This is a genomic window from Sphingomonas sp. 22176, assembly GCF_052045505.1.
Classification (GTDB): Bacteria; Pseudomonadota; Alphaproteobacteria; order Sphingomonadales; family Sphingomonadaceae; genus Sphingomonas.
The window spans coordinates 952,194-1,172,335 of sequence record NZ_JBQEPL010000001.1 but is presented as its reverse complement, the minus strand read 5'-3'; the positions used below and the strand labels follow the sequence as shown (position 1 = coordinate 1,172,335).

Genomic DNA, 220,142 nt, shown 5'->3' with positions numbered 1-220,142 from the left:
CGCCCTCGCCGATATTGATCTTCCAGGCGTCATACTCGGCGCCCGCATGGCCCGCGGCGAGCAGTTCCTCGAGCAGGATCGTCACCTTCTGCCCATTGGGCGTTCCGAGCGAATAAAGCTGGATCGGGTGGCGGCCGACCGGCAGTTCCTTCTCGTGGGTCGCGCCCGAGACCGGCCGGTTGATGTTGGCAAACTGTCCGCCATTGCCCGGCGCCCATTCCCAAACCTGGGGCGGCACATAGCCGGCGGGAAGGTTGTTGGCGGGATCGGGGGCGTCGGCCATGCTCATGTCTCCTCGGGAGGGTCTTGCCGGCGGCATGTAGGGCGCAGGCGGCGACTTGCCAGCCCCATCCACGACAAAGGGTCGGGCACCACCATCGCGGTGCCCGACCCCCATCCATCGATTGGCGTGCGCTTACTTGAAGCGGATGCCCACGCCGGCCATCACGCGCTGACGCGCGGTGTGGTCGTTATACGCCGAATAGACATACTGGACGTTCGCATAGACCGGCATGCGGGTCTGCTCGCCGGTGAACGAATATTCGACGCCGCCGCCGACCTGATAGCCGTCGGTGCGGAAGTGGTCGTAGTACGACGTCTGGCCAGCGGGCGCATCGAAGCGCTTGCGCTGTTCGTTGCTCACATAGCCGCCCTTGGCGAACACCAGCAGCTGCGGGGTGGCGAGCACACCGGCGCGCACGGCAGCACCATATTCGTCGAACGACTTGTGGCAGACCGAACCGCCCTGCGTGCCTGCCGAGCAATTCTCGGTCCAGTCGCTGGCGCGCCAGTAGCTGCCTTCGGCGCCGATCACGATACGATCGCCGATCTGGCCGTCGAAGCCGACGGTGCCGCCATAGCCGAACTTGTCGTTATGGATGCCCTGCGACTGAAAGCGATCGCCACCGGCATTGGCTTCGATGCGGATGCCACGGAAGCTGGTGCCGTTGCTGCTGGTGGTGGCATCCTGGGCCTGAGCGGCCGTGGCGGTGAAACCGAGTGCCGCGATGGCGACGAGAAACGCTGAACGCATACGAATACTTCCCTTGGATTGGAGGGTTTTTGCCTTGGCCGAAAACCCGCCATTGGCAAAAGGTTTCCGCACCGCGGCACAAAACCTGCACGACCGTGGCAAAGTTGCAACACCTTGCAACTGTCGGCTGCGGGCCGGGCGCCGTAGCGTCGGGCCGCCTCGGGAGCGCGTTCGCTTGCAGCCTGCGGCCGCGCGGGGCAAAGGCGCGGCATGCCCGTCCGCCCTTTCCCGGCTCGCCGCATCGTCCGCCCGCTGCTGATCGCCCTGCTGATCATCCTGGGCTGCTACGCGCTGGCACTGGTGCCGCGCGAAGTGCACCCGCTCGACCTCACCTTCAATTCGATGCTCGATCATCTGCTGCGGGGTCGATTCGATGTCGACCCCGCGATCGTCGAGCGCGAGGGATTCACCGTCCACGGCCAGGTCATGGCCTATTGGGGAATAATGCCGGCCCTGTTGCGGCTGCCGATGACGATCTTCCCCCATTGGCGCACGCTCGACTTCACCCTCGGCTTCTGCCTCGTCGCACTCGCAGGCATGGTGGCGACCAAGCTCTGGACACTGCGGCTGATCCGCGACGCGGTGCCCGACCTGCCCGCATGGCTCGGCAAGGCCATGGGCGTGGTGCTGGTGCTGTCCGGCGCGCAGACCTGCTTCCTGCGGTTCAGCCTCTACCAGGAAGTGTGCCTTTGGGCGGCATTATGGGGCGCCGTGTTCGTCGCGGCGGCGATTCATGCCCAGCTGCACGGGCTTGGCCGCAAGGCATTGCTGGTGATGGCGCTGACCGCGGGCCTGGCGATGCTGACCCGCGTGTCGCTCGGCATCGGGCTGGTCGCAGCGTTCGGTGGCGTGCTGCTCGTCGAGACGGTGCGGTGCCGCGCGGATCTGCGCAGTTGGCTTGGCGCCGCAGCCCTGCCGGTGCTGCTGCTGGCACTGTTGGGCCTGGTCACCGCCGGGGTGAATATCGGGCGCTGGGGCAATCCATTCACCTTCGCCGACTATCATCACTATAATTACAACGCCTGGTATCCGGACCGGATGGTGCGGATGGCCGAACAGGGGCTGTTCAACCTCCACCGGGTGCCGTTCGGGCTCGTCTATTATTTCGCGCCGGTCTGGGTGCTGCACGGTGCCGACGGCCAGCTGCTGCTGGAAGCCACCCGTTCGAAGTGGATCGACGCCGCCGAGCTGCCGCCGAGCAGCTTCCTGCTGACCGATCCGCTGCTGCTGCTGCTCGGCGCGCTGGCGCTCCTTGGCTGGGCACGCTGTGCGAGCGCCGACCGGGCGCGCGGCATCGCGGTTGCGCTGGGGCTGGCGATCCCCGCCGGGCTGATGCTGTGCGCGGTGAGCATGAACTTCCGCTACCGGCTCGATTTCTACCCGTTCTTCGAGTTCCTCGCCTTTTCCGGCCTGATCCTTGCCGGCCGCGGCGGCCTGGCCCCCGGTCCGCGCTGGACGGCCGCGCTGGCCACCCTGTCGGTCGTGGCGTCGTTGCTGGTCGGCGCCGCCTATCTGGTCGGGCGACTGGGCCCCGGGCAGCTGCTGATCGGCGATGGCGTCGGCGCCTATTATCTGCAGGCCTTCGGGCTGCGCTGAACGCCTAACGCAGCGACACCCGCGCGCCGGCGTGCCGATCGAGGCGCCCCGCCAGTTCGAGTTCCAGCAGCACCGTCTGCACCACCGCGGGCGCGCAGCCGGACTGGCGGATCAGTTCGTCGACGCCGACTGGTACCGGGCCGAGCAGCTCCGTCACGCGCCGACGCTCGGCATCGCTGGCATCCTCCGGCGGCGGCGGGTCGAAGCGCGCGCCCGGCGACCGCACCACTCGCGAGTCGATCGGTCGCACCTGCTCCCAGATATCGTCCGCCGATTGGACGAGGGTCGCGCCCTCGCGGATCAGCAGATTGCACCCCTGCGCGCGCGGGTCGAGCGGCGAGCCGGGCACCGCCATCACCTCGCGCCCTGCCTCCGCCGCGATCCGCGCGGTGATCAGGCTGCCCGAACGCGGCGCCGCTTCGACCACCACCGTGCCGAGCGACAGCCCGGCGATGATGCGGTTGCGCGCCGGGAAGAAGCGCGCCAGCGGCTCGGTACCCGGCGGCTGTTCGGTGACGAGCAGGCCCTGGCGCGCGACCCGCGCCTGCAGTTCGGCATTTTCGGGCGGGAAAACGATATCGATGCCGCTGGCGATCACGCCGACCGTACCGCCCGCGAGCGATCCCTGATGCGCGGCGGTATCGATGCCCCGGGCGAGGCCGGAGACTACGGTGGCGCCCTGCTCGACCAGCCCGATGGCGAGCTGGCGCGCGAAACGGCACGCCGCCGCCGAGGCGTTGCGCGCGCCGACCATGGCGACGCAGGGCCGCTCCAGCAGCGCCGTGTCGCCGCGCAGGATCAGCGCCGGCGGCGCATTGTCCAGCTCGGCAAGGAGCGGCGGATAGGCAGGATCGTCGAGAAACAGATAGCGCGCACCGAGCCGCTCGACCGCGGCGATCTCGCGCCGCACCGCGCCGGCATCAGCGATCTGCGGCGCCCGCCCGCCTCCACGCGCGGCGAGCATCGGCAGCGCCTCCAACGCCGCCTCGGCGGTGCCGAAGCGGGCGATCAGCTGGGCATAGGTGACGGGACCGACATTGGCGGAGCGCAGCAGCCTCAGCCGCGGCTCCCGCCCGTCAGCCACGCTTGCTGCCGACCCTGGGTTCGGCGCCGCTGAGAAGCCGGTCGATATTCTCGCGGTGCTTCCACAGCACGATCAGCGCCAGCGCGAGCAGCATCAGCACCAGATCGAGCCGGCCGAAGAACGCCGCGCTCACCGGCGCGCTCACCGCCGCCGCCATGCCGGAGACCGAGGAAATGCGCACCGTCGCCAGCAACCCCAGCCACACTGCGGCATAGACAAGCCCGGAGGGCCAGTAGAGCGCCAGCACCACGCCCATCAGCGTCGCCACGCCCTTGCCGCCGCGGAACTTGAGCCACACCGGATAGCAATGGCCGATGAACGCTGCCGTTGCCGCCAGCGCTTCGGTGCCGGGCAGGAAGGCAGCGGCAAGCAACACCGCCACCGCGCCCTTGGCCATGTCGAGCAGCAGCGTCGCCGCCGCCAGGCCCTTGCGGCCGGTACGCAGCACGTTGGTCGCGCCGATATTCCCCGATCCGATCTGGCGCAGGTCCCCCGCCCCCGCGGCGCGCGTAAGCAGCACCCCGAATGGGATCGAACCGAGCAGATAACCGAGCAACAAGGCCCCGGCAGGGGCCATCCATGGAACTTCCGTGGGCAATGCGGCCCCCTTTCGTTCCTCCGTTTAGCCGCATCCCTTACCCGAACGCAATGATCTGCATCAGCGTGCAGGCGGGTCCTGTTGTTGACGCTGGCGGCGCGCCTCGGCCATGGCGGCGGCATGGCCGATCGTCGTCCCGTGCTGTTCTTCGATTCCGGTGTCGGCGGATTGTCGGTGCTCGGGCCCACCACCGCGCTGCTGCCCCAGGCGCCGCTGGTCTATGTCGCCGATTCGGCGGGCTTTCCCTATGGCACCAAGAGCGAGGCGGAGATCGCCGCGCGGGTGCCGGCGCTGCTCGGACGGCTGGCGGAGCGCTATGATCCCCGGCTGATCGTGATCGCCTGCAACACTGCCTCGACGATCGCGCTCCAGCACGTCCGCGCCGCACTCGACCTGCCGATCGTCGGCACCGTGCCGGCGATCAAGCCCGCGGCGGAGACCAGCCGCACCCGCACCATCGGCGTGCTCGGCACCGCGGCGACCGTCCGCCAGCCCTATGTCGATGATCTGGCGGCACGCTTCGCCGGAGACTGCACTGTGCTGCGCCACGGCTCGGCGGCGCTGGTCGAGCTCGCCGAAGCGAAGCTGGCAGGCGAGGCGATCGCGCCCGAGGTGATCGCCAACGAACTCGACGGCTTGTTCCACCAGCCCGGCGGCGACCGCATCGACGTGATCGTCAATGCATGTACCCATTTCCCGCTGCTGGAGCCCGAGATGCGCGCAGTGGCGCCGGAAGGCATGAAGTTCGTCGATGGCGGCCCGGGCATCGCCCGGCGAGTCGCCTATCTCACCCGCGAACAGAGCTGGCCCGCCGATCTGCCCCCCGGTCGCGCCGTGTTCACCGCGCGCGACCATCGCGCCGATGCGCTTGCGCCTACGCTCGCCCGCTACGGGCTCAGCCGAATCGAAACGCTGTAAGCCTCAGGCGAAGTCGCCGAGCACCGTCTGCGGATCGCGCACCGCAATCTTGGCGGTGTAGCGGTCGGCCATTTCCTCGTGCACGCGCCGCGCGCTGCTGTCGTCGCACTTGCCCGCACGCTCGCGCTCCTGCCGCGCGCGTCGTTCGAAATATTCGATGTCGTTCTTCGCCATGGGCCGCTCTCCGATGCCTAGCGGGAGATCGATCGTCTCCCAGCCGCGGACATGCTGGCGCCCCGAGTCGTCCGCGATACGATTTCTTTACCACAAGCGACGCTTCCGATCTCTGATCTTGCGCAAGTGTCGATCACCGACAGGGAGAATCTTCATCAGGCCGACATGCTGCTTCTGCGGCGTACATCGCCTATCTTCCAGGCAGAGACCGCCCGGCCTCTGCCCCAGACGCAATCCCGATCCTATACGGTGGTTCACGTGCTAGAATTGCTGAAAATTAAGGCGTAGAGACGGTTTCCATGCAGCGCCAAGACGCCCCAGCGCCCGCGATCGACTATACGCGGGTCTTCACCCAGGCCATCGACCGCCTCCATGCCGAGGGGCGTTACCGGGTCTTCATCGACATCCTGCGCAACAAGGGGATGTTCCCCAATGCGCGCTGCTTCGCCGGACATAACGGGCCGAAGCCGATCACGGTGTGGTGCTCGAACGACTATCTCGCGATGGGCCAGCACCCCAAGGTGATCGCGGCGATGGAAGAGGCGCTCCACGATGTCGGCGCCGGCTCCGGCGGCACCCGCAACATCGGCGGCAACACCCATTACCACATCGATCTCGAGCGCGAGCTGGCCGATCTGCACGGCAAGGAAAACGCGCTGCTGTTCACCTCGGGCTATGTCTCGAACGAAGCGACGTTGGCGACGCTGGCCAAGGTGATGCCGGGCTGCATCATCTATTCGGACGAGCTCAACCACGCCTCGATGATCGCCGGCATCCGCAATTCGGGCTGCGAGAAGCGCGTGTGGCGCCACAACGATCTCGCCCATCTCGAAGAGCTGCTCGCCGCCGACGATCCTCCGGTCCCGAAGTTGATCGCCTTCGAAAGCGTCTATTCGATGGACGCCGACATCGCGCCGATCGCCGAGATTTGCGACCTGGCGGACAAGTACAACGCTCTCACCTATCTCGACGAGGTCCATGCCGTCGGCATGTACGGCCCGCGCGGCGGCGGCATCTCGGATCGCGAGGGGCTCGCGGACCGGCTGACGATCATCGAGGGAACGCTGGGCAAGGCGTTCGGCGTGATGGGCGGCTATATCGCGGCCGACCAGGTGATCATCGACGTGATCCGCAGCTATGCGCCAGGCTTCATCTTCACCACCTCGCTCTCGCCGGTGCTGGTCGCCGGCGCACTGGCGAGCGTGCGTCACCTGAAGAGCTCCAGCGTCGAGCGCGAAGGCCAGCAGGCCGCCGCGGCGATGCTCAAGCAGCTGATGAACGACGCCGGGCTGCCGGTGCTGCCCTCCACCACCCACATCGTGCCGCTGATGGTGGGCGATCCGGTGAAGGCGAAGAAGATCAGCGACGTGCTGCTCGCCGAATACGGCGTGTACGTCCAGCCGATCAACTACCCCACCGTGCCGCGCGGCACCGAGCGGCTGCGCTTCACGCCGGGCCCTTCGCACGACGAGACGATGATGCGCGAGCTGGTGGACGCGCTGGTCGAGATCTGGGGCCGGCTGGAACTGCGACTGGCGGCGTAAGCGCGCTCAGTCGAGGGTGATACCGCTCAGCCCGGCCGCCTGAGCACCGCGCTCCAGGTATAGCCGCGCAGCGACGAGCGGAACTCGGCCGTCATTCCCTGCTCCGCCGCGATGGCCTCCACCACCGCGCGCAGATCGGCGCGGGGATAGACGTGGAAGGCGTTGAGTTCCTTGAAGTGGAACCGCTTGGCGAAGCCGGGCAGGCGCTCATATTGCCCGAAGTCGACGATGTGCAGGCTGCCGCCCGGCGCGAGCGCCTTGGCGCCCAGGGCGATCGCTTCCTTCCAGGGCGGGATCATCGACAGCGTGTAGCTCATGAACACGCGGTCGACTTGGGCGAGCCCGAACAGCGCGCCGACATCGAACGCGCCGGCATCGCCCTGCGCCAGCGTGATCTTGTCTGAGAGGCCGTGCTTGGCCACCGACTTGCGCGCGGTATCCAGCATCGCCTCGCTGATATCGAAGCCGTGGAAGCGCGCATTGGGCCAGCGCTTCGCGGCGACGATCAGGTTGCGCGCGGTGCCGCAGCCGACCTCCAGCACCGTGCCGCCCGCGGGCGGCGCGAACTCGTGGATCAGCCGGTCGCGGCCGAGCAGATAGAATTTGCGCGTGAGATCGTAGAAGTGGCGATGGAGCGCATAGGTCGCATCCATCAGCCCCTTCTGGTCGCCCGCCCCCGCCTGCCCGCTCATGCGTGCGGCTTCAGCGTCCAGACATGGATCGCGCCGTACACCGACGAACGGTCGCGGCGGGTCCAGTCGTCGAGCTTGGCCTGGTCCTCATACTGCCACTGATTCATCAGCTCGTCGGGGATATGGCCACGCACCACGTCCGGCACCGCAGCGGTGCGGTACAGCACGCGCGCGCCGGGCTTCGCCGTGCGGGTGATCTCGGTCCAGATGCGGGTGAGCTGCTCGTCGGTCATCCAGTCCTGCGCGTCGAGCAGGATGTAGCGATCGAGCGACTGGGCCGGCATCGACTCGAGATAATCGGCATAGTTGGTGTGGCGGATCTCGACGCGGTTAGCGCGGTCACGAACCAGCTCGTAATTCTTGCGCTCGAGATAGGGCGGCAGCGGCGCGCCCTCATGCTCGCCATAGCCGCGGCCGAAGGCCTGCCAGGCGTAGAAATTGTCCTTGAGGTCGAAGTCGCAGGCGAGCTTGCGCAGGCGGCTGCGCAGCGCGCCGGTGATGCCTTCCTGGTCGTCCACCTTGAGCAGGTCGTACTGCGCCGGCGGGATGCCGAAGCCGAACAGCGCCGCGGGCTGGTCAACCATCCAGCGCAGCAGCTTCTTGTCGAAGAACGGCGCGAAGCGCGTCTCGAAGATGTGGCGCTGCTCCTCGATGGTCTTCGCCGCGAGGATTTCCTTGGGATCGATCCCGTAGCGATGCGCCAGCCAGTGGACGAAGCCGATCAGCCGGCCGAGCAGGCCCTGGCGGTAAAAGCCGGTCTTGAAGCCGTTGATCCGGCGCACGCCGTTGGGGGCGCGGCCTTCCCAATAGGCGCGCGACGTCTCGTCCAGGTTACCGCGCAGATAGGTCTTGTACGCGCCGATATTCTCCGGCCGGTTGGCGAGGCCGAAGAAACGATGGAAGGACTCATAGTCCGGCAGCCGCAGCGCCGCCTGCTGCTTGAGCCGGTTGAGCGCGATATGCGCCGGGTTGAGGTCCACCGCGGTGATCTTCGCAGGGTTCGCCGTCAGATAGGAGAAGACGTTGCACCCGCCCGAAGCGATCGTGACGATATGGCTGTCGGGCGTGATCTGCAGCGCTTCCATGTCGATCACGGGGTCTTCCCAGATCTGGGCATAGACCAGGCCCCGGAACGCGAAGGTGAAGGCACGTTCGAGAATGCCTTCCTTGGAAAGATGCTCGTGGCGGTGCACCGCACCCCGAACCGCATCGTTCTTCGGCGACTTGGCGATAGATGGCATTCGAAACGACTCCCGGCGAACCAGCCCGCCCGGCGCCCCGCCGAACAAGCTCCCCACACCCCCTGTGACACAAGCTTTGCAGCCTTGTGACAGCGGCCCCCGGAAATCAATCCTTCACCATGCGAGTTGCCGCAGCGAGGCGGCGGAAAGAAAGTGCCGAAGGGGCTGCAACCTTTCGGCCGCGCGGACCGAACCTATATCGACACCATCATTCCAAGAGGTTCGCCATGCCGATCGATCGCCGCCAGTTGCTCGCCGCCGCCGGGGCGGGCGCCATTGCCCTGCCGCTGTTCGCGTGCAGCAGCGCCCCCGCCGCGCCGCTCCCGAACTTCCCGTTCAAGCTGAGCGATGCCGAATGGAAGAAGAAGCTGAGCCCGGCGGCCTATAATGTGCTGCGGAACGGCGGGACCGAATACCCCTTCACCAGCCCGCTCAACAAGGAGCATCGCAAGGGCGTGTTCGGCTGCGCCGGCTGCGCGCTGCCCTTGTTCGATTCCGCGACCAAGTTCGACAGCGGCACTGGCTGGCCGAGCTTCTATCAGCCGCTCGCCAATGCGGTGGTGACGCGGGGCGATCGCAGCCTGGGGATGGAGCGCACCGAAGTGCTGTGCCGCCGCTGCGGCAGCCATCTCGGCCATGTCTTCGACGACGGGCCGAAGCCGACCGGCAAGCGCTATTGCATGAACGGGGTGGCGCTGCGCTTCACGCCGCGCGCCTGATCAGTTGATCGAGGCGATCTGGGTCAGGGTCGGCAGGCTGAGCGCGGCGACCTGGACATTCGCCCAGTCGCTCGCCGGTGCCGCGTCCGGATAGATGAAGCCGTTGACCGGATAGGCCGAGAGGCCGAGGCTGCCGGTGCGGCCATACCACACGCGCACTTCGCTCCAGTCGCCGGCGGCCGAGACGTCCACCGCCCGGACGTCGTGCTCGACGGCGCCGGGGGTCGACCAGTTGGCGTGGGTGAGCAGCACTTCGCGCGGGCTGACGACCTGCGACACCATCGCGACATGGCCCATCGGCATGCGGGCGGTGCGCTGGAATGACATGACCGCGCCGACCTTGGGGGTCTCGCCGCGCTGGTAATGGCCGGCGGCCTGGTCCCACCAGGTCCAGGCGTTGCCGCGGAGCTCGACGCCCGAAGCCTGGCGGGCGAACGTGACGCACTGCCAGAAGGTGCCCTTCGCCTGAGCGGGAACGACAGTCATCAGGGCGCACGCCGCCATCAGCGCAAAACGCGCTGCGAAACGAGTGAACATCTTTGGACCCCCCGGTCAGGAAAGGAAGTGGTTGAGGGTTGGTACCCAAACTATAGGACGGCAGTACACCCCTGCGGTTCGCCGATCCGACGAACCGTTGGAATGCGCCGACGAGGTGCGCTGAACCGTTTCTGAACGGCGGAACCTGCCCCGAAACCCGCATTGCCGCGCGGCGCGCAACCGATTGCCCAAAATGGCATACGGGCAAGGCCATAAGGGAAATTACGGCACGAATTCAGATGCCTAAGGAAGTTCCCTGGGTGTCATCGCTTCGTCGCAAACCAATGTTGCGTCGCAGCACATTTTAGGGTCCAATGCTCGTGGGGATACGGAGGGGGTCATTAAGCTCTGCGTTAACCAGTGCGGAGCATGATCCTCTCTACCGGGCAGAAGGAACCCGAGCGGGAGACGTTACGATGGCTGCACGAGCAAAACCGGCCGAAGGTGCGATGACGCTGGCAGAGATGAAGGAATTCGCGGGCTTCGCCGCCGGCACCCAGCGCTATGTGCGCCGGTCGCTCGACGTGGGCCTGGAGCGCGACGACGCCCTTTCGCGCTGGTCGCGCGACGTGGTCGAAGCCGCCAGCATCCGGGCGCAGGCACGAGTGTATGAGCGCCTCAAGGACATCCGCACGATGATGCCGAACGACAGCGATCTCAATGGGATCGAGCCGTTCATGGCGCCGCTCGTGACGCTCTCGGCGTTCGATCTCGGCCAGGGCCGGCTGACCAGCTTCTCGTCCTATCGCTTCCTCTACGAGCGACTGCTCGGTGCGGAAGTGCGGCCGTGGCTGCCGGCGGCGTTCTGCTCGGCCTCGGCGCTGCCGCACCTCCACCCGGACCTGCGCCGCAAGCTGCTCCAGTCGATCAGCGAAGCCGCGGCGACCGCCTCGGGCTGGTCGAACCGCCAGCCGAGCTTCTTCCCGCAATGGGTCGAGAAGATCGACACCAACGCCCTGCCGAACTGAGTTCGCTCAGCGGCAGGCCCGCCACCCCATCTCGCCGCGTGCAGCCTGGTCGAGATGGAGGTGGTCGCGGTGGGCGGCATTGTAGTCGGGCGACAGCACCGTCGCGAACAGCCGGCAGGCGCCGTCGCGGACCGCGCGCAGGAAGGCTGGCTTGCCCCCTTCCCCCTTCCAGTCATTCAGCACGCTCACCCGCCGCCCGTCGGCGAGGATGAAGGCGGCGATGTCGACGGCATTGGCCTTGGCGTGCTCGCTCCAGTCGCCGGTGGTGCGCCCGTACATGCGGCGGCACGAATAGCTGCCGAAATGTTCGATCCGCACGACGCGCGTGCCGAAATGCTTCTGCGCCTCGGGCTGGACGATATCCCATTCCCAAACCGCCAGCCCCGCCGCAACCGGGCAGGCAGTACCGAGCGACGCCGGGCTGAACGCGATCAACCGCGATCCGCCCTGCGTGAACCGCACGCCATTGGCATAGCCGCATTCGCCCTGCCGCTGGACCGGCGCCAATTTCTCGTAGCGGACGCCCGCCTGGGTGAGCAGCGCGCGGCACTGCCCATCATCGCTTCCCAGACCCGCCAGCTTGCGGCCGGTGAAGGCGCCGATCGGCTGCGACAGGTCGAGCGGGGTCCAGGGAACGTCCTGCGGCCGACTGCGAGTCCACATCAGCAGGAGCAGCGCACCCCCGGCGATCAGCGCGAAGACCAGCAGCACCCAGATCGTCTGCTTGAGCGCCTTCACGCCCGCACCGCGCGGTCCATCCGTTCGGCGGTGACGGGATAGCCGAGCCCTTCCGGAATGCAGAGCCAGTCGACGCCGGCACGCGACTCAACGAAGGGGGTGATCGGGTCGATCGGAAAGCGGCGGGCATGGACCATCGCCGAGTCGAAACCGTCCAACTGCGCCAGCCGTTCCAGGTTGCGCCGGGTGGGATAGATCACCATCGCCTCGCCGCGATCGGCAAGGTCCAGCGCGGCTTGCGCGGTGATCCAGCACAACCGGACATTCTCGCTGCCGTCGACCTGCGGCGCAGCCCCCTCGGGCGCACGGGCGAGGTAGAAGCGGGTGTCGAACACCCGGTGCGGCAGGCCGTAGGGCAGCCAGCGGGCGAAGGGCACCAGCGAGTCAAGATCCAGCGTCAGACCCGCCTCGGACAGCAGCTGCGCGAACGGCTCGCCCCGATGCAGCGCCGCGCGCATCGTCGCGAGCGTGCCCGGATCGCAGGGGACGCCCAACGCAAGCCCGGCTTCCTCAATCGTCTCGCGAATCGCCGCGACTCGGGCCGCGGCATCGGGGTGGCTGTCGGTCAGGAGATGATCGCCGGGGTCGATCCGGCCGCCGGGAAACACCAGCGCCCCGCCCGCAAACGCCATCGCGCGCGAGCGCTCGACCATCAGCAGCTCGGGCGGCCCACCCGCCACCTCGCGCATCACGATCACGGTGGCGGCGGGTATGGCTTCGGCTTGCGACATCGCCCCGGCTCTACGCCGGGCGTCCGCGGCTTACCAGCCGGAGGCGCGCAGGCGCAGGCGGAACACCTGGTCGCTGGAGGTGATGAACAGCGTCTTCCCATCCTCGCCGAAGCAGCAGTTGGCCGCCTTCTTGCCGGTCGAAATCAGCCCCAGCCGCCGGCCGTCCGGCGCCACGACGTAAATGCCGCCGGGGCCGCTCGCGTAGAGATGCCCGCTTGCCGCAACCTTCATCCCGTCCGGATGCCCCTGCAGACCCTGGGCAGCGGCGGCGCGATGGTCGAGGAACAGCTTGCGCCCAGTCGCCAGACCGTCATCGCCAAGGCTGTACGCCCAGGTGAACAGCGCCGCGTCGTCGGAGACCGAGACATACAGCGTCCGCTGGTCGGGCGAGAGACCGATGCCGTTGGGCCGGGTCAGCTTCGATTCGATCAGGTGCACCGTGCCGTTGGTATCCAGCCGGTACACGCCGTTGAACGGCAGTTCCTTGAGCGGGGACTGGTCGCCCTCGGTGAAGCCATAAGGAGGATCCGTGAAATAGATTGCGCCGTTCTTCGCCTGCACCAGATCGTTGCAACTGTTGAAGCGCTTGCCCTGGTACTTGCCGGCAAGGATCGTCTTTTCCTTGGTCTCCAGATCGACCGCCGCGATGGCGCGGGTGCCGCTGTCGGCCATCAGCAGCTCGCCCCTGCGGCCCTGGATCATGCCGTTGGATCCCGCCTCGCGCACGCCCTTGGGGATCGGCCCGGCGAGGCCCGAGGGTACGAGGAACGGCTTGGTTTCCTTGCCGTCCCAGCGATAGGCGATGTTTGCGGGCGGATCGGAGAAGAGCAGATAGCTGCGGTCGAACGCGCTCGCGCCGCCCGCCGCGCCGCCAGTCACCGCCCCGTCACGGATCCACACCGGACCTTCCGCCCATTGGATGCCGCTGGAAATCACCTCGAGCGGCGACTCGATATCGAGCAGCGTGTCGAGCTCGGGATCGAGCCGGGTGATCGTCCCCGCCCCCGCCGCGCGGGCGATGCCCGGCAGCAGCGGCAGCGCGGCGAGGCCGCCCAGCAGGGTGCGGCGGGTGGTGGCGAGCATCGAAATCCCCCTCAGACGAACGGCCATAGCAGCAGCGCCATGCCGAAACTGGTCAGCCCAGCGATGGTGGCACCGATGGTCCAGCTGCGAAAGGTCTGCGCTTCGGTGAGGCCGAGATATTGCTTCACCAGCCAGAAGCCGGTGTCGTTGACATGGCTCGCCACGGTCGCGCCCGCGCCGATCGCGACGGTGACCAGCGCGATGCGGTCCGGCCCCAGCCCGGCCGCAGTGATCAGCGGCGCGGCGAGCCCCGCCGCGGTGACCATCGACACCGTAGCCGACCCCTGCGCCACGCGGACGAAGGCGGAGAGCAGGAAGGCGAAGACGGGAATCGAGACCTGCGCCGCCTGCACGGCCATGGTGATCTGCTTGCCCGCGCCCGAATCGATCAGCACTTCCTTGTACGCCGCGCCAGCGCCGATGATCAGCACCATCAGCCCCGCCGGCTCCAGCGCGCGGGTGCTGATCCTGGAGAGCGTCTCGAACCCCGCCCCCGCCACGAAGCGCAGCCACGCCATCGCGGCCAGCACCGCGAGGATCAGCGCGGTGAAGGGGTGGCCGAGGAAGACGAGCGTCGAACGCGCCAGCCCCGGCGCCATCGCCTCGCTCGCAACCGTGCCGATCAGGATCAGCGCCAGCGGCAGCAGCATCGCCGCGAGCGCCGGGCCGAAGCCAACCGCATTGGTCTGCGGCGCGCCTTCGTCGAGCATCGGCGGCGCCCCGATCGCGCCATAGCCGGGCGCGCCATGCGCCAGCTTGGCGAAGACGGGACCGGCAAGGATCGCCGAGGGGATGCCGCAGATCAGGCCATAGAGCGCCATGCGGCCATAATCGGTGTGGAGCAGCTCGGCGACCGCGACAGGTCCCGGATGCGGCGGCAGCAGCGCGTGCATCGTCATGAGGCCGGCGAGCAGCGGCAGCGCGAAATAGGTGACGCGCCGCTCCGCCCGCACCGCAAGCGTGGTGAGCAAGGGCGCGAGGATGATGAAGGCGACGTCGAAGAACAACGGCACGCCGATGATGATGCCGATCGCGGTCAGCGCCCAGGGGACGCGCTTCTGCCCGAACAGATCGAGCAGCCGCCGTGCGATCGCCTGCACGCCGCCCGAGGCCTCCAGCATACCGCCCAGCACCGCGCCGAGCCCGATCACCACCGCGACCGAGCCGAGCGCCTCGCCCGTGCCCTTCTTGATCGCGGCGATCACCGCCTGCGGATCGTTGCCGAAGACGAGGCCGGTTGCCAGCGCCACCAGCAGCAGCGCGACGAAGGGCTGGAGCTTGAGGCGAAGCACCAGCAGGATGACCGTCGCGATGCTGCCCGCGACGATGAGCAAAGTATGCCAGGGCTCGCCCATCACGCGATCTCCACCCTGGTGGAAAGCGACGCGGCGGGCACCTGCCCTTCTGACGCCGCGGTGATGCGGAACTTGGCTTCGCTCTTGAGGTCGGCCGAAGAGGCGCCGGCCATCAGCCGGATGTCGCCGGCCTCGACGATCCACTTGCCGTCCCGCCAGAAGGCAAATTGCTCGGGGGTGAGGGTGAAGCGCACGGTGCGGCTCTGGCCGGGCTTGAGGGGCACACGCGCAAAGCCGCGTAGCTCCGCCACCGGCCGCGAAACCGAGGCGACGGGATCGTTGGCGTAGAGCTGCACGACCTCTTCCACCGCAATCGTGCCGCGATTGGTGACCTGCACCGAGGCGGTGATCCGGCCGCCGGGGGCCAGCGTCTCGCCGCTCAGCGTCAGCGCACCATAGCCGATCTCGCCATAGGTCAGGCCGTGGCCGAAGGCGAAGAGCGGGCCGATATCGGTGTCGTGATAGCGCGCACTGTCCACCGCCAGGTCCGGATTAGCCGGGCGGCCGGTGGGCAGATGCGCATAGCTCTGGGGCGACTGGCCGGTCCGGCGCGGCATGCCGATCGGCAGGCGACCGCCGGGGACGGCCTTGCCGGTGAGGATCTCGGCAATCGCCGGACCGCTTTCGATGCCGAGCAGCCAGGTCTGCAGCACGGCAGGCACCCCGGCTAGTTCGCGTTCGAGCGCCAGCGGGCGGCCGCCCATCAGGATTGCGACGATCGGCTTGCCGGTCGCCTTCAGCGCCTCCAGCAAAGCTCCCTGTCCGTCGGGGAGGCCGATCTCGGCATAGCTGCGTGCCTCGCCGGTGCGATTGAAATCCTCGCCGAGCGCGACCAGCACGATGTCCGCCCGCTTGGCCGCTTCGACCGCCGCCGCGACATCGGTGCCCGGCTGATAGTCGGCACCCGCCAGCGCCGCCTTGAGCGTCACCGCGTCGGTAGCCTGCCCCCGCGCGCGCCACGAACCGATCGCCGAGGAGGCATCGTCCGCCAGCGCGCCGATCAGCGCGAGCTTAGCACCCGGCTTGAGCGGCAGCACCGCACCTTCGTTGCGCAGTAGAACCACCGAACGTTTCGCGAGATCGCGCGCCTCGGTCCGCCGCAGCGGCGCCTTGTCGCGCGCCGGATCGCCGAAGCCATAGGGATCGTCGAACAGTCCCAGTCGCGCCTTGGTGGCAAGAATGCGCCCCACCGCCTCGTCGATCAGCGGCACCAGCGTCGCATCGGCCGTGGCCGCTTCCGCGAGGTAGGTGGCGTAGCTGCCGCTCGCCATGTCCATGTCGACGCCCGCCTTGAGCGCCAGCACCGCGGCTTCGCGGGCATCGGCGGCGATGCCGTGGTTGACCAGCTCGCGGATCGCGTTCCAGTCGCTCACCACCAGCCCCTGATAGTGCCACTGGGCGCGCAGGAAGCCGCGCACCAGATCAGCGTTCGCGGTCATCGGCACGCCGTCGAGTGCGTTGAATGCTGTCATGAAGCTGCCGGCCCCTGCCCGCGCGGCGGCATGGAAGGGCGGCAGATAGACTTCGTTGAGCGTCCGGGGGCCGACCTCGGCGCTGTCGTAATCGCGGCCGCCCTCGGCGGCGCCGTAGCCGACGAAATGCTTGGCGCAGGCCATCATCCGCATGCCCTTGGCCAAGTCCGCCCCCTGGAAGCCGGCGACCTGCGCCTCGGCGATGCGGCTGCCCAGATAGGCATCCTCGCCCGCGCCTTCGACCACGCGGCCCCAGCGCGGATCGCGCGCGACGTCGACCATCGGCGTGAAGGTCCAGTGCAGCCCCGCCGCCCAGGCCTCTTCCGCCGCGATCCGCGCGGCCTGTTCGGCGACCTTCGGGTCCCAGCTCGCCGCCAGCGCCAGCGGCACCGGCAGGATCGTGCGATAGCCATGGATCACGTCCATCGCGAAGAGCAGCGGAATCTTGAGCCGCGATTCCTCCACCGCGACGCGCTGGAGGTCCCGCAGGGGCTCGGCGCCCCCGACGTGCAGGAAGGAACCCATCTCGCCCTTGCGCACCCGGTCGAGCATCGCCGCGTCGAGCTTGGAGTTGAGCGACTTCTGCCGCCCGCCCGCGATCTGGTTCATCTGCCCGACCTTTTCGGCGAGCGTCATCTGCCCGATCAGCGCCTGGATGCGGGCACGATGGTCAGCACCCAGCGGTCGCGCGGCACGCGCGAGCGGCGTCCAGGCGGAAGCGGCGAGCATCGCGCCGGCCGCCAACACGTTCCGTCGATTCATGGGTAGGTGCTTCATGCCAGCGTGATCGCCCGATGCTCGCGCGCTGAGCGATAGATGGCTTCGATCAGCCGCATGTCGCGCAGCCCTTCCTCACCCGAGACGATCGGCTCCCGCCCGGCCATGATGCATTCGGGCAGGTGGTCGAGCTGGCGGACGAACTGGTTCTTGGCCGGCTTGGGAAGCACCACCTGCTCGCGCTTGCCGTCGAGCCGGGTCCACATCTCCTGCCCCTCGTAATTGGTGGCGGGCTCCAGCTCGACCCAACCCTTCCGGCCAGTGACGCGGTAATGGTTGTGGTTCGAGCTGTAGCTCGACACGCAATCGGCGATCAGCCCGCTGGGGAAGCGGAACTGCCAGTCGATCCGATCCTCTACCGTCTTGAACCGCGGGTCGCTGCGATCGGTATATTCCATCGCGGTCACCTCGACCGGTTCCTCGCCCGAGAGATAGCGCGCGGCGTTGAGGCTGTAGATGCCGATGTCCATCATCGACCCGCCGCCCGACAGCGCCTTGTCGAGCCGCCACTGGTTGGGGCCCGCGTAGAAGCCGTGCTCGGCGAAGATCAGCGTCGGCTTGCCGAGTGCGCCGGACTTCACCGTCTCGATGGCTTTGAGATTGTACGGCTCGAAATGGCAGCGATAGCCGATCATCAGCTTCTTGCCGGCCTTCTTCGCCGCCGCGATCATCGCCTGGCATTCGGCGACTGAGACCGCCATCGGCTTTTCGCACATCACATGCTTGCCCGCCTGGTGCGCGCGGATCGTGTATTCGGCGTGCATCGAATTGGGCAGCACGACATAGACGATGTCGATGTCCGGATTGTCGCGGATCCGGTCGTACGTCTCGTAGCTGTACTGATGGGTCTTGGGGATGCCGTATTCGGCGCCGTATTTCTCCAGCTTGGCCGGGGTGCCGCTCACCAGCGCCTTGAGTTCGGCGAACTCGCAATCCTTGAGGTTGGGCATGATCTGCTTGGTGGCGTAATAGCCAAGGCCGACCACCGCATAGCCGAGCTTGCGCTTGGGCGCGGCCTGCGCCGATCCGCCGAGTGCACTGGCCAAGACCCCGGCGCCGATCCCGCCGAGTACGTCGCGTCGCGTTCCCATGATCCTCCTCCTCGTCCCCGTCGGCATTGCGTGCCGCACGGCCGACAGCGGTATCAACAATGGGAGAGGCGGGCCAGCGTCTCGGGGTCGTAGATGGAAACGATTGAAATCAAAGCGGAAGCGTGACGGTGGCGCACAGTCCGCCGCCGCTGCGCCGGTGGAGCGTGATGTCGCCGCCATGCGCGCGCGCCGCCGCCCGGGCGCTGGCCAGGCCCAGCCCCATGCCGCCGGTATCGCGGTTGCGCGAACGCTCACCGCGGAAGAAGGGATCGAACACGCGCTCCATGTCTCCGTCGGGGATTCCCGGGCCCCGATCGCGCACCGCGATCACCGCTTCACGGTCGCGCGCCGACAGCACCAGCTCGGCCCCGCCGGCATATTTGACCGCATTGCCGACGAGATTGGCGAGCATCGCCTTCAGCGCCACCGGGTCCGCCTCGATCACCACCGGGTCGCCCAGTTCAAGGCTGACGTCCGCGCCGCGATCGGCGGCATCGTCGACCACCGTCTCGGCCAGCGAGCGCAGGTCGAGCGGGCGGCGCACGCCGATGCGGCTGCTGTCGCGGACATAAGCCATCACCGCCGAGATCATTGCCTGCATCTCGCGGATATCGCCTTCGCACGCCGCGCGCATCCCCGGATCGGCATCCTCGACGCGCAGGCCCAGCCGCATCAGCGGCGTGCGCAGATCGTGCGCCACCGCCGCGATCATCGTCGCGCGATCGTCGACATAGCGATTGAGCCGCGCCTGCATGTCGTTGAACGCGCGGGCCGCCTCGGCGATCTCGGCAGGGCCGTCCAGCTCGATCGGCGGCGCGCGGGGATCGCGGCCCAGCCGCTCGGCAGCGCGGGCAAAGGCACCGATCGGCCGGGCGAAGCGCTGCGCCATCGCCCAGGCGAACACCGCCGCCGCCAGTGCGGAGAGCACCAGCCAGGCAATGACGAACAGCCGCCAGGGCTCCAGCCCCTCGCCGGGCGTCACCGTCCGCCAGCTGCCATCGGCCTGCTTGAACGAGGCTTCGAATCCCCCGGTGACCACCACGTCCTGCGCCGCGGCGGCGTTGGCGGGGGCCGGTGCCGGGGGCAGACCTGCGCGGTTATAGACCTGCGGCCGCTGCAAGAAGCCGACGGGGAAGCGCAGGATCACCTGATCGGGGGGCACGCCGAGCGCGGTTGCCAGCGCGACTTCGGTCCGCTCGGCGCGCGGGTTCCAGGGCTGGCGCTCGACCTTGGGCGACCGCAGCACTTCAAAGCCCTCCGGCGCCGCGGCGGGATTGCGCATCGCCTGGGCGATCTGGCCGACCGTGTGCAGCTTCGGGTTGGGGGTCTGGATCGCGAACAGCAGCCCGAAATTGAGCAGTTGCACCACCGCCACGCAGGCGAGCATCCGCACGAAGATGCGCAGGAACAGCGGCGAGCGAGATGCCGCCGTTCCGTTGCTCATGCGCGCGTCACACGGGGAACGAACAGATAGCCTTCATTGCGCACCGTGCGGATGATCTCGTCCGCGCCCGAGCGCAGCTTGCGGCGCAAGCGGCTGACCTGCACGTCGATCGCACGGTCATAGGCGTCCGAGTCCGGGCCGCGCGCCGCGGCGAGCAGCGCCTCGCGGGTCAGCACCCGGCGCGGGCGTTCGATGAACACGCGCAGCACCGCGAACTCGCCGTCGGTGAGGCCGACCAGCACGCCGTCGGGATCGAACAGCTCGTGGCTGCCCAGGTCGATCCGCCAGCCCTCGAAAGTGTAGACATCGCCCGCCGGCGGCGCGGCGGTGGTGCCGCGCTTACGCAGCGCCGCGCGCACGGTCGCCAGGATCTCGCGCGGGCTGCACGGCTTGGGCAGATAATGGCCGGCACCAACCTCGAGCCCGAGGATCCGGTCCTGCTCCTCGCCCAGCGCGCTCAGCAGGATGACGTCGGGGCCGTCGGCGGTGGCGATGCGACGGCAGGCGGAAAGCCCGTCCTCGCCCGGCATCATCACGTCGAGGATCACGACATCGACCGGCATCTTCTCGAGGATCACGTCCATGTCGCGCGCGCTCGACGCGGTCTCGACCCGGTAGCCGCGCGCGCCGAGGCTGTTGGCGAGGAGAAGGCGGATGTCGCGGTCGTCATCCACCACGAGCAGCGTGGCGGGATCGTCGGACAAGGGATGGGTTGCCATACTCAAACTCGACTCTTCAACAAATTGGCCCCCGCTGGCGGCCCCTATGAACCCTTGCGCCCGAAGGTTCAACGTTCGCGCACCGGGCGCGCGCCGAAGCTGACCAGGCTTTCCGCTCCGTCCGCTGCGACCGCCGCTACACCCACAAAGCTGTCGTCGACGATGATGCCCTTCAGCACCGTCTCGGTCTTGTCGCCGGCGACGTCGACATGGTTGGTCCAGGCGTCACTGTCGGCGGAGCGCCAGTAGACGCGGTACTTCGCCGCCCCGGCCACCGCCGGCCATTTCACCGTCGTGTCGGTGGCGAGCGCGCCGCTGAGGATCACCGGCTCGGGCGCGGCGGGGGCGCTGGCGAGGCGACGCAGCGTCGCGACGTTGAGCGCGGTGACCTTGGCGAGGTAGGGGAAGTCCATCCTGTCGACGGTGTCGCCATAGACCTTGCCACCCTCGGTGCGCAGGTCCTGATGCTGCGCGTCGTAATTCTCCACGCCGACCGAGAACCGCACCGCCGGATAGCCGAGCGCCAGGAAGGGCGAATGGTCGCCGCCGCGCCCGAAGCGATCGGGACGGCGCACCATCAGCACCTTGAGGCCGGCTGAATCCGCCGCCGCGACGCCGCGGATCGCCTTGGCGAGCGCGCGGCTGGGGCCGTCATCCTCGCCGCCATCGGCACGCCTTGCCTTGCCCTCCGCCACGGTTTCGGAGTCGCGCGCGCCCTCGGAGAAGACGCGGACGCGGTCCGCCACGCGGCGGCCGTCCTGGCCGATCGTGTTGCCGACGATGTCGTTGTTGAGCACCGCCGAGACGGTCCAGCCGCGTTCCTTGGCCGTGTCCGCCAGCAGCTGCCCGCCGTAGAGCCCCTGCTCCTCGCCCGAGAGCGCGGCATAGATGATGGTCGCCTTGAACTTGTGCTTGGAGAGCAGCCGCGCCGATTCCAGCACCAGCGCGACGCCCGAGGCATCGTCATTGGCGCCGGGGGCATCGGCGGTGGCGTTCATCACGTCGGTCACGCGGCTGTCGATATGGCCCATCACGATCACGACGCGATTGGGATCGCTGCCGCGCTGGATGCCGAGCACGTCGACGATCCGCACGCCATTGGGTGCGCGCGGCCCCTTGAACTCCCGCGCGACCTCGCTCGTCTCGATACAGCCGCCGCAGGCCGCGCCGATCTTCGTGAGTTCGCCGCCGAACCAGCGCCGCGCCGCGCCGATGCCGCGCGTCGGGTTGTCGGGATCGGACAGCGTGTGGCGCGTCCCGAAGCTGACCAGCTTTTCGACGGTGGCCTTCAGCCGCTGCGGATCGGGGCGATCCTGCGCGATAGCGGGGGTAGCGAGCAGGGCGAGCGGCAAAAGATCTAGGATGCGCATGGGCTTATGCTGACGTGCCCGGCCGCGCCGGTCAATCGACTCAGCTCAGCCTGTCGATCGCATCCATGTCGAGCGAGCCCGGAATGATCATCACCGGCACGGTGAGCTTGCCGGCATCCGCGCCGGTGAAGTGGGTGACCAGCTTGCCCGGCGCACCGCTCGGCGCCGCGCCCAGCACCAAGGCGGCGATGTCGCCATTGGCCGTCAGCATCTCGCGCACCACCTTCGGCCCGTCGCCTTCGCGCACCGTGATCGACGGGGTCAGGCCGGATTCGCTGAACAGCGTGCCCGCCGCGCGCATCACCAGCGCCTCGGCGCGCTCGCGCGCTTCTTCCTCGATCGTCGCCATCACGCCGCCCCATTGGACGAATTCGGGAAGCGGAATCAGCGCGAGAATTTCGACATTGCCCCCCGTCTTGGTCGCCCGCCGTGCGGCGAAGCGCAGCGCGATTTCGGCCTCGGGCGAATCGTCGATCACCACCAGATAGGTGCGCATGGGGGCCTTCCTTGCAATCCTGCGTTCAGTGGACCGGCGCGGGCCGCAGCGCAAGAGCGGGGCTTGACCCTAGGGACTGCGGCGGCAAAGGAGGGGCCAGCCACCCCCAGGACCAACGACGGGAACCTTCATGGGAATCGAAATCAAGATGCCGGCACTTTCTCCCACCATGGAGGAGGGCACGCTTGCCAAGTGGCTCGTCAAGGAAGGCGACACGGTGAAATCCGGCGACCTGCTTGCCGAGATCGAAACCGACAAGGCGACGATGGAATTCGAAGCGGTCGACGAAGGCGTGATCGGGAAGATCATGATCGCCGAAGGGACCGATAACGTAAAGGTCGGCACCGTGATCGCGGTGATGGCCGGCGAAGGCGAGGACGCATCGTCCGCCACTGCCGCCCCCGCGCCGAGCCCGACCCCTGCGCCGGCGCCTGCCGCGAGCGCGCCCGCTCCCACGCCGACTCCGGCCCCTGCCCCCGCGCAGGCCGCTGCTGCGTCGGGTTCGCGCGTCAAGGCGAGCCCGCTCGCCCGCCGCATTGCCGCCGACAAGGGCGTCGACCTGGCCGGCGTGAGCGGCTCGGGCCCGAACGGCCGCATCGTCAAGGCCGACGTCGAGGGTGCCAAGCCCGGCGCCGCGCCTGCTGCCGCACCGGCCGCCGCCGCTGCTGCCCCCGCCCCGACGGCTGCTCCGGCCGCCGCACCCGCGGAAACCAAGGCGGTCTGGTTCGACGATTCGATCCCGCACGAGGAAGAGAAGCTCTCGAACATCCGCAAGACGATCGCGCGTCGCCTCACCGAGTCGAAGCAGACCGTCCCGCACATCTACCTCACGGTCGACATCCGCCTCGACGCGCTGCTCAAGCTGCGCGGTGAGCTCAACAAGGCGCTCGAAGCGCGCGGCGTGAAGCTGTCGGTCAACGATCTGCTGATCAAGGCACTGGGTGTCGCGCTGGCGCGTACCCCGAAGTGCAACGTCACCTTCACCGGCGACAAGCTGATCAAGTACAGCCGCGCCGACGTGTCGGTCGCGGTGTCGACCCCGACCGGCCTGATCACCCCGATCGTCAAGGACGCGGCGAACAAGAGCGTCTCGGCAATCGCGACCGAGATGAAGGACCTCGCCGCCCGCGCCCGCGAGGGCAAGCTGCAGCCGCAGGAATATCAGGGCGGCACCGCCAGCCTGTCCAACATGGGCATGTACGGCATCAAGCAGTTCGAAGCGGTGATCAATCCGCCGCAGGGCATGATCATGGCGATCGGCGCGGGCGAGAAGCGCCCGTACATCATCGACGACGCGCTCGGCGTGGCGACGGTGATGAGCGCCACCGGCAGCTTCGACCATCGCGCCATCGACGGTGCCGACGGGGCCGAGATGATGAAGGTCTTCAAGGAACTCGTCGAAGCCCCGATGGGCATGATCGCCTGATCGGAGCCGGGCGGTGCGCGTATTGATCGAAGTCATCCATATCGTGGTCGGGCTGATCGCGGCGTGGATCATCGCGTCGCTCGCCGCCTGGTCCTACCGCCGCGCCACCCACGACATCTGGCTGGTCGCCTATGTCGCGATGGTCGCGGTGGTGGCGATGGGCATCGGCCCGCTGCGGCGGGCTTATGCAGAAGACCGCGCCCGCTTGAACGGAAGCAAGGAGGCTGCTCGCGATGATTGATCAACAGGGCGGCCCGCCCGACCGCCAGCCGGCGATCCGGGTGACGACGATGCCGGCGGATACCAATCCCTATGGCGACATCTTCGGCGGCTGGCTTATGAGCCATATGGACATGGCGGCGGGGCTGTTCGCCTCGCGCTATTCCCGGGGCCGCGCGGTCACGGTGGCGGTGGAGGGAATGAAGTTCCACTCCCCCGTTTCGGTCGGCGACGAGGTTTCGGTCTATGCCGAGCTGGTCAAGGTCGGCCGCACTTCGATGACCATCGAGGTCCAGGCCTGGCGGCGTGGCCGGCATGTCGAGGAAAGCTGCCTCGTCACCCAGGCGCATTTCGTGTTCGTCGCGGTCGACGCCGAAAAGCGCCCGCGGCCGGTGGAACAGATCGCGTAACGCACCCGCGGACGCCGGGCGACGCATGCAATTCGCCGGCGCCGCATTATGTACTCCCCAGCCCTCCCCTGCCGATGGGAAGGGAGCAGAAGGAAGCAAGTCTTGGCTGAATCCTACGACGTCATCGTTCTCGGCTCGGGCCCCGGCGGCTATGTCGCGGCGATCCGGGCGGCCCAGCTGGGCCTGAAGACCGCCATTGTCGAGCGCGAGCTGCTCGGCGGCATCTGCCTCAACTGGGGCTGCATCCCCACCAAGGCGCTGCTGCGCTCGGCGGAAATCTTCCACTATATGCAGCACGCCAAGGATTACGGCCTGATCGCCAACCAGATCAGTGCCGATCTCGACGCGGTGGTGAAGCGCTCGCGCGGCGTTGCCAAGCAGCTGAATCAGGGCGTCACGCACCTGATGAAGAAGAACAAGATCGCGGTGCACATGGGCACCGGCGTGCTCACCGCGAAGGGCAAGCTGACCGTCACCGCCGCGGACGGCAAGAAGACCGACCTCGAAGCGAAGAACATCATCGTCGCCACCGGCGCCCGCGCCCGCGACCTGCCCTTCGCCAAGGCCGACGGCAAGCGCATCTGGACCTATCGCCACGCGATGACGCCGACCGAGATGCCGACCAAGCTGCTGGTCATCGGCTCGGGCGCGATCGGCGTGGAGTTCGCCAGCTTCTACAACGACATGGGCTCGCAGGTGACGATCGTCGAGATGCTCGACCGGATCGTGCCGGTGGAGGACAAGGACGTCTCCGCGCACCTTGAAAAGGCGTTCAAGAAGCAGGGGATGACCATCCTCACCCAGACGGGCGTCGACAAGCTCGACGTGACGGCGACGGGCGTGAAGGCGTCGATCAAGGACAAGGACGGCAAGGTCACCGTCGAGGAATTCAGCCACGTCATCGTCGCGATCGGCATCGTGCCGAACACCGAGAATATCGGCCTCGAGACGCTGGGCGTGAAGACCGAGCGCGGCCACATCGTCACCGACGGCGCCTGCCGCACCAATGTCGACGGCCTGTGGGCGATCGGCGACGTCACCGCGCCGCCGTGGCTCGCGCACAAGGCCAGCCATGAGGGCGTGATTGCAGTGGAGGCGATCAACGGCGGCCACCCGCACGCGATGGACCCGCGCAACATCCCGGGCTGCACCTATTGCCACCCGCAGATCGCCAGCGTCGGCCTCACCGAAGCCAAGGCGAAGGAAGCGGGCTACGAGGTCAAGGTCGGCAACTTCCCGTTCATCGGCAATGGCAAGGCGATCGCGCTGGGCGAGCCGGAAGGCTTCGTGAAGACGGTGTTCGACGCCAAGACCGGCGAGCTGCTCGGCGCCCACATGATCGGCGCGGAAGTGACCGAGATGATCCAGGGTTACACGATCGGCAAGACCGGCGAGCTCACCGAGGCCGAGCTGATGGAAACGGTGTTCCCGCACCCGACGATCAGCGAAACGATGCACGAGGCCGTGCTCGGCGCCTACGGCAAGGCACTCCACATCTGATCCGGTTGCGGCGCAACCAGCGCCGCCCGCAAGGAAAAAGCTCCGGCCCGGGGAAACCCGGGCCGGAGCCGTTTCAGGCCGCGCCGTCGCGCCGCCTTGCCGGCCTCGATGCGGGGGATCACATCGAGGCAAGCCCGACTTGGGGGCCGGGCGCGGCCCTCAGGCCTCGGCGAGCGCCTGCTGCGACGCGCGCTCGAGTTCCAGCCCGATGGGGCCCTCGCCCTGATAGGTCATCGTGCCGTCGATCTCGACGCCGTTGCCCTTGGCGTTGATCGCCACCACCCCCTGATTGGTGCGGCAGCCCAGCACCCAAGTGCCGCCCGGATGCCAGGGCTGGTCGTTCCCGCCCCACTGGTTCACCACACTATAGGTGTTGGCCATGATCAGCGTGCCACGGAAGCCGATCGGCCCCTCGCCCTTGTAGGTGATCGAGCCCGCCAGCGTCTTGCCGCCATCGCCGCTCGACACGTCGATCGCGACGACCGCCTGCTCCGGCCGGCATCCGAGCACCCATTGGCCGCCCGCATGCCAGGGGGCCTGATCGCCGTCCCACTGGTTCTGCGCGTCATAGGCGACGCCGTCGGACACGGCCGCCTTCACGCCGATGTCCCCCTCGCCTTGATAGCGCATGGTGCCGGTGAGCGTCTGCCCCTGGTCGTTCGAGTGGAGATCGAAGGCGACGGCGTTCTGGCCGTTGCGCGCGCCGAGCAGGAACAGACCGGCATCGTGCCAGGGCGCGCTGGAGCCGCCCCACTGGTTCTCGACACGATAGGTGTTGGTGGTCACCAGCGTCGCGCGCACGCCGATCGGGCCCTCGCCCTGATAGGTCATGGTGCCGGTGAAGCTGTGGCCGCCATCGCCCGACTGGATCTTCAGCGCGATCGGGCGCTGGTCGGTACGGTTGCCGATGTTGAAGATGCCGCCTTCATGCCAGGGCGCGCCGCTGCCGCCCCATTGATTCTGGATAGCAAAGACCGTCATTGTCCCTCTCCTGCCAGATTGAGCATTCGGCTATCGTTTGCCACGCATTGGCGGCACCGAATGCAAACGAGTGCAAACAGAATTGGCGACGATAGCCAACTCCGCTCCTAGCGATTGTTATATTTTTGTTATGCCACCCCGCGGCAGCGACGACTCGCGTCCGCATCTTCATTTTACGCTACTTTGATTACTTCGCAATAAGCACATCGCGCACTTCGCGGAGTACTGAAACATCTACAGCCATACTCTGCGCACTCTATTTCCGCCGACCCCGACGAACCGCCCTCCTTGCGCGAGGGCGTGCGCTGGCGTCGTGCGGCGTTCGCTTCTAGAGTTGCGCGCCACTCTGCCTTGTCCGCGAGGAAAGCCGCTCGATGTCCATGTACCGCACGCGTTCCCAGGCCCTTGGCGCATCGTCGCGCGGCCGGGGCGGGCGTGCCTTGCAGCGCCGCCCGGTCGGCACCCGGCGCAAGGCCCTGTCGGCGGTGATCGTCGCGGCATTGCTCGCCGGCATCACTCTTGCTTTCTTCTGGCCGGGCGTCGCCAGCTACGACAGCGTCGTCCAGTACCAGCAGGTGCTGCGCGGCGAATATGACGACTGGCACCCGCCGGCGATGGCGCGGCTCTGGGCGGTGTTCCATGGCCTGGGCTGGCGCGGGCAGGCGCCGATGTTCGTGCTGCAGCTGCTGCTCTACTGGAGCGGCCTGGCGCTGTTCGCCGGCGCACTCGCCCGCCGGGGGCAGGCGATCGCGGCGCTGGTCGTGCTGCTGCTCGGCATCTGGCCGCCGATGCTCGGCTGGCAGATCGCGGTACTCAAGGACGGCCAGATGGCGGGCGCGATCCTCGCCGCCGTGGGCCTGGCGAGCTGGTGGCGGCTCGACGACCGACGGCTGCCGCTCTGGGCAGCAGTGCTGGTGCTGGTGCTGCTTTGCTATGCCACGCTGGTCCGCTTCAACGCCGCCTTCGCCACCGTGCCGCTGGCGTTCGGCCTGCTCGGCGGCTGGCGCTGGGAACGGCCGCGCTTCCAGCTGGTGCTGGTCATTGCCGCGATCGGCGCGGTGATCGCCGTGCTCACCCCGATCAACCAGCGGCTGCTGCACGCCGCACCGAGCGGGGTGGAGCGCTCGCTGCCGCTGTTCGATCTCGCCGGCATTGCGCATCATGCCGGCCCGGAGGCGGTGCCGCAGGTGCCCGCCCGGCTGTGGCGCCGCGCCGAGGCTAGGGGCTGCCTCACGCCGATCCTGTGGGATCCGATCGGCGATGAGAAGGCATGCGGCTATATCGTCGATACGCTCCAGCGCGCCGCACCGGGCAGCAAGCTGCGCAGCGCCTGGATCGAGGCCATCGCCACCCACCCGCTCGCCTATGCCCAGCACCGGATCGCGCATTGGAACAGCGAGATGCGGCTGTGGATGCCCGCCACCATGCCTGGCACCGGGCCGCTGGCGCGCTCCGAGCCCAATACGATCGGCCTGGGCTCCCCGGACAAGCGGATCACCGGCTTCCAGAAACTCGGTTACACGCTGGCGAGCAGCGCGGCGGGGGCGCCGATCCTGTGGTTCGCCGTCGCGCTAGGCGTGCTGATCTGCAGCTGGCCCGCACGCGACGGCGCGGGCGGCGTTGCTGTGACGCTGGCGGTCTCGGCTGTCCTCACCGAACTGGCGTTCGGCGTCGTCGGGGTCGCTTCGGATTATCGCTACCATGTGTGGGGCATGCTCGCCGCCGGCCTGGCGCTGCTCGCCGCCAGCGGAACCCGGCCGCCGCCGCAGCGCGTGCTGATCGCGGTGCTCGGCGTCGCGGCCGTGGTAGCGGTGGTGATCGTCGCCCGCTGGATCCTGCCGCCGGCATTGCCGCCGCTCTGAACCTTGCCTCTTTAGTCGGAGTAGAATTCATGGCATGGCGCACCTGAGAAAAGATCAGGGAGGATCCATGCTTCGGAAGACACTGCTTTGCGGCGCGGCGCTGCTGCTCGCGCCCGCCCCCGTCCTTGCGCAGGATGTTACCGTCACCGTCGATGCCGCGGCCAAGCCGGGGCCGGTGATCGATCGCCACATCTTCGGACAGTTCGCCGAGCATCTCGGCAGCGGCATCTATGGCGGCATCTGGGTCGGCAAGGATTCAGCCATTCCCAACACCCGCGGCATCCGCAAGGACGTGGTCGCGGCCCTGCGCGCCATCAAGGTGCCGGTGGTGCGCTGGCCGGGCGGCTGCTTTGCCGACGAATATCACTGGCGCGACGGCATCGGCCCGCAGGACAAGCGCCGCAGCAGCGTCAACACCAACTGGGGCGGATCGGGCGAGCCCAACAGCTTCGGCACCGACGAGTTCATGGACTTTGCCGACCAGGTGGGCGCCGAGGCCTATGTTTCCGTGAATGTCGGCTCGGGCACGATCCAGGAAGCGGCCGACTGGCTCGCCTATATGACCGCCGATCCCACCACCACCGCCGGCAAGGAACGCGCCGCCAACGGCCATGCCGCGCCCTACAAGGTCAAGTGGCTCGGCCTCGGCAACGAGAGCTGGGGCTGCGGCGGATCGATGCGGCCCGACGCCTATATCGACCTGATGAAGCGCTTCGCCCGCTTCACCCATAATCTCGATCCCGTGCAGGGCGAGAAGGGCAAGGAGCCGATGCAGCGCATCGCGGTGGGCCCCAACGACAACGACACGACGTACACCGAAGCGGTGATGGCGGCGTGGAAGGGCCATGACTGGGCGTGGAACATCGAAGGCCTGTCGATGCACGCTTACACCACCGGCGGCTGGCCGCCCTCCTACCCCAGCGTGGGCTTCGACGAGACGGGCTATGCCAAGCTGGTCAAGGCGGCGCTGGCGATGGACGGGATGATCGCCAGGCATTCGGCGATCATGGACAAGTACGATCCCGACAAGAAGGTGCCGCTGGTCGTCGACGAATGGGGCGTATGGCTGGCGCCGCTGCCGGGCACCAACCCGGGCTTCCTGTACCAGCAGAACTCGCTGCGCGACGCGATCATCGCCGCGCTGCATCTCAACATCTTCGCCCGCCATGCGGACCGCGTGCGGATGACCAACATCGCCCAGATGATCAACGTGCTTCAGGCGATGATCCTCACCGACAAGGAGAAGATGGTCCTCACGCCGACCTATCACGTGTTCCGCATGTACGTGCCCTTCCAGGACGCGCAGGCGGTGCCGGTGTCGTTCGACGCAGGGACCTACACCCATGACGGCGTGACCATGCCGCGCGTCGACGCGATCGCGGCGCGGGGCAAGGACGGCAAATTGTGGCTGGCGGTGACCAACCTCGATGCCGGCAAGCCGGCGCGGGTGGCGGTGAAGTTCGCCGGCGTGACGGCGAAGAGCGCCACGGGCGAGGTGCTGACGGCGGCGAAGGTCGATGCGGTCAACAGCTTCGAGGCGCCGAATACCGTGGTCCCCAAGCCGATCCGCGGCAGCGTTGCCAAGGGCGCGGTGACGCTGGAGCTGCCGGCAAAGTCCGTCGCGGTCGTCGAAATCGAGGGGTAACGCCCCGGTTCTTTCGCACCTCTCCCGCTTGCGGGAGGGGGCGGGGGAGGGCCTAACGTGGCCGAAGCGCCGCGACAGTCCAGCCCCTCCCCTAACCCCTCCCGCAGGCGGGAGGGGAACTTCGGTTACAGCGTCTTCACCGCCGCGATCCCCGCATCTTCCACCTGCGCGAGCGGATTCCGCAGCGGCAGGGTGAACGGCGCCGCCTCGATCTCGAACGTGTCGCCCACTTCCGTCTTCACCCCATCGCTGAACGACAGCGTCGCAGTGCCGAAGAAATGGACATGCACGTCGCCCGGCTGGCGGAACAGACCGTATTTGAAGTGGTGATGCTCGAGATTGGCGAGGCTGTGCGACATGTTCGTCTCGCCCGAGAGGAACGGCTTCTCCCACAGCGTTGCGCCGCCCCGCACGATCCGGCTGGTGCCGCGCACGTCGCTCGGCGCATCGCCGACCAGCAGCTCGGGCCCGAGGGCCGCCTGGCGCAGCTTGGAATGCGCCAGCCACAGATAATTGTGCCGCTCGGTCACATGGTCGCTGAACTCGTTGGCGAGGCACAGCCCGAGGCGGAACGGCGTGCCGTCGGGGCCGATCAGATAGATGCCGGCGAGCTCGGGCTCCTCGCCGCCGTCCTGGGCGAAGCCGGGCATTTCCAGCGTCTCGCCGGGGCCGACCAGATGGTGGCCATTGCCCTTGTAGAACCATTCCGGCTGCTGCCCGATCGCGCCCGCACCCGGCTTGCCGCCCTCGACGCCTTCGAGGAACATCCGCATGGAATCGGTCTTGTGCTCGGCGGCCGCTGCGTCGCGGTGCATCTTGTCGCGGCCCTCGGCCGAGCCGAGATGGGTGAGGCCGGTGCCGGTCAGCACGAGGTGCGCGGCATCGGGATGGTCGATCGGCGCGAGCAGCTGGCCCGCCGCCAGCGCCGCCGCCGGATCGGCGTCGCCGTCGCTGCCCGCCGCCGCCACCGCCTCGGCGAGCGACTGGCCCGCTTGAATCGCATGCAGCGCCAGACTGCGGACATCGGCGAAACCGCGGACGAAGCGCGCGCCGCTCTCGTCGGCGGCGATCACCCGCCGCTGTCCGTCCGCCCCTCGATACTGCATCAGCCGCAACGCCATCGAACCACTCCTTAGTCTCGGTTTAGTCCGACTTATTCGCCTCTGTCCCGCTTGGCAATCGCGCATCGTTTGCGAGACGGCACGGCTTCGCGCTACATGGGAAGATATGCAGGAGAGCGAGCGGATGGCATTGGACGATCAGGCGGACGGCGTGGACGAGGCAGGCGTACAGCCGATCACCCGCACGCCCAAGGGCTCGGGCCGCCGCCTGCGCGGGGCGATCGCCCATTATCTCGGCACCCAGATCGTCTCCGGCGCGATCGCGCCCGGCGAGAAGCTGACCGGCGAAGTCGCCAATGCCGAGGCGCTCGACGTGTCGCGCAGCGCCTATCGCGAAGCGGTGCAGGTGCTCACCGCCAAGGGCCTGGTTGAGAGCCGCCCCAAGGCCGGTACCCGCGTGCTGCCGCGCGCGCGGTGGAACATGCTCGATCCGCAGGTGCTCGCCTGGGCGTTCTCGGGCGAGCCCGACACCGATTTCGTCCGCGACCTGTTCGAGCTGCGCGCGGTGGTCGAGCCCGCCGCCGCCCGCCTCGCCGCCGAGCGCCGCGACCGCGACGACGTGAAGGCGATGCGCGACGCGCTCACCAAGATGCGCCGCCACACGCTGGCGACCGATGCCGGCCGCGCGGCGGACCGCGACTTCCACGATGCGTTGCTGGAAGCCACCCACAACAACGCGCTCGTCGCGCTGAGCGCCAGCATCGGCGCGGCGGTGAGCTGGACGACCAAGTACAAGCAGCGCGCCCGCGCCCTGCCGCGCGACCCGGTGCCCGATCACATCAAGGTGTTCGACGCGATTGCCGCGGGGGATGGCGATGCCGCCGCCGCGGCGATGCGCACGCTGGTCGACCTCGCGCTGGAAGACACCCGCCTGTCGATGTGAGGGACTGCCACAGACGCGGGCGGCGGGCGTACGACGCTGCACGGGAAGTTCCTTTCCTACACACCTTGTTTATGCTTTGTTCTTCGTCGGTCGGTCGCGAATCCGCACGGAGGACGGGCTTTGTGTCGCTTTCCCGGAACTTTCGGAACTTTCGGGGCGCCGCACCGGCGCAACGGTGATGCGCACGCTGGTCAAGCGCCTGCTGGAGAATACCCGCCGCTCGACGGGAAGTCGCCTCCCGCACAAACGAAAAGAGCGCCGCCCGTGGCGACGCCCCTTCCACCACCGCCTGCGGCGGCGGTCCCCCTCCCCCGCTTCCGCGAGGAAGGAGACGCTATTCGATCAGTCCTCGATCGCGTTGGTCGGCTTGCTGCCCCACAGCGCGTAGAACAGGATGTACAGCTCGCAGATCGCGGTCAGCAGGAACGAGTGCTGCAGGCCGTAGGTGTCCGCCAGCCAGCCCTGCACCGCCACCAGCGCGCCGCCGGCGATCGCCATGATCAGCAGGCCCGAGCCTTCCTCGGTCAGCGGGCCGAGGCCCTTGATGCCGAGCGTGAAGATCGTCGGGAACATGATCGAGTGGAACAGGCCCACCAGGATCAGCGACCACATCGCCACTTCGCCGTGGGTGAACACGGTGACCATCATCACCACGAACGCGCCGATCGAGAAGACGGCGAGGACGATACCCGCATCCACCTTCTGCATGATCGCCGAACCGACGAAGCGGCCGACCATCATCCCGCCCCACAACAGCGTGAGATAGCGGCCCGCCTGCTCGGTCGTCATGTTGCCGATTTCGGGGCGGCTGACGAAGTTCACGAACAGGTTGCCGACGCCGATCTCGGCAATCAGGTAGATGAAGATCGCACCGATGCCGAACACCAGGTTGCGGTGGTTCCACAAGCTATGATGCTTGCGATCCTCCTTGGCGACGCGGCTGGTGGCCGAGCCCATCGCGGGCAGCGGGAAGCGCGCGATCACGATCGCCAGCACCAGCAGCACGACCGCGACCAGCACATAGGGCAGGATCACGGCGTGCGCATCGGCCAGGCGCTCGGCCTGGGTCAGCGCGGCCGCGCCGGCGTGTGCGGTGCCGCCCTTCGAGCGGCCGAGGATCAGATAGGCACCGAACAGCGGGGCGAGCATCGTGCCGGCCGAGTTCATCGCCTGCACCAGGTTGAGCCGCGACGAGGCGGTCTCGGACGGGCCGATCACCGCGACATAGGGGTTGGCCGCGACTTGGAGCAGCGTGATGCCGCTGGCGATGACGAACAGCATGAACAGCGTCACGCCGTAAGACGGCAGGCTCGCCGCCAGCGTCATGCCCAGCGCGCCCGCCGCCATGATCAGCAGCCCGACGACCAGCGACTTCTGGTACCCGATGCGCTCGATCAGCTTGGCCGAGGGGATCGAGGCGAAGAAATAGGCGATGAACCAGACGCTCTCGATCAGCGCCGCCTGGAAATAGCTGAGCTCGAACACGCTGCGCAGATGCGGCAGCAGCGTGCCGTTGATCACGGTGATGAAGCCCCACATGAAGAACAGCGTGGCCAGCAGGGCCAATGCGCGTCCATATTGCGTTGGGGGAGAGGCTTGCCCGGCCCCCGCCGGAGCAGCCTTTGACGTTGGCACGACCGCCATGCTGGTATGATCCTCTCGTTTTTTGCCACGGGCAGACGCGGCGGGGTTGCTCTTCGCTTTCTAGTCGGAGTATTCACCTGAGCGTCCAGCGTCAACGGCCGCGTCGCCGCTTGCAGCAGCGATAACCGATAGGGAGAGGTATTGCATGAATTATCTTATCAAGGGAGCGCTGCTCGCCACCGCGATGATTCCGCTGTCTGCACATGCCGGCGAAGCGACCCGCGCCGCCTTCGGCACCACTGCCGACGGGCAGAAGGTCGAGGCGATCACCCTCATCAACGGCCATGGCATGCGCGCCACCATCCTCAGCTACGGCGCCATCCTCCAGTCGCTGTCGGCGCCCGATCGCAACGGCAAGTCCGAGGACGTGACGCTCGGCTATAACGACATGAAGGGCTATCTGGTCGCGCCCAACTATTTCGGCGCCACCGTCGGTCGCTATGCCAATCGCATCAAGGGCGGCACCTTCAGCATCGACGGCAAGACCTACACCCTCGCCAAGAACAACGGCCCCAACGCGCTGCACGGGGGCCTGAAGGGCTTCGACAAGCGCCTGTGGACGGTGGAGAAAGTGGCGAGCGGCGATAGCGCCAGCGTCACCCTGCGCTATGTCGCGGCGGACGGCGAGGAGGGCTATCCCGGCCAGCTCACCGTAACCGCCACCTATGCGCTGAACGAGAAGAACGAGCTGTCGGTCGAGTACACCGCGACCACGACCAAGCCGACCATCGTCAACATCACCAACCACAGCTTCTTCAACCTGGCCGGCGAGGCCTCGCAGCGCTCGATCTACGACAACGTCGTGACGATCCCGGCCGAGACCACGACGCCGGTCGATAAGACGCTGATCCCCACCGGCCAGCTCCGCCCGGTCGAGGGCACGCCGTTCGACTTCCGCAAGCCGACCGTGATCGGCACCCGCATCCGCGACGGCCGCGACCCGCAGATCGTCTTCGGCCAGGGCTATGACGAGAATTTCGTGATCGCCAAGACCGCGTCGGCGCAGCCGGTGCTGCATGCGCGGGTGGAAGACCCGTCGAGCGGCCGGGTGATGGAGATCCTCTCCAACCAGCCGGGCGTGCAATTCTATACCGGCAACTTCCTGGACGGCACCGCGATCGGCAAGTCCAACCACGCCTATCGCCAGGGCGACGCGCTCGCCCTAGAACCCCAGGTGTTCCCGGACACGCCCAACCAGCCGGCACTTGGCTCGGCGCGGCTCAATCCGGGGCAGACGTACCGCAACGTGATCGTCTATCGCTTCTCCACCACCAACTGACCTTCTCCTCCCGCAAGGCTTTTCCGATGACCGACACTGCCCCCAAGCTGCGCAGCCGCGCCTGGTTCGATAACCCCGATAACGTTGACATGACGGCGCTCTATCTCGAGCGCTATCTCAACTACGGGTTGAGCCTGGAGGAACTGCGCTCGGGCAAGCCGATCATCGGGATCGCCCAGACGGGCTCGGACCTGAGCCCGTGCAACCGCCACCACCTCGTGCTTGCGGAACGCATCCGCGAAGGCATCCGCGAGGCGGGCGGCATTGCGATCGAGTTCCCGGTCCACCCGATCCAGGAAACCGGCAAGCGCCCGACTGCCGGTCTCGATCGCAACCTCGCCTATCTCGGCCTGGTCGAATTGCTCTACGGCTATCCGATTGACGGCGTGGTGCTCACCACCGGCTGCGACAAGACCACTCCGGCCTGCCTGATGGCGGCGGCGACGGTGAACATCCCCGCCATCGCGCTGTCGGTCGGCCCGATGCTCAACGGCTGGCACCGCGGCGAGCGCACCGGCTCGGGCACGATCGTGTGGAAGGCGCGCGAACTGCTCGCGGCGGGCGAGATCGACGACGAGGGCTTCATCCGTCTGGTCAGCTCCTCGGCGCCGTCGACCGGCTATTGCAACACGATGGGCACGGCGACGACGATGAACAGCCTCGCCGAAGCGCTGGGCATGATGCTGCCGGGCTCGGCAGCGATCCCCGCGCCGTACCGCGACCGGCAGGAAGCCGCCTATCGCACCGGCAAGCGCATCGTCGACATGGTGGCGGAGGACCTCAAGCCCTCCGACATCCTGACCCGCGAGGCCTTCCTCAACGCGATCGTCGTCAACTCGGCGATCGGCGGCTCGACCAACGCCCCGATCCACCTGGCGGCGATCGCCCGCCATGTCGGTGCCGAGCTCGCGCTCGACGACTGGCAGACGCACGGCCACAAGGTGCCGCTGCTGGTCAACCTGCAGCCGGCCGGCGAGTATCTCGGCGAGGATTATTACCGTGCCGGCGGCGTGCCCGCGGTGGTTGCCCAGCTGATGCAGCAGGGCCTGATCCACGAGAATGCGATCACCGCCAATGGCAAGACGATCGGCGAGAATTGCCGCGACGCCACGATCGAGGACGAGAAGGTCATCCGCCGCTTTGAGAAGCCGCTGGTGAACGAGGCCGGCTTCATCGTGCTGCGCGGCAATCTGTTCGACGCGGCGATCATGAAGACCAGCGTGATCGGCCCCGAATTCCGCGACCGCTACCTCTCCAACCCGAACGATCCCGAGGCGTTCGAAGGCCCGGTCGTGGTGTTCGACGGCCCCGAGGATTACCACCACCGGATCGACGATCCCGCCACCGGCATCACGCCGGACACACTGCTGGTGATGCGCGGCGCGGGCCCGATCGGCTATCCGGGTGCGGCGGAAGTGGTGAACATGCGCGCGCCAGCCTATCTGATCCGCGAAGGCGTGCACGCGCTGCCGTGCATCGGCGACGGCCGTCAGTCGGGCACCTCGGCCTCGCCGTCGATCCTCAACGCCTCGCCCGAGGCGGCGGCGATGGGCGGGCTGGCGCTGCTCAAGACCGGCGACCGGGTGCGGATCGATCTCAACCACGGCACCGCCGATGTGCTGATCCCCGCCGACGAGCTCGCCGAGCGCCGCCGCGTGCTGGCCGAGGCGGGAGGCTTCGCCTATCCGGCCTCGCAGACGCCGTGGCAGGCAATCCAGCGCGCCGTGGTCGGCCAGATGAACACCGGCGCGATCCTGGAGGGCGCCGAGCAGTTCCAGCGCATCGCCCAGACCCACGGCATCCCGCGCGACAACCACTGATCCTTGCGGGCGGTGCGGCGGCTGGCTAGCCCCGCCGCACCGCCCATCGAGGAACGCCCATGTCCGCCTTCACCCACCGCCTTGCCCAGCCGGACGACCTGGAGGCGCTGCGGGCGGTAATGTCCCGCGCGATCGCGCAGCTCCAGCACGGCTTCCTCACGCCCGAGCAGGTCGCGGCCAGCAACCAGGTGATGGGCCTCGACACCCAGCTGATCGCCGACCAGACCTATTTCCTCGTCGAGGACGCGGCCGGCACGATCGCCGGCTGCGGCGGCTGGTCCTACCGCGCGACGCTCTACGGCGGAGACACCAGCATCGTCGCGCGTGAACCCCAGCGGCTCGACCCGGCCCACGACGCCGCCAAGGTCCGTGCGATGTATACCAATCCCGATTTCACCCGCCGCGGCATCGGCCGCCACGTGCTCGACCTGTGCGAGGATGCCGCCCGCATCGCCGGCTTCACCCGCGCAGAGATGATGGCGACGATGGCCGGGGTGCCGCTCTACGAAGCCTGCGGCTATGTGCAGGTCGAGCCGGTCCTGTCCGCCCCGATCGACGGCGTGCGCGTGCCGCTGGTGCGGATGGAAAAGCCGCTCTGACGCAGGGTCACCGGGGCCGGGAAGCCCCTAGGCGAGTCCATACGAAGCAGTAACCATTTCGAACCTAGACACCGGCCCGCCCTTGAGCAATTCAACCCAAGACATCAACATACAATAGAAATATGCTCATTGTGCGACATACACTTTAAACAATCGCCTCTACCTGTAAAAATACGTATGTGTTGCACAGTTTCCACGCAGTACCGATAATCCTGTTCACCACGACGCACTGCGAGGCTCCTCCGTTCTATACTGATACTCGGTTGCCACTGGCGACACAGTATAAACGAACGGGGCTGTCACCATGAAGAATACATTCCTTACCGGCGCAGCATTGTCTGCGTTGCTGTTCGCCACGCCGGCGCTCGCCCAAACCACGCCGGGTGATCAGGCTGAACTGGTGAAGCTGCTCAAGGCACAGGCCGAAGAGATCGCCGCGCTGCGCGCCCGTCTCGACCGCATCGAAGGCGCCCAGGCCGCCGCCCCGGCTGCGCACCCCGCGGCCCCGATCGCCGTCGCCGGGCAGCAGGCGGGCCAGGGCAAGCCGACCGCCGTGGCCAGCGACGACGCGGTCGCCAGCTCCTTCGCGCCGCAGATCATCCCACCCAACCTCGCCGACCAGAGCGTCGCCCAGGCCCGCGCCGCGCAGGCCGCCAACGTCACGACCGAGTGGCGCGGCGGCCTGCCCATCTTCCGCTCGCCAGACGGCAAATTCCTGTTCAAGATGCGCGGCCGCATGATCAACCATGTGAGCTCGACCTTCGGCTCGAACTACGACGCGCGCAACATCACGACGACCGGCGCCCGCGCGCTGCGCATCGGCATCGAAGGCGCGGTTGGCCCGCATTTCTTCTACCAGTTCGAGAACGACTTCGCCGACAACACCTCGGACGTCGGCACGATGTTCGTCGGCTGGCGTGATGACGTGGGCAAGGTTTCCTACGACGTGCGCTTCGGCAACATGTTCAACGATCGCAGCTTTGAAGGTTCGAGCGGGTCGGACGCGCCGCCGTTCCTCGAGCGCAACGTCGTCGCCACCTCGATCATCCCGCAGCGCGGCTTCTACGGCATCGCGCTGATGCCCCGCCTGTTCTGGAGCACCGGCCACGCCTCGGTCACCATCAGCGGCGATAGCGTCGATGCGAGCCAGGCGATGAACGACAGCCGCACCGTTCTGGGTCGGGTGCACTGGAACCCGTACAAGACCGACCGCGCGCTGGTGCATGTCGGCCTGTGGGGCTTCGACGAGGCGCTGTCCTCGCGCAGCCCGGGCACGCTGACCCGCAACACCGTGATCGGCGGCCGCTTCAACGGCAACCTCCGCGTGCAGACCGGCGCGCTGGTCGGCGGCACCGGTACCACCGGCTATGGTGCCGAACTGGGCGGCTATGCCGGTTCGCTCTGGGTGATGGGCGAGGCCGGCAAGCGCGTCGCGCATCTCAACGCCGGTCGTCCGGACTTCGAGAGCAAGGCGTGGAGCCTGTCGACCGGCTTCTTCGTCACCGGCGACCTGCCGCCGTACAACCCGCGCCTCGGCACCTTCGCCCAGCCGCGCGTGCTGCGGCCGGTGTTCGACGGCGGCCCCGGCGCGATCGAAGTGCTCGCCCGCTACGAGAACATCGAGTATTCGGGCATCCCGAACGCGACCAAGGGCAATGCCGCCACGATCGGCACCAACTGGTATCTGGACAGCATCATCCGCCTCCAGCTGAACCTGATCCACTGGAACACCAACAACAAGGCCGGCGCGTTCACCGGCAAGGACAAGGGCGAGACGATCAGCGCCGGGTTCGGCGTCACCTTCTGATCCCTTCGAACCAGGCTGCGCGGCCGTCGCTTCTCCATCGGGAGCGGCGGCCGCTTGCCCTTCCCCGCGCCCGCGCCTAGGATCGCCAGGTCTCCGGGAGTTCTCGACATGGTCCACCGTCACCGCTGAGGCGGCAATCGACAGCCCGCGGCACCGCCGCGCACATGGACTCTGTCCCGAGAACAACATGCAACGATTGAAGAACAAGACCTGCGTCGTCACCGGCGCAGCGCGCGGCATCGGCCGCGCCATCGCCGCGCGCTTCCTTTCGGAAGGCGCCACGGTGATCCTGACCGACCTGGACGCCGAGCGGGGCCGAAGCGCAGCCGATGAGCTTGGCTGCAGCTTCGAGCCACTCGATGTGCGGGAAGAAGCCGACTGGGCCCGCCTTGCAGCGTCGGTCCCCGCCGCCGATGTGGTAGTGAACAATGCCGGGATCACCGGTTTCGAAGCCGGCATGGTGCCGCACGATCCCGAGCACGCGACGCTGGAGGACTGGCGCGCGGTCCACCGCACCAACCTCGACGGCACCTTTCTCGGCTGCCGCTACGCAATCGCCGCCATGAAGCAGGCGGGAACGGGATCGATCATCAACATCGCCTCGCGCTCTGGAATGGTCGGGATCCCCGGCGCGGCCGCCTATGCATCCTCCAAGGCCGCGATCCGCAACCACAGCAAGACCGTCGCACTCTACTGTGCGCAGCAGGGGTGGAAGATCCGCTGCAACAGCATCCACCCTGCCGCGATCCTCACCCCGATGTGGGAACCGATGCTCGGCGACGGGCCGGACCGGGAAGCGCGGATGCAGGCGCTGGTGGCCGACACCCCGCTCCGGCGTTTCGGGCTGCCCGAGGAAGTGGCCGCTATCGCCGCGATGCTCGCCTCGGACGAGGCTGCCTATATCACCGGCGCGGAGCTGCAGGTCGACGGCGGCTTGCTCGCGGGCTCGGCGGCCGCGCCCGGCTGAGGCTTGCCTCGCGCGCCGCGATCGGCGATCCCCGCCGCGTGCCGCACGCGCGGCGGGGGAGATGCAACAGATGACGACGCCTTTTTCGCTGGTCGACGTGTTCCATGACGGCCCGTTCACTGGCAATCCGCTGGCGGTGGTGCAGGGCGGCCGCGATCTCGACACGGCGACGATGCAGGCGATCACCCGCTGGTTCAACCTGAGCGAGACCGTATTCCTGCTGCCACCGAGCGTGGCGGGCGCCGACTATCATGCGCGCATCTTCACGCTCGACCGCGAGCTCCCCTTTGCCGGCCATCCGACGCTCGGCGCCTGCCATGCCTGGCTGGCGGCGGGCGGCGTGCCGGCCGCGTCGGACCGGATCGTCCAGCAATGCGGCGCCGGGCTGATCCCGATCCGGCCCGAGGGCGACCGGCTCGCCTTCGCGGCACCCCCACTGCTGCGGAGCGGCCCGGTGGATGCGGAAACCCGCGCGCAGCTCGCGGCGGCGCTGCGGATCGATCCCGGCGCGATCGTCGATGCCGCCTGGGCGGACAACGGCCCCGGATGGATCGCGGTGCTGCTGGAGTCGGCAGAGGCGGTGCTCGCGGTAGAGCCGGTGCGGCACGCCGACGAACGGATCGAGATCGGTCTGATCGGCGCGCACCCGGCGGGGGGACCGGTCGACTGGGAGATCCGCACCATCTTCAGCGGCGCGTTCGGCGCGGTGATCGAGGATCCGGTGACTGGCAGCTTCAACGCCTCGGCGGCGCAGTGGCTCTACGACAGCGGCCGCGTGACCGGCAGCTATGTCGCAGCCCAAGGCACAAGGCTGGATCGGCGCGGGCGCATCTTCGTCGATTATGACGCGGGCGGTCAGGCCTGGATCGGCGGGCGCAGCATGACGATCGCCGAGGGCACCCTGCCCGGCCTCAGCGCCCTCGCCCGACCAGCCTTGCGACCAGCGTCGTCGCGGTCACCTGGCCGGTGACGCTGGCGGTGGTGATGAACATGTCCGGGATCGCCGACACCGCGATGTAGAGCGGAATCATCGCCAGCGGCGCGCCGAGGATCTGCATGCCCGGCGCATCGCAGGCATAGAGGATCGCCGCCCCCGGCAGCCCCGGCGTGGCGATGCCCGCGATCACCGCCGACAGGCCTGCCAGCACCCATTGCACCGGCGAGGCCTGCACGCCCGCGGCATGCGCTGCCAGAAACACCTCGATCACGGTCACGCCGGTGGTGGCCAGCCGGAAGGTGGAAATGGCGAGCGGTAGCGTGGTGCCCGCGACTTCCTGCGGCAGTTGCAGCCCGTTGAGCGCGACGTCCATTGAGACCGGCGCGGTCGCCATCGACGAGCAGGTGCCCGCCGCGGTCGCCTGGGCGGGCACGATACCGCGTGCGAACCGGCCGAGCGGCATCGCGCGCAGCCCGAAGACCAGCAGGTAGCACATGCCGATCGCGAGCAGGCAGAACAGGATCTCCGCCGCCACGTCGCGCGCGAGCACGCCGGCGACGCTCGCGCCCGCCGCCTTGCCCGCGCCCATCGCCAGCACGAAGATGCCGATCGGCGCGGCGAGCAGGATCCAGTCGACGATCCGAGTCATCGCCTTGGCCAGTTCCTCGATCACCCCCGCCAGGCCGTTACCCTCGGTGCGCGCGATCGCCACGCCGAGCAGCACCGCGAACACCACAAGCGGCAGCATCGCGCCGCTGGCCGCCGCCGCAATCGGATTCTCGGGCAGGATGGCGAGGATCTGTTCGGAGGCGCTAGGCACATGCGACACCGCCGGCGGGCCCGCGGTCAGTATCCCGGCAAGCGGGTCCGGCCCCAGCGGGAACAGCCACAGCACGATCTCCAGCGCGCCCCAGGCGAGCAGCGCCGCCAGGACCAGCATCGGCAGGAACACCGCGAAGCTGGTGGCGAGCAGGCGCCCGCCCTGGCCGTGGCGCACCGCGTTGACCACGCCGGTCACCACCAGCGCGAACACCAGCGGCACCAGCGTCATGGTCAGCGCGCGAATCCAGAAGGCGCCGATCGGCGCGACTAGGTCGATCCATGGCACCAGGAACGCACCCGCAGGCCAGCGCGCGGCAAAACCGAGCAGCACCCCCGCCAGCAGCGCGCCGATCACCAGCGCCGTCTTCGCCATATTCCGTCCTCGTCCGCTATCTCGAAGCGGCGGCTGATGGCGGCTGCGGCGCGCGAGCGCCAGCCTCTTTTCGTGCGCGGCTCAGGCCAGGCGCGGCTTGCTCCGGGCAAGGAAGTCCGCCAGCGACGAGACAGCCCCCACCACCACATGCGCCGCCAGCATCAGCGTGGCGACGAACAGCACCGCGCCCGCAAGCCCCGCCGCATCGCCGAGCAACGCGACGATCAGCGGCGCGAGCAATGCCTCGCGGGCGGGGATGAAGGGCAGGCGCGAGATCATCATCCGCAGCGTGCCGACCAGGAACAGCGCCGCCATCGAAATCGACGGCAGCAACAGCTTCCACAACAGCGCGGTCAGCAGCAGGCTCAGCAGGATGCGCGCGGTATGGATGCCGATCGTGGCCGCCAACTGCCGCGGCGGCAGCGCGAACACCATGCGCCGGAAGAAGAAGATCGCCAGCGACGAGAGCACGATCGTCGCCGTGGAGATCAGCAGCGTGGTGAACAGCGTTCCCCTTGCCAGCCCCTGGACGATCGGTGCGTTGAGCACCAGCATCGCCAGCGTCACGAGATTGCCGGCCAGTGCCGAGGTGACGGCGACGTCGCGCAACGTCTCGAACGGTCGGCCTTCGGGGCCCAGCGTCCGCCGCGCCCAGACATAGAGTTGCGCGTCCCCCGAATAGCCGAGCACGACTTCGTTGGCCGCCTGCTTGCGCAGCAGCGCGGGGAAGGCGGCGGCGCCCAGGCCCCAGATGCGGCGCAGGATCAGCCAGTCCATGAACGGCGACAGCGCATAGGTCGCGACGAAGACCAGCCAGAACAGCGGGTCGGTCGGCGTCTGGGTGAGCACGGTGAAGTCGAGCCCGTCGAGCTGCCAGAACACGGCGATAAGGATCACCGCCGAAAAGGCGAGGCCGACGATCGCGAGCAGGCGCTCCCTTGTCGTCGCGGACAGCGATGCATAGGCGGTCCGTACCGCCCGCACGGGAGACTTCATGCAGGAACCTCTTGCTCCAGCGGCATCGGGCGGCTGGTGGCGCGCGCTTCCGCCGCTGCGACGAACAGCGCCAGATAGTCCTGCGCCGATCGCTCGATGGTGAAGCGCCGCAGCGAAGCGAGCAGCGCGGGCCGATCGGGGGCGGCACAGGGTGCGGTGCGGATCGCCTCGGCGAGCAGTCCCTCGTTTTGTGGGACGATGGTGCCGAAGCGCCCTTGGCCGAGCAGGCTGCGCAAGCCGGCGCCGCAATCGGTGGAGACGACGGCGAGGCCCGCGGCCAGCGCCTCGATCACCACCGCCGGCACGCCCTCGTAGCGCGACGACATCAGCAGCACGTCATAGTCGTGCAAATGGGCGGGCGCGTCGGCGACATGGCCGGCGAACCGCACGCAATCGGCGATGCCGAGCGACGCCGCCAGCGTTTCGAGCGCGCTGCGTTCCGCCCCGTCGCCGAAGATCGTCAGCGTCTCGCCCGGCTGGACGGCGCGGGCAAAGGCGCGCAGCATCAGCGCGAAATGCTTCTGGCCGGCCAGCCGCCCGATCGCGACGAATCGGCGCGGGCCGGCGACGCGTGCGCGCCTGTCGGGGAGCAGCTGCGTCGCGGAGATTGCGGGATCGTGGACGACATGGCCGCGCTGCGCCATCACCGGCGGCAGTTCGGGGAGCATCGCCTCGTCCATCACCACCCAGTTGCGCGCGCACCGCGCCTGGAGGTGCAGCCATGCGCGCCAGAAGAACCGCCCGACCGGGTTGAGATCGCGCCGCGCCAGATCGTTGCTGACCTTGACGACGATCGGCGGGCAGCGCCGCCCGAGCAGCAGCGTCATCGCCACCGCCACGATGGTGTAGGTGGAACCGGAAACGAACAGCACGTCAGGCCGCAGCCGGCGGATCGCGGCGGGCAGCGTGAGGATCATCCAAAGGGTTTCCCAGCTGCCCTGGTGGACGCGCGGCTGGCGCGGCATCGTATAGCCGATGTCGGCGAACTCGTCGCGCATTGCGCCGTCCTCGCGGCCGAGGAACAGCGGCGCATCCACCCCCATCGCGCGCCAATGCCGCACCAGCCGCAGCGCCACCCGCTCCACGCCGCCGGGGGCGAAACTGTGCAGGAAAGTCAGGATGCGGATTCCTCCGCTGCTATATTGTGGCGACAATCGCAGATCCCTTCGTCCATTGCGACCGTAGCGCCAACTTGCCGGCTTTTTCCGAACCCGCCACCCCGGCGCACCCCATATGCGCCGAAATCATCGTGTCAGCCGGCAGAATGTTGAGCGACAACAATCCACACACGCTGGACGACGCCGACGGGCGGGATCCGCACACACGCGTGAAAATTTTTTCTACGCGCCTGCGGACGGCAATCGGTGGGGCTAGCATATGCTGCAAACGCCCACGCGCCAAGACATCGCGTCGGTCGCGGTCCGCTGCGCCGAGCAGAAGCGGAAGTCCATCAGGAACAAAAAACCCCGCCAAGCCATGGGCTTAGCGGGGTCTTTGATGGTGGGCGCGGCAAGGATTGAACTTGCGACCCCTGCGATGTCAACACAGTGCTCTACCACTGAGCTACGCGCCCGAAACTCGGGAAGCGCGCCTCTAGCGGGGGTCTGCCCCCCGCGCAAGCGCTAATTTCAATTCAGCCCCACATTCTCCGATTCGAACATCCGATCCACTTCCAGCACCAGATCGCGCAGGTGGAACGGCTTGGAGAGCACGCGCGCCTGCGGCACCTGCTTGCCTGCGCGCAGCGTTACCGCGGCGAAGCCGGTGATGAACATCACCCGCATCTCCGGCGCGATCTCGGCCGCGCGCTGGGCGAGTTCGATCCCGTCCATCTCGGGCATCACGATGTCGGTGAGCAGCAGGTCGAATCGCTCGGTCTCGAGCAGCGGCACCGCCGCGGTGCCGCGATCGACTGCGCTGACCGCATAGCCCGACCGTTCGAGCGCGCGGGTGAGGTATTCGCGCATCACGCGGTCGTCCTCGGCCAGCAGAATCCGGATCATCTTCACCCCATAGGTACCAACCGCGTGCTCCTTATGCGGCAAGGCCTTAAGATTTTCCAGTCGCTGCCACCCTATCATTTGCCCCCGGGGTTGCGGGGGCCTAGGCTGCCAGGGTGACTAGCGCCGCCAGCTTCGATCGCCATGGGCCGGCCCTGCCGGAAAGCCCCGTGGTGCTCTCCGCACCCCATGGCGGGCGCGACTATCCGGAGTCGCTGCTTGCGGCTCTGCGCGTCTCGCCGACCGTGCTGCGCGCGCTGGAGGATCGGCATGTCGATTCGCTCGCGATAGGCGCACGGCGCGCCGAGACGCTGCTCGTCGCCACCCGCGCCCGTGCCTGGATCGACCTCAACCGCGCCGAGCATGAGCGCGACCCCCAGATCGATGAAGGCGCGCATCTGCTCGGGCGGCCGCTCTCGGCCAAGGTGCGCAGCGGGCTGGGGCTGGTGCCGCGGCGCGTCGGCACCCTCGGCCAGCTCTGGAAGGGGCGCTTCGCCGCCGAGGACGTGACGGGGCGCATCCATGCCGATCACCGCCCCTATCACCTGGCACTCGCCGAGGCGCTGGCGGCAGCGCGGGCGCGGTTCGGCATCGCGCTGCTGCTCGACATCCATTCGATGCCGCCGCTGGGAGCACCCGAAAGCGCGCCGCGGCTGGTGATCGGCGACCGCTTCGGCCGCTCCGCCGCCGCGAGATTCGGGGCGCGGGTGGAGGCGGTGGCCCGCCAGCACGGCATCGCAGTCGCCGCCAACACCCCCTATGCCGGCGGGCATATTCTCGAGCGGCACGGCGATCCCCGCCGCGGCGTGCATGCGCTGCAGCTCGAAATCGATCGGTCGCTCTATCTGGATCCGGCGTTGGACGCACTCGGCCCGGGTGCCGAGGCGGTGACGGCACTGCTGCGCGCGATCATCGACGCGCTGGCCGACGAGACTCTGCCCGGCGCGCTCGCCGCCGAGTGAAACGCCCATAAAAAAACCACCCCGTGGTTACCCACGAGGTGGCCAAGGTTCAGGGAGGAGACACGCCCGGAGGCGCGTCGCACGGCATCGCGAAAGGGGGGACACGAGCCGTACCTACAAGATATAGAGAGCAGGCGACCGAGTTCAAGGCAACTCATCGCAGAAGTTCTTCGATTGAACGGCGGGGCGATTTTTGGGGCCGCGCGGGCCGGAGATGCCGGTGGATTGGGCATCTAAGCCCCTCCTCCTTGGAGGAGGGGTTGGGGGGTGGAGCAATTCCAGACCAGATGTTGGTCTCTGCGAGACACAGCCCCACCCCAACCCCTCCCCTGAAGGGGAGGGGCTTAAGTAGACTTCAGCGTTGGATCAGCCGACCAGCTGGACCTCGGGCTGCCAGCCCGAGCGCATCTGGCGGGCGAACAGCTCGCGCATCTGCGCCAGCGAGAAGAGGTGGGCGTAGATCAGCGGCAGCATGCCGTTCTGAACGATCTTGCGCAGCTGGTCGCCGCGCATCTCGTTCAGCTTGTTCTCGTCGACCATCATGAAGCCGCGGTAGATGAAGGGCTGCGCCGCGCCGTCCGGCTGGATCGAGACTTCGCCGTCGATCAGCAGGTTCATTTCCTTCAGCTCACGCATGAACTGGCTGGTGCGGGCACCGGCGGTCTCAAACTGCTCGTTGAACTGCAGGATGTTCTTGGTGACTTCGCTCGGCTCGCCATTCTCGAACAGGGCCTCGCCCTCCTCGAACTTGCCGATCACGTCCGAGGTCGGATCGAAGCACAGCGACAGCTCGTCGCTTTCCGGACGCAGGCGCGCGAGCAGGAACGGGTAGCGGCGGATATAGGCCGGCACGTAGAAGTTCGGGTCGACCAGCTTGCCTTCGCTGTCGAAGAAGGTGTTCACGCCTTCGTTCAGCCCCATCAGCGCCAGCGGCACGGGGTCTTCACCGACCGAGAAGACGATCGGCATGAAGCGCTGCACCAGCGGGAATTCCTCGACGGTCACCGGCACCGCATGCTGGTTGGCGAGGAAGGCCGCGCGGTCGGTCGAACGCGTACGGAAATCGGCATGGACCTGGCTCGAAAGCGGTTCGAGCTGATTGTAGAACAAGGGAAGCGACTGCTGCGGCGCGCTGGCCATGAGGATCTCCTGAGAACTTTTTTCGTCGAAATGCGTTTCAACCGCGCCGGGGTCTATTTGTTGGCGGTTGCCGGCGCAAGCGCGACCAGCTTTCCTGGATTGAGAATCAGCTTCGGATCGAGCGCCGTCTTGATCGCCCGCAACGCCGCTATCCGTGCCGGCGGGGACAGGCGGGCGAGTTCGTCCCGCTTCATCTGGCCGATGCCGTGCTCGGCGGAGATCGATCCGCCGGCGGCGACCACCATGTCGTGCACCAGCCGCGTGATGTGCGCAGCCTCTTCGGCATACCAGCGGTCGCGATCCACACCCTTGGGCGCGCGGACGTGGAAATGGACGTTGCCGTCGCCGAGGTGGCCATAGGCGATCGCATGCGTGCCGGGGAAGCGCGCCTCCGCCTCCGCCCCGCCCTCGACCATGAAGCGCGGCATGTCTTCCACCGGCACGGAAATGTCGTGCTGCACGGCGGGCCCGGCGGAACGCTCGGCCTCGGAGATCGAGTGGCGAATGCGCCAGAAGCCCTCGGCCTGCGCTTCGCTCGCCGCGATCACGGCATCCTGGGCGAGTTCTGCCTCGAAAGCCTGGGCAAGCATCCGCTCGAGTACCGTCGCCGGTGCCTCGGCGGCGGGGTCGCTGGTCACCGCCTCGATCAGCACGTGCCAGCGATGCGTGCCGGCCAGCGGCAGGCGCGTGCCCGGCACATGTTCCAGCACCAGCGCGACGGTATCGTCGGGCATGATCTCGAAGCTCTCGACCATGTCGGTCGCCGCCTGCAGCCGGCGCAGCAGGCTGAGCGCCTTGGCCGGGCTCTCCAGGCCGACCCAGGCTACCGCCCGCGCCGCCGCCGCCGGGACCAGCCGCAACGTCGCGGCGGTGACGATGCCCAGCGTACCCTCGGCGCCGACCAGCAGCTGGTTGAGGTCGTAGCCGCGATTGTCCTTCTTCAGCGCCGACAGCCCGTCATGCACCGATCCGTCGGGCAGCACCGCCTCGACGCCGGCGACCAGCGCGCGCATCGTCCCGAAGCGCAGCACCTGCACGCCGCCAGCATTGGTGGAAACGAGGCCGCCGATCGTGGCACTCCCGCGCGCGCCGAGATCGAGCGGGAAGCGCCGCCCGGCAGCTTCGGCCGCATCGCGGAAGGTGCCGAGGATCACGCCCGCCTCGGCCACCGCCAGATTGGCATCGGCATCCATGCGGCGAATCCGGTTCATCCGGCGCGTCGAGAGCAGCAGCGCCGATCCGTCCGCGGGCGGGATCGCCCCGCCGACCATGCCGGTATTTCCGCCCTGCGGCACCAGCGCCACGCCCAGCTCGTTAGCGAGCGCCACCAGCGCGCTGACTTCCTCGGTCGAGCCCGGCGAGAGAATCGCGGGCGCCGCGCCCTGGTAGCGGCAGCGCCAGTCGATGAGCCAGGGCTCGATATCCTGCGGATCGGTGGTGACCGCCTTGGGGCCGAAGCGCTCGGCGGCGAAGGCAGTGATGCGCTGCTGCTCGGGTGTCATCATGATGGTTGCGCCCTAGCATGGCGTGCGGCAGTTCATCCACCGTTCAAGCCGATGCATCTACCGCCCCATCCCACCATGGTGAAACTGCCGATCGTCGCTGCGGGACTTGCGCTGTTGCTCGCCGCCCCCGCGGCGCGGCCGGCCATGGCCGTCGATGCCGCCTTGGCGCCCTCCTTTCAGCAGCATGTCTCGATCCACGTGCCCCGCATGACGGTGACGACCACGACGATCGTCGTGCGCGAATCGCCGGCGGTGGTCGAACGCCGCGCCAAGAGCTGCGTCGATGTCGGCCGCATCCAGGGCTTCACGGTGAACGCCGCCGACAGCGTCGACCTGATCCTCGAGGACGGTTCGCTGCTGCGCGCCAAGCTGGGTGCCGAATGCCCGGCGCTCGGCTTCTATTCCGGGGCCTATCTGAAACCAACCAAGGACGCCAAGTTCTGCGCGGGACGCGACGCACTGCGTTCCAGATCGGGTAGAACCTGCCCCGTTCAGGCGTTCAAGAACCTCGTTCGCGCACGGTGAAGCTTGACTTTTGCGGCTGAATCCGCAAGCGCCATGGCTTCTGTAAAGGTGCATAGCAACGCGCCCTATTTCCGGACATTTGCATGAGCTTTGCCGACCTCGGCCTTTCTGACGACCTTCTCCGCGCGGTGACCGACGCCGGCTATACCGAGCCGACTCCGATCCAGCGCCAGGCGATCCCGTCGGTGCTGATGGGCAAGGACCTGATCGGTATCGCCCAGACGGGCACCGGCAAGACCGCCGCCTTCGTGCTCCCGATGATCGACGTGCTCGGCGAAGGGCGCACCCGCGCGCTGATGCCGCGCTCGCTGATTCTCGAGCCGACGCGCGAACTGGCGGCGCAGGTCGCCGAGAATTTCGAGAAGTACGGCGTCAACCACAAGCTCTCGATGGCGCTGCTGATCGGCGGCGTGCAGATGGGCGACCAGGTCAAGGCGCTGGAAAAGGGCGTCGACGTCCTCATCGCCACCCCGGGCCGGCTGATGGACCTCTACGGCCGCGGCAAGATCCTGCTCACCGGCTGCAGCCTGCTGGTGATCGACGAGGCGGACCGGATGCTCGACATGGGGTTCATCCCCGACATCGAGGAAATCTGCACCAAGCTGCCCAAGGTGCGCCAGACGCTGCTGTTCTCGGCAACGATGCCGCCGCCGATCAAGAAGCTGGCCGACCGGTTCCTTACCGATCCCAAGACGATCGAAGTGGCGCGCCCCGCCACCGCGAACATCAACATCACCCAGCGCATCGTCCAGGTGCCGGCCACGGCGCATGTGAAGCGCGACGTGCTGCGTCGCCTGCTGCAGCAGGATGAAGTGTCCAACGCGATCATCTTCTGCAATCGCAAGACGACCGTGCGCGACCTGAACAAGAGCCTGAAGAAGCACGGCTTCCGCTCGGCCGAGATCCATGGCGACATGGACCAGTCGGCCCGCATTGCCGAGCTCGAGCGGTTCAAGAACGGCGATGTGACGATCCTCGTCGCTTCGGACGTCGCGGCGCGCGGCATCGACGTGAAGGGCGTGAGCCACGTCTTCAACTTCGACGCGCCCTGGCACCCGGACGACTATGTCCACCGCATCGGCCGCACCGGCCGCGGCGGCGCGACCGGCATTGCCTATACGCTGGTGACGCCGGAGGATGCCGAGAACATCGTCGAGATCGAGAAGCTGACCGGCCACAAGATCGAGCGCGTGCCGAGCCCGGTCGTGGTCGACGGTGCCGACGACGCGCCCGCACCGAAGCGCACCCGCGGCGGCAAGCGCGACACCAAGAAGGCCGAGCCGCGCCGCGAGGAAGCCGCAGCAGAAGCACCGGCCAAGCCCAAGTCGCGCCGCGCTGCCTCGACCCGTGAGGAGGCGCCGGCATCGCCCGCACCGCGCGAGGAAAGCCGCGCCCGTCCGCAGCGCGACGAGCGCCCTGCGCGCGAAGAGCGTCCCGTTCGCGATGAACGCCCGGTCCGCGATGAACGCCCTGTCCGTGACGAGCGTCCGGCCCGCGACGACCGCCGCCGCCGCCGCGACCAGGATGATGGCCCGGACGACGGCTGGAACGGCCCGATCCCGGACTTCCTCAACTACACGATCGACGCCTGAACGCGCGCGGCCGGCGCTTTAGCGCTGGCCGCGTCGCAGCCGCATCGTCATGCCTGGATAGGCGTCGCCGACGCCAAGGATCGCGATGGTCCCCGCGCGCAAGGTCGTGTTCGTCAGCACCCGTGCACCCGCATCTTCCAGCGCCTGCCGGATCGCCGCAGGGGCCGTCCAGTGGTCGTGATTGCCCAGTACTGCCGCACCCCCCATGGGCGCCCTGAGCCCGGCCAGCGGCGCCCTTAGGCCAGCCGCCCGCCTGGTTGCGCCGGTCGCATGGGGTCTGCCGCCTAGAACTTCGCCCCCGCGCGCAGCCCGATCGTCCGCGGCGTGATCGGCACGACATAGGTGCGCTGCCCGCACGAACCGCACTCCTGGAATCTCGAAAGCTGTCCGCGCTCGTCTGCCAGGTTGGTCACGAACAGCTCGATGTTGAAGCGCTGGAGCTCCATGCCCGCGGCCAGCCCGACGGTGGTGAACGCCTCCAGCCGGCCTAGCTGCTGCGCCGGATTGACGATGGCGCCGGTACCGGTCTGGAAGATTGCGGTACGGATATCCGACGCGGCCGAACTCTGGTGCGATACCGTCGCCTGGCCATAGGCCTTGGCCGATCCCACCGGCACCGTATAGCGCGCCGTGCCGGTCAGCTTCACCTGCGGGGTGATCGGCAGCCGCGTGCCCGAGGGCGCGGAAACGATGTTGCCATTGCCCGTGCAGGCATAGGTGGGATCATCGAACAGGCAGAGATTCTTGGTCGTCTTGGCGTCAGTATAGCTGCCCGCCGCCGTCAGCGAGAGGCCGCCGCGGGTAAAGGCCGCATCCGCCTCCACGCCGCGAATCCGTGCATTTGGGCCGTTGTGGATCTCGGTAAAGCTGTTCGCGCCGAGGAAGGAGAATTGGAACTTGTCCCAATCCTGCTGATAGGCGGCCGCGTTCAGCCGCAGTGCGCCGTCGAACAGCGTGGTCTTGGCGCCGACTTCATAGTTGGTGAGGTAGTCGGCCTGATAATTCTTCACGTCGGCGCGGCGGTTTATGCCGCCGGGGCGGAAGCCGCGCGAGACCGTGCCGTAGAGCAGCACTCCCTTGGTCGGCTTCCAGCTAAGGTTGAAGCGATAGGTACCGCCCTGCCCCTGCGCACGCACCGGCAGCAGGCCGGCGCCCACCGCATAGGTGGCAAGGTTGGTGCACGGCCCGCCCGCCACTGCCGCCGGCAGCAGCGTCGTCGCCCCCCCCGCCGCCACCGCGTCGCGCAGGCGCGTGCCGTCGGTGGTGAAGCATTGCGCCACGCCGGTACGCGAGCTGCCCGCGCCGTTATAGGGCGTGGCGCTGAAACCATCCGCCGGATTGCGACCGAAGCCGAAGAAGCCGATCAGCGTGTTGTCGTAGATGAAGGCGCGGCCGCCCGCGGTGGCCGTCAGCTTGTCGGTCAGATCGTAGCTGACTTCGCCGAACGCCGCATAGTCGCGGTCGACGCGGTGCTGCTGGGTGAGCCACAGCGTGCCCGGATGGCCGTTGACCGACAGGTCGTCGGCGAGGCCGGTGACCCGATAATCCTGGTGGATGTCGTTCGACTGGCGCTGGTAGAACAGCCCCGCCACCAGCCGCAGCCGATCGCTCGAGGGCGAGGCGATGCGCAGTTCCTGGCTCAGCTTCTTGAAGTGATCGGTGGCGACGATCCGCTGGCGCGGGTCGATCGGGTTGCCGGCATTGCCCGAAAAGTAGAAATAGCCCGCCAGGCCGCCGACCGAGGAATAGAGCGAGTCATAGGCCTCGGCATAGTCGGTATAGTCGCTCGACTGGGTGTCGCGCCGGTCGAGATAGGCGCCGGCATAGGTCAGGTCCCAATTGCCCAGCTTGCCCTCGATCGTCAGCGCCGCCTGGATGAAGCGGTCACGGCGATATTCGGGGAAGAAATGCTGCACCTCCAGGTCGCCGACCTTGGGGTCATAGCCATAGGCGCCGTGGCTCCGCGTTTCCTGGTAGATCGCGGCGGGCGTGACCGTCCAGTTCTCGTCCAGATCCACCTTCAGCGCGGCGCGGCCGCCCCACAGGTCGGTATCGTTATAGTCCTTCTTCGCGAAGGCCTTGTTGTCGACGACCACCCCGCCCTTGGTGGCGGTGCAGGCGGTACCGGTCGGCTCGGGCAGGAAGCTGCGGCAGCCCGCGACATTGTCGATATAGCCCGCGTCATGCTGGTAGAAGCCGACCAGCCGCAGCGCCGCTATCTCGTTGATCGGCAGGTTGAGCATGCCTTCCAGCTTGCCGCCGACACCGCCCTTGTTGACCGTGTTCACCTCGCCGTCGATGCGGCCATAGGTGCCCTTGTGGTCCGGCTGGTTGGTGATGATGCGGATCGTGCCCGCTTCGGACGAAGCGCCGTACAGCGTGCCCTGCGGCCCCGACAGGCTCTCGATCCTGGCGATGTCGTAGACATGCACGTCGAGATTGCCGCCGATCGTGGTGACCGGCTGCTCGTCGAGATAGACGCCCACCGATGGCAGCGAGCCCGAATGGTTGCCGTCGCCGCCCGAGGCCACGCCGCGCATATAGACGACGTTGGTGCCCGGCGTGCCGCCCAGCGCCTGGAAGGAGACCGACGGCAGCTGCTGGACATAATCGGTGAAGTTGCTGACGTTGAGCTCGTCGAGCTTCTGCGTGCTCAGCGCCTGGATGCTGAGCGGAACGTTCTGCAGGCTCTCGCTGCGCTTCTGCGCGGTGACGACGATGTCGTTCGAGTCGGTGGCCGGCGGCGGGGTATCCGCCTGTTGCTGGGCCAGCGCCGACGTGGCGGCGAGCATGGTGGACGCGAGCAGCAGCGAACGAACAACGCACCGATTGAGCGGCATGGCAGACCCCCCGATTGTTGCGTTGCAGCGTCATTCGCAACGATCCTTGGGTCAAGCGATGCAGCTGTCAGCATGCCGTTCGGCGCAAGGATTGTTCAAGCTGTGTGACAATTCAGCAACGAAGCAGAAGCATCGATACGCGTCGGAGAACGCCGGTACGTCGGGGTACGCCGTCAGCACATCGCCCAGCGCGGCGCTGAGCGGATCGAGCCAAGGTTCGAACGGCTTCCAGCCTTCGACGCCGTCGCGGAAAATCGGGCGGCGCACCTGTTCGGAGCTGGCGGTGCGCACCGCGCGCTCGGTTTCATAAAAGGCGAGGCAGGCCGGTTCGAAGTCCAGCCCGCAGGCGGCGAGCAGCGCGCGGACCTGCACCTCGGTATTCTCGACCATGGCCTCGTAGAAGACCCGGTGGACGCGGCCGGGCGCGACCGCATCGACATGCGCCATCAGCCGCACATAATCGGCATAATAGCGGCCCATGTCGTCCAGCGCGTAGCTGAAGCCCTGGCCGCGGGCGAAATGCTGCTTGAAGTTGGAGAAGCAGCAGCCGAGCGGGTGGCGCCGCGCGTCGATGATCCGTGCGTTGGGCAGCGCGAGCAGGATCAGCGGCACATGCGCCCAGTTGTTGGGCAGCTTGTCGATGAAGAAGGGTCGATCGGTGCGGCGCTGGATCCGCGTGCGGCGGAGATAGGCCTCGCCGAGCGCGTGGAGCTGTTCGCCCGACAGGTCCGCCAGGCCGGCGGGATAGCCGGTGATCTCGCGCGCGAGCACCGGCAGGTCGGCGAGTTCGGCAGTGCCTTCGACCAGGCTGTGGCTCGACAGGATCTGCTCGACCAGCGTCGATCCGGCGCGCGGCATGCCGAGGATGAAGATCGGATCGGGCGCCCCGCAGCCCTGCCCCGCACGGGCCGCCAGCAGGCGGGGAGTGCAGTGCGTGATGTGCGCGTCGACCAGCCGGGTCGTGTCCTCCGCCGCATAGCGGAGCGACTGGCGGCGCAGCGCATTGCCGTCGGCATAATGCGCGAAGGCAGCGGCGGCCCGCCCGCGCTCCTCCAGCGCCTTGCCCAGCGCGAAATCGAGGTGGAAGCGATCCTCATCGGCGAGGTCGCCGCCCGCCAGCGCGGCTTCCATCGCGGCGAGATCGGCATCGTCGAAGCGGACGGTCTTGAGGTTGGCGAGGCTCCACCACGCCTCACCCAGCGCCGGCAGCAGCGCAATCGACTGGCGATAGGCGGCCACCGCATCGGCTTGGCGCCCGACGGTCTTGAGCATGTGCCCGTAGCTCATCCACACCCGCGGCTGGTTCGGGGCTTGCTCGAGCACGCGCTCGTACAGGCCGATCGCCGCGTCGAAGTCGCCAAGGCGCGCGTTCGCCGCTGCCTGGAGGTTGGTGTGGGTGGGGTTGTCCGGCTCGTCGGCGAGGACGCGGTCGAGCTCGGCCAGCGCCTCGACCGGGCGATTAAGCCGGTACAGCACCAGCGCCAGATTGGCGCGCGCCGGGGTGAAGCCGGGCGCCAGTTCGACCGCGCGACGCAGCAGCGACTCGGCATCGCGGTAGCGGCCGATTCGCCCGGCGAGTTCGGCGAACATCCGGATCGCGGCGACGTCGAACGGGTCGTCCTTCAGATGCGCGCGCAGCAGCGGCTCGGCGCGGTGCAGCTGGTTGTCGTGCAATGCCAGCGCTGCCTCGATCAGCCGCGGCGGATACCGCCCTGCCGTCGCGATCCAGCTGTCCGCCCGCGTTGCCGCCCCTTGTTCGGTGCGCCCGTGCTGCATTCCGTCCCCGCTCACCGCGCAAGCATCGGCGAGCGGGGCGCGCGGATCAAGCGGGTTCGGCCGTCTTTTCCAGCGCGGCCGCGGCTGCATCGTCGAGCGCCCAGGCGCGCTTGTAGGCCTCGCGGCTCTGCACGCGCTCGATATAGGCGAGGAACGAGTCGCGCTTGGGCAGCATGCCGAACATCACCGTCCAGCCGATCTGCGAACCGAGATAGACGTCCGCCGCGGTGAAGCGGTCGCCGGTCGCATAGGGGCGCGACGAGAGCAGCCCGTCAAGCACGTCGACCACCAGGTCATAGTTGCCATAGCCGAACATGCGCGACTGCTCGCCCGAATCGAACTTGGCGAAATTGTTGGTCGTCGCCTGCTCGACCGGGCCCGCCGCGTAGAACAGCCAGCGATAATAATCGGCGCGCTCTTCCGGCAGCGGCGCCAGGCCCGCCTCGGGGAAGGTTTCCGCCAGATAGGCGCAGATCGCCGCGCATTCGGTGACGACCTTGCCGTCATGGACGATCGCCGGCACTTTCCCCATCGGGTTGATCGCCAGATAGGTCTCGCCCTTCATCGTCGAGGCATAGTCGAGCACCTCGACCCGGTAGGTCGCGCCGACTTCCTCGAGCATCCAGCGCGCGATGCGGCCGCGCGATTGCGGGTTGGTGTAGAGAATCAGTTCGTCCGTCATGGCCCCGTACCCCTGTTGCTCCCGACTCGATCGGCCGGGAACAAGAAGGGAACACGAAACCGCCAGCGGGTCAATTGCTCACAGGCTGGCGAAGGTCGCGAGCAGGCGGTCCCAGGCTCGGTCGGCCTGCGCGGCGTTGTAGACGCGGCTGTCGGGCGGGCACCAGCCATGCATCGTGCCGGCATAGACCTCGATCTCCGCCGGCACCTTGGCCGCGGCGAAGGCGGACCGCAGCGCGTCCTTGTCGCCGGGGGCGCGCGCATCGTCATTCTCGGCGATGGCGAACAGGTAGCGCCCCTGCAGCTGCGGCGCGAGCTTGTGCGGGCTGTCGGCCGCCTCGGTGACCAGCGGCGCGCCGTGGAAGCTCCCCCCGGCCTTCACTCGGCCGGGCAGCGCGGCGGCGGTGCGCACGACGAACGGTCCGCCCATGCAATAGCCGGTGCTGCCCATGCCGCGCTTGGTGTCCACCTCCCGCTGCGCGTCGAGGAAGGCGGCGAAGGTCTTGGCGTCGGCGGTGATCGCTGCCGGCGTGAGCGGATCGCGCCAGGGCATGATCATCGCGCGTACCTCCGCCTGGTCGAAGGACTGGCCTGCTTTCAGGAACGGCGCCTTGGTCGAGCGGTAGAACTGGTTGACGGTCAGCACCGCATAGCCCGATTGCGCCAGCCGGTCGGCCATCTGCCGGAAGGCGGGGCGCAGGCCCATGATGTCGGGCCAGACCAGTACGGCGGGATGCTTGCCGCTGGTCGGCGCGACGAAATAGGCGTCGGCGGTGCCGTCGGCCGTCGGAATCGTGACGTCGCGGCCCTTCACCGCCGCGGCGTTGGCGGGACTGGGCAGGATCGCGAGCATGCCGGTCGCGGCGGCGGCGGCGGCGAAGCCGCGGCGGGTGAGGCCGCCCAGGGCGCGGTCGTTGTCGGCTGCGGTATGCTCGTCACACATGGCGATCCTCCTCCTTTTGCGGGCACTCTGACCCTCGTCACCCTCACCCTCCCCACCGCCTTCGGCGGCGGGTCCCCTCCCTCTCCCGCAGGCGGGAGAGGGCAAAGGGTGCGGAAGCGTGCAACCCAACCCCTTGATACCGCACCCGCTCGCCCCCGCAAAGCTGCCCCAAGAAGCAGAACGGGCCCCGGCGCTGGATGCGCCGAGGCCCGTTCCTTTGCGCCCGGGAAGGCGAAATCAGTGCTTGAACAGGCTTTCCGCGGTGTGCTCGACCGGCGCGGCTTCCTTTTCCTCGGGCACATGGCTCGCGGCATAGCGCTCGGCGCGAAGCTGCTCGATCAGCGCCTCGCGGTCGCCCTCGAGGCGGGTGTCGGTCGGCGCTTCGATGCCGGCGGCCTTGGCGGCCTTGGCGACCAGCGCATCGAGCTCGCGCTGCGAGCACAGGCCCAGCGTCACCGGATCCTTCGGCACGATGTTGCCGATGTTCCAGTGGGTACGGTCGCGGATCGCGGCGATCGTGGTGCGGGTGGTGCCGATCAGCTTGCCGATCGCGCCGTCCGAAACCTCGGGGTGATGGCGCAGGATCCAGGCAATGCCGTCCGGCTTGTCCTGGCGCTTCGAGACCGGCGTGTAGCGCGGGCCCTTGGTGCGGCGGACCTGCTCGGGGCCCTTCTGCATCTTGAGCGCGTAATTGGGGTTTGCCTGCCCCTTTTCGATCTCGTCCATCGTCAGTTCGTGCGCGCGCACCGGGTCACGGCCGGTGAGCTTGGTCGCTGCGGTATCGTCGGCGATCGCCTGCACTTCGAGGATGTGGAGACCGCAGAACTCGGCGATCTGCTCGAACGACAGCGACGTGTTGTCGACCAGCCAGGAAGCGGTCGCGTGCGGCATCAGCGGCTGGGCCACGGTGGATCTCCGGAACTTGAAACAATAAGGGCCGCCCATCACGGGCGGCCACACATGGTCTTGATGTAGGGGAGCTTGTCCGCAGGAGCAAGCGTTTCCGCGATTCAGGCGGCGGCCTTGTCGCAGCCGATCGGCACCAGCGCCGTGAGGAACTGCCGTGCACTCGCTTCCCAGGTGAAGCTGCGGCCATAGGCGGCACAGGCGGCGCGGTCGAGCATGCGCGCCCGATCGATCGCCACGCCCAGATCCTCGTCCATCGCGCCGGTCTCCGGCGTCAGCACGTCGACCGGCCCGGTGACCGGATAGGCGGCGACCGGAGTCCCGCAGGCCAGCGCCTCGATCATCACCAGCCCGAAGGTATCGGTGCGGCTGGGGAAGACGAACACGTCGGCGGCGACATAGGCGCTGGCCAGATCGCTGCCGAACTGCGCGCCGAGGAACACCGCGTCCGGATATTTCGCCTCCAGCATCGCCCGCGCCGGACCGTCGCCCACCACCACCTTGGTGCCGGGCCGATCGACGCGGAGGAATGCCTCGAGATTCTTCTCCACCGCCACGCGGCCGACATAGAGCATCACCGGTCCGGCCAGCTCCGCCATCCGCGGGTGCGGCGCAATGCCGGGGTGGAAATTGGCGAGATCGACGCCCCGCCCCCAATGGCGCACCTGCGGCAGGCCGTGATCGACCAGCGACTGGCGGATCGACGCGGTCGAGGCGAGGATCGTAGCACTCGGCGTGTGGAACCAGCGGATATAGCGCCAGATCCACTCCGCCGGCACGCCCGATCGCGCCGAGACATAGTCGGGGAACTGGGTGTGATAGGCGGTGGTGAACGGCCGCTTCTGGCGCAGGCACCAGCGCCGCGCGGCGACGCACAGCGGCCCCTCGGTCGCCAGGTGGATCGCGTTGGGGGCGAATTCCTCCAGCATCGCGCCCACCGCCGCCACGCTGGTGATCGCCAGCCGGATCTCCGGATAGGTCGGGCAGGGCAGCGAGTAAAATTTGTCGGGCGAGACCACCAGCACCTGGTGCCCCTGGCTCTCCAGCACCCGCCGCACCGATTGGAGCGTACGGACAACCCCGTTCACCTGGGGCTCCCAGGCGTCGGTCACGATTGCGATACGCACGGCCTCGTCCCCCGCCGCTGCCGTCACGCCGCCGCCAGTCTGGCCTCGGACTCCGGCTGCGACTCGCGCGCCGCCATCTCGTCGGCCCAGTGGAGAATTTCCATGGAACCGTCGTACTGCTCCACCAGCGCCGTGCAACCCTCTACCCAATCGCCGTCGTTATAATATTCGATGCCGTCGATGCCGCGGATCTCGGCCTTGTGGATGTGCCCGGCGATGACGCCATCGACACCGCGCGCACCGGCTTCACGCGCGACGATTTCCTCGAACTTGGAGATGAACGACACCGCGTTCTTCACCTTCTGCTTGGCGTATTTGGACAGCGACCAATAGGGCAGCCCCATCCAGCGCCGCACCGCGTTCAGCCAGCGGTTGAGCGTCATCATCATCTCGTAGGCCGCATCGCCCAGATGGGCGAGCCAGCGGTGCGACATGGTGATCGCGTCGAACTCGTCGCCGTGCAGCACCAGCAGGCGGCGGCCATCGGCGGTGGTGTGGATCGCCTGGCGCTTGATCTTGACGCCGCCGAAGTCGAGCCCGGTGAACTGGCGGAACATCTCGTCATGGTTGCCGGGAATATAGACGATCTCGGTGCCGCGCTTCGCCCGCTTGAGCACGCGCCAGACGATGTCGTTGTGCGTCGCCGGCCAGTAGAGCCGCTTCTTCATCGCCCAGCCGTCGATGATGTCGCCCACCAGGTACATGACGTCGCTGTCGACATGGTCGAGAAAGTCGATCAGCATTTCGGCATTGCAGCCGCGCGTGCCGAGATGGACATCGGAAATCCAGATCGCGCGATACTTACGCCGCACGCCGATCGGTCGTTCCGGAATCGTGGGGGTCGTCGCGTGGAAGTCCGCGAGACCCGCGACATCAAACGAAAGCCTGGTGATCGTGGCCATGCCCAAGTTCCCGTGCAGCTGCCTGTACCGGGACTCGCCTATGCCGCGGCATTGTTACAAATCGAATCCTTGGGATTTCACCATAGTGTCACAGTCCTGCACTCGGGGTACGCGGATGGTACAAATAGGCACAGCCGCCGCCCCGCAGCGCCGGCCCTCTACAATGCGCCGAGAGGGACGAACGCATGCCGGTGCAACAGCTGCGCGCAATAACCTGCGATATCTTGGCGATGACCGAGGCGATCCTGCACGCCGCCGAGCCGCCGATCGACCAGCGGCGCCTCGCCGAGCTGCGCAAGAAGGTAGCACTGGCGCACAACCTGTTCTTTGCCGAGGAGGAGCGCGCACTGCTCCGGCCGCTGCGCGCAAGCGGCGACCCCGCCTTGCTGGCGATCGCGCGGAGCTGTGTCGACCGCGATCTGGAAGGGCGACAGATGGGGCTGGCGCATTATCAGCGCTGGACGCTCGCCCGCATTCTCGAAGATCCCAAGGGCTATCGTGCCGACGTGCGGCATGTCCTCGACTGGATGGGCGCCCGCACGCTTTACGCTGAGCAGATCGCCTATCCTGCACTCGCCAGACTCATTTCGTCGCTAAAACGACCAACTGTCTGAAACGTCGCTAAAATGGCGTCATGCCATTCCCATCGCTCTTCGCCGCCACGCAGAATCTCACCGCCGCCGCCAAGGCACTTTCCCAGCTAGACCCCCGACCGACCGCCGCCGCGCTCAACGCAGCCCGCGAGCGCCTTCTCGACGCGATGCGCGTCCACACCCTCACCAAGGACCGCCTGTTGCTCGCAACGCTGCGCGAGAGCGACGATTGCGCGCACCAGGCGATGGCGCGCCGCACCACCGAACAGGATCTGGAATGGCGCCAGCGCACGCTCGACCATTGCGCCGCCTGGACGCTGCGCAAGATCCTTCAGGATCCGCACGGCCACCACGCCGCCGCGCAGCGCCTGCTGCGGCTGTGCGAGCGCCGCGCCGCGCACCAGGAGCAGCTGCTGCTGCCGATGGCCGAGGAAGCGCTGGAGCAGCGCCCCCTCGCCGCTTGATCAGGCGGGCTGGTCGCCGATCGTCAGCACGATCTTGCCGACATGCTCGCCCGCTTCCATCCGCCGGTGTGCCGCGGGCGCCTCGGCGAGCGGGAAGGTCCGGTCGATGATCGGCTTGAGCTTGCCCTCGGCGACGAGCGGCCAGACATGGCGGCGCAGCTCGTCCGCGAGCAGCGACTTGAACTCCACCGAACGCGGCCGCAGCGTCGAACCGGTGAGCGTCAGCCGGCGGCGCATCACGTCCCAGACGGGAATCGTCGCCGTTGCCCCGCCCTGCACCGCGATCGACACATGGCGGCCATCCTCGGCGAGGCACTGGAGGTTGCGGGCGACATAGTCGCCGCCGACCATGTCGATCACGATCTGCACGCCCTTGCCGCCGGTGAAGGCCTTCACTTCCTCGACGAAGTCCTGGGTCTTGTAGTTGATCGCGAGGTCCGCACCCAGTCCGCGGGCTGCCGCACACTTCTCGTCCGATCCGGCGGTGACCAGGATGGTCATCCCGAATAGCTTGGCGAGCGCGATCGCCATGGTGCCGATGCCGCTGGTGCCGCCATGGACGAGCACGCTCTCGCCCGGCTGGGCCCAGCCGCGATCGAACAGGTTCGACCAGACGGTGAACAGCGTCTCGGGCAGCGCCGCCGCCTCGACCAGGCTGAGGCCTTCGGGCACTTCCAGGCACTGGCCGGCCGGGGCCACCGCATATTCGGCATAGGCCCCGCCCGCGATCAGCGCGCAGACCTGCTTGCCCAGCAGCGAGTCGTCGACGCCCTCGCCCAGCGCGACCACCGTGCCGGCGATCTCCATGCCGAGGATCGAGGGCGCACCCGGCGGGGGCGGATATTTCCCCTGCCGCTGCAGCACTTCCGGCCGGTTCACGCCCGCCGCCGCGACTCGCACCAGCACCTCGCCAGCGCCCGGCTTGGGGATCGGTCGTGCCACGGGGACAAGGACTTCGGGGCCGCCCGGCGCATCGGGATCGATGGCCAGCATCATTTCGGCTGCGATCATTCGGTTCGTCGCTTTTTGGACTAAGGGGAACTCCGGCGCCTTATTGACATCGACCTCCCCAGGGTCAACGTTTCGTCGCATGGACGCCGACGAAAATCTTCCGCGTCGATCCGACGATCTCGCGGTGCAGCTGGCCAGCCAGGACCTCGACCCCTTTTCGGTGGCCGAATTAGAGGCTCGAATCCTGGTGCTGGAAGCCGAGATCATCCGATGTCGCGAAAAGATTCAACGCGCCGTTCACCATCGTGCAAGCGCTGACGCTCTATTTAAGAGATGAGCGTCAAGGCACCGGAACTCGGGCGATACGCCACGAACCTCCGGTGCGGGGCCGCAGCGCTTGATGCGGGGCCCGCCACTCCCGACATAGGGGAAGACGGGCTCAGCACCCTTTCGGCCCGACTGGAGTTGTATCCGAATGCCTAGTTTCGCCTCCGCTCTCGAAGCCACCCTCCACAAGGCGCTCGAGGCTGCGTCCTCGCGCCGGCACGAATATGCGACGCTCGAGCATCTCCTGCTCGCACTGATCGACGATGAACATGCGTCGAAGGTGATGGGCGCGTGCGGGGTAGACGTGGGCGAACTGAAAACCACTGTGGCGCATTATCTCGATACCGAGCTGGAAGCCCTGAAGGTAGACAACGCCACCGATCCCTCACCCACCAGCGGGTTCCAGCGCGTGGTGCAGCGCGCGATCCTGCACGTCCAGTCCTCCGGCCGCGACGAAGTGACCGGCGCCAACGTGCTGGTCGCGCTGTTCAGCGAGCGCGAGAGCTACGCAGTCTATTTCCTGCAGCAGCAGGACATGAGCCGGCTCGATGCCGTGAGCTTCATCAGCCACGGCGTCGGCAAGGGCAGTACCACGCCCACCGAGGCGAGCACCCCCAAGGGCGCCGAGGAAGACAAGTCGAACAAGCAGGAGGCGAAGACGGGCAAGGGTGAGAGCGCGCTCAAGCAATTCACCGTCGACCTCAACGAGAAGGCGAAGATCGGCAAGGTCGATCCGCTGATCGGCCGCGCGGCCGAAGTCGACCGCACCGTCCAGATCCTCTGCCGGCGCAGCAAGAACAACCCGCTCTATGTGGGCGATCCCGGCGTCGGCAAGACCGCCATCGCCGAGGGCCTGGCGCGCAAGATCGTCGAGGGCGAAGTGCCCGACGTGCTGAAGGAAGCGGTGATCTACTCGCTCGACATGGGCGCGCTGCTCGCCGGCACCCGCTATCGCGGCGACTTCGAGGAGCGATTGAAGCAGGTCGTCTCGGAGCTTGAGAAGCTGCCGCACGCGGTGCTGTTCATCGACGAGATCCACACCGTGATCGGCGCGGGCGCCACCAGCGGCGGCGCGATGGACGCATCGAACCTGCTCAAGCCGGCGCTGTCGGGCGGCTCGATCCGCTGCATCGGCTCGACCACCTACAAGGAATTCCGCAACCACTTCGAGAAGGACCGCGCGCTGCTCCGCCGCTTCCAGAAGATCGACGTCAACGAGCCGTCGGTCGAGGACACGGTGAAGATCCTGGCGGGCCTGCGCTCGGCGTTCGAGCAGCACCATTCGGTGAAGTACACGCCGGACGCGATCAAGTCCGCGGTGGAGCTGTCGGCGCGCTATATCAACGACCGCAAGCTGCCGGACAAGGCGATCGACGTGATCGACGAAGTCGGCGCGATGCAGATGCTGGTGGCGCCGTCCAAGCGCAAGAAGGTGATCACGCCCAAGGAGATCGAGCAGGTCATCGCGACCATGGCGCGGATCCCGGCCAAGACCGTCTCGTCGGACGACACCCGCGTGCTCGCCAATATCGAGCAGGATCTGAAGCGCGTCGTGTTCGGCCAGGACAAGGCGATCGAGGTTCTCTCCTCGGCGATCAAGTTGAGCCGTGCGGGCCTGCGCGATCCGGACAAGCCGATCGGCAACTATCTGTTCTCGGGCCCCACCGGCGTCGGCAAGACCGAAGTGGCGAAGCAGCTCGCGACGCTGCTCGGCATTCCGCTCCAGCGCTTCGACATGTCCGAGTACATGGAGCGCCACTCGGTCAGCCGGCTGATCGGTGCCCCTCCGGGCTATGTCGGCTATGACCAGGGCGGTCTGCTGACCGATGCGGTTGACCAGAATCCGCATTCGGTGCTGCTGCTCGACGAGATCGAGAAGGCGCATCCGGACCTGTTCAACATCCTCTTGCAGGTGATGGACAACGGCAAGCTGACCGATCACCACGGCAAGACGGTCGACTTCCGCAACACCATCCTCATCATGACCACCAATGCCGGTGCGTCGGACATGGCGAAGGAAAGCGTGGGCTTCGGCGATCTCAGCCGCGAGGATGTGCAGGAAGAGGCGGTGAAGAACCTCTTCACCCCGGAATTCCGCAACCGCCTCGATGCGATCGTGCCGTTCGGCTATCTGCCGCCGGAAGTCGTCGCTCGTGTGGTCGACAAGTTCGTGCTCCAGCTGGAGTTGCAGCTCACCGATCGCGGCGTCCACATCCATCTGGACGAGGAAGCCAAGGCGTGGCTCACCAAGCGCGGCTATGACAAGCTGTACGGCGCCCGCCCGATGGGCCGCCTGATGCAGGAGAAGATCAAGCAGCCGCTCGCCGAGGAGCTGCTGTTCGGTAAGCTCGTCCATGGCGGCGAAGTGAGCGTGAAGCTGAAGGACAATGCGCTGGCCTTCGAGATCGTGCCGGCCGCACCGAAGAAGCCCAAGAAGGGCAAGAAGGAAGCGCCGGCGGACGTCTGAGCCTTCCGCGCTTCGGGAAACAGCATCGGCCCGGGGGAGCGATCCCCCGGGCCAATTGCATTGTGGGGCAAGTGGCCCCCTTTAGCCTGCGTTCCCCTCCCGCAAGCGGGAGGGGAACGATTGACCTCAGCGCGTGCGGCTGGCCAGCTGCGTGCCCTGATTCGCGGCAAGGATCGCCCGCTCGGCGGCGGTGCGGGCATTGGCGAGCGCGGTGCGGCGGCATTCCACCTCGCCGGCGGTCAGCAGAATGGCGCCCGTCGTGCCGTCCATGCGGCAGACGCGGTAACTCGCCGCGACGACGCGACGCTGCAGGCGCGCGCGGCCTTCGGGAGTCTGCAATTCGGACGGCTGATAGGAAATCCGGACGATCTTGTCCTGACGGATCTGGGCCGGGGCCGGAACGGTGGCGATCGTGCCAAGCATTGCGGCCATCACGATGAAACGCTTCATGATGAGTCCTCCTGGGTTGCGGGGTGTTCGCGACCATGTCGCGACCGGTCTCCGCCGGCTGACCACGCCTCTACGCTCCGTTCGGGTCACCCGAGTGGAGCAAGCGTGACACTCCGCCACAGAAGAAATGACACCATTATTTTCGCGCGCCGCAATGCTGCAGCGCAGCGATCTGGCGCGACATTAAATTTCAATATCTCGGTTTCGCGACGATTCGGGACGCCGTCAGCGCTGCTTTTCATCGACGCGAGTCGCGACGATCACCGGCCGATCGCAATCGACATGGCGCACCACCGGCAAATAGGCATTAGCCAGCGGCTCCTCGCCCAGCGATCGCAGGCTGGGGGTCGCTTCGGCGGGCGCGCGCACCGATTGGGTGCGGGCATTCTCGCAGCGCATGGCCGGGGGTTGGGTCACCGCCTCGGCCGCCGCGGCGGCGGGGACGTCGTCTCCGGTGATCGACAGCAGCAACAGGACCAGCAACATGGCTGTCTCCCACGCGGCTCGCCTCCCCAGGCGAGCGATGCATCGGCATAGCAGCCTGGAAGGCGGCTGCCTATCGGTCCCGCTCGGCGAGCTTGCGCTCCCAGGCGAGCGCATCGCGGACGATACCGTTTAGGTCGGCATGCTGCGGCCGCCAGGGCAGCGCCGCCAGGATCGCACTGTTGTCCGCCACCAGCGCATCGGGATCGCCGGCACGGCGGCCTTCCAGTTTGCGCGCGATGGTCATGTTGGTTACCCGGTCCACCGCGTCGAGCACTTCCAGCACCGAGAAGCCGCGGCCATAGCCGCAATTCATCGTGTGGCTCTCCTCAGGCCGTGCGATCAGCAAGTCGAGCGCGTCGACATGCGCAGCGGCGAGATCGCTGACATGGATGTAATCGCGCACGCCGGTGCCGTCCGCGGTCGCGAAATCGGTGCCGAATACCGAGACATGGTCCCGCTTGCCGGTCGCCGCCTCCACCGCAACCTTGATCAGGTGCGTGGCGCCCGCGGTCGACTGGCCGCTGCGGCCCTTGGGATCGGCACCGGCGACATTGAAATAGCGCAGCGCGCAGTAATTGAGCGGATGCGCCGCCGCGACGTCCTTCAGCATGATCTCGGTCATCAGCTTGGACATGCCGTACGGGTTGATCGGCTGCTTGGGCGCGTCCTCGCGGATCGGCACCTGATCGGGGATGCCATAGGTCGCGGCGGTGGAGGAAAAGATGAAGTGGCGCACGCCGTCGGCCACCACGCTTTCGAGCAGCGCACGGCTGGCGACGGTGTTGTTGCGGTAATATTTGAGCGGGTCGGTCACCGATTCCGGCACCACCACCGATCCGGCGAAGTGCATCACCGCGACCACGCCGTGCTGCCGGATCGCGCCGCGCACCGCTTCGGCATCGTCGATGTTCGCCACCACCAGCGTCGCGCGCGGATCCACCGCCCAGTCGAACCCGGTCACCAGATTGTCGACCACCACCACGCGCCAGCCCGCGTCGAGCAAGGCCAGCACCGCATGGCTGCCGATATAGCCCGCGCCGCCCGTCACCAGCACCGCACCGTCACGCATCACGTCATCCTCTTTGTTCCGCCCCGGCTCCACCCTATCTTGGGGCCACAAGCAAGGAGTTCCTGAGACATGACCATTGAAACGGCGACGCTCGCCGGCGGTTGCTTCTGGTGCACGGAAGCCGTGTTCAACGACGTGATCGGCGTGCAGGGCGTCGAAAGCGGCTATATCGGCGGCACCAAGGCAAACCCGACCTACAAGGAAGTCTGCTCGGGTGACACCGGCCATGCCGAGGCGATCCGCGTCAGCTTCGATACCGATGTGGTGAGCTATGGCGAGATCCTCGACATCTTCCTCGCCACGCACGACCCGACCCAGCTCAACCGCCAGGGCAACGACGTCGGCACCCAGTATCGCTCGGCGATCTTTCCGCATTCGGCCGAGCAGGAGCGCGAGGCGCTGGATGCGATCGAGCGCGCCCGTCCCGATTGGCCGCAACCGATCGTCACGTCGATCGAGCCGCTGGGCGAATGGTGGCCGGCCGAGGAATATCACCAGGAATATTGGCAGGGCGAGGGGCAGCGGAACCCCTATTGCCTGGCGGTGATCCCGCCCAAGCTCCGCAAGCTGCGCAAGAGCTTCGCCAACCGCACGAAAGAGGGCGCAGCCGCATAAGGCCGCGCCCTCCCACGGGGGTGTTCGAGACCGCGGCCGGCTTGCGAAGGCCGGCCGCGGAACGAAGGCGCGGTGCTGCGGGGGCAGTTCGTCGCCATTCGGGTTCCGCTCTCGTCTGCTGGCCCGGCTATCGCGCGCGGCTCGGCGTGCGAGCGACGGCGGCGCAGACAATCGCCCAGCAGTTGCCGCGTCGCTTGTCTTTGATACGCAAGCTATACGACAAGGCGGACCCTAGAAGCTTCGGTTCGCCTGTAAAGGCAAGATCGTATACAGCTTACCCAGAATGGGATTTCCAGCCTATTCGTCCAGTCTGGATCGATACCGCCAAAGACAAACGTTTGGGGGCTGGACTCTATCGATATGGTCAGTCCATTTTCGCTTCATCTAGTTTGCCGTTACGATATGGCACCGATGCTTTAGATGATCGTATACCCCGAAGGTGGACAGCGATGCTTGTGCTTGGCTGATCGCCACAGCGGCACCGTACCCAATTACGTCCGGGGATGGGCCGCCCGCGCAAGTCGATCCTGAATCGCAAGCCCAAGCCCGTGCGGCGGGACTGGCGCAACGGCGATCCGCAGTCGATCGGACGCATCGGCGCGGTGCAATGCATCGAACAACCGCGCCGCCGCTTCGCGCAGGTCGCCCGTGGCGGACAGCGTGTCGTCACCGGCGATCGCGCCGAAGCCGATCAGCCATTCCCCCCCCTCGGCGCGCTCGGCGCCCAGCCGCACCGGCTTGGACGGTGCGTAATGGCTGGCCAGCTGCCCCGGCGCGGTGATCGCGCCTGGCGTCGTACCGCTGCCATAGCCGGGGAGTTGCTCGGCAGTGACCGGCCCGGGCCGCAGGATGCGCTGCGTCGCCGGCTCTACGATGGTCGACTCGATGCCGTCGCTGGTTGCGCCGTCGTCGATCACCAGCGGGATGCGGCCGGCGAGGCTCGCCGCGACATGAGCGGCGCGCGTCGGGCTGATGCCACCGCTCGCATTGGCCGAGGGTGCAGCGAGCGGCCGCCCGCTCGCGCGGATCAGCCCCTGCATCGCGCGGTGATCGGGCATGCGCAGCGCTACCGTCGGCAATCCCGCCGTGACGAGGCTCGCAACCGGCGAGCCCTCCGCCAGCGGCAGCACCATGGTCAGGGGGCCCGGCCAGAAGCGCGCCGCCAGCGCTCGCGCCTCCGCATCGAACTGCGCGATCGTCTCGGCCTGGCCCATGTCCGCGACATGGACGATCAGCGGGTTGAACGAGGGGCGCCCCTTGGCCGCGTAAATCCCCGCCACCGCATCCGAATCGGTTGCGTCGGCGGCGAGTCCGTAGACGGTTTCGGTGGGCACAGCGACGCATTGACGTGCGCGAATCAGCGCCGCCGCCTCGCCGAGCGCGGCCTCGCCGTAGGGTAAGATGCGCGGATTTGCTGGGGTCACGACGACGGCGCTATAGTGCTCACAACAAGATCACAAGAGAGAGGCCTGATGTTCACCCCCGCCACCGCCGAGCAGCGTTTCGTGCTCGACCATATCGTCCGCCTGTCCGAGATCAGCGAAGAGGCCACGCCCGACCTGCTCGATGCCGTGCTTGACGGCGCTGGCCAGTTCGCCGCGGGCGAATGGGCACCGCTCGAACGGCTGGGCGATACCGAAGGCGCGCGCTGGACCGACCAGGGCGTGACGATGCCGGAGGGCTTCGCCGCCGCGTACCGCGCCTATGTCGAAGGCGGCTGGGGCACGATCGGCTCGCCCGCCGAGCATGGCGGCCAGGGCCTGCCGGTGAGCCTGTCGATCGCCGTGCTGGAGACGCTGGGTACTGCGAATATGGGCTTCTGCCTGTGCCCGGTGCTGACCGTCGGCGCGGTCGAGGCGCTGCACCATCACGGCTCGCCCGAGCAGCAGGCCCAGTATCTGCCCAGGCTCGCTACCGGCGAATGGACCGGCACGATGAATCTCACCGAGCCGCAGGCGGGCTCGGACGTCGGCGCAGTGAAGACCAAGGCCGAGCCGACCGGCGACGGCAAGTGGAAGATCAAGGGCACCAAGATCTACATCTCGTTCGGCGACCACGACATGGCCGATAATATCGTCCATCTGGTGCTGGCCCGCACGCCGGGCGCACCGGCAGGCACCAAGGGGCTGTCGCTGTTTCTCGTGCCCAAGTACCGGCTGAACGCAGACGGTACGCCGGGCGATTTCAACGACATCAAGGTCGTCTCGATCGAGCACAAGATGGGCCTCCACGCCTCGCCCACCTGCGTGCTGAGCTTCGGCGACCATGACGATTGCATCGGCGAGCTGATCGGCCCCGAGCTGGGCGGCATCCGCGCGATGTTCACGATGATGAACAATGCCCGGCTCAATGTCGGTCTGCAGGGCGTGCAGGTCGCCGAGCGCGCCACCCAGCGCGCGGTCGCCTATGCCCGCGATCGGGTACAGGGCTATCGGGGTGGTGCGCCCACCGCGATCATCGAGCATCCCGACGTCCGCCGCATGCTGCTCCGCATGAAGGCGCAGACCCAAGCCGCGCGCGCGCTGGTCTATTACGCCTTCGGCCAGCTCGATCGCGGCCGCGCCGGCGATCCCGAGGCGGACAAGCGCGTCGAGCTGCTCACCCCGCTGGCCAAGGCGCATGCGACCGATCTCGGCAACGAGGTCGCCAGCCTGGGCGTGCAGGTCCATGGAGGCATGGGCTATATCGAGGAGACCGGCGCCGCCCAGCATTTCCGCGACGCGCGTATCACCCCGATCTACGAAGGCACCAACGGCATCCAGGCCGCCGACCTGGTCGGCCGCAAGCTGAGCATGGACAATGGCGCGACGCTGCTCGGCCTGCTGGCCGACATGCGCGCCGAAGCGGAGGATGCCGGGCTGCAGTCGCTGATCGACGCCTGCGAGGACGTCGGCCGCAACCTGCTGGGCTCCGACGCCGACGATCGGCTGGCGGCGAGCTATCCGTTCCTGACGATGCTGTCGGTGGCCGTGTGCGGCTGGCTGATGGAGAAGAGTGGGCGGCTGGCGGCGCAGGGTGATGGCGAGCCGGGTTTCCTGAAGATGAAGCAGGCCGCGGCACGCTTCTATGTCGAGCAGATCGTCTCGGAAGCCCTCGGCCTGCGCGCAGCGGCGATGGCGAAGGCGGCGGTGCTGTACGCGGTGGAGGCAGAGGCGTTCGCGGCGTGAGCCCGGATGGGGACCGCGCCTCCTGGCGAGGCGCGGTCCGCCGTGTTCAGAACTTGCGCTGCTGGTGCCCGATCGTGTCGCAGGTGCCGCGGAAGCCATGGTCGGACAGGCCCTGCACGGTCACCCGCCCGGAACGCCGATCGATCGTCACCTTGGGCTTGTTGAGGCCGTTCAGCCGATAGGTCGCGCGGATCGCGTCCGGGCTGACGAACAGGTCGTAGAGATCCCACCACCCGTCCTGTCCACCCGAATGGATCGGCGGCACGAGCGCGCGCGGCAACCGGATGCGGCCGCCGCCGGCCCAGGTCTGGATCATTAGCGAGGCATCGAAGACTTGGGTCTTCGACGCGGTGTAGGTACCATATTCGTAGCGCTTGCGGTCGCGGTTCCATGTCCAGGTCGTACCGCTGGCAATGCCGTCCTTGGAGCCGTCGCCGAAGCACACCAGCCCGAGCTCGACGTTGCGACCGTCGACCACCGCGCCTTCGTCAGCGCCAGGTCGGCCATAGCCGGGATCGACGGGATAGCCGGGCCCCGGCCTTGTCGCTGAACGCTGGGCATAGTTCGGGTCGGGACGAAGATTGCCCGGCTTGCGGCAATCGGGCGGCGGCGTCGGCTGGATCGAGGCATAGCGGCCGTCCATCGTGGCGATGGTCACGCACTGGCGGCGCTCGTCGCTCCACCAATAGGTGTAGGAACGGTCGTCGCTCTTCTCGACCCGGACGAATCCATAGCCGCGGCGCTGCAGCTCGCCTTCGGCCTGGCCGCCCCGCGCGCCCACCAGATCTTCCAGCCCGGTGGTCTGCGCCTGCGCCGCAGTCGACACGCACGACGTGCAAAGCCAGACAGCGAAAAGCGCTTTCGCCCGTACACAACCCATGACAGCCTCCCTGTTTACCGAATTCCATCGGTTCTGAAGATGTTATGCGCGCCGCGGCCAACTGTCCACAAGTGCCGCCGCCATTGCACACCCGTTACCCTTCGCCCATGCTGCGCCCATGGACTTCATGAAGTGGCTCAACTCGCTCGATGAACTTCTCTACGAGGTGATGAGCTGGCTGCTGTTCTTCCCGCTCACGTTAATTCGATCGATATTTCGTCCGATCGGTATCATGGCCGAGATCGAGCAGGAAGTCGCGCTGCCCGACGACCAGCGCTACAAGGCGGTGCTCAGCCCGCCGCTGTTCCTCGCGCTGGCGCTGCTGCTGGCGCATGCGGTGGCGAGCGCGCTGGGCCAGGTCGACACGATCATCCTCAACCATCGCGGGCTCGCCAATCTGGTCAACGACAATGCGAGCGCGCTGATCCTGCGGGTGATCGTGTTCGCGGCCTTCCCGCTGTTCCTCGCCGCGCGGCTGGTGCGACGGAGCGGCAGGAAGCTCGATCGGGATACGCTGCAGCAGCCCTTTTACGAGCAATGCTATCCTGCCGCCGTCTTCGCGCTCGGCCTCGGCATCGGCACCAGCCTCTCGCTCGATCGGCATGGCATCGCCAACACCATCGGACACGGCATCGTGGCGGCCAGCATCGGCTATTACTGGCTCGTCGAGACCCGCTGGTTCGCGCGGGTGCTCGGCATCGGGCACGTCCGCGCGGCAGGCAACGTCCTGATCGGGCTGTTCGAAGGAACCGTCTTCCTGGTGGTCGTGGCGATCCTCTTCTCCGGGTAAGGAACGCGTCCTACAGGTTGCCGAGGTCCCCCACCGCATCCTTGTCCAGCCACGTCCCCGCCTCGGGCATCGGGTATTTGAGCCCCGTTGCGCAGTTGAACAGCACGGTGCGCTCCTCGGGATCGACCAGCCCGTCTCGCATCGCCTGCCGGTATGCCGCCAGCGTCGCGCCGCCCTCGGGGCAGAGCAGCAGCCCGTCCTTGCGCGCGCAGTCGTCCACTGCCTGGAGGATCGCCGGATCGCCCACGGCCAGCGCCCGCCCGCCGGACTCGCGCACCGCGCGCAGGATCAGGAAGTCGCCCACCGCGCGCGGCACGCGGATGCCCGCCGCGACCGTCGCGGCATTTTCCCAGCGCTCGGCATGCTCCTCGCCCGCCTCGAACGCGCGGACGATCGGCGCGCAGCCCGAGGCCTGCACCGCGTACATGCGCGGCCGCTTCGAGCCGATCCAGCCGAGCCGCTCCAGCTCGTCGAACGCCTTCCACATGCCGATCAGCCCGGTGCCCCCGCCGGTGGGGTAGAAGATCGCGTCGGGCAGTTCCCAGCCGCACTGGGCGGCGAGCTCCAGCCCCATCGTCTTCTTGCCCTCGATCCGATAAGGCTCCTTGAGCGTCGAGAAGTCGAACCAGCGCCCCTCCGCCGCCCCGCGCCCGACGATCGCACCGCATTCGTCGATCTGGCCGTTGACCCGGTAGACCCGTGCGCCCTGCGCGGCGATCTCGCGGACATTCACTTCCGGCGTCTCCTCGGGGCAGAGGATCACCGTCTCGATGCCGCAGCGCGCGGCATAGGCGGCGAGTGCTGCGCCGGCATTGCCGTTGGTCGGCATCGCGATGCGGGTGACGCCCAGCTCGCGCGCCATGCTCACCGCCATCACCAGCCCGCGCGCCTTGAACGATCCGGTCGGCAGCCGGCCTTCGTCCTTGACGATCGCGCCCGGACCGCCGGACTTGGGGACGGCGATCAGCGGCGTCTCGATCTCGCCCAGCGAGACGATATTCTCCGCCCGCCGCACCGGCAGCAGCTCGCGCCAGCGCCACAGGTCGGTCTGCCGCGCCGCCAGCGCCTCGCGGGTCAGCGCCGCGCCGACGCCCGCCAGATCGTAGCGCACCAGCAGCGGACGCCCGACGCGCGAGAGCCCATGCAACTGGTCCGCAGCATAGGTCTCGCCTGTCATCGAGCATTCGAGATGGGTAACGAAGCTCGGCCGCTCGGCCCGGATATTGTCCTGCATGGGCGGCAGCTTAGGAACCGCCGCCGCCCCTGTCGATGGCATGCGCCCGGGCGTGCGCTAGAGCAGCGCGCCGATGCGTTGACCGTGCACGCGGCGGCGCCAGTAGATGCGCTGCGGCAGCGTCTTGGTCATCGCCGCGCTCGGCACATATTGCAGGGTGTAGGGTGCAGTCCGATCCGGATATCCGAGCACATAGCCCGAACCCCGGCCATTGACGATGTTGGCCGCCGGCAAAGGCAAGCTGCTATTGTTCGCCCGCTCGGTCCAGCAATTGTCGAGCAGGAAGCCGCTGGCATCCGGCCAGGCGTTGGTCTGCGTCACCGAATGGAACAGCGAGTCGACCATCCGCAGATCCCACATCCCGCACCCATCGGTTCCGGAGACCCGAATCCACACCGTCTGTTCGTTGATCGTCCAGCCGGCGATGGTGGTATTCACGATTGCCGAATCCACCAAGCAGGCCGCCAGCTGGGCCAGATGATAGGATGCGCCCGAAGTGTTGTAGATGCAGTTCACCACATAGAGCCCGACAATGCCCTTGAGGCACTGCACCGGCGACTGCGCACGCGCGGTGGTAAAGGCCTGGTGCACCGTCACTTGCCCGGCCGCGGCGTTGATCGCTGTCACGCAGCGCAGCACCGGCCCCGGGCTCCCGTCGGTGGGCGTGTAGCCGATCCAGTCGTTCAGCTTGAGCCAGGCCGGGATCGCGCCGCCGTCGAACTTCACGACAGACGAGCCCGCGGCCACGGTGAAGCTGACGCCGGCGATGTCCACCAGTTGCCCTTTGCCGGCGCCCCCGGTTTCGCTGACCGTCCCACCCTGCGGCAGTAGCGGCTGCCAGGTGTGGCCCTCGAACACGCAATCGACGAAGGTGAAGTTCTCGCGCGTCTTGTTCACGGTCGGCCGGCTGTTCTGGATGAACTGCCCGGCGTCGCCATGCGCGATCGTATAGGCGAAAACCTTGTCGCCCGGCGCGAGCGGGATCTGCCCGGCGATGCGCGCGATCCGAGCAGCGGAGTCCCAGCCCCAGCCGGGCGGGAAGCTGTCGGTATCGTTCGGCTTGATGCGGTGGCCCAGATAGGGAAAATCGCGCGTACCGTCGCAGTTGATCATGAACGGGTTCTGGCTGGTGACCGCAGCGGGATTGGTCGCCTGCAGCACGCGCAGGAAGGTGTTTCCGTCCTCCACCGAATCCTCGCTGGACGCCGCCCAGACCGGACCGCCCACGAACGTCAGCTCGGTATAGCCGCCATAGCTGCTGAACGACTGCGCCGAGGCGACGACCAGATAATCGCCCGAGTGCAGCGCCGCTTCAAGATTGCCGAACTGGCGCGCGCGGTTCCCCTGATGCGCCCAATTGCCCGAATCGCTCACCGCAACGACGTCGAACGAGACGGTGAGGGTGCAGTTCAGGCGCTGGTGGATGGTGCCGCACTCGCCGAGCACGGCATCGCAATTGGACATCATCCAGCGCGGATAGTTGAGCGCGGTGTCCGGAATGTCGCGAAAGCGCAGCGTGGCGCTCGGGCTGAAGCCCTGGGGGAACCGGCCGCTGAGCGCGTCGTCCCCCTTCGGATAGCCCAGCACCCGCGGGCGATTGCGCCCCCAGTCGTCGGTTAGCGCGCAATCATCGAACCACGCGCCCAGCCCGCGCTTCTGCAGCACTTCCTTCAGGTCCAGCGTCAGCGACTGAATCTTCGGCGCACGCCCGGTGCCGCCCGTGACCGTCCAGTCATAGTTGTACGAGAGGGGATCGACGGTAAGCACCGTCGCGCTGCGCCCCTGCCCGCGCACGATCCACTGATAGGCAAAGCCGCGCCCCACGCCGGGCGTGGGCTGCCCCACATCATTGCCATTCGCCTTGGCCCAGAGATGCTGGTCGCGCGCGCCGGGGCCGATATCGAACACCCAGATCGCGTTCTTAGTGTTGATCGTGCCGGAGAGCGGCGCGCTATCTACGGCCGCCTTCAAGGTGCGCTTCGCCGTCGCTGGCGTCGTGCCGTCATTGGCATCGCTGCCCTCGACGCGGACATAGCGGACGACCGTCGGCACGAAGCCGGCGCCGCTCGCCTCGCTGTTGAGCAGCAGTTGGATCGCGATGGTCTCCGCCATGCCGCCATAGGCCGGAGTCAGCACCGCAGACAGGGTCGCCCAGCCATTCTGGCCCGGACGCGCGGCAATTCGCACCAGATGGCCATAGCTGCCGTCCGCCGGATTGCGGCCGAACGGCGCCATCACGCTGTTACCCTCGCACGAAACGGGAATTGCGGCGGTCGTGCCGATCGCCTGGATGGTGAGGATCGTCGTCTGGGCGATGGTGGCGCCGGGATAGATGTTCAGCCAGTATCCGCGGGTGCGGCGGCAAGCCGGCACCGGATAGGTTTGGGCATCGTACACCTGATCCGCGCGCAAGGGCGCGGGACCCGCCGCCCCCTGGCCATTGAGGATCGTCCAGCCGGTCCCTGGCGTAAGCAAGGGAATGTCCGCTTCCGAAAGGAGTGTCGCTGCCGCCATGCTCGCGTCCGGCAGGGAAGCATCGGCAACCATGACTTCCATGACTTCCGGATCGGCGATTTCGGTATTGCGCATCGAACGGCTCCTTATCGTGACCTCAAGATGCGATGCTGCCCATATCCGAAACGGAAATGTGCATGGCTTCGCATCTATAGGGCTCAGAAGCCTGTTTCAGATCTACCCAGGAACGGACGCAGGCGGTCCACCGCCCCCGAAAAACTCGGAGGACGATCCCGGTCCTGTACTATGGAAACAATCGCGCGAGCAGCCACCCCGACTATGGGGATGCAGATCCCAGGACCGAAAACGCTGGTCCCGAATACGATCCCACATGCGAACATATGAAGAACATTTGCGAAAAAGTCAAGGAAATTCGCCGCTGATGCCGCAGCGCGGGGGATCACCCTGCAAGGACATGCACTAAACCGCTGCGCCGTATGCCAATAACCGCAGCGGTCGCGCGGGCAGGTTTCGGGCGTGCTGGCGGCGTTGCGCGATCTGCCCGGCGACTTGTGGCTGGGCCGCCGGCGGGCACATCCGCGGCCTAAACCGAGTCGGAAATGGACCAACCGCCTTGCAGCCGCATCAATCCTGTTTCGGCCGCAGGCTGGTGAAGCTGCGGTCCCAGCGCACTGCCGTCAGATAGGCGAGCGGGTTGAACCACGAACCCTCGCCATCGAAGCTGTGCGTCACCAGCTCGGCACGCCCGGCAATCGTCTCCAGCGGCACGGGACCGCCCAGCCCGAGTTCGTCCGAGCCGAAGCGGCTGTCGGCCGACTGGTCGCGGTTGTCGCCCATCAGGAAGACGTGGCCGGCCGGCACCGTGATCGGGCCGTAATTGTCGCCAGGGCTGAGGAAGCCGTTGGGCAGCACGGTGTCGCCCAGGTCGAGCACCTCGTAGCTGGCGCCGTTCGGCAGCGTCTCGCGATAGAGCGGCGGTTCGCAATAGAGCTTGCCATCGGCTTCCTGCGTCCGGAAGGCCGCGAGCGGGCCCTCGTCGCACGGCAACGCCGCGTCGACCGGAATCCTGGCGCTCCCCTCGGCGACGCGCGGCACGGGCTTGCCGTTGAGGATCACTACGCCGTGGCGCACCGCCACCGTGTCGCCTGGCAGGCCGATCACCCGCTTGATCAGGTCCTCCCCGTCGCCGCGCCGGACGACGATGACAATGTCGCCCCGCGCCGGGGTGCCGCCGAACAGCCGCACGGGCGCGATGTCCTTGCCATGGAGCATCAGCGAGGCCTGCGAGAAGCCATAGGGGAATTTGGTGGCGACCAGCCGGTCGCCGGTGCGCAGCGTCGGCATCATCGATCCCGAGGGGATGTAATAGGGCCGCGCCACCGCGCTCTGAAACAGGAAGAAGATGCCGATCGTCGCCGCCCAGCCGGCCAGCGTACGCTTCCAGCTCGGCTTCGGATCGGCCATGGCGTCAGGCGATCTCGTGGCTGCCATCGAGCAGCTCGCGCGCATCGAGGCCGAGCAGCGCGATATGATCCTTCACCCGCGGCCAGAAGCCGGTGAGGAAGCGTTCGCGCTCCGCCGTCCGCAGCCGCTCGACCGCACCGGGCACGACGAACATGCCGACGCCGCGGCGGACCTCGACATAGCCGTCATCCTGGAAGCTCTGATAGGCCTTGGCCACCGTCAGCGGGTTCGCGCCATGCTCGGCGGCGAGCGCGCGGACCGAGGGAAGCTGGTCCCCGGCGCGGTACTGGCCACGCAGAATCGCCGCGGCGATGATCGCGCGCAGCTTGAGGTAGACCGGGCTGTCTTCGTGCTCCAGGGCTGTCATGCTGCCATAATACAGCACATGCCCTCTGAGTCCATACTCAGGGATTCCACCGATGGACGATCTGGGACAGTTCGCCGCGCGGGCGCTCCTCCAGCGGACGGCCGGGCGTACCGATAAAGACGAAGCCGGCGATGCGCTGCCCTTCGCTGCCGAACAGATCGCGCACCGCGTCCGAATAGGCCGGCCAGCCGGTCAGCCAGCCGCCGGCAAAGCCCATCGCATGCGCGGCATGGAGCAGGTTCATGCACGCAGCCCCGGCGGACAGCTCCTGCTCCCACCGCGGCACCTTGTGCGGCTGGACGGGGGCGGAGAGCACCACCACCAGCGCCGGCGCCTGGGTGGCGAACTGGGCCGCGGCTTCCTCGTCGCGCGCGGTGGCGTCGGGCTTCTCGGCGCGCAGGATCTCGACCAGCTTCAGCGCCAGCGTGGGGCGCGCTTCGTCCGGCACGATCACAAAGCGCCAGGGGGCGAGCTTGCCGTGATCGGGCGTGCGCGCGGCGATCGCCACCATCTGATCGAGTTGCTGGGGGCTGGGCCCCGGCGCCACCAGATCGCGCGGCTTGCCCGATCGGCGGGTCTGGAGAAGGCTGAGCGGCGTGGTGCGATCGTTGAAGGTCATGCGCGCCATCTAGGGTGCTGTCCCGCCCTCGCCAAGCCGCGCGACTTTACAGCGGCGATGCAGGCTCTAGTCTGCGCGCCCATGCACCGGGCCCATGCGCCCGGATCCCACCTTTAGGACGTAAACCTGCATGGTCGACACACCCACTGCCGATTCCCCGGCAGAACCGGATATCTCCCACGTAAACCCCGCTTCCGAAAAGACCTGGTTCGGCCATCCTCGCCAGCTGGCGCGGCTGTTCTCCACCGAGATGTGGGAGCGCTTCGGCTTCTACGGCATGCGGGCGCTGCTGACGCTCTACCTCACCCAGCACTTCCTGTTCGGCGACCGCGAGGCGACCGGCCTGTACGGCGGCTATACCGCGCTGGTCTATCTCACCCCGCTGATCGGCGGCTATCTGGCGGACCAGTTCCTCGGCTCCAAGCGCGCGGTAAAGTTCGGCGCGATCCTGATGTCCATCGGCTATTTCGTGCTGTGCTTCGGCGGCCAGACCGCCACGCCCTATGCCAAGATCGACGGCCAGCGCTACGAAGTGGCGGTGGAGAAAACCGCCGCTGGCGAGCAGCGCTATGTGCTCGATTCCGGCCACAGGCAGCTGATCAAGGGCAATGACGACGGCTCGATTACGCTCAGCGAGAACGGCCAGACCGTACGGACGATCGCCAAGGGCGGGTTCGTATCTGAGGCCGATCGTAGCCCCTTCTACGTGATGGTGATGCTGATCGCGCTGTCGATGGTGTCGGTCGGCAACGGCTTCTTCAAGCCGAACATCTCGACCATGGTGGGCGAGCTCTATCCCAATGGCGACACAAGACGCGACGCCGGGTTCACCATCTTCTACATGGGCATCAATCTCGGCTCCACCCTGTCCCAGGCGCTCTGCCCGTGGCTGGCGGTGGCGGTCGGCTGGTGGGCAGGCTTCGGCCTCGCCGCGATCGGCATGCTCTTCTCCTGGGCGCTGATTCAGCTCGACGGCGGCAAGCTCAACGGCATCGGCGAGCCCCCCGCCAAGGCCGCCAACCGCAGCCAGCAGCTGATGATCTATGTCGGCGCGATCTGCGTCGTGCCGCTCTTCTACCTGCTCTACACCAATCTGATGGCGGCCGAGCCGGCCCCGCCGGGATCGGGCATCCTCGGCTACATCGCCTCGCTGTCGCTGATGGGCAAGCTGCTGTTCGGTACCTTCCTGATCGGCGTGCCGGCAATCCTGATCTGGTCCTTCTTCGCGGGCGATCGCCGCGAGTTCCAAATGATGCTCGCTGCCATGGTGCTGATCGTGTTCAACGTCGTCTTCTGGACGCTGTTCGAACAGGCAGGCTCGTCGCTCACCCTGTTCGCCGATCGCAACACCAACCTGTCGATCTTCGGCTGGTTCACCATGACCGCCGGGCAGACGCAGAGCTTCAACGCGCTGTTCATCGTGCTGCTCGCGCCGCTGATGTCGCTGCTATGGGCGGGCCTCGCCAAGCGCGGGCTCGAGCCGAGCATCCCGGTGAAGTTCGGCATCGCGCTGGTCGCGGTCGGCGGCGGCTTCCTGTTCCTGGTGTGGGGCGCGCAATGGGCCGACACCAGCTTCAAGGTCTCGGTGTGGTGGATCGCCGGGCTCTACTTCATCCACAGCTTCGCCGAGCTGTGCATCTCGCCGGTGGGCCTCAGCATGATCACCAAGCTGTCGATCGCGCGGATCGTCGGCATGATGATGGGCGTGTGGTTCCTGTCGATCTCGGTCGCGCAATATGTGGCGGGGGTGATCGCGCAGTTCGCCAGCGTCGAGACGGTGGGCGGCCAGGTGACCAACCTGAAAGTCAGCCTGGATACCTATCTCAGCGTGTTCACGCTGATCTCGGAATGGGCGATTGGGCTCGGCGTGCTCCTGCTGCTGCTCAGCTGGCCGCTCAAGCGCTGGATGCACGGCGTCAAATAACGCCGGCTCCGAAAGAGGGACGGGGCGCCGCGGAAATGGGGGGACAGCGGCGCCCCTGTCGTTCGCCCGAGGGGGAGTGGGCGAACGAGTCTCGAAAATCAGGCCGCGAGCGGCAGGAACGCCAAGGCTTCCTGCTCATTGGCTGCCGCGAGCGCACGGACGTTCGCAGTGCTCGTCTGGCCGGTGGCGGCCATACGGCGGTGGGCGAAATAAAGCGCGATCAGCGAAAACATGACAACCTCGAAACAGCTTTGCTGCAATGCAGCGCGGGCGCCGCATCTGGTTCTCGCCAGCTGAGTCCGCAACTGCAAAGCCCCTCCGCCGCAGTTGCAGTTGCCGCAAGTGCGAACGTTTCCCCTCCCAGAATCAAAAAAGGCCCGGCGTCGCCGCCGGGCCTTTTCCGTAATAATACGAATGGTGCTTACCAGATGTGCACGCGCTGATCCGGCGGGAGGTACAGCTTGTCGCCCGGCTTGACGTCGAACGCCTTGTACCAGGCATCGACATTGCGGACGATGCCGTTGACCCGGGCGGTCGCCGGCGAATGCGGATCGGTGAGCAGCGCCTGACGCTGCGCATCCTCGCGCACCTTGACCCGCCAGGCCTGCGCATAAGCGAGGAAGAAGCGCTGGTCGCCGGTGAGGCCGCCGATCGGCTGCGCCTTGCCATGCTTCGCCTGGTACTTCTGATAGGCGCCATAGGACGCCTCGACCCCGCCGAGATCGCCGATATTCTCGCCCAGCGTCAGCCGGCCGTTGATCTTGGTACCCGGCACCGGCTCATAGCTATCATACTGGTCCGCCAGCGCCTTGGTGCGCCCGGCAAAGTCTTCCTTGGCCTTGGGCGTCCACCAGTTCTCGAACTTGCCGGTCGGGCCGAACATGCTGCCCTGATCGTCGAAGCCATGGCCCATCTCATGGCCGATCACCGCGCCGATCGCGCCGTAATTGACCGCCGGATCGGCATAAGGATCGAAGAAGGGCGGCTGCAGGATCGCTGCCGGGAAGGTGATCTGGTTCGACAGCGGGTTGTAATAGGCGTTCACCGTCTGCGGCGTCATTGCCCACAGGCTGCGATCGACCGGCTTGGGGAAACGCGACAGTTCCAGCTGGTGCTCGAACTCGCCCGAGCGCATCACGTTGCCGAGCAGATCGCCCCGCACCACCTTCAGCGCCGAATAGTCGATATACTTTTCCGGATGGCCGATGCGCGGCTCGAATGCGGCGAGCTTGGCGAGCGCGGCCTTGCGGGTCGAATCGTCCATCCAGGTCGACGCTTCGATCCGCTCGCGATAGGAATCGCGCAGATTTTCGATCAGCTCGGCCATCTGCTTTTCGGCTTCGGGCGGGTAATATTTGGCGACATAGGCCTTGCCCACCGCCTCACCGAGGGCACCGTTGACGATCTGCACGCCGCGTTTCCAGCGCTCGCGCTGCACCTGCACGCCCGACAGCGTCTTCGAATAGAAGTCGAACCGCGCCTGGTCGAACGCCTTGGGCAGATAGGTCGCGTGGTCGCTGACGAAGCGATAGGCGAGATAGTCCTTCCACGTCTGCAAGGGCGTCGCCGCGAAGATCTTGCCCAGCGCGATCAGCGCGGTGTTCTGGGTCATCAGGATCTGCGGCGAGCTGTCGAGCCCCGCGGTCTTCAGCATCAGCGCCCAGTCGAACTCGGGCGCCTTGGCAGTCAGCCCGGCGATGGTCTGCGGATCGTTGAGCTTGGCGATGTCGCGGCTCTGCTCGGGCGACCACTGGACCTTGGCCATCGCGGTCTCGAGCGCGACGATCGCATCGGCCTTGGCGCTGGCATCGGGGATGCCCGCCAGTTCCTGGATCTTCTGCACATAGGCCCGATAGGCGGTGCGCGCCGCATCGAACTTCGGGCCCTGGTTCAGGAAATAGTCCCGCGGCATGCCCAGGCCGCCCTGGCCCACCGCCGCGGTATACTTGGTCGGATCGGCGAGGCTGGGGCTCATCTCCACTTCGACCGGAGTGGCATAGCCCACGCTGGCGAACAGCACCTGCAGCGCGCCCTTGTCCTGCACGGCGGCGATGCGGCCGAGATAGGGCTTGAGCGGCGCGGTGCCGCGCGCCTCGATGCCCGCCTCGTCCATCCAGCTGGCGTAGTAATCGCCGATCTGCTTGCCGCTCGCGCCATAAGCGGCGGGGTTCTTGGCCATGTCGTCGAGCAGAGCGCGGACGTTGTTCTCGGCGGCGAGCGCCAGATCGACGAACGGGCCGGCCGAGGTGCGGTCGGCGGCGATCTCGGTGCGCGTTGCCCAGCCGCCATTGGCGAAGGTCCAGAAATCGTCGCCCGGCTTCACGCCGGCCTGCTCGGCAGTCAGGTCGACGCCGAAGCTGCCATATTTGGGTTTGCCCGTCTGGGCGAGCGCAGGCGCGGCGACGAGCAGGGCAACGGCGCTGGTCAGCAACAAAGAACGACGCAATTTCATGATGTTAGACTTCCCCACCACGGTGTGTGTTAGCAAAGTGTAACGGCGGGTGCCGGGCGCCGCAATGGTATTTTGTTACAACCGATACTGTCCATGGGGACATCCCTCCTCCCGGCAGGTGCGGGAGGAGGGACGGGATCACCCCACCCGGTTGGCGACCAGATCGTCGACCACTGCGGGATCGGCCAGCGTCGAGGTGTCGCCGAGGCTGCTCACATCGCCCTCGGCGATCTTGCGCAGGATGCGGCGCATGATCTTGCCCGAGCGGGTCTTGGGCAGGCCCGGCGCGAACTGGATCGCATCGGGCGTGGCGATCGGGCCGATCTCGCCGCGCACCCAGTCGCGCAGTTCCTTGCGCAGTGCCTCGCTCGATTCCTCGCCGGCGTTGAGCGTCACATAGGCGTAGATGCCCTGCCCCTTGATGTCGTGCGGCATGCCGACGACCGCTGCTTCGGCCACCTTGTCGTGGAGCACCAGCGCGCTTTCCACTTCGGCGGTGCCCATGCGGTGGCCCGAGACGTTGATCACGTCGTCGACCCGGCCGGTGATCCAGTAATATCCGTCGGCATCGCGGCGGCAGCCGTCACCGGTGAAATACTTGCCGCGATAGGTGGTGAAATAGGTCTGGAAGAAGCGCTCGTGATCGCCCCAGACGGTGCGCATCTGCCCCGGCCAGCTGCGCGCGATGACAAGGTTGCCCTCGGTCGCGCCTTCGAGCAGCGCGCCGTCGCCGTCGACCAATTGCGGCTCGATCCCGAAGAAGGGCATGGAGGCCGAACCCGGCTTGAGCGCGGTGGCGCCCGGCAGCGGAGTGATCATGTGGCCGCCCGTCTCGGTCTGCCACCAGGTGTCGACGATCGGGCAGCGCCCCTCGCCCACCACGTCATGATACCAGCGCCACGCCTCCGGGTTAATCGGCTCGCCGACCGAGCCGAGCAGCTTGAGCGACTTGCGGCTGGTCGACGTGACGTAGCTGTCGCCTTCCTTCATCAGCGCGCGGAGCGCGGTGGGGGCGGTGTAGAGGATCTCGACCTGGTGGCGGTCGACGATCTGCCACATCCGGCCGGCATCGGGCCAGGTCGGTACGCCCTCGAACATCAGCGTGGCGCCGCCGTTCGCCAGCGGGCCGTAGACGATATAGCTGTGCCCGGTGACCCAGCCGATATCGGCCGCGCACCAATAGACCTGGCCCGGCCGGTAATCGAACACCACCTCATGGCTGTACGCCGCCCAGAGCAGATAGCCGCCGCTCGAATGGAGCACGCCCTTGGGCTTGCCGGTCGAGCCGGAGGTGTAGAGGATGAACAGCGGGTCCTCGGCGTCCATCGGCTCGGCCGGGCAGTCGGCGGACACCTTGGCGGCGGCCTCATGATACCAGAGGTCGCGGCCGGGCTGCATCGCCACCTCGCCGCCGGTCGCCTGGACGACGATGACCTTCTCGAGCACCGGCGCGTGGCGTTGCGCGGCATCGACATTGGCCTTGAGCGGCACGCGCTTGCCGCCGCGCCGGCCCTCGTCGGCGGTGATGACGATGCGGCTGTCGCAGTCGACGATGCGGCCCGCCAGTGCCTCGGGCGAAAAGCCGCCGAACACCACCGAATGGATCGCGCCGATCCGCGCGCAGGCGAGCAGCGCCACCGCCGCCTCGGGGATCATCGGCATGTAGACGGTGACGCGGTCGCCCTTCCGCACGCCTTCCGCCTTCAACACATTGGCGAAGCGGCAGACCTGTTCGTGGAGCTCGCGATAGCTGATCCGGCGCGCCTCTTCCTTGGGATCGTCGGGTTCCCACAGGATCGCGGTCTGGTCGCCGCGCGTCGCCAGATGGCGGTCGAGGCAGTTGGCGGCGACGTTGAGCTTGCCGTCGGCGAACCAGCGGATGCGGAAATCGGCCTCGTCGAAGGACCAGTCGCCGGCGGTGGCCGGCGGCACGATCCAGTCGAGACGCTTGGCTTGCTCAAGCCAGAACCCGTCCGGATCGGACAGCGACTGGGCGTGGAGACGTTCATACGCTGCGGCATCGACGCGGGCGGTCTTCGCCCAGCTTTCCGGCACCGGATACAGATTCTCGCTCATCAAGACCCCTCCTGGTCGGCGGGCATCTAGGAGCGCAAGGGCTGGCTAGGCAAGGTACCCGTCCACGCAAGATCGTTTCGGAGGCACATGTTTTTTTGGTGGAACCGCGAAAGCGTATCAGCCATATAAGACGCTATGGCACGACCTGCGCTTGCTCTGTTGCTCTGTGCGGCGCTGCCGCTTGCAGCCTGCTCCACCGGTTCCGGCCACCCGCAACAGACCGCCGCGAACGTCACGGTGCCCGACCATTTCTCGGTCGATCCCGCCCAAAAAGCGCGTGAGGATCTGTCTCGCTGGTGGGACAGGTTCGACGATCCGATGCTCGGCCAGCTGATCGGGCAGGCGCAGACCGCCAATCTGGACATCGCCCAGGCAATCGTTCGGCTGCGTCAGGCACGCGAGTCGCTGATCCAGTCGCGGTCCGCGCTGTTCCCCGGGGTCACCGGCTCCGCCGGTTATTCGCGCAACGAGCCGCTGCGGGGCGGCAGCGTCACCACGCAATTGCCCGACGGCACCATCGCGTCCTTCTCGCAGGGCGGCAGCAGCAACTTCTCGCTGGGCTTGGACGCGAGCTATCAGGTCGACCTGTTCGGCGGCGTGCGCAGCGGCGTGCGCGGCGCGCGTGCGAGCCTGGAAGCGGCCGGGTTCAACCAGGCGGCCGTGCTGCTTTCGGTCGAATCCGAAACGGCGCGCAACTATGTGCAGGCGCGGCTTTCGCAGGCGCAGCTCGCCAACGCCCGCGAGAGCCTCGCCATCCAGGACGAAAATCTCAGCATCGCGCAGTGGCGGGTGCAGGCGGGCCTCGTCTCCTCGCTCGATGCCGAGCAGGCGCGTGCCCAGCGATCGCAGACCGCCGCCTCGATCCCGCAACTCGAAAGCAGCTATGCCGCCAACGTCGCGCGGCTCGGCGTGCTGACCGGCCAAACACCCGGTGCGCTGCGCGAGGCAATGGCTGCGCCCAAGCCGATCCCCCGCGGCCCCGCCAGCGTCGCCGCGGGCTTCCCCGCCGATGCGCTGCGCCAGCGGCCCGACGTGCGCGCGGCGGAGCGCAACCTGGTTTCCGCAACCGAGCAGATCGGCGTCTCGCGCGCCCAGCTCTACCCGAGCCTGTCGCTCGGCGGCAGCGTCAGCGCGGGCAGCGGCTCGGTGCGGTCGCTGCTCGACATCATCACCGGCCGCGCCTTCGCCAATGTCGCGCAGACCATCTTCGATGCCGGCCGGCTGCGCAGCCAAGTGCGTTCGGCCCGCGCCGGCGCGGACGGCGCCTTCTACAGCTACAAGGCCAGCGTGCTCCAGGCGATGGAGGAGATCGAGAATGCGATCGTCGCCCTCCAGGCCGCACGCGAGCGCGAGGCGGCGTTCCGCACCGCGCTGGAAGCCTCGACCAACCAGGCGCTGCTCGCCCGCTTCCAGTATCGCTCGGGGCTGACCGACTTCACCACGCTCAACCAGTCCGAAAGCGCGCTGCTTTCGGCCAAGAACGGCCTGTCGCAGGCCGAATCCGAACAGGCGACCGCGCTGATCCAGCTCTATGTCGCCTTGGGCGGCGGCTGGGACGAAGCCGCGCCGATCCCGCCCCTCCCTCCAAGAACAGGCAGCGCCACCGATGGCCAGTGAACCGCAGGACCTCAACGCCTTTCTGGGCACCAAGCGGCGCCCCTGGTGGCGGCGCAACCTGCGCTGGATCCTCATCGCGCTGGTCGTGGTGGTGCTGGGGCTGCTCGTCTCGCGCTGCTTCGCGCCCAAGCCCCCGCCCAACTACATCACCGTGCCGGCCGAGAAGGGCGCGCTGTCGGTGACCGTCTCCGCCACGGGGCGGCTCGCGCCGATCCGCCAGGTGACGGTGGGCTCCGAAATCTCGGGCCTCGTCCTCAAGGTGCTGGTCGACGTCAACGACCGCGTCACCGAAGGCCAGCCGATCGCGATCATCGATCCCTCGCGCCTCGACGACACGATCACCCAGAGCCGCGCGACGCTCTCGGCCAACCAGGCCGCGGTCGCCCAGACCCAGGCGACGCTGGACGAATCGACCGCGCAGCTCCGCCGCATGGAGGAGGTCAGCCGGCTTTCGGGCGGCAAGGTGCCCGCCAAGACCGAACTCGACACTGCCCGCGCCGCCGTCGCCCGCGCCCGCGCCAACCTCCGCTCGGCCCAGGCCAATGTCGTCTCCGCCGAGGCATCGCTGTCGTCGAACCAGACCCAGCGGTTCAAGTCGATCATCCGCTCGCCGGTGAACGGCGTGGTGCTCGCCCGCCAGGTCGATGCCGGCCAGACGGTCGCGGCGCAGTTCAGCACCCCGAACATGTTCGTGATCGCGCAAGATCTGACCCATATGAAGCTGGAGGTGGCGATCGACGAGGCCGATGTCGGCTCGGTCAAGGTCGGGCTGCCGGCGAGCTTCACCGTGGATGCCTTCCCCGGCCGGACCTTCCCGGCGCAGATCACCCGCGTCGACCTCGGCTCGAACCTTACCGCCTCGACGGCGACGACCAGTGCCTCGACCACCACCACCACAGCCAACCAGGTGGTCTCCTATGCTGCGATCCTCTCGGTCGCGAATCCGGACCTGACGCTGCGCCCCGGCATGACCGCGACCGCGACGATCGGGGTGGAGAAGCTGGACAATGCGCTGCTGATCCCCAATGGCGCGCTGCGTTTCACGCCGGACGACGGCGGCGCCAAATCGGGCGGCGGAATCCAGTTCGGCCCGCCCCGCCAGGCCGAGCAGAAGGCGATCGGCCGCGGCAGCAAGCAGACGATCTATGTCGTCGGGCAGGACGGCAAACCGGAGAAGGTGGAAGTCGTCACCGGCTCCAGCGACGGCAGCCGCACCGCCGTCACCAGCGCCAAGCTCAAGCCCGGCATGAAGGTGATCGTGGGCATTCAGGCAAACGCCGCCGCCAAGCCCGCCAAGGGCGACCAGAACTGACATGGCCGAGCCGCTGATCCAGCTTCAGGGCATCACCAAGACGTTCGGCGATGGGCCGACCGCGTTTCAGGCGCTCAAGGGCGTCGATCTCACGATCGATGCCGGCGCGTTCCTGGCGGTGATGGGGGCGTCGGGATCGGGCAAGTCGACGACGATGAACATCCTCGGCTGCCTCGATGTGCCGACCGGCGGCAACTACAAGTTCCGCGGCGTGCATGTCGAGCAGCTCGACCGCGACCAGCGTGCCTATTTGCGGCGCCGCTATCTCGGCTTCGTCTTCCAGGGGTTCAACCTGCTCGCCCGCACCACCGCGCTGGAGAATGTCGAGCTGCCGCTGCTCTATCGCGGCGAGCACCGCAAGGCGCGGCGCGAGGCGGCGATGTCGGCGCTGGAGCAGGTCGGGCTCGATCGCTGGGCCGATCACACCCCCGCCGAGCTCTCCGGCGGCCAGCAGCAGCGCGTCGCCATCGCGCGCGCGATCGTGACCCAGCCCGACGTGCTGCTCGCCGACGAGCCGACGGGCAATCTCGACAGCGAGCGCTCGGTCGAGATCATGAAGCTGCTCCAGCGGCTCAACGTCGAGCTGGGCATCACCGTGCTGATGGTGACCCACGAGCTCGAGATGGCGAGCTTCGCGCGGACGATCGTGCACTTCAAGGACGGGCTGGTCGAGCGGACCGAAGTCCCCGCCGGCATGGGGGCCTGAGGCGATGCTGTTCACCACCCTGCTGCTCTCGCTGCGCGAAATCCGTCGGCATATCCTGCGCTCGTTCCTGACGACGCTCGGCATCATCATCGGCGTGGCGGCGGTGATCACCATGGTGACGCTGGGCAACGGCGTCTCCGCCTCGGTGCAGGCGTCGATCAGCTCGCTCGGCAACAACACGCTGACCGTGTTCCCCGGCGGCGGCCAGCGCGGCGGCAGTTATCCGCCGCAGTTCGACAATGGCGCCATCCAGGCGATCCGCCAGCAGGTGAGCGGCGTCAGCGCGGTCGCCCCGCAGGCCGCGTCCTCGGCGCTGGCGGTACGCAACGCGCAGAACTGGAACGCGTCGGTCACCGGCACCAGCAACGATTATTTCGACGCGCAGAACCTCGAATTCGCCGGCGGCCGTCGCTTCACCGATGCCGAACTGTCCGCGGGCAAGTCGGTCTGCGTGATCGGCGACACGATCCGCGCCAATCTGTTCGCCAATGACGATCCGGTCGGCGAGCGCTTCCGCCTCGGCACGGTCAGCTGCGAAGTGGTCGGCGTGCTCAAGAAGCGCGACAATGCCGGCTTCACCGATCCCAACTCCACCGTGGTGCTGCCGCTCAAGACGGTACAGCGCCGCTTCGTCGGCAACCAGAATGTGCTGGCGATCCAGATCGCGGTGGCGCCGGGCTACGATACCGCCGGGGTGAAAAAGTCGATCGTCGGCCTGCTGCGCGAGCGCCGCCACCTCACCCCGGACCAGCCCGACAATTTCGACATCTTCGACAGCGCCGAATTCGCTTCGACCATCCAGAACCAGATGTCGCAGATGACGCTGTTCGTCGCCGCCATCGCCGCGGTGAGCCTGCTGGTCGGCGGGATCGGCATCATGAACATCATGCTGGTGTCGGTCACCGAACGCACCCGCGAGATCGGCATCCGCCTCGCGATCGGCGCGCTCGGCAAGGAAGTGCTGCTGCAGTTCCTGGTCGAGGCGGTGGCGCTGTCGTGCCTGGGCGGGCTGATCGGCGTCGGCCTCGCCTTCTTCGCCTCCTGGGGGCTGGCCAAGCTGGCCGACCTGCCCTTCACCTTCGACCTGTCGATCAACCTGCTCAGCTTCGCGATCTCGGCGCTGATCGGCATCGTCTTCGGCTTCTTCCCGGCGCGGCGCGCCGCGGCGCTCAATCCGATCGACGCCTTGCGGCACGAATAGCCGCGGCCGCCTCGCGCTCGCGCAGGGCCTCCAGGTCCTCGCGGGTGTCGATGTCGACCAGTTCCTCGGGCCGGGTGATGACATGATGGCCGCGCAGGATCAGCGTCCGCGCGCCGGCATCGCCCTCCAGGCTGCACAGTTCGGCGAAATGGTCGCGGCCGATCAGCGCCGGCGGCATCGGCTGGACGCCGTCGCTGGAGGCGACCAGCGTCGCGCCGTTGTCCGAAGCTTCGAACAGCCGGTAGCAATGCGTGACGGTGACACGCGGCATGTCCGCCAGCGCGATCAGCACCGCCTCCGCGCCCGCCTGCTCCGCCGCCTGCACCCCGTAACGCACCGAGCGCGCCTGCCCCAGCGAAGGATCGGGGTTCTCCACCACCTGGAAGCCGCGCGGGCCGAAATCGAGCGTCGTGTCGGAAACCACCGCGATCCGGGCAAGGAACGGGATGTTCTCCAGCGCGGTCACGACGTGGAACGCCAGCGGATGACCGAGATATTCCTCGGTCAGCTTGTCGCCGTCGGCGAACCGTTCGGACTTGCCCGCGGCGAGCAGGACGAGGGCGGTCTTTTCAGGTGTCAGCATGGAAGGTTTTCACCATGGCGGCGGCGATGGAAAGGGCAATCTCGGACGGACCGATCGCCCCGATCGAAAGCCCCGCCGGCCCTTCGATTCGCGCGAGATCCTGCGCTGAGACGCCCGTGGCGCCAAGTCGTTCCAGCCGCGCCGCATGGCTGCGCCGCGACCCCAGCGCCGCGACATAGCCGGTCGGATGGGCGAGCGCCGCCGCCAGCGCGGCATCGTCGATCTTGGGATCGTGGCTCAGCGTCACCACCGCGGTCGCCGGATCGGGTTTGAGCGCGGTCACCGCCTCGTCGGGCCAGCGATCGTCGAGCGTCACGCCGGGGAAGCGCTCCTCGGTAAGAAAGCGCCCGCGGGGATCGATCACGGTGGTTGCGATGCCCAGCTCGCGCGCAAGGCCCGCCAGCGCCTGCGCGATCTGCACCGCGCCGACGATCAGCAGCCGCCGCGGCGGATCATAGCGGTTGACGAAGCCCGCGACCCCGATCGCGCTCTGCCCGGTGGCGAGATCGGTGCCGACTTCGATCGGGCGGCCCTCGGCGCGGGCTGCGCGGATCGAGTCGAACAGTTCGGGCGGAAATCCGTTGGCCGCAACCGGCTGGACCAGCACCGCGATCTGCCCGCCGCAGGGCAGCCCCACTTCCCACGCCGCCGCATCGGCGACGCCATAGTCCTTCACCACCGCGGGCGCGCCGGCGATCACCTCGGCGGCGGTCTGCAGGATGTCGGTCTCGACGCAACCGCCCGAGACCGAGCCTTCGAACCGGCCGTCCTCGTGGACCAGCAAATGGCTGCCGCGCGGGCGCGGCGCCGAGCCCCAGGTGGTGACCACCGTCGCCAGCGCCATGCGGGCGCCGCGCCAGGTCTCTGCGGCTGCCAGCACGCTGTCGTTGTCGGCCACTTGTCTCGCTCCCGTCACATCCGCTGCCTAACCGCCTAGCGGAAGGAGAGTTTCGTGACGAGATGGATGTTATTGGCCGCGGCGCTGCTGGCGCCCGCCCTCGCTTTCGGACAAGATCATCCCATGCAGAAGCCCATGCCCCGCATCGTCGTGATCGGCCATCGCGGCGCCAGCGGCGAGCGGCCCGAACACACGCTGCTCTCCTACCAGCGCGCGATCGACACCGGCGCCGACTTCATCGAGCCCGATCTCGTCCCCACCAAGGACGGCGAGCTGGTCGCCCGGCACGAGAACGCCATCACCGACACCACCGATGTCGCGGCGCACCCCGAATTCGCGGCCCGCAAGACCACCAAGACGATCGACGGCCAGACGATCACCGGCTGGTTCACCGAGGACTTCACCCTCGCCGAACTCAAGACGCTGCGTGCGAAGGAGCGCCTCCCCAAGCTCCGTTCCGGCAACACCGCCTATGACGGCCAGGCGACGATCCCGACGCTCGACGAGATCATCGCGCTCGCCAAGAAGGAATCGGCGCGGCTCCACCGGGTGATCGGCATCTATCCCGAGACCAAGCACCCGAGCTATTTCGCCTCGATCGGCCTCCCGCTGGAGGCGCGCCTTGTCGCCAAGCTCAAGGCGGCAGGCTGGGACCGCGCCGATGCGCCGGTGTTCATCCAGTCGTTCGAAGTGAACAACCTCAAGCAGCTCCACACCATGACCAAGGTGCCGCTGATCCAGCTGATGGCCGGCAGCGAAGGCCCGGCCGATCACGCTTTCGCCAGCTACAAGGAAATGGCGACACCCGAGGGACTGAAGGCCATCGCGACCTACGCCGCCGGCATCGGCCCCGAGCTGACCCAGATCATCGCCCGCGACGGCACACCCTCCACGCTGGTCGCCGACGCCCATGCCGCGGGCCTGAAGCTCCACCCCTGGACCTTCCGCGCCGAGAATTTCTTCCTGATGCCCGCCTATCAGGTCGGCACCGATCCGGCCGCGCATGGCCGGCTGGAAGCGGAGATCACCGCCTTTCTCAAGGCCGGGATCGACGGCTTCTTCACCGATTTCCCTTCCATCGGCGCGCCGGCTCGGGATAGCTTCCTGAAGACCAACGACAAGTAAGGCTTTCCCGATGCGTATCCTCCCCGTTCTGCTCGTGCTGCCGCTGCTGGCGGGGGGATGCGTGGTCAAGACCGCCGCAAATGTCGTGACCCTGCCGGTCAAGGCCGGCGCCAAGGCGGTCGACTGGACCACCACCAGCCAGGACGAGGCCGACCGCAACCGCGGCCGGAAGATGCGCAAGCACGAAAAGGAATGCCGCAAGCATCCCGAGCGCTGCCAGAACGAGCAGCGCTGAACGAGGGGGCATGTCGCCCCCTCACGTGACTCAGCCGAGAAACGTCATCAGCGCCCGCTCGAACCCGTCGGGCTGGTCGAGCATGATGAAGTGCCCGCTGTCGCCCACGCCGCGGATGGTCACGTTCGGCGCGCCGGCATATTCGGCGCGGTAGATGCCGAGCACGCGCGCCTCGCCGCCCATCGCCTCGGTCCATGGAACCAGCACGGTGATCGGTGCGGCGATCTTCGGCAGCTCGGGGCGCAGATCGGTGATCATGTCCTCGTAGATCGCCTGGCCGCTCACTCGCATGTCCGCCTTCGCCGACCAGGCCGCGACCTTCTCCCGCGCGGCGGGCTTCAACGCATTCTGCCGCGCGACCATCTCGGCGAGCTGCGCCGGATAGGGCTTGCCGTACAGGCCCGCCATCTGGGCACGCATCATCTCGGCCTGGGGCTTGATCGACGCCGCCGTGGCGGCGGGGGCGAAGATGGTGCTGATAAACGGCAGCGCGTCGACGATCAGCGCCTTCTTCACGTCTTCGGGGTGCGCCCGCGCCAGCATCAGCGAGACCAGCCCACCCATCGAGTGGCCGACGACCGGCACCGCCCCCAGCTTCTGCCCGGTAATCAACGTGTGGAGATCGGCCACGATGCCGTCGAGGATGCCCGGCTGCAGGTTGCCGCGCGGGTCGTCACCGCCGAAACCGTTGACCTGGACCAGATACACGCGGTGATTCTTGATCAGCTCGGGCACCACCCCGTCCCAGGTGGCGCGCGGGCTCGACAGGCCGGGGATCAGCACCACCGGGCTGCCGCGCCCCAGCAACCGGACCGAGATATGGTCCATCTGCAGCACCGGATCGACGGTGGCAGCAGCCAGGACCGCCGGGGCGGCATGTGCTTGCTTGAAGAAGCCATTGGCCGCCAGCAGCGCGATCAGGATGGCGAACCAGGGAAGCCGGTTGTCCCGGCGGCACAGGCAGCGAACGAAGCGGTTCATTGGTCCGTCTCCTTGGCGGGGTTGAGGAAGATCTCTTCGATGGCAAGGCCGAACAGGTCGGCGATCTTGAAGGCGAGCGGCAGCGACGGATCGTAGCGCCCGGTCTCGATAGCGTTGACGCTCTGGCGCGAGACTTCGAGCAGCTCAGCGAGATGCTGCTGGCTCCACGCCCGCTCGGCGCGGAGCACGCGGAGGCGGTTGTTCATGCGTCGGCTCCCGCCCGGTCGCGCCACGCCATCGCGCACTGGGCGAGGCCCCAGCTCGCGCACCAGACCGGAAAGGCCCAGAACACGTCGATCTGGCCGATCGCATGGTAGATCTGGAGGAAGCCGAGCACCGTCGCCGCTGCCAGCACGACACCGATGCCGAACAGCATCGCGACGACCAGCCGCTGGCGGACATACTCGTCGCTCTCCTCGCGAACATAGAGGCCGATCACGACCAGAATGCCGAGGATCGGCAGCGCCGGCAGGATCGAGAGCGCGACCAGGGCAGCGCCGGTAGGATGGAGTTTCGCGACGATAAGGCTCGTCGCCATCACCAGCACGACATAGGCAAGCATCGTCGGCACGAAGCGCTTCAAATAGCGCCGGGCGGCGGGCGTCTTCGAGTGCATGTAAAGCCTCCTTGCGGATTAGACAAGTAAGCTTTACGTCAACCACGCTTTACATGTCAAGCGTGGTTGACAGCGGAGCGGGCGGTGCAAACTCCCCTCCCGCCTGCGGGAGGGTTAGGGGAGGGTGCTTAGGGCGAGCGGGCGCGGTCGGTGCGGGGCGTGACTACGCCGCAGCACTTCTCCCAGCGAAGGACTCGCTTCCATCACACGCCCTCCCCCGTCCCCTCCCGCAAGCGGGAGGGGGGCGATAGAGCCTATGCGTTTGGTTGTCAGAGCAGCGCGTCAGCCGCGCAGCCGCGCCACCATCTCTTCGGCGAGCTGGCTGAGCGTATCGTCGCGCGCGCCCATCACCACGATGCGGTCGCCCGGCTGCGCCCGCGCGACCAGATGCGCCGCCGCCGCCTCGCGGCCGGGGATGTGCAGCGCCTGCGCGCCGGTCGCCGCGACATCGGTGACGATGTCCGCGCTGGTCACCTCGCGCGTGACGGTGCCGCCCTGATAGACCGGGTCCGGCAGCACCAGCAGGTCTTCCTTCTCCAGCTTGGTGGCGAACATCGCGACCAGCTCGCGCCGCATCACCTTGAGCGGGCCATAGCCGTGCGGCTGGAACAGCAGCAGCAACCGCCCCGGAAAGGCGTGGAGGGTATCGAGCGTCGCGGCGATCTTGTCCGGGTTGTGCCCGAAATCGTCGATCACCGACACGCCGCCCGCCTCGCCGACCAGCTCGAACCGCCGCCGCAAGCCGGTGAAGCCCTCCACCGCCGCGCTCGCCTCCTCCAGCGAGATCCCCGCCGCCGTCGCCGCGCCGATCGCCGCTAGCGCGTTGGCGACATTGTGCCGCCCCGGCACCTGCAGCCGCACGCGGCGCACCGTCTCGCCCATTTCCAGGTCGAAGCCGATCGCGAACGCCTCGGGCGCGAGGTTCCGCGCCATCAGGTCCGCATCGCCCTCCACAGCGAAGGTCAGCGTCCGCGCGCGATCGAGCCCCGCCGCCAGCGCCGCGCTCTCGGCATCGCCGACATTGACCACCGTGGTCGCCGCCTTGCCCGCGAATGCACCGAACAGCAGCCGCAATTCCTCCAGCGACTTGTGGTCGAGACTGACATTGTTGAGCACCGCGATCCGCGGCCAGTAGTTGGCGATCGAGCCGTCGCTCTCGTCGACCTCGCTGACGAACGCGTCCCCCGCCCCCACCAAGGCACTCGCGAACGGCGCATCCGGCCCCGCGAAATTCTTCATCACCGCGCCGTTCATCACCGTGGGATCGCGCCCGCAGGCGTGGAGGATCCAGCCGATCATGCCCGTCACGGTCGACTTGCCGCTGGTCCCCGCCACGCCGATCGGCAGCGGCGAGGCGTTGAACAGGCTCGCCAGCAGCTCGGCCCGCGACATCCGCGCGCAGCCGAGCTCGGCCGCACGCACCATGTCCGGCACGGTCGGCTCGATCGCGGCGGAGGCGACCACCACCTGCTCGGCCGACTGCACGCCGCTGCCGTCCTGCGGGAACAGCCCGACGCCGCGTGAGCGCAGCCAGTCGAACTTGGCCGCCAGCCGGCCGCCGTCGAGGCTGCGGTCCGAACCCGAGACCCGGGCACCCTGGCCGGCGAGGATCATCGCCAGCGGCATCATCCCCGAACCGCCGATTCCTACGAAGAAGGTTGCTTTGCCATGCTGCATGGGCACGCTATCGGCAATTCGAGGAGACCATACAAGCATATGCGGATCGGAGTCGTCGCGCCGGCGCGACCAGTCACCCGGGAATCGTCTGCCCGCATGGCGGCGTTCATGGCGCTCACCTACCCGGAGCACGAGGTGGTGTTCCACCCGCAATGCTACCTGTCGGCCGGCCATTTCGCCGGCTCCGACACCGAGCGCGCGGCGGCGTTCCTCGAAGTCGCCAACGATCCGACGATCGACGCCATGTGGTTCGCCCGCGGCGGCTATGGATCGAACCGCATCCTCGACGCGGTGATGCCGCACCTAGGCGACGCCGCGCGGCGCAAGACATACATGGGCTTTTCCGACATGGGCTTCCTGCTCGGCGCGCTCTACGCCCGCGGCATCGGCCATCCGGTCCATGCCTCGATGGCGAGCAGCATCGGCAAGAACGATGCCGGCGTGGATACCGGCTGGGCACTCGGCTGGCTGATCGACCGCGACCGCCGGGGGCTCGATCCCGCGCTGGCCGACGGCCGCCCCGCCGCCGCGTTCAACCTAGCGATCCTGACGTCGCTGATCGGCAGCAAGTACCTGCCCGACCTTACCGACCATGTGCTGATGATCGAGGAAGTGGACGAGCCGCTCTACCGGATCGACCGGATGCTGTTCAACATGGCGCATGCCGAGCAATTGAAGGGCATCGCCGGCATCCGCCTCGGCGCAGTGACCGCGATCGCCGAGAACGATCCGCCTTTCGGCGAGACGGTGGACGAGATGATCCTGCGCTGGTGCAAGGAGATGGACGTCCCCTATCTCGGCCGCTGCGCGATCGGGCATATCTCGACCAACCATGTCGTGCCGTTCGGCGTCGCCTGAGCCGCGGCGCTCACCCGCCGGTATCGAGCATCAGTTCGGCGAGCTGCCGGTCGACGCCCGGCACGACATGGTCGATGAACGCCCGCAGCATCGGCGTCATGCTCTTCTTGGACGGGTAGCAGAGCGCGATGCCGAACTCCTCAATCCGCCAGTCGGGCCAGAGCTGCACCAGTTCGCCCCCGGCGAGCGCCTCGCGACAGATCACCAGCGGAATCAGCGCGATGCCGAGGCCGGCCCGCGCCGCCTCCACGATCACCGTGCCATCGTCGCTCGCCAGCCGGGGAAGCAGTGCGAGTTCGTGGCGCCTGCCATCGGGCTGAAACAGGCCCCAGTGTGTTTCACGCCCCGGCGGGCCGAAGGTGAGCGTGGGCAGGGTCGGCAGGTCCAGCGGCGTCTTGCCGGCATGGGCTTCGGCCACCGTCGGCGTCGCCGCCAGCACCCGGTGCAGGCGCGAGAACTGACGGACCACCAGGCTGCCGCTGGCGGGCAGGTCGCTGGCACCGCGCCGCATCACGTCGAACGAATCGCGCACCATGTCGACGTCTTCGCTGGTGACGTGCAGTTCCAGCCGCACGCCCGGATGGCGCGCGAGAAAGCCGGGCAGCAGATCCTGCTCCAGCGCCCGCGCAAAACCCGGCGGGCAGCACACGCGCAGCAGCCCTACGATCTCGGTGCGGGTACGCTGGGCGATCAGGCGGGTGGCCTCGACCCGGTCGGCGATCACGTCGCAATGTTCGAAGATCTCGCGGCCCGCCTCGGTCAGGCGCAAGCTTCGCGTCGAGCGTTCAAGCAGGCGCATCTGCAGGTCGTTCTCCAGCCGCGCCACCTGGCGGCTGAGCTTGGCCTTTTGCGATCCGATCGCGCCGGCGGCGGCCGTGAAGCCGCCATGGCGCACCACCTGCGCGAAGGCCGCGAGATCATCGAGATGCATGGACGCCGAATACTATCGATCGCACGGCACGTAACCCTGGATATCGCCCCCTGCCGGCGCCCGGGCGCTGGGCGTGTCGTGCCCGGCAGGGCACGCCGCAGCGCGATGGGCGCGCGCGGGGGGCAGTCGGGTGAGCTGGAGTGGGGGGGGGAATCCAGCCGCCCGACCGCCGGACCTCAGAAGCGATAGGCGATGCCCGCCAGCACCTGGTGCCGATCGAACTTGCCGTCGCCGTTGCTCAGATCGGTGTAGCGATATTCGAGCCGTGCCGAGACCTTGTCGGTGATCATCCGCTCGACGCCGCCGCCGACCAGCCAGCCGTCGCGGCTCTCCGATCCGGACAGCGTCACGCCATTCGCCGCAATCCGGGTGCCGACGCGCTCATTGGCATAGCCGCCGCGCACATAGAGCAACGTCGCGGGGGTAACGAGATAACCGGCGCGTGCGCTCAGATCGATCGAGCGCTTGGGATCGATCTGCACCCCGTTCCTGCTGAACGAACTGTCGATCGGCAGATTCACCTCCGCCTGCGCGCCGAGGACGACGCCCGGCACGACCTGCTTGTCATAGCCGACAAAGCCGCCGACGACGCCGGTATCGTGGTGGCGCTTGATCGGCGCGATGCCGAGATCGGTGGTGGGATTGCGGACGTTGGTCTGCTCCCAGCCGCCCTGCACGCCGACCGAGGGACCGTCGAACGGCGTCGACGACGACTGCGCATGGGCGGCACCCGCGACCGACAGGGCTGCGATTGCGGCAAGGCCATGGACGAATTTCTGCATGGATACGCTCCTCTGAACAACATTCGGAGCGAGCACCGGATGCCGTCTCCGGCACCGAAACAGTCTCGCTTCGAGGCGCCATGTGGAACCGGAACGGGGGCCGGATTAGAGGCCAAAAGCGGGAAGCACTGTTGCGGAAATCGATCCAATCGCGGGCTTGTTTGGCGGGCGGGGCGCCCTAGGGGTGACGGCAAGGGCACGGCATGCACATCGGCGCCGGACCTCTGGCATGCCGATGGTCGGACGCGCGAAGCGGTGGAACTGCTCGCCCGCACCAACGGCATGCTGCTTGACCTCGTCTACAGCGGCAAGGTGTCTGCGGGGTTGCTCGCAGCGTGGCGGGCAGTTCGCGTAGAGGAAGCTTTCGACGCGTTTACGACTGCGGAGACCTTACACCACCGCGGAAAGGATGCGCACGCATGGCCGACGAACGAGCATTCAAGGCAGTGCAGCGCTGCGTGGCGATCGGCATGGCCAGCGCGCTGCTCCTCACCATCGTCGTGCTCGGGCTGGTGGCGTTCGCCGCACATGGCGGCAGCCCACCGCCGTTTCCGCAGCGCCTCCAGGACGCGCTGCGCCTCGACCTGCTCGTCATCCTGTGGGTCGCTGCGGGAATCGCGAATGTGGCCCGGCTGCGCTTCTCCTCCGCAAAAGACATTGGCGGCAGCGGTGGGCAACAGGCCTCCGACCAGGTCAGGATTGCCAACGCCATTCTGGAGAACAGCTTCGAACAGGCCGCGCTGGCGATCGTCACGCATCTGATCGTCGCTGCGACCTTTGCAGGCTCAACGCCGCTGATCGCCGCGCTGGCCTGCCTGTTTGCCGTCGGACGGCTGTTGTTCTGGACAGGCTATAAACGCGGCGCCAGCGGCCGCGCCTTCGGCTTCGCACTTACCTTCTATCCCAGTGTGGTTGCGCTTCTCGCATGTGCGCTTGCCGCGTTGGCCGCGCTGTTAAAATAGCGCGAAGGCCTCAGCGACTGGTTGGCTTGCTGCCCTTCCGCCGCAGCATCGAAGCAAGCACCAGGCCCGCACCGATCTGCAGCACGCCATATGCGCGACGGCGACCCGGATGCCCAGCGAAGGGGCGCACCAGTCCGTCGACCGCAGCGACGTTGGATCGCCATAGCTCCACATGCCGGGTCGGCTGGAGCACGCCCAGAAGGCCATCCCCGATCATGAACGCCGCGGCCATTTCCGCGGAACGCCTGAGGCCAAGCTGCAGTCCGGTCTGTTCGCGCATGATCATCCTCCGCTCGAACCGTCAACGCATGGGCGTCCCACTTGGTCCGATGCCTGGCGGCTACCCCTCCAACACCCGCCCCACCCGCACCAGCGCGCCATCGGGATCCGACACCGCGAACTCGTACGTCCCCCACGGCATCGCGTGTGGCGTGCCCGGCTGGATGATCGCCTCGCGCACCCGCGCCGCGACCGCGTCGACATCCTCGACATAGAGGTACAGCCCGAAGGGATTGTCCGGCGCCTGGGGCACATTGGCCTCCTGCCGCAGGTGCAGGTGCCAGCCGCGGCCGTCTGCGAGGATGCGGTAGTGGCCGTAGTCGCCGGTCACCTCCAGCCCCAGGCGGCGGTAGAAAGCGGTGCTCGCGTCGAGGTCGCGGCAGGGCAGGATGGCGACGATGTGGTGGCTGGCGTCCATGGCCGCAGGCTATGCCCGCGAAGCTCCCCACACCACCCCGAAATCCGCCGCCCCTGCCCTTTCGCCAAAGCCTTGCCTATATCGCACCCGCGCGGGCATAAGCCGCGCTCCATTCCACACCCATGAAAGGGGTTCTTCCCGTGTCCGAGATGTTCCGCATTACGCTGCCCGACGGTTCCGTCCGCGAGGTAGCCCCGGGGACTACCCCGGCGGACATCGCTGCGGCGATCGGTCCGGGTCTGGCCAAGGCGGCGCTCGCCGCGCGCGTCGATGGCGAGCTGCGCGACATCGGCCGTCCGTTCGAGGGCGATGCCCAGCTCGCGCTCGTCACCGCCAAGGACGAGGCCGACGCGCTCGAACTCGCGCGCCACGATTATGCGCATATCCTGGCCGAAGCGGTGCAGCACCTGTTCCCGGGCACGCAAATCACCTTCGGCCCGTCGACCGACGACGGCTTCTATTACGACTTCGCTCCCAAGGATCGCCCCTTCACCGAGGAGGACCTGCCGGCGATCGAGGAGGAGATGCGCCGCATCATCGCGCGCGACGAGCCGCTGATCCGCGAAGTCTGGTCGCGCGCCGACCTGATCGCGCGCTGGACCGCGCAGGGCGAGACCTTCAAGGCCGAATGGGCCAAGGAACTCCCCGAGGGCGAGGAGCTGACCGTCTACCGCGCCGGCAAGGGCGAGGACGCCTGGCTCGACATGTGCCGCGGCCCCCACCTCGCCTCCACCGGCAAGGTCGCGGCGGATGCGTTCAAGCTGACCCGCGTGTCGGGCGCCTATTGGCGTGGCGACCAGAAGAACGCGATGCTCAGCCGCATCTACGGCACCGGCTGGCTCAACAAGAAGCAGCTCCAGGAGCATCTGACGCGCCTGGAAGAGGCCGCCAAGCGCGACCACCGCAAGCTCGGCGCGGAGATGGACCTGTTCCACCTCCAGCAGGAGGCGCATGGCTCGGTGTTCTGGCACCCGAACGGCTATGTCATCTACCGCGTGCTCGAGGATTATATGCGTCGCGCGGTGAACGGCGCGGGCAGCAAGGAAGTGAAGACTCCGCAGGTGATGGATGCGCGCCAGTGGGAGCAGTCCGGCCACTGGGGCAAGTATCGCCAGAACATGTTCGTCATCCCCGACGAGACCCCGAACATCGAGGACGAGGGTCCCATGGTGTCCGAGGACGCGCAGTGGATGGCGCTCAAGCCGATGAACTGCCCCGCGCACATCCTGATCTTCAAGCAGGGCATCAAGTCGTATCGCGACCTGCCGATGCGGCTGGTCGAGAATGGCTGCTGCCACCGCAACGAGCCGCACGGCGCGCTGCACGGGCTGATGCGCGTCCGCCAGTTCACCCAGGACGACGGCCACATCTTCTGCCGTGAGGACCAGATCGTCGACGAGGTGAAGGCGTTCTGCGCGCTGGCCGACCGGGTCTACAAGCATTTCGGCTTCACCTATGCGATCAAGCTCGCGCTGCGTCCTGAGAAGCGCTTCGGCACCGAAGAAATGTGGGACATGGCTGAGAACGAGCTGCGCGACGCGGTGGTCGCCGCCGGCCTCGCCACGCCCGAATATGGCTGGGAGGAACTGCCCGGCGAAGGCGCCTTCTACGCGCCGAAGCTGGAATGGCACCTCACCGATGCGATCGGCCGTACCTGGCAGGTCGGCACCATCCAGTCGGACCGGGTGCTGCCCGAGCGTCTCGATGCGAGCTATGTCGGCGAGGATGGCGAGCGCCACCGGCCGGTGATGCTCCACCGCGCGATCTTCGGTTCGTACGAACGGTTCATCGGCATCCTGATCGAGCATTTCGCCGGCAAGCTGCCGACCTGGCTCGCGCCGGTGCAGGCGGTGGTCGCGACCATCGTGTCCGACGCGGACGACTATGCCCGCGAAGTGGTGGCGAAGCTCCAGGCGGCGGGCATCCGCGTCGAGAGCGACCTGCGCAACGAGAAGATCAACTACAAGGTGCGCGAACACTCGCTGGCCAAGGTGCCCAACCTGCTGGTCGTCGGCAAGCGCGAGGCCGAGGAGAGCACCGTCGCGCTCCGCGTGCTCGGCAGTCAGGGCCAGACCATGCTGACGCTGGACGAGGCGATCGAGCGGCTCAAGGCCGAAGCGCTGGCGCCCGACCTGCGATAAGGCGTTTTGACAGACAGCGGGCGGCACCCGATGGTGCCGCCCGCCGCGTTCAGAACCGGTACTTCAGCCCGACCTGCAGGATCGGGTAGACCTGATAGTCGTTCGCCGAATCCTGCAGCTTCTGGCGCTGCTTGGCGAGCTCATTGCGGTACGTCGCGCCCGCGATCGTCGGATCGGTCGCCAGCGTGCCGTTGGAGGTGAAGTCGCGGATGCGCACCGCGCCCTGGAACAGCGCACCGGCCTCCACGGTGAAGGCCAGGCCCTTGCGCAGCTTGCCGCCATAGCCGAGCGTCAGCTGGGGGGCGAATTCGCGCAGGTCGGCGCGGCCGGTGATGGTGCCGATCTGCTCGGGCGTGAACACCAGGCTGCCGATCTTGGTCGGGCCGTTCGGCACCGCGCGGACGCGGCCGTCGGTGCCGTTGTAGCGCGCGCCGCCCGAGATGCGGAAACCGCCGCCGAGCGGGTAGACGTCGACAATCACGCCCGCCGACGCGAGCTTGGCATGCCCGTCATAGTCGATGCCGCCCGAGGTGAAGCTGTGGTCCACGCTCAGGAAGCCGCCATTGGCGCGCACGCCGACATGCTGGTTGAAGCGGTAGCCGATTTCCGGCCCCACGCCCAGCGAACCGGCGGTCACGCCCACGCTGGCCTTGCCCTGCTGTGTGCCTTGATCGGTCTGCGCCAAGGCCTGGCCAGCAAACGTCACCGCGGCGAAACCCGCCGCCAAACGAAACAGTCGCTGCATGATATTCCCCGCATCGCCGGCACCCGGAATTGTCCGCCGACTCCGGGACATTATAGAAGCCGGAACAGCCACATGACGGGATTTGCGGGCTTTTCCCGCGCCATTGCTGCACTTGCCGCGCACTTTCGCTGCGAAATGGCAGCGGGGGGATCTTCTCTCGGGCGCGGTTATTGTCTATATAGGGCGCTGATCCACTACAGGAGCCAGTCTTATACGTTCTCCCATGCCCCGGCGCCCGATGGCGCCCGCGATGCCGCTGAACGGGCCGCGGTTTAACGAATTCATCCAGTCGCCCAAGGTTCGCGTGATCGACCAGGACGGCGAAAACCTTGGCGTGATGTACACGCGCGAGGCGATGGCGCAGGCTGCCGAGGTCGGGCTCGACCTCGTCGAAGTGTCGCCCAACGCCGATCCGCCCGTCGCCAAGTTCCTCGATGTGGGCAAGTTCAAGTACGAGGCGCAGAAGAAGGCGAACCTCGCACGCAAGACCCAGAAGACGCAGGAGATCAAAGAGATCAAGATGCGTCCCAACATCGACGACCATGATTACGACGTGAAGATGCGCAACGTGCTGAAGTTCATCGGCGAAGGCGACAAGGTGAAGATCACCCTGCGCTTCCGCGGTCGTGAGCTTTCGCATGGCCAGCTCGGCATGCAACTGCTTCAGCGCGTCCAGCAGGACGCCGCCGAAGTGGCCAAGGTGGAGAGCTATCCGCGCATGGAAGGCCGTCAGATGCTGATGGTGCTTTCGCCCAAGTGATGCCCGCGCGGCGGTTCGCGATCGCGGCCGCCGCCGCAGCCTGGTTCCTGCCGGCAGCGGCGGTCGCGCAGACCGCCGCCTTACCGCCCGTCCCCGCCACGACCAGCGAATCGATCGCAGTTCCCAAGGACGCGCGAGTCGTCTGGGCGGACGAGTTCGACTCGGGGTCCCTGCCAGATCCGAAGCGCTGGACCTATGATACCGCCCGCAACCGCGAAGGCTGGTACAACCAGGAACTGCAATATTACGCCGCCACCCGGCCCGAAAATGCGCGGGTCGAGAACGGCCGCCTGATCATCGGGGCGCGCCGCGAGCGGCTTTCGAGCCAGCCCGATTATGGCGGCCAGGACTATAGTTCCGCCCGCCTGCTCACCCGCGGTCTCGCCAGTTGGACCTATGGCTTCATCGAGGTCCGCGCCAAGCTCGCCTGCGGCAATGGGCTATGGCCGGCGATCTGGCTGCTCGGCGCCGATAGCAGCGGCGGCTGGCCGCGGCTCGGCGAAATCGACGTGATGGAGCTGGTCGGCTGGGATCCGCAGACGGTGCACGGCACCATCCACACCGGCGCCTATAACCACGCCCAGCATACCCAGAAGGGCGCGACCACCCAGGTGGCAGACGCCTGCACCGCCTTCCATACCTACCAGCTCGACTGGACGAAGGACCGCATCCTGATCGGCGTCGACGACCATGCCTATATGCGCTTCGACAACGACCATAAGGGCGACCCCGCCACCTGGCCGTTCGACAAGCCGCAATATCTGCTGCTCAACGTCGCGGTGGGCGGCTGGGGCGGCACCCACGGCATCGACCCCGCCGCCTTCCCGTCGCGGATGGAGGTGGAGTATGTCCGCGTCTGGCAGATTGCGGACCAGGCCAAGGGGCGGTGACCCGCGCTCGCCCTTCCGTCATTCCCGCGAAGGCGGGAATCCATTGGCGCTGAAGCCGCGGCTCCTGCCCCCAGCGCACAGGCGAATGGATCCCCGCCCTCGCGGGGATGACCGAGGGCGTGGCAGTACCCGCCACACCCCCGCCCGTCCTCAATCCTCGGCGGCGATCCGCACGCGCAGGCCGTCCAGCGCATCGGTGAACGGCAGCTGGCACGAAAGCCGCGAGGTCGCATCGCGGTCGCTCGTGCTGTCGAGCAGGTCGTCCTCGTCCATGCTCATCTTGGGCAGTTTGTCCGCAAATTCCGGGTCGACATGCACATGGCAGGTGGCGCAGCTGCAGCAACCGCCGCACAGCGCCAGCAGTTCGTCGAAGCCATTGTCGCGAATCACTTCCATCACGCTGAGACCGGCCTCGCCGGTTACCGTGCGTTCGGTTCCGTCACGCGTCACGACCGTAAGCTGGGGCATCTGCATCTCCTTGGTTCGCCGCGTCCATGCCGGTGAACCGGGCCCGTTTCAAGGAAGCAATCCATGGGCTTGACCGCCGACCAGCTGAAGAGGTCGATCGACGCATTGGCAGCGCTCGAACCCGCTTTCGCTGCCGCCCTCGAACGCGCCGGCTATCCCGCGCCGCGCATCCGCGAACCCGGCTATGCCACGCTGCTCCGCACGATCGTGGGCCAGCAGGTGAGCGTCGCCGCCGCCACCGCGGTGTGGAACAAGCTCGACGCGGTGCTGGGCGATGCCGAGGACCCCGTGCTGCTCGCCGCGGCCAGCGACGAGCTGCTGCGCAGCGCCGGGCTGTCGCGCCAGAAGATGGGCTATGCCCGCAGCCTCTCCGAGCAGGTGACCAGCGGCGCGCTCGATCTCGCCGCGCTGCCGCAGGACGACGAGGAAGCGATCGCAGCACTCACCCGCATCAAGGGGATCGGCCGCTGGTCGGCGGAGATCTACCTGCTGTTCGCCGAAGGCCGGCCCGACATCTGGCCGGCCGGCGACCTGGCGGTGCAGATCGAGATCGGCCGCATCCTCGGCCACCCCGAGCGCCCGAGCGAGAAGCTGACGCGCGAATGGTCGGAGGCATGGCGCCCGCACCGGGGCGCGGCGGCGATCTTTGCCTGGCACCATTACGGCATGGCAAAGAGCGCGATCTGAGGCGCACTGCCCACATCACGAGGGGACGGACAGCCGACCAGCCCGTCGCCTCACGGCGCGGGCACGGCGTCCCCTGTCGCCACCGGCACGCGATGGGCCGCGAACAGCGCGACGCTCTCGGCCGCGCCGGGGTCGCGGTTGGCGAGCACGGCGATGGTGATGCCGCTGTCCAGGAAGTGGATCAGCGAACCGCTCATGCCCGGTGCACCCCCGCCATGGCCGATATAGCGGCCGCTGCCGGGCATGGTGCCGCCGAAGTCGAAGGGCACGAAGCTGCCGTCCTTGATGCGCACGCCGCCCTCGATCAGCTGCCGCAACGTCTCTGCGCGCAGCAGCCGATGCTCGGTGAGCCCGAGGATGAAGCGCTGGAAGTCGCCCACCGTTGCATAGCCGCCGCCCGCGGACGTGCCGCTCAGCGGCAGCGTCGCATCCGCGCGCCGCAGCCGCGGCTCCATCCCCATATAGCTCACCGCGCGGCGCGGCAGCAGCGCGCTTTCGGGCTGGTTGCCCGTGGAGGCCATGCCCACGGGATCGAAGATATGCCGCTGAATATAAGTGTCGTACGCCTGCCCGGAGACGGTTTCGACGATCCGGCCCAGCAGGATGAAGCCGTAATTGCTGTACGCCTGCTGGTCGCCGGGCGCGAATGCGGCGGGTCGCTTGCCGTAGAGCGCCACATAGTCCTGCAGCGTGCGGAGCGACGCTTTGTTGGCATCGAAGTCGGGCCCGAAGATGTCGCCGGTGCCGCCGGTATGGGTCAGCAGATTGGCGACCGTCACCTTGGTAGCGATGCCGCGATCCGGATAGCCGGGCAGATAGCGGCCGATCGGCGCATCGAGCGCGATCTTCCCCGCCTCCACCAATTGCAGGATGGCGACGGCGGTGAACATTTTGCCCATCGATCCGAAGCGGAACTGGGTGTCGAGCGCGTTCGGCTGGTGCTTCTCGCGATCGGCCAGGCCATAGGCCTTCTCGAAAAGCACGCGACTGCCCTGCGCCACCAGCACCGCGCCGTCGAACCGGTCCATCGCATGGCGCTCCTCGGCGCGGGCCGCCACGGCGCCGATCAGCGCGGGGAGCGCGAGCCGGGCTGGGCGGGAGACACCGGGCGGCACGTCGTCGCGCGCCGCGATGAAGAGGAGGCGGGGTTTCTCCTCAGGCGTAGCACCAAGTGCGAACTGCGCGACGGCGTAGCCATCGAAACTCGGATCCTGGACCCACAGATTGACCTGCTTCGCATCTGCCGACTCCACACCGCAGACCTGCATGCCGCGAAGGTTTTGGCGCAGCTCAAGCCAGTCGGACGGGGTATATAGCAGCGCCGGGCCGCGTTCCTTCACGAACTGCAGGAAGGCGGCTTCATCCCGCGTGTTCATGACCTCGAACCAGTCCGTCGCGAGCTTCAGCACCGCCCCCGCCGCGGGCGTCGGCGGCGGTGCGCTTGTGGCGGCACAGGCCGGCGCGGCAGACGATTGCGCCGCGGCAGGGATGCCGATGGTCAAGGCAAGAAAAAGGGTCGGGAACGCCAAGAGCTTGTGCATGTGCAGGCCTCCTCCGCTCCGGGCATAGCAAGCGCGAACAAGCGGCACCATCATTCCTATATATGTAGAGTTAACAGTTAAGTGCCTTGCGGGCACCTTCCAAGCCTGCGTTACTCGAACTGTGCCGATGCGGGGGCCCAATGCACGAAGGCGAAAAGGCCACCCAGCTCCGCCAGGATGGCGCAGGCCTGCCACACCCATTGCAGGTCCTGAATCGACAAGATGCTGGTGTAGGTCGCCAGGGTGACGGTAGCCGCCAGCATCACCGCGCCCATCGCTGCGATCGTCCGGACGTTGCGCTCGACCATCGCCCAAGCAAGTCCGAGATGCGCACCGCCCAGCACCAGCCACAGCAGCAACAGTCCGGGCACCGCCGCACGCTGGGCACTGCGAAGATAGGGGTTGGGAACCGCTTCCGGCCCGATCATGACGTGGATTGCCGCAAGCGAGAGGTCGCCCGCATGGCAGAACAGCAACGCCGCCATGGGCAGGATCAGGCCCAACGCGAGCAGATGGGTGGCGATGCCGCGGCGACCTTCCGCCTGCATCGGCAGCAGGCGGCACGCCACGCCCAAGCATCCCGCCGCGAAGTCCAGCCCGCGGCCCTCGGCTGCGGCGATGTCGAACTCCGCGAGCATCGCCTGCGCCCATGGCCGGCGGGCGTCGCCCAACAGGTGCACGGCGAGCCGCATCATCGCGCGGGCCGCCGTCGCCGTCACGCCAGCGACACTCCGAGGGGTGCAGCCCCACGCTGCGGCCCGGCCAGCGCATCGCGCGCAAAGGCGATTCCTGCCGAGGTCAAGCGATAGGCATGGCGCGCCGGCCGCCCCGGCTGCGCGGGCTCCCGCCATTCGGCTTCGACCAGACCCTGCTCGGTCATCCGCATCAGCAGGGGGTACAGGGTTCCGGACTTGAGCCCGGTTTCCTTCATCAGCTCATAGCCGTGGCGCCACTGCTGCGGCGCCACTGCCAGAGCGTCGAGAAGGGAGAGCATCTGCTTGGAAGGACGCCTATTGCGGGACATCCTTGCAAGCTATCTATGTAGACTTTCCCGTCAAGACGGAACGCGATTCAGGCCTCAGCCTTCGGCGCCGTCCTCGCTCTTCGCTTCTTCCGCAGCCGCTTCACCGCCGCTCTGGAACCAGGCCTCGACCGGGCCGACCAGCTTGATCGTCAGCGGGTTGCCCTTGCGATCGGTCTTCTTGCCGAGGGCTACGCGCACCCAGCCTTCGGAGATGCAGTATTCTTCGACATCGCGGCGCTCGACGCCCTTGAACTTGATGCCGACGCCGCGCTCCAGCAGTTCGCGGGTGAAATAGGGGCTGCTCGGGTTGACCGACAGACGATCGGGAGGGGTATCGCTCATGCCCGGCTCATGCCGTCATTCGGCCGCGGGTTCAAGATAGCGGTGGATGGCGGAGACCACCACGGACCCCTCGCCCACCCCCGAGGCGACGCGCTTGACCGATCCCGCCCGCACATCGCCCACCGCGAACACCCCGGGCGCGGTCGAGCAGAAGAAGGTCTCGCCGCTGCCGGTCTGCACGAAGCCGCGCGCATCGAGATCGACACAGCCTTCCAGCCAGCTTGTGTTCGGCACCGCGCCGATCATCACGAACAGCGCGCCAACCTGGCGGTGCTCCACGGCCCCTGTCTTTCGGTCGGTCCACTCCAGCCCGGTCAGCGACCGCTCGCCCTCCAGCGCGGTGACTTCGGTGAAGGGGTGAAGCGTGATCCGGTCCGAGGCCTCGATCCGATCGATCAGGTAGCGCGACATCGTCGCCGCCAGCCCCGGCCCGCGCACCAGCACATGAACATGCGCGGCGTGGCGGGCGAGGAACACCGCCGCCTGCCCTGCCGAATTGCCGCCGCCGACCACCACCACTTCGGAGCCGGCGCACAGCCCGGCCTCCATCGCCGTGGCCGCGTAATAGATGCCGTTGCCCTCCAGCTCGGCATAGCGCGGCAGGTCGAGCTTGCGGTAGCGCGCGCCGGTGGCGACCACCACCGCGCGGGCCTGCAGCGTCGCGCCGTCGTCAAGGTGGAGCCGCAGCGGCCGCTCCTCGCATTCGATCCGCACCACCGAGCGCGAGACAAGCAGCCGCGCACCGAACTTCTGCGCCTGCACCTGCGCGCGGCCGGCCAGCGCCTGGCCGGAAATGCCGGTGGGGAAGCCGAGGTAATTTTCGATCTTGGAGCTGGTCCCAGCCTGGCCGCCCGGCGCGACCGCTTCGATCACGATCGCATTCAGGCCTTCGGACGCGGCATAGACCGCCGCCGCCAGTCCCGCAGGCCCGGCACCCACCACCGCGACGTCGTGCACATGGCCGGAGTCGAGCGACGTCGCCAGCCCCAGTGCATCGGCCAGCGCGGCATTGCTCGGGTTGCGCAGCACGCGGCCCTCCAGCACCACCACCGGCAGGTCCGCCTCGGTCAGCGCCAGGCATTCGAGGAAGCCGGCCGCATCGGGATCGGTGTCGGTATCGATCCGCCGGTGCGGCATCGCGTTGCGGGTGAGGAAGGTTTCGATCCGCCCCATGTCGGCGCCGTGTCCCGGCCCGGCCAGCGCCACGCCCGCATCGCTGTGGCGGAGCAGCCCGACGCGGCGCAGGATGAAGGCGCGCATCACGATCTCGCCGATATCGGGCTCGGCCGCCATCATCCGGCGGAAGGCCGCGCGCTCGATCCGCACCACCCGCGTGCCGGGCAGCGCGCGGGCGCTCACCAGGATCTTGCGGTCGTTGAACAGGTCGAGCTCGCCGGTGAACTGGCCGGCCTCGTGGACGTGGAAGACATGGTCCTCGCCCTCGCTGTCGGTATCGACGATCGCGATGCCGCCGGCGAGGCAGAGGAAGAAATCGACGCTATGATCGCCGCGGCGATACAGCATGCTGCCCTCGGGCACCGCTTCCTCGGTGCCGAAGGCCGCGACCCGCGCGATCATCTCGGCGGTCAGGACCGGGAAGGTCTGGGCGGATCGCGCATAGGGATCGGCCGGATCGAGCGAGTCGGTAGTTGCCATGCCGCCACTCTAGCCGGCGCGCAGCGGCGCGCGACCCATCTCTAGAGATGGTCGCGCGTCGATCCGGTCAATCGCAGTACCGGACCAGGACCGGTCGGCCGAGATAGGGATCCCAGGTCCGCCGCACGTTGCAATATTCATAGTAGCGATAGCGGGGATAATTGTCCCGATACCAATAGCCGTCGGTCGGGTAATAGCCGCGCTCGCGGTAGAAACGCCGGTCGTAATCATAGCGATGGTCGTTGGAGATCGCCGCGCCGATCGCGATGCCCGCGATACCCGCCACCAGCGCCGCACCGGCAACGTCGCCGCCGCGATCATGGTAGTAATGCCGCCGCCAGCGCCAATCCTGCGCCTGCGCGGGCGCCGCTGCGGCCAGCAGGCTCGCGCCCGTCGCGATGCCGAGCACCAGCTTCTTCGCCAGATGGTTCATGTCACTCGCTCCTCACCTCAGGGCGCCCGCGAGTCGCTCGGCGCCGATGACCCTGGATAGGCAATCGCGGCTTAATCGGTGCGGAACCGGCTGTTCAGCCGCGGTTTAGCTGGGTAACGGGCGGCATGGCCTACTGGATCCTTCGCTCCGAACCCGATGTCTATGGCTGGGATGACCTGGTGCGCGACGGCAGCACCGAATGGAACGGCGTGCGCAACTATACCGCCCGCAATTTCCTGAAAGACATGGTCCCCGGCGACCAGGCGATCTTCTACCATTCCAACCTCCAGAAGGCCGCGGTCGGCATCATGGAGATCACCCGCGCCTGGCAGCCCGACGGCGACGACGGCAAATGGGCGAGCGTGGAAGTGAAGGCGCTGCGCCCGCTGGCCAAGCCGGTGCCGCTGCCCGAGATCAAGGCGGAGCCGCGGCTCAAGGACCTCGAGATGGTGCGCCAGTCGCGCCTGTCGGTGACTCCGGTGCGGCCGGAGGAGTGGGCGGTGCTGCTGGAGATGAGCGGAACGGCACCGGGTCGCTGAGGTCGATCGGCACGCGGTTGGACTTGTCGGGCTTCTTCTTGAAGGCGCGTCCGACGCCCTTGCCGGCATCGCCGACCAGCTTGAAGAAATTGGTCGATTCGCCCGGCTCTTCGCAGCAGCTGCCCGGGCTGATCACCTTGCCGACGCCGCGGACGAGGGTGGTTGCCGCGCCGAAGATGTCGACGCCGACCTGGCAGCCGCCGACCCGCGCCGCGCAGGGTGTCGATACCGCGTTGAGCGCGCCGATGCCGGTGCGATCCGGATTGCTCGGCATCGGCCGATCGGGCGGCCCGCGCTCCTCGGGCAGCGGCAGGCGCGGCGCATCGACGCCCTTGCCGCACACAACGATCTGATCGCCCCCGGTCTGGGCGGAGGCGCAGGGGTCTGCCAGCACCGACCAGCGCTGCGATCCGTCCGCCGCCTTCTGGGGCGCGTCCAGCGTCGCGGTGGCAGCAGGCGCGGCCACCTGGGTCTGGGGCGAAAGGCCCATCAACAACGCGGCCAGCAACATGATACACCCTCCGGCAGGACGCGCCCCTTAGACCATGCCGCGCCGACGAGCGGAAGCGTCTCCGGCGGGCGCGGCCATTCTCGCCGCGTTACGGGCGGCCGGCTGCTTGTGGTGGGAAGCGGACATTCCGATGATAGGTTTACCGTATGAATGAGATCATGCGTGCCCACGCGGCTGAGCTAAGAAGGATGCAGTCGGAAACGGCAGCAGATTGGCTGCTACAGCACTATCCGTCTGGCGGAGAGGGCATCATCCTACTCGAACATATATCGTTGAGGAGGGGCGACTATCGCCGCTTGGCTAAACACTATCTCGCTGGGCCTTCTCATGCCCACGATCGAGCATACCGGCTCTTCGCGCATCGCCTCGGCCTCGGGAGTTTGATCGGGATCCTCGACGAAACGAAGGATCGAAATGGCCGCGACGCCGATCTGTTAGCCTATCATCTTAGACCTATGCTTAGAGACGCCAATGATACCGAGGAGTTGCGCGAGGCTACGGCGTTCGTTGACCGACTGGCGGCTCGGTGAACGTCCGCAACTGGGCGAGAACGGACAGGCTGCTTTTCCTCAGACGGCCCCAGTAATACGCTTATGTCGAGCGTTCGACACACACCTGGCGTGTGATCGCGTTCGCCGCAGCCGTCATCTGCTGGCTGTGGCCGAAGCCTTCAGCACCCTAGCCCGTTTGTGCGAGCGGCAGCTATCCAGAACGCCTCGATCCATGCCCGCGCTGCGCCGAACGGGTGCAGGTAGGCGAGCGCCAGCCGGAGCGCGGCCGATGGCGGCAGCGCCCCGGCTTTGGCACGCTCCTGTGCTTCATCCACCACGCACCATGCATGGAAGTTCGCTCGCCCCTCGCGCCTCGCATGTTCGAAGCAAAAAGAGAACAACACCCGAGTCCAGGCCGCCCCTCGGCGTACGGCATCACTTCGCAGCGGCACTGCCAATGTCATTCCCCGCCGGTCGGGAGGGCTTGTCGCTGTTGATGTAATAGCTCGGCGCGATGTTGCCCTGGATCACGATGGTGGGATCGTTCACGCGAATCCAGGGCGTCACGCCGGCACATGCTGAGATGCGGTTGTTCCGGATGATCGTGCCGCGCGCGCTGCCGATGGTGATCGCGTGCCAATTGGGGCAGACCAACAGATTGCCGGTGATCTCGATGTTCTCATATCCGCCGACCTTGGTCTCGTCCCCGAAGAAGATGCCCTGCGGATAGTGATATGCGGTGCTGGTAGTGTTGAAGTCCCCCAATATCTGATTGTCGACGATCTTTATGTTCTTGCAGCCGCTGGTCTCACCAGTCGTCCAGCACTGCACCGCGTCGGGATGATAAGGGTCGGTGGTGCGGAACTTGGAAATCTTGTTGCGCGCGATCAACACCCCATTGGTGCCGGGGATCTCCACGGCATCGATACCGATCATGCTGATGTCGTTGTCGTTGATAACGACGTTCTTGCTCTGGCGCACCCGGATGCCGGCCGCGATCTCGAATAGCCTGGAATTCGATAAGGTGAAGCTGTTGCTCCGCGCGACGCTGATCGCACTACCGTCTTTCTTGACCGCGCCGTCGATAAGGCCATGGATGTAGACGGTATCGAACGTGATCTTCGACCCGTCGGCGACGCGGACCATGAAGTCGTCCGCAGCCACGACCGATGAAATTTCTACTTTGGAGAAGGTGACGTTGACCGAGCGGTTGAGGTTCACCCGGCTAAACAGCGCCTGCCTGCTGGGATTTTCGCTGGTGATCGTCACCGGCGCGGTGAACACCCGATCGTTGAGGGTAAGCTCCCCATAGTTGCCTGGCGCCAGCTTGATGATGGTGCCACTTGTCGCCTGGACGAGCGCGTTGGCCAGTTGGGCCGGCGTGGCGACGGTAAGGACCTGGGCCTGCTGCGCGGCCGCGGGGGCGGCTACGGCGGCAGCGGAATAGGCGAGGAACGCAAACATGGGTCTTCCTTTTGTTCGAAGGCGGATGGGCATATGCTTCGAATCCTAGACAGCTCAGCTCGACACGGTTTCGCACCTGCGCGTGACCGAAGCCGATCCGCGCCGCCAGCGGCGTGCTGGCGAACGACAGGGGCATCTCAATGGCGAAGGACGCGGTGTTGATCCGGGAGCCAATCGTTTCGAGACGCAGCGACATGGGCTGCAGCTTAAAATAAACGCCGTCGGCATCGCGGAAGCCGTTGGACATAAACTGCCTGGCAGAGCCGGACTGCCGCCGCGCATCGTGAAGCTTGTTTAGGCCTGGGTCGGCTTTACAATAGTCTGGACCGTTGAGCTACGCACGATGCGATCGGCGACGCCGCCCGACCGCATCTGCAGCACGTCCTGGCCACGCCAGGTTCGATCCACGTGCCCGATGCTGCGTGCCGCTTGGGATCGAGGCTGGGCCGCCACCTTCGCCACCGAGATTACTTGGGTGCAGCGCCGCGACCTGAGGGGCAGCATGCATCCTTCAGCCCCAACCTGGAAGCGCTGACGGAAATTTGAAACTACCACGTTGAAGCCTCGCCACATTGCATCCGGATGTTGGACAGCTACTCCGGCCAAGCCCCACGGCCCATGCTCGGTGCTGGGGACCGTTTCGCACCATAAGCGACAGGCTTTTGGCGCGAGTTGCCGCCCCACTACCCCCTCCTCGCTACCCTGCTCCCGTAGCCGCCCCAGCCCTCCGCGTCCTCCGACTGCCCAGGAAACTCGATGACACCGCTATAGGGCAGCGCATCCTCGCCCAGCCGAATGAAATGCTCCTCCGGATCCGCCTCCAGCGCATCGATCGCGTCGTCGCCGCCCAGCGCGATCTGTGCGTCGGCCTGCGCGCTCGCCGCGCGCCGCCTGGGCGACCGGGTGCGCAACCTTCAAGGCGGGATCGAGGCCTGGGCCGCCGCCGGGCTGCCGGTGGCGGGCATTGGTGCGCCGCGGGTCTCGATCTTCGGCCAGGTGCAGATGATCGTCGGACTGCTGGTGCTGGCCGGCACGCTGGCCGGACTGGCGAGGTTCGTGCCGGGTTTCTACGCGGCCGGGTTCTTCGGGTTCATGCTGGCCTTTGCGGGCGTCAACGGCTGGTGCGGGCTGGGGATGGCGCCGCAGGCGGTGGCGGAGGGGGCGCCGGGCATGCCCCCTCCACCACGCCGCTGGCGCGGCGCGGTCCCGCTCTCCCGCTTCGCGGGAGAGGAAATGCTCTGGTAAGGAATGCCGCCCAACGAAAAAGCCCCCGCCGTTACCGGCAGGGGCCCTTTCTTCACGATCGCGCGAAGGATCAGTCCGCGGCCTTCGCACGGCTGGCGCGCTTGCGCTCGTTCGGGTCGAGGTAGCGCTTACGCAGACGGATCGTCTTGGGCGTCACTTCCACCATCTCGTCGTCGTCGATGTACGCAATGGCCTGTTCCAGCGTCATCTTCTTCGGCGGGGTCAGGCGGATCGCGTCGTCCTTGCCGCCCGAAGCGCGGAAGTTGGTCAGCTGCTTCGCCTTCATCGGATTGACCTCGAGGTCTTCCGTCTTGGCGTTCTCGCCGATGATCATGCCTTCGTACAGGGCCTCACCATGGCCGACGAACAGCACGCCGCGCTCTTCGAGCGGACCCAGCGCATAGCCCTGGGCTTCGCCTGCACCGTTCGAGATCAGCACGCCGTTCTTGCGGCCTTCGATCTTGCCCTTGTGGGGGCCGTACTTCTCGAACAGCCGGTTCATGATGCCGGTACCGCGCGTGTCCGACAGGAACTCGCCGTGATAGCCGATCATGCCGCGCGACGGCGCGGAGAAGGTGATGCGGGTCTTGCCGCCGCCCGAGGGACGCATGTCCGTCATCTCGGCCTTGCGCAGGTTCATCTTCTCGACGACCGTGCCCGAATATTCCTCGTCCACGTCGATGATGACGGTTTCGTACGGCTCGGTCTTGTTGCCGTTCTCGTCCTCGCCGAACAGCACGCGCGGGCGGCTGATGCCCAGCTCGAAGCCTTCGCGGCGCATCGTCTCGATCAGCACGCCCAGCTGAAGCTCGCCGCGGCCGGCGACTTCGTAGCTGTCGCGGTCGGCGGCTTCGGTCACCTTTACGGCGACGTTCGACTCGGCTTCGCGGAACAGGCGGTCGCGGATCATGCGCGACGTCACCTTGGTGCCCTCGCGGCCCGCCATCGGCGAGTCGTTGACGGCGAAGCGCATCGACAGCGTCGGCGGATCGATCGGCTGCGCGTGCAGCGGCTCGGTGACCGTCGGGTCGCAGATCGTGTTCGACACGGTGGCGACGGCCAGACCGGCGAGGCTGATGATGTCGCCTGCCTTGGCCTCTTCCACGGGCACGCGCTCCAGGCCACGGAACGACAGGATCTTCGAGGCGCGGCCGGTCTCGATGATGTTGCCGTCGTTATCCAGCGCGTGGATCGGCTGGTTGAGCTTCACCGTGCCCGAATTGACGCGGCCGGTGAGGATACGGCCGAGGAAGTTGTCGCGGTCGAGCAGCGTCACCAGGAAGGTGAAGGGCACGTCCTCGACTTCGACCTTCGGCGCCGGCACGTGGCTGACGATCGTCTCGAACATCGGGATCAGCGTGCCTTCGCGCGCGTCCATGTCGGTCGAGGCATAGCCGTTGCGGCCCGAGGCATAGAGCACCGGGAAATCGAGCTGCTCGTCATTCGCGTCGAGCGACACGAACAGGTCGAACACTTCGTCCAGCACTTCCTGGATGCGCGCGTCGCTGCGGTCGACCTTGTTGACCACGACGATCGGCTTCAGGCCCAGCGCCAGTGCCTTGCCGGTCACGAACTTCGTCTGCGGCATCGCGCCTTCCGACGAATCGACCAGCAGGACGACGCCGTCGACCATGCTCAGAATACGCTCCACCTCGCCGCCGAAATCGGCGTGACCAGGCGTATCGACGATGTTGATGCGAATCGCCTCGTCGGCACCCGGCGGAGTCCAGTCGACCGAGGTCGGCTTGGCGAGAATCGTGATTCCGCGCTCCTTCTCGAGGTCGTTCGAGTCCATCGCCCGCTCTTCGACGCGCTGGTTGTCGCGGAAGGTGCCGGACTGACGGAAAAGCTGGTCGACGAGGGTGGTCTTGCCGTGGTCGACGTGGGCGATAATCGCCACGTTGCGGAGGTTCATGCGATTTCCTGATTAGCGCGGGCGCGCGGGTACCGGCGGCCCCATAGCCGAAATGGTGCGCCGCGGGAAGGCCCCCGTATTTCCCGCTATAGGATCCGGTAGACCGTAATCCGCACCGCCGGGCCTTTCCCCTCCGGCGGCGCGCCGATCGTGCCGGTGAACACGGACTGGTTGAGCCAGGCATGCGGCCCCTCGGGCACCTCGAACCACGGCACCGTCCGCACATAACGGCGCGCAGGATCATGGCTGATCAACCCCTTGTTGATCACATGGATCAGCGTGCCGTCCTCGGCCTGCATCATGTAATCGGCATGGATGTCGAGCATCCGGTCCGGTCGCTCCAGCTGCCAGTCCATACCGCCGGCGAGCACCGTCCCACGGATGCGCGGGCCTTCGAAGGTCCCGCCGGTGATCGGAATGCGGTTGCGCACGCCGTATGGCGTCTTGCCGACCGGCGTACCGGCACCAAGCGTGACGATGGCTTCATAGGCGAATTCCAGCGGCAGGTTCATCTCCGGCGCCGCGCTCGCGGGACTCGCCACGCCGCCCGCCACGAACCGCGTCGCACCCAATGCGCCCAGCATCTCGCGCCGCTGCATCCACCCGCTCCAATTGCTATGTGCAAATACAATCCGCACGACTGCTCCCCGTCAAGTTGCATTCCCAACTGTGCTATCTACATGACACACTTGCGGGATACGTGCTTCGCCTGCATGGTTATACCCACGGAGTTGGAGAGAGAGTGACGATGGCGACTGTGACGGATACCGCAGAACAGGGTCTGGTGCTCACGCCCCCGGATCCCGTCCCCGTCGTAGCACCCGAAAAGGCTGCCGGGCTGGTGCCGGTCGAAGACACCAAGAAGTCCGAACTCGACAAGCGCGTCGACGGCTTCATCGACGATCTGATCGCGCAGGACGTGAACTCGCCCGAATTCGGCAAGCGCGTCGATGCGATCGCAGCGATGGGGCAGAAGGAAATCCGCGACGCCGCGGGCCAGTCCAACCGCTTCCTCGACCGCCCGGTGCGCGCAATGGGCAGCGAGGGCGGCGTCGGCGCCGACCTGCTGGCCCTGCGCAAGACGGTGGAAGAGCTCGATCCCTCGCGCAACGGCAAGCTGATCGGCGGCAAGGACGGCTTCCTTTCGAAGATTTTCGGCGGCGGCGGCGGACTGACCAACTATTTCCGCAAATACCAGTCTTCGCAGAGCCACATCAACGCGGTGCTCAAGAGCCTGTCGAACGGCAAGGACGAGCTGCTGCAGGACAATGCCGCGATCGCCACCGAGCGCGCCAACCTGTGGGCCGCGATGGGCCGGCTGGAGCAGATGATCTATCTGTCCAAGGCGATGGACGAGAAGCTGGAGGACAAGGCCAATGAGCTGGATCACACCGATCCCGCCAAGGCCAAGGCGATCCGCGAGACCGCGCTCTTCTATGTCCGCCAGCGCACCCAGGACCTGCTCACCCAGATGGCGGTGACGGTGCAGGGCTATCTGGCGCTCGATCTGGTCAAGAAGAACAATGTCGAGCTGATCAAGGGCGTCGACCGCGCCTCGACCACCACCGTCTCGGCGCTGCGCACTGCCGTCACCGTCGCGCAGGCGCTCAACAACCAGAAGCTGGTGCTCGACCAGATCACCGCGCTGAACACCACCACTGCCAACCTGATCGACTCGACCGGCCAGCTGCTCAAGAGCCAGACCGCGGCGATCCACGAACAGGCGGCGAGCGCGACGATCCCCGTCGAGACGCTGCAGCGCGCCTTCCAGAACATCTATGACACGATGGACGCGATCGACACGTTCAAGCTCAAGGCACTCGACAGCATGAAGGCGACGGTCAACACGCTGTCGAACGAAGTCGAGAAGTCGAAGGGCTATATCGCCCGTGCCGAGGGTGCCGAGCAGAACCGGCTGGGCGGGCCCAGCGACGGCTTCAAGCTGGAGGCGATGTAAGCCGCGATGCCGAGTGACGTGGACCGCCTGCTCGCCCGCGGCGAGGAACTGATCGAGCGCTCGCGCGCCCGCACCGAAGGCGCGCTCGCCACGCGTACCCGCAAGCGGCGCGAGGCGGAGATCCTTTCGCGGTTGGGGCGGATCGCGGCGGCGGATGCGGTCATCATCATCGCCGCGATCACGATCGGCATGTTCGTGCCGCTCGGCATGTTCGGGGCGCTGGCGGTGATGATGCTGCTGATCCTTGCGACGCTCGTCTTCGCCTCGCTGCCGGTCACCAGCGCGCCCCGCGTCGAGCAGCTGGTGCAGGTGCCGCTCAAGGCGCTGCCGTCCACCACCGAACGCTGGCTGGAGACGCAGCGGCTGGCCCTGCCCGCGCCTGCCCGCACGCTGGTCGATTCGATCGGGGTGAAGCTGGAGACGCTGGCGCCCCAGCTCGCGCGGCTGGACGAATCCTCCCCCGCCGCCAACGAGGTGCGCAAGCTGATCGGCGAGCAGCTGCCCGAACTGGTCAAGGGCTATGGCCTGGTGCCCGAACCGCTGCGCACCGTACCGCGCAACGGCATGACGCCGGACCAGCAGCTGGCCCAGGGCCTACAGGTGATCGACGAGGAAATCGCCGAGATGACCGCGCAGCTCGCCCAGGGCGACCTCGACGCGCTCGCCACCCGCGGCAACTTCCTGCAGATCAAGTACAAGGACGACGAGCTGGGCTGAGAGCCCCCCCTTCCCCCGCCCTCTCCCGCTAGCGGGAGGGGAACCTGCGCCTCAGAGCAGCGCGAGCAGGTAGCGGATCAGGTCGGCGATCCCGCTTGCGCTGACCGGCAGCAGCAGCAGGATCAGCGCATAGACGAGCAGCATGCGGGTCAGAAATCGCTCGCGGCGGCCTGGCGGCAGGGGCACGGGCCGCGGCGGTTCCGGCCGAGGCCAGACGCGATTCTCGTCAAAGAACATCGCCTGGCAAGGTGCCGCATCGCCATGCCCTCCGCAACCGCCCCTTGGGCCAGCGGAGCGTTGCATCGGACCGCCCGAACCCTAGGACATTTGCGTAGAGACCCCGCCCACGCGGCGTGGCAGGCGAGGCGATCAGGCTCGCTTCATGACACCCCCGCTCCCCGCCGAACGCCCTAGCGTGTTGCTCGTCGAAGACGATGACGGCGTGCGTCGGTCGACCCAGCTGCTGCTCCACGGCCAGGGATATCAGGTGCGGGCGCACAGCGTGGCCGGGGCCTCGCTCGCCGATCCTGCGTCGCTCACCGCCGACTATCTGGTCGCAGATTATTGCCTGCCTGATGGCGACGGGATCGCCCTGCTGCGGGCGCTCCAGGCGCGCGGCTGGACCGGCCGTGCAGTGCTGATGACCGGCTATCCCAGCCCGGCGCTGGCTGCGGAGGCGCAAGCGACCGGCTATGTCGCGCTCCTCGAAAAGCCGCTGCGCACCCACGAGTTGCTGGGCGCGCTGGGCGACTAGCCCGCAGTCACCACTTCGGCATCCTCGCGCTTCTCGGGCCGGATGTAGATCGAGCTGAGCTGGGGCAGCGCCGCCTTGAGCTTGGCTTCAATCCGCTCGATCAGCGTTTCGGCCTCGCCCATCGCCAGGCTGTCGTCGAAATCGGCGCTGATCGCCACGAAGACGCGGTCGGGGGCGGTGTGGATGGTGCGGACATGGTTGACCCCGGTGATGCGCGGTTCGGCCTCCAGCATCGCGCGGACCTGGGCGATCAGGTCCGGGTTGGCCCGCTCGCCGATCAGCAGGCCCTTGGCCTCGCGCGCCAGCAGCGTCGCCACCGCCGCGAGGATCAGCCCGATCACGATCGAGGCCATGCCGTCGATCCGCGGATCGCTCCAGGCATGGCTCGCCCAGACGCCCACGCCCGCGACGATCAGCCCGGCCAGCGCCGCCGAATCCTCGAACAGCACAATGAAGCCGGCGGGATCCTTCGATTCCCGGATCGCCTTCCACCAGCCGCAATCGCCCTTGCTTGCGCGGAACTCCCGGATCGCGATCACCCAGCTGGTGCCCTCCATTACGGTGGCGATGCCGAGCACGATGTAGTTGACCAGCGGATCGCGCAGCGGCTCCGGATCGAGGATGTGGAGATAGCCTTCATAGACCGACACGCCCGCGCCCAGCCCGAAGATCAGGATCGCGACGACGAAGGCCCAGAAATAGAGCTCGCGGCCATAGCCGAAGGGGTGTTCGGCATCGGGCGGTCGCTTGGCGCGGCGCTGGCCGTAGAGCAGCAGGATCTGGTTGAGGCTGTCGACCAGGCTGTGCACGCCCTCGGTGAGCATCGAGGACGACGCGGTGATCGCCGCCGCGACGAACTTCGCGACGGCGATCCCAATATTGGCGCCGAGCGCCGCATAGAGAACCAGATTGGCGCGCCAGCCCGACGCGGGAGACGCGGCCATCCGTTATTGCCTCAGTCGAGGCCGAGCTTGTGCAGGGCCTTGTCGATCAGACCCCGATCCTCCTTAGGCGCGCCTTCCTTGCCGTCGGCGCGATTTGCTTCGGCCTTGGGATCGTACCCCGAGCTTTCCGGGATCTCGTTATTGTGCACCGGCTGGGTCGAGGCGGGCGGGTCCGACGCATCCATCGACTCGTCGAGCGCGCGGTCGAGCCGGGCTTCCTTGCTCGCCGGATCGCGGGCGAGCCGCTCCTCAATCGAGGAATCGGTGCCGGCGTCGGCGGAATGCACCGGGCCCTTGGCCGCATCGTCATCGGCGCGGGGGTCGGGAGCGACCGACATCCGGTCCATCGCGGGGTCGAGGGGATTGTTGGTCATGCTGCACTCTCCTGAGCGTTACCCGGATTAAACGGACATGCCGGGAGTCCCGTTCCGTCGGATGGTGCGCGCGCAAAACAAAAGGCCCGGCGGATCGCTCCACCGGGCCCCTTTGTCTTCACGTTCCGCGCGGGATCAGTCGCGCGAGCTGCCGAACAGGCGCAGCAGGAACAGGAACATGTTGATGAAGTCGAGATAGAGGTTCAGCGCCCCCATGATCGCGACCTTGCCCTGCTCGCGGGTGCCCGCGACATAGGCGTAGATGCTCTTGATCTTCTGCGTGTCATAGGCGGTCAGGCCGGCGAAGATCAGCACGCCGATGGCGCTGATCACCAGGCTCATCATGCCCGACTGCAGGAAGAGATTGACGATCGACGCGACGATCAGACCCACAAGACCGATGATCAGGAAGGTGCCGAAGCCCGACAGATCCTTCTTGGTGGTGTAGCCATAAAGGCTCAGCGCGCCGAAACCGGCGGCGGTGCCGAAGAACACCTGGGCGATCGACATGTCGGTATAGGTGACAAAGATCGTCGAGATCGACGCGCCCAGCAGGCCGGCATAGGCGAAGAACAGCGCCTTGAGCGTGCCTTCGGACATGCGGTTCTGACCGAAGCTCATCGCGAAGACGATGGCCAGCGGCGAGATCATCACCACCCAGCCGAGCAGCGTCGGCTGCAGCGACAGGCCGCGGGCGGTTTCCACCACCTGGAACAGCAGCGCCTGCAGCGAGGCGACCTTGCCGAACGCCAGCGCGACGATGCCGGTCAGCAGCACGCCGGACAGCATGTAGTTGTAGACCGACAGCATGTACGACCGGAGCCCCGCGTCATGCGCCGCGGCGCGTGCACTCGCGGTCGCGAAGGGCGACTCGCTCGTGCGGGGATCGGACCAGTTAGCCATTCGAAAAACTCCTTTGACCGGCGCAATGCCGGATGGCTCGAATATCGGCTTCGCCACAGGGGTTTTCAAGCAAAACCGGGCGCAGCAACGTTTCGATACACAAGCGGCGACGACTTTGCGTGCGCTTTGAACAAACTAGCCGGTCCGCTAGAACGCACGGGATGCATCGTCTGTTCGTCGGTTTCCGCCCGCCCTCCGCGATTCGCGCACAGTTGCTCGGCCTTGCCGGCGGCGTGCCGGGCGCGCGCTGGCAGAGCGACGAACAGCTCCACTGCACCCTGCGCTATATCGGCGAAGTCGAGCGGCCGATGGCGGAAGACGTCGCGCTCGCGCTGGGTACCGTCCGCTTCGCGCCGTTCGAGTTGGCGATCGACGGCGTCGGCGAGTTCGACTCGCGCGGGCGGCCCAATGCGCTCTGGTCAGGGCTGCGGCCGCACGAGGCGGTGACCCAGCTCCATCACAAGATCGACCAGGCGCTGGTGCGCGCCGGCCTGGCGCCCGAGCGCCGCGCCTATCTGCCGCACATCACCCTCGCCCGGATGAACGCACAGGCAGGCGCCAACGAACGTTTCTTGGAGGCGCATGCCGGGCTCGCCAGTGCGCCGTTCCTGGTCGACAGCTTCCTCCTCTACGAAAGCCATCTCGGACGCGAGGGCGCGAGCTACGAAGCGATCGAGCGCTATCCGCTGCGCGCCTGAGCGCCCGCGACGCCGTCCGCCACCAGCGCCATCGCCGCGGCGACCACCCCGTCCTCGGCCGGCACCTTGCCGTCGAGCGCCAGCGTCGACAGGCCGTGCACCACGCCCCAGGCGGCGAGCGTCGCCGGGCCAGGATCGCCGCCCGCAAGGCTGGCGACCCGCCGCGACAGGATCGCGAAGGCCTCGCCATAGTCTTTGGGGGCGACGGTGCAGCCGGGATTGCCGCCGAACATCAGCCGGAACATCGCCGGATGCGCCTGGGCGAAGCGGAAATAGGCGATGCCTTGCGCGATCAGCGCCGCCTTGGCCGGTTCCGCCCGATCCGCTTCCGCCAGCACCGCTGCAAGTGCGGCGAACCCCGCCTCCGCCACCGCGCCGAGCAGCGCCGCCTTGTCGGCAAAATGCCGATAGGGCGCCATCGCCGATACGCCGGTCGCCTTGGCCAGCGCACGCAGCGTCACCCCGGCCTCGCCTTGTTCGTCCAACAGCGCCGTTGCGGCGTCGATCAGCCGCGCGCGCAGTCCGTCTGCAATTTCCATCTTGTTTACACCGTAAACCGAGCTTATCGTGTACATTGTAAACAAGGAGACTCGCCATGCAAGCCAACACGCTCCGCGAGACCGTGGATCTCGCTGCCTATCCGGAACTGATTGTCGTAATCCTGGGGTTCAAGCTGCGCCGCTGGCGTGCGCTCCCCGCGATGATGCGGATCGGCCGCGGACTCGCCGAGATCAAGAAGAACCCGCCCGACGGCCTGCTCGCCGAGGACGGGATGCTGTTCGGCTGGAATCATGTCGGCTTCCGCCAATATTGGCGCGACCTGCCGAGCCTGGAGGCCTTCACCCGCAGCGCGCCGCACAGCGTGTGGTGGCGCGATTTCCTAAAGGACCCGCAAGGGGCCGGCTTCTGGCACGAAGCCTATAGCGCCCGCGGCATCGAGGCGGTGTACGTCAACCTGCCCGGCCAGCGGCTCGGCCTCGGCATGTTCGCGCCGATCGCCAAGCCCGTGGGTACGCTGCTGTCGACCCGCCAGCGCCTCCACGCCCATGCGGGCATGGAGGGCTGAGCCGGGCGGGCGTCGTCAGAACGACGCCCAGTCGCCGTTCGCCATGGCGGGGGCAGGCGCCGGTGCGGCACGGCCGCCCGTGCCGCCGCGCTTCGACAGGTTCGGGCGCTGCAGCGGCAGGCTCATCCGCGGATTGTGCCCTTCGCCGACATTGAAAGTCTGGGCCGAACGCTTCAGCGCCTCCACCTCGCGGCTCAGGCTGCGGGCGGCGGCGGAGGTTTCCTCGACCATCGCCGCATTCTGCTGGGTCGCCTGATCCATTACCGTGATCGCGGTGCTGATCTCGCCGATCGACGAGGCCTGGGCCTGGTTGGCGGTCGCCATGCTGCCGAGCAGGCCATGGACTTCGCGGACATCGGTGGCGATCGCGGCAAAGGCATCGTCGACGCGCTGGACCATGCCCACCGCGGCGGTGACGTCGGCCTGGGTGGTGGTCAACTGGTCGCGGGCGCGGCCGGCTTCCTCTTCGGCGCGCATCGCGAGGGCCGAGACGAGATCGGCGACGACCGCGAAGCCGCGCCCGGCTTCACCGGCGCGCCCCGCTTCCACAGCGGCGTTCATTGCCAGAACCCGCGTCTGGAAGGCGATCTTGTCGAGACCCTCGATCACGTCGTCGATGCCCTTGGCGCTTTCCGACACCCGGCTCATTGCCGACACGGCCTCGTCGGCGACGTCGCGGCCCGCCTGGACCGAGGCAATCGCGCCGTCCGCGCGTGCCACGGTCTGGGTGGCGCTGCCGGCGGTGCTGCGCAGCCGCTGGTCCATCTCGCCGATCGACTGGACGGTTTCCTGCAGGCTCGATGCCGCGCTCTCGGTGCGGCGCGACAGGTCCTCGGACGCGACCGCGATCTGGGCAGAGCCGGTGCTGATCGTCTCGGCCGACGTCGCAACCGAGCGCACCAGTTCGCGCAGCGCGGCGAGCGCCTCGTTGAAATTGGTCTTGAGCACCGCGTTGGTGCCGGGGAAATCGGCCGTCACATCGGCGGTCAGGTCGCCCTTGGCGAGCCGCTCGAGCGACTGGCCCAGCACCCGCACCACTTCGGCCTGCTGCTCGGCAGCTTCACGCTGCGCAACGGCAGCATCGCGGAAGATGAGCATGCCGCGCGAGATGCGGCCGACGCAATCCTCATAGTCGGTGTAGGCGATCGGCGCGGCGAGGTTGCCGGCGGCCAGACCCTCCATCCGCACCACCGTCGCGACATAGGGATCGGCGATCACGCGGGCGAACATGCGGGTGAGCATGAAGCCGGTGGCGATCACCACCACGTTGAGCCCGAGCATCACCCAGTGCGGCAGCACCAGGTTGAGCACAGCAAGAACTACCATGATCCCGATCATCGAACCGAAGGCGACCTTCAGCTTCTCCCGAATGGGCGCCTTAACTTCCAACCAATGCAGCATTTCCGTCCCTCACGATCGGGTGGCGGCTGTTCTCCGCCGGTCCCGCGTTGAGCCCACCCAGGTGCATTGTAGAGGACAGGAGGTTGGGGAAGTTCATTCCGACATGCGTTGGACACAATTTGTCGGAAATGCCCAACTCAAAATGGGACGGGGCGCCCCACTCACCCCCGTCCAGGATCGATCAGGAACTTCTCGCCCGTCGCCTTGCGCTCATAGGCGCGCAGCACGTCCGGATGCAGCGCTTCGGCCAGCCCGATGGTGCGGGTGTAGCGGCTGGCGAAGGTGGTGGTCAGCTCAGCGAGGATGCGCTGCCGCATCGCGCCCAGCGTCTCCATGCCTGCCCGGCGCAGGAACGGCGTCAGCAGCCAGCCCGAGACGCTCCACTGGAAGCCGAAGGCCAGCCGGTTGAGCGTGGTCGGCGCCATGTCGAGCGCGCCGTAGATATAGAGCTGCTTGAACTGTTCAGATCCATAACGGCTATATTCGGTCATCTTGCGCACCGCCGCGGCTTCCATCGCCTGGAGGATGTCGCTGCCCAGCGTGCCGCCGCCGATCGCGTCGAACGCCACCGTCGCGCCGGTCTCCGCAACCGCATCGGTCAGCTTGGCGCGGAAATCCTCGTCGCGGCTGTTCACCACATGGGTCGCGCCGATGTCGCGCAGGATCGCCGCCTGCTCCTCGGAGCGGACGATGTTGACCAGCGGCACCCCGTCGGCGAGGCAGATCTTCTGCAGCATCTGCCCCAGGTTGGAGGCGGCGGCGGTGTGGACGATCGCGCTATGCCCGTCGCGCCGCATTGTCTCGACGAAGCCGAGCGCGGTGAGCGGATTGACGAAGATCGCCGCACCATCCGCCGCAGCGGTGCCCTCGGGCAGTTCGACGACGTCGCGGGCCTTGAGCACGCGGTAATCGGCGAACATCGCGCCGCCCACCGCCGATACCCGCTTGCCCATCAGCTGGGCGGCGGCCTCCGCCCCCGCGGCGACCACCGTACCGGCGCCTTCATTGCCCACCGGCAGCGACTGGCCGAGCCGCGCCTTCATGCTGCCCAATCGACCCTTCGGCACCTCGAACACCAGCGCCTCGCCGTCCTGCTGCAGCGTATCGACCTGCGCCGGTCCGAGCAGCAGCCCCAGGTCGCTGGGATTGATCGGCGCCGCCTCGATGCGGACGATCACTTCGTCCGCGGCAGGCGCGTCATAGGTCACCTGCTCCAGCGACAGGCGCAGCGTGCCGTCTTCGCTCAGCGTCGAGCGAAGTTCGCGTCCGGTGAATGCCATGGGTTCCATCTCCTTCGGATTGTTCAACGCGTTTGTACGAGCTCTTCTACCAGCCGGTCGGCCGCGGCGCGCACCTCGTCCCAGGTGCGGTCGAAGCCTTCCGGCCCGCCATAATAGGGATCGTCGACGGCGCGCCCTTCCCAGCCGGGCACCGCATCGAGCAGCAGCCGCAGCCGGGCACGACCGCCCTTCGGCGCGATCCGGCGCAGGTCCGCAAGATTCTGCGGATCGAGCGCGAGGATATGGTCGAACCGGTCGAAATCCTCTCGCGTCACCTGGCGCGCGCGCTGGCCGGTAATGTCGATGCCATGCTTGGCCGCGACTGCAATCGAGCGGCGATCCGGCTGCTCGCCGGCATGCCAGCCGCCGGTCCCCGCCGAATCGGCGACGACCGCCACGCCGGCCTCTTCCGCCGCCGCGCGGAACGCCGCCTCGGCCAGCGGCGAGCGGCAGATATTGCCCAAGCAGACGAACAGGAATGCCGGTTCGGCCATCGCGAAAATCATCCTTTCGTAAAACGGGTACGCTCTGCTAGCCTGACTGGCAACGGCACGCACAACGCCGAAGGAGAGGATATGGCCAGCATGCCCCCAACGCCCGACGGGGCGAAGGCGACCCCCTATGCGTGGTATGTGCTGTCGCTGCTGCTGCTCGTCTATATCCTCAACTTCGTCGATCGCCAGATCGTCGCCATCCTCGCCGACGATATCAAGCGCGACCTCGGACTGCGCGACCAGGATATCGGCTTTCTGTACGGCACCGCCTTCGGGGTGTTCTACGCACTGTTCGGCATCCCGCTGGGCCGGCTGGCGGACAATTGGCACCGCGTGCGGCTGATGACCCTCGGGCTCGCGCTCTGGTCGAGCATGACCGCGCTTTCGGGCTTTGCGCGTACCGGGCTGGTGCTGGGGATGGCGCGGATGGGCGTGGGCATCGGCGAGGCGACCGCGGGGCCCGCCGCCTATTCGCTGATCTCCGACTGGTTTCCCAAAAGGCTGCGCGCCACCGCGCTCGCGCTCTATTCCTCGGGCGTCTATCTCGGCGGCGGGCTGTCGCTGTTCCTCGGCGCGCTGATCGTCCAGCGCTGGAACCAGGCCTATCCGGGCGGCGGTCCGCTGGGGCTGGCCGGGTGGCAGGCGGCGTTCCTCGCGGTCGGGGTGCCCGGACTGCTCGTCGCCGCCTGGATAGTCACCCTGCGCGAGCCGCCGCGCGGACTCTCCGAGGGCATGGCGACCCCGCCCCACCCTGCCCCGTTCCGCGCCTTTTTCGAAGAACTGCTGACGATCCTGCCGCCCTTCACGCTGATCGGCGCGGCGCGGCAGGGACTAGCGGCACTGGCGCGCAACCTGGCCGTCCTCGCGCTGGTCGCCGGGCTGGTCGCGCTGCTCGTGCATCTTGGCGAGCCGCCCGCACAGTGGATCGCAGTTGGGATCGGCGTCTATGCCGTGGTCAGTTGGGCGACCGCGATCAAGCGGCGCGACCCGCCCACCTATGCGCTGATCGTCGGCACCCCGGCCTTTCTGTGCGTGGTGCTGGCTTATGGTCTCAACACCTTCCTCGCCTATGCGATGGCCGGGTTCGCGCCGAGCTTCATCCGCCGCGCTTTCGACATCCCGCCCGAGCAGCTGGGGTCGCTCGGCTTCTGGGTCGGTGCGCCGGTCGCGCTGGCGGGATTCCTCGGCGTGACGATCGCGGGGCGGATCTCCGACGCCCTGCGCGCCCGCAGCCCGGTGGGGCGCATGCATGTGCTGCTCTTCGCCTGCCTCGCACCGATCGCGCCGCTCGTCCTGCTGTTCACCGCGCGCGACCTCACCACCGCCTATGTGATGCTGCCGCTCGCGCAGTTCCTGATCTGCGGCGGCCTGGGCGCGGCTGCGGCGACCACGCAGGATCTGGTGCTGCCCCGGATGCGCGGCACCGCGACCGCCGCCTTCTTCATCGGCACGACGCTGATCGGCCTCGCGCTCGGGCCCTATTGCGCCGGGCGGATCGCGACGCTGACCGGCGACCTCGCGACCGGCGTGCTGGCGCTGCTCGCCAGCGTGCCCCTCGCCCTCGCGGCGATCGGGGCAAGCTACCGGCTGCTGCCGGCGGCGGAGGCGAGCAAGCTTGCCCGCGCCCGCGCCGCCGGCGAGGCGGTGTAACGGCTTATACCGTCTGGAACACGCCGCAGGCGATACGGCCGCCGCTGTTGCCGGCAGGGTCGGTCTTGTAATCGTCCTCGCCGGCATGGACGACCAGCGCCGCGCCGTCTTGGTCCATCAGCTGGTCGAAGCTGCCACCCGCCAGCGTGAAGCTGAGATGGCCATGGCCCTTCTCGTCCACCTTCATGTTGGGCATGTCGCCGGCATGGGGGCCCATCGGGTTCTCCTTGCCATGCTTGGTGGCGCCCGGGTTCCAGTGCCCGCCGGCGCTGGCGAAATCGGGGGGCGTGCAGACGCCGGTAGTGTGGACGTGCACGCCGTGCGGCCCGGGCGAGATGCCGTTCACGTCGACCAGCACGCGAATCGATCCCTCCACCTGCTCGGCCACTGCGGTGCCCACCACCTTGCCGCTGGCGTCGTGCAGTTCCGCCTGCGCGCGGAAATGGCCGGCCATATAGCGTTCATTCTGCTGCGTGGTCGCGCAGCCGCCCAGCAGCATGCCGATCGCCGCGGCACTCGCGCCGATTCCCCAAGCCTTCATGTTCAATCTCCCGGCCATGTCCTTGGTCCAGCTAATGGCCCTTCTTGCCCGCAGTTCCAAGAGCCGCGGCGGCCAGTCCGGGCCATCCGCCGGCAGGATACGGCGGATGGCTTCGGTTCACCGCACCAGACCGCACGCCCACCGCAGCTTTTACTTTTCGTTAACCTTCGTTTACGACTTTGCTTTGTGGGACTGTCGCGGCAATGCGCCTCCCAATGGTTCACGGAGCCATGAAGATTCACAGGGGACGTATCATGCACCGGCTCGCCTTTGCGATGCTCGCTCTGCCCATGCTCGCCGGCTGTCAGGCAAGCACGGCCAAAACGGACCTTCGCCCGATCACGGTCGTCGAGATGCCGCCGCCCCCGCCGCTGTGGCGTACCCGCATCGCCCAGGCCGATATGCCGCGGCTCGAAAGCCTGCCGGCAAGCTGGCGCCAGCTGTACGAGAATGTCCGCCCGCCGGTGCGCAAGCTGCAGGGCGCGGTGCTCGATCCCAATGCCGGCCAGCCGCACCCGGCGCTGCCGCCCGGCTCCTATCGCTGCCGCACGCTGCACCTGAAGCCCGGGCCCGCCGGCCGCGCCCTGGTGCAGCCGAGCCCAGCCGGCTTCTGCTACATCTCCGCCTCGAACGAGACGAAGGACGATGCCCCGCTCGGCCTCGCCAAGCAGACCGGCACGGATATCGTCGCCGGCTATGTGTTCCCGGACGGCAAGCGCTACGTGTTCCTCGGCGCGCGCCAGGCCAAGCCCGGCGCAAACGATATCGGCTATGGCAATCCCGGCGCCCGCGACGTGGTGGGCATGGTCGAGCGGTTCGGCACCTTCCGCTGGCGGCTGGCGGTGCCCGGCGCGTTGCCAGGCAGCGTCGACGTCTATGAGCTGACCCCGGTGCCGGCGGACGTTCAGCCCAAGGGCTGAGCGCGCTCAAAATCGAAACGTTTGTTCATCGGAGCGACAGAAACCGTTGCCGCAGTGCAACACTTTCGCGCCAATGCTTTGCGGCGATGCAACCTTGCCGCTGGCCCGGGCATTGTGCGCCCATCTCCGGCCGTACCGCCTGTTGCAGCGGATCAGCGCCGGGAGATGTGTGTTTCACCAGCGTAGAGGTTATCCCCCCATGCGTAAGATCATCGCCGTCGCGGCAGCTGCTGCCGCGCTTCCCTTCGCCGTCCCCGCCTTCGCGCAGGACACCACCACCGGTTCCGGCACGATGGCGACGACCACCGCCGACACCAGCGGCACCATGACCACCACGGCCGCGCAGGAAGAGACGCCGCGCTCGCCGGATGGCTCCAAGGCTTTCGGCATCGAGCCCTATTTCGGCGTGCTCGGCGGCTGGGAGCGTTTCGATCGCCAGCCCAACGCCGGCATCCCGATCCCGCCGAACAAGTATCGCCTCGACGGCGCGCTGGTGCAGGGCGTCGCCGGTGTGAACGTGCCGCTCGGCCCGGTGTTCGTCGGCGTCGAAGGTAACGTCGCCAAGGGTGTCAGCGGCGACATCGATTGGGAATATGGCGCCGCCGGCCGCTTCGGTCTGCGCGCTGGCGACAGCGGCCTGATCTACGGCAAGGTTGGCTATCAGTGGGTCAATTTCGACAAGATCGCCAACACCAACCGTGACTATCACGCGATGACCTATGGCGTCGGCGTCGAAGTCGGCCCGAAGGACATCGGCCTGGGCGGCATCACCGGCCGCAGCGGCCTGCGTCTGCGCCTCGAGATGAACACGTTCAGCGATGCGAAGAGCTTCCGCCCGATGGCGGGTGTGATCGCGCACTTCTGATGCCGTATGCCGCCCTCCCCTCCGCGGGGAGGGCGGCCCATCGTTGATTCCCGTCAAGCCGCGTCCGCCCTTTTCGGCTAAGGCGCGTCTCATGTCCGAATCGTCCCTGCCCTTCGACCGCGTCGGCGGCGAAGAGACCGTCCGCGCCATCGTCGACCGCTTCTACGATCTGGTCGAGCAGGACCCCGCCTATGCGGCGCTCCACGCGATGCACCAGCCGGACCTCACCGCACTCCGCCATTCGCTCACCCGTTTCCTGGCCGCCTGGCTCGGCGGCCCGCGCGACTGGTTCGAGGCGCGCCCGGGCATGTGCATCATGGGCTTCCACCGCCAGCTCGCCGTCACCGCGCAGACCGCGGCGCAATGGGCGCACGCGATGGACCGTGCGATCGCCGCCGATCCCGGGATCGAGCCCGAAACCGCCCGCCAGATGAGCGAAGCGCTCCACCGCATGTGCCGCGCCATGGCAGTGCAGGCGCGCACCGCCGCCGAGGCCGCAGCAGCCGCGCCCGCGGGTTGATCCGGTTCGGAGCAGGTCTCCGCCGCAATCCCACATCGATGCGATACAAGGGGCCGCGTGATGAACGCGCGGATCACCCCCGTCGATACGCCGCTGGAAGTCGCCTGTGAACTTTGCGGCTGCCTGGGGGTGACGCGTGAGGCGTGGGCGGAATGGAGCGTGGCGGAGCAGGCTTGGGTGCTCAGCCATCTGTTCGATTTCGCCTTCTGCCACCACTGCCATCGGCCGACGCGGCCGGTCGAACGACCGGCGGGCGAGAAGGGCCCGGCGGCAGCAGGAGCGGTTTGAAACGGGCGGCGCGGGTTAACCCCCTCTCGTGCTACCCGCAGCGCGCAAGCGCGGGGGACGGGTCTGCCGGGGGTTGTGCCCCGGCAGGCCCGCAACTCTGTGGGTGGGGGCAATCGGCGTAGGAGGAGGTCTCGGCGAGCGCGACGCCAAGGCCACCGCTTCCGCCGAAACAGGGCGCTTATGCCAGAGATGGGCGCCGGGTCGCGCAGAATACGCCCTGCGGCGAACTTCGGGGCCGATCAGATCGCGGTGCACATGGAGCGGCTATTTGGCTTCCTGAGCATGCAGTGTTCGCCAGCGCTGTCGCTCACAAGCGGCACGGCTTTCCTATCTCGAGATCGCCTTTGGTCTCTTCCAGCGTTTGCGCCCAGCCGATCAGCGCGCGTTCGTGGTTCGCCGCCGCTTCGTTCACCATGGGGAGGATCACCGTGCGGCCCTCCGAACATGCGGCCTGACTGCCATAGAGTTGCGGCAAGCCCTTGTGCACCCGGACGCGATCGACGGCCAGGGCATAATCCTTGGCATGACATCCCCCGACTTCACCAGGACCGCCATCTTGCCAAGGGCATATTCGCGGAAGGCATCTTGCGGGGAGTGCTGGGCAATCAACCACGCGCCGTGGGTGACCTGCCGTACGTGAACGCTGTTCGAAAACCAACCAGAAGCCGGAAGCAGGCGTTTCAATGCTTCCGTATTCTGCTGATCGATGCGGAGCAGATCGCGACCGATGACGTCCTCGACGATGCGCCTCTGCTCGGTATCGAGTGCGGGTCCGTCCATCGGCCAGAGGTTCTGCCGGGTCACTTCGTCCATGCGGATGAGGTGAAGCATCTTCTCTCTCAAGGGCGCGGCGGGCCCCGGCGCCAGGCTTTCAACCTCCTTCACGGCGCTGCACCACCGCTCGAGCACGCCCGCCACTTTTGCATCCGGCGACATGCAGGAGGCAGCCAAAAACAGTGCCGATGCAATCATCTTTACCTTCTGAAACCAGTCGCCCGGGCGGAGGCTATTTCAGCTTTGCGGCTCCAAATCGGACGGGCGGCAATCCGCTCGATTTCGGCGCCCCGAGAGCGGACATCTGCGTCCAATACCAAGTTTGCGATTGCATTGTTCGTGCTCGCCAGAACATGGTCGGCGGCGCTCGGGTCGCCCGGCGAGGTTGAACGGGAGCGGAATGCGAAAGCGCTGGGTCTGGGCCGCCGCGGCGGTCTTGCTGTTGTTCGTTGGGGCCTATGTCGCTTCGCCCTTTTGGGCGGCGAGGCAACTGCGCGTCGCGGCCGCCACCGGCGATACCGACAGTTTGGAAAAGCTGGTCGACTTCCCTGCGGTGAGAGACAGTCTCCGGTCGCAGCTGGCGGTCATTCTCACGAAGAGGATGCGCGACGATCCCGACCTGAAGGGCAATCCGTTTGCGGGAATCGGCATGATGCTGATGCCGGTCGTGATCAACAAAATGGTCGATGGCTTCGTTACGCCAGATGCTATCGCGACCATGGTGTCCCAAGGCCACGTCGCGAAGGCAGGCGGGCCGGCAGAGGGCACCCCCCGGGTCACCTACGACTATGGCTATAGAGCGCTGAACCGGTTCGATGTGAGAATGAAGAGCGGTGAAGCGGCAGATGGGCGCACCGTCACCTTTGCGTTCGACAGGCGCGGTCTATTTACGTGGCGCCTGGTCCGCATCCAGATGCCGCCTGAATTACTGAGACCGGCGCGGTAGGCCCGTCACCCTATCGCCGGCGCAGCAAAGGTGGCGCGGACACGACTTTTTGTCGCGCACAAGCCTGCAAACCGCGCGAGCCCCTTGGTAGGGCGCGAAGTACCGCTTGCCATCCGGAAGCGAGCGGTTCGCCGCGCCCAATCTCCAGCAGCAACCCTTAGAAGCGGATCATCCGCTCCAGTTCGTTGGCGCGAGTCGCCGTCTTGGTGACCAGGCAGGTGTTGTCGATCGTCTCCTGGTCGACCTTGCACGCATAGTCGCGGGCCTTCAGCCAGGAGCGCTGCTCGGTGCGGAGGGCGAGGCGCTTGTCGGGCGTCTTGGCCAGCTGGCGCATGACCTCCTGATAGGCCTTGTTCAGGCGCGCGTCCTGCGCCCCCATTTCGGTCTGCGCGCAGATGCCCTGCTGCACGGTGTTGCGCCCCGCGCGCGCCTGACACGCCGTATAGCGCTCGGACAGACCGGCAGGCCCGACCTGCGCATGCGCCGAGGCACCCGCCAGAACCAGAACGCACGTCGTCACGATGATCTTCAGCTTCATTGCCGGTGCCCCTCTGTCAAATCGCCGCGATATGTAGCGGGGATCCTTGGATCTTGTCCACGGACCTGTGCGCTCCCGAAGCCGGTGGGATCGCTGCGAAAGCGCGAACGCCAGCGCCCCACCCCGCGCAACGCCCCTCCCCCTCGCCCCGCGCATCGTGTAGGCCCGCCGGCGATGTTTCGCCGTCCGCTGCTCGCTTCGCTCCTTCTCGGCATCGCCTCCGCCACCGGCTTCGCGCCGCTGGAGTGGTGGCCCCTCGCCCTGCTCTGCTTCGCCGGGCTGTTCGCGCTGGTCTACGCCGCACGCACGCTGCGCTCGGCGCTGCTCCGCGGCTGGCTGTTCGGACTCGGCCATTTCACGCTGGGCGACAACTGGATCCAGCACGCTTTCGACTTCCAGGACAAGATGCCGCCCGCGCTCGGCTATGCCGCGGTGGTGCTGCTGGCGCTGTATCTCGCCGTCTATCCGGCGCTGGCGATGGGCGCCGCCTGGGCCTTTGCGCGCAAGGTGCAGCCCCGCTCGGGCTGGATTGAGCCGGACCTGGGCTATGTCTTGGCCGGCGCCACCGCCTGGATCGTCACCGAATGGCTGCGCGGCACGCTGTTCACCGGCTATCCGTGGAACCCGCTGGGCGTGCTCTGGGTGCCGGTGCCCGGCGTGCGCAACCTCGCGACGCTGATCGGCACCTATGCGCTCTCCGGCGTGACAATCGCGGTCGCCGGCAGCCTCTATCTCGCCTTCCAACGCCAATATCGCCCACTGATCGTCGCGGCGGTGGCACTGCTCGCGCTCAATCTCGCCTGGTCGGATCGCTGCGACCGGATCCGCTGCATCAGCACCGCGAGCGGCAAGGAAGTGGTGATCGTCCAGCCGAATATCGGCCAGGACGCGGTCAGCCGCCCCGATTACGCCGAGTTCCTCCTCAACCGGATGATTGCGCTCAGCGGCAAGCCCGGCGCGCTGCCGCGGCTGGTCGTCTGGCCCGAGGGCATGGTCGATTACTTCGTCGAGGACGGCTATCCGGTGCAATGGTATCGGCAGGACCCGCGCATGGTCCGCGCCCGCATCGGCGCGGTGCTGGGCCCCTGGGACCAGGCGCTGATCGGCGGCAACGCGCTGGAATTCGGGCGCGACAACCAGCTGCAGGGCGCCGGCAATTCGGTCTGGGCGCTGGGCCCCGACGGCATGCTCGGCGGCCGCTACGACAAGGCGCATCTGGTGCCGTACGGCGAATATCTGCCGATGCGCCCGCTGCTCGCGCCGCTCGGCCTTGCCCGGCTGGTGATGGGCGATGTCGACTTCCTGCCCGGCCCCGGCCCGCGCGCGATTGCCGTGCCCGGCTTCGGCAATGCCGGCATCCAGATCTGCTACGAGATCATCTTCTCCGGCCACGTGGTCGACCGGGCGCACCGGCCCGACTTCCTGTTCAATCCCTCGAACGACGCCTGGTTCGGCAGCTGGGGCCCGCCGCAGCATCTCGCCCAGGCCAGGCTGCGCGCGATCGAGGAAGGCCTGCCGATCCTCCGCTCCACCCCCACCGGCATCTCCGCGCTGATCGACGGCCATGGCCGGCTGCTCGGCACGATCCCGCCGAACCAGGCCGGCGCGATCCGCCTGCCGCTGCCGCGCCCGCTGCCGCCGACGCTGTTCTCACAGCTCGGCAACTGGATGGTGCTGATCATCGCGGCACTTACGGGGTTGTTCGCGATTGCCAATCGGCGCTTCGCCCGCTAGGGAGCACATATAAGGAAAGCTTTATATGGGCATGGCAACGGCCCGGCGATCCTTCCCAACCTGAGGAATTTACATGCGTTCCAATTATCTCTTCACGTCCGAGTCCGTGTCCGAGGGCCATCCCGACAAGGTCGCCGACCAGATTTCCGACTCGATCGTCGACCTGTTCCTGTCGAAGGATCCCGAAGCGCGTATCGCTTGCGAGACGCTGACCACCACCCAGCTCGTGGTTCTTGCCGGCGAAATCCGCTGCAAGGGCGTGTACGAGGACGGTGCCTGGGCCCCGGGCGCGCAGGAAGAGATCGAGAAGACCGTCCGCGAGACGGTGAAGCGCATCGGCTATGAGCAGTCGGGCTTCCACTGGCAGACCTTCCGCTTCGAGAACAACCTGCACGGCCAGTCGGCGCACATCGCGCAGGGCGTGGACGCGAGCGGCAACAAGGACGAAGGCGCCGGCGACCAGGGCATCATGTTCGGTTTCGCCTGCGACGAGACCCCGGACCTGATGCCGGCGACGCTCTACTACAGCCACAAGATCCTCGAGCGCATGGCCGCCGATCGCCATTCGGGCGCAGCGCCGTTCCTCGAGCCCGACGCGAAGAGCCAGGTCACGCTGCGCTTCGAGAACGGCAAGCCGGTTGCAGCCACCGCCATCGTCGTCTCGACCCAGCACGCGCCGGGCTATGACGCGGGCGAGAAGGAAGCCGAGCTCCACGCCTATGTGAAGAAGGTCGTTGCCGACCTGCTTCCGGCCGAGCTGCTGTCGGACGCGACCGAGTACCACATCAACCCGACCGGCTCGTTCGAAATCGGCGGCCCGGACGGTGACGCCGGCCTGACCGGCCGCAAGATCATCGTCGACACCTACGGCGGCGCCAGCCCGCACGGCGGCGGCGCGTTCAGCGGCAAGGACCCGACCAAGGTCGATCGTTCGGCGGCGTATATCACCCGCTATCTGGCGAAGAACATCGTCGCCGCCGGCCTCGCCGCGCGCTGCACGATCCAGCTCGCCTACGCCATCGGCGTGTCGAAGCCGCTGTCGCTCTATGTCGACACCCACGGCACCGGCACCGTCGGCGACGACAAGATCGAGCAGGCCATCCAGGGCATCGAGAAGCTGGGAGGCCTCACCCCGCGCGGCATCCGTACCCACCTGGGCCTCAACAAGCCGATCTACCAGCCGACCGCTGCGTACGGCCACTTCGGCCGCAAGCCCGAGGGTGACTTCTTCCCCTGGGAGCGCACCGACCTCGTCGAGGACCTGAAGGCAGCACTCGCCGCCTGATCGGTTTCTGATCCGAACATGAAAAGAGCCCCGCCGGCACCCGCCGCGCGGGGCTTTTTCATGTCCGCCCGCCCGCTTGTTTCGGCTGCGGCCTATAAGGCCTTGTGGGCCCGTCATGGTTAACACGGGCAGCGGAGGGAGTAGGAATGGTTCTCGACACGGAGGACTGGCAGGCCGCACCGGCACCGGGCCTGTATCTCGCATTTCGACCGGTACATGATGTCATCACGGCCCGCGTCTTCGCCTATGAGGCGGTGCTGCGCGGCCCCGACGGCGCGGAGGGCGACGAGATCCTCGCCCAGATTCCGCCCGACCGCCATGCCGAGCTCGACCGCCGCGTCGCCGCCGGCGCGGTCGTAAAGGCAATGGAAATGGGCCTCGGCACCACCACCGCGCGCCTGCTGATCCCGATCCACGCGCCGAGTGCTGCGCCGGCCCAGGCCGCGCTCGCGGCCGCCACCCAGGCTGGCCAGCGAACAGGCCTGATCCCCGAGCGGATGATCTTCGGCATCCACGGTTTCGCCGACGTGCCCGGCCAGCAGCTCGCAGACCTGGTCGACGGCCACACCCGCGCGGGCGCGCTCACCGCGTTTCTCGGCCTGGGACATGATCCGATCGGCTTCAGCCCCTGCGTGCGCTACCGCCCGGCGATGGTGCGGCTCGATCCCGATCTGGTGAACGGCATCGACGCCAGCTGGTCGCGCCGGCTGATGCTGGAGGAGCTGGCACCGCGCCTGCGCGAACACGGCATCCGCGTGATCGCCGACGGCGTCCGCCACGAGGGCGTGCTGCGCCGGCTACGCAGCTTCGGCATTTTCCACCTCCAGGGTGATCTGGTCGCGCCGCCGATGTCCGGCATGCTGCCGCCCACCCGCATCGAGCGCCCCGCCGAGGCGGCCTGATATGGTGTTAGCCCGAGCGTCACCATCAACGCTCGGGTAATCACTTCCGCCTACCATTCGAGACAAGGGGATCCAGCTTGGAGATGCCCCATGCTCGGCCAAATCACCCCCGCGCCCCTTCAGGAAGCGCTTCGCCGGGACTGGTTCGCGATGGCGTTCCAGCCGGTCGTGAACACCTCCACCCTGATCGTCACCGCCTACGAGGCGACGTTCCGCGGCCCGGAGGGCGAAGATCCCGCCGTCTTTGTCGAGACGCTGGCCGAGGACAAGCGCCCCACCTTCGATCTTCGCTGCCGCGTCGCCGCGATCGAACAGGCGATGGAACTCGGCATCACCGATCGCCACACCCGCCTCGCGATCAAGGTGATGCCCCGCTACATCACCGATCCGACGGCCGATGCCGATCGCATGCTGCGCATCGTCCGCCGCCTGGGCTTTCCGGCGCGCGAGCTGGTGTTCGAGTTCAGCGACCGCGATCGTCTCGAAAGCGACGAGATGCTCGGGCTGATGAAAGCCTATCGCAAGCTCGGCTTCCTGATCGCCTTCGACGATTTCGGTGCGGGCGACATGGGGCTGGACCTGCTCTCCGCCTTCACCCCCGATACGCTCAAGCTCGCGCCCGAACTGGTGCACAGCCTGTGCAGCAGCTGGGCGAAGCGAATCGTCGTCGAGCGCGTGGCGGAGATCGCCAAGAAGGGTCGCATCCGGCTGATTGCTGAAGGGGTCTCGACTCGCGCCGAGCATGATCGGCTGCGGTCGCTGGAGGTGACGCTGATGCAGGGCGACCTGATCGCACCAGCCCAGGTGGGGGCGCTGCCTGCCCCTGCATTGCGGCTAAACGCGGCGGCATGAGGGACGAATCGCGGAATCGTTTGCAGCCGCCGAAAGCAAGCACCGTAGATTCCCCAACCGGTTGATTCCGCTGCGGCGACGCACGGAATGGGAGGGTTGGGCGCTATTCGGTACCCAGGGTTCAGGTTCACAAGAATCGCGTTGAGGAGCACGACCCATGGCAACCACGATGGATCTTCGGATCGACCTGCAGCCGATCACGGCCCAAGGCAGCACCGAGCCCTTCGCCTGGCATGCCGGCATCCAGGCACGCGCCCAGGCCTTCCACACCGTCGATGCAATCCTGCTGCGCGAAGACCGCGCCGAACTGGAAGGCCTCCGCCTCGATCGCGCACTCGCCGCCGCCGCCGCCGCCGGGCTGGCCGATGCCGGCACGCTGCTGGCGGTGCCGGTCCAGGTCCGCGCCGGTTCGCCCGATCGGCTGCTCGGCCACCTGTTCCGCGCCGCGCTGCGCCACCGCTTCCCGCTCGACCAGATCGTCGTCGAGATCAGCGCCGACGAATCGACCGATCGCGATGCCGCCGCCGCGATGATCCACGCCTGCACCGATCGCGGCATGATGATCGGCCTGAGCGACTTCGCCGCCGGCCCGCTGGCACTGGGCCTGCTCGCCCATTGCTCGCCGCGGCTGATCCGCCTCGCGCCCGCGCTGGTCCACCATCTCGAGGCCGCCCCGGCCCGCGCCCGGCTGGTCGAAGGCGTGCTGCGCCTCGCCCGCGGCATGGGCGTCACCGTGATCGCGCCGGTCCCAACCGAGGAAGCCGAGCAGCGCGCCGCCGCCGCCGCCGGGCTCCGCCACTTCCAGGGCACGCCGAACACCGCGCCGCGCGTCCGCCGCTACACCCGCCCGGTCCGCCGCTGGGGTGCCCCGGTCGCCGTCACCCGCCTCGCCGCCTGAACCGCCCGGATTTGCCAGCACGCGGCGGCGCGACTATGCGCTGCGCCCCATGCCAGATCCCGTCACGCTCCGTCGTCTCTACGGCCGCCGCCAAGGCCACAAGCTCCGCCAGGGCCAGTCCGCGCTGGTCGAGGAATTGCTGCCGCAGGTGAGCGTGCCCGATGCCGGCCCGCTCGATGCGCAGACCCTGTTCGGCGACGACCGCCCGCTCGAATTCGAGATTGGCTTCGGCGGCGGCGAGCATCTCGCCGGCCAGGCGACGATGCGCCCGGACCATGGGTTTATCGGCTGCGAACCCTTCCTCAACGGCGTGGTCGGCGCGCTCAACCATATCCGCGACGGCGAGCTCGCCAATGTCCGCCTGCACATGGGCGATGCGCTGGAAGTGATGGAGCGGCTGCCCGACGCCAGCCTTAGCCGCGTCTACCTGCTGCACCCCGATCCCTGGCCCAAGGCGCGCCATGCCAAGCGCCGCATGGTCAACCATGGCCCGCTCGACCTGATCGCCGCCAAGCTCAAGCCCGGCAGCGAGTTCCGCCTCGGCACGGACGATCCCACCTATTGCCGCTGGGCGATGATGGTGCTGGGCCAGCGGAAGGACTTCGTGTTGCAGGCGCAGACCGCGCAGGATTTCCTCACCCGCCCCGCCGACTGGCCCGAGACCCGCTACGAGCGCAAGGCGCGCCGCCAGGGGCATGAGGTGTGGTATTTCCGCTATGTCCGGGTCTGAGCCCGGGCACCGCATCGAACGCGTCGAGACGGTCTATCAGGGCTGGGGCCGGCTGCTGCTGGCGACGCTGCGCACCCCGGACGGCAGTGTCATCACCCGCCAGATCGAGGACCATGGCGATGCCGTCGCCGTGCTCCCCTATGATGCCGCGCGCGGCACGGTGCTGCTGGTCCGCCAGTCGCGCCCTCCGCTGATTTTCCGGGGCGAGCCCGAGTCGGTCTACGAGGCGCTCGCCGGGCGGATCGATCCGGGCGAGGACGCCGACACCACCGCCCGCCGCGAGGCGATGGAGGAGTGCGGCGTCACGCTCGGCACGATCGATCTGGTCGGCCATTTCTTCGCGATGCCGGCGGTCTCCACCGAGCGGCTCAGCCTCTATCTCGCGCCCTACAGCCTAGCCGATCGCACCAGCGCGGGCGGCGGGCTGGCGCATGACCATGAGGATATCGAGGTGATCGAGATGCGCCTCGACGATCTCTGGGCGAAGGGCATGGGCGCGCTCGCCGACATGAAGACCGCGATCCTCGTCCTCGCGCTGCGCGAGCGGCTCGCCGCTCAGGCCTGGCCGCCCGCCGCCTGACCGCTGCGCCGCCACGCTCCCCGCAGCAACCGGGCGGCGAGCGCGGCGAGCCCCGGGCGCACGAAGATCCAGTCGTGGATCGCCGGGCCCTTTGTCGCCCCCATGGTCTGCTTGTAGCCACTGTCGCCCGCGCCCCAGTCGACCAGCGTCACCCCGTGCGCGCGGGCACGCAGCAAATTGCGATACTGAAGCAGCTTGCCCGGCGAATGTTTCGCCACCGCCGGATCATAGCTGTTGGCAATGGCATAGCAGCGCGCACCGGTGATCAGGTCGAAGGAGAAGGCCATCGACCGCCCATCGATCCGCAGCATCGCGGCGGAGAGCATGTCGGCAAGCACCGGGTCCCGCAGCGCGGCCGCCCAGAACGCGCCATGCCCGTCGGCGGTGAACTTGGCGTCGCGCCCATCGGTGCGCGCCGCGATCCAACTGCGGCGTTCGATAACGGCTAGCGCGTCCACATCGGGCGCGTCCCATTCCCAGGCGAGCGTGCCCGTCGCCGCGAGGTGCTTTTCCAGCTGCCGGTTCTTGCGCAGCGTCGAGCCGCGCGGCCAGTCTTCGGATGCGATCTCCAGCAGGAAGCTGTCAGCCACCTGCCGGTCGAGCAGCGTCCAGCCGGCCGCCAGCGCGCGGGGCTTCAGCCAGTCGAGCGCGGGATCGCCGTCATAGACCGGCCCGATCCGCAGCGCCCGCACCTGCCGCGCCAGCGCACCGAGCAGCGCATCCGCCGCCGCCGGGCGCGCGGCTTCCGCAACCGGGAAGCTGCGAAACGGCCAGTAGCAGCCGGGAATCTCCGCCAGCCCCAACCAGCGCGGCCCCTTGGCGACCAGAGGCAGCGCCGCCACCGGGACGCCGGCAGCGTCCACCACCAGCGTCCGCGCCGCGCCGCCATAGGCGTGCACCGCCGCGGCGTACCACCCGCGCCGGAGGAAGCGGTGGCTTTCCGGGGCCTGCGCTGCAACCGCGTCCAGCGCCTGCGAGAGGCCTGCCGCGACGGAGGCGAAAACCACCTCCCCACCCCGCTCGTCATCCCCGCGAAGGCGGGGATCGGCGTCTTCTCCGCCCGTCCTGGCAAATGGATCCCCGCCTTCGCGGGGATGACGGTGGAGAGCGGGGACCGGCGGGGCCATTCGAGCGTCTTACTCGCCCACCCGTTACCATCCCGTGCAGCCCATGCTTGCGCGCGGCGCACCACCCCTTGCATAAGGAGCATGCATGGAAGGCCCCTATCTCTCCACCGTTTCGGAAACGATCCAGGCTGCGATCGCGCCGGTGTTCCTGCTCGCCGGCATCGGCGCGTTCCTCAACACCATGGTCGGCCGGCTCGCGCGCATCGTCGACCGCGCGCGGATCATCGAGGAGCTGCACCCGCGCTCCAGCGGCCCCGAGCATGACCGCCATGTCTGGGAACTGCGGATCATCGATCGCCGCATCTCGGTGATCAACAATGCGATCTTCCTGTGCACCGCCAGCGCGCTCGCGATCTGCTTCGTCGTTGCGATCATGTTTATCTCGCGCCTGGCCAACCTGCATGTCGGCATCTGGATCGCCGTCGCCTTCATCGTCTCGATGCTGCTGCTGATCGCGGGGCTGCTCTATTTCCTCGTCGAGGTGCGGATGTCGCTCAAGGCGATCCATGTCCGCCAGGAACTGCTCGAACTTGATTCCTAGGCCATTGCCCTGAGGCGCCCGCCTGACTAACACCCCGCTTCCATTCCACGGTCGGGCAGGCAATGGCGCACGCACCTCTTATCGGCATCATCATGGGCAGCACCTCCGATTGGGAGACGATGCGCCACGCGGCCGACATCCTCGACGAACTAGGCGTGCCGCATGAGACCAAGGTGGTCTCCGCGCATCGCACCCCGCAGCGGCTCTATGACTATGCCACCAGCGCCGCCGATCGCGGGCTGAAGGTGATCATCGCCGGGGCCGGCGGCGCGGCGCACCTGCCCGGCATGGCAGCGGCGATGACGCATTTGCCGGTGCTGGGCGTGCCGGTGGAATCCAAGACGATGAAGGGGCTCGATAGCCTCTATTCGATCGTCCAGATGCCCGGCGGCATCCCCGTGGGCACGCTGGCGATCGGCAAGGCGGGCGCCAAGAACGCCGCGTTGCTCGCCGCCGCGATCCTCGCCACGGCGGACGCAGCGCTCACCGAGAAGCTGATCGCCTGGCGCACCGCCCAGACCGATAGCGTCGCGGAGGAACCGGCATGAGCGACATCCTTCCCCCCGGCTCCACCATCGGCATCCTCGGCGGCGGCCAGCTCGGCCGGATGATCGCGGTTGCGGCCGCCAATCTCGGCTACCGCACCCATGTCCTCGCCCCCGACGAGGAGAGCATCGCCGCGCAGACCGCCTCCAGCTTCACCCGCGCCGATTATCACAGCCATATCGTGCTCGACGAACTGGCGAGCCACGCCGATGTGATCACCTACGAGTTCGAGAATGTCGCGCTCGCGCCCGTAGCGCATCTCGCGAGCAAGGTGCCGGTGCGCCCCGGCGCCAAGAGCCTGGAGATCGCGCAGGACCGCGCCAACGAGAAGTCGTTCGTGGCCGAGCTCGGCGGCCGCACCGCGCCCTGGGCGCTGGTCACTACCCGCGACGAACTGCACGCCGCGATCGCCCGGATCGGCGCGCCGTCGATCCTGAAGACGCTGCGGCTCGGCTATGACGGCAAGGGCCAGATGCGCCTGCACGACGCCTCGGAAGCGGACGCCGCCTGGGCGGCGATCGGCGAGCGCCCGGCGATCCTTGAAGGCTTCGTCACCTTCAGCCACGAATTCTCGATCATCACCGTGCGCGGGCTGGACGGCACGCTGGCCAGCTATCCGCCGCCCTGGAACGAGCACAAGGACGGCATCCTCGCCCGCTCCACCCTGCCCGCTCCCGCCGCAATCGCCCGCCACTGGACCGAGGCGGCGGCGCTCTCCGGCCGCGTCGCCGAGGCGCTGGGCCATGTCGGCGTGCTGACCTGCGAGTTCTTCGCGACCGACGAGGGCCCGGTGTTCAACGAAATGGCGCCGCGCGTCCACAATAGCGGTCACTGGACCATCGAGGGCGCCGAGACCTCGCAGTTCGAGAACCATGTCCGCGCGATCTGCGGCCTGCCGCTCGGCTCGACCGCGCTCACGGGCACGCATGTGGAAATGGAGAACCTGATCGGCGACGAGGCGGACCGGTGGCCCGAACTGCTCGCCGAGCCGGGCACCCATCTCCACCTCTACGGCAAGGGCCAGGCCCGGCCGGGGCGCAAGATGGGGCATGTCACGCGGGTGAAGCGGGGCTGAGCCTCCGCCACCCGCGCGCGGGTGACTCAATTGCCCTCGGAATCGACGACGAACACCTCGGGCTTGCCTCGCGACAGGGGATCCCAGCCGGCCGACAGCGCGGAGCGGACGCAGCGCGTGATCGTCGCGTCGTCCAGCTGGAGACGGCCGCGCGGCAGTCCCTTCAGCAAGCGCTTGGGCGCCGGGAATTCCAGCCACGCCTCGCGCTTGGCATCGCGCTGGGCAACCGCAATGGTCATCCCCTTCCAGCCCTCGTCGTCCGACAGATGGGGCTCGCGCTGCAGACGCCAATCATAGGTCACGCCATCCAGATCGATGGCACCGCTCGTGCTAAGGGATTTCGACATTCCGCGCCCCTTACACGCTAGTCGCGCAAAGGCACAGGGGCGGGATGCTGCATCGACCCGCGGCGGGATGCCTCGCGCTTGGACCCGCCTTCCTGCCGCTGCGCCCTGGCGAAGGTAAAATTGCCGCGGCCACTTCTTCCATTTCGGACACCGAAATTACTTCCAGCCCGCGTTTCGCCACCAGACTGTCACACAACTTGCCAGCGGCGGACCCGACGCTTCGAAGTAGTTACCTCTTAACCCTTTGCGCACCTTTTCCTCGGATATTGACGCCCGACTCTTTTTGACTGTCAATTCAAGGGGGAGCAGGCGATGTCTTCGATCAATTCGGTGTCCACCGTGCCCTACGTGCCGCAGACTGCAGCGACCGCACAGGACGCGGCACCGGATAGCGCCAAGGCCGAGACTGCGACCGCCCCCGCGCTCGATGCGCGCCCGCCGCAGCTCGCTGCCGCAACCGCCGCGGCGCTGATCGCCGAGCAGGCCGCCCCGCCCGCTGCGCCTGCCGATCTCGCCGGCCAGGACCTGCGGAACACCGACCTGACCAAGCTCGACCTCAAGAACGCCAACCTCAAGGGCGCCAATCTCTCGGGCATGGACCTGAGCGGCCTCGATTTATCCGGCGCGGACCTGAGCGGCGCGAACCTTGCCGGCGCGACGCTCGTCAAGACCAACCTCACCGGCGTGAAGGCCGAAGGCGCCGATGTCTCCTCGGCGACGCTGACCAACACGGCGATGGACAATGCCGATTTCCGCTCGGCCAATTTCTCCAAGGCGAATATCTCGAACAAGGCGACGACCCAGCCGCCGATCCCGGCCGACTTCACCAAGACCAATGTCAATTTCGACGGCGCCACCTTCGCGGGCGCCTCGATCAAGCTCACCATTCTCACCAATGTGACCGCACGCAACGCCGATTTCAGCGGCAGCACCCTGAGCGATTTCAGCTTCGGCCATTCGGATCTGTCGGGCGCCACCTTCCGAGACTTCAAGGGTGGTGTGAACGCGTCCTATTCCAATGCCGAGAATGTAGACTTCCGCAGCACCTCCGGGCTCGGCGGGGTGGCAATGGACGCGACGAAGCTGAGCGGCGCCAATTTCGAGGGCGGCAGCTACAACTACCTCTCGCTCCGCTTCGACGATCTCCGGAACGTCAATCTGAACGTGAAGGACCACAAGATCGCGCAGGGGAATTTCGAAGGCTCCGACCTGTCGGGCAAGGATTTCTCCGGCTACGACCTGCGGGGTGCGCGCTTCGGCCAGGTCGCCGGCAGTTCCCCGGAAGGCCATAGCTGGAGCAACGGGCTGGCGAATGTGAACTTCGCCAATGCCAATCTGATCGGCGCAGACTTCTATGTCGCCGATGTCTCCAGCGCCAATTTCTCGGGCGCCAGCCTGCGGGCGGCGTGGTTCACCGAGACCAACGTGGCGGACAACAAGACCGCCGATATCGCCCATTCGGTGCTCACCGTGCAGCACGGCATCGTGGATCCGACCGAAGACCCCCTCGCTGCGATCGACGCGCTGAAGGCGAAGCTCCTGTCCAAGGACGACCAGGACATCGCGGAGGGCAACAAGGCGCTCGGCATTCTGGATGGGCCCAATGACGAGGCGGTGGCGATGAGCGCCGCGCTGCGGGTGCTCACCGGCATTTCCGAGCGCCTGCACGCGGAACGCGACGGCCCGGCCAAGGACGCCGACGCGAAGAAGGCCGAGCAGCAGAAGCAGGAGGAACAAGAAGCCGAGGCGCAGCGCCGTAAGAACGAGGCCACCGAAGCCAAGATCGCCGAGCAGCTGACCGGCGACAAGCTGACCGCCGGGGACGCCTAGCGCTTCCCCGGATCCACCCGATCCGCCAGCCGCGCCACGGCAGCTGCGTGGATGCCCTGCGTCGTCGCCAGCACGCCGTACGCCTCGCCCGCGGGTGTGTTGAACGCCAGCGCCTGCCCCAACGCATCGGTCACTGCCGCCCCCGCCTCACGGGCTAGCAGCGCCGCGGCGGCGATGTCCCATTCATGGCCCCAGCGCAGCGTCGCGACCAGGTCGGCCTCGCCCGCCGCGACCATCGCGATGCGCAGCGCGATCGAATTGGGCTTGGGCACCGTCACCAGGTCGCGGTCGACCTTGGGGAGCTGGTCCGCCGGCACGCGTGCGCCGGGCAGGTCCGCGCGCTCGGCGGCATGCAGCGCCACCCCGTTGCGCCATGCCCCTGCGCCCGCCCGCGCCGTCCACACCTCGCCGCGTGCCGGTGCGTCGAGCACGCCGATCACCGGCTGGCCGTTCTCCACCAGCGCGATCGAGACCGCCCAACCAGGGCGCCCGCGCAAATAATCCCGCGTGCCGTCGATCGGATCGACCACCCACAGCCGCGACAAGGCCAGCCGGTCGGCATTGTCCACCGTCTCCTCGGAGAGCCAACCGGCCTCGGGCAGTAGCGCCCCGAGTCGTTCGCGGAGCAGCGCGTCCACCTCCAGGTCGACGGCGCAGACCGGGTTGCCCGGCGCCTTCTCCCAGCGCGCGAAATCGCTCTGCCAGCGCGCCATTGCGTGGCGGCCCGCCTCGGCGGCGATCGCCGCGATCTCGGCGGCGAGCTCAGGCACCGGCGATCGTCATCCCGTCGATGCGGACCGTCGGCGCGTTGATGCCATAGCGGAATTCGAGGTCGTTGGCCGGGGTGAGCGCGAGGAACATGTCCTTGAGGTTGCTCGCGATCGTGATCTCGGACACCGGCACGGTGAGCTCGCCCTTCTCGATCAGGAAGCCCGCGGCACCCCGGCTATAGTCGCCGGTCACGCCGTTGACGCCTTGGCCGATCAGCTCGAACACATAGAGGCCATAGTCGATCTCGCCGATCAGCGTCTCGGCGGGCACATGGCCCGCTTCCATATATAGGTTGCTCGGCGACACGCCGGGGGCCCCGCCGCCGCCGCGCGTCGCATGGCCGGTTGGCTCCAGCCCGAGCTGGCGGGCGGCGGCGCTTTCGAGCAGCCAGGTCTCCAGCATCCCCTCGCGGACGATCTGCATGCGACTGACCGGCAGCCCCTCGCCGTCGAACGCACGCGAGCGGATGCCCCGCGGGCGGTGCGGATCGTCCCAGATCGTCACGCCAGGGGCGAAGATCTGCGTGCCCAGCGCATCGAGCAGGAAGCTGGTCTTGCGGGTGATCGCCGCGCCCGAAATCGCCCCCATCAGATGGCCGAGGAGCCCGGAGGAGACGCGCCGATCGAACACCACCGGCATCGCGCCGCTGGGGATCTTGCGCGGATTCAGCCGCGCCACCGCCCGCTCGCCGGCGAGCCGGCCGATTGCCTCGGGCGAATCCAGCTGCGCCGCATGACGGGCGGAGTGGTGCGCGTAATCGCGCTCCATCGCGCCGTCGCTGCCGGCAAGCACGCTGGCGGAGATGCCATGGCTCGATTGCGCATAGGCGCCGTGGAAGCCGTGGCTGGTGACGAGCGCGAGCTGCACCCGGCTCGCGCCCGCCCCCGCGCCTTCGCTGTTGGTAACACCCGCCACAGCGCGCGCGGCCTCCTCGGCGGCGAGCGCGCGGGCCTTGAGCGCGGCGGGCTCTACCTCGGCGCCGTCGTCCAGGTCGAGGTTCGGCGGCGCGCCGTGCATCAGCCGGTCCTCGGGGGCGAGCCCCGCCCACGCATCCTCGGGCGCCTCGCGCGCCATCGCGACGACACGCTCGACCAGGGTCGCGATCGCATCGCTGCTCAGGTCGCTGGTCGAGACGCTCGCCGAGCGCTTGCCGACGAACACCCGCAGGTCGAGCTCCTCGGCTTCGGAGCGCTCGACATCCTCCAGCGCCCCCATCCGGACGGAGACCGAGAGCGAGCGGTCGGCGGAGAAGACGGCGTCGGCGGCGTCCGCACCGGCACGGCGGGCACGCGCCACCACATCGGCGGCGCGCTCCAGGGCCTGATCGTTGTTCAGCATCCCCGCGACTTAGGAGCGCGGGGTCACAAAATCAAAGTCCGGACAAACCCACGACCGCACAGGCGGCCAGCATCAGCAACCCGGCATCGCGATTGGCGCGGAAGCGGCGCAGCGCATTGGCGCCGTCCGCAGGCTTGAGCGTGGCGAGTTGCCAGACGAAATGCACCGCCACCGGCAGCAGCGCGAGCAGCGCCAGCGGGTCGGGTCGCACCCTCCACAGCGCCATCGCCCAAAGCGCCACCGCGCCGACATAGAGCAGCCCGACGCCGCCGCGGACGTGTGCCCCCATCCGCCGCGCCGAGGAGCGCACGCCGACGATCGCATCGTCCTCCACGTCCTGCAGCGCGTAGATCGTGTCATAGCCGATCACCCACAGGATGGTGCCGGCATAGAGCCACCACTGCGCCCCCTGCCGCGTGGCGAACGCTGCGCCGGGATCGCCCGCGACGAACCCCACCACCGCGCCCGATCCGAAGACGATGCCGAGGAACGCCTGCGGCCACCAGGTGATGCGCTTCATGAAAGGATAGGCGGCGACCACCGGCAACGTCGCCAGCGACCAGAGCTTGGCCGGCAGCGGCATCGCCAGCCACACGGCGAGGCCGATCGCCAGCAGCACCGCCAGCCAGGTCCAGGCCGCGCGCAGCGAGACGGCGCCGCTCGGCAGCGGGCGGCTGCGGGTGCGCTCGACCTGCGCGTCAAGGTCGCGATCGACGATGTCGTTGTAGACGCAGCCCGCGCCGCGCATCGCGATCGCGCCCGCCAGCATCGCCGCGATCCGCCACCAGCTGCCGTCGGGCAGCCCCGAGAGCACAGCCCCCCAGGCGCAGGGCAGGAACAGCAGCCACCAGCCGATCGGCCGGTCCAGCCGGGCGAGCAGCGCATAGGGCCGCCAGCCGCTGGGCAGCAGGCCGATGAAGCCGCGATGTTCGGTATCGGGGGTGATGGGAGTAGCGCCGGTCATGCGCTGCCTGCTGCCACAAGCGCGGCCCTGCCCCCAAGCCGAAATTTGCGGGCACAATTTTGCGACAATCGCACGCTAGCGGGACGAATCGGTTTTCGGGTGGAGGGTTCAGGTATGCGGATGCTGGGTTTGGCAGGACTGTTGCTGGTGCTGGCGAGCGGCGCGCAGGCGCAGGATGGTCCGCCGCCGCCGGGCGGTCCCGGGGGCCCGGGCGGCCCGCGTCCGCGCGGGCTTTTCATCAGCCCGATGGGCGAGCCGTTCCGCGGCAATCCCGACGGCAAGGCCCCGGCCGATGCCTGGTTCGACGGCGCCGACGCCAACCATGACGGCGCGCTGACGCTCGACGAGTTCCGCGACGATGCGATGCGCTGGTTCAAGGTGCTCGACCGCAAGGGCGACGGCGAGATCGACCCCGCCGACATCGAATATTACGAGACCGTGCTCGCCCCCGAGGCGCGGGGCGGCGGCTTCGAGACCGGCGGCCCCACGATGGGCGACAATGGCGAGGTGAAAGCAGCCGACATCGGCTCCACCCGCGTGCTGAGCGGCCTTGCCCGCTTCAACTATCTCGGCAGCCCCGAGCCGGTGACCGCGGCGGATACCGGCCTGAACGGCGGGGTCAGCACGATCGAGTTCATGAGCGCGGCCAAGCGCCGCTTCGACCTGCTCGACACCAACCATGACGGCAAGATCACCAAGGCCGAACTGCCCGATATCCACCCCGGCGCCTTCAAGCGCGGCGGCCGCGGTGGTGGTGGCGGCCAGGGCGGCGGCGGGCGGCGTGGCGGCGGCGGTGGCGGTCACCGCGGCGGCGGCATGGGCGGATCGATGGGCGGCAGCATGGGCGGATCCATGGGCGGCGGCATGGGCGGCTGAGCCAGCACCCTCACCCTCCCCACCGCCTGCGGCGGCGGGTCCCCTCCCTCTCCCTTCCAAGGGAGAGGGAGGGAGGCGCGCAGCGCCGGAAGGGTGAGGGTAAGTGAGGGTTACTAAGCCCCCCCTACTCCCGCTCGGGCACCGGCACGTTGAACCCGTTGAGCGTCACCGACACCAGGCTGTACAGCCCGACCAGATAGATCAGCTCGTTCGCGCCGTGCTGGCCGAAGGTATCCACCGCCAGCCGGTAGCAAGGCTCGGGCAGCACCCCGCCCTTCACCAGCGCATAGGCGACGTCGAACGCGACATTTTCCTGTTCGTCAAGGTCGGCAGGCTTGAGCCCCGCGCAGATCGCCGAGATCCGCGCCGGCGCCATCTTCTCCGTCTCGGCCACCGCGACATGCGCGTAGATCTCGTACGCCGCATCGAAATGCGCGCCGGTGACGAGAATCGCGATCTGCCGCGCCGGATCGGGCAGCGTCGCTTCCATCGACATCGCCTTGGTCAATTCCCAGATCGCGCCGCCGATCCTGGGCTCGTGCAGCCAGGGGTTCCACGGCCCCATCAGGCTGGCGTCCTCGCCCACCGCGACGAAGGCGTTGAAGTTGGAGGAAATGCCGCGCTTCATGTCCTCGTAGAGCGGCTTCTGGTCGTCGGAGAGCTGGTCGGGCTTCAGGAGAGGCAGGCGCATGGTCGTGCAGTCCTTCGCGGGGCGCGGCGGAGATGCCGCGCTGCACAAATGCTACAGCGGGGCGTTGGCTCCTCAAAACCGCAATCCTCCGGAGCGTCGGTGCGCGGATTGAGGTGGTGCGGTTCGTGATCGCCGAGATCCGGGCAACACCGGCAGCGGCGTAGGGAGAAAGCGATCAGTTGGCGGCGGTGGCGTTTCGCTTCATACCATCGCGATGGCATCGACGACCGAACCCACCCCGGCAGAGCGGAATGCCGGCATCGACCTGGTGCGGGTCCTCATGACGATGCTCGTCATCCTGCATCACACGGCAATCGTCTATGGGGGGTCCGGTGGGTGGTTCTGGCGGCAGGAGCCCAATGCATCGAATCCGCTGCTCGTCATGTTCAATGCAATTAACCAGTCCTATTTCATGGGCCTGTTTTTCCTGCTCGCCGGCTATTACACGCCGGCCTCGTTCGATCGGAAAGGCGCCGGGCGCTACCTGGCAGATCGCTGGATCCGCCTCGGGCTGCCGCTGCTGGTATTCTTCTTCCTCTTGTTCCCGCTTACCGTCGCGATTGCCGAAAGCGCCAATGGATATGACGTAGGGCAGCTCTGGCTGCAGCGGATGGCGGGCGGGACCTACGGCCCCGGTCCCCTCTGGTTTGCGCTGGCGTTGCTGATCTTCGCACATGCCTATGCACTGTTGCGACAAACGGGCGCGGTTCCGCGCGCCCATCGAGCGACAGCATTGCCGAAATTCTGGACGATCTTGCTGGGGGTGGTCGCGATCGGCACGGCGGCGTTCGCGGTTCGCCTTGTCATTCCGGTCGGTCGCGAGGTGCTTTGGCTGCAGCTCGGCTATTTTCCAAGCTACATCCTGCTGTTCAGCATCGGCATTGCCGCCGCGCCGCATCGTTTGTTGGAACGGATCGAAATGCGCGCAGCCATTCCCTGGCTGGCGATTGCAGCCATTGCGATCGTGACGCTCCCGCTCATGGTCCTCAGCCGCGGCGCCGCCGGTGGGTTCGAGGGCGGATGGAACTGGAACGCGCTCTACTATGCCATGTGGGAGCCGTTCGTCGCGACCGGTGCGATCCTGGTGCTGTTTGCCTGGGCGGCGACTCCCGCGCGGCGGGCTGGTCCGATGGCTCGGTGGTTTGGAGCGAATGCGTTCGGCGCGTTCGTCGTGCATCCGCCCGTCGTCGTCGCGCTCAGCAGGTTGGCCGCGACGATACCGCTCGCGCCCATGATCAAGTTCGTCGGGGTGTCCGCAGCCGCCTGCCTCGGCGCCTTTGTCATCGCCGGCGCATTGCGGGCGATCCCGGGCGTGCGGCGCGTTCTCTAACCAAGGCCGACTGAATGCCGCCATGCCGACAGAAAGCGTGGCACCGTCCAACCTGCGCACGTCGCCGACCGCCAGTCGCGGACTTTTTCTGCGCCTATGCTCTCCTCAGCCGCGCGTGCAGCGACTAAGGGCGCCTCATCAACCATGACGGGCGACAGCATCGTCAGCGCCTGAGGGAAGCAGGATTGGACCATCCGAACGGCAGCGACGCACGCGAACTGCAGCCCAGGGGAGTCGCCACGACGCGAAAACCTCTGGCCCTGATCCTGCCGATCGCGGCCGGCGTTCTGCTGCTGTCAGGTGCTCCCCTGCTGCGCGAAAGCGCTGCCGCACCGGCGGCGAGCGGGCCAACCCAGACGCAGAAAGCGCGGCAGCACGTCGCGTTGCCCCAAGCGGCAGTCAGCCCCTTCGTCGGCGAGTATGCGGGGAAGGTAGAGGGCGGCAGCGGGTCGATGAGGATCCAGCCGCGCGCAGGAGGACGCGTTCATGTCGACATCATCATCGGCAGTCCCGATTGCAGCGGCAGCCTCGCTTTCGAGGGGACGCCGGAAAACGACGTTGTCCGCTATCGCGGCCCGAGCGACCAGATTACCGGCCATCAGTGCAACATGACGCTCACGCGGCGCGGCAATCGCATCACCACAGCCGAAGACGGCTGCCTGGACGATCACGGCCAGTCCTGCTCCTTCAGCGGCACGTTCAAGCCCGGCCGCTTCTGAAGCGCAGGACTCGGGCTGGCCTCTACCCCGCCGCCAGCGCCGCCCGAATCCCGTCGATCACAAACTGCACCGCCAGCGCCGCGAGCAGCACGCCGAGCAGGCGCGACACCACCGCTTCGATCTTGGCGCCGACGATCCGCATGATCGGCCCCGCCGCGAGCAGCGCCAGCACGCACAGCAGCAGCACCGCCAGCATCGCCGAAAGCACGACCGCAGACTGCTCGATGCCCTTGCTCTGCGCCATCAGCAGCATCACCGAGGCAATCGAGCCCGGCCCGGCGATCATCGGCATCGCCATCGGGAAGATCGAGATGTCGACCGGATCCTCGGCCTTCACCTTTTCGGCGCGGTCCTCGCGGCGTTCGGTGCGCTTCTCGAACACCATCTCCAGCGCGATCAGGAACAGCATGATGCCGCCGGCGATGCGGAAGGCGTTGAGGCTGATCCCCAGCGCGTGGAGCAGCGCCTCGCCGAACAGCGCGAAGCCGAACAGGATGATCGCGGCGACCATCACCGCGCGCACCGCCATCGCGCGGCGATGCACGGCGTTGGTCCCCGCCGTCAGCCCCGCGAAGATCGGCGCGCAGCCGGGCGGGTCGATGATGACGAAGAAGGTGACGAAGGAGGAGACGAACAGCTCGATCAAATCGCGTCTGCCTCGAGCGTTACCCCCGCATTGCGGTGCGCGGCGACCAAAGTGTTGCGCAGCAGGCAGGCGATGGTCATCGGGCCGACGCCACCCGGCACCGGCGTGATCGCACCCGCGACGCTCGCAGCCCCGTCGAAGTCGACATCGCCGACCAGGCCGCTCTCGGTACGATTGATGCCGACGTCGATCACCGTCGCGCCGGGCTTGAGCCACTCACCCTTGACGAAATGGGGGATGCCCACCGCCGCGACGACGATGTCGGCGTGGCGGAGATAATGCGGCAGGTTGCGGGTGCGCGAATGGACGATCGTCACCGTCGCGCTCGCCTTGGTGAGCAGCGCCGCCATCGGCTTGCCGACGATGTTCGAGCGGCCGATCACCACCGCGTCGAGGCCGGACAGGCTGCCCAGCTTGTCCTGCAGCAGCATCAGGCAGCCGAGCGGGGTGCAGGGCACGAAGCCTTCCAGGCCCGTGGCAAGCCGGCCGGCATTGACCGGGTGGAAGCCGTCGACATCCTTGTCGGGCGAGATGCTCAGCAGCACTTCCTGCTCGTCGATATGCTTGGGCAGCGGCAGCTGGACGAGGATGCCGTCGACGCTGGCATCGGCATTGAGCTGGTCGACGAGCGCGAGCAGCGCGTCCTGCGTCGTGTCGGCAGGCAGCTTGTGCTCGAAGCTCGCCATTCCGGCCTCGCGGGTCTGCTTGCCCTTGGAGCGAACATAGACGGCGGAGGCGGGGTCTTCGCCCACCAGCACCACCGCCAGGCCGGGCACGCGCCCCGCCGCCGCTTCGAATGCAGGAACCAGGGTCGCGATGCGGGCGCGCAGGCCCGCGGCAAATGCCTTGCCGTCGATGATCTCAGCCGTCATGCCCCTCGCCATAGAGGCTGCGGGCGATTTGTTCCAGCGCCGCACCGTCTCCGGCGATCGAAAGTCGCTTGAGCCGCGAGGTTTCGCCCGCGATCAGCGTCACGTCGCGCTTGGGCACGCCGAAAGTCTTGGCGACCAAGGGCACCAGCGCGGCATTGGCGGCGCCCTCCACCGGGGGTGCGGCGAGGCGGGCGGCGAAATGCTCGTCGGTACCGGCGGCCAGCACGTCGCGCGACGCACGGGGCGTCACGCGCACGGCAATCTCGATTCCGGTGGCGCTAGACCGCCAGGCAGGCACGGCGCGCGCTTAGAGCGCGGCGCCGGCGATCATCAGCGCGATGCGCGGGATCACGATGCTCTGGAGGATGTAGATGATCAGCAGCACGACCAGCGGCGAGAGATCCAGCGCGCCGAAGTCCGGCAGGATGCGCCGGAACGGGCGATAGAGCGGCTCGGTCATCCGGTACAGCGCGTTCCACACCGCACGGACGAAATCGCTGTGCGTGTTGATGACGTTGAACTGGATCAGCCACGACAGGACCGCCTGGATCACGATGATCCACCAGACGATGTTCAGCACCACCTGCAGGATCTGCAGCAGCATCAGGCCAATCTGGGTCAATTCACTCTCCGCGACACCGTTTCAGGTGCGATATAGGATGAAACGCGCGCCGAACAATCAGGCGTGGACGAGCGTGCCTACGCCCTGGCGGGTAAAGATTTCCAGCAACATGCCGTGCGGAATGCGTCCGTCGAGAATCACCGCCGCATCGACGCCGGCGGCCACCGCGTTGACGCAGGTCTCCACCTTGGGGATCATGCCGCCCGAAATCGTGCCGTCGTCCTTCAGCGCCTGCACCCGCGCCGCATCGAGATCGGTGAGCAGGTCGCCGGTCTTGCTGAGCACGCCCGGCACGTCGGTGAGCAGGAAGAAGCGCTTGGCGCCGCATGCGCCCGCGATCGCACCGGCCATGGTGTCGGCGTTGATGTTGTAGGTGTGCCCGTCCGCGCCCAGCGCGATCGGCGACACGACGGGGATGAAGCCCGAGGCGGCAAGCGACTGGAGGATCGAGATGTCCACCGCCACCGGCTCGCCGACGAAGCCGAGGTCGACATGCCGTTCGATGCCCTGCAGCGGATCGGCCTCGCTGCGCTGCACCTTCTCGGCGCGCACCAGCCCGGCGTCCTTGCCCGAAATGCCCACGGCCCTGCCGCCGGCCGCCGCGATCCAGGCGACGATTTCCTTGTTGATCGAGCCCGCCAGGACCATCTCGGCGATCTCGGCGGTTGCCTTGTCGGTGACGCGCAGGCCGCCCACGAAGGTCGATTCGACGCCGAGCCGCTTGAGCATCCGGCCGATCTGCGGGCCGCCGCCATGGACGACGATCGGGTTGATCCCCACCGCCTTCAGTAACACCACGTCTTCCGCGAAGTCGCGCGCCAGCTCAGGGTCGCCCATGGCGTGGCCGCCATATTTCACGACGAAGGTGGCGCCGGCATAGCGCTGCAGATAGGGCAGCGCCTCGGTGAGGGTCTCGGCCTTGGCGAGCAGCGCCGGATGGGGTGCGTGATCGGTCATGCGCGGCCCTTTAGAGCTGCTCAGCCCTTACGTCCATCGAGAGCGCGCCCAAGCGCCACCGCGCCGGTGATCAGGAACGGCACGAGCACGATCGACAGCACCACCTTGGTGAGCATCTGCCCGCCCATCAGCGCCAGGATCGGCCGCTCGCCGAGGAAGGAAATGGTGATGAACAGCACGGTGTCGACGATCTGCGACACCACGCTCGCGACCATGCCACGGAACCAGACCAGCCCGCCCGGACCCGCCTGCCCGCGCAGCTTGTTGAAGATGAAGACGTTGAGCGTCTGCGACGTGCCGTAGGAGATGAACCCCGCCAGCATCATCCGCAAGCCCTGCCCGACGACGATCGGGAAGGCGGCGACCGCGGGCGGGTACATGCCCTTGTCGGTCGGCAGGATCAGCACCAGCTGGATCAGCGCGGCGGACATCAGCAGCGGCACGAAGCCAAGCCGCACCAGCCCGGTGGCGGTCGCCTGGCCGTGCAGCTCGGCCACCGCGCTCGACAGCACGACGAGGATCAGGAAGCCGAAGATCCCCGCCTCCACCGCAAGCGGCCCGAGGGCGACCTGCTTCACCCCCAGCACGCCCGCCATGCAGACCATGCCGCCATAGAGGATGGCGTAGACGAACAGCGAACGGGGGATGGCGAGCTTCTGGGTATCCATCGCCGGGTGCTAGCGCCAAAGCCCGCGCGGTGGAAGATGGCGCGGGCGGCGAATGCGTCCCGCGGCCCAGCGCGTCTCGCACCGGTGGAGTGCCGCGTGGGCCAGCAAAGCGATGCACCCTTTCTTAACGATATCGGCTGTCTAACCGGGCGCGCAACGATAAACCTGTCAAGTCCGGTGCGTTCCGGGGCTGCAGGTGTCCTTGGGGGGAGCTGCACATGGGGGTTGCCGCACCGACGGCCTATTGGCGGGAAGCCATGGAGTTCCTCGGCTATTTCGTCTTCATGACCGCGCTGGGCGCCGCGATGTTCGTGCTGGTCCACCATGCCCCCCAGGCCAACGCCTCCTGGTACATCGACACCTGCGTCCTGGTGGCGGTGCTTACCGGCGCCTATGCGATCCGGATGTACCGGCGGTATCGGGCGCTGCGACCGGCCCGGAAGCCGGTGGTGAAAGTGGTGCAGGACACCGCATCGGCAATCTCGCCCGAAGAGCGCCGCCGGCGGAACTGGTCCGATCGCATGTTGAGCGCGAAGCTGCGCGAAACCAATCCGGAGCGCGTGAAGCTGCTCTCGCACCTGGAAGCCGTCGAGGAAGCCTATCGCGCCCGCTGCCGGGCACGCGGGGAGGAACCGGACCGCGCTTCCTTCGAGATGAACCCGTCGATGACCACCGAGGATATCCGGCGGCGCATCGCCCTTCGACTGGACCAATAGGCCGCCAAAGCGAGCGCATTTCGGGCTTGCGGGCGACGGAAGGCGCGCAGAAACTCCGGGGTGCGGCGAAGTGGCGCTGGGATGACCGAAAGTGGGTGGGAAGCGGCCGGCTCTGCAATCATAGTGTGGCTTGTTGAGGAGGTCCGGTTTCTATGCTGATCCTAATGATGGCCGCGATGCAGAGTGTAGTTCAAGTCGGACCAGCACTTCCTCCAGCCCCTCCGCCTCCTCGCCCTTTCACCCCTCAGCTCGAGGTTGCGGTTCACAAACTGAGCGCGCGAGTGAGCGTCGAGTATAAACGCTGCGGCGATGCGCAGGCGTACAGCAATACATACGCAGTGGAAGCCTTCGGAACAGGGCGCTTTTCCGTGGAGTGGAAAAAAGCTGCCGATGCATTGAAAAAAGCGCTGGAGCTATGCAGAGGCCAACAGCGGTCGTTACGTGATCAATCCGATTTCCTTGTCGATATCGCTCAGAGCGGGGCTAAGTACGATGCAGACGTGGCGTCCGATCGTCTACGTACAGTCTCACTCGAACTGCAGGCGATTGAGCAGTTTTTTGCCTTAGAGATACCGCGTTATCGGAAGTTAGTCGTCGACGGGTGGGGTGAGCCACACTGTCTCGAACATGCCGACGGATATATGCCAGCGTCTAGCCTTTGCTCCCATGGTGCCGGCGAATAAACACTGTAGAGAGGGTTCGTCCTGCTTCCGCTATCTCAGATCGAGAGGGCGAAGCTGGCAGCTTTTGGGGCGCAAGCCGACATATCGCCTCCTTGCGGCCCGTCTTGTCCTCCCCCTCGGAGGTGCGCCTCCGAAATCAAGACCGTGCTTCTTTCTTCCTGCGCAACGGCGCATGGATCCCGGAGGCCGAGGGGAGGATGGCGGGCCGCGGTGGTATGTCCCTGCCGCCGCCACGCCGCTTGCCGCCATCGGCGCTCCGGCTATGCTGCCTCGGCAACCTCCCGGGGAATTTCGCGCCGATGCCATCCATTCGCCTGCTCTGCACTACCGCGCTGATCGCGCTCGCCGCGCCTGTCGCGCCCGCTTTCGCCCAGCCGTCTCCCACCGCCACCGCGCCCGCGCCGCTCGCCACGCTCGTCGACGAGGTGAAGCTCCCCTACGAACAATTCACCCTGGCCAACGGCCTGCGCGTGATCGTCCATACCGATCGCAAGGCCCCGGTGGTGGCACTCTCGGTGTGGTACGATGTCGGCTCCACCTTCGAGCCGGCCGGCAAGACCGGCTTTGCGCATCTGTTCGAGCATCTGATGTTCAACGGCTCGCAGAACGCCCCCGGCGACTTCTTCGAGCCGCTCAAGCAGGTCGGCGCCACCGATCTCAACGGCACCACCAGCTTCGATCGCACCAATTATTTCGAGACGGTGCCCAAGCCCGCGCTCGCCCGCGCGCTGTTTCTCGAAAGCGATCGGATGGGCTGGCTCACCCCGGCGATCACCCAAGCCGTGCTCGACGAGCAGCGCGGCGTCGTCCAGAACGAGAAGCGCCAGGGCGACAACCAGCCTTATGGCCTGATGAAATATCCGATGTTCGCCGAATTGTTCGGCGGCACCCCCTATGGCCATCTGCCGATCGGATCGATGGCCGATCTCGACAAAGCCAGCCTCGCCGATGTGAAGGGCTGGTTCCACGATCATTACGGCCCGAACAACGCGGTGCTGGTCCTCGCCGGCGACATCGACGCGGCCGAGGCGCGGCCGCTGGTCGAGAAATATTTCGGCGCCATCCCCCGCGGCCCGAAGAGCACGCCGCCCAGCGTGACGATGCCGGTCCGCACGGCGCCCAAGACGATCGTGCTGAAGGACAGCGTGCCCGCCGCGCTGATCGTGCGCAGCTGGGCGATCCCCGGGCTCAACGATCCGGATTCGGTGGCGCTCGAAGTGTTCGGCCAGGTGCTGGGCGGGCTCGCCAGCTCGCGGCTCGACAATGCGCTGGTCCGCAAGGAGAAGCTGGTCGTCAACGTCTCGGCCGGGGCTTATCCCAACGCCCTGCTCGGCATGTTCCAGATCCAGGCGGTGCTCAAGCCGGGGGTCGATCCGGCGCTGGTCAACCAGCGGATCGACGCGATCCTGGCCGAGCTGCTGGCGAAGGGTCCGACCGCCGACGAAGTCCAGCGCGTCGCCACCACCAACGTCGCCAGCACGATCGCCGAGCTGGAATCGGCGCGGGCGCAGGCCGCGACACTGGCCGAAGGCGCGCTCTATTCCAACGATCCCGGCTTCTTCCGCAAGCGCCTGGCCGAGCTGGCGGCGATGACGCCCGCCAAGGCGCGCGCCGCCGCCGCGAAGTGGCTGACGCGCCCGGCGCTCACCATCCGAGTCGAGCCCGGCGCGCGCGAGACCTATCAGGAATCGGCGCCCGTCGCGCCCGCCAAGCCCGCCGCCGAGGAGGCGATCCCCAAGGGCACGCGCGGGCCGCTGCCCGATGTCGGCCCGGTGCGCGACATCCGCTTCCCCGACGTCACGCGCACCAAGCTGTCGAACGGAATGGAAGTGATCTACGCGCAGCAGCGCGCGGTGCCGATCACCCAAGTGTCGCTGAGCTTCGACGCCGGCGTCACCGCCGATCCCGATGGCAAGGCGGGCACCCAGAACCTGGCGCTGTCGCTGCTCGAGGAAGGCACCACCAGCCGCGATTCGATCGCGATCGCCGAGGCCGAGGAACGGCTGGGCGCCAGCATCGGCTCGGGCAGCTCGGCCGATCGCACCTATCTGACGCTCAGCCTGCCGAGCACCAATCTGGGCGGCGCGGTGGAGCTGTTCGCCGATGTTGTGCGGCACCCGGCCTTCGCACCTGCCGAGGTGGAGCGGATCCGCGCGACGACGCTCACCGGCATCCAGTTCGAGCTGAGCGATCCCAGCGGCCTCGCCAATCGCGTCCTGCCGGGGCTGCTCTACGGAAGCGCCTATCCCTATGCCAAGCTGGGCAACGGCTCGGGCGATCCGGCCGCGGTCGCCAAATTGTCGCGCGACGATCTGTTCGCCTTCCACCGCGCCTGGATCCGGCCGGACAAGGCCAAGATCTTCGTGGTCAGCGACCTGCCGCTGGCGGCGGTGAAGGCGGCGCTGGAGGCACGCTTCGGCGACTGGAAGGGCGAAGGCGCCGCGGGCGTGAAGGCCTTTGCCGGCAAGCCCCAGCCGGCCGGCGCCCGCATCGTGCTGGTCGACCGGCCCGCATCGCCCCAGTCGCTGATCCAAGCCGGGGAGATGACGCCGCTCGATCCCACCGGCGATCTGCTCGTCGCGATCACCGCCAACCAGGTGCTGGGCGGCGGCTTCCTGTCGCGCATCAACATGGAGCTGCGCGAGAACAAGCACTGGTCCTATGGCGCGGGCGGCGGCTTCAACTGGCTTGAGCATGCGGTGCCCTATGCGATCGAAGCCCCCGTCCAGGCGGACCGTACCGGCGATTCGATCCAGGCGATCCGCCAGCAGGTGCGCGATTTCCTGACCACCAAGGGCGTCACCGAGGCCGAGCTCACCCGCGAGGTCAACGGCGCCACCCGCGAGCTGGCCGGGCGATTCGAAACCGCGGGCGCGGTGCTCGGCGCGATGCAGCAGAACGACATCCGCCACCGTCCGGACGATTATTACGACAGCATCGCGCAAAAATATCGCGCGCTCACCGCACCCCAGCTTGACGCTGCGGCACGCGGGGCACTCGATGTCGATCGCTTCGTTTGGGTGGTGGTGGGCGATGCCGCCAAGGTCCGCCCGCAGCTTGACAGCCTCGGCCTCCCTGTCGAGGTGATCAGCGCGAGTTCTCTGGCGGGGAAGGCCCCGCCGGCAACCAAGTAAGCAGGAGAGATCCAAATGGCGAATGTGGATGGCAACTGGGACACCGTGACCAAGTCGCCGCTGGGCGACCAGCAGGCGACGCTGACGGTCACCAGCAACGGCGACAGCTTCACCGGCAGCTTCAACGGCGCGATGGGCCAGACCGAGATCAAGGACGGCAAGGTGAGCGGCGACACGCTGACCTGGTCGCTCGACATCACGGTGCCGATGCCGATGACGCTCACCTGCGAAGCGACCGTCAATGGAGACAGCCTCGACGGCACCGTCACCGCGGGCGCGTTCGGCAGCTTCCCGATCACGGGCACCCGGGCGTAACCGCCTAAAATCCTCCCCTGCAAGGGGAGGTGGCGCGCGAAGCGCGACGGAGGGGTGTAACCGCTGGTGGCGTGTCCACCACTACAGCGGGGACACCCCTCCACCACCGCCTTACGGCGGCGGTCCCCCTCCCCCTCCGCGGGAGGATCTTGGGGCATCGGGGCTTGCCCAACCCCAACGACTTCCTACAAACAGGGCATGAGCGAAAACCCCACGCCGCCCGTCGCCGCGACCCGCCCGCACAGCTTCACCCACCACGGCATCACGATCGAAGACCCCTGGGCCTGGCTGCGCGATCCCGGCTACCCCGACGTCACCGACAAGGACGTACTCGCCTATCTCGAGGCCGAGAACGCCTATTTCGACGCGGTCATGGCGCCGCACAAGGCGCTGTCCGAAACGCTGTTCCAGGAGATGCGCGGCCGCATCAAGGAAGACGAATCCAGCGTCCCCCAGAAGGATGGCGACTGGCTCTACTGGACCGATCACGAGGTCGGCGCCGAATATGCCCGCTGGTGGCGCAAGCCCGTCGCGGGCGGCGACGACCAGCTGATCCTCGACGAAACCGCGCTCGCCGCCGGCAAGGAATATTTCCGCCTCGGCGCGGTCAGCATCAGCGAGGACGGCACGCTGATGGCCTATTCGACCGACGACAACGGCTCCGAACGCTACACCATCCGCTTCAAGGACCTTCGCACCGGCACCGCCAAGGACGAACCCATCCCCGGCGCCGCCGGCAGCTGGGGCAATGTCGCGATCGAGGGCTCGATCGGCAATCTCGTCTTCACCAGCACCGGCGACGCGCTCCTCTACGGCCTCACCGACGAGCATTGGCGCACCCGCACGATCAAGCTCCACCGCCTCGGCACCGATCCGGCCGAGGACGTGGTGGTCTATCACGAGGAGGAACTAGGCTTCTCGGTCGGCGTCGAGACGAGCAGCGACCGCAAATGGATCCTGCTCACCACCAGCGACCATGAGACCAGCGAGATCCGCCTCCTCCCCGCCCATGACCCGCTCGCCGAACCGATCCTCGTCGCCCCGCGCAAGACCGGGCGCGAGTACGACGTCGACACGCACGGCGACACGCTGTTCATCCACACCAACGATACCGACACCAACTGGCGCCTCGTCACCGCCCCGATCACCGCGCCCGGCGAATGGAGCGAGCGCATCGCCCCCTCGCGCCATTTCTACATGACCGGCGTCACCTGCTTCGCCGATTTCTTCACCGTCGAGGGCCGCGAGGACGGGCTCGATCAGATCGAGCTGCACCGCTACGACGCGAGCGTGCCCCCCAAGCGCCTCAAGTTCCCCGAGGCGAGCTATGTCGCGGGCCTGGGCGACAATCCGGAATATGCCGTCACCAAGCTGCGTCTCGGCTATGAATCGATGGTCACCCCCGGCACCGTCCAGGATTACGACGTCGCCACCGGCGCGCTGGAGACGCTGAAGGTCCAGGAGATCCCCAGCGGCTATGACGGCAGCAAATACCGCACCGAGCGCCTGACCATTACCGCGCGCGACGGCACCGCCGTCCCCGTCTCGATCGTCTACCCCAAGGACTTCCCGCGCGACGGCACCGGCAAGCTCTATCTCTATGCCTACGGCGCCTATGGCCACGCCATCCCGCCGGGCTTCTCGACCAGCCGCATGTCGTTCCTCGATCGCGGCATGGCCTTCGCCATCGCCCATATCCGCGGCGGCGACGATCTCGGCCAGCACTGGTATCACGAGGGCAAGCTGGAGAAGCGCACCAACACGTTCCACGATTTCGTCGACGTGGCGAAGGGGCTGATCGCGCTCGGCTATACCGCGCCGGGCAAGATCGCCATCGCCGGCCGATCGGCGGGCGGCGAGTTGATGGGCGCGGTGGTCAATTCGGACCCCGAGCTGTGGGGCGCGGTGGTCGCCGACGTGCCGTTCGTCGACGTGCTCAACACCATGCTCGACGAGAGCCTGCCGCTCACCCCCGGCGAGTGGCCCGAATGGGGCAACCCGATCGAGGACAAGGCGGCGTTCGAGCTGATCCGCAGCTACAGCCCGTACGACAATGTGCGCGCACAGGCCTATCCGCCGATGCTGATCTCCGGCGGCCTCAACGACCCGCGCGTGACCTATTGGGAGCCCGCCAAATGGGCCGCCCGCCTGCGCGCGACCAAGACCGACGACAATATCCTGCTGCTCAAGACCAATATGGGCGCCGGCCATGGCGGCAAGTCCGGGCGCTGGGAGAGTCTGCGCGAATACGCCGACGAGATGGCGTTCGTGCTTTGGCAGTTGGGGGTGGAGGGGTGAGACCCGTTAAGCAAAAGCGGTAAGCAGCGCTGCAACTTTCCGCCTCTACCTTAGGCATATGCCCGGTTTCTCTGACACGGAAGCAGCCAGCAGCTTCATCGACACCGCACCCGAACGGCGGACGTCGCGGGAGCTGCTGACCGTAATCACCTGGTTTGCAGCGAGCCTTGAGCAGGCCGAAGAAATCTGGCGGACGAGGTTGCTGCCGGGACGCTCGAAGAGCGCCAGCGACGAGGCGCTGTATGAGACGGTGCAACGAAACTATTTCCCGTCCACTTGCTCCCTCATATGGAGCGGCGATGCATGGGGTGCTCGCGTCCGCGGGCGGCGTTCCGCCAATCATTGGGCGTCCCGCTGGCTGCCGCGGACGAAAATCTTCGACGCCTACGGGCTTCAGCTGTTTCGTACACGCGAGTGTGAGTATGTCGCGGAGCATCTGAGCGATGGCGCCATCGGCAGCCCTAAGCCGCTATGGACCCACGTCTCGCCGGACCAGGTCGATCTCGCCCTCCGGGGCGAGCCGGCCGCTCGCGCGCTACTGGCCGAGCTGGGCATCTTCCGCGTGGGGCCGAATGAGGCCCCGGCGAAGGAAAACGCCGTGAAGGCGGTTCGCAACCAGCTCATCGATCGCGGTCTTGATCTCTCGGACTACGCGATCGCGGCCATCAGGGAGGTCGAGAATGACTGCGTGACGGGCCACATCATTTCGCTGCAGCGGTTCGATGCAGCAGGTCAGCCCGTTGGATCACCGGAAGACTTCAACATTCCCTTCGGCGCGTAGAAGAGCGCGCATTCCCGGCAGCATCGTTAGAGCCATGGTGCGATGCCTGCGCGCGACCAGGACCGACGACGACATCCTGCTGCTCAAGACCAATATGGGCGCCGGCCATGGCGGCAAGTCCGGGCGGTGGGAGAGCTTGCGCGAATATGCCGACGAGATGGCGTTCGTGCTTTGGCAGTTGGGGGTGGAGGGGTAAGCTCAGCTGATAATTTGGCGTTCACTTCTTTAGAATACCGCCCTTCAGCGTAGGAGAAATTATGGATATTCCTACCCCTCCCACCAAATTCGACGCGTGCCATCTCAAAATCAAACGCGCCGAAAAGCACCTGCTTGAATTACAGGATGAGATACAATCTTTTTTAGCAGCAACCCCCTATCTAATTCGCTCCAAGATCAATGCACAAGGGCATATCGTTTATGAAACGATAGAAAGAAATCCCGTGCCTTTACACTTATCGACGCTGATTGGTGATGTTGTTCACAACTTGAGAAGTTCTTTGGACATTTTAGCCACAGAATTAGCCAAGCTTAACGGCAATATCAGCAAAAGATCGCTAAAGGAAACCTATTTCCCAATTACTATAGATTTAGATTCACTAGAAAAAACACGGACTTCCAAGATTAGCAGAATGAGTAAGGAAGCCCAAGATCTAATAATAAAAATCGCCCCTCATAAAGGTGGAAGGTCAGAAATATTATACAATTTGCATCATTTGGATATAGCCGATAAGCATGCAACTCTTATCCCAGTCGGAGCAGCTTATGCTTCTCGATCAGTTGGAGTTGGCGTAGGCAGCGCCGACAATCCAATTAGTGAAGCATATCCAGAAGGCATAGAAATTGAACTTAGCGTCACGTTCCAAATGCCAGAAGTTACCTACCCTCTGCGAGATGGATCTGTAGTAGCCACAATATTTGAGGTGGGAGATGCTCGCTCTACCGCTAATGTTGATGTAAATTTTGGTTTAGTATTCTCGGGCCTAGGCTTCTTCGAAGGTGAGCCGGTTCTAGACGCCCTCGCAGCTACCTTGGTTTACGTGGCACGTGTCGTTCATACCTTTGAGGTCAAGTTCTTGAACCAAGCCAGCCCTCCTCAATCTCCGCAAACCCAAACGCCGTAACCCCGCGCTCCCGCTCGCTCCCCGCCGCGGCCCGTCCCGCAGGCGCCGCCGAGCGCTGCGGACACGCAGGCCGCGTACACGCCCGGCACCCCAGCCCGATCGGCGCCGCCCGCCCCGCCAGGTCCACCCCCCGCGCCGCCGCCAGCGTTCCCGCCTCCGCCGCCGGCAGGCCCAGCGCGATCACGAAGCGCGGGCGCACCCCGCCCGCCACGCCGCCATGCGGATGCACGCAGCGCGCGATGGTGAAGGCACGCGCGCCGTCCTCCAGCTCGACGAGCTGCACCGCCGTCTCGTCGGTCCGCGCGAAGCCGTCATAGGCGTTCCACAAGGGGCACGGCACCGCCGCCTCGACCAGCGCCGATCCGCTGGCGCCGGCATAGCGTTTCGATACCTGCCCCGCGCGATCGAACCGCATCAGGAAGAAGGCGAGGCCCCGCGCGCCCACCCGCTGCAGCGTCGTCAGCCGGTGCGCGACCTGGGAGAGGCTCGCGCCGAAGCGCCGCTGGAGCAGCTCCAGGTCATAGCCGCTGGCCTCGCACGCGCGCAGGAAGCGGGCATAGGGCATCATCACCGCGGCGGCGAAATAGGCGGTGAGGTGGCGGCGGAACAGCCGCGCGGCCACCCGGTCGAGCTCGGCGCCGCGGACCAGCGCCTCGATCTCGTCGCGCGCCTCTACTGCCAGCTGCTCGGCCAGCGCAAAGGCGCGCGCGCTGGGATCGAGCGCCTCGGAAAGCTGCAATTGCCGCGCATGGAGGTCGAGCCGCTTGAGGGTATCGACCATCACCTCGGCGGGCAGGATGCGCACGGCAAGCTGGTGCTTCACCCGCAGGCAATCGGCCATCGCGCCGTACGGCTCGCCGGCCATGCGCAGCTCGTCGGCCAGCGCCTCGGCGGCGGCGTCGAGATCGGCGAAATGGTTACGCCAGCGCTCGATCGCGCGGCGGACCTGTTGGCCGGGATCGGCGCCGCCTGGGGCGGGCGCGGCGCCGCCGCCCATCCGGTCATAGGCGCGGGCAAAGGCCTCGGCGCCGTCGGGGGCGGCGGCCAGCCATTCGCCGAGCTGGTGGCGATCGACGGGGATGTCGGCGAACAGCGGATCGGCCAGCCGCCGCCGCAGCGCCTCGGCCCCGCCGCCGGGCTCGGCCGCGGTGAGGCGGCGGGGATCGAAGTCATAGGTCTCGGCCAGCTTGAGCATCAGCGCGGCGGAGACCGGCCGCTGGTTGCGCTCGACCAGGTTGAGATAGCTGGCCGAAATCTCCAGCGCCTCCGCCATCGCCGCCTGGGTGACGCCGATCTCGAAGCGGAGCCGCCGGATGGCGTGCCCGGCGAAGAGTTTGCGTTCGGCCATGGGTGCTCCTGCTCCTTCTAAATTCCTCCCCCAGCTTCGCTGGGGGAGGGGGACCGTTCGCGCAGCGAATGGTGGAGGGGCCGCGCCGCAGGCGCTGTAGTCCCGCCATCGCCACGCCCGCCGCACCGCCGCTAGTGCGGCGGCCCCTCCACCACGCCGCTGACGCGGCGGCGGTCTCCCTCCCCGTGCCGGGGAGGATCAAGGGGACACCCCCTCCACCGTCATCCCGGCGAAAGCCGGGATCCATTCGCCTGTCGGTCGCCCTCTTGCCGCGGCGGAGTGGCAATGGATCCCGGCTTCCGCCGGGATGACGGCTATGGGGCCGGCACTCCCCCACCAAGGCTGTCCTACACCAAGCGTTCTTGCTACGTTCCCATTCAGAAACCGCAGCTCATCTTGTAAATACTTTACATCACAACAAGGGAGTCCCGCAACCTATCACACACCCCCACTCTGTGCGAAGACAAAGTTGAATTCCCCCAGCGGCTGAACTTCCTAAACTTATCCACACAAGGTTTAGACATTCAGTCAAGGAATTCACAATGCCCCAGTCGCTTGGTTTCGAGGATCTGGTCCCCGCCCCCGACGGGCGGTTCGAGGGCATCCAGCGCCCCTACACGGCGCAAGATGTCGCCAGGCTGCGCGGCTCGCTGCCGGTGGAGCATACGCTGGCCCGCCGCGGCGCGCTCAAGCTGTGGGAGCTGCTGCACACCGAGGACTATGTCCATGCGCTGGGCGCCTTGTCGGGCAACCAGGCGATGCAGATGGTCCGCGCCGGGCTGAAGGCGATCTATCTGTCGGGCTGGCAGGTCGCGGCGGATGCCAATACCGCCGGGCAGATGTACCCCGATCAGTCGCTCTACCCGGCCAATGCCGGGCCGGAGCTGGCGAAGCGGATCAACGCGACGCTCCAGCGCGCCGACCAGATCGAGCATATGGAAGGCGGCGCGACGCGCGACTGGTTCGCACCCATCGTGGCGGATGCAGAGGCCGGGTTCGGCGGGCCGCTCAACTGCTTCGAGATCATGAAGGCGTACATCGCGGCGGGTGCGGCGGGCGTGCATTACGAGGACCAGCTCGCCAGCGAGAAAAAGTGCGGCCATTTGGGCGGCAAGGTGCTGATCCCCACCCAGGCGCATATCCGCAACCTCGATGCGGCGCGGCTGGCGGCGGATGTGTGCGGCGTGCCCACGGTGATCTGCGCCCGCACCGATGCGGAATCCGCGCGGCTGATCACCTCGGATGTCGACGAGCGCGACCACCAGTTCCTCACCGGCGAGCGGACCCCCGAAGGGTTCTTCCGCCTGAAGGATGGGACCGGCGTCGATCACTGCATCCAGCGCGGGCTGGCGTTCGCGCCCCATGCCGACCTGCTATGGTGGGAAACGTCGAAGCCCAATCTCGACGACGCCCGCCGCTTCGCCGAGGCGATCAAGAAGGCACATCCGAACAAGATGCTGGCCTATAATTGCTCGCCCAGCTTCAACTGGGAGAAGAACCTGGACAAGGACGACATCGCCCGCTTCCAGCGCGAGATCGGGGCGATGGGGTACAAGTTCCAGTTCGTCACCCTCGCCGGCTTCCACAGCCTCAACTACGGCATGTACGAGCTGGCACGGGGCTATCGGGATCGCGGCATGGCGGCCTATTCGGAGCTCCAGCAGGCCGAGTTCGCGGCGGAGGCCGAGGGCTATACCGCGACGCGCCACCAGCGCGAGGTCGGCACCGGCTATTTCGACGCGATCGCCCAGACCGTGGCGGGGGGCGCCAGCTCCACCACCGCGCTCGCCGAGAGCACCGAAGCCGCCCAGTTCAACGCCCAAGCCGCATAACAGGAGCGCATGTCATGTCGAACGAACCCCAGCGCAGCCGCGCCGTCTTCTCCACCGAGGATTTCCGCCTGCTCCGCGAGGCCGTCGGGGCCCATCTGCAGGCGGTGAAGGACAAGCCGGAATCGGTGAAGTTCTCCAACCTCTACCACCGCCTGGGCCGCGTGGCCTGACAGTTTTCCTGGGGAGGAAAGGATGCCCGCCGGGTCGAGGACCTGGCGGGCATTTCCGCGCTTACTCGGCCCGCGCGCCGAGCTGCGCCAGCCGGGCGGCATGCTCTGCCTTGCCGAAGGGGAAGCGCCGGTAGAAGAACGCCGCGATGCCGCCGAGCGCCAGGTAGACGGCGCAGAAGATCAGCGTGAACCGGTCGATCACCGCCTCGGGCACCGTCCCCGGCTTGGCACCATCGGGAAAGCCGGAGAGGGTGAGGATCAGGCCGGTGGCGAAGATGCCGAGCCCGCTCGAGCATTTCTGGACGAAGAAGAAGCCGGCGAAGAACACGCCCTCGGAACGCCGTCCGGTCTCGACCTCGGAGTGCTCGACCACGTCGGCCAGCATCGAGGCGCCGAGCATGGTCGAGGAAACCGCGAAGGTCGCGTTGACGGTGAAGATGGTGAACAGCACCGGCAGCAGCAGCGGGTCGCCGGGCACCGGGAACAGCCCGATCAAGCGAAGGACATAGGGCGCGGCGAGCAGCAGCACCGCACCGACCAGCGCGATGGTCGCGGCGGTCGGCTTGCCCAGCCAGCGCGCCATCCGCGGGGCAATCAGGAAGGCGAGGACGACGCCCAGGAACAGCGTCGCGCCGAGCAGCTGGAAGGCGAGGTTCCCGAAGTGCCAGACATGGGCGTAGAGATAGTTGGACATCGAGAAGCTGATGCCCTGCGCCACGAAATAGCTGAGCGCCGCGGTCATCAGCACCAGGAAGGCCGGGTTGCGCAGGGTGGCGAACAGCTCGGCGATGCTCTGGCGCAGCGGCTGGGGCGTGATCTCCACGGGCGGCAGGTTCTTGATCTCGCGGTGGGTGCCGAGTGCCGAGCCGAGGATAGCCACCACCATCAGCGCCGCCCCGCCGATGGCGAAGCCCGGGTAGCCCGCGCGGTCGAACTGGCCGTGCGGCTGGCCGGTCCGCTCGGCGAGGAACCAGCCATAGGAAAGCATCAGCATCGCCATGCCCCCGCCCCAGCCGAACAGGAAGCGATACGCCATGATCCGCGTGCGCTCCTCATAGTCGGAGGAGAGCTCGGGGCTCAGCGCCTGCGACGGCACCTCGAAGGCGGACACGGCGGTGCGCACCACTACCGCGGTGACGAACAGCCAGCCGAGCAGCGCGTGCTGGCTCCACGCCGGCGGGTTCCACAGGAACAGCCAGCCCACCGCGATCGGCAGCCACGCCGCATACATCCAGGGATGGCGGCGCCCCCAGCGGCTCCGCGTCCGGTCCGAAAGCATGCCGATCGCCGGATCGACAAAGGCGTCGACCAGCAGCGCACACATGATCACGAAGCCGACCTGCGCAGCGGGGAGACCCACCACCTGGTTATAGAACAGCAGCAGGAAGGTGACGAAGCAGAAGTCCTTCACGCCGTACGCCGCGGCGCCGAAGCCATAAGCGAGCATCGTCGGCGTCGCCACGCGCCGGCTCGGCGGTACGGGCGGGGTGTCGGCGGCGCGACCGGCCATCAATTCATTCTCCACTACGTCCCCCGCCCTCCCCGATACAGACGCGGGTACGCCCCGGCAAACGAAACACTTTGGAAGATCGGGTACGGCTTGCGGCATGCCATCCAGCCGTTATACCTGCTGCCAATTAGAACCGAGAGGATGGCCATGGCCCTCGAACCCGAGCTGTTCGACGCGCTGATCGACACGGTCCGCCGCTTCGTCGCCGAGCGGCTGCGCCCGCTGGAGGCGGAAGTGGAGGCGGCCGACGCGATCCCCGACGCGATCGTCGAGGAGATGAAGGCGCTGGGCCTGTTCGGCCTGTCGATCGCCGAGGAACATGGCGGGCTGGGCCTCACCATGGCCGAGGAAGCCCGGGTTGCGATCGAGCTGGGGCGCACCACCCCCGCCTTCCGCTCGGCGTTCGGCACCAACGTCGGCATCGGTAGCCAGGGTCTGGTGATCGCCGGCACGCCCGAGCAGAAGGCGCACTGGCTGCCGAGGATCGCCCGCGGCGCGATCATCACCAGCTTCGCGCTGACGGAACCTGACGTCGGTTCCGATTCCGGGTCCGTGAAGACACGCGCGGTGCGCGACGGCAATGTGTACCGCTTAAGCGGCACCAAGCGCTACATCACCAATGCCGACAAGGCGCAGCTCTTCACCGTAATGGCGCGCACCGGCGAGGAAGCGGGCGGCCGCGGTGTCTCCGCTTTCCTGGTGCCGCGCGACCTGCCGGGCGTGTCGATCGGCGAGCCCGAAAAGAAGATGGGGCAGAAGGGGGCGCGCGTCGCCGACGTGATCTTCGAGGATGTGCCGGTGCCGATCGAGAACCGGCTGGGCGCGGAGGGCGAAGGATTCCGCATCGCGATGCAGGTGCTCGACCGGGGACGATTGCACATCGCGGCGGTATGCGTCGGCGTCGCCGAGCGGCTGATCGCCGACTGCGTCGCCTATGCCAGCGAGCGCAAGCAATTCGGCAAGCCGATCGCCGAGCACCAACTGATCCAGGCGATGCTGGCGGATTCGAAGACCGAGGCGCTCGCCGCCCGCGCGCTGGTGCTGGAGACCGCGGCCGCCAAGGATGCGGGCGCGAATACCACGATGGAAGCCGCGGCGGCCAAATATTTCGCCAGCGAGATGGTCGGCCGGGTGGCCGATCGCGCGGTGCAAATCTTCGGGGGCGCGGGGTACATTGCCGATTACGGGATCGAGCGGCTCTACCGCGATGTGCGGCTGTTCCGGATCTACGAGGGCACCAGCCAGATACAGCAACTGATCATCGCCCGCGAGACGCTGAAGCACGGCGGGTAAAAAGCCCTCTCCCCGCCGGGGAGAGGGTTTGGGAGAGGGGCAGTCGGCAACACGAACCAAAGGGCCGGATCGGAGAGACTGCCCCTCTCCCCGGCCCTCTCCCAGAAGGGAGAGGGAGCAAATGATGGACGTAGCTTCGCTGTTTCGCCTCGATGGTCGGGTCGCGCTGGTCACCGGGGGATCGCGGGGGATCGGGCGGATGATCGCGGAGGGGTTCGTCGCCTCGGGCGCGAAGGTGTACGTGTCGTCGCGGCGGGCGGACGCCTGCGAAGCGACCGCTGCGGCACTGGGCCCGAACGCGATCGCCCTGCCGCATGACGTCTCGACCGTCGAAGGCTGCCGCGCGCTTGCTGCCGACCTCGCCGCACGCGAGTCGCGGCTCGACATCCTCGTCAACAATGCCGGCGCTGCGTGGGGCGAGCCGTTCGAGAGCTTCCCCGAAAAGGGCTGGGACAAGGTGATGGACCTGAACGTCAAGTCGCCCTTCTTCCTCACCCAGGCCTTGCACGCGTTGCTCAAGGCGGCGGGCAGCGCGGAACGCCCCGCCAAGGTGATCAACATCACCTCGATCGACGGCCAGCGGCTGAATGCGTGGGAGACCTATAGCTACCAGGCATCGAAGGCGGCGCTGATCCACCTGACCCGGCGCATGGCGGCGCGGCTGGTCCGAGACCAGATCCACGTCACTTCGATCGCCCCCGGCGCCTTCCCCAGCGACATGAACAAGGCTGCCCGTGACCATGGCGGCACGGTGGCGCAGGCGATCCCCGCCAAGCGCATCGGCGGTGCCGAAGACATGGCGGGTGCCGCGATCTTCCTCGCCAGCCGGGCGGGGGATTATCTGGTCGGGGAAACCGTCACCGTGGACGGCGGGCTGGTCAACGCCTCGCTCGGGGCGAGCATCGACGGCTGATCCGCCGATGCTCGCCTGAACCTCAGCGCGCGATGTCGCCGGCTGCCAGTACCGCCAGCGTCACCAGCTCGCTGGCGGTGGAGGTCATCGGTGCGATCTGCACCGACTTCTCCATGCCGATCAGCATCGGGCCGATGGTCGAGTCTCCACCCAGCTCGCGGAGCAGCTTGGCCGAGATGTTGGCCGACTGCAGGCCCGGCATGATCAGGATGTTGGCGGGACCCGAGAGGCGCGCGAACGGATAGTTGGCGAGCAGCTTGGGGTTCAGCGCCACGTCCGGCGCCATGTCGCCTTCATATTCGAAGGTCACGCCGCGTTCGTCGAGCACCTTCACCGCGTCACGGATATTGTCGATCCACTTGCCCTCGGGGTTGCCGAAGGTCGAGTAGCTGAGCAGCGCGACCCGCGGCTCATGCCCCATGCGGCGGGCGACCTGCACGGTGCGCTCGGCGATGTCGGCCAGTTCCTCGGCGCTCGGTCGCTCGCTCACCGTGGTATCGGCGATGAACACGGTGTGCGACTGGCCGACCAGCACATGGATGCCGAAGGGCGTGCGGCCGTCGACCGGATCGATTACGCGGCGCACCTGGCGCATCGTCTCGGCATAGGTGCGGGTGACGCCGGTGATCATCGCATCGGCATGGCCGAGGCGGAGCAGCAGCGAGCCGAAGATGTTGCGGTCGCGATTGACCATCCGCTCGCAATCGCGGCGCAGATAGCCGCGACGCTGGAGGCGCTGGTACAGCGTCTCCACCATCTCTTCGACCAGCGGCGAGTTGACGCTGTTGTGCAGCTCGAAATGATCAGGGTTGGCGCCGAGCGTGCGCAACTGATCGAGCACCGACTCGCGACCGACCAGCACCGGCGTGCCATAGCCGCCTTCCTGGAAGGCAATCGCGGCGCGCAGCACCACTTCTTCCTCGCCCTCGGCGAAGATGACGCGCTTCGGCTTCGCGCGCGCACCCTCATAGGCCATGCTGAGCACCGACGTGGTCGGGTTCATGCGCGCCCGCAGCTGCTGGCGATAGGCCGTCATGTCGATGATCGGCCGCGTCGCCACGCCCGAATCCATCGCCGCCTGCGCCACCGCCGCCGGGATGATCTCGATCAGGCGCGGATCGAATGGCGTCGGGATGATATAGTCCGGGCCGAAGCTGTGCGAGGTGCCATAGGCGGTCGCGACTTCTTCCGGCACCTGCTGGCGGGCGAGTTCGGCCAGCGCGCGGGCGGCGGCGACCTTCATCGCGTCGTTGATCCCGGTCGCACGCACGTCGAGCGCACCGCGGAAGATGAACGGGAAGCACAGTACGTTATTGACCTGGTTCGGATAGTCCGAACGGCCGGTGGCGATGATCACGTCCGGGCGCACGCGCTTGGCCTCCGGCGGAGTGATCTCGGGATCCGGATTGGCCATCGCGAAGATGATCGGCTTCGGCGCCATCTTGGCGAGGAGTTCGGCCGGCAGGGCGTTGGCGGCGGAAAGGCCGAGGAACACGTCGGCACCGTCCAGGGCCTCGGCCAGCGTGCGGCGATCGGTCTTGGCGGCGTGCGCCGACTGCCACTGGTTCACGCCTTCACGGCCCTGGTAGATCACGCCGGTGCGATCGCACATCAGGAGGTTGTCCTGCGGCAGGCCCATCGCCTTGATCAGCTCGGTGCAGGCGATCGCGGCGGCGCCGGCGCCGTTGACGACGATCTTGGTCGTCTTCAGGTCGCGGCCGGTGAGGTACAGCGCGTTGATGATGCCGGCGGCGGCGATGATCGCGGTGCCGTGCTGGTCGTCATGGAACACCGGGATGTTCATGCGCTCGCGCAGGGTCTGCTCGATCACGAAGCATTCGGGGGACTTGATGTCCTCCAGGTTGATGCCGCCGAAGCTCGGCTCCATCAGCTCCACCGCATCGATGAAGCGATCGACATCCTCGGTCTTGAGCTCGAGATCGATCGAGTCGACGTCGGCGAAGCGCTTGAACAGAACCGCCTTGCCTTCCATCACCGGCTTGGAGGCGAGCGCGCCGAGATTGCCCAGGCCCAGGATAGCGGTACCATTGGAGATCACGGCAACGAGGTTGCCCTTGGCGGTATAGTCATAGGCGAGCGCAGGATTTTCGGCGATCGCCAGCACCGGCACGGCCACGCCAGGCGAATAGGCCAGCGCGAGGTCGCGCTGGGTCGCCATGGGCTTGGAGGCTACGATCTCGATCTTACCGGGGCGGCCCTCGGCGTGATAGCGCAGCGCCTCCCGATCGGAAAACTGGACGTTGCTCTCTTCGGCCATCCGCTCGGCTCCTAACTTCGTTGACTGTTTGCGTCCCTAAAGCAGCCCGAAGCAGCGATTGCAAACCGCAGAAGGCGTTTTCCTCGCTTTCCCCTACGTCGCTTTAATATGATGAATTGCGTACAGCTTACTGTCGCCGGACTGCCAGATCGGCATCAGCCGCGGGTCGCGAAAGCCGGGCGGAAGCTCCACGTCGATCAGCCAGAGATAGTCGACTTGGTCGAGCGGCAGCGTCGGTGCGACTTGCGCGATGCTGTGGCGGTGCCGGCCCGCGCCGGTGGTTCCTACGCAATCGGATGGCGACACCAGCTGGGATGGGTCGGTGGCGAAGCCGGACGGGGCATAGCGCGATTCAAGCAGGTGCACCGACTTGACCGCCCAGTGCGCGTTCACCCAGGCATCGCGCTCCAGCGTGGCGAGATTGGCGAGGTGACTGATCCGCGGGTTGCGCCAGGCACGCACGCCGCAATCGGCCAGCGTCAGGTTCAGCACCCGACTGCCCCGAGCGACATGATCGAGCGCCTGCAGCTCGCGGTGGTAGCGCTGGCCATAGCCGACGAAACTCGCCGTGGTCACGCCGAAGCGCAGCACCAGCAGCGCGACACCCGCTGCCGCGACCCAGGCGCGCGGACGGCGCTGCACGCCGCTCCAGTCCTGCAGCGCCAGCGCCAGCAGCATCGCATGCGCGATCAGCCGCGCATCGACATTGGCGGTCCCGGAAAGCTGGTAGGGCGCCGCCAGGAACAGGGCGAAGCTGGCCCAGACCGCCAGCCTGCCCCCGCGCGCCAGCCGGGCGCCGCGCAGCCGGCCGAACAGCAGCACCGCGAAGGCGACACCGAGGCTCGCCAAGTCGAACACCATGTTCTGGTCGCGCAGCATGTTGAACAGCGCGTCGATCTTGCCGGGGAAATCCCAGACGGTCTTGCCGCCCTTCTCCCCGCCTGCCGAGAGCAGCACCGGCACCGCGACGAACAGGAACGGCCAGAGCCTGGCGGCCAGCGTCGCGAGGCCGCGTGGCTGCCACCAGCGCCCGATCCGCTCCGCCTCCCACGCGGCCACCCACAGCAACAGCAGCGCGCCGCCTTCGCCGTGCCCCAGGAACAGCGCCGGGGCGAACAGCGCGAAGATCAGCGCCCGCAGCCACCGCCACCGGTCCAGCGCCATCCACAGCGCCCAGCCGCACAGCGACAATGCCGCGCTCAGCGCATAGTTGACGAAGCCCCACAGAAAGGAATCGTTGTAGACGAACAGCAGCGCGAAAGGCAGCGCCGCGGTACCCTGTGGATTCAGCCGCCGGGTGACGGCCAGCAGCCCCAGCACGGTCAGCGCAGGCACCGCCTCGCAGACCAGCCACATCGCCGCAACCGGCCCTAGCAGCGGATGCAGCGCCTGGACGATCAGGTCCGCGCCCAGGTTGAGCGTCGGCCGCCAGGTGAAGACGAAATAGCGATGAAGGATGTTCTCCGCCGGGGCCAGCTGCACCGCGAACCGCCCGATATGCCCCGGCACGTCGACCAGCGGCGGCACCCGCACGAACAGAAAGGGCAGGATCGACAGCAGCGACAGCAGCAGGATCCACCGCCAGCGCAACACCGCTGCCTTGCCCGTCTGCGCGGAAAAGAAGGTCATGGCCCGTGCCTTATCCCCAGTTTCCACCAGCGTCACCCCATGGCCGCGGCTTGTGCCGCCCCCCGTGCTTCCGGTAGCGAGGCACGATGTCCTCTGCCGCCCCTACTCCGATGATGGCCCAGTATCTCGCGCTCAAGGAAGAGGCGGGGGATTGCCTGCTGTTCTACCGCATGGGCGACTTCTTCGAGCTGTTCTTCGAGGACGCGAAGACGGCGAGTTCGGTGCTCGACATAGCGCTCACTTCGCGCGGCGAGCATGAGGGCGACAAGATCCCGATGTGCGGCATGCCGGTCCACGCGATGGAGGCCTATCTCGCCCGGCTGATCAAGGCGGGTCACCGCGTCGCCATCGCCAATCAGACCGAAACGCCCGAGGAAGCGAAGAAGCGCGCGGGTTCGAAGGCGCTGGTCTCCCGCGCGATCATCCGGGTGGTGACCGCCGGTACGCTGACCGAGGAAGCACTGCTCGACAGCCGCACGGCCAACTGGTGCGTCGCGGTGGGCGAAGCAGGCGGCGGCGTCGCGATTGCCTGTGCCGATATCTCCACCGGCCGCTTCGAGCTGATCGAGACCGACGCAGCGCGGCTGAGTGCCGAACTCGCCCGCCTCAATCCCGCCGAGACGATCGCCTGCGACGCGACCGACTTCGCCGAACTCGCAACGGCACTACGCCCCAAGCTCGACTTCGACAGCGCCAGCGGCGAAGCGCGGCTGAAGCGACTGTTCGGCGTGGCGACGCTTGACGGCTTCGGGCAATTTTCGCGCGCCGGGCTCGCCGCGGCGGGCGGGCTGGTCGCCTATCTGGAGCATACCGCCAAGGGCTCGCTCCCCTTCCTCCGCCCGCCCCGCGTCAGCCGCGCCGAAGCGGCGATGGCGATCGACGCGGCGACGCGCGAGAGCCTGGAACTCACCATCAGCGCCGCCGGTGCGCGCAAGGGCAGCCTGCTCGACGCGGTCGACCGTACCGTGACCGGCGCAGGCGCCCGCCTGCTCGGCGCAGACATCGCCGCACCACTGATGGACCGCGCGGCGATCGACGCCCGGCTGGATCTGGTCACGTTGTTCCACGACGATGCCGGCCTGCGCGACAACATCCGCGCGACGTTGCGCGCGCTCCCCGATATTGGCCGCGCGCTCGGCCGCCTTGCCGCCGGGCGCGGCTCTCCCCGCGATCTCGGGCAGCTCCGTGACGGCCTAGACGGTGCCTGGCGGCTGGGCGAAAAGCTCGACCGGTTGGCCGACGCCCCCGCCCTGCTCCGCGAGCTCGCGCCCCAGCTGCGCGGCCATGGCGCGCTGATCGACCTGCTCACCCGCGCGCTCGTCCCCGAGCCGCCGGTCGATGCCGCGCATGGCGGCTATATCGCCGAGGGCTATGACGCCGCACTCGACGATCTGCGCGATGCGGGTGCGGGCGGCCGACGCGCCATCGCCCTGCTGGAAGCCGAGTATCGCTCCCGCACCGGTATCAACGCGCTCAAGATCCGCCACAACGGCGTGCTCGGCTATCATATCGAAGTCCCCGCCCGTTCGGCCGACGCGCTGATGAAGCCCGACAGCGGCTTCACCCACCGCCAGACGCTGGCGGGCGTCGTCCGCTTCAACGCGCCCGAGCTGCACGACGTCGCGGTCAAGGTGACTCAGGCCGGTACCCACGCCCTCGCCGCGGAGTCGGCGCATCTGGAGGACCTGACCGGCCAGGCGCTCGCCCGCCGCGAGCCGATCGCCGCCACCGCCGACGCGCTCGCCCGAATCGACGTCGCCGCCGGCCTTGCCGAACGCGCGGCCGAAGGCGGATGGACGCGCCCCGAGCTGGTCGAGCATAGCTGCTTCGAGATCGAAGGCGGTCGCCATCCGGTAGTGGAAGCCGCCGTGGCGCGCGCCGGCGGCCGCTTCGTCGCCAACGACTGCACGCTCTCCGAAGACTCGCGCCTGTGGCTTGTCACCGGCCCGAACATGGGCGGCAAATCGACCTTCCTTCGCCAGAACGCACTGATCGCGGTGCTGGCGCAGGCCGGCAGCTACGTTCCCGCCACACGCGCTACGCTGGGGCTGGTCGACCGGCTGTTCAGCCGCGTCGGCGCCTCGGATAATCTCGCCCGCGGCCGCTCGACCTTCATGGTCGAGATGGTCGAGACGGCGGCGATCCTGGCACAGGCCACCCCGCGCAGCTTCGTGATCCTCGACGAGGTCGGCCGCGGCACCTCGACCTATGACGGGCTCGCCATCGCCTGGGCGGTGGTGGAGGCGATTCACGAGGAAAATCGCTGCCGCTGCCTGTTCGCCACCCATTATCACGAGCTGACCCGGCTGGCCGAGCGCTGCGACGCGCTCACCCTCCACCATGTCCGCGCCCGCGAATGGAAGGGCGAACTGGTGCTGCTCCATGAGCTGGCCGAGGGGCCGGCGGATCGCAGCTACGGCATCGCCGTCGCCCGCCTCGCCGGTATGTCGCCCGCCACGGTCAAGCGCGCCAAAGCCGTGCTCGACAAGCTGGAAGCCGGCCGCGCCAAAACCGGCGGGCTGGCCGCTGGCCTCGACGACCTGCCCCTGTTCGCCGCCGCCGCGCCGGTCGAGGAAGAGAAGGTCGACGCGCTGCGCCACGAACTGGACGCCCTCGACATCGACGCCCTCAGCCCGCGCGAGGCGCTGGACGTGCTCTATAAGCTGAAGGGTCTGGCCAAGGAGGCCTAGGCGGCCGCGCGTTCCATGTGCGCTTCGAGGAACGCCACGGCGTCCGCGGTCGGCAAGGGACGCGAGAACAGATAGCCCTGATATTCGTGGCAGCCGAACGCGCGCAGGAATCCCCGCTGCAATTCGTCTTCCACCCCCTCCGCGGTCACCCCGATGCCGAGCGACTGGCCGATCCCCAGCACCGCCTGGATGATCGCCCGCGCATCCTGCGAACGGCCGAGATCGCGAACGAAACTCTGGTCGATCTTCACCCGATCCACCGCCAGTTTGTGGAGGTGCGACAGACTGGAGCAGCCGGTGCCGAAATCGTCGAGCACCAGCTGCACGCCGACCTCGCGCAGCCGCGCGAGCGCCAGTTCGACGCCGGTATCCATCGCCAGCATCGTGCTTTCGGTGACTTCGAGCTGGAGCTGCCGCGGATCCATGCCATGGCGGGCGAGAACGGCAAGGATGCGCGTCTCGATCCCCGGGCTGCGCAGCTGGATCGGCGACAGGTTGACCGCCAGCGACAGCGCCGGGAAGCGCGCCATCATCGCCACCGCCCGATCGAGCACCCATTCGCCGAGCGGCACGATCAGCCCGCTCGCCTCCGCAATCGGTATGAAGCGGACGGGCGGGATCATGCCCTGCTGCGGATGCTGCCACCGCACCAGCGCCTCGACACCAACGACGCGGTGGCCGCCGGCGTCGATCACCGGCTGGTAGTGAACGTCGAACTGGTCGCCCGCAGTAAGCGCAGTGCGCAAGTCCGCCTCCAGCGTACGACGCGCCTGCACCTCGGCGGCGAGTGCCGCATCGTACAGGCGGAACTCGTTGGCCGGCTGCCGCTTGGCCTCATACAGCGCGAACTCGGCCCTGCGGTGAAGCTCGTCCGCGCACAGGCCCGACTCGGCCCAGGCGCAGCCGATCGAGACGCCCAGCGTTGCCGCCACGGCACCACCGATGAACGGCGCGTCGACCAGCGCGAGCAGCCTTCGGCATTCGGCCTCGGCCGCAACGCTGTCGTGGCAGTCGTCGACAAGCACCGCGAAGCTGTCGCCGCCGGTGCGCGCCACCCGGTCCGACCCGCGGGCAGCGCCCGCGAGCCGGTAGGCAAAAGCCCGGAGCAGGGCATCGCCGACCGCATCGCCGAAAGCGTCGTTGATGTCCTTGAACTGGTAAAGATCGATCAGCAGCAGTGCGGGTGCGCCGTCCGCCAGCGCCGTCGCCAGCTGTTCGTTGAGCGCCGCGCGATTGGGCAGGCCGCTCAACGCGTCGTGATAGGCGAGATGGCGGATATGCGCCTCCGCCGTGCGCAGCGGCGTGATGTCGGTCAGGATGGTCAGCACGAGCGGCGTGTCGCCGATAAGGATGCGGCGGCGACGGGTGACGACATTACGGCGGGTGCCATCATGCCCCTTGATCACCTCCTCGGTCTCCAGGTCCTTGCCGGTAGCGAAGACCTGGGCGCGTTCGAAGCTGAAGCGGGCGAGTTGTTCTTGGGTGAGATAAGTTTCGCTGGGGGTCGAGAGCCAATAGTCCCGATCTCTGCCCGCGAGATCGCAAAACGCCTGGTTCACGTCGACAATGCGGTTGGCTTGGTCGATCAGCAGCACTGGCGAGGGCAATGCTTCCAGCATCGTGCGCAGACAGGCGCCGCGCGCCGCGTCTGCGTCTCCCTGCTCTGCCTGCCGCATTGGGCGCTCCGCTGCCAAAAACCCCTGGAGCGTGCGGCTCTGCCCTGCCGACTCGGGCGCTGCCTAGTTGGGGCAACTCCATATCGGAAGCGTAACTTTCCGATAACTAAAAGGCGTAGCGGTGCGCCACATATCAATAGGTCCAAAATGAAAGAGGCCGCCGGGCCCTTCTCCAAGGTACCCGGCGACCCCCGACATGGTCAGCGGCCGGAGAGCTCCAGCCCGGGAGACCATGCGGACCGCATTACCTGCAACTGCCGGCGTTGATTGGAGGAGGATACCTCCCGGCGGCATATGGATGGAGGGCTTCCATCCACGCGGCAGGATCAGCGGCGCGTCTCCCGAACGAACTGAACCGACCTCACTGCTGAACCATGAGACATCGGATCACCTCCTTTCGCTTGTTGAAGAGCCTGTGCCTCTCGACACACTTGACATGTAGGATGACCCTGAGTCGCAGAACAAGTCTTGTAAAAGAATTTTATCGGTGCGATTCTGGATGTCTGGGCCAAAGCGGTCCGCCGCGTCGCTTATTTGCGGCAGTCCTCCACCACCCGCAGGATCTCCGGCCAGGCCGGGATCACGAGGGTCGGCAGCCCTCCCCCCTCGATCACGAACCTTCCGCGGCTGAAGCCGATCGCGTCGAGGAAGCTGTCGTTCGCCGCGAAGGCCATGGCGAGCATGCCGGACGCGGCGGCGTCGGGCGTGGCCGGGATCGCGCGCACGGCGCTGGTGGTGCGCAGCGTGAGCGTCGTCGGCGCCGTGCCGGTGCGCGCCAGCGTCACGCGCCGCATCGCCAGATCGCAGCGCAGGGTCGCGAGCGGGGCGCCACCGGCAACGCCATAGGTCGCGCTGCCTGCCCGATAGCGCCAATCGCCGGGCGTGAGCGGCCAGTCCCGCCAGTCCGCGCCGATCGCCGGCTTGGGCGCGGGCGGCAGCGGCGGAGCAGGCACCGGCACGGGCCGGGGCGCAGGCGCAGGCGGCGGCGTGGAGGGAGCAGGCACGCAACCGGCGAGCGCGAAGAGGCCGACGCCGGCGAACAGGGAAAGCAAACGCATGGCCGGGCTTATGGACGCGAGCGGGCCGCGGCTCAACTGCACGAACCGCGATGCACGACGGACTGGAAGATCGAGACGACCGCCCGACCTACCCCCGCCGCGGCCCGCCGAACTTCGTCTTGGTCTGCTTGCCATAACGCGTCTTGCGCGTGCCCGGCTTGCCCTCGTTGCTGCGCCCCATCAGCGGCGCCTTGCGCTCGCCCTCGGGCAGCCCGAGCTCCTCCGCCTCCAGTGCGCGGATCTCGTCGCGCAGGCGGCCGGCTTCCTCGAACTCCAGGTTCGCGGCGGCGTCGCGCATCTTCTTCTCGAGCTCCTCGATATAGCCGCGCAGATTGTGGCCGACCATGTGCGGGCGATCGGCGTCGATCTCCACGGTCACCTGGTCCTTGCTCGATACATGCGCGATGATGTCGCCGATGTTCTTCTTGACCGTCTCGGGCGTGATCCCGTGTTCGAGGTTGTACGCCATCTGCTTCTCGCGGCGGCGACCGGTCTCGGCAAGCGCGCGTTCCATGCTGCCTGTCATGCGATCGGCATAGAGGATCACCCGCCCCTCGACGTTGCGCGCGGCGCGGCCGATCGTCTGGATCAGCGAGGTCTCGGAGCGCAGGAAGCCCTCCTTGTCCGCATCGAGGATCGCGACCAGCCCGCATTCCGGGATGTCGAGCCCCTCGCGCAGCAGGTTGATGCCGATCAGCACGTCGTACACGCCCATCCGCAAGTCGCGGATCAGCTCGATGCGCTCCAGCGTCTCGGTATCCGAGTGCATGTAGCGGACCTTCACGCCCGCCTCGTGCATATATTCGGTCAGGTCCTCGGCCATGCGCTTGGTGAGCGTGGTGACCAGCGTGCGATAGCCCTTGGCGGCGGTCGCCTTGCACTCCTGGATCAGGTCCTGGACCTGCTCCTCGACCGGCTTGATCTCCACCGGCGGGTCGATCAGTCCGGTGGGGCGGATCACCTGCTCGACGAACACGCCGCCGGTGCGCTCCATTTCCCAGTCGCCGGGGGTCGCCGAGACATAGGTGGTCTGCGGCCGCATCGCGTCCCACTCGTTGAAGCGCAGCGGCCGGTTGTCGATCGCGCTCGGTAAGCGGAAGCCGTACTCGGCGAGCGTCAATTTCCGCTTGTGGTCGCCGCGCGACATGCCGTTGATCTGGCCGATCGTCTGGTGGCTTTCGTCGACGAACAGCAGCGCGTTCTCGGGCAGATATTCGAACAGCGTGGGCGGCGGCTCGCCGGGCAGGCGGCCGGTGAGGAAGCGGCTGTAATTTTCGATGCCCGCGCAACTGCCCGTAGCCGCGATCATCTCCAGGTCGAAATTGGTGCGCTGCTCCAGCCGCTGCAATTCCAGCAGCTTGCCCTCGATCTCGAGCTCCTTCAGCCGCTCGGTCAACTCGTGGCGGATCGCCTCCATCGCCTGCTTCAGCGTCGGCCCCGGCGTCACATAGTGGCTGTTGGCATAGACGCGGACATAGTCGAGGCTCGCCACCTTCTTGCCGGTCAGCGGATCGAACTCGACGATTTCCTCGATCTCGTCGCCGAAGAAGCTGATCCGCCAGGCGGTATCCTCATAGTGCGACGGGAACAGCTCCAGATTGTCGCCGCGCACCCGGAAAGCGCCGCGCCCGAAGGCGGCATCGTTGCGCTTGTACTGGAGCGCGACCAGCTTGCGGATGATCTCGCGCTGGTCGACCACTTGCCCCTTCTTCAGGTCGAAGATCATCGCCGAATAGGTCTCGACCGAGCCGATACCGTAGAGGCACGAGACCGAGGCGACGATGATCACGTCGTCGCGCTCCAGCAGCGAGCGGGTCGCGGCATGGCGCATCCGGTCGATCGCCTCGTTGATCGAGCTTTCCTTCTCGATATACGTGTCCGACCGCGGCACATAGGCCTCGGGCTGATAGTAATCGTAATAGCTGACGAAATATTCGACCGCGTTCTCGGGGAAGAAGCTCTTGAACTCGCCATAGAGCTGCGCGGCGAGGATCTTGTTCGGCGCGAGGATCAGCGCGGGGCGCTGCAGCTCCTCGATCACCTTGGCCATGGTGTAGGTCTTGCCCGATCCGGTGACGCCGAGCAGCACCTGGTCGCGTTCGCCCGCCCGCGCCTGCTCGACCAGCTCCGGAATCGCGAAGCGCTGGTCGCCCGAGGGCTGATATTCTGAGACGAGCTTGAACTTCTTGCCGCCCTCCGCCTTTTCCGGGCGCTGCGGGCGGTGGGGGATGAACGCCTGCCCCGTCTCGGGCTCGGCAAGGTTGGTCCGGATCTGGATCGCCATGGTCGGAATATGGGGTGCAGGGCGCCGTCTGAAAAGCGGCCTTTCGATCAGGAACTTGGGCGATCAGGGCCTTGGGCGATAGGCGATGCGCCACATTGCGAGGCCGATGCCGCCCGCGAGCAGCGTCACCGCTGCGGCCTGGGCGAGCTTGAATGCGAGGCCCAGCAGCCAGCTGCGCGTGTCGATCGGCGCCAGGCTGAACATGACGCTGCCGCTCTGCGCGCCGACGAACAGGCCCAGCCCGAGCAGGCCCGTCACCGCGGCGGCGTAGCGCCCCCGTCGCAACCCGATGGCGTGCAGCAGCAGCCAGATCGGGCCGCCGACCGCCGCGAGCGCCATGCTCGCGAACAGCGTGCCCACCGCCCAGCCCGCCAGCAACGCAAGCGGCGCCCGCTGCCCCGCTGCGATCAGCAGCATCAGGATCAGTAGCCCGCCGAGGCCGCTTCCCGCCGCCAGCGCCTTGCCCAGCCGCGCGCCGCTCGTTTCAAGATGGCGCCCCGCGCCGCTATCGTGCTGCATTCGTCCCCGCCCTCGCACCTTCTTAGGAACGGTTGCGAAGCCTCTCAACCTCAGCGAAAGCGATCGAAGCGGCCCTCGGCACGGCAGGTCGCGATCCTCTGATCGTTCGGCGGCGGTGGCGGGGTACCGATCGCCGGCACGTCGAAGCCTTGCCCGATCGGATGGTCGACGAAGCGGCGAGGATCGGTGCCGCCACAGCGCAGCATCGCCGCCAGCATGTCCGGCGGCGTGCGATACGCCTCCCACGAAAGCCGGAACGTGCCCCAATGGATCGGCAGCGCCCAAGGTCGGCCGAGCTGATCCCACACCCGGATCGCGTCGCGCGGACCGATATGTGCATCGGCCCCCATCTGTCCCGGCTTGAAGCGGAACGCTCCCACCGGAATCGCCGCAAACCGCACCGGCCCCAGCGCAGCCGCCTCGGCCGGCCATTTGCCGTCGCCCCAGCCGGTATCGCCGGCGAAGAACAGGTTGCCGCCCGGCAGCGTCACCACGAAGCTCGACCAGAGCGCGCGATTGCGGTCGGCGAACCAGCGGCTGCTCCAATGATGGTTGCGGGTAACGACCACGTCGATGCCGGGCTTGAGCGTCAGCCGCTGTCCCCAGTCGAGCCCCCGCGCCGGCACGCCCGCCTGCCCGATCACGCTGTCGTTGCCGAGCCCGGTGACGATCAGCGGCCGGTCGCGCTGCCAGACCGTCTTCAGCGTCGCGAGGTCGAGATGGTCGTAATGGTTGTGGCTGACGACGATCAGGTCGATTTTCGGCAGGTCGGCAAGCCGCACGCCCGGCGCGGCCACCCGCTTCGGACCCAGGCCGAGCGGCCCCGCCACGTCGCTCCACACCGGATCGGTGAGGATGTTGAGGCCCTGGGTCTGGATCAGCAGGCTGGCATGGCCGATCCAGGTGACCTTCATCGCCTGCCCGTCGACCCGCGCCGCGGGGTGCCCCTGGGTGACGGGAACCCGCGCCGGCCAGGGCGGCTGCTGCATCGCATTGACGACGCGGTGCGCTAGGAACACGAAGGCGAGCGCCGGGGCCGGCGCGGTTTCACCGTCGGGATTGGCAAAATGGTCCCCGTCGAAATGCCCGGTCTCGGCGCCGCGATAATAGATGCGATCGAGGAACGGCGGCACCAGCGTCAGAAACAGGCATAGCGCCACCACGATCCAGAGCAGCGCGGCAACCAGCCAGCGCGCGAACGTCCTTGCCATCGCCATGCGCTCCTCTCGCAACCACGTCGTCACAGATCAACCCCGTACGCGGGTGCACCCCAGTACATTGACCCGAAGCTATGTTGTGTATACACAACGAATCGCACCACGGAGCCGATCGTTCCATGACCCTTCACAACCGCATCGCGCTGTTCCGTGCAGAATCCGGCATGACCCGGCGCGCGCTGGCCGAGGCGGTGGAGGTGAATCCTCAGACGATCGGATATCTCGAACGCGGCGACTACAAGCCCAGCCTGGAACTCGCGATGCGCATCGCACGGGTGTTCGGCGTGCCGGTGGAACTGCTTTTTTCCTTCGAACCGTTCGAACCGGTGGCCACCGCGCTGCAACGTGCGGGAACCCTTTCCGAGGAGGATGCCGCGTGACCCGAGGCCTGATCACGACGCTCGACGACCTTTCCCGCCGCACCGGCATCCCTGCTTTCGCCGAAGGCAAGCCACGGCGCCGTCTGCTGCGCTGGACACCGGTGGTGGCGCTGGCCTTGGCGATACCCGGCCTGGCGATCGACTTCCTGTCGACCGCACCGCTCGCCTTTTTCGGGCATGCGCTGCTGATATGCGGCTTCGTGATCGCCATCTTCTGCCCCATCTTCGGCCCGATAAAGCCCTGGGGCACCGCGGAATCGGTCGATGAATGGGACCGCGATCTCCGCCGCCGCGCGTTTCTCGTTGCCTTTGCCAGCATGGCGTTTGCGGGACTGGCCTTGTTCTGCACTTTCACCGCCGCCGCCGCGCTGGGCAACTGGCCTGCATCGGCGACGAGCTTCCGTGCAATGGGCTGCACCTTCTTCCTGATGACGCTGTATTCGGCCGTCCCTACCCTCTACGCCAGCTGGGCGACCCGCCCGCTCGACCCGGCGGAGGAGGAGGCTTGATCCCCCGCGCGTCCTTCCCCTAGCTGCGCGGCATGACGCTGCCCCGCACGCCCGAAGACGCCGCCGCCGAGCTGGAGACGCTCGCCGCCGAGATCGCGCACCATAACCGCCGCTATCACGACGCGGACGCACCCGAGATCAGCGACGCCGACTTCGACGCGCTGGTCCGACGCAATGCCGAGATCGAGGCCGCCTTCCCGGACCTCGTCCGCGCCGATTCGCCATCTCGGCAGATAGGTGCAACGCCCTCCGGCCCGCTGGCCAAGGTGGCGCATGCGCGGCAGATGTTCAGCCTGGATAATGGCTTTGCCGACGAGGACGTCGCCGACTTTCTCGGCCGAGTCCGCCGTTTCCTCAAGCTGGCCGACGACGCACCCGTCGAACTGACCGCCGAGCCCAAGATCGACGGCCTATCCTGCTCGCTGCGCTACGAAAATGGCGTGCTGGTCCAGGCGCTCACCCGCGGCGACGGCCGAGTCGGCGAGGATGTAACGCCCAATGTCCGCACCATCGCGGACATTCCGCAGCGGATGGAAGACGCCCCGACGGTGTGCGAAGTGCGCGGCGAGGTCTATATGGCCAAGGCCGATTTCGCTGCGCTCAACGCTCGGCTGCTCGTCGAGGCCGAAGAGAGCGGCAAGGAAGCCCGCCAGTTCGCCAATCCGCGCAATGCCGCCGCCGGATCGCTGCGCCAGAAGGACGCCGCCGTCACCGCGACGCGCCCCCTGCGCTTCCTCGCCTGGGGTTGGGGCGAACTGAGCGCGCCGCTCGCCGACAAGCAATATGAGGCGATCGAGCGCATCCGCGCCTGGGGCTTCCCGGTGTCCGACCTCTTCGTCCGCGCGCCCACGCTGGAGGATGCGCTCGCCCAGTACCGCGCGATCGAGACGCGTCGCGCCGACCTGCCGTTCGACATCGACGGGGTGGTCTACAAGGTCGACCGGCTCGATTGGCAGGAGCGGCTCGGCTATGTCGGCCGCGCGCCGCGCTGGGGCCTTGCCCACAAATTCCCCGCCGAGCGCGCCCAGACCACGCTCCAGGCGATCGACATTCAGGTCGGCCGTACCGGCAAGCTCACGCCGGTCGCCCGGCTGGAGCCGGTGACGGTGGGCGGTGTCGTCGTCAGCAACGCGACGCTGCACAATGCCGACGAGATCGCACGGCTGGGCGTTCGCCCCGGCGACCGCGTGGTGCTCCAGCGGGCAGGGGACGTGATCCCGCAGATCGTCGAGAACCTCACCCGCGACGAACCCCGCGCGGACTGGCACTTTCCCACCCATTGCCCGATCTGCGCCTCCGAAGCGGTGGCCGAAGAAGGCGAAGTCGATGTCCGCTGCACCGGTGGACTGATCTGCCCGGCCCAGCGGCTGGAGCGGCTGAAGCATTTCGTCAGCCGCGGCGCGCTCGATATCGACGGGCTGGGCGAAAAGACGCTGATCGAGCTGCTCGACCTTGGCTGGATCGCAGAACCCGCCGACATCTTCCGCCTCGCCCGACACCGCGACCAGCTGCTCGGCCGCGAGGGCTGGCAGGAAAAGTCAGTCGACGGCCTGCTCGCCGCGATCGAGGCGAAGCGCGCGCCCGACGCCGCGCGGCTGCTGTTCGGCCTCGGCATCCGCCATATCGGCGCGATCACCGCGCGCGACCTGCTCAAGCGCTACGTCACCCTCCCCGCCCTGGAAGCACTCGCCGACGAACTGATCGCGCTGCGCGATGCCCTGCCGCCCCAGCTCGGCGAGACCGAAGCCAAGCACCGCACCCGGCTCGACAAGGCGATCGCCGAGCGGATCGGCGTCGAGAATGTCGGCGCCGCGGTCGGCCATGCCCTGGCGGACTTCTTCCACGAGCCGCACAACCGCACCGCATGGACCGATCTGCTGGGCGAAGTAGCGCCGCCGGCCTTCGTGGTCGAATCGCGCGACTCGGAGGTGACCGGCAAGACGCTGGTGTTCACCGGCACCCTGGAAGCGGTGAGCCGCGACGAGGCCAAGGCGCAGGCGGAACGGCTGGGCGCGCGCGTCTCCGGCTCGGTTTCAGCCAAGACCGATCTGGTGATCGCCGGACCGGGCGCGGGATCGAAGCTAAAAAAGGCCGCGGACCTGGGAATTCGCGTGATTAGCGAGAGCGACTGGCTGGAGATAGTAAGCGCCTCGGGGTGATGCGCTTTTGCAACGCACCATTGCCGAATGTTTCACGCGTATTGACTGTCACAATTCCGCAATCAAAGCCACGCAGGGGGCAGCCAGACAGATGGCGCGCGAAGCGCCACGACTGGTAGCCACAGGCTAAAAAAGGGAACTCTCGATGCGAACGCACTATCTTGCAGGCGTGGCCGCTGCCGCGCTGCTCATTCCGGTTGCAGCACACGCGCAGGAAACCACCTCGACGATCCGCGGCACCGTGACCGCCAATGGCGCGCCGGTCGCCGATGCGGCTGTCGTGGCGACCAATTCTGCATCGGGAACCCGCTCCACGGCACGCACCGACGCCAGCGGCAACTTCAGCCTGACCGGTCTTCGCACCGGCGGCCCGTACACCGTTGAAGTCACCGCGCCGAACTATTCGAACGCCTCGATCACCGACATCTACACGGTCGCCGCGCAGTCGTTCGATCTCCCGATCGAACTCGTCGCAGAGGGCCAGGACATCGTCGTGACGGCCAGCACCGTTCGCGGTGCTCGCTCCATCTCGCAGGGCCCCGCCACGGTGCTCACGGCGGAGCAGATCGCCAACGTCGCCAGCCTCAACCGCGACATCCGCGACCTGTCGCGTCGCGATCCGTTCGCGCGCCTGGATGACACGCCGACGGGCGGCCGCGCGATCTCGTTCGCGGGTCAGAATGCACGCTACAACCGCTTCAGCGTCGACGGCGTGCCGATCACCGATAATTTCGGTCTCAACACCGATGGCCTGCCCAGCCGCCGCTCGCCGATTCCGTTCGACGCGATCGGCCAGTTCCAGGCCAAGGTCGCGCCCTACGACGTGCGCGAAGGCAATTTCCAGGGCGGCGCGATCAACATCGTCCTGAAGTCGGGCACCAACGATTTCCACGGGACCGGCTTCTACGCGCGGTCCGGCGACGGACTCGTCGGCAACAAGACCAAGGACGTCACCGTCAACGTGCCGAAGTTCCACGTCGACAATTATGGCGCCGAACTGAGCGGCCCGATCATCAAGGACAAGCTGTTCTTCATGGTCGCCGGCGAGCGGCTGCGCGGCGGCCGTCCGATCGTGGAAGGTCCGATCGACAACAATGGCGGCACCGTCATCCCGGGTGTCACGGAGGCCCAGGTCGATCGAATCAGCGCGATCGCGAAGAGCGTCTACAACTACAACACCGGCGGCGTGCTGCACGACTCGGGCGACAAGGACGATCGCGTCGTTGCTCGACTGGACGCGAACATCAGCGACAAGCAGCGCATGTCGGTGACGTACACCTACGCCAACGACGCGATCAACCTGCTCAACAACACCTTTACCAACGCGCCGACGGGCCTGGGCCTGGCGTCGAACGCCTATATCCAAGGCAACCGCCTGCACACCGGTGTGGTGCAGCTGAACTCCGACTGGGCGGATGACTTCTCGACCGAAGCACGCGTGTTCTACAAGAACTACACGCGCATCCAGGATCCGCTGTTCGGCCGCGGCTTCGCCCAGTTCCGCGTCTGCGCCAACGAAACCTCGACCGGTTCGCTGACCGCCTGCGATAACAACGCAGCGATCGTCTCGTTCGGCCCGGACAACTCGCGCCAGACCAACCAGCTGAAGACCGACACCTGGGGCGGCATGTTCCAGGCGCGCGTGACCAAGAACGACCACGACCTGCGCATCTTCAGCGAAGTTGCGTTCGTGAACGTCTTCAACTCCTTCCTGCAGAACAGCGCCGGCAACTATTATTTCGACTCGATCGCCGACCTGCAGAACAAGACGGCCAACTCGATCACCTATGGGAACGCGATCCCGTCGCTGGTTCCGAACGACGCGGCATCGAACTTCTCGTACCAGAGCTACACCTTCGGTGTCATGGATTCCTGGCGCGTCACCCCGACGCTGAACATCAGCTACGGCATGCGCTATGACCTGTACGGCATGCACGATCTGCCTCGCCGCAGCGCCGCCTACACCGCGCGCTATGCGGCCGGCGCGATCGTCAACGGCCAGCTCCAGACGATCGGCTCGAACAGCGCCAACATCTCCGGCCTGGGCCTGTTCCAGCCGCGTCTGGGCTTCGACTGGAAGCCGCTCCCGCGCGTGAGCATCCGTGGTGGCGGCGGCATCTTCGGCGGCGGCACCCCCGACGTCTATGTGTCGAACAGCTTCTCCAACACCGGCGTTCTGACCAACTCGATCAACATCAACCGCACGGCCACCGGCTTCTCGGGCGCGACGACCGACGCCACCATCGGCAACGCCGCGCTTTCCGGCGTCACCGGGAACTCGATCCCCGGCGCGGTGAACACGCTGCTGACCAACGCGACGGTGGCTTCCAACGCCCCCGTCAACGCGATCGATCCGCACTTCAAGCTGCCGTCGCAGTGGCGCGCGACGCTGAGCGGCGAATACACCGTGAGCGGCTGGACCTTCGGCGCCGACTTCCTCTACTCGAAGGTTCGCGACCAGGTGTACTTCACCGACATCCGTTCGCAGCCGATCGCGGGCTCGCTGACGCCGGATGGTCGCCAGCGCTATCAGAACATCATCGATGGCGCCGCGAGCACCAACACCAACACCGACATCCTGCTGACCAATACCAGCAAGGGCCGCGCGCTTATCGGCGTCGCCCGTGTCGACAAGACCTGGGATTTCGGTCTCAACATCAATGGTAGCTTCACCTATCAGGACGTGAAGGATCAGTCGCCGGCGACCTCGTCGACGGCGGGTTCGAACTACAGCAACGGCTCTTTCGTAGACCCCAACAACGTTGCTTATGGCATCTCGAACGATCAGGTGAAGTACTTCTTCAAGTACAGCCTGAACTACGAGCATGCGTTCTTCGGTGACTACAAGACCACCTTTGCGTTGTTCGGCGAATCGCGCATCGGCCACCCGTACAGCTATACCTTCCAGGACTTCGGCAGCGGCCGTTCCTCGGTGTTCGGCACCACCGGTGTCAGCTCGGGCACCGGTACTGGCGGCAACCGCTATCTGATGTACGTGCCGACGGTGAACGATCCGCTGGTTTCGTACAGCACCCCGGCGGTCCGCGATGCGGTGAACGCGTTCATCGACGCTTCGGGTCTCGGCAAGTATCGTGGCCAGGTCGCGCCGCGCAACGTGTTCCACTCCAAGTGGTTCACCCGCATCGATCTGCACGTTTCGCAGGAACTGCCGACCGGCCTGGGCAAGTCGCGCGTCACCCTCTTCGGTGACATCGAGAACTTCACCAACTTCCTGAACAAGAAGTGGGGCCAGACCCGCGAGTACGTGTTCCCGTACAACGTGGCGACGGTCCGGGTGCAGTGCCTCACCACCAAGGGCAACGCCGATGGTGCGGGCACGGTCGCGACCAGCGCGGCGCAGCCCTGCGCCCAGTACCGCTATTCGCCGGTAGGCGGCTCGACCAACTTCACCGCGCCGAGCGACCAGATCTACGCGAACCAGTCGCTCTACTCGATCCGCGTCGGTGCCCGCTTCACCTTCTAAGCGGCACGACCAACTTCTTCGGAATGCCGGGCGCCCCAAGCGCCCGGCATTTTTTTTGCCCCCTCGCCCTACCGATGGTAGAGGCGCATCGTGGCAAAGACTTCGCTTCCGCAGACCAACACCCGGACCTTGGGCCTTTCCAAGCCCGATCTGTTTTCGCGCCCCTTCTTCGAAGACAAGGGCCGGGCCTTCTGGATTCTCCAGGCGACCGGCTGGAGCGGCTATCTGCTGCTGCGCTCGGTATCTTCGATCTCGAACGGATTTTCGGTCGAGGGGCTGATCAAGGCGATCATCGAGGCGATCGTCGGCTATTGCCTGACGCTGCTGCTCTCGGCGCTCTACGGCTTCTACCGCCGCCTGCCGCGTATCCCGGCGGTGTTGCTCACCCTGGCCACTTTGGGCGCCGCGACGCTGATCTACGCGGTGCTGGAGGCCTTCACCTATTCGTTCACCGCGGCCGAGGCGGGCATCACCGTCGCGCGCGTGATCGGCTACAGCTTCCTCACCTTCACGGTGCTGGCAGGCTGGTCAGCGCTCTATTTCGGGATCAATTTCTACCTGATCGTCGAGCAGCAGATCGACCAGATGCAGATCCTGGAGAATCAGGCGTCCAGCGCCCAGCTGGCGATGCTGCGCTACCAGCTCAACCCGCATTTCCTCTTCAACACGCTCAACTCGATCTCAACGCTGGTGCTGCTCAAGCAGACCGAGCGCGCCAACATCATGCTGTCGCGCCTCTCGTCCTTCCTGCGCTACACCCTGGCCAACGAGCCGACCGCGCACGTCACGCTGGCGCAGGAGATCGAGACGCTGAAGCTCTATCTCGAGATCGAGAAGATGCGCTTCGACGAGCGGCTGCGGATGCATTTCGACCTCGATCCGCGCGTCGCCAAGGGCCGGCTGCCGTCGCTGCTGCTCCAGCCCCTGGTCGAAAACGCGATCAAATATGCCGTCAGCACGCAGGAGGACGGCGCCGATATCATCGTTTCGGCTCGGCTCACCGGCGATAGGGTGCAGATCGCCGTGTCCGATACGGGTCCGGGATTGATCGAAGCGCGTCCACGGCCGACGCTTTCAACCGGCGTGGGGCTCGCCAATATTAGGGAGCGGCTTGTTCAGGCTTTCGGGCCTGACCATCGTTTCGAGACGCGAACGAAACCTGGGGAAGGTTTCAGCGTTGAGATCGAAATACCGTTCCAGCTTGAGGAACCGAACCGAGAGGCCGCATGACCATCCGTACCATCCTCGTTGACGACGAATCCCTGGCGATTCAGGGGCTCGAGCTCCGGCTGCAGGAGCATGAGGATGTCGAAATCATCGACAAATGCTCCAATGGCCGCGAAGCCATCCGATCGATCAAGACGCACAAGCCCGACCTCGTTTTCCTCGACATCCAGATGCCGGGGTTCGACGGGTTCTCGGTGATCCAGGGCCTGATGGAGGTCGAACCGCCGCTGTTCGTCTTCGTCACCGCCTATTCCGACCACGCCATCCGCGCCTTCGAGGCGCAGGCGGTCGATTACCTGATGAAGCCGGTGGAGCCCTCGCGCCTCGCCGACACGCTCGACCGCGTCCGCCAGCGCCTCGCCGAGAAGCGCGGCGTGGAGGAAGTGGAGAAGCTCAAGGAAGTGCTGGCCGAAGTCGCCCCGGACGCCGTGGACGACATCGCCACCGGTGACGGCACCGAGCCGGCCTCCAGCCGCTTCGAGAAGCTGATCAACATCAAGGACCGCGGCCAGATCTTCCGCGTCGACGTCGACACGATCGAGCGGATCGACGCCGCCGGCGATTACATGTGCATCTATACCGGCGACAACACGCTGATCCTGCGCGAGACGATGAAGGATCTGGAAAAGCGGCTCGATCCGCGCCGCTTCCAGCGCGTCCACCGCTCGACCATCGTCAATCTCGACCTGGTCCGCCAGGTCAAGCCGCACACCAATGGCGAGTGCTTCCTGGTGCTCAACTCGGGCGCGCAGGTGAAGGTCTCGCGCTCCTACCGCGACGTGGTGGCGCGCTTCGTCCACTGAGCCGCAACGGCCCCGAATAGAAAAGGCCTCGTCCGATCGGACGAGGCCTTTTTTGTGTCCGCGGTGGGCGATCAGAACCCGGCCGAGAAGGTCAGGAACCACTGGCGCGGCGGAATGGGGTACAGCGAGTAGCTGTTGGTCGCCGAGCCCACCGAGATGGTCGACCAGCCGCCCACGTCCGCCAGGTTGGTGACGTTGAGGCTGAGTTCCGCCTTCTTCAGCCGCACCATTTCCGCCGGCAGCTTGGCAGCGATGCGCAGCGAGGTGAGGAAGTAGGACTTCACGCTGGTGTCGTTGGCATAGGTCGCATAGCGGCGGCCGACATAGTCGCCGGTCACCTGCGCCTCGAACGCGCCGAGCGACAGCGTCGCGACCGACTTGTTCATCCATTTCGGGCTGCCCGGCACCTGCTTGCCGCAGGTCGGCACCACGCCGCCGGTCACGACATTGCCGCCGAGGCAGCCCGGCACCGCCGCGCCGATGCCGGCCGCGGTGGAGCTGTAATCGCTCTGATAGGTCGAGCTGTTATACGAAGTGGCGTTGTACAGCGACAACGCGCGACCGAAGTGCAGCGTGAAGGCCGCGTCGACGCCGTCGGTATGCACGCTGCCCACGTTGACCAGGATCGAGGTGCCGCCGGTGATCGCGCCGCCGGCGATGCCGCCCGGGTTGGTGCTGATCGCCAGCAGGCGGTTGCTGAAGGTGACGTGGTAATAGTTCACCTGCGCGTCGAGCCCGCTCAGGACCCCGTCGAAGCTGCGGTGCGTGCGCACGCCGCCTTCATAGGTCCAGCTCGTCTCCGGCTTGCCCTGCTGGGCGAAGGCGTCGAACGCCGACTGGCTGCCGGTGAACCAGGGCGAGAGCGAACCGCCGCCCAGATAGGCCATATACTGGTGCAGGTTCTTCTGGACGTTGAAGTAGAGCTGCTCGTGGCCGTTCAGGTCATAGGTCGCGCCGACCGAGGGCAGGAACCAATTCGTGGTGTTGATCCGGCCGCTCGGCAGGTTGCCGGTCAGGCCCGAGAGCGAGCCCGCCTTGGGCTGCACCGGGAAATAGCCATTGGCCCATTGCGCACTGGTCTTGACGCCCGCCTCGACGCGGAGCTGCTCGTTGACCTTCCAGGCGTCCTGCAGGTGAAGCTGCAGCACATCGACGCGCGCCTCGCCCTGATATTGGGTGAACAGCGGGTTGGACGGGCGGATATAGGGGCTGCTCGAATCGGGATTGTTGACGTCCAGACCATACCAGCGGCGCCACTGGGTGGCGCTGTTATGCTCGTACCAGGCGCCGAGCTGGACCTGGTGTGCGCCGAGATCGAGGTCGAGATTGGAGATGCCGCCCTCGCGATCGATGCGATATTCGGTGGTGCGGGTGACTAGCCCCGAGCCGCCCGTCGCCGCGACCAGCGCGGCCGAGGCATTGGCGTTGGCCTTGTACTTCGGGCCCGTGGCGTAGTTCGGATCGAGATAGGCCTGGATCACGGTGATCGACTGGCCGAGCGGCCCCGCCACCACGCCCACGCCGTCGTTATGATGGTAATAGCCGGTGTTGGACCAAGTGATCCGGTTGCCCAGCTTGGCGTCGTAGCGCGCATAGGTGAGGTAATCGGTGCGCTGGGCATCCGAATAATAGTTGCGGTAGTTGCCGCCCTGCCCCGCCGGCGTATTGCCGAACGCGTCCATATAGGCGCGCATGCCCGCCAGGTCCGGATAGAAGAACGGCCGGGTACGCGGCGTGTAGAGCTGGGCCGCGGTCGCCGTGCCACCGGGCGAGGGCTGGAAGAAGCTGGTCGCGTCCTCGTTCGGCTCCTTCTTGTCCGAATAGTCCAAGAACAGGGTCAGCTTGCCGGCGGCATTGTCGTGGACGAACTTGGCATTGGCCTGCCAGCCGCCCTGGATGCCGTTGAAATCCCAGGCGCGGGCGCGCTGGCGGACGCCCGACACATAGGCGCTGTTCTCGCCATTGCCGAAGGTGCCGGTGTCGAGCCGCATATAGGTGCGCGAGGTGCCGTAGCTGCCTATCGTCTGGTTGATCGTGCCGCCCATCGTCTTCGCCGGATCGGCCGAGAAGGTCTCGACGGTACCACCGAGGTTGCTGGTCGAGGCGGTGCCGAGATCGCCGGCGCCGGTGGTCACCACGACCCGGCCGACATTCTCGGAGATCACCGCGCGCTGCGGCGACAGGCCGTTATAATTGCCGTAGCTCTGATCGCCCAGGGGCACGCTGTCCATCGTGTAGCCGAGCTGCTGGAAGTTGAAGCCATGGATGAAAATCTGGGCGTTCTGCTCGTTGTTCCCCCAGGGATCGGCGGTGATGTAGAGCACGCCGGGCAGAGTCTGGATCGCCTTGAGCGGCGAGACGCCCGGCAGGATCTTCTGGATCTCCTCCGAAGAGATCGCGGTCGCCGAGCGCGTCGTCTTGGCGGTGACGACGATGGTGCTCGCGGTGTCGGTATCGCTGCCGCCCTGGTCGTCGGCAGCGACGCTGCTGGTCTCCTGCGCCTGCGCGGGCAGCGCGGCGGCGGCAGTGAGGAAGGCGGCGACGGATATGGACGCGCGGAGTGCGTGGTGGAACTTCATCTTGGCGACCCCCAGGTCTGATGTTGCGGTTGCAAGCTGGGGGGGCGGCTAGGGTCGCGATGTTTCAGTTCGGCGGCGTTTCGATAAAACTGGCGTGACGTTGCCTTTTTGCTTCGGTTGCGCGGCTCAGACGCCGCCGGGCTCGTCGAGGCCCGCCCTGCCCCCGCCGCCCAGGGCATAGCGCGGCGCCAGCCAATGGCCGGCAAGCAGCACCGGCTCGAGGATCGCCATGCCGATCAGCACTGCGACCAGCCGCTCGATGCCCGGCAGCACGTCGCCATCGGCATAATTGTCGGGCACCAGCATCACCAGCACCGCCAGGGTGAATTGCGTGCCGACATAGCGATAGCTGTGCGGCCCGTTCTCGATCATCCGCCCGATCGCTACCCCGATCGCGGTGCCGGCAATCAATACGGGTGCGTGGCCATCCGCGCCGAACAGATATAGTGCGGCGAGCGCCGCGCCAGCGAGGCAGCCGACGAAGCGCTGCGCCAGCCGCGCGCTCACCGGCACCAGCCCGCCCGCGCCGAGCCCGTGGACCGGCACCAGCATCACCGCCATCACCCCCACCGCGCTCTGCGCCAGCGCGGGCAAGGCGAAGGCGCGCGCCACACCGATCAGCAGGGCAAGCGCAACGCCGGCCTGCGCGGCGTGGTAGAAGGCCGCAGGATGCCACAGCGCGACCACCGCCGGCGGAGTGGGCGCAGCCGGCCAGCGGCGCCGGACCGTCAGCGCCGAGACGATGCTGACCGCCATGCAGGCGAGCGTGCCGGCCACCGTTTCCAGGATGCGGGTCTCGACGAACTCGCCGAGCGCAGTGGCAGGCGCGTCGATCTTGTCGAGCAGCACCATCGCGAAGGTGAGGCCGAAGAACAGCCAGGCATAGGCCCGCCGCGCGGTGAGCGCGCGGTAGAGGCTCAACGTGCCCACCACCATCATCGCGATGGCGCTGCCCGCCCAGCTGGTCGCCACCAGCGGCGCCAGCAGCAAGGCCAGCGCACCGCCGGTCACCGTGCCGACGATCCGCAGTAGCCCGCGCACCACCGTCTCGCTGGCACGCCCGCGCATCACCATATAGCCGGCGAACGCCGCCCAGGCGACATTGTCGCCGCCGATCGCGTGCGCGACGAGGATCGACAGCAGCACCGAGACGACGCACTCGGCGGCGTCGACGGTGCGAGGCGTGATGTGCCCCAGCATGGCATTCCAGGCGTCGCGCAGGCGGTTCATTTCATCCGAACAGCTCGGCGAGGAAATAGGTCATCGCCTGCCAGCTGCGGCGATCGGCCTTGGGCTCGAACGCTACCTTCGGATTGTCGCCGCCCTTGCGGCTGATATCGGTGAAGGCATGGCCGGCATGGCCATAGGCGTGGAGCTGCCAGTCGGCGCCGGCCTGGGTCAGTTCCTGCGCCAGCGCGACCGTTGCCTCGGGTGGGGCGATCGGATCCTCCCAGCCATGGCAGACGAGCAGCTTGGCGGTGATCGGGTGCACATTGGCGTAGTCCGGGCGGTCATAGACGCCGTGGAACGACACCCCGCCCACGATGGGCAGCCCGGCGCGTGCCATGTCCAGCACGCACTTGCCGCCGAAGCAGAAGCCGATCGCGGCGGTGCGCTCGGCATCCGCCTGCTCCAGCCCGACCAGCGCCGCCAGCGACGCCTCCAGCCGCACCCGCAACAGCCCGCGATCGGCATTGAGCTCCGCCATGTAGCGGCCGACTTCCGGGTCGCTGAGCGTGGTGCGCTTGCCCTGACCGTATACGTCCGCGACCAGCGCGACATAGCCGAGCGCGGCCAGCGCATCGGCCTTCACATTATCCTCTTCCTTCTGGCCGAGGATGTTGGGCAGCACCAGCACCGCCGGCCGCTTGCCCGAAACCGCATCGTCCCATGCCGCCACGCCCTCGAACGGGCCGCCCGGGCCGTCATAGACCAGCGTCTGTCGAACCAATGCCATGCTTGTCGTCTCCTGCGCTTGTCCCTGTCGCCCCTTTCGCTAAGGACGGCGACGCGCAGTTACAAGGAGATCGCCCATGCCCACCCTCGTCCTGATCCGCCACGGCCAGTCGGCCTGGAACCTGGAAAACCGCTTCACCGGCTGGTGGGACGTGGATCTGACCGAGCAGGGCGTGCGCGAAGCGACCGCTGCCGGCACGCTGATGAAGGAGAAGGGCCTCGATTTCGATCAGTGCTTCACCAGCTTCCAGAGCCGCGCGATCAAGACGCTGCACCTGGCGCTGGAGGCGATGGACCGCCTGTGGCTGCCGGAAGAGAAGGACTGGCGCCTGAACGAGCGCCATTATGGTGGCCTGACCGGGCTGGACAAGGCCGAGACCGCCGCCAAGCACGGCGACGAACAGGTGAAGATCTGGCGCCGCAGCTTCGACGTGCCGCCGCCGCTCCCCGAGGCGGGCTCCCCCTGGGACCTGACCAAGGACCCGCGCTATGCCGGCATCCCGATCCCGCAGACCGAAAGCCTGAAGGACACGATCGCCCGCGTGCTGCCCTATTGGGAGCAGCGCATCGCGCCGGAGCTGAAGGCCGGCAAGCGCGTGCTGATCGCCGCCCATGGCAACTCGCTGCGCGCGCTGGTGAAGCACCTGTCGGGCATTCCCGATGACGAGATCGTCAGCCTGGAAATCCCGACCGGCCAGCCGATTGTGTACGAGCTCGACGGCGACCTGAAGGAAGTCGAGCGCTACTATCTGAGCGAGCGGTAACGTCCTGACCTAAGCTCCTCCTCCTCGGAGGAGGGGTTTGGGGGTGGAGGGATTCCAGAACGCAAGTTGGTCTCTGTGAGACACAGCCCCACCCCAACCCTCCCCTGAAGGGGAGGGGCTAAATTAACCCCTCACCGCCCCCGCGGCCCCAGATCCGCCGGGATCGTCGCCCGATACTGCGGCGCCACCCGCGCCTTGCTCGCTTGCTCATAGGCATAGCCCGCGCGCAGCAGCAGCCCGTCCGAATAGGCCGTGCCGATGAACGACAGCCCGGCCGGCAACCCGTTCACCAGCCCCATCGGCACCGTGAGGTGCGGATAGCCCGACACCGCCGGCAGCTCGCTCGCCGAGGGGCCGACGAACTGGTCGCCGTGGGCCGGATCGCTCAGCCACGGCGTGCCATAGGTCGGCGTCACCAGCACCTGCGCGCCTGCCGCCTTGAGCATCGCATCGATCCCCTCCGGCCCCGCCAGCCGCTGCGACTTGACCCGCGCCGCCTTGTAGTCGGGATCATCGAGCCCCTTGGTCGCCTCGGCCTTGAGGAAGGTTTCCTGGCCGAAAAAGGCCATCTCGTCGGCGGCATGCGCCTGGTTGAAGGCGATCACCTCGGCCAGCGTCCGCACTTTCACGCTCGCCGGGGTGGTCGCGAGATACGCCGCCAGATCGGCCTTGAGCTCGGTATAGAGCACCAGGCCTTCGGCCTCGCCCAGCCCGTCCAGCTTCGGCACCTTCACCTCGACCAGGGTCGCGCCGGCCGCGCGCAGTTCGTCCAGCGCCTTGTCGAATCGGGCCGCGAGATCGTCGGCCATGTCCGGCCTCCAATAGCCGATCCGCATCCCCCTCAGCGCATCGGCAGCAAGGCCCTGCGCATAGTCCTTGCGATAGGCATTCGCGCCCTTGGTCGCCGGATCGGCAGGATCCTCGCCGACCATCGCGGAGAAAAGCAGCGCGACATCACCCACGCTGCGCCCCATCGGCCCCGGCGTATCCTGGCTGTGGCTGATCGGCACGACGCGGGTGCGGCTCACCAGCCCCAGCGTCGGCTTGAGCCCCACCAGCCCGTTCATCACCGAGGGACAGACCACCGACCCGTCGGTCTCGGTGCCCACCGCCACCGCTGCAAAGCTGGCCGCCGCCGCCGCGCCCGATCCGCTGGACGAGCCGCAGGTGGTGCGATCCAGCGCGTACGGATTGCGCACCAGCCCACCGACCGCGCTCCACCCGCTCATCGAATGGTCCGAGCGGATGTTGGCCCATTCGCTGAGGTTGGTCTTGCCGAGGATCACCGCGCCCGCGGCGCGCAGCTGCGCCACCACCGGCGCATCGCGGCCGGTGCGGTTGTCCTTGAGCGCGAGGCTGCCGGCGGTGGTCGGCAGCTCCTTCGTCTCGATATTGTCCTTGATCAACACCGGTACGCCGTCGAGCGGGCCGAGCGACTTTCCGGCCTTGCGCCGCGCATCGCTGGCGCGCGCCTGGGCGAGCGCATCGGGGCTCACCGCGATCACTGCGCGGAGCGTCGGGCCCTTCTGGTCCGTCGCCACGATGCGCGCGAGATAGGCGGCGGTGACCGCGGCGCTGCTCGTCTTGCCCGCAGCAAGATCGGCGGCGATCCGGGTTGCCGGCACCTCCGCCACCTGCACCTGCGCCATCGCCGGGCTGGCCGCTACCAGTGCCAGCATCGCAACACCCCAAGTCCGCATCGCAGCCCTCTTTTGTCTGGTTTGGCAGCAGCCTACCGTAGCGCCGGGCAAGCGCAATCCTGCCCCGATGGACAATGGCAAGATCGGTCGGGCAGGCCGGCCCCCTGCCGCATAGGAAGGTGCCGCCACGGAGGAAAAGATGCAGACGCCGCTCGCCCGCTACCATGCCCGGATGCAGCGCGTGCTCGACCATGTCGACACGCATGCCGGGGAGGATCTCGACCTGGAGACGCTGGCGGGCGTCGCGGCATTTTCGAAGCATCATTTCCACCGCCAGTTCAGCGCGCTGTTCGGCCTGTCGGTGCATCGCTACGTCCAGCTCGTGCGGATGAAGCGGGCGTCGTACCGCCTCGCCTATCGGCCGGACGAGGCCGTGACGGGCATCGCGCTCGACGCCGGCTATGAAGCGCCCGAGGCGTTTGCCCGGGCCTTCCGCCAGCGCTTCGGCCAGGCGCCCTCGCAATTCCGCGCGGCGCCGGACTGGTATCCCTGGCACGCGGCGCTCGCGCCGCTCACCCAAGCAAGGAGCCAGACGATGCAGACTAGATTCACCCCCGACGACGTGACCATGCTCGACTTCCCCGCCACCCCGGTAGCGTTCCGCACGCACCGCGGCGACCCCGCCCATCTCGGCGACACGATCCGCCGCTTCATCGCCTGGCGGAAAACCACCGGCCACCGCCCGCCGGCGAGCGCAACCTACACCATCTTCCACACCGACCCGCGCACCACGCCGCCGGAAGACTATCGTCTCGATCTCTGCGCCGGCACTGCGCACCCCGTGGCCGACCCGGCGCACGGCATCGAACCCGGTCTGATCCCCGCCAGCCGCTGCGCGATGCTGCGGGTAGTGGGCCAAGCCGACGACCTCGAACCCGCCGCACTCTTCCTCTACCGCGAATGGCTGCCCGAGAGCGGCGAGGAACCGGGCGACTTCCCGCTCTTCGCCCGCCGCGTCGCCTTCTTCCCCGATGTGCCCGAGAACGAGGCCGTGACCGAGCTCTATCTGCCGCTCGCATAGCGCCCATGGTGCAGCCTGCCCCGCCACAGCCACCAGTGGTTGTGGCCGGGGTGATTCATCCCCCAAAATTTATTTGCAGTTCCGCGTTCGTTCCCTTGCCTTTTCCGGAGGCAAGGAAGGACCGTGCGTCGCGCGCTTTCCGCGGCGTCAGGCGCGCCGTGAGCCGAGTCATTCCAGCGATGAGCCGTTGCATTCCAGCTTCATTTGGGCTCTTGTGTGCGAACTCGGATTGGCACAATCTGTAGTGGTCGCACCAAGGGGCAAGCCCAAGCACTGGTAACCCATCGTTCGCATCCCCAAATGCGGCATGGGTAGATTCGTGCCGGGCGCCGGGCCGATGGACACTTTTTGTTCTCGCGCAAACCCGGCTGGTGCTACGATAGCTACCGTGCCCCGAGTCGGTTGTTGCGTACTGCAGAAGACAGGGGTCCGAGGTATGGAATTCAGAGATAGTGAGACCAGCGTGAACGAGACCGCCACCATCGAAGCCGCCCCCGCCAGCAAGGCGCTCGACAGCAAGGCGATCGTGCCGCAGCCCTATCCGGTCGAGGTCGATCATGCGCGCGACGCGCTGCTCACCGATTTCGGCAAGGAGACGCTGAAGGACCGCTACCTCCTCCCCGGCGAAAGCTATCAGGACCTGTTCGTCCGCGTCGCCTCAGCCTATGCCGACAACCAGGCGCACGCGCAGCGCCTCTACGACTATATCTCCAAGCTGTGGTTCATGCCGGCCACCCCGGTGCTGTCGAACGGTGGGACGGGCCGCGGCCTGCCGATCAGCTGCTACCTCAATTCGGTGCCGGACAGCCTGGACGGCATCGTCCAGACCTGGAACGAGAATGTCTGGCTCGCTTCGCGGGGCGGCGGCATCGGCACCTATTGGGGCAGCGTGCGCGGCATCGGCGAGCCGGTCGGCCTGAACGGCAAGACCAGCGGCATCATCCCGTTCGTCCGCGTGATGGATTCGCTGACGCTGGCGATCTCGCAGGGCTCGCTGCGCCGCGGCTCGGCCGCCTGCTATCTCGACATCTCGCACCCCGAGATCGAGGAGTTCCTCGAGATCCGGAAACCCTCGGGCGACTTCAACCGCAAGGCGCTCAACCTGCACCACGGCGTGCTGATCCCCGACGCGTTCATGGAAGCGGTGCGCGACGGCGCCGAGTGGCAGCTGAAGAGCCCGAAGGACGGCTCGGTCCGCGCCACGGTGGATGCGCGCGCGCTGTTCCAGAAGCTGGTCGAGACCCGCCTCGCCACCGGCGAGCCGTACATCGTGTTCTCGGATCACGTAAACTCGACCATGCCGAAGCACCACCGCGATCTGGGCCTCAAGGTCTCGACCTCGAACCTGTGCTCGGAGATCACGCTGCCCACCGGCCGCGACCATCTCGGCAACGATCGCACCGCGGTGTGCTGTCTGTCCTCGCTCAACCTCGAAACCTGGGACGAGTGGAACAAGGACAAGCTGTTCATCGAGGACGTGATGCGCTTCCTCGACAATGTGCTGACCGACTATATCGAGCGCGCGCCCGACGAGATGGCCCGTGCACGCTATTCGGCGGCGCGCGAGCGTTCGGTCGGTCTCGGCGTGATGGGCTTCCACAGCTTCCTCCAGGCGCGCGGCATTCCGTTCGAAGGCGCGATGGCGAAGAGCTGGAACCTGCGCATCTTCAAGCATGTCAGCGCGCAGGTGAACGAAGCCTCGATGGCGCTGGCGGTCGAGCGCGGGCCTTGCCCGGACGCCGCCGACATGGGCGTGATGGAGCGCTTCAGCTGCAAGATGGCGATTGCGCCGACCGCGTCGATCTCGATCATCTGCGGCGGCACCAGCGCCTGCATCGAGCCGATCCCGGCCAATATCTACACCCACAAGACGCTCAGCGGCTCCTTCTCGGTGCGCAATCCATATCTGGAGAAGCTGCTCCGCGAGAAGTCCAAGAACTCCGACGCGGTGTGGAATTCGATCCTCGAGCAGGGCGGCTCGGTCCAGCATCTCGACTTCCTGACGCCGGAAGAGAAGGACACGTACAAGACCAGCTTCGAGATCGACCAGCGCTGGATCCTGGAGCTGGCGGGCGATCGCGCGCCGTTCATCGATCAGGCGCAGTCGCTCAACCTGTTCATCCCGGCCGACGTGGAAAAGTGGGACCTGCTGATGCTCCACTTCCGCGCCTGGGAGCTGGGCATCAAGTCGCTCTACTATCTGCGCTCCAAGTCGGTGCAGCGCGCCGGCTTCGCGGGCGGGGTCGAGGCAGACAACACGATCGAGAAGCCCAAGTTCGATCTGGGCGAGTCGACTGATTATGACGAATGCCTGGCCTGCCAGTGAACCTCGGCAATGCAGCGGCGGTCCACCCTCTTGCCCTCCTCTCCCGCACCGGGAGAGGCAGGGGCTCGTGCTGAGGCACGAGAGGAAGCGGTGAGGAAGGCACGTGCCTCCTCACCGCCCGCGGCGTTACGCCTCTTCTTCGAACAGCTCGGCCGCGACGTCGGCGTTGGCCGACAGGCGGACCTTGTCGCCCTCGACTTCGGCGACCAGGCCGCCCGGGATGTAGTGGTGATGGCCTTCGTGGCTGCCTTCGGCGCCTTCGACCTGCGCACCCGAATCCTTTTTGGTGAGCTTGATGCGATCGCCATCGACGTGGTCGACGGTGCCGACATGGACGCCGTCGGCGCCGATGACTTCCATATGCTCCTTGATTGCGCTCAGATCTGCCATGGGTCTTCTCCTACTTGGGGTTCGCGCACCGAACGCACGCGGTCGCGAAACGATGCACGCTGCCCCAAGGGCCGTCTGCCATACCTAGGGATAGCCGCATGAAGATCCGCGCCGCCTTCGCCCTCGCCGCCCTCGCCCTGCTCGCCGCCTGTGCGCACCAGGTGCCGAGCGCGGTTGCCCCACAGGCACCGGGCTTCCTGCTCGGGCTGTGGCACGGCTTCATCTTCCCCGTCGCCTGGGGGTTGTCGCTGCTGTTCCCGGAGGTCGCGGTCTATGCGGTGCCGAACAATGGCGGCTGGTATGATTTCGGCTTCTTCATCGGCGTGGTGTTCCTCGGCGTCGGCGCGCAGGGTGGCCGCAAGGTCGTCTATCGCGAGCGTGTCGTGGTGCGCGATGGGATGAAGACCGTCCGCGGACGGGTGATCGACCAATGACACGCACGCTCGCCCTTCAGGCCGGCCTCGGCATCGCGTCGGGCACGGCAGGACTGATCGTCCTTCTCCGCCCCGCGGCGGCGCGCGGGCTGCTGCGCATGGAGGTCAGCGAGCAGGCGACCTATGCGCTGCGGATCGGCGGCATGATGCTGGTCGCGCTCGGCCTGTTCCTCACCGGCTTCGCGCTGGCCTTTGCGAGTGCGGGAGGGGTGGCTTGAGCGGCTTCTTCCGCAATCCTCCCCTGCAAGGGGAGGTGGCAGGCCGCAGGCCTGACGGAGGGGTGTCCCCGCTGGGAGCGCCGGCCTTCGTCCCCGGCCTTGATACCCCTCCACCGCCCTGCGGGCGGTCCCCCTCCCCCTCCGGGGGAGGATCCTAGTTTCTCGTTTCCACCGTATCTGACGAATACCTGCCGGAGTACCCCCATGTCGCTTCTCGAAGCCCGCAAGACCTACAAGCCCTTCGAATATCCCTGGGCCTATGAATATTGGAAGCGCCAGCAGCAGGTTCACTGGCTGCCGGAAGAAGTGCCGCTGGGCGAGGATTGCCGCGACTGGGCGCAGAAGCTGACCGATCACGAGCGCAACCTGCTCACCCAGATCTTCCGCTTTTTCACCCAGGCCGACGTGGAAGTGCAGGATTGCTACCACGAGAAGTACGGCCGCGTGTTCAAGCCGACCGAGATCAAGATGATGCTCACCGCCTTCTCCAACATGGAGACGGTGCACATCGCGGCGTATAGCCACCTGCTCGACACGATCGGCATGCCCGAAACCGAGTATAGCGCCTTCCTCCAGTACAAGGAGATGAAGGACAAGCACGACTATCTGAGCACCTTCGGCGTCGATACCGACGAGGATATCGCCAAGACGCTGGCGATGTTCGGCGGCTTCACCGAGGGGCTGCAGCTGTTCGCCAGCTTCGCGATGCTGATGAACTTCCCGCGCTTCAACAAGATGAAGGGCATGGGCCAGATCGTCACCTGGTCGATCCGCGACGAGAGCCTGCACTGCGAAGGCATCATCAAGCTGTTCCACACCTTCTGCAAGGAACGGAACTGCATGACGCCGAGCGTGCGCGACGACATTCTGGACATGTGCCAGAAGACCGTCCGCATCGAGGACGCGTTCATCGACCTGGTGTTCGAGATGGGCCCGGTGAACGGCATGACGCCGAAGGACATCAAGAAGTACGTTCGCTTCATCGCCGACTGGCGCCTGGGCCAGCTGGGCCTGAAGCCGATCTACATGATCGACGAGCATCCCCTGCCCTGGCTCGCCCCGCTGCTCAACGGCGTCGAGCACGCCAATTTCTTCGAGACGCGCGCGACCGAATATTCGAAGGCAGCGACGCGCGGCCAGTGGAACGAGGTATGGGACAGCTTCGACAAGCGCCGCCAGGCCAAGACGAGCACGATCGCCAACGAAGACGCGATCGAAGGCGACATGTTCGCCAAGGCGGGGATCGCGGCGGAGTAAGCCATCTCTCCCCCTCCCGCTTGCGGGAGGGGGCCGGGGGGAGGGTGCGTGCTGGAAGCGGGGACTGGTGCTGAAGACACGCCATTTTTCTAGGTGAGCCATGGACGAACAAGCGGCCATCCGAGCGTTTCAAGACTTCCTTAGTCGAAAGTCTGCGGCGATCGGGGAGGCGTTGGCACCGACGCTTCTGCCGCCGAAGCGCCTGTCGGCCGGCTGGGCCTTCCATTACCAGGCTCAATCTTACATCGAGCAAGGAGACCTTGGTGCGCTGCTCGTCGGTCATGGCGCAGTGATTGTAGCAGACGACGGCCGCATCATTGAAAGCGGCTCAAGCGACCGAGACTTGGAAGCGCTGCTTTAACCGGGAGCCATTTTGAGAGCGGACGCGATTTAGCGCGAACGGATTGCCCGCTACCCTCACACACCCTCCCCTAACCCCTCCCGCAAGCGGGAGGGGGACTTAAGACGAAGGGCTTACCCCAGCGCGGCGACGAACGCCCGTGCATTGGCGCCGACCTGCTCGGCGCTCATCCCCGCCTTGTAGAGCGCCGAGCCCAGGCCGAAGCCGGGCGCGCCCGCGGCGATCCAGGGCGCCATCGTGTCCGGCGACACGCCGCCCACCGGCAGGATCCGGGCCTCGGTCAGCACCGCGCGCATCGCCTTGAGCACGGTCGGGCTCGCCGCCTCGGCCGGGAACAGCTTGAGCGCGGTCGCACCCGCGTCGAGCGCCGCGAAGGCCTCGCTCGGGGTCACGATGCCGGGGAGCGAGACCAGCCCCGCCGCCGCGCTCGCACGGATCACGTCGAGGTTCGCGTTGGGCGATATGATCATCGTGCCGCCGGCGTCCGCCACCGCCTGCACCTGCTCGACCTTGAGCACCGTGCCCGCGCCGATCACCGCGCGGCCTGCAAAGCGCTTGGCGAGGCGCGACACGCTCTCCAGCGGCTCGGGCGAGTTCATCGGCACTTCGATCAGGGTGAAGCCGGCCGCGACCAGTTCGTCACCGATCGCCTCGACCTCGTCGGGCTTCACGCCCCGCAGGATCGCGATCAACGGGCAACGGGCGAAGGCGGCGTCGAATTCGGCGATGTGGCTCATGCAATCTGCTCCGCAATGGCAAGGATTCCCGCGACGAACGCGTCATGGCTGCTGGCGATGACCGCCTCGCGGCCCTGCGCGCCGATCGCGGCGGCATAGAGGCCGCCCAGCATCGGGTCGGCCAGGATATGGACGGTGTCGTGCCCGGCATGTTCCAGCCGCGCGGCGACGTCGCTGCCGATCAGCAGCCCGCTGGCAAACGCGGCAGCGTCCGCATCGTCGCGCACGCCCAGCATCTTGGCGGCGCGGATGCCGAACAGCGAGGCGGCGAGGTCGCGCTTGCGTCCCTCCTCCACGCCGGCATGGAAAGCGGGGCCGACGTGCACCTCGCCGCCGAGCTGCGCGGCGAGCAGGCCGTGCTTGCGCAGCGTGGCGAACAGCTCGCCGGTCATCGCGGTGGTGAAATCGGCGATGCGCCCGTCCGCCATCTCCACCCATTTGCAATGGGTGCCCGGCTGGACGAGCAGCGCATCGGCGGGCGCCAGACCCGCGCGGACTGCGCCGAGCAGCTGGACTTCCTCGCCGCGCATCACGTCCGGCCGGCCGGTGACCATGGTCGAGACACCGGGCACGATCGCGCTGCGCTCCTCGACCCAGAGCAGCCCGGCCGCCAGCTCGGCGATGCCCGCGGGTGCCGCGACATAGGGCGCCGGTGCCCAGCCGATATTGGCGCCGACCATGCCCGCCATCAGCAGCGGCAAGTCGCCGTGGCGCGCGCCGATATCGGCGGCTTCGGCGGCGAAATCGGTGACCGAGGTGACGCCCTTGTCGTCGCGCTCGGTGCGGGTGACCGCGCCGTTCTCGACCAGGAAGACGCGGCGGTTGGTCGTGCCCCAGTCGACCGCGAGGAAGGAGCCCGAGAAGCTTACCACCATGTTGCGTACAGCCCGATGAGGATCAGAATGATCACCACGGCGGCGACGTTGAAGCCGGTGGCGGTGTGGAAGCGAACGCCTTCCATGCGGATGCGGTTGCTGCCCCGCGCCGCGGGGCGGGCCAGCGAGACGATCACCGCCAGCGCCAGCGCGGCGAGGAAGACGATGCCCATGCGGTTGATGAACGGCACCGCGTTCAGCGCTTCGATACCGCCCCACTTCGCCGGGAACCAGAAGACGAAGCTGAGCACCACCGAGGCGACGGCGCTGACCAGCGCCCCCGCCTCGGTCGCGCGCGGCCAGAACAGGCCGAGCAGGAAGATGACGGTGATCCCAGGCGTCACGAAGCCCGAAAATTCCTGGATATACTGGAACGCCTGGTCGAGGCTGCCGAGCAGCGGCCGCGCGGTGAACATCGCGATGATGATGGAGACCACCGCCGCGATCCGGCCGACGCGCACCAGATGCGTTTCATACGCGGCCTTGTCCGCGCCATCCTCGGCGCGGGTCTGCACGCCCTTGAGCTTGGCGTAGATGTCGAGCGTGAAGATCGTCGCGATCGAATTGATCTTGGACGCGGTCGACGCGATGATCGCCGCGATCAGCGCCGCGAAGACGAGGCCGAGCAGCCCGGTCGGCAGCAGGGCCATCATCGTCGGATAGGCCTGGTCAGGCTTGGCGAGGTTCGGCGCCAGCACCACCGCGGCGATGCCCGGCAGCACGATGACGACGGGCATCAGCAGCTTGAGAAAGCCCGCGAACACCACGCCGCGCTGCGCCTCGGCCAGGCTCTTCGCCGCGAGCGCGCGCTGGATGATATACTGGTTGAAGCCCCAATAGCTGAGGTTGGCGATCCACATGCCGCCGACCAGCACCGCGATGCCGGGCAGATCCTTGTAGTGCGGATTGTCGGGCGAGAGGATCATGTCGAAATGGTCGGGCACGCGCCGCGTCAGCTCCTGGAAGCCGCCGATCACGCCGCTATCGCCACCGATCTTGGTCAGCGTCAGGTAGGCGACGACGAGGCCGCCCAGCACCAGCAAGGTCACCTGGACGATGTCGGTCAGCGCCACTGCCTTGAGGCCGCCGCGCAGCTGGTAGAGCAGCGCGAAGGCGCCGAGCCCGATCAGCGCCACGTCCTGGTTCACGCCCGCCACCTGGGTGACCGCGATCGATCCCAGCCAGATGATCGAGGTGAGGTTCACGAACACGTAGAGGATCAGCCAGAACACGGCCATCACCGTGCGGATGGTTGGCCCGAAGCGCTGCTCCAGGAACTGCGGCATCGTGTAGATTTCGTTGCGCAGGAAGATCGGCAGGAAGAACTTGCCGACGATCAGCAGGGTCAGCGCCGCCATCCACTCATAGGAGGCGATCGCGAGGCCGATGGCATAGCCGGAGCCCGACATACCGACGATCTGCTCGGCCGAGATGTTCGCCGCGATCAGCGAGGCGCCGATCGCCCACCAGGGCAGGTTCTTCGAGGCGAGGAAATAGTCGCTCGAATCCTTGGTGGCGCCCCCCTTGTCGCGGCTCACCCATTGCGCGAGGCCGAAGATGCCGATCGCGTAGACGATCACCACGACCAGATCGATGTTGGATAGACTCATGCCCACTCCTGCCGGTGCCGGCGCGAACGACATGGCCCGCGCGTCTTGCCCCTCCCCGCCCCAATGCAGGGTTCAGCCCATCATTTATCTTATTTATCGGGGTTGTCCAGCAACGCGGCTGGAGTACCATGGGTGCAACGATGCGGACGTGCGCAGCTTCGCACGGACACGAACAGGAAAGCAATTGCGAGGATGTCCACCTCTCCTACCCTCCCTGCCGATGCGGTCCGTTCGGGGCTGGGCCGTAACCTCACCTACGGGATGCTCGACGCGCTGGGCCGCGCGATCGTCACCGGCCGCTACGAGACCGAGGCCTTCCCCACCGAGGCGGAGCTGGCCAAGCAGCACGGCGTCAGCCGATCGGTGACGCGCGAGGCGGTGAAGATGCTCACCGCCAAGGGCCTGCTCAGCGCGCGCCCGCGCCAAGGCACGCTGGTGCAGCCGGCATCCTCCTGGAACCTGTTCGATACCGACGTGCTGCGCTGGCTGCTCGAACGGCAATTCTCGGTCGATCTGCTGCGCCAGTTCAGCCAGCTGCGCATCGCCATCGAGCCCGAGGCGGCCGCGCTGGCCGCGCAGTTCGCCACGGCCGAGGATCTGCAGCGGATCTCGGCCGGGCTCGCCCGGATGGAAGCCGCCGAGCGCGGACTGGACGACACGCTGGACGCGGATATCGCCTTCCACGTCGCGGTGCTGCGCGCCTCGGGCAACCCCTTCTACGCGCAATTCCGCGACATGGTGGCGACGGCGCTGCGCACCTCGATCCGCTTCACCAACCGGATCAAGGGCCGCAGCGCGAGCGTGGCGGATCATGCCGCGGTGCGCGATGCGATCGCCGCCAGGGACTATACTACCGCCCGCGTGGCGATGCGGACGCTGATCGGCGACGTGGTCGAGCTGATCGAGACGGTCGAGGGCACCGACGCGGCAGCGTAACAGCAGGCAGCTTCGCGTCGCGTTCCACCTTCGCCGGGCTAGCAGGCCGGGCCGGGAACGCGACGCCAGTACGTCCTGCCGCGGAACCCCTTGAAAGCGCGACCGTTCGAAGGACCTGCTTCGTCTGGGGAGACGCCCTTTGTCCGATCCCGTACCGCTTCGTTCCCGCTCCTATGGCCTGCCGCTGCACCCGATCGTGCTCGGCCTGCCCTTTGTCTGCTTCTTTGCGGGCATGATCACCGACATCGCCTATTTCCGAACCTATGACATCGCCTGGAAGAATTTCTCCGACTGGCTGATCGCCGGAGGCATGGTGCTGGGCGCGCTCGGCGCAATCGTCGGCATCGTCGATCTGCTGCGGCCGGCGGTGCGGGCCAATCGGCTGCTGACCCCCTATGCGATCGCCTATGCCGTCGCCATGGTGTTGGCGCTGCTCAACAATTTCATCCACAGCCGCGATGCGTACGGCGCGATGCCGGCCGGGTTAATCCTGTCGGTGCTGACCGTGCTCGTGCTCACCGGCGCCTCGGCGCTTGGCGCGATCCTGCTGCGCCAAAGCCTGTTCGGAGGGGTTCGCTGATGCGTGCACTGCTTCTCGCCGCGAGCGCCACGCTCGCGCTCGCCGGCTGCGCCAGCAAGGGCGGCGATACCAGCCAGCAGATCGGTGGCGATCCCAAGCTGCCGGACATCCAGCAATATCTCGTGCCGCCGATGCATGTGGTGCCGCCCGCCCCCTGGGGGTCGGCCAAGCCCAAGGTGCCGGCGGGCATGAAGGTGCAGGCCTTCGCCACCGGGCTCGCCAAGCCGCGCTCGGTTTACACGCTGCCCAATGGCGACGTGCTGGTGGTCGAGACCGACGGCCCCTCGGAGCCGATCCATCGCCCCAAGGACGTGGTGATGAACCTGATCCAGGCGCATGCCCATGGCGGCGGCAAGGCAGGGATGGACATCATCCTGCTGCGCGACGCGAACGGCGACGGCGTGCCCGAACTCAAGACCAAGTTCATCACCGGGCTCAACTCGCCGTTCGGCGTGGCGCTGGTCGGCGGCGACCTGTACGTCGCCAATACCGACGCGATCCTGCGCTTCCCCTACCAGACCGGCCAGACCAGCATCACCGCGGCGGGCACCAAGCTGCTCGACCTGCCCGGCGGCCCGATCGACCATCACTGGACCAAGAGCCTCGTCGCCAGCCCCGACGGCACCAAGCTCTATGTCGGCGTGGGGTCGAACAGTAACATCACCGAGAACGGCATGGATGCCGAGCGCGGCCGTGCGGCGATCTGGGAAGTCGACCGCGCGAGCGGCGCCTATCGGCTCTACGGCACCGGCCTGCGCAACCCCAACGGGCTGCAGTTCGAGCCGCTGACCAACGTGCTGTGGACCGTGGTCAACGAGCGCGATGAGCTGGGGCCGGACCTGGTGCCGGATTACCTCACCTCGGTGCGCGACGGCGGCTTCTATGGCTGGCCGTACAGCTATTGGGGCCAGCATGTCGATCCGCGGGTCAAGCCGCAGCGGCCGGACCTCGTCGCCAAGGCGATCAAGCCCGATTACGGCCTGAGCAGCCATGTCGCGCCGCTCGGCATGGTGTTCGCCGCCAATGCCGCCGCGCTGCCGGCGCAGTGGCGCTCGGGCGCCTTCATCGGCGAGCATGGCAGCTGGGATCGCGGCCATCTCAACGGCTACAAGGTGATCTACGTGCCGTTCGCCGAGGGACGTCCCTCGGGCAAGGCGGTCGACGTGGTGACCGGCTTCGTGGAGGGCGAGAAGGCGCATGGCCGCCCGGTGGGCCTCGGCCTCGACAAGACCGGCGCGCTGCTGATCGCGGATGACCTCGGCAACACCGTGTGGCGGGTCAGCGGCGGCTGACCCGCATCTCAGCTCTTGGCGGAGGCGATCAGCAGGATCAGCGCGGCAACGCCGATCGCCACCGCCTGGAACAGGATGCGCTTCTGCATCAGCTTGTTCGATCGGAGCGCGCGCTCGCTGGGGCCGTCGCCTTCCAGGTCCTGCGTGGTAGTGCCGGCCATGGTGACCAGCCCCTTGATGAGGAAGAACAGCGTCGCCAGGACCGCTGCGAGGAACAGGATCGCGAGAAACAACATCGCGGTACCCTACGCCTCGATCGGGCCGAAGCCAATCGGTACTTCCCCTTTGCGCAGTCTGTCCGCCAGCGCGCGGCCATCCTCGCCCGCCAGCCGCAGCGATTCCAGCGTCGGGGCACCGTGCCGCTTGGCGAGGCGCTGGCCGTCCGGGCCGGCGAGCAGCGCATGGTGGCGGTATTCCGGCGTCGGCAGGTCGAGCAGTGCCTGGAGCAGGCGGTGGACATGGGTGGCGGCGAACAGGTCGGCGCCGCGCACGACATGGCTGATGCCCTGCGCCGCGTCGTCCACCGTCACGGCAAGGTGATAGCTGGCCGGTGCATCCTTTCGGGCGAGGATCACGTCGCCATGGCTGAGGGGATCGGCGACCACCGAGCCGGCATGGGCGTCGTGCCAGGTGAGCTGCCCTGCCAGAGCCGCCGCCTTCGTCATGTCCAGCCGCCAGCTATGCGGACGGGCCAGGTTGGGATCGACCAAGCCGCGGCAGTTGCCGGGATAGAGCGGGCCGTCGGGCCCGTGCGGCGCGGAGAGACTCGCCGCGATGTCGGCGCGGGTGCAGAAACAGGGATAGAGCAGCCCCATGTCGCGCAGCCGGTCGAGCGCGTCCTGGTAGAGCCCCAGCCGCTGCGACTGGAAGGTCGGCACTTCGTCCCATTGCAGCCCCAGCCAGTCGAGATCGGCAAGGATCGCTGCGACATGTTCCGGCCGCGAGCGCGTGCCGTCGATATCCTCGACGCGCAGGGTGAAACGACCGCCTGCGCCCCGCGCAAAATCGTGCGCCTGCAGGGCGGAATAGGCATGGCCGAGATGAAGTCGACCGGTGGGGCTTGGCGCAAATCGCGTGTGGATATTCATGAATGTGGCTCTTGACCGTGAGTCGCGGCATATGCTGTCATGCGGGCGTCACGCTTCTGCGCAAGAGGCGAGGCACCGAAATCGAGGGTGAGGTTCTTGCATGTACCATCCCGATCTGATCCGCCATCCGGATGGGTGCCCGGCGCTCGTGCTGAACGCCGACTACACACCGTTGAGCTATTATCCCCTCAGCGTGTGGCCCTGGCAGACAGCAATCAAGGCGATCTTTCTCGACCGCGTCGACGTCGTCTCCTATTATGAACGCGAGGTGCGAAGTCCCAGCGCGGTGCTGAAGCTCCCTTCGGTCATCGCGCTCAAACAATATGTCCGGCCTTCGCAATTCCCTGCCTTCACCCGGTTCAATCTGTTCCTCCGCGACAAGTTCGCCTGTCAATATTGCGGATCGCACCGGGATCTCACCTTCGACCATGTCATTCCCCGCGCCCAGGGCGGGCGCACCACCTGGGAAAATGTCGCCACTGCCTGCGCGCCCTGCAACTTGAAAAAGGGCGGCCGAACCCCCCAGCAGGCCGGCATGCCGCTGTACATCCAGCCGATTCGGCCGACGAGCTGGCAGCTCCAGGAACATGGCCGCCGCTTCCCCCCCAACCATCTCCACGATACCTGGCGCGACTGGCTCTATTGGGACATCGAGTTGGAGGCCTGAGCGACCGCCCCTCCGCAAAATCCCTGTGTGTTATTGCGATAACACAGATAGTCGGCTAAGGCGGAGGCATGGCGCGCGAGCCCGGCATTCCCGATAGTCGATTCCCGTTGCGGCGCGATGGCGCCGACGACGATGGTGCACAACCGCAGGGCTGGCGCCCGCAGGGGCGGCGCGACAAGCGCGAGCCGATCTGGCGGCCCGGCATGGGTGCGGGGGAAAGCACCGCGCCGCACGAGCCCTATCGCGGGGGGTATGGCACTGGCGGCGGCTTCGACGGCGGGGACGACCTGCCGCCCGCCACGCCGGGCAAGCGCCGCATCCGCTGGGGCCGCTGGATCATCCGCGGGCTAGCCGTGTGCATTCTGCTGTTCATCGTCGCGGTCGCCTGGCTGGCGATTACCGCGCCGCTTTCCAAGTCGCTGCGGCCGCCCGCGCCCCCGTCGATCACGCTGCTCGCCTCTGACGGCACCCCGATCGCGCGGCGCGGGGCGGTGATCGGCAAGCCGGTCGACGTCTCCAAGCTGCCCGACCATGTCGCGCAGGCCTTTATCGCGATCGAGGACCGGCGCTTCTACAGCCATTGGGGCGTCGACCCCCGCGGCATCGCCCGCGCGGCGTTCCACAATGTCAGCTCGGGCGGCGGATCGCAGGGCGGCAGCACGATCACCCAGCAGCTTGCCAAGAACGCGTTCCTCAACTCCCGCCGCACCTTCGGGCGCAAGGCGCAGGAAGTACTGATCGCCTTCTGGCTGGAGGCCTGGCTGAGCAAGGACGAGATCCTCTCGCGCTACCTGTCGAACGTCTATTTCGGCGACAACGTCTACGGCCTGCGCGCCGCCGCCCAGCATTATTTCTCGACCACGCCCGAGCATCTGACGCTGAGCCAGGCGACGCTGCTCGCCGGCCTCGTCAAGGCGCCGAGCCGCCTCGCCCCCACCGGCAATCTCGACGGCGCACGCGAGCGCCAGCGGCTGGTGATCGGCGCGATGCAGGAGGCCGGGTTCATCACCGCGGCCGAGGCGCGCCGCGTCCGCCCGGCGGTGCTCCACGTCCAGGACAGCGACGAGACATTGCCCAACGGCACCTATTTCGCCGACTGGGTGCTCCCCGAAGCCCGCGACCGCGCCGGCGGTGTCGCCACCGAACAGACGGTGACGACCACGCTCGACATGCGCCTGCAGACAGCGGCCGAGCGCGTGATCAAGGCCTCGGGCCTCGGCAAGGCGCAGGTCGCGCTGGTGGCGATGCGGCCCGATGGGCGCGTCGTCGCGATGGTCGGGGGGCGCAACTATGCCGCTAGCCCGTTCAACCGCGCCACCCAGGCACGGCGCCAGCCGGGCTCGGCATTCAAGCTGTTCGTGTACCTCGCCGCGCTGCGCTCGGGGATGACGCCGGACACGATGGTCGACGACACACCCGTGCAGATCGGCGACTGGAAGCCGTCGAACAGCGATGGCCGCTATGCCGGCCGCATCACGCTGCGCCAGGCGATGGCCAAGTCGAGCAACGTCGTCGCGGCACGGCTGATCCAGAAGCTCGGCGTCGGCCGGGTGACGCAGGCGGCGCGCGACCTCGGTATCTCCACCCCGCTCGGCAACGACGCGTCGATCGCGCTCGGCACCTCGACCGGCTCGCTGCTCGAGCTGACCGCCGCCTATGCGGCGGTGGCGAACGGCAGCTATCCGGTTCGCCCGCGCGGGCTGGACGAAGAGGAATCGGCCGACGACTGGCTGGCGCGCCGCCTGGGCGGGCCGAGCCGGTTCGACGAACGGCTGCTCGACGATCTCCGCTCGATGCTGGGTACCGTCGTGCAGAACGGCACCGCCCGCGCGGCGGCGCTGCCGGTGCCGGCGTTCGGCAAGACCGGCACGACGCAGGACGGGCGCGACGCGCTGTTCGTCGGCTGGGCAGGCGATCTCGTCGTCGGCGTGTGGATCGGCAATGACGACAACAGCCCCGTGTCGGGCGCTTATGGCGGCGGGTTGCCCGCGCATATCTGGCGCGACTTCATGGTCCGCGCGCTCGGCCTCACTCTGCCGCCGACACCGGCCGAGGAAGACAATGCGACCGACGACAACGCCATCGGCCTGGACGAGGTGCTGAACAGCGCAGGCGTCCAGGTCGACAATCAGGGCGTCCAGCTCGATCTCGGCCGCGTCCGCGAACTGGTGCCGGAAGGCGAGGCGCGCGATGCGATCCCGCGCAACCTGCGGATCCCGGTGCCGGGGAGCGACGCCGACCGCCGCCGCCGCGATCCCCCGCGCGACGATCCCGACGGCGAGGAGTGACGCGGGTGCTGGCTCTCCCCGGCCCGACTGGGTAGGAGGGCGGCAACAAATTTTCAGGAGACGGACATGAAGACGGTAGGCGTGATCGGTGCGGGCCAGATGGGGGCGGGCATCGCCCAGGTTGCAGCGCAGGCTGGCTATGCCGTGCTGCTCTCCGACGTCGACCAGGCCCGCGCCGAAGCCGGCAAGGCGGGCATCGGCAAGCAGCTCGCCCGCGCGGTCGAGAAGGAAAAGATCACCGCCGCCGATGCCGAGGCCGCACTAGGCCGGATCACGCCCATCGGCGACCTCGCCGCGATGGCACCCTGCGAACTCGTCATTGAAGCGGCGACCGAGCGGGAGGCGATCAAGCGCCAGATCTTCGAAACCGTCGGCAAGGCGCTGGGCAGCGATGCGATCCTGGCGAGCAACACCTCGTCCATCCCGATCACCCGGCTCGCCCAGGCGGCGCCCGATCCGGCGCGCTTCATGGGCGTGCACTTCTTCAATCCGGTGCCGGTGATGGGCCTGATCGAGCTGATCCGCGGCCTCGCCACCAGCGACGCGACGGTCGCGGCGGTGGAGGCGTTCGGCCAGTCGCTCGGCAAGCGCATCGTCCATGCCAACGACGCGCCGGGTTTCATCGTCAACCGCGTGCTGATGCCGATGCTCAACGAGGCGTGCTTCGCGCTGGGCGAAGGCGTGGCGACGATCCCCGATATCGATGCGGCGTGCCAGCTGGGGCTCAACCACCCGATGGGCCCGTTCACGCTTGCCGACTTCATCGGGCTCGACACGTGCCTGGAGATCACCCGCGTGCTGTTCGAAGGCACCGGCGACCCCAAGTTCCGCCCGGCGCCGCTGCTGGTGAAATATGTCGAAGCCGGCTGGTACGGCCGCAAGACCAAGCGCGGCTTCTACGATTACACCGGCGCGGAGCCCGTGCCGACGCGGTGACGAAAGCTGGCCTCCATTCCCAGCCTGGGGATGGAGGCACTTGCCTGCGGACAATGCGCATCGCTGAGGCTCGGCGCTAGGCGGTGGCGCTCTCCG

At 67.3% G+C, this 220,142-nt stretch carries 217 protein-coding genes and 1 tRNA gene (2 of these 218 cut by a window edge); 101 read left to right on the top strand and 117 right to left on the bottom strand.

What is annotated here, in order from left to right; genetic code table 11:
* Positions 1–283 carry the beginning of a glutathione-dependent disulfide-bond oxidoreductase gene (gene yghU, locus ACTJKY_RS05500; protein WP_440844726.1) on the bottom strand. It extends 617 nt beyond the left edge of the window, so the window shows 283 of its 900 coding nt (coding positions 1–283); its start codon is at positions 281–283; its stop codon lies beyond the left edge, outside the window.
* 132 nt (positions 284–415) lie between these two features.
* Positions 416–1,033 (bottom strand): outer membrane protein, encoded by a 618-nt coding sequence (locus ACTJKY_RS05495; RefSeq protein ID WP_440844724.1) that lies wholly within the window; start codon positions 1,031–1,033, stop codon positions 416–418.
* Between the two features lie 210 nt (positions 1,034–1,243).
* On the opposite strand from ACTJKY_RS05495, the gene ACTJKY_RS05490 reads away from it, so the two are divergent.
* A complete protein-coding gene (locus ACTJKY_RS05490; RefSeq protein WP_440844723.1) occupies positions 1,244–2,629 on the top strand; it encodes a hypothetical protein in 1,386 nt (461 codons plus the stop codon).
* Between the two features lie 4 nt (positions 2,630–2,633).
* On the opposite strand, the gene dprA is transcribed toward ACTJKY_RS05490, so the two are convergent.
* On the bottom strand, positions 2,634–3,713 hold the full coding sequence (gene dprA / locus ACTJKY_RS05485) for a DNA-processing protein DprA (protein WP_440844722.1): 1,080 nt from the start codon (positions 3,711–3,713) through the stop codon (positions 2,634–2,636).
* Positions 3,706–4,290 carry a glycerol-3-phosphate 1-O-acyltransferase PlsY gene (gene plsY, locus ACTJKY_RS05480; RefSeq protein WP_440844721.1) on the bottom strand — a complete coding sequence of 195 codons (585 nt, stop codon included), beginning with the start codon at positions 4,288–4,290 and terminating at the stop codon, positions 3,706–3,708. The genes dprA and plsY overlap by 8 nt, the downstream gene beginning before the upstream one ends.
* Positions 4,291–4,431: 141 nt before the next feature.
* Here plsY and murI point away from each other — a divergent pair, with 141 nt between their 5' ends.
* Positions 4,432–5,229, top strand: a complete 798-nt coding sequence (murI, locus tag ACTJKY_RS05475; protein WP_440845234.1) for a glutamate racemase — start codon at positions 4,432–4,434, stop codon at positions 5,227–5,229.
* A 3-nt stretch (positions 5,230–5,232) separates the two neighbouring features.
* Here the strand turns inward: murI and ACTJKY_RS05470 are convergent, their stop codons facing one another.
* Positions 5,233–5,403, bottom strand: a complete 171-nt coding sequence (locus ACTJKY_RS05470) for a hypothetical protein (protein WP_440844720.1) — start codon at positions 5,401–5,403, stop codon at positions 5,233–5,235.
* A 299-nt stretch (positions 5,404–5,702) separates the two neighbouring features.
* Here ACTJKY_RS05470 and hemA point away from each other — a divergent pair, with 299 nt between their 5' ends.
* Complete coding sequence (hemA, locus tag ACTJKY_RS05465; protein ID WP_440844719.1) at positions 5,703–6,947, top strand: 5-aminolevulinate synthase; 1,245 nt, start codon at positions 5,703–5,705, stop codon at positions 6,945–6,947.
* A 26-nt stretch (positions 6,948–6,973) separates the two neighbouring features.
* Here the strand turns inward: hemA and ACTJKY_RS05460 are convergent, their stop codons facing one another.
* Positions 6,974–7,639, bottom strand: coding sequence for a class I SAM-dependent methyltransferase (locus tag ACTJKY_RS05460; RefSeq protein WP_440844718.1), 666 nt, complete (start codon positions 7,637–7,639; stop codon positions 6,974–6,976).
* On the bottom strand, positions 7,636–8,880 hold the full coding sequence (locus tag ACTJKY_RS05455) for a DUF3419 family protein (protein WP_440844717.1): 1,245 nt from the start codon (positions 8,878–8,880) through the stop codon (positions 7,636–7,638). Before ACTJKY_RS05455 ends, ACTJKY_RS05460 begins: the two co-directional genes overlap by 4 nt.
* 227 nt (positions 8,881–9,107) lie before the next feature.
* Between ACTJKY_RS05455 and msrB the strand changes: the two genes are divergently transcribed.
* A complete protein-coding gene (gene msrB, locus ACTJKY_RS05450) occupies positions 9,108–9,599 on the top strand; it encodes a peptide-methionine (R)-S-oxide reductase MsrB (RefSeq protein WP_440844716.1) in 492 nt (163 codons plus the stop codon).
* Here msrB and ACTJKY_RS05445 read toward each other — a convergent pair whose 3' ends face one another.
* A complete protein-coding gene (locus ACTJKY_RS05445; protein ID WP_440844715.1) occupies positions 9,600–10,085 on the bottom strand; it encodes a CHAP domain-containing protein in 486 nt (161 codons plus the stop codon).
* A gap of 467 nt (positions 10,086–10,552) precedes the next feature.
* Here ACTJKY_RS05445 and ACTJKY_RS05440 point away from each other — a divergent pair, with 467 nt between their 5' ends.
* The gene (locus ACTJKY_RS05440; RefSeq protein WP_141988514.1) at positions 10,553–11,104 is read left to right on the top strand and encodes a hypothetical protein; all 552 of its coding nucleotides are present in this window, start codon (positions 10,553–10,555) and stop codon (positions 11,102–11,104) included.
* A 6-nt stretch (positions 11,105–11,110) separates the two neighbouring features.
* Here ACTJKY_RS05440 and ACTJKY_RS05435 read toward each other — a convergent pair whose 3' ends face one another.
* From ACTJKY_RS05435 to ACTJKY_RS05390, 10 genes are all read right to left on the bottom strand, one after another.
* Positions 11,111–11,842 (bottom strand): extensin-like domain-containing protein, encoded by a 732-nt coding sequence (locus tag ACTJKY_RS05435; protein WP_440844713.1) that lies wholly within the window; start codon positions 11,840–11,842, stop codon positions 11,111–11,113.
* Positions 11,839–12,573: an NUDIX hydrolase gene (locus tag ACTJKY_RS05430; RefSeq protein ID WP_440844711.1), complete on the bottom strand. Its 735-nt coding sequence runs from the start codon at positions 12,571–12,573 to the stop codon at positions 11,839–11,841. The genes ACTJKY_RS05435 and ACTJKY_RS05430 overlap by 4 nt, the downstream gene beginning before the upstream one ends.
* A 30-nt stretch (positions 12,574–12,603) precedes the next feature.
* On the bottom strand, positions 12,604–13,656 hold the full coding sequence (locus ACTJKY_RS05425) for an SMP-30/gluconolactonase/LRE family protein (protein ID WP_440844709.1): 1,053 nt from the start codon (positions 13,654–13,656) through the stop codon (positions 12,604–12,606).
* A gap of 11 nt (positions 13,657–13,667) precedes the next feature.
* Positions 13,668–15,011 carry a GntT/GntP/DsdX family permease gene (locus ACTJKY_RS05420; protein WP_440844708.1) on the bottom strand — a complete coding sequence of 448 codons (1,344 nt, stop codon included), beginning with the start codon at positions 15,009–15,011 and terminating at the stop codon, positions 13,668–13,670.
* Complete coding sequence (locus ACTJKY_RS05415) at positions 15,011–17,260, bottom strand: glycoside hydrolase family 3 N-terminal domain-containing protein (protein WP_440844706.1); 2,250 nt, start codon at positions 17,258–17,260, stop codon at positions 15,011–15,013. Before ACTJKY_RS05415 ends, ACTJKY_RS05420 begins: the two co-directional genes overlap by 1 nt.
* Complete coding sequence (locus ACTJKY_RS05410) at positions 17,257–18,351, bottom strand: Gfo/Idh/MocA family protein (protein WP_440844705.1); 1,095 nt, start codon at positions 18,349–18,351, stop codon at positions 17,257–17,259. The genes ACTJKY_RS05415 and ACTJKY_RS05410 overlap by 4 nt, the downstream gene beginning before the upstream one ends.
* Positions 18,352–18,460: 109 nt before the next feature.
* Entirely contained in the window at positions 18,461–19,795 is a 1,335-nt protein-coding gene (locus ACTJKY_RS05405) for an ATP-binding protein (protein WP_440844703.1), read from the bottom strand.
* Positions 19,792–20,514 (bottom strand): response regulator, encoded by a 723-nt coding sequence (locus ACTJKY_RS05400; protein WP_440844701.1) that lies wholly within the window; start codon positions 20,512–20,514, stop codon positions 19,792–19,794. Before ACTJKY_RS05400 ends, ACTJKY_RS05405 begins: the two co-directional genes overlap by 4 nt.
* A 68-nt stretch (positions 20,515–20,582) precedes the next feature.
* Positions 20,583–21,884, bottom strand: coding sequence for a M28 family metallopeptidase (locus ACTJKY_RS05395; protein WP_440844700.1), 1,302 nt, complete (start codon positions 21,882–21,884; stop codon positions 20,583–20,585).
* A gap of 40 nt (positions 21,885–21,924) precedes the next feature.
* Positions 21,925–22,380: a universal stress protein gene (locus ACTJKY_RS05390; RefSeq protein ID WP_440844698.1), complete on the bottom strand. Its 456-nt coding sequence runs from the start codon at positions 22,378–22,380 to the stop codon at positions 21,925–21,927.
* 130 nt (positions 22,381–22,510) lie between these two features.
* On the opposite strand from ACTJKY_RS05390, the gene ACTJKY_RS05385 reads away from it, so the two are divergent.
* From ACTJKY_RS05385 to lpdA, 4 genes are all read left to right on the top strand, one after another.
* A complete protein-coding gene (locus tag ACTJKY_RS05385; RefSeq protein WP_440844697.1) occupies positions 22,511–23,806 on the top strand; it encodes a pyruvate dehydrogenase complex dihydrolipoamide acetyltransferase in 1,296 nt (431 codons plus the stop codon).
* 13 nt (positions 23,807–23,819) lie between these two features.
* Complete coding sequence (locus ACTJKY_RS05380; protein WP_440844696.1) at positions 23,820–24,047, top strand: hypothetical protein; 228 nt, start codon at positions 23,820–23,822, stop codon at positions 24,045–24,047.
* The gene (locus tag ACTJKY_RS05375) at positions 24,040–24,435 is read left to right on the top strand and encodes an acyl-CoA thioesterase (protein ID WP_440844694.1); all 396 of its coding nucleotides are present in this window, start codon (positions 24,040–24,042) and stop codon (positions 24,433–24,435) included. The genes ACTJKY_RS05380 and ACTJKY_RS05375 overlap by 8 nt, the downstream gene beginning before the upstream one ends.
* A gap of 102 nt (positions 24,436–24,537) precedes the next feature.
* Positions 24,538–25,935: a dihydrolipoyl dehydrogenase gene (gene lpdA / locus ACTJKY_RS05370; protein ID WP_440844692.1), complete on the top strand. Its 1,398-nt coding sequence runs from the start codon at positions 24,538–24,540 to the stop codon at positions 25,933–25,935.
* A gap of 159 nt (positions 25,936–26,094) precedes the next feature.
* On the opposite strand, the gene ACTJKY_RS05365 is transcribed toward lpdA, so the two are convergent.
* Positions 26,095–26,916, bottom strand: coding sequence for a lectin OAA family protein (locus tag ACTJKY_RS05365; RefSeq protein ID WP_440844690.1), 822 nt, complete (start codon positions 26,914–26,916; stop codon positions 26,095–26,097).
* Positions 26,917–27,356: 440 nt separating this feature from the next.
* On the opposite strand from ACTJKY_RS05365, the gene ACTJKY_RS05360 reads away from it, so the two are divergent.
* Positions 27,357–28,778 carry a hypothetical protein gene (locus ACTJKY_RS05360; protein WP_440844688.1) on the top strand — a complete coding sequence of 474 codons (1,422 nt, stop codon included), beginning with the start codon at positions 27,357–27,359 and terminating at the stop codon, positions 28,776–28,778.
* Positions 28,779–28,845: 67 nt separating this feature from the next.
* Positions 28,846–30,423 carry an alpha-N-arabinofuranosidase gene (locus ACTJKY_RS05355; protein WP_440844686.1) on the top strand — a complete coding sequence of 526 codons (1,578 nt, stop codon included), beginning with the start codon at positions 28,846–28,848 and terminating at the stop codon, positions 30,421–30,423.
* Between the two features lie 125 nt (positions 30,424–30,548).
* Here ACTJKY_RS05355 and araD1 read toward each other — a convergent pair whose 3' ends face one another.
* Complete coding sequence (gene araD1 / locus ACTJKY_RS05350) at positions 30,549–31,544, bottom strand: AraD1 family protein (protein WP_440844685.1); 996 nt, start codon at positions 31,542–31,544, stop codon at positions 30,549–30,551.
* A 124-nt stretch (positions 31,545–31,668) separates the two neighbouring features.
* Between araD1 and ACTJKY_RS05345 the strand changes: the two genes are divergently transcribed.
* The gene (locus tag ACTJKY_RS05345; protein WP_440844683.1) at positions 31,669–32,427 is read left to right on the top strand and encodes a FadR/GntR family transcriptional regulator; all 759 of its coding nucleotides are present in this window, start codon (positions 31,669–31,671) and stop codon (positions 32,425–32,427) included.
* 342 nt (positions 32,428–32,769) lie between these two features.
* Here ACTJKY_RS05345 and ACTJKY_RS05340 read toward each other — a convergent pair whose 3' ends face one another.
* Positions 32,770–34,071, bottom strand: a complete 1,302-nt coding sequence (locus ACTJKY_RS05340) for a sugar MFS transporter (RefSeq protein WP_440844681.1) — start codon at positions 34,069–34,071, stop codon at positions 32,770–32,772.
* Positions 34,072–34,216: 145 nt separating this feature from the next.
* Here ACTJKY_RS05340 and ACTJKY_RS05335 point away from each other — a divergent pair, with 145 nt between their 5' ends.
* The 6 genes from ACTJKY_RS05335 (at position 34,217) to ACTJKY_RS05310 (ending at position 41,513) form a co-directional block, all read left to right on the top strand.
* Positions 34,217–35,350 (top strand): aldose epimerase family protein, encoded by a 1,134-nt coding sequence (locus tag ACTJKY_RS05335; protein WP_440844679.1) that lies wholly within the window; start codon positions 34,217–34,219, stop codon positions 35,348–35,350.
* Between the two features lie 26 nt (positions 35,351–35,376).
* Positions 35,377–37,170 (top strand): IlvD/Edd family dehydratase, encoded by a 1,794-nt coding sequence (locus ACTJKY_RS05330; RefSeq protein WP_440844678.1) that lies wholly within the window; start codon positions 35,377–35,379, stop codon positions 37,168–37,170.
* Between the two features lie 59 nt (positions 37,171–37,229).
* Complete coding sequence (locus tag ACTJKY_RS05325) at positions 37,230–37,769, top strand: GNAT family N-acetyltransferase (protein ID WP_440844676.1); 540 nt, start codon at positions 37,230–37,232, stop codon at positions 37,767–37,769.
* 304 nt (positions 37,770–38,073) lie between these two features.
* On the top strand, positions 38,074–39,576 hold the full coding sequence (locus ACTJKY_RS05320; RefSeq protein ID WP_440844674.1) for a porin: 1,503 nt from the start codon (positions 38,074–38,076) through the stop codon (positions 39,574–39,576).
* Between the two features lie 187 nt (positions 39,577–39,763).
* On the top strand, positions 39,764–40,543 hold the full coding sequence (locus tag ACTJKY_RS05315; RefSeq protein WP_440844672.1) for an SDR family oxidoreductase: 780 nt from the start codon (positions 39,764–39,766) through the stop codon (positions 40,541–40,543).
* 70 nt (positions 40,544–40,613) lie between these two features.
* Positions 40,614–41,513, top strand: coding sequence for a PhzF family phenazine biosynthesis protein (locus tag ACTJKY_RS05310; RefSeq protein WP_440844670.1), 900 nt, complete (start codon positions 40,614–40,616; stop codon positions 41,511–41,513).
* Here the strand turns inward: ACTJKY_RS05310 and ACTJKY_RS05305 are convergent.
* From ACTJKY_RS05305 to cpdR, 5 genes are all read right to left on the bottom strand, one after another.
* Positions 41,455–42,675: a dicarboxylate/amino acid:cation symporter gene (locus tag ACTJKY_RS05305; protein ID WP_440844668.1), complete on the bottom strand. Its 1,221-nt coding sequence runs from the start codon at positions 42,673–42,675 to the stop codon at positions 41,455–41,457. The two genes, ACTJKY_RS05310 and ACTJKY_RS05305, sit on opposite strands and share 59 nt — an antisense overlap.
* 81 nt (positions 42,676–42,756) lie before the next feature.
* Entirely contained in the window at positions 42,757–43,671 is a 915-nt protein-coding gene (locus tag ACTJKY_RS05300) for a hypothetical protein (RefSeq protein ID WP_440844667.1), read from the bottom strand.
* The gene (locus ACTJKY_RS05295; protein ID WP_440844665.1) at positions 43,668–44,825 is read right to left on the bottom strand and encodes a glycosyltransferase; all 1,158 of its coding nucleotides are present in this window, start codon (positions 44,823–44,825) and stop codon (positions 43,668–43,670) included. The genes ACTJKY_RS05300 and ACTJKY_RS05295 overlap by 4 nt, the downstream gene beginning before the upstream one ends.
* Positions 44,826–45,169: 344 nt before the next feature.
* Positions 45,170–45,244 (bottom strand) — tRNA-Val (locus ACTJKY_RS05290).
* Between the two features lie 55 nt (positions 45,245–45,299).
* A complete protein-coding gene (gene cpdR / locus ACTJKY_RS05285; protein WP_066726103.1) occupies positions 45,300–45,674 on the bottom strand; it encodes a cell cycle two-component system response regulator CpdR in 375 nt (124 codons plus the stop codon).
* Positions 45,675–45,787: 113 nt separating this feature from the next.
* Between cpdR and ACTJKY_RS05280 the strand changes: the two genes are divergently transcribed.
* A complete protein-coding gene (locus tag ACTJKY_RS05280; protein WP_440844663.1) occupies positions 45,788–46,633 on the top strand; it encodes an N-formylglutamate amidohydrolase in 846 nt (281 codons plus the stop codon).
* Positions 46,634–46,999: 366 nt separating this feature from the next.
* On the opposite strand, the gene ACTJKY_RS05275 is transcribed toward ACTJKY_RS05280, so the two are convergent.
* Complete coding sequence (locus ACTJKY_RS05275) at positions 47,000–47,773, bottom strand: SapC family protein (protein WP_440844662.1); 774 nt, start codon at positions 47,771–47,773, stop codon at positions 47,000–47,002.
* Positions 47,774–47,826: 53 nt separating this feature from the next.
* Positions 47,827–49,275 (bottom strand): FAD-binding oxidoreductase, encoded by a 1,449-nt coding sequence (locus ACTJKY_RS05270; protein WP_440845233.1) that lies wholly within the window; start codon positions 49,273–49,275, stop codon positions 47,827–47,829.
* A 54-nt stretch (positions 49,276–49,329) separates the two neighbouring features.
* On the opposite strand from ACTJKY_RS05270, the gene ACTJKY_RS05265 reads away from it, so the two are divergent.
* Both ACTJKY_RS05265 and ACTJKY_RS05260 read left to right on the top strand, forming a co-directional pair.
* Positions 49,330–49,803, top strand: coding sequence for a hypothetical protein (locus ACTJKY_RS05265; RefSeq protein WP_440844661.1), 474 nt, complete (start codon positions 49,330–49,332; stop codon positions 49,801–49,803).
* 83 nt (positions 49,804–49,886) lie between these two features.
* Positions 49,887–51,395, top strand: a complete 1,509-nt coding sequence (locus ACTJKY_RS05260; RefSeq protein ID WP_440844659.1) for a DEAD/DEAH box helicase — start codon at positions 49,887–49,889, stop codon at positions 51,393–51,395.
* Positions 51,396–51,413: 18 nt separating this feature from the next.
* Here the strand turns inward: ACTJKY_RS05260 and ACTJKY_RS05255 are convergent, their stop codons facing one another.
* The 8 genes from ACTJKY_RS05255 to ACTJKY_RS05220 all read right to left on the bottom strand — a co-directional run bounded on the left by ACTJKY_RS05255 (position 51,414) and on the right by ACTJKY_RS05220 (position 60,570).
* The gene (locus ACTJKY_RS05255) at positions 51,414–51,602 is read right to left on the bottom strand and encodes a hypothetical protein (RefSeq protein WP_440844657.1); all 189 of its coding nucleotides are present in this window, start codon (positions 51,600–51,602) and stop codon (positions 51,414–51,416) included.
* A 77-nt stretch (positions 51,603–51,679) separates the two neighbouring features.
* A complete protein-coding gene (locus ACTJKY_RS05250; protein ID WP_440844655.1) occupies positions 51,680–54,235 on the bottom strand; it encodes a TonB-dependent receptor in 2,556 nt (851 codons plus the stop codon).
* A gap of 51 nt (positions 54,236–54,286) precedes the next feature.
* Complete coding sequence (locus tag ACTJKY_RS05245) at positions 54,287–56,011, bottom strand: sulfotransferase (protein WP_440845231.1); 1,725 nt, start codon at positions 56,009–56,011, stop codon at positions 54,287–54,289.
* A gap of 46 nt (positions 56,012–56,057) precedes the next feature.
* Entirely contained in the window at positions 56,058–56,693 is a 636-nt protein-coding gene (locus ACTJKY_RS05240; protein ID WP_440844653.1) for a glutathione S-transferase family protein, read from the bottom strand.
* Positions 56,694–56,771: 78 nt separating this feature from the next.
* The gene (locus tag ACTJKY_RS05235; RefSeq protein WP_440844651.1) at positions 56,772–57,635 is read right to left on the bottom strand and encodes a dienelactone hydrolase family protein; all 864 of its coding nucleotides are present in this window, start codon (positions 57,633–57,635) and stop codon (positions 56,772–56,774) included.
* Positions 57,636–57,872: 237 nt separating this feature from the next.
* The gene (locus ACTJKY_RS05230) at positions 57,873–58,526 is read right to left on the bottom strand and encodes a DUF1013 domain-containing protein (RefSeq protein ID WP_440845229.1); all 654 of its coding nucleotides are present in this window, start codon (positions 58,524–58,526) and stop codon (positions 57,873–57,875) included.
* Between the two features lie 119 nt (positions 58,527–58,645).
* Complete coding sequence (locus ACTJKY_RS05225; protein ID WP_440844650.1) at positions 58,646–59,668, bottom strand: glycosyltransferase family 4 protein; 1,023 nt, start codon at positions 59,666–59,668, stop codon at positions 58,646–58,648.
* Positions 59,669–59,691: 23 nt separating this feature from the next.
* Entirely contained in the window at positions 59,692–60,570 is an 879-nt protein-coding gene (locus ACTJKY_RS05220) for a UDP-2,3-diacylglucosamine diphosphatase (protein WP_440844648.1), read from the bottom strand.
* A 185-nt stretch (positions 60,571–60,755) separates the two neighbouring features.
* On the opposite strand from ACTJKY_RS05220, the gene ACTJKY_RS05215 reads away from it, so the two are divergent.
* Both ACTJKY_RS05215 and ACTJKY_RS05210 read left to right on the top strand, forming a co-directional pair.
* A complete protein-coding gene (locus ACTJKY_RS05215; RefSeq protein ID WP_440844647.1) occupies positions 60,756–61,184 on the top strand; it encodes a hypothetical protein in 429 nt (142 codons plus the stop codon).
* A 20-nt stretch (positions 61,185–61,204) separates the two neighbouring features.
* On the top strand, positions 61,205–61,627 hold the full coding sequence (locus ACTJKY_RS05210; protein WP_440844645.1) for a hypothetical protein: 423 nt from the start codon (positions 61,205–61,207) through the stop codon (positions 61,625–61,627).
* Here the strand turns inward: ACTJKY_RS05210 and ACTJKY_RS05205 are convergent, their stop codons facing one another.
* Positions 61,628–62,638, bottom strand: a complete 1,011-nt coding sequence (locus tag ACTJKY_RS05205; RefSeq protein ID WP_440844644.1) for an NAD(P)H-quinone oxidoreductase — start codon at positions 62,636–62,638, stop codon at positions 61,628–61,630.
* 79 nt (positions 62,639–62,717) lie between these two features.
* Between ACTJKY_RS05205 and ACTJKY_RS05200 the strand changes: the two genes are divergently transcribed.
* The gene (locus ACTJKY_RS05200) at positions 62,718–62,915 is read left to right on the top strand and encodes a DUF1192 domain-containing protein (RefSeq protein WP_440844643.1); all 198 of its coding nucleotides are present in this window, start codon (positions 62,718–62,720) and stop codon (positions 62,913–62,915) included.
* 138 nt (positions 62,916–63,053) lie between these two features.
* The gene (clpA, locus tag ACTJKY_RS05195) at positions 63,054–65,372 is read left to right on the top strand and encodes an ATP-dependent Clp protease ATP-binding subunit ClpA (protein WP_440844641.1); all 2,319 of its coding nucleotides are present in this window, start codon (positions 63,054–63,056) and stop codon (positions 65,370–65,372) included.
* Between the two features lie 126 nt (positions 65,373–65,498).
* On the opposite strand, the gene ACTJKY_RS05190 is transcribed toward clpA, so the two are convergent.
* From ACTJKY_RS05190 to galE, 3 genes are all read right to left on the bottom strand, one after another.
* A complete protein-coding gene (locus ACTJKY_RS05190; RefSeq protein ID WP_440844639.1) occupies positions 65,499–65,822 on the bottom strand; it encodes a UrcA family protein in 324 nt (107 codons plus the stop codon).
* A 225-nt stretch (positions 65,823–66,047) separates the two neighbouring features.
* On the bottom strand, positions 66,048–66,308 hold the full coding sequence (locus ACTJKY_RS05185) for a hypothetical protein (RefSeq protein ID WP_440844638.1): 261 nt from the start codon (positions 66,306–66,308) through the stop codon (positions 66,048–66,050).
* A 70-nt stretch (positions 66,309–66,378) separates the two neighbouring features.
* The gene (galE, locus tag ACTJKY_RS05180) at positions 66,379–67,377 is read right to left on the bottom strand and encodes a UDP-glucose 4-epimerase GalE (RefSeq protein ID WP_440844636.1); all 999 of its coding nucleotides are present in this window, start codon (positions 67,375–67,377) and stop codon (positions 66,379–66,381) included.
* A gap of 69 nt (positions 67,378–67,446) precedes the next feature.
* Between galE and msrA the strand changes: the two genes are divergently transcribed.
* Entirely contained in the window at positions 67,447–67,992 is a 546-nt protein-coding gene (msrA, locus tag ACTJKY_RS05175) for a peptide-methionine (S)-S-oxide reductase MsrA (RefSeq protein ID WP_440844635.1), read from the top strand.
* Between the two features lie 491 nt (positions 67,993–68,483).
* Here the strand turns inward: msrA and ACTJKY_RS05170 are convergent, their stop codons facing one another.
* A complete protein-coding gene (locus ACTJKY_RS05170) occupies positions 68,484–69,416 on the bottom strand; it encodes an L-threonylcarbamoyladenylate synthase (protein WP_440844633.1) in 933 nt (310 codons plus the stop codon).
* A gap of 48 nt (positions 69,417–69,464) precedes the next feature.
* On the opposite strand from ACTJKY_RS05170, the gene ACTJKY_RS05165 reads away from it, so the two are divergent.
* Positions 69,465–71,159, top strand: coding sequence for an acyl-CoA dehydrogenase (locus ACTJKY_RS05165; protein ID WP_440844631.1), 1,695 nt, complete (start codon positions 69,465–69,467; stop codon positions 71,157–71,159).
* Positions 71,160–71,205: 46 nt separating this feature from the next.
* Here ACTJKY_RS05165 and ACTJKY_RS05160 read toward each other — a convergent pair whose 3' ends face one another.
* Positions 71,206–71,985, bottom strand: a complete 780-nt coding sequence (locus tag ACTJKY_RS05160) for a hypothetical protein (protein WP_440844630.1) — start codon at positions 71,983–71,985, stop codon at positions 71,206–71,208.
* Positions 71,986–72,157: 172 nt separating this feature from the next.
* Here ACTJKY_RS05160 and ACTJKY_RS05155 point away from each other — a divergent pair, with 172 nt between their 5' ends.
* A complete protein-coding gene (locus ACTJKY_RS05155) occupies positions 72,158–72,829 on the top strand; it encodes a hypothetical protein (RefSeq protein ID WP_440844629.1) in 672 nt (223 codons plus the stop codon).
* A 10-nt stretch (positions 72,830–72,839) separates the two neighbouring features.
* Here ACTJKY_RS05155 and ACTJKY_RS05150 read toward each other — a convergent pair whose 3' ends face one another.
* The 5 genes from ACTJKY_RS05150 to ACTJKY_RS05130 all read right to left on the bottom strand — a co-directional run bounded on the left by ACTJKY_RS05150 (position 72,840) and on the right by ACTJKY_RS05130 (position 78,988).
* Positions 72,840–74,063, bottom strand: coding sequence for a threonine synthase (locus ACTJKY_RS05150; RefSeq protein WP_440844627.1), 1,224 nt, complete (start codon positions 74,061–74,063; stop codon positions 72,840–72,842).
* A 57-nt stretch (positions 74,064–74,120) separates the two neighbouring features.
* Positions 74,121–76,652 carry a hypothetical protein gene (locus ACTJKY_RS05145; RefSeq protein WP_440844625.1) on the bottom strand — a complete coding sequence of 844 codons (2,532 nt, stop codon included), beginning with the start codon at positions 76,650–76,652 and terminating at the stop codon, positions 74,121–74,123.
* A gap of 510 nt (positions 76,653–77,162) precedes the next feature.
* Positions 77,163–78,029 (bottom strand): signal peptidase I, encoded by an 867-nt coding sequence (lepB, locus tag ACTJKY_RS05140; protein ID WP_440844623.1) that lies wholly within the window; start codon positions 78,027–78,029, stop codon positions 77,163–77,165.
* Positions 78,007–78,369 carry a GntR family transcriptional regulator gene (locus tag ACTJKY_RS05135; RefSeq protein ID WP_093298200.1) on the bottom strand — a complete coding sequence of 121 codons (363 nt, stop codon included), beginning with the start codon at positions 78,367–78,369 and terminating at the stop codon, positions 78,007–78,009. Before ACTJKY_RS05135 ends, lepB begins: the two co-directional genes overlap by 23 nt.
* Before the next feature lie 37 nt (positions 78,370–78,406).
* On the bottom strand, positions 78,407–78,988 hold the full coding sequence (locus ACTJKY_RS05130; RefSeq protein ID WP_440844621.1) for a nitroreductase family protein: 582 nt from the start codon (positions 78,986–78,988) through the stop codon (positions 78,407–78,409).
* A 130-nt stretch (positions 78,989–79,118) separates the two neighbouring features.
* Here ACTJKY_RS05130 and ACTJKY_RS05125 point away from each other — a divergent pair, with 130 nt between their 5' ends.
* Positions 79,119–80,912: a peptide MFS transporter gene (locus ACTJKY_RS05125; protein WP_440844620.1), complete on the top strand. Its 1,794-nt coding sequence runs from the start codon at positions 79,119–79,121 to the stop codon at positions 80,910–80,912.
* A 98-nt stretch (positions 80,913–81,010) separates the two neighbouring features.
* Here the strand turns inward: ACTJKY_RS05125 and ACTJKY_RS05120 are convergent, their stop codons facing one another.
* The 3 genes from ACTJKY_RS05120 to acs all read right to left on the bottom strand — a co-directional run bounded on the left by ACTJKY_RS05120 (position 81,011) and on the right by acs (position 85,440).
* A complete protein-coding gene (locus tag ACTJKY_RS05120) occupies positions 81,011–81,145 on the bottom strand; it encodes a hypothetical protein (RefSeq protein ID WP_302847371.1) in 135 nt (44 codons plus the stop codon).
* A gap of 188 nt (positions 81,146–81,333) precedes the next feature.
* A complete protein-coding gene (locus ACTJKY_RS05115; RefSeq protein WP_440844618.1) occupies positions 81,334–83,364 on the bottom strand; it encodes a M13 family metallopeptidase in 2,031 nt (676 codons plus the stop codon).
* A 138-nt stretch (positions 83,365–83,502) separates the two neighbouring features.
* Positions 83,503–85,440 (bottom strand): acetate--CoA ligase, encoded by a 1,938-nt coding sequence (gene acs / locus ACTJKY_RS05110; RefSeq protein WP_440844616.1) that lies wholly within the window; start codon positions 85,438–85,440, stop codon positions 83,503–83,505.
* 135 nt (positions 85,441–85,575) lie between these two features.
* Between acs and ACTJKY_RS05105 the strand changes: the two genes are divergently transcribed.
* Genes ACTJKY_RS05105 through ACTJKY_RS05090 form a run of 4 tightly spaced genes read left to right on the top strand, consistent with a single transcriptional unit; the run spans position 85,576 to position 90,276 of the window.
* On the top strand, positions 85,576–87,057 hold the full coding sequence (locus tag ACTJKY_RS05105; protein ID WP_440844614.1) for an efflux transporter outer membrane subunit: 1,482 nt from the start codon (positions 85,576–85,578) through the stop codon (positions 87,055–87,057).
* Positions 87,047–88,369 (top strand): efflux RND transporter periplasmic adaptor subunit, encoded by a 1,323-nt coding sequence (locus ACTJKY_RS05100; RefSeq protein ID WP_440844613.1) that lies wholly within the window; start codon positions 87,047–87,049, stop codon positions 88,367–88,369. The genes ACTJKY_RS05105 and ACTJKY_RS05100 overlap by 11 nt, the downstream gene beginning before the upstream one ends.
* Position 88,370: 1 nt before the next feature.
* The gene (locus ACTJKY_RS05095; protein WP_440844612.1) at positions 88,371–89,075 is read left to right on the top strand and encodes an ABC transporter ATP-binding protein; all 705 of its coding nucleotides are present in this window, start codon (positions 88,371–88,373) and stop codon (positions 89,073–89,075) included.
* 4 nt (positions 89,076–89,079) lie between these two features.
* The gene (locus ACTJKY_RS05090; RefSeq protein WP_440844611.1) at positions 89,080–90,276 is read left to right on the top strand and encodes an ABC transporter permease; all 1,197 of its coding nucleotides are present in this window, start codon (positions 89,080–89,082) and stop codon (positions 90,274–90,276) included.
* Here the strand turns inward: ACTJKY_RS05090 and ACTJKY_RS05085 are convergent.
* Together ACTJKY_RS05085 and ACTJKY_RS05080 are read right to left on the bottom strand one after the other, a co-directional pair.
* Positions 90,245–90,859 carry a nucleotidyltransferase family protein gene (locus tag ACTJKY_RS05085; protein WP_440844609.1) on the bottom strand — a complete coding sequence of 205 codons (615 nt, stop codon included), beginning with the start codon at positions 90,857–90,859 and terminating at the stop codon, positions 90,245–90,247. The genes ACTJKY_RS05090 and ACTJKY_RS05085 overlap by 32 nt on opposite strands.
* Positions 90,846–91,757 carry an XdhC family protein gene (locus ACTJKY_RS05080; RefSeq protein WP_440844607.1) on the bottom strand — a complete coding sequence of 304 codons (912 nt, stop codon included), beginning with the start codon at positions 91,755–91,757 and terminating at the stop codon, positions 90,846–90,848. The genes ACTJKY_RS05085 and ACTJKY_RS05080 overlap by 14 nt, the downstream gene beginning before the upstream one ends.
* 123 nt (positions 91,758–91,880) lie before the next feature.
* Here ACTJKY_RS05080 and ACTJKY_RS05075 point away from each other — a divergent pair, with 123 nt between their 5' ends.
* Complete coding sequence (locus ACTJKY_RS05075; protein WP_440844605.1) at positions 91,881–92,882, top strand: glycerophosphodiester phosphodiesterase; 1,002 nt, start codon at positions 91,881–91,883, stop codon at positions 92,880–92,882.
* Between the two features lie 10 nt (positions 92,883–92,892).
* Positions 92,893–93,117 (top strand): hypothetical protein, encoded by a 225-nt coding sequence (locus tag ACTJKY_RS05070; RefSeq protein WP_121073637.1) that lies wholly within the window; start codon positions 92,893–92,895, stop codon positions 93,115–93,117.
* Between the two features lie 30 nt (positions 93,118–93,147).
* On the opposite strand, the gene ACTJKY_RS05065 is transcribed toward ACTJKY_RS05070, so the two are convergent.
* The 4 genes from ACTJKY_RS05065 to ACTJKY_RS05050 form a co-directional block, all read right to left on the bottom strand.
* A complete protein-coding gene (locus tag ACTJKY_RS05065; RefSeq protein WP_440844604.1) occupies positions 93,148–94,098 on the bottom strand; it encodes an alpha/beta fold hydrolase in 951 nt (316 codons plus the stop codon).
* Entirely contained in the window at positions 94,095–94,304 is a 210-nt protein-coding gene (locus ACTJKY_RS05060; protein ID WP_440844603.1) for a helix-turn-helix transcriptional regulator, read from the bottom strand. Before ACTJKY_RS05060 ends, ACTJKY_RS05065 begins: the two co-directional genes overlap by 4 nt.
* Positions 94,301–94,714, bottom strand: a complete 414-nt coding sequence (locus tag ACTJKY_RS05055; RefSeq protein ID WP_440844601.1) for a hypothetical protein — start codon at positions 94,712–94,714, stop codon at positions 94,301–94,303. Before ACTJKY_RS05055 ends, ACTJKY_RS05060 begins: the two co-directional genes overlap by 4 nt.
* 282 nt (positions 94,715–94,996) lie before the next feature.
* The gene (locus ACTJKY_RS05050) at positions 94,997–96,391 is read right to left on the bottom strand and encodes a glutamate ligase domain-containing protein (protein ID WP_440844600.1); all 1,395 of its coding nucleotides are present in this window, start codon (positions 96,389–96,391) and stop codon (positions 94,997–94,999) included.
* Positions 96,392–96,430: 39 nt separating this feature from the next.
* Between ACTJKY_RS05050 and ACTJKY_RS05045 the strand changes: the two genes are divergently transcribed.
* A complete protein-coding gene (locus tag ACTJKY_RS05045; RefSeq protein ID WP_440844598.1) occupies positions 96,431–97,249 on the top strand; it encodes an LD-carboxypeptidase in 819 nt (272 codons plus the stop codon).
* A 10-nt stretch (positions 97,250–97,259) separates the two neighbouring features.
* Here the strand turns inward: ACTJKY_RS05045 and ACTJKY_RS05040 are convergent, their stop codons facing one another.
* Together ACTJKY_RS05040 and ACTJKY_RS05035 are read right to left on the bottom strand one after the other, a co-directional pair.
* Positions 97,260–98,180: a LysR family transcriptional regulator gene (locus ACTJKY_RS05040; RefSeq protein ID WP_440844597.1), complete on the bottom strand. Its 921-nt coding sequence runs from the start codon at positions 98,178–98,180 to the stop codon at positions 97,260–97,262.
* A gap of 176 nt (positions 98,181–98,356) precedes the next feature.
* Positions 98,357–98,962, bottom strand: a complete 606-nt coding sequence (locus ACTJKY_RS05035; RefSeq protein ID WP_440844596.1) for an outer membrane protein — start codon at positions 98,960–98,962, stop codon at positions 98,357–98,359.
* A gap of 419 nt (positions 98,963–99,381) precedes the next feature.
* Between ACTJKY_RS05035 and ACTJKY_RS05030 the strand changes: the two genes are divergently transcribed.
* Positions 99,382–99,924 (top strand): MAPEG family protein, encoded by a 543-nt coding sequence (locus tag ACTJKY_RS05030; RefSeq protein ID WP_440844595.1) that lies wholly within the window; start codon positions 99,382–99,384, stop codon positions 99,922–99,924.
* A gap of 10 nt (positions 99,925–99,934) precedes the next feature.
* Here the strand turns inward: ACTJKY_RS05030 and ACTJKY_RS05025 are convergent, their stop codons facing one another.
* Entirely contained in the window at positions 99,935–100,204 is a 270-nt protein-coding gene (locus ACTJKY_RS05025; RefSeq protein ID WP_440844594.1) for a hypothetical protein, read from the bottom strand.
* Positions 100,205–100,264: 60 nt separating this feature from the next.
* The gene (locus ACTJKY_RS05020; RefSeq protein ID WP_440844593.1) at positions 100,265–100,621 is read right to left on the bottom strand and encodes a VOC family protein; all 357 of its coding nucleotides are present in this window, start codon (positions 100,619–100,621) and stop codon (positions 100,265–100,267) included.
* Positions 100,622–100,770: 149 nt separating this feature from the next.
* On the opposite strand from ACTJKY_RS05020, the gene thrS reads away from it, so the two are divergent.
* A complete protein-coding gene (gene thrS / locus ACTJKY_RS05015; protein WP_440845227.1) occupies positions 100,771–102,762 on the top strand; it encodes a threonine--tRNA ligase in 1,992 nt (663 codons plus the stop codon).
* Positions 102,763–102,811: 49 nt separating this feature from the next.
* Here thrS and ACTJKY_RS05010 read toward each other — a convergent pair whose 3' ends face one another.
* Positions 102,812–103,507, bottom strand: a complete 696-nt coding sequence (locus tag ACTJKY_RS05010) for a hypothetical protein (RefSeq protein ID WP_440844592.1) — start codon at positions 103,505–103,507, stop codon at positions 102,812–102,814.
* A gap of 223 nt (positions 103,508–103,730) precedes the next feature.
* On the opposite strand from ACTJKY_RS05010, the gene infC reads away from it, so the two are divergent.
* Both infC and ACTJKY_RS05000 read left to right on the top strand, forming a co-directional pair.
* Complete coding sequence (gene infC, locus ACTJKY_RS05005) at positions 103,731–104,267, top strand: translation initiation factor IF-3 (protein WP_029623153.1); 537 nt, start codon at positions 103,731–103,733, stop codon at positions 104,265–104,267.
* Entirely contained in the window at positions 104,267–105,157 is an 891-nt protein-coding gene (locus ACTJKY_RS05000; RefSeq protein ID WP_440844591.1) for a glycoside hydrolase family 16 protein, read from the top strand. Before infC ends, ACTJKY_RS05000 begins: the two co-directional genes overlap by 1 nt.
* Positions 105,158–105,307: 150 nt before the next feature.
* Here the strand turns inward: ACTJKY_RS05000 and ACTJKY_RS04995 are convergent, their stop codons facing one another.
* A complete protein-coding gene (locus ACTJKY_RS04995; protein ID WP_064311720.1) occupies positions 105,308–105,625 on the bottom strand; it encodes a 2Fe-2S iron-sulfur cluster-binding protein in 318 nt (105 codons plus the stop codon).
* Between the two features lie 63 nt (positions 105,626–105,688).
* Here ACTJKY_RS04995 and ACTJKY_RS04990 point away from each other — a divergent pair, with 63 nt between their 5' ends.
* Complete coding sequence (locus tag ACTJKY_RS04990) at positions 105,689–106,312, top strand: DNA-3-methyladenine glycosylase family protein (RefSeq protein ID WP_440844589.1); 624 nt, start codon at positions 105,689–105,691, stop codon at positions 106,310–106,312.
* Between the two features lie 50 nt (positions 106,313–106,362).
* On the opposite strand, the gene ACTJKY_RS04985 is transcribed toward ACTJKY_RS04990, so the two are convergent.
* From ACTJKY_RS04985 to ACTJKY_RS04960, 6 genes are all read right to left on the bottom strand, one after another.
* The gene (locus ACTJKY_RS04985) at positions 106,363–107,853 is read right to left on the bottom strand and encodes a serine hydrolase domain-containing protein (protein ID WP_440844588.1); all 1,491 of its coding nucleotides are present in this window, start codon (positions 107,851–107,853) and stop codon (positions 106,363–106,365) included.
* A 110-nt stretch (positions 107,854–107,963) separates the two neighbouring features.
* Entirely contained in the window at positions 107,964–108,572 is a 609-nt protein-coding gene (locus ACTJKY_RS04980; RefSeq protein ID WP_440844586.1) for a hypothetical protein, read from the bottom strand.
* Positions 108,569–108,847, bottom strand: coding sequence for a PadR family transcriptional regulator (locus ACTJKY_RS04975; RefSeq protein WP_440844585.1), 279 nt, complete (start codon positions 108,845–108,847; stop codon positions 108,569–108,571). Before ACTJKY_RS04975 ends, ACTJKY_RS04980 begins: the two co-directional genes overlap by 4 nt.
* Before the next feature lie 84 nt (positions 108,848–108,931).
* The gene (locus ACTJKY_RS04970; RefSeq protein WP_440844584.1) at positions 108,932–109,219 is read right to left on the bottom strand and encodes a DUF3297 family protein; all 288 of its coding nucleotides are present in this window, start codon (positions 109,217–109,219) and stop codon (positions 108,932–108,934) included.
* A gap of 15 nt (positions 109,220–109,234) precedes the next feature.
* Positions 109,235–110,875 carry an FAD-dependent oxidoreductase gene (locus ACTJKY_RS04965; RefSeq protein ID WP_440844583.1) on the bottom strand — a complete coding sequence of 547 codons (1,641 nt, stop codon included), beginning with the start codon at positions 110,873–110,875 and terminating at the stop codon, positions 109,235–109,237.
* Positions 110,876–110,942: 67 nt separating this feature from the next.
* Positions 110,943–111,308, bottom strand: coding sequence for a hypothetical protein (locus ACTJKY_RS04960; RefSeq protein ID WP_440844582.1), 366 nt, complete (start codon positions 111,306–111,308; stop codon positions 110,943–110,945).
* 125 nt (positions 111,309–111,433) lie between these two features.
* Here ACTJKY_RS04960 and ACTJKY_RS04955 point away from each other — a divergent pair, with 125 nt between their 5' ends.
* Positions 111,434–111,847 carry an EVE domain-containing protein gene (locus ACTJKY_RS04955; RefSeq protein WP_440844581.1) on the top strand — a complete coding sequence of 138 codons (414 nt, stop codon included), beginning with the start codon at positions 111,434–111,436 and terminating at the stop codon, positions 111,845–111,847.
* Here ACTJKY_RS04955 and ACTJKY_RS04950 read toward each other — a convergent pair.
* Both ACTJKY_RS04950 and ACTJKY_RS04945 read right to left on the bottom strand, forming a co-directional pair.
* Complete coding sequence (locus tag ACTJKY_RS04950) at positions 111,741–112,337, bottom strand: hypothetical protein (RefSeq protein WP_440844580.1); 597 nt, start codon at positions 112,335–112,337, stop codon at positions 111,741–111,743. The two genes, ACTJKY_RS04955 and ACTJKY_RS04950, sit on opposite strands and share 107 nt — an antisense overlap.
* A 947-nt stretch (positions 112,338–113,284) precedes the next feature.
* On the bottom strand, positions 113,285–114,313 hold the full coding sequence (locus ACTJKY_RS04945) for a right-handed parallel beta-helix repeat-containing protein (protein WP_440844579.1): 1,029 nt from the start codon (positions 114,311–114,313) through the stop codon (positions 113,285–113,287).
* 82 nt (positions 114,314–114,395) lie between these two features.
* On the opposite strand from ACTJKY_RS04945, the gene ACTJKY_RS04940 reads away from it, so the two are divergent.
* The gene (locus tag ACTJKY_RS04940) at positions 114,396–114,611 is read left to right on the top strand and encodes a hypothetical protein (protein WP_440844577.1); all 216 of its coding nucleotides are present in this window, start codon (positions 114,396–114,398) and stop codon (positions 114,609–114,611) included.
* 385 nt (positions 114,612–114,996) lie between these two features.
* Here the strand turns inward: ACTJKY_RS04940 and ACTJKY_RS04935 are convergent, their stop codons facing one another.
* The gene (locus tag ACTJKY_RS04935) at positions 114,997–115,224 is read right to left on the bottom strand and encodes a hypothetical protein (RefSeq protein ID WP_440844576.1); all 228 of its coding nucleotides are present in this window, start codon (positions 115,222–115,224) and stop codon (positions 114,997–114,999) included.
* On the opposite strand from ACTJKY_RS04935, the gene ACTJKY_RS04930 reads away from it, so the two are divergent.
* Positions 115,217–115,558, top strand: coding sequence for a hypothetical protein (locus ACTJKY_RS04930; RefSeq protein WP_440844575.1), 342 nt, complete (start codon positions 115,217–115,219; stop codon positions 115,556–115,558). The two genes, ACTJKY_RS04935 and ACTJKY_RS04930, sit on opposite strands and share 8 nt — an antisense overlap.
* Positions 115,559–115,628: 70 nt before the next feature.
* Here the strand turns inward: ACTJKY_RS04930 and typA are convergent, their stop codons facing one another.
* A complete protein-coding gene (typA, locus tag ACTJKY_RS04925) occupies positions 115,629–117,473 on the bottom strand; it encodes a translational GTPase TypA (protein WP_440844574.1) in 1,845 nt (614 codons plus the stop codon).
* An 86-nt stretch (positions 117,474–117,559) separates the two neighbouring features.
* On the bottom strand, positions 117,560–118,072 hold the full coding sequence (locus ACTJKY_RS04920) for a DUF3237 domain-containing protein (protein ID WP_440844573.1): 513 nt from the start codon (positions 118,070–118,072) through the stop codon (positions 117,560–117,562).
* 149 nt (positions 118,073–118,221) lie between these two features.
* Here ACTJKY_RS04920 and ACTJKY_RS04915 point away from each other — a divergent pair, with 149 nt between their 5' ends.
* Entirely contained in the window at positions 118,222–119,430 is a 1,209-nt protein-coding gene (locus tag ACTJKY_RS04915) for a toxic anion resistance protein (protein ID WP_440844572.1), read from the top strand.
* 6 nt (positions 119,431–119,436) lie between these two features.
* Positions 119,437–120,147, top strand: coding sequence for a hypothetical protein (locus tag ACTJKY_RS04910; protein ID WP_440844571.1), 711 nt, complete (start codon positions 119,437–119,439; stop codon positions 120,145–120,147).
* A gap of 51 nt (positions 120,148–120,198) precedes the next feature.
* Here the strand turns inward: ACTJKY_RS04910 and ACTJKY_RS04905 are convergent, their stop codons facing one another.
* A complete protein-coding gene (locus tag ACTJKY_RS04905) occupies positions 120,199–120,333 on the bottom strand; it encodes a hypothetical protein (RefSeq protein ID WP_440844570.1) in 135 nt (44 codons plus the stop codon).
* 196 nt (positions 120,334–120,529) lie between these two features.
* Between ACTJKY_RS04905 and ACTJKY_RS04900 the strand changes: the two genes are divergently transcribed.
* The gene (locus ACTJKY_RS04900) at positions 120,530–120,901 is read left to right on the top strand and encodes a response regulator (protein ID WP_440844569.1); all 372 of its coding nucleotides are present in this window, start codon (positions 120,530–120,532) and stop codon (positions 120,899–120,901) included.
* Here the strand turns inward: ACTJKY_RS04900 and ACTJKY_RS04895 are convergent.
* From ACTJKY_RS04895 to ACTJKY_RS04885, 3 genes are all read right to left on the bottom strand, one after another.
* Positions 120,898–121,845 carry a cation diffusion facilitator family transporter gene (locus ACTJKY_RS04895; RefSeq protein WP_440844568.1) on the bottom strand — a complete coding sequence of 316 codons (948 nt, stop codon included), beginning with the start codon at positions 121,843–121,845 and terminating at the stop codon, positions 120,898–120,900. The genes ACTJKY_RS04900 and ACTJKY_RS04895 overlap by 4 nt on opposite strands.
* Positions 121,846–121,856: 11 nt before the next feature.
* Positions 121,857–122,219 carry a hypothetical protein gene (locus ACTJKY_RS04890; RefSeq protein ID WP_440844567.1) on the bottom strand — a complete coding sequence of 121 codons (363 nt, stop codon included), beginning with the start codon at positions 122,217–122,219 and terminating at the stop codon, positions 121,857–121,859.
* 135 nt (positions 122,220–122,354) lie between these two features.
* Complete coding sequence (locus tag ACTJKY_RS04885) at positions 122,355–123,122, bottom strand: Bax inhibitor-1/YccA family protein (RefSeq protein ID WP_440844565.1); 768 nt, start codon at positions 123,120–123,122, stop codon at positions 122,355–122,357.
* A 161-nt stretch (positions 123,123–123,283) separates the two neighbouring features.
* On the opposite strand from ACTJKY_RS04885, the gene thpR reads away from it, so the two are divergent.
* The gene (thpR, locus tag ACTJKY_RS04880; protein ID WP_440844563.1) at positions 123,284–123,820 is read left to right on the top strand and encodes an RNA 2',3'-cyclic phosphodiesterase; all 537 of its coding nucleotides are present in this window, start codon (positions 123,284–123,286) and stop codon (positions 123,818–123,820) included.
* On the opposite strand, the gene ACTJKY_RS04875 is transcribed toward thpR, so the two are convergent.
* The gene (locus ACTJKY_RS04875) at positions 123,802–124,359 is read right to left on the bottom strand and encodes a TetR/AcrR family transcriptional regulator (RefSeq protein WP_440844562.1); all 558 of its coding nucleotides are present in this window, start codon (positions 124,357–124,359) and stop codon (positions 123,802–123,804) included. The two genes, thpR and ACTJKY_RS04875, sit on opposite strands and share 19 nt — an antisense overlap.
* A gap of 56 nt (positions 124,360–124,415) precedes the next feature.
* On the opposite strand from ACTJKY_RS04875, the gene ACTJKY_RS04870 reads away from it, so the two are divergent.
* Positions 124,416–124,886, top strand: coding sequence for a monooxygenase family protein (locus tag ACTJKY_RS04870; RefSeq protein WP_440844560.1), 471 nt, complete (start codon positions 124,416–124,418; stop codon positions 124,884–124,886).
* A gap of 15 nt (positions 124,887–124,901) precedes the next feature.
* Here the strand turns inward: ACTJKY_RS04870 and ACTJKY_RS04865 are convergent, their stop codons facing one another.
* The 3 genes from ACTJKY_RS04865 to ACTJKY_RS04855 form a co-directional block, all read right to left on the bottom strand.
* Complete coding sequence (locus ACTJKY_RS04865; protein WP_440844559.1) at positions 124,902–126,212, bottom strand: methyl-accepting chemotaxis protein; 1,311 nt, start codon at positions 126,210–126,212, stop codon at positions 124,902–124,904.
* A 236-nt stretch (positions 126,213–126,448) separates the two neighbouring features.
* The gene (locus ACTJKY_RS04860) at positions 126,449–127,567 is read right to left on the bottom strand and encodes a zinc-binding dehydrogenase (RefSeq protein ID WP_440844558.1); all 1,119 of its coding nucleotides are present in this window, start codon (positions 127,565–127,567) and stop codon (positions 126,449–126,451) included.
* 23 nt (positions 127,568–127,590) lie between these two features.
* A complete protein-coding gene (locus tag ACTJKY_RS04855; protein ID WP_440844557.1) occupies positions 127,591–128,061 on the bottom strand; it encodes a low molecular weight protein-tyrosine-phosphatase in 471 nt (156 codons plus the stop codon).
* Between the two features lie 81 nt (positions 128,062–128,142).
* Between ACTJKY_RS04855 and ACTJKY_RS04850 the strand changes: the two genes are divergently transcribed.
* Positions 128,143–129,711: an MFS transporter gene (locus ACTJKY_RS04850; protein WP_440844556.1), complete on the top strand. Its 1,569-nt coding sequence runs from the start codon at positions 128,143–128,145 to the stop codon at positions 129,709–129,711.
* 4 nt (positions 129,712–129,715) lie between these two features.
* Here the strand turns inward: ACTJKY_RS04850 and ACTJKY_RS04845 are convergent, their stop codons facing one another.
* Positions 129,716–130,252: a superoxide dismutase family protein gene (locus ACTJKY_RS04845; RefSeq protein ID WP_440844555.1), complete on the bottom strand. Its 537-nt coding sequence runs from the start codon at positions 130,250–130,252 to the stop codon at positions 129,716–129,718.
* A gap of 230 nt (positions 130,253–130,482) precedes the next feature.
* Here ACTJKY_RS04845 and ACTJKY_RS04840 point away from each other — a divergent pair, with 230 nt between their 5' ends.
* The 4 genes from ACTJKY_RS04840 (at position 130,483) to ACTJKY_RS04825 (ending at position 132,845) form a co-directional block, all read left to right on the top strand.
* Complete coding sequence (locus ACTJKY_RS04840; protein WP_440844554.1) at positions 130,483–131,172, top strand: DUF4893 domain-containing protein; 690 nt, start codon at positions 130,483–130,485, stop codon at positions 131,170–131,172.
* A gap of 199 nt (positions 131,173–131,371) precedes the next feature.
* Positions 131,372–132,037, top strand: coding sequence for an outer membrane protein (locus ACTJKY_RS04835; RefSeq protein WP_440844553.1), 666 nt, complete (start codon positions 131,372–131,374; stop codon positions 132,035–132,037).
* Positions 132,038–132,128: 91 nt separating this feature from the next.
* A complete protein-coding gene (locus ACTJKY_RS04830; RefSeq protein ID WP_440844552.1) occupies positions 132,129–132,557 on the top strand; it encodes a globin domain-containing protein in 429 nt (142 codons plus the stop codon).
* A 60-nt stretch (positions 132,558–132,617) separates the two neighbouring features.
* Complete coding sequence (locus ACTJKY_RS04825; RefSeq protein WP_440844551.1) at positions 132,618–132,845, top strand: hypothetical protein; 228 nt, start codon at positions 132,618–132,620, stop codon at positions 132,843–132,845.
* Positions 132,846–133,152: 307 nt separating this feature from the next.
* Here the strand turns inward: ACTJKY_RS04825 and ACTJKY_RS04820 are convergent, their stop codons facing one another.
* Positions 133,153–133,332, bottom strand: a complete 180-nt coding sequence (locus ACTJKY_RS04820) for a hypothetical protein (RefSeq protein ID WP_440844550.1) — start codon at positions 133,330–133,332, stop codon at positions 133,153–133,155.
* Positions 133,269–133,817 (bottom strand): hypothetical protein, encoded by a 549-nt coding sequence (locus ACTJKY_RS04815; RefSeq protein WP_440844549.1) that lies wholly within the window; start codon positions 133,815–133,817, stop codon positions 133,269–133,271. Before ACTJKY_RS04815 ends, ACTJKY_RS04820 begins: the two co-directional genes overlap by 64 nt.
* Before the next feature lie 238 nt (positions 133,818–134,055).
* Here ACTJKY_RS04815 and ACTJKY_RS04810 point away from each other — a divergent pair, with 238 nt between their 5' ends.
* Positions 134,056–134,565 (top strand): DUF2939 domain-containing protein, encoded by a 510-nt coding sequence (locus tag ACTJKY_RS04810; RefSeq protein ID WP_440844548.1) that lies wholly within the window; start codon positions 134,056–134,058, stop codon positions 134,563–134,565.
* A 157-nt stretch (positions 134,566–134,722) separates the two neighbouring features.
* Here ACTJKY_RS04810 and ACTJKY_RS04805 read toward each other — a convergent pair whose 3' ends face one another.
* A complete protein-coding gene (locus tag ACTJKY_RS04805; RefSeq protein WP_440844547.1) occupies positions 134,723–135,103 on the bottom strand; it encodes a lysozyme inhibitor LprI family protein in 381 nt (126 codons plus the stop codon).
* Between the two features lie 174 nt (positions 135,104–135,277).
* Here ACTJKY_RS04805 and lnt point away from each other — a divergent pair, with 174 nt between their 5' ends.
* The 7 genes from lnt to ACTJKY_RS04770 all read left to right on the top strand — a co-directional run bounded on the left by lnt (position 135,278) and on the right by ACTJKY_RS04770 (position 142,084).
* Entirely contained in the window at positions 135,278–136,837 is a 1,560-nt protein-coding gene (lnt, locus tag ACTJKY_RS04800) for an apolipoprotein N-acyltransferase (RefSeq protein ID WP_440844546.1), read from the top strand.
* 73 nt (positions 136,838–136,910) lie between these two features.
* Positions 136,911–138,122, top strand: coding sequence for a methionine adenosyltransferase (metK, locus tag ACTJKY_RS04795; RefSeq protein WP_440844545.1), 1,212 nt, complete (start codon positions 136,911–136,913; stop codon positions 138,120–138,122).
* A gap of 146 nt (positions 138,123–138,268) precedes the next feature.
* Complete coding sequence (locus ACTJKY_RS04790) at positions 138,269–139,024, top strand: EAL domain-containing protein (protein WP_440844544.1); 756 nt, start codon at positions 138,269–138,271, stop codon at positions 139,022–139,024.
* 90 nt (positions 139,025–139,114) lie between these two features.
* Entirely contained in the window at positions 139,115–139,876 is a 762-nt protein-coding gene (locus ACTJKY_RS04785) for an EAL domain-containing protein (RefSeq protein WP_440844543.1), read from the top strand.
* A gap of 157 nt (positions 139,877–140,033) precedes the next feature.
* A complete protein-coding gene (locus tag ACTJKY_RS04780) occupies positions 140,034–140,774 on the top strand; it encodes an EAL domain-containing protein (RefSeq protein ID WP_440844542.1) in 741 nt (246 codons plus the stop codon).
* A 49-nt stretch (positions 140,775–140,823) separates the two neighbouring features.
* Entirely contained in the window at positions 140,824–141,504 is a 681-nt protein-coding gene (trmB, locus tag ACTJKY_RS04775) for a tRNA (guanosine(46)-N7)-methyltransferase TrmB (protein WP_440844541.1), read from the top strand.
* Positions 141,491–142,084, top strand: a complete 594-nt coding sequence (locus ACTJKY_RS04770; protein WP_440844540.1) for an NUDIX domain-containing protein — start codon at positions 141,491–141,493, stop codon at positions 142,082–142,084. Before trmB ends, ACTJKY_RS04770 begins: the two co-directional genes overlap by 14 nt.
* Here ACTJKY_RS04770 and ACTJKY_RS04765 read toward each other — a convergent pair.
* The gene (locus ACTJKY_RS04765) at positions 142,060–143,091 is read right to left on the bottom strand and encodes a GNAT family N-acetyltransferase (protein ID WP_440844539.1); all 1,032 of its coding nucleotides are present in this window, start codon (positions 143,089–143,091) and stop codon (positions 142,060–142,062) included. The two genes, ACTJKY_RS04770 and ACTJKY_RS04765, sit on opposite strands and share 25 nt — an antisense overlap.
* Before the next feature lie 205 nt (positions 143,092–143,296).
* Between ACTJKY_RS04765 and ACTJKY_RS04760 the strand changes: the two genes are divergently transcribed.
* From ACTJKY_RS04760 to ACTJKY_RS04750, 3 genes are all read left to right on the top strand, one after another.
* On the top strand, positions 143,297–143,752 hold the full coding sequence (locus tag ACTJKY_RS04760; RefSeq protein ID WP_440844537.1) for a DUF2721 domain-containing protein: 456 nt from the start codon (positions 143,297–143,299) through the stop codon (positions 143,750–143,752).
* Positions 143,753–143,814: 62 nt separating this feature from the next.
* Complete coding sequence (gene purE / locus ACTJKY_RS04755) at positions 143,815–144,300, top strand: 5-(carboxyamino)imidazole ribonucleotide mutase (protein WP_440844536.1); 486 nt, start codon at positions 143,815–143,817, stop codon at positions 144,298–144,300.
* Complete coding sequence (locus tag ACTJKY_RS04750; RefSeq protein WP_440844535.1) at positions 144,297–145,373, top strand: 5-(carboxyamino)imidazole ribonucleotide synthase; 1,077 nt, start codon at positions 144,297–144,299, stop codon at positions 145,371–145,373. The genes purE and ACTJKY_RS04750 overlap by 4 nt, the downstream gene beginning before the upstream one ends.
* Before the next feature lie 26 nt (positions 145,374–145,399).
* Here ACTJKY_RS04750 and ACTJKY_RS04745 read toward each other — a convergent pair whose 3' ends face one another.
* Positions 145,400–145,720, bottom strand: a complete 321-nt coding sequence (locus ACTJKY_RS04745; RefSeq protein WP_064310305.1) for a hypothetical protein — start codon at positions 145,718–145,720, stop codon at positions 145,400–145,402.
* A 312-nt stretch (positions 145,721–146,032) separates the two neighbouring features.
* Between ACTJKY_RS04745 and ACTJKY_RS04740 the strand changes: the two genes are divergently transcribed.
* Positions 146,033–147,550, top strand: coding sequence for a pentapeptide repeat-containing protein (locus tag ACTJKY_RS04740; RefSeq protein WP_440844533.1), 1,518 nt, complete (start codon positions 146,033–146,035; stop codon positions 147,548–147,550).
* Here ACTJKY_RS04740 and ACTJKY_RS04735 read toward each other — a convergent pair.
* Genes ACTJKY_RS04735 through ubiA form a run of 3 tightly spaced genes read right to left on the bottom strand, consistent with a single transcriptional unit; the run spans position 147,547 to position 150,623 of the window.
* Positions 147,547–148,320 carry a 3'(2'),5'-bisphosphate nucleotidase CysQ gene (locus tag ACTJKY_RS04735; protein ID WP_440844531.1) on the bottom strand — a complete coding sequence of 258 codons (774 nt, stop codon included), beginning with the start codon at positions 148,318–148,320 and terminating at the stop codon, positions 147,547–147,549. The two genes, ACTJKY_RS04740 and ACTJKY_RS04735, sit on opposite strands and share 4 nt — an antisense overlap.
* Complete coding sequence (locus tag ACTJKY_RS04730) at positions 148,313–149,659, bottom strand: TldD/PmbA family protein (RefSeq protein ID WP_440844529.1); 1,347 nt, start codon at positions 149,657–149,659, stop codon at positions 148,313–148,315. The genes ACTJKY_RS04735 and ACTJKY_RS04730 overlap by 8 nt, the downstream gene beginning before the upstream one ends.
* A gap of 31 nt (positions 149,660–149,690) precedes the next feature.
* Entirely contained in the window at positions 149,691–150,623 is a 933-nt protein-coding gene (ubiA, locus tag ACTJKY_RS04725) for a 4-hydroxybenzoate octaprenyltransferase (RefSeq protein ID WP_440844528.1), read from the bottom strand.
* Between the two features lie 114 nt (positions 150,624–150,737).
* On the opposite strand from ubiA, the gene ACTJKY_RS04720 reads away from it, so the two are divergent.
* Entirely contained in the window at positions 150,738–151,499 is a 762-nt protein-coding gene (locus tag ACTJKY_RS04720) for an EF-hand domain-containing protein (protein ID WP_440844527.1), read from the top strand.
* 124 nt (positions 151,500–151,623) lie between these two features.
* On the opposite strand, the gene ACTJKY_RS04715 is transcribed toward ACTJKY_RS04720, so the two are convergent.
* Positions 151,624–152,190 (bottom strand): carboxymuconolactone decarboxylase family protein, encoded by a 567-nt coding sequence (locus ACTJKY_RS04715; RefSeq protein ID WP_440844526.1) that lies wholly within the window; start codon positions 152,188–152,190, stop codon positions 151,624–151,626.
* A 214-nt stretch (positions 152,191–152,404) separates the two neighbouring features.
* Between ACTJKY_RS04715 and ACTJKY_RS04710 the strand changes: the two genes are divergently transcribed.
* Positions 152,405–153,520, top strand: coding sequence for an acyltransferase family protein (locus tag ACTJKY_RS04710; RefSeq protein WP_440844524.1), 1,116 nt, complete (start codon positions 152,405–152,407; stop codon positions 153,518–153,520).
* A gap of 185 nt (positions 153,521–153,705) precedes the next feature.
* Entirely contained in the window at positions 153,706–154,239 is a 534-nt protein-coding gene (locus tag ACTJKY_RS04705) for a hypothetical protein (RefSeq protein WP_440844523.1), read from the top strand.
* Between the two features lie 22 nt (positions 154,240–154,261).
* Here ACTJKY_RS04705 and ACTJKY_RS04700 read toward each other — a convergent pair whose 3' ends face one another.
* The 6 genes from ACTJKY_RS04700 to ACTJKY_RS04675 all read right to left on the bottom strand — a co-directional run bounded on the left by ACTJKY_RS04700 (position 154,262) and on the right by ACTJKY_RS04675 (position 158,004).
* The gene (locus ACTJKY_RS04700) at positions 154,262–154,885 is read right to left on the bottom strand and encodes a MarC family protein (protein WP_440844522.1); all 624 of its coding nucleotides are present in this window, start codon (positions 154,883–154,885) and stop codon (positions 154,262–154,264) included.
* Positions 154,882–155,757, bottom strand: a complete 876-nt coding sequence (folD, locus tag ACTJKY_RS04695) for a bifunctional methylenetetrahydrofolate dehydrogenase/methenyltetrahydrofolate cyclohydrolase FolD (RefSeq protein ID WP_440844521.1) — start codon at positions 155,755–155,757, stop codon at positions 154,882–154,884. The genes ACTJKY_RS04700 and folD overlap by 4 nt, the downstream gene beginning before the upstream one ends.
* A complete protein-coding gene (locus ACTJKY_RS04690) occupies positions 155,747–156,055 on the bottom strand; it encodes a DUF167 domain-containing protein (RefSeq protein ID WP_440844519.1) in 309 nt (102 codons plus the stop codon). The genes folD and ACTJKY_RS04690 overlap by 11 nt, the downstream gene beginning before the upstream one ends.
* A gap of 9 nt (positions 156,056–156,064) precedes the next feature.
* Entirely contained in the window at positions 156,065–156,361 is a 297-nt protein-coding gene (locus ACTJKY_RS04685) for a YggT family protein (RefSeq protein ID WP_440845225.1), read from the bottom strand.
* A 75-nt stretch (positions 156,362–156,436) separates the two neighbouring features.
* On the bottom strand, positions 156,437–157,336 hold the full coding sequence (gene argB / locus ACTJKY_RS04680; RefSeq protein ID WP_313536220.1) for an acetylglutamate kinase: 900 nt from the start codon (positions 157,334–157,336) through the stop codon (positions 156,437–156,439).
* 20 nt (positions 157,337–157,356) lie between these two features.
* Positions 157,357–158,004, bottom strand: a complete 648-nt coding sequence (locus ACTJKY_RS04675; RefSeq protein ID WP_440844517.1) for a queuosine precursor transporter — start codon at positions 158,002–158,004, stop codon at positions 157,357–157,359.
* Between the two features lie 218 nt (positions 158,005–158,222).
* Between ACTJKY_RS04675 and ACTJKY_RS04670 the strand changes: the two genes are divergently transcribed.
* The 8 genes from ACTJKY_RS04670 to ACTJKY_RS04635 all read left to right on the top strand — a co-directional run bounded on the left by ACTJKY_RS04670 (position 158,223) and on the right by ACTJKY_RS04635 (position 167,052).
* Positions 158,223–158,720 carry a hypothetical protein gene (locus ACTJKY_RS04670; protein ID WP_440844516.1) on the top strand — a complete coding sequence of 166 codons (498 nt, stop codon included), beginning with the start codon at positions 158,223–158,225 and terminating at the stop codon, positions 158,718–158,720.
* A 281-nt stretch (positions 158,721–159,001) separates the two neighbouring features.
* Positions 159,002–159,403, top strand: coding sequence for a hypothetical protein (locus tag ACTJKY_RS04665; protein ID WP_440844514.1), 402 nt, complete (start codon positions 159,002–159,004; stop codon positions 159,401–159,403).
* Between the two features lie 299 nt (positions 159,404–159,702).
* On the top strand, positions 159,703–162,537 hold the full coding sequence (locus ACTJKY_RS04660; protein WP_440844512.1) for a M16 family metallopeptidase: 2,835 nt from the start codon (positions 159,703–159,705) through the stop codon (positions 162,535–162,537).
* Positions 162,538–162,552: 15 nt separating this feature from the next.
* On the top strand, positions 162,553–162,852 hold the full coding sequence (locus tag ACTJKY_RS04655; protein ID WP_440844511.1) for a hypothetical protein: 300 nt from the start codon (positions 162,553–162,555) through the stop codon (positions 162,850–162,852).
* A gap of 198 nt (positions 162,853–163,050) precedes the next feature.
* Positions 163,051–165,150 carry a S9 family peptidase gene (locus tag ACTJKY_RS04650; protein ID WP_440844509.1) on the top strand — a complete coding sequence of 700 codons (2,100 nt, stop codon included), beginning with the start codon at positions 163,051–163,053 and terminating at the stop codon, positions 165,148–165,150.
* 58 nt (positions 165,151–165,208) lie between these two features.
* Positions 165,209–165,931, top strand: coding sequence for a hypothetical protein (locus ACTJKY_RS04645; RefSeq protein WP_440844508.1), 723 nt, complete (start codon positions 165,209–165,211; stop codon positions 165,929–165,931).
* A gap of 34 nt (positions 165,932–165,965) precedes the next feature.
* Positions 165,966–166,127 (top strand): hypothetical protein, encoded by a 162-nt coding sequence (locus ACTJKY_RS04640; protein WP_440845255.1) that lies wholly within the window; start codon positions 165,966–165,968, stop codon positions 166,125–166,127.
* Between the two features lie 61 nt (positions 166,128–166,188).
* The gene (locus tag ACTJKY_RS04635; RefSeq protein WP_440844506.1) at positions 166,189–167,052 is read left to right on the top strand and encodes a hypothetical protein; all 864 of its coding nucleotides are present in this window, start codon (positions 166,189–166,191) and stop codon (positions 167,050–167,052) included.
* Here ACTJKY_RS04635 and ACTJKY_RS04630 read toward each other — a convergent pair.
* Positions 166,997–168,400 carry a helix-turn-helix domain-containing protein gene (locus ACTJKY_RS04630; RefSeq protein WP_440844504.1) on the bottom strand — a complete coding sequence of 468 codons (1,404 nt, stop codon included), beginning with the start codon at positions 168,398–168,400 and terminating at the stop codon, positions 166,997–166,999. The two genes, ACTJKY_RS04635 and ACTJKY_RS04630, sit on opposite strands and share 56 nt — an antisense overlap.
* Positions 168,401–168,942: 542 nt before the next feature.
* On the opposite strand from ACTJKY_RS04630, the gene aceA reads away from it, so the two are divergent.
* The gene (gene aceA, locus ACTJKY_RS04625) at positions 168,943–170,232 is read left to right on the top strand and encodes an isocitrate lyase (RefSeq protein ID WP_440844502.1); all 1,290 of its coding nucleotides are present in this window, start codon (positions 168,943–168,945) and stop codon (positions 170,230–170,232) included.
* A gap of 14 nt (positions 170,233–170,246) precedes the next feature.
* Complete coding sequence (locus ACTJKY_RS04620) at positions 170,247–170,402, top strand: hypothetical protein (RefSeq protein WP_019367690.1); 156 nt, start codon at positions 170,247–170,249, stop codon at positions 170,400–170,402.
* Between the two features lie 61 nt (positions 170,403–170,463).
* Here the strand turns inward: ACTJKY_RS04620 and ACTJKY_RS04615 are convergent, their stop codons facing one another.
* Positions 170,464–171,912: an MFS transporter gene (locus ACTJKY_RS04615; RefSeq protein ID WP_440844501.1), complete on the bottom strand. Its 1,449-nt coding sequence runs from the start codon at positions 171,910–171,912 to the stop codon at positions 170,464–170,466.
* A gap of 147 nt (positions 171,913–172,059) precedes the next feature.
* Here ACTJKY_RS04615 and ACTJKY_RS04610 point away from each other — a divergent pair, with 147 nt between their 5' ends.
* On the top strand, positions 172,060–173,205 hold the full coding sequence (locus ACTJKY_RS04610; protein WP_440844500.1) for an acyl-CoA dehydrogenase family protein: 1,146 nt from the start codon (positions 172,060–172,062) through the stop codon (positions 173,203–173,205).
* Between the two features lie 124 nt (positions 173,206–173,329).
* Complete coding sequence (locus ACTJKY_RS04605; protein WP_440845223.1) at positions 173,330–174,118, top strand: SDR family oxidoreductase; 789 nt, start codon at positions 173,330–173,332, stop codon at positions 174,116–174,118.
* Positions 174,119–174,140: 22 nt separating this feature from the next.
* On the opposite strand, the gene ACTJKY_RS04600 is transcribed toward ACTJKY_RS04605, so the two are convergent.
* Both ACTJKY_RS04600 and ACTJKY_RS04595 read right to left on the bottom strand, forming a co-directional pair.
* Entirely contained in the window at positions 174,141–176,396 is a 2,256-nt protein-coding gene (locus ACTJKY_RS04600; protein ID WP_440844499.1) for an NADP-dependent malic enzyme, read from the bottom strand.
* Between the two features lie 93 nt (positions 176,397–176,489).
* Complete coding sequence (locus tag ACTJKY_RS04595; RefSeq protein ID WP_440844497.1) at positions 176,490–178,025, bottom strand: hypothetical protein; 1,536 nt, start codon at positions 178,023–178,025, stop codon at positions 176,490–176,492.
* Between the two features lie 110 nt (positions 178,026–178,135).
* On the opposite strand from ACTJKY_RS04595, the gene mutS reads away from it, so the two are divergent.
* A complete protein-coding gene (gene mutS / locus ACTJKY_RS04590) occupies positions 178,136–180,715 on the top strand; it encodes a DNA mismatch repair protein MutS (protein WP_440845221.1) in 2,580 nt (859 codons plus the stop codon).
* On the opposite strand, the gene ACTJKY_RS04585 is transcribed toward mutS, so the two are convergent.
* The 5 genes from ACTJKY_RS04585 to ACTJKY_RS04565 form a co-directional block, all read right to left on the bottom strand.
* Entirely contained in the window at positions 180,712–182,391 is a 1,680-nt protein-coding gene (locus tag ACTJKY_RS04585) for a putative bifunctional diguanylate cyclase/phosphodiesterase (RefSeq protein ID WP_440844496.1), read from the bottom strand. The genes mutS and ACTJKY_RS04585 overlap by 4 nt on opposite strands.
* Positions 182,392–182,921: 530 nt before the next feature.
* Positions 182,922–183,449 (bottom strand): hypothetical protein, encoded by a 528-nt coding sequence (locus ACTJKY_RS04580; protein WP_440844495.1) that lies wholly within the window; start codon positions 183,447–183,449, stop codon positions 182,922–182,924.
* An 88-nt stretch (positions 183,450–183,537) separates the two neighbouring features.
* Positions 183,538–185,733 carry an excinuclease ABC subunit UvrB gene (gene uvrB, locus ACTJKY_RS04575; protein ID WP_440844494.1) on the bottom strand — a complete coding sequence of 732 codons (2,196 nt, stop codon included), beginning with the start codon at positions 185,731–185,733 and terminating at the stop codon, positions 183,538–183,540.
* A 63-nt stretch (positions 185,734–185,796) separates the two neighbouring features.
* Positions 185,797–186,252, bottom strand: coding sequence for a hypothetical protein (locus tag ACTJKY_RS04570; protein WP_440844493.1), 456 nt, complete (start codon positions 186,250–186,252; stop codon positions 185,797–185,799).
* A gap of 50 nt (positions 186,253–186,302) precedes the next feature.
* On the bottom strand, positions 186,303–187,469 hold the full coding sequence (locus tag ACTJKY_RS04565; RefSeq protein ID WP_440844492.1) for an MBL fold metallo-hydrolase: 1,167 nt from the start codon (positions 187,467–187,469) through the stop codon (positions 186,303–186,305).
* A 119-nt stretch (positions 187,470–187,588) separates the two neighbouring features.
* On the opposite strand from ACTJKY_RS04565, the gene ACTJKY_RS04560 reads away from it, so the two are divergent.
* The 6 genes from ACTJKY_RS04560 (at position 187,589) to ACTJKY_RS04535 (ending at position 196,031) form a co-directional block, all read left to right on the top strand.
* A complete protein-coding gene (locus ACTJKY_RS04560; protein ID WP_440844491.1) occupies positions 187,589–187,849 on the top strand; it encodes a helix-turn-helix transcriptional regulator in 261 nt (86 codons plus the stop codon).
* Positions 187,846–188,358 carry a hypothetical protein gene (locus tag ACTJKY_RS04555; RefSeq protein ID WP_440844490.1) on the top strand — a complete coding sequence of 171 codons (513 nt, stop codon included), beginning with the start codon at positions 187,846–187,848 and terminating at the stop codon, positions 188,356–188,358. Before ACTJKY_RS04560 ends, ACTJKY_RS04555 begins: the two co-directional genes overlap by 4 nt.
* Positions 188,359–188,390: 32 nt before the next feature.
* The gene (ligA, locus tag ACTJKY_RS04550) at positions 188,391–190,517 is read left to right on the top strand and encodes an NAD-dependent DNA ligase LigA (RefSeq protein ID WP_440844489.1); all 2,127 of its coding nucleotides are present in this window, start codon (positions 188,391–188,393) and stop codon (positions 190,515–190,517) included.
* Positions 190,518–190,662: 145 nt separating this feature from the next.
* Positions 190,663–194,001 (top strand): TonB-dependent receptor, encoded by a 3,339-nt coding sequence (locus ACTJKY_RS04545; RefSeq protein ID WP_440844488.1) that lies wholly within the window; start codon positions 190,663–190,665, stop codon positions 193,999–194,001.
* A gap of 90 nt (positions 194,002–194,091) precedes the next feature.
* The gene (locus ACTJKY_RS04540; RefSeq protein WP_315380140.1) at positions 194,092–195,231 is read left to right on the top strand and encodes a sensor histidine kinase; all 1,140 of its coding nucleotides are present in this window, start codon (positions 194,092–194,094) and stop codon (positions 195,229–195,231) included.
* Positions 195,228–196,031 carry a LytR/AlgR family response regulator transcription factor gene (locus ACTJKY_RS04535; protein WP_121073394.1) on the top strand — a complete coding sequence of 268 codons (804 nt, stop codon included), beginning with the start codon at positions 195,228–195,230 and terminating at the stop codon, positions 196,029–196,031. The genes ACTJKY_RS04540 and ACTJKY_RS04535 overlap by 4 nt, the downstream gene beginning before the upstream one ends.
* 71 nt (positions 196,032–196,102) lie before the next feature.
* Here the strand turns inward: ACTJKY_RS04535 and ACTJKY_RS04530 are convergent, their stop codons facing one another.
* The 3 genes from ACTJKY_RS04530 to ACTJKY_RS04520 form a co-directional block, all read right to left on the bottom strand.
* Positions 196,103–198,610 carry a TonB-dependent receptor gene (locus ACTJKY_RS04530; RefSeq protein ID WP_440844486.1) on the bottom strand — a complete coding sequence of 836 codons (2,508 nt, stop codon included), beginning with the start codon at positions 198,608–198,610 and terminating at the stop codon, positions 196,103–196,105.
* A 126-nt stretch (positions 198,611–198,736) separates the two neighbouring features.
* Complete coding sequence (locus ACTJKY_RS04525) at positions 198,737–199,840, bottom strand: FUSC family protein (protein WP_440844484.1); 1,104 nt, start codon at positions 199,838–199,840, stop codon at positions 198,737–198,739.
* A 1-nt stretch (position 199,841) separates the two neighbouring features.
* On the bottom strand, positions 199,842–200,567 hold the full coding sequence (locus ACTJKY_RS04520; RefSeq protein ID WP_440844483.1) for a dienelactone hydrolase family protein: 726 nt from the start codon (positions 200,565–200,567) through the stop codon (positions 199,842–199,844).
* 76 nt (positions 200,568–200,643) lie between these two features.
* On the opposite strand from ACTJKY_RS04520, the gene gpmA reads away from it, so the two are divergent.
* On the top strand, positions 200,644–201,330 hold the full coding sequence (gene gpmA / locus ACTJKY_RS04515; RefSeq protein WP_440844482.1) for a 2,3-diphosphoglycerate-dependent phosphoglycerate mutase: 687 nt from the start codon (positions 200,644–200,646) through the stop codon (positions 201,328–201,330).
* A gap of 131 nt (positions 201,331–201,461) precedes the next feature.
* Here the strand turns inward: gpmA and ACTJKY_RS04510 are convergent, their stop codons facing one another.
* Positions 201,462–203,030: an amidase gene (locus ACTJKY_RS04510; RefSeq protein WP_440844480.1), complete on the bottom strand. Its 1,569-nt coding sequence runs from the start codon at positions 203,028–203,030 to the stop codon at positions 201,462–201,464.
* 139 nt (positions 203,031–203,169) lie between these two features.
* Between ACTJKY_RS04510 and ACTJKY_RS04505 the strand changes: the two genes are divergently transcribed.
* Entirely contained in the window at positions 203,170–204,051 is an 882-nt protein-coding gene (locus ACTJKY_RS04505) for an AraC family transcriptional regulator (protein WP_440844479.1), read from the top strand.
* A gap of 436 nt (positions 204,052–204,487) precedes the next feature.
* Positions 204,488–206,377, top strand: coding sequence for a ribonucleoside-diphosphate reductase subunit alpha (locus ACTJKY_RS04500; protein WP_440844478.1), 1,890 nt, complete (start codon positions 204,488–204,490; stop codon positions 206,375–206,377).
* A 126-nt stretch (positions 206,378–206,503) separates the two neighbouring features.
* Here ACTJKY_RS04500 and ACTJKY_RS04495 read toward each other — a convergent pair whose 3' ends face one another.
* Entirely contained in the window at positions 206,504–206,767 is a 264-nt protein-coding gene (locus ACTJKY_RS04495; protein WP_440844477.1) for a DUF2171 domain-containing protein, read from the bottom strand.
* 98 nt (positions 206,768–206,865) lie between these two features.
* On the opposite strand from ACTJKY_RS04495, the gene ACTJKY_RS04490 reads away from it, so the two are divergent.
* The 4 genes from ACTJKY_RS04490 (at position 206,866) to ACTJKY_RS04475 (ending at position 209,037) form a co-directional block, all read left to right on the top strand.
* On the top strand, positions 206,866–207,201 hold the full coding sequence (locus tag ACTJKY_RS04490; protein WP_440844476.1) for a hypothetical protein: 336 nt from the start codon (positions 206,866–206,868) through the stop codon (positions 207,199–207,201).
* Positions 207,198–207,419, top strand: a complete 222-nt coding sequence (locus ACTJKY_RS04485; RefSeq protein WP_440844475.1) for a hypothetical protein — start codon at positions 207,198–207,200, stop codon at positions 207,417–207,419. Before ACTJKY_RS04490 ends, ACTJKY_RS04485 begins: the two co-directional genes overlap by 4 nt.
* 204 nt (positions 207,420–207,623) lie before the next feature.
* Positions 207,624–208,676, top strand: a complete 1,053-nt coding sequence (locus tag ACTJKY_RS04480; RefSeq protein ID WP_064310348.1) for a ribonucleotide-diphosphate reductase subunit beta — start codon at positions 207,624–207,626, stop codon at positions 208,674–208,676.
* Between the two features lie 100 nt (positions 208,677–208,776).
* Positions 208,777–209,037, top strand: a complete 261-nt coding sequence (locus tag ACTJKY_RS04475) for a YrhB domain-containing protein (RefSeq protein ID WP_440844474.1) — start codon at positions 208,777–208,779, stop codon at positions 209,035–209,037.
* A gap of 113 nt (positions 209,038–209,150) precedes the next feature.
* On the opposite strand, the gene ACTJKY_RS04470 is transcribed toward ACTJKY_RS04475, so the two are convergent.
* From ACTJKY_RS04470 to ACTJKY_RS04460, 3 genes are read right to left on the bottom strand one after another with little or no spacing between them, the layout of a single operon-like run.
* A complete protein-coding gene (locus ACTJKY_RS04470) occupies positions 209,151–209,774 on the bottom strand; it encodes a 2-dehydro-3-deoxy-6-phosphogalactonate aldolase (RefSeq protein WP_440844473.1) in 624 nt (207 codons plus the stop codon).
* Positions 209,771–210,649 (bottom strand): 2-dehydro-3-deoxygalactonokinase, encoded by an 879-nt coding sequence (locus ACTJKY_RS04465; RefSeq protein ID WP_440844471.1) that lies wholly within the window; start codon positions 210,647–210,649, stop codon positions 209,771–209,773. The genes ACTJKY_RS04470 and ACTJKY_RS04465 overlap by 4 nt, the downstream gene beginning before the upstream one ends.
* Positions 210,640–212,259, bottom strand: a complete 1,620-nt coding sequence (locus ACTJKY_RS04460) for a sodium/sugar symporter (RefSeq protein ID WP_440844470.1) — start codon at positions 212,257–212,259, stop codon at positions 210,640–210,642. Before ACTJKY_RS04460 ends, ACTJKY_RS04465 begins: the two co-directional genes overlap by 10 nt.
* Positions 212,260–212,451: 192 nt before the next feature.
* On the opposite strand from ACTJKY_RS04460, the gene ACTJKY_RS04455 reads away from it, so the two are divergent.
* The 3 genes from ACTJKY_RS04455 to ACTJKY_RS04445 all read left to right on the top strand — a co-directional run bounded on the left by ACTJKY_RS04455 (position 212,452) and on the right by ACTJKY_RS04445 (position 215,067).
* On the top strand, positions 212,452–213,195 hold the full coding sequence (locus tag ACTJKY_RS04455) for a FadR/GntR family transcriptional regulator (protein ID WP_440844468.1): 744 nt from the start codon (positions 212,452–212,454) through the stop codon (positions 213,193–213,195).
* 139 nt (positions 213,196–213,334) lie between these two features.
* Positions 213,335–213,775, top strand: coding sequence for a DUF2231 domain-containing protein (locus ACTJKY_RS04450; protein WP_440844466.1), 441 nt, complete (start codon positions 213,335–213,337; stop codon positions 213,773–213,775).
* Positions 213,775–215,067, top strand: coding sequence for a PQQ-dependent sugar dehydrogenase (locus ACTJKY_RS04445; RefSeq protein WP_440844465.1), 1,293 nt, complete (start codon positions 213,775–213,777; stop codon positions 215,065–215,067). Before ACTJKY_RS04450 ends, ACTJKY_RS04445 begins: the two co-directional genes overlap by 1 nt.
* Before the next feature lie 8 nt (positions 215,068–215,075).
* On the opposite strand, the gene ACTJKY_RS04440 is transcribed toward ACTJKY_RS04445, so the two are convergent.
* Positions 215,076–215,303: an HIG1 domain-containing protein gene (locus ACTJKY_RS04440; protein WP_125976609.1), complete on the bottom strand. Its 228-nt coding sequence runs from the start codon at positions 215,301–215,303 to the stop codon at positions 215,076–215,078.
* A 9-nt stretch (positions 215,304–215,312) separates the two neighbouring features.
* Positions 215,313–216,155, bottom strand: a complete 843-nt coding sequence (gene gluQRS, locus ACTJKY_RS04435; RefSeq protein WP_440844463.1) for a tRNA glutamyl-Q(34) synthetase GluQRS — start codon at positions 216,153–216,155, stop codon at positions 215,313–215,315.
* A 100-nt stretch (positions 216,156–216,255) separates the two neighbouring features.
* Here gluQRS and ACTJKY_RS04430 point away from each other — a divergent pair, with 100 nt between their 5' ends.
* The 3 genes from ACTJKY_RS04430 to ACTJKY_RS04420 all read left to right on the top strand — a co-directional run bounded on the left by ACTJKY_RS04430 (position 216,256) and on the right by ACTJKY_RS04420 (position 220,046).
* Positions 216,256–216,822 carry an HNH endonuclease gene (locus tag ACTJKY_RS04430; protein WP_315380088.1) on the top strand — a complete coding sequence of 189 codons (567 nt, stop codon included), beginning with the start codon at positions 216,256–216,258 and terminating at the stop codon, positions 216,820–216,822.
* A 68-nt stretch (positions 216,823–216,890) separates the two neighbouring features.
* Entirely contained in the window at positions 216,891–219,110 is a 2,220-nt protein-coding gene (locus tag ACTJKY_RS04425) for a transglycosylase domain-containing protein (RefSeq protein ID WP_440844461.1), read from the top strand.
* A gap of 66 nt (positions 219,111–219,176) precedes the next feature.
* The gene (locus ACTJKY_RS04420; protein ID WP_440844459.1) at positions 219,177–220,046 is read left to right on the top strand and encodes a 3-hydroxyacyl-CoA dehydrogenase NAD-binding domain-containing protein; all 870 of its coding nucleotides are present in this window, start codon (positions 219,177–219,179) and stop codon (positions 220,044–220,046) included.
* Between the two features lie 76 nt (positions 220,047–220,122).
* Here ACTJKY_RS04420 and ACTJKY_RS04415 read toward each other — a convergent pair whose 3' ends face one another.
* On the bottom strand, positions 220,123–220,142 hold the 3' portion of the coding sequence (locus ACTJKY_RS04415; RefSeq protein ID WP_440844457.1) for an alpha/beta fold hydrolase. 1,033 nt of this gene lie beyond the right edge of the window; the window shows 20 of its 1,053 coding nt (coding positions 1,034–1,053); its start codon lies beyond the right edge, outside the window; it ends in the stop codon at positions 220,123–220,125.

Bases quoted from the DNA above. Each gene is read 5' to 3' on its own strand.
- ACTJKY_RS05495 (WP_440844724.1), bottom strand. From the start codon at position 1,033: ATGCGTTCAGCGTTTCTCGTCGCCATCGCGGCACTCGGTTTCACCGCC.
- ACTJKY_RS05490 (WP_440844723.1), top strand. From the start codon at position 1,244: ATGCCCGTCCGCCCTTTCCCGGCTCGCCGCATCGTCCGCCCGCTGCTG.
- plsY (WP_440844721.1), bottom strand. From the start codon at position 4,290: ATGGCCCCTGCCGGGGCCTTGTTGCTCGGTTATCTGCTCGGTTCGATC.
- murI (WP_440845234.1), top strand. From the start codon at position 4,432: ATGGCCGATCGTCGTCCCGTGCTGTTCTTCGATTCCGGTGTCGGCGGA.
- ACTJKY_RS05470 (WP_440844720.1), bottom strand. From the start codon at position 5,403: ATGGCGAAGAACGACATCGAATATTTCGAACGACGCGCGCGGCAGGAG.
- hemA (WP_440844719.1), top strand. From the start codon at position 5,703: ATGCAGCGCCAAGACGCCCCAGCGCCCGCGATCGACTATACGCGGGTC.
- ACTJKY_RS05460 (WP_440844718.1), bottom strand. From the start codon at position 7,639: ATGAGCGGGCAGGCGGGGGCGGGCGACCAGAAGGGGCTGATGGATGCG.
- ACTJKY_RS05455 (WP_440844717.1), bottom strand. From the start codon at position 8,880: ATGCCATCTATCGCCAAGTCGCCGAAGAACGATGCGGTTCGGGGTGCG.
- msrB (WP_440844716.1), top strand. From the start codon at position 9,108: ATGCCGATCGATCGCCGCCAGTTGCTCGCCGCCGCCGGGGCGGGCGCC.
- ACTJKY_RS05445 (WP_440844715.1), bottom strand. From the start codon at position 10,085: ATGACTGTCGTTCCCGCTCAGGCGAAGGGCACCTTCTGGCAGTGCGTC.
- ACTJKY_RS05440 (WP_141988514.1), top strand. From the start codon at position 10,553: ATGGCTGCACGAGCAAAACCGGCCGAAGGTGCGATGACGCTGGCAGAG.
- ACTJKY_RS05430 (WP_440844711.1), bottom strand. From the start codon at position 12,573: ATGTCGCAAGCCGAAGCCATACCCGCCGCCACCGTGATCGTGATGCGC.
- ACTJKY_RS05425 (WP_440844709.1), bottom strand. From the start codon at position 13,656: ATGCTCGCCACCACCCGCCGCACCCTGCTGGGCGGCCTCGCCGCGCTG.
- ACTJKY_RS05420 (WP_440844708.1), bottom strand. From the start codon at position 15,011: ATGGGCGAGCCCTGGCATACTTTGCTCATCGTCGCGGGCAGCATCGCG.
- ACTJKY_RS05415 (WP_440844706.1), bottom strand. From the start codon at position 17,260: ATGAAGCACCTACCCATGAATCGACGGAACGTGTTGGCGGCCGGCGCG.
- ACTJKY_RS05410 (WP_440844705.1), bottom strand. From the start codon at position 18,351: ATGGGAACGCGACGCGACGTACTCGGCGGGATCGGCGCCGGGGTCTTG.
- ACTJKY_RS05405 (WP_440844703.1), bottom strand. From the start codon at position 19,795: ATGAGCAACGGAACGGCGGCATCTCGCTCGCCGCTGTTCCTGCGCATC.
- ACTJKY_RS05400 (WP_440844701.1), bottom strand. From the start codon at position 20,514: ATGGCAACCCATCCCTTGTCCGACGATCCCGCCACGCTGCTCGTGGTG.
- ACTJKY_RS05395 (WP_440844700.1), bottom strand. From the start codon at position 21,884: ATGCGCATCCTAGATCTTTTGCCGCTCGCCCTGCTCGCTACCCCCGCT.
- ACTJKY_RS05390 (WP_440844698.1), bottom strand. From the start codon at position 22,380: ATGCGCACCTATCTGGTGGTGATCGACGATTCGCCCGAGGCCGAAATC.
- ACTJKY_RS05385 (WP_440844697.1), top strand. From the start codon at position 22,511: ATGGGAATCGAAATCAAGATGCCGGCACTTTCTCCCACCATGGAGGAG.
- ACTJKY_RS05375 (WP_440844694.1), top strand. From the start codon at position 24,040: ATGATTGATCAACAGGGCGGCCCGCCCGACCGCCAGCCGGCGATCCGG.
- ACTJKY_RS05365 (WP_440844690.1), bottom strand. From the start codon at position 26,916: ATGACGGTCTTTGCTATCCAGAATCAATGGGGCGGCAGCGGCGCGCCC.
- ACTJKY_RS05355 (WP_440844686.1), top strand. From the start codon at position 28,846: ATGCTTCGGAAGACACTGCTTTGCGGCGCGGCGCTGCTGCTCGCGCCC.
- araD1 (WP_440844685.1), bottom strand. From the start codon at position 31,544: ATGGCGTTGCGGCTGATGCAGTATCGAGGGGCGGACGGACAGCGGCGG.
- ACTJKY_RS05345 (WP_440844683.1), top strand. From the start codon at position 31,669: ATGGCATTGGACGATCAGGCGGACGGCGTGGACGAGGCAGGCGTACAG.
- ACTJKY_RS05340 (WP_440844681.1), bottom strand. From the start codon at position 34,071: ATGGCGGTCGTGCCAACGTCAAAGGCTGCTCCGGCGGGGGCCGGGCAA.
- ACTJKY_RS05335 (WP_440844679.1), top strand. From the start codon at position 34,217: ATGAATTATCTTATCAAGGGAGCGCTGCTCGCCACCGCGATGATTCCG.
- ACTJKY_RS05330 (WP_440844678.1), top strand. From the start codon at position 35,377: ATGACCGACACTGCCCCCAAGCTGCGCAGCCGCGCCTGGTTCGATAAC.
- ACTJKY_RS05325 (WP_440844676.1), top strand. From the start codon at position 37,230: ATGTCCGCCTTCACCCACCGCCTTGCCCAGCCGGACGACCTGGAGGCG.
- ACTJKY_RS05320 (WP_440844674.1), top strand. From the start codon at position 38,074: ATGAAGAATACATTCCTTACCGGCGCAGCATTGTCTGCGTTGCTGTTC.
- ACTJKY_RS05315 (WP_440844672.1), top strand. From the start codon at position 39,764: ATGCAACGATTGAAGAACAAGACCTGCGTCGTCACCGGCGCAGCGCGC.
- ACTJKY_RS05310 (WP_440844670.1), top strand. From the start codon at position 40,614: ATGACGACGCCTTTTTCGCTGGTCGACGTGTTCCATGACGGCCCGTTC.
- ACTJKY_RS05305 (WP_440844668.1), bottom strand. From the start codon at position 42,675: ATGGCGAAGACGGCGCTGGTGATCGGCGCGCTGCTGGCGGGGGTGCTG.
- ACTJKY_RS05300 (WP_440844667.1), bottom strand. From the start codon at position 43,671: ATGAAGTCTCCCGTGCGGGCGGTACGGACCGCCTATGCATCGCTGTCC.
- cpdR (WP_066726103.1), bottom strand. From the start codon at position 45,674: ATGATCCGGATTCTGCTGGCCGAGGACGACCGCGTGATGCGCGAATAC.
- ACTJKY_RS05275 (WP_440844662.1), bottom strand. From the start codon at position 47,773: ATGGCCAGCGCGCCGCAGCAGTCGCTTCCCTTGTTCTACAATCAGCTC.
- ACTJKY_RS05270 (WP_440845233.1), bottom strand. From the start codon at position 49,275: ATGACACCCGAGCAGCAGCGCATCACTGCCTTCGCCGCCGAGCGCTTC.
- ACTJKY_RS05265 (WP_440844661.1), top strand. From the start codon at position 49,330: ATGCATCTACCGCCCCATCCCACCATGGTGAAACTGCCGATCGTCGCT.
- ACTJKY_RS05260 (WP_440844659.1), top strand. From the start codon at position 49,887: ATGAGCTTTGCCGACCTCGGCCTTTCTGACGACCTTCTCCGCGCGGTG.
- ACTJKY_RS05255 (WP_440844657.1), bottom strand. From the start codon at position 51,602: ATGGGGGGTGCGGCAGTACTGGGCAATCACGACCACTGGACGGCCCCT.
- ACTJKY_RS05250 (WP_440844655.1), bottom strand. From the start codon at position 54,235: ATGCCGCTCAATCGGTGCGTTGTTCGTTCGCTGCTGCTCGCGTCCACC.
- ACTJKY_RS05245 (WP_440845231.1), bottom strand. From the start codon at position 56,011: ATGCAGCACGGGCGCACCGAACAAGGGGCGGCAACGCGGGCGGACAGC.
- ACTJKY_RS05240 (WP_440844653.1), bottom strand. From the start codon at position 56,693: ATGACGGACGAACTGATTCTCTACACCAACCCGCAATCGCGCGGCCGC.
- ACTJKY_RS05235 (WP_440844651.1), bottom strand. From the start codon at position 57,635: ATGTGTGACGAGCATACCGCAGCCGACAACGACCGCGCCCTGGGCGGC.
- ACTJKY_RS05230 (WP_440845229.1), bottom strand. From the start codon at position 58,526: ATGCCGCACGCGACCGCTTCCTGGCTGGTCGACAACACGTCGCTGTCG.
- ACTJKY_RS05220 (WP_440844648.1), bottom strand. From the start codon at position 60,570: ATGGCCACGATCACCAGGCTTTCGTTTGATGTCGCGGGTCTCGCGGAC.
- ACTJKY_RS05215 (WP_440844647.1), top strand. From the start codon at position 60,756: ATGCCGGTGCAACAGCTGCGCGCAATAACCTGCGATATCTTGGCGATG.
- ACTJKY_RS05210 (WP_440844645.1), top strand. From the start codon at position 61,205: ATGCCATTCCCATCGCTCTTCGCCGCCACGCAGAATCTCACCGCCGCC.
- ACTJKY_RS05205 (WP_440844644.1), bottom strand. From the start codon at position 62,638: ATGATCGCAGCCGAAATGATGCTGGCCATCGATCCCGATGCGCCGGGC.
- ACTJKY_RS05200 (WP_440844643.1), top strand. From the start codon at position 62,718: ATGGACGCCGACGAAAATCTTCCGCGTCGATCCGACGATCTCGCGGTG.
- clpA (WP_440844641.1), top strand. From the start codon at position 63,054: ATGCCTAGTTTCGCCTCCGCTCTCGAAGCCACCCTCCACAAGGCGCTC.
- ACTJKY_RS05190 (WP_440844639.1), bottom strand. From the start codon at position 65,822: ATGAAGCGTTTCATCGTGATGGCCGCAATGCTTGGCACGATCGCCACC.
- ACTJKY_RS05185 (WP_440844638.1), bottom strand. From the start codon at position 66,308: ATGTTGCTGGTCCTGTTGCTGCTGTCGATCACCGGAGACGACGTCCCC.
- galE (WP_440844636.1), bottom strand. From the start codon at position 67,377: ATGCGTGACGGTGCGGTGCTGGTGACGGGCGGCGCGGGCTATATCGGC.
- msrA (WP_440844635.1), top strand. From the start codon at position 67,447: ATGACCATTGAAACGGCGACGCTCGCCGGCGGTTGCTTCTGGTGCACG.
- ACTJKY_RS05165 (WP_440844631.1), top strand. From the start codon at position 69,465: ATGTTCACCCCCGCCACCGCCGAGCAGCGTTTCGTGCTCGACCATATC.
- ACTJKY_RS05155 (WP_440844629.1), top strand. From the start codon at position 72,158: ATGGACTTCATGAAGTGGCTCAACTCGCTCGATGAACTTCTCTACGAG.
- ACTJKY_RS05150 (WP_440844627.1), bottom strand. From the start codon at position 74,063: ATGCAGGACAATATCCGGGCCGAGCGGCCGAGCTTCGTTACCCATCTC.
- ACTJKY_RS05145 (WP_440844625.1), bottom strand. From the start codon at position 76,652: ATGCGCAATACCGAAATCGCCGATCCGGAAGTCATGGAAGTCATGGTT.
- lepB (WP_440844623.1), bottom strand. From the start codon at position 78,029: ATGGCAGCCACGAGATCGCCTGACGCCATGGCCGATCCGAAGCCGAGC.
- ACTJKY_RS05135 (WP_093298200.1), bottom strand. From the start codon at position 78,369: ATGACAGCCCTGGAGCACGAAGACAGCCCGGTCTACCTCAAGCTGCGC.
- ACTJKY_RS05130 (WP_440844621.1), bottom strand. From the start codon at position 78,988: ATGACCTTCAACGATCGCACCACGCCGCTCAGCCTTCTCCAGACCCGC.
- ACTJKY_RS05125 (WP_440844620.1), top strand. From the start codon at position 79,119: ATGGTCGACACACCCACTGCCGATTCCCCGGCAGAACCGGATATCTCC.
- ACTJKY_RS05120 (WP_302847371.1), bottom strand. From the start codon at position 81,145: ATGTTTTCGCTGATCGCGCTTTATTTCGCCCACCGCCGTATGGCCGCC.
- ACTJKY_RS05115 (WP_440844618.1), bottom strand. From the start codon at position 83,364: ATGAAATTGCGTCGTTCTTTGTTGCTGACCAGCGCCGTTGCCCTGCTC.
- acs (WP_440844616.1), bottom strand. From the start codon at position 85,440: ATGAGCGAGAATCTGTATCCGGTGCCGGAAAGCTGGGCGAAGACCGCC.
- ACTJKY_RS05105 (WP_440844614.1), top strand. From the start codon at position 85,576: ATGGCACGACCTGCGCTTGCTCTGTTGCTCTGTGCGGCGCTGCCGCTT.
- ACTJKY_RS05100 (WP_440844613.1), top strand. From the start codon at position 87,047: ATGGCCAGTGAACCGCAGGACCTCAACGCCTTTCTGGGCACCAAGCGG.
- ACTJKY_RS05095 (WP_440844612.1), top strand. From the start codon at position 88,371: ATGGCCGAGCCGCTGATCCAGCTTCAGGGCATCACCAAGACGTTCGGC.
- ACTJKY_RS05090 (WP_440844611.1), top strand. From the start codon at position 89,080: ATGCTGTTCACCACCCTGCTGCTCTCGCTGCGCGAAATCCGTCGGCAT.
- ACTJKY_RS05085 (WP_440844609.1), bottom strand. From the start codon at position 90,859: ATGCTGACACCTGAAAAGACCGCCCTCGTCCTGCTCGCCGCGGGCAAG.
- ACTJKY_RS05075 (WP_440844605.1), top strand. From the start codon at position 91,881: ATGCAGAAGCCCATGCCCCGCATCGTCGTGATCGGCCATCGCGGCGCC.
- ACTJKY_RS05070 (WP_121073637.1), top strand. From the start codon at position 92,893: ATGCGTATCCTCCCCGTTCTGCTCGTGCTGCCGCTGCTGGCGGGGGGA.
- ACTJKY_RS05065 (WP_440844604.1), bottom strand. From the start codon at position 94,098: ATGAACCGCTTCGTTCGCTGCCTGTGCCGCCGGGACAACCGGCTTCCC.
- ACTJKY_RS05060 (WP_440844603.1), bottom strand. From the start codon at position 94,304: ATGAACAACCGCCTCCGCGTGCTCCGCGCCGAGCGGGCGTGGAGCCAG.
- ACTJKY_RS05055 (WP_440844601.1), bottom strand. From the start codon at position 94,714: ATGCACTCGAAGACGCCCGCCGCCCGGCGCTATTTGAAGCGCTTCGTG.
- ACTJKY_RS05050 (WP_440844600.1), bottom strand. From the start codon at position 96,391: ATGCAGCATGGCAAAGCAACCTTCTTCGTAGGAATCGGCGGTTCGGGG.
- ACTJKY_RS05045 (WP_440844598.1), top strand. From the start codon at position 96,431: ATGCGGATCGGAGTCGTCGCGCCGGCGCGACCAGTCACCCGGGAATCG.
- ACTJKY_RS05040 (WP_440844597.1), bottom strand. From the start codon at position 98,180: ATGCATCTCGATGATCTCGCGGCCTTCGCGCAGGTGGTGCGCCATGGC.
- ACTJKY_RS05035 (WP_440844596.1), bottom strand. From the start codon at position 98,962: ATGCAGAAATTCGTCCATGGCCTTGCCGCAATCGCAGCCCTGTCGGTC.
- ACTJKY_RS05030 (WP_440844595.1), top strand. From the start codon at position 99,382: ATGGCCGACGAACGAGCATTCAAGGCAGTGCAGCGCTGCGTGGCGATC.
- ACTJKY_RS05025 (WP_440844594.1), bottom strand. From the start codon at position 100,204: ATGCGCGAACAGACCGGACTGCAGCTTGGCCTCAGGCGTTCCGCGGAA.
- ACTJKY_RS05020 (WP_440844593.1), bottom strand. From the start codon at position 100,621: ATGGACGCCAGCCACCACATCGTCGCCATCCTGCCCTGCCGCGACCTC.
- thrS (WP_440845227.1), top strand. From the start codon at position 100,771: ATGTTCCGCATTACGCTGCCCGACGGTTCCGTCCGCGAGGTAGCCCCG.
- ACTJKY_RS05010 (WP_440844592.1), bottom strand. From the start codon at position 103,507: ATGCAGCGACTGTTTCGTTTGGCGGCGGGTTTCGCCGCGGTGACGTTT.
- infC (WP_029623153.1), top strand. From the start codon at position 103,731: ATGCCCCGGCGCCCGATGGCGCCCGCGATGCCGCTGAACGGGCCGCGG.
- ACTJKY_RS05000 (WP_440844591.1), top strand. From the start codon at position 104,267: ATGCCCGCGCGGCGGTTCGCGATCGCGGCCGCCGCCGCAGCCTGGTTC.
- ACTJKY_RS04995 (WP_064311720.1), bottom strand. From the start codon at position 105,625: ATGCCCCAGCTTACGGTCGTGACGCGTGACGGAACCGAACGCACGGTA.
- ACTJKY_RS04990 (WP_440844589.1), top strand. From the start codon at position 105,689: ATGGGCTTGACCGCCGACCAGCTGAAGAGGTCGATCGACGCATTGGCA.
- ACTJKY_RS04985 (WP_440844588.1), bottom strand. From the start codon at position 107,853: ATGCACAAGCTCTTGGCGTTCCCGACCCTTTTTCTTGCCTTGACCATC.
- ACTJKY_RS04975 (WP_440844585.1), bottom strand. From the start codon at position 108,847: ATGCTCTCCCTTCTCGACGCTCTGGCAGTGGCGCCGCAGCAGTGGCGC.
- ACTJKY_RS04970 (WP_440844584.1), bottom strand. From the start codon at position 109,219: ATGAGCGATACCCCTCCCGATCGTCTGTCGGTCAACCCGAGCAGCCCC.
- ACTJKY_RS04965 (WP_440844583.1), bottom strand. From the start codon at position 110,875: ATGGCAACTACCGACTCGCTCGATCCGGCCGATCCCTATGCGCGATCC.
- ACTJKY_RS04960 (WP_440844582.1), bottom strand. From the start codon at position 111,308: ATGAACCATCTGGCGAAGAAGCTGGTGCTCGGCATCGCGACGGGCGCG.
- ACTJKY_RS04955 (WP_440844581.1), top strand. From the start codon at position 111,434: ATGGCCTACTGGATCCTTCGCTCCGAACCCGATGTCTATGGCTGGGAT.
- ACTJKY_RS04950 (WP_440844580.1), bottom strand. From the start codon at position 112,337: ATGGGCCTTTCGCCCCAGACCCAGGTGGCCGCGCCTGCTGCCACCGCG.
- ACTJKY_RS04945 (WP_440844579.1), bottom strand. From the start codon at position 114,313: ATGTTTGCGTTCCTCGCCTATTCCGCTGCCGCCGTAGCCGCCCCCGCG.
- typA (WP_440844574.1), bottom strand. From the start codon at position 117,473: ATGAACCTCCGCAACGTGGCGATTATCGCCCACGTCGACCACGGCAAG.
- ACTJKY_RS04920 (WP_440844573.1), bottom strand. From the start codon at position 118,072: ATGCAGCGGCGCGAGATGCTGGGCGCATTGGGTGCGACGCGGTTCGTG.
- ACTJKY_RS04915 (WP_440844572.1), top strand. From the start codon at position 118,222: ATGGCGACTGTGACGGATACCGCAGAACAGGGTCTGGTGCTCACGCCC.
- ACTJKY_RS04910 (WP_440844571.1), top strand. From the start codon at position 119,437: ATGCCGAGTGACGTGGACCGCCTGCTCGCCCGCGGCGAGGAACTGATC.
- ACTJKY_RS04900 (WP_440844569.1), top strand. From the start codon at position 120,530: ATGACACCCCCGCTCCCCGCCGAACGCCCTAGCGTGTTGCTCGTCGAA.
- ACTJKY_RS04895 (WP_440844568.1), bottom strand. From the start codon at position 121,845: ATGGCCGCGTCTCCCGCGTCGGGCTGGCGCGCCAATCTGGTTCTCTAT.
- ACTJKY_RS04890 (WP_440844567.1), bottom strand. From the start codon at position 122,219: ATGACCAACAATCCCCTCGACCCCGCGATGGACCGGATGTCGGTCGCT.
- ACTJKY_RS04885 (WP_440844565.1), bottom strand. From the start codon at position 123,122: ATGGCTAACTGGTCCGATCCCCGCACGAGCGAGTCGCCCTTCGCGACC.
- thpR (WP_440844563.1), top strand. From the start codon at position 123,284: ATGCATCGTCTGTTCGTCGGTTTCCGCCCGCCCTCCGCGATTCGCGCA.
- ACTJKY_RS04875 (WP_440844562.1), bottom strand. From the start codon at position 124,359: ATGGAAATTGCAGACGGACTGCGCGCGCGGCTGATCGACGCCGCAACG.
- ACTJKY_RS04870 (WP_440844560.1), top strand. From the start codon at position 124,416: ATGCAAGCCAACACGCTCCGCGAGACCGTGGATCTCGCTGCCTATCCG.
- ACTJKY_RS04865 (WP_440844559.1), bottom strand. From the start codon at position 126,212: ATGGTAGTTCTTGCTGTGCTCAACCTGGTGCTGCCGCACTGGGTGATG.
- ACTJKY_RS04860 (WP_440844558.1), bottom strand. From the start codon at position 127,567: ATGGCATTCACCGGACGCGAACTTCGCTCGACGCTGAGCGAAGACGGC.
- ACTJKY_RS04855 (WP_440844557.1), bottom strand. From the start codon at position 128,061: ATGGCCGAACCGGCATTCCTGTTCGTCTGCTTGGGCAATATCTGCCGC.
- ACTJKY_RS04850 (WP_440844556.1), top strand. From the start codon at position 128,143: ATGGCCAGCATGCCCCCAACGCCCGACGGGGCGAAGGCGACCCCCTAT.
- ACTJKY_RS04845 (WP_440844555.1), bottom strand. From the start codon at position 130,252: ATGAAGGCTTGGGGAATCGGCGCGAGTGCCGCGGCGATCGGCATGCTG.
- ACTJKY_RS04840 (WP_440844554.1), top strand. From the start codon at position 130,483: ATGAAGATTCACAGGGGACGTATCATGCACCGGCTCGCCTTTGCGATG.
- ACTJKY_RS04835 (WP_440844553.1), top strand. From the start codon at position 131,372: ATGCGTAAGATCATCGCCGTCGCGGCAGCTGCTGCCGCGCTTCCCTTC.
- ACTJKY_RS04830 (WP_440844552.1), top strand. From the start codon at position 132,129: ATGTCCGAATCGTCCCTGCCCTTCGACCGCGTCGGCGGCGAAGAGACC.
- ACTJKY_RS04825 (WP_440844551.1), top strand. From the start codon at position 132,618: ATGAACGCGCGGATCACCCCCGTCGATACGCCGCTGGAAGTCGCCTGT.
- ACTJKY_RS04815 (WP_440844549.1), bottom strand. From the start codon at position 133,817: ATGATTGCATCGGCACTGTTTTTGGCTGCCTCCTGCATGTCGCCGGAT.
- ACTJKY_RS04805 (WP_440844547.1), bottom strand. From the start codon at position 135,103: ATGAAGCTGAAGATCATCGTGACGACGTGCGTTCTGGTTCTGGCGGGT.
- lnt (WP_440844546.1), top strand. From the start codon at position 135,278: ATGTTTCGCCGTCCGCTGCTCGCTTCGCTCCTTCTCGGCATCGCCTCC.
- metK (WP_440844545.1), top strand. From the start codon at position 136,911: ATGCGTTCCAATTATCTCTTCACGTCCGAGTCCGTGTCCGAGGGCCAT.
- ACTJKY_RS04790 (WP_440844544.1), top strand. From the start codon at position 138,269: ATGGTTCTCGACACGGAGGACTGGCAGGCCGCACCGGCACCGGGCCTG.
- ACTJKY_RS04785 (WP_440844543.1), top strand. From the start codon at position 139,115: ATGCTCGGCCAAATCACCCCCGCGCCCCTTCAGGAAGCGCTTCGCCGG.
- ACTJKY_RS04780 (WP_440844542.1), top strand. From the start codon at position 140,034: ATGGCAACCACGATGGATCTTCGGATCGACCTGCAGCCGATCACGGCC.
- trmB (WP_440844541.1), top strand. From the start codon at position 140,824: ATGCCAGATCCCGTCACGCTCCGTCGTCTCTACGGCCGCCGCCAAGGC.
- ACTJKY_RS04770 (WP_440844540.1), top strand. From the start codon at position 141,491: ATGTCCGGGTCTGAGCCCGGGCACCGCATCGAACGCGTCGAGACGGTC.
- ACTJKY_RS04760 (WP_440844537.1), top strand. From the start codon at position 143,297: ATGGAAGGCCCCTATCTCTCCACCGTTTCGGAAACGATCCAGGCTGCG.
- purE (WP_440844536.1), top strand. From the start codon at position 143,815: ATGGCGCACGCACCTCTTATCGGCATCATCATGGGCAGCACCTCCGAT.
- ACTJKY_RS04750 (WP_440844535.1), top strand. From the start codon at position 144,297: ATGAGCGACATCCTTCCCCCCGGCTCCACCATCGGCATCCTCGGCGGC.
- ACTJKY_RS04745 (WP_064310305.1), bottom strand. From the start codon at position 145,720: ATGTCGAAATCCCTTAGCACGAGCGGTGCCATCGATCTGGATGGCGTG.
- ACTJKY_RS04740 (WP_440844533.1), top strand. From the start codon at position 146,033: ATGTCTTCGATCAATTCGGTGTCCACCGTGCCCTACGTGCCGCAGACT.
- ACTJKY_RS04730 (WP_440844529.1), bottom strand. From the start codon at position 149,659: ATGCTGAACAACGATCAGGCCCTGGAGCGCGCCGCCGATGTGGTGGCG.
- ubiA (WP_440844528.1), bottom strand. From the start codon at position 150,623: ATGACCGGCGCTACTCCCATCACCCCCGATACCGAACATCGCGGCTTC.
- ACTJKY_RS04720 (WP_440844527.1), top strand. From the start codon at position 150,738: ATGCGGATGCTGGGTTTGGCAGGACTGTTGCTGGTGCTGGCGAGCGGC.
- ACTJKY_RS04715 (WP_440844526.1), bottom strand. From the start codon at position 152,190: ATGCGCCTGCCTCTCCTGAAGCCCGACCAGCTCTCCGACGACCAGAAG.
- ACTJKY_RS04710 (WP_440844524.1), top strand. From the start codon at position 152,405: ATGGCATCGACGACCGAACCCACCCCGGCAGAGCGGAATGCCGGCATC.
- folD (WP_440844521.1), bottom strand. From the start codon at position 155,757: ATGACGGCTGAGATCATCGACGGCAAGGCATTTGCCGCGGGCCTGCGC.
- ACTJKY_RS04685 (WP_440845225.1), bottom strand. From the start codon at position 156,361: ATGCTGCTGCAGATCCTGCAGGTGGTGCTGAACATCGTCTGGTGGATC.
- argB (WP_313536220.1), bottom strand. From the start codon at position 157,336: ATGACCGATCACGCACCCCATCCGGCGCTGCTCGCCAAGGCCGAGACC.
- ACTJKY_RS04675 (WP_440844517.1), bottom strand. From the start codon at position 158,004: ATGGATACCCAGAAGCTCGCCATCCCCCGTTCGCTGTTCGTCTACGCC.
- ACTJKY_RS04670 (WP_440844516.1), top strand. From the start codon at position 158,223: ATGGGGGTTGCCGCACCGACGGCCTATTGGCGGGAAGCCATGGAGTTC.
- ACTJKY_RS04660 (WP_440844512.1), top strand. From the start codon at position 159,703: ATGCCATCCATTCGCCTGCTCTGCACTACCGCGCTGATCGCGCTCGCC.
- ACTJKY_RS04655 (WP_440844511.1), top strand. From the start codon at position 162,553: ATGGCGAATGTGGATGGCAACTGGGACACCGTGACCAAGTCGCCGCTG.
- ACTJKY_RS04650 (WP_440844509.1), top strand. From the start codon at position 163,051: ATGAGCGAAAACCCCACGCCGCCCGTCGCCGCGACCCGCCCGCACAGC.
- ACTJKY_RS04645 (WP_440844508.1), top strand. From the start codon at position 165,209: ATGCCCGGTTTCTCTGACACGGAAGCAGCCAGCAGCTTCATCGACACC.
- ACTJKY_RS04640 (WP_440845255.1), top strand. From the start codon at position 165,966: ATGGTGCGATGCCTGCGCGCGACCAGGACCGACGACGACATCCTGCTG.
- ACTJKY_RS04635 (WP_440844506.1), top strand. From the start codon at position 166,189: ATGGATATTCCTACCCCTCCCACCAAATTCGACGCGTGCCATCTCAAA.
- ACTJKY_RS04630 (WP_440844504.1), bottom strand. From the start codon at position 168,400: ATGGCCGAACGCAAACTCTTCGCCGGGCACGCCATCCGGCGGCTCCGC.
- aceA (WP_440844502.1), top strand. From the start codon at position 168,943: ATGCCCCAGTCGCTTGGTTTCGAGGATCTGGTCCCCGCCCCCGACGGG.
- ACTJKY_RS04620 (WP_019367690.1), top strand. From the start codon at position 170,247: ATGTCGAACGAACCCCAGCGCAGCCGCGCCGTCTTCTCCACCGAGGAT.
- ACTJKY_RS04615 (WP_440844501.1), bottom strand. From the start codon at position 171,912: ATGGCCGGTCGCGCCGCCGACACCCCGCCCGTACCGCCGAGCCGGCGC.
- ACTJKY_RS04610 (WP_440844500.1), top strand. From the start codon at position 172,060: ATGGCCCTCGAACCCGAGCTGTTCGACGCGCTGATCGACACGGTCCGC.
- ACTJKY_RS04605 (WP_440845223.1), top strand. From the start codon at position 173,330: ATGGACGTAGCTTCGCTGTTTCGCCTCGATGGTCGGGTCGCGCTGGTC.
- ACTJKY_RS04600 (WP_440844499.1), bottom strand. From the start codon at position 176,396: ATGGCCGAAGAGAGCAACGTCCAGTTTTCCGATCGGGAGGCGCTGCGC.
- ACTJKY_RS04595 (WP_440844497.1), bottom strand. From the start codon at position 178,025: ATGACCTTCTTTTCCGCGCAGACGGGCAAGGCAGCGGTGTTGCGCTGG.
- mutS (WP_440845221.1), top strand. From the start codon at position 178,136: ATGATGGCCCAGTATCTCGCGCTCAAGGAAGAGGCGGGGGATTGCCTG.
- ACTJKY_RS04585 (WP_440844496.1), bottom strand. From the start codon at position 182,391: ATGCGGCAGGCAGAGCAGGGAGACGCAGACGCGGCGCGCGGCGCCTGT.
- ACTJKY_RS04580 (WP_440844495.1), bottom strand. From the start codon at position 183,449: ATGCGTTTGCTTTCCCTGTTCGCCGGCGTCGGCCTCTTCGCGCTCGCC.
- uvrB (WP_440844494.1), bottom strand. From the start codon at position 185,733: ATGGCGATCCAGATCCGGACCAACCTTGCCGAGCCCGAGACGGGGCAG.
- ACTJKY_RS04570 (WP_440844493.1), bottom strand. From the start codon at position 186,252: ATGCAGCACGATAGCGGCGCGGGGCGCCATCTTGAAACGAGCGGCGCG.
- ACTJKY_RS04565 (WP_440844492.1), bottom strand. From the start codon at position 187,469: ATGGCGATGGCAAGGACGTTCGCGCGCTGGCTGGTTGCCGCGCTGCTC.
- ACTJKY_RS04560 (WP_440844491.1), top strand. From the start codon at position 187,589: ATGACCCTTCACAACCGCATCGCGCTGTTCCGTGCAGAATCCGGCATG.
- ligA (WP_440844489.1), top strand. From the start codon at position 188,391: ATGACGCTGCCCCGCACGCCCGAAGACGCCGCCGCCGAGCTGGAGACG.
- ACTJKY_RS04545 (WP_440844488.1), top strand. From the start codon at position 190,663: ATGCGAACGCACTATCTTGCAGGCGTGGCCGCTGCCGCGCTGCTCATT.
- ACTJKY_RS04535 (WP_121073394.1), top strand. From the start codon at position 195,228: ATGACCATCCGTACCATCCTCGTTGACGACGAATCCCTGGCGATTCAG.
- ACTJKY_RS04530 (WP_440844486.1), bottom strand. From the start codon at position 198,610: ATGAAGTTCCACCACGCACTCCGCGCGTCCATATCCGTCGCCGCCTTC.
- ACTJKY_RS04525 (WP_440844484.1), bottom strand. From the start codon at position 199,840: ATGAACCGCCTGCGCGACGCCTGGAATGCCATGCTGGGGCACATCACG.
- ACTJKY_RS04520 (WP_440844483.1), bottom strand. From the start codon at position 200,567: ATGGCATTGGTTCGACAGACGCTGGTCTATGACGGCCCGGGCGGCCCG.
- gpmA (WP_440844482.1), top strand. From the start codon at position 200,644: ATGCCCACCCTCGTCCTGATCCGCCACGGCCAGTCGGCCTGGAACCTG.
- ACTJKY_RS04510 (WP_440844480.1), bottom strand. From the start codon at position 203,030: ATGCGGACTTGGGGTGTTGCGATGCTGGCACTGGTAGCGGCCAGCCCG.
- ACTJKY_RS04505 (WP_440844479.1), top strand. From the start codon at position 203,170: ATGCAGACGCCGCTCGCCCGCTACCATGCCCGGATGCAGCGCGTGCTC.
- ACTJKY_RS04500 (WP_440844478.1), top strand. From the start codon at position 204,488: ATGGAATTCAGAGATAGTGAGACCAGCGTGAACGAGACCGCCACCATC.
- ACTJKY_RS04495 (WP_440844477.1), bottom strand. From the start codon at position 206,767: ATGGCAGATCTGAGCGCAATCAAGGAGCATATGGAAGTCATCGGCGCC.
- ACTJKY_RS04490 (WP_440844476.1), top strand. From the start codon at position 206,866: ATGAAGATCCGCGCCGCCTTCGCCCTCGCCGCCCTCGCCCTGCTCGCC.
- ACTJKY_RS04485 (WP_440844475.1), top strand. From the start codon at position 207,198: ATGACACGCACGCTCGCCCTTCAGGCCGGCCTCGGCATCGCGTCGGGC.
- ACTJKY_RS04480 (WP_064310348.1), top strand. From the start codon at position 207,624: ATGTCGCTTCTCGAAGCCCGCAAGACCTACAAGCCCTTCGAATATCCC.
- ACTJKY_RS04475 (WP_440844474.1), top strand. From the start codon at position 208,777: ATGGACGAACAAGCGGCCATCCGAGCGTTTCAAGACTTCCTTAGTCGA.
- ACTJKY_RS04470 (WP_440844473.1), bottom strand. From the start codon at position 209,774: ATGAGCCACATCGCCGAATTCGACGCCGCCTTCGCCCGTTGCCCGTTG.
- ACTJKY_RS04465 (WP_440844471.1), bottom strand. From the start codon at position 210,649: ATGGTGGTAAGCTTCTCGGGCTCCTTCCTCGCGGTCGACTGGGGCACG.
- ACTJKY_RS04460 (WP_440844470.1), bottom strand. From the start codon at position 212,259: ATGAGTCTATCCAACATCGATCTGGTCGTGGTGATCGTCTACGCGATC.
- ACTJKY_RS04455 (WP_440844468.1), top strand. From the start codon at position 212,452: ATGTCCACCTCTCCTACCCTCCCTGCCGATGCGGTCCGTTCGGGGCTG.
- ACTJKY_RS04445 (WP_440844465.1), top strand. From the start codon at position 213,775: ATGCGTGCACTGCTTCTCGCCGCGAGCGCCACGCTCGCGCTCGCCGGC.
- ACTJKY_RS04440 (WP_125976609.1), bottom strand. From the start codon at position 215,303: ATGTTGTTTCTCGCGATCCTGTTCCTCGCAGCGGTCCTGGCGACGCTG.
- gluQRS (WP_440844463.1), bottom strand. From the start codon at position 216,155: ATGAATATCCACACGCGATTTGCGCCAAGCCCCACCGGTCGACTTCAT.
- ACTJKY_RS04430 (WP_315380088.1), top strand. From the start codon at position 216,256: ATGTACCATCCCGATCTGATCCGCCATCCGGATGGGTGCCCGGCGCTC.
- ACTJKY_RS04425 (WP_440844461.1), top strand. From the start codon at position 216,891: ATGGCGCGCGAGCCCGGCATTCCCGATAGTCGATTCCCGTTGCGGCGC.
- ACTJKY_RS04420 (WP_440844459.1), top strand. From the start codon at position 219,177: ATGAAGACGGTAGGCGTGATCGGTGCGGGCCAGATGGGGGCGGGCATC.